Source organism: Legionella beliardensis (genome assembly GCF_900452395.1).
Classification (GTDB): domain Bacteria; phylum Pseudomonadota; class Gammaproteobacteria; order Legionellales; family Legionellaceae; genus Legionella_C; species Legionella_C beliardensis.
Genome location: NZ_UGNV01000001.1, coordinates 2185314 through 2415999 on the forward strand (window position 1 = coordinate 2185314; position 230686 = coordinate 2415999).

Genomic DNA, 230686 nt, shown 5'->3' on the forward strand with positions numbered 1-230686 from the left:
AAATCACTAATCAACGTACTATTACTGATTCGCGCTTTGCGGGAATCAGCTTAGTTCTAAAGCATAATTTTCTAATTTAGAATAGACTTATCTATAGTATGACTTAACCAATGCGCTAATGACTAGTTTTGATTCACTCTATACCTTCCCTAGCCCAGAGCAAGCAGATAAACAGGGTCTATTAGCTATTGGTGGTGATCTATCAGCACCCCGTCTATTAGCAGCTTATAGTCAAGGCATCTTTCCTTGGTTTGAGGCTGATTATCCCATATTATGGTGGTCACCTGATCCGCGCTTAATTCTTTATCCTAATCAATTTAAACTAGCGCAAAGTTTAAAAAAATCCCTAAAAAAACCGCATCAATTTACAATGGACACACACTTTGAGGAAGTTATTCATGCATGTGCGACCGTTGCTAAGCGTAGGCAAAATACGTGGATTACTGATGATATGCAACAAGCTTATATTGAATTACACCATCTCGGTTATGCTCATTCTATTGAAATTTGGTCTGCCGGCACGTTAGTTGGTGGTTTGTATGGCGTGAGCTTAGGCCGAGCCTTTTTTGGTGAATCCATGTTTCATCTAACAAGGGATGCCTCAAAAATAGCCTTGTTTTATTTATGTCAAACACTGAAAGAATGGCAATTTGATTTTATTGATTGCCAGCTACCCACTGAACACTTGCAAAATTTAGGTGCTATCATAATCAGCCGCCAAGAGTTTTTACAGCAGCTAAAAAATGCTTTAAAGCACCCGTCAAAGCAAGGTATTTGGCAGTGAAGGCAGCAGTTACCACTTAAAAAGATAGTGCCAACAAAGGCTTATACATAGAGGCTAGTTGTAAACACGCATAAAGCCTTCCTGGCGCTCAGAGCCCATCTCTGTGCTTCGAAGGTTTACAACTAGCCTCTATGTATAAACCTTTGTTATTACCATCTGTAGAAACTGGAAAGGTAATTGCTGATAATAAGCAAAGCTTAATTGCCATTTTCCTTATTTTAAGGCACTATTTACCTTTTATTTAATTTATTTTTTGAGAGGCCTCATGGCAAAAGAAGATCATATTGAAATGCTTGGTACGGTAATTGAGACACTACCTAATACAATGTTTCGTGTTGAGCTGGAAAATGGTCATATTGTTACGGCACATATTTCAGGCCGTATGCGTAAACACTATATTCGTATTTTAACAGGCGATAAAGTTAAAGTTGAGCTGACCCCTTATGATTTAACTAAAGGACGTATAACCTTCCGCGACAAAAATTAATCCCTGCTCAATTTCCCTTCCCATGACAGCCTAATACGCTATTTTTAAATAAAAAGCATATTCCTATTAATGGAATATGCTTGCAGTTAACTTATGTATTAGGCGCTATTAGGAAATAAATCTATCAGTGACCCGCTACAGTGAGACCGTCAATTAGTATTGAACCACAGCGGGTTGCAATATTAGGATTAAAATCATTGCCTACTGCTTGAATTGCTAAAAACATATTTTTTAGATTACCAGCAATTGTTACTTCCTCAACAGGAAACTGTATAGCGCCATTTTCTACCCAAAAACCAGAAGCGCCGCGAGAGTAATCACCAGTTAGCACGTTTACGCCCTGGCCCATTAACTCCGTGACTAATAGACCTTTATCCATTTGCTTGATTAAATCATCTAAGTTTCCTGCCGTTGGATTTATTGTTAAATTATGAACACCGCTGCTGTTAGCTGTGGTCTTTAGTCCCATACGTCTTGCTGAATAACTGCTTAAAACATACTGACGAAGATAGCCATCTTCTACAAAAATATTATTTCGGGTAGGAACGCCTTCACCATCAAAAGGAGAACTACCTAATCCTTTTAATAAATGTGGCTGTTCATAAATTTTAATGTTAGTCGGGAAAATTCGTTGGTCTAAGGCGTCTAATAAAAACGAGTTTTTACGATACAAATTAGAGCCACTAATTGCATTAATTAAACTTGATAAAATACCACTAGAAATACGCGACGAAAATAAAACAGGCACTTTTTGCGTCTTTACTTGTTTTGCCCCTAAACGGCTAACCGTACGCTGAACTGTACTTTCGGCTAAATGTTTTAAAGAACTTAAATCATTGGCATGACGCGCTGTCGTATAATCGTAATCGCGTTGCATCGACTCGCCTTCTTGCGCAATTAAAGAGCAACTTATACTATGTCTTGTCCCATCAATTACTCCTAAGGCACCATAAGTATTGGCATAACCATGCATAAAATTATAAGTCGATAAATTAACACCATCGGAATTTTTTATGCGCTTATCATAGGCTAAAGCTTGGGCTTCACAGTCTAGAGCCATCTCGATTGCCTCTGTAGGATTAATATCCCAAGGATGAGATAAATCTAACTCAGGGTATTCATTCGTTAATAAATCCCGATCAGCTAGACCAAAACATTTATCTTCTGCGCTAACTTGGGCAATTTCATAAGCGGCTTTCACTAAATTATCTAATGCTTGCGGTGATGTATCTGTACTGCTAGCAGCGCCCTTACGATGCCCTATGTAGACGACCAAACTGACGCCTTTATCTTCATTAAAGGAGACTGTTTCCACATCTTTCATACGCACATCGACTGAAAAACCACTGTCATGGTTGACCGAAACAGCAGCATCGGTCGCGCCTTGCTTACGAGCGCGATCTAGGATATCTTGCATCAAGGTAGATAAATCACTTGCCGATTTTTGTTTTGCTTTAGTAAGATTTTTTAATGAATTTTGCATAGCTATTCCACTATAAAAATAAAGCATAAGGATACAAGAATAAGATGTTCAGTCAAACCATTGCGATAATAAAATGGTTGAGACAAGGTTGGAAATCAGCTTTTACTGTTTTATTTATACTGATCTTGCTTAATTATGCGCTTGCTGCTACGAACTGGCACAAATTAAGCCCCGGTTTACTTTATCAAGATTTAAATGATAGCTATCTTTCGCCTTGGTCTCATATTCATGCTTTTCGGATTGATTTAAATTCAAACCAACTTGCTTTAGTTATGGCAAAAGATTTAGCCATGAAGCATGCCTCTGCTGATGAGTATGCTCAGCATAGCAAAGCGCTTATTACCATTAATGGCGGTTTTTTTGATCACAATTTTCATCCATTAGGCTTAAGAATAAATAACAAAAAACAACAAAGCCCGCTTAAACAGATTAGTTGGTGGGGCGTTTTTTACATTAAAAATAACAAAGCTTACCTAAAAAATGTTCGTCAATTTAGACGTAATAAACACATTGAATTTGCTATGCAAAGTGGCCCACGTTTACTTATTAATGGTCAAATACCACCTTTAAAGCCTGGGCGCGCTGAACGTTCAGCGCTTGGAATTACAGCAGATGGACAAGTCATTATTTTAGTTACTGAAAATACACCGCTTTCAACGACTGAATTAGCGCAATTAATGAAAGCGCCACCCCTTAACTGTGTTAATGCGCTTAATCTTGATGGTGGAAGTTCAAGTCAGTTACATGCCGAAGTCGATTCATTTCGCTTAAATGTGCATGGCTTTTCTAACGTCAGTGATGCAATTATTGTAAAAAAAAAGCATTAATCTAGCGTCCATTTAGGTCGGAAAAAAAATAGTTAGTTAGCATCTGTCAAGCTGTTGCAGGTGTAGCAAATTAAATTCTTATTTAATTTTTTTAAAAATTACTTTATAAATAAGCTTATTTTAAAGTAACCAATTGATTTACTGGAAATAGGGATATTGTGAAATGAGCAAGCCGCAGAGCGGTCTAGTCAGAGTCCTTGGTTTGGGCGCCTTAATCATCTATGGGATAGGTGATATTCTTGGGGCAGGTATTTACTCCATTGTAGGAAAAATAGCAGGTCATGCGGGCTCGTTAACCTGGTTATCTTTTGCAATAGCAATGGCTATTGTGTTACTTACCGCACTTAGTTACAGCGAACTTAGTAGCCGTTTCCCCCAAAGCGGCGGTGTGTCAGTCTATATACAAGAAGCCTTTGGTCAAAAATGGATGTCAATTTTTGCAGGGTTACTTTTATTTAGTGCGACCATCTTTTCCATGTCAACTTTATCACAAGCGTTTGTAGGCTATCTTGGCACATTTGGCTTTAAAATACCCAAGTGGCTAGGTGTTTTATTTTTTTTCAGCCTCCTACTTAGTATTAATATCCGTGGCATTAGGCAATCCTCAGTCGCTAATATAATTAGTACATTTATAGAATTAAGCGGGTTACTGATTGTTTTATTCTGTGGGTTTTGGTTTTTATCAACAACAGATAGCCAAGCTGTTAGCACAACTTCAGAAGAATTTCCTGGAATTGGCAATGTACTTAAGGGAGCTGCGTTAGCATTTTTTGCCTTCACGGGCTTTGAAGATCTAGCTAATGTGGCAGAAGAGGTAAAGGAACCCGAAAAAAACTTACCTCGCGCTATACTATCCTCGCTAGGAGTAGCTGGCATCTTATATTTAGGTGTAAGTTGGACAGCAACCGCAATTATTCCAGGCAGCGAACTGGGTCAGTCAGAAGCGCCTTTGTTTGACGTCGTGACTAAATCTTATCCGGCTATTCCCACGTATTTGTTTGCAATTATTGCGCTTTTTGCTGTATCAAACACAACCTTGTTAAACTATATTACCGCATCACGTTTACTTTATGGCATGTCCCGAGAGAATCTCATGCCAAAATTATTCCAAACCGTTCATAGTAAATACCATACGCCCTATGTTGCTATTTTACTTATATTTCCTATGGTACTTTTATTAAGCTTTGTAGGTAATTTAAGCGAGCTTGCCAGTGCAACGAGCACTATCGTTTTGATGATATTTTCCTTCAGCAATATCGCATTGATAAAAATTAAGTTAAGAGAACGCGGCAAGCTTCAGGATGACAAAGCCTTTCATGTTTCTATTATCATTCCTTGCTTAGCATTAGCATTAAATATCCTTGCAATTACATTTCTACCGCTGCGCAATATTATTCAGGCGACAGTATTTGTTGCGATAAGCTTGCTAGTAACTTGGGTAGTTTTAAAGGCTGAAATAAAGCTTAATAAGCTTGAAGAGTAAAGGCACACACATTTGATTGGGAGTAAGGATGGCATCTCCTTTAAGTAATATTAAACAGTTCATTGCACGACCTATTCCCTTTTTGCATCAACAATTTCTGCAACAGGGGAATTTAGCATCTGTATCAATGGGACACAAAAAATTTTTTATTGTGACCGAACCTAATTTAGTTAAAACAATTCTTACTGATGAAAATTATCAAAAATGCCGCATGGTTTTTGATAAAATAAGACCCATTACTGGAAAACATGGTATTGTTCAATTAGAAGGCCAAGCCTGGGAGAAAATCCATGCCATCACCCAGCCTAATTTTTATCGCCTAGCGTTAGAAAGCTATCTTCCCTTCTTTGAAAAGAATATCGAGTATTTAAAAACGACTAAGCTCAATGACCAGATTGATTGTTTCGACGTGATGACTCATTATGCTTTAGGCAGTATTATGAATATTACTCTTGGCCCTAATAATATTAGTAATACTGAAAATATAACAAATCACTTTATTGCCCTAAATCAACAATGTGGTAAAAAATTACGTAGTATTTTTGACTTCCCTCTGTGGCTACCCACGCCTACAAATAACCTGATAAAAAAACACCGCAAACGTTTGTTAGACGCTGTAAAAAAACAATGCGCGCTCATGGATGGCCAAATTCCATGTCCTTTTTATTCCTCCTTAACTAGGCTTAATTCTAATCATTTAATTCTTGATCAAATCACCACCTTTTTATTTGCCGGATTTGAAACCACAGCAGCCTCATTAGCGTTTACCTTTTATTTATTAAGTAAGCATCAAACGGTGCAAGCAAAAGTTTATCAAGAAGTACAACAGGTGCTTCACTCAACTTCAGCAATAACCCTACCCGCGTTAAAATCCTTAACTTATACTCAAGCTGTTTATCAAGAAAGTTTAAGGCTATACCCACCGGCATGGATATTGGCGCGTGAAGTAAAAGAAACAACTGTATTGGATAAGCAAATTATTAAGCCCGGTAATATTGTATTAATAAATATTAGAGATTTACACCGCCATCCTGATTTTTGGCCAAAACCTAATAAATTTTATCCAGAGCGATTCATCAATAATTCTACTGCACATAAGTATGCTTATATTCCTTTTGGTATGGGTAAACGTATTTGTAGTGGGTACCAATTAGCTATGATTGAAGCCATTTATGTCATCTCAAAATTAGTACTTGATTTTCAATTTGAATTAAAAGAGTATGGTCGCTTAAGGACACAAGCGATGGTAACGCAACATCCTAAAGACACTATTAAATTATTAATCAGGAAGCGATAAAAAGGAATGAATACATCTGTAGAATCAAGGATTGCTGATTATTACAAACTAGGTTTTAAACGTAATAAATCGCTATTTAGTGAATTTTTACCCAAGGGCTATGCACAAGTTACCTTAAATCAGGTCCCGGCCGATTACTTTAAGGACTTAATTAATACAAAAATTCTTTTAGGCCTTTTTATTACCCTATGTGATGATTTTGTAGATAATCCCACCTATGCCAATCCCAAATTAATTAATGAACTTGCGAAAATCCCTTTAGATGACGTCTCTATTGATACCCAAGGATTAACAGAGTTTGAATCTAAAGTTGTGTCTTTTGCTAAAGAATTATTTCAACAAATTATCTCTTTTTTGCAAAAATTACCTCATTTTGATTGTTTAAAGATGCTACTTTATTTTGATATTAAGCAATTCTTTAATGGCCTTCATTATTCACAACTAATAAGAATTTTTCCTCAAATGACCAATACGGTGGAATGCGCCTGCTACCTACCTCATAACATGGGAATTATAATTGTCGGGATGATGGATTTAATGGCTATTGCTGATTTTGACATCAATGAATTTGGTATTATTAGGGAATTTTTTTGGTTTGCCCAACGCTTTAGTAATATTTGCAATACCTTAACAACCTTTGAACGCGAATTAAATGAACATGACTTTGGCAATGAAATTATGCTTCTATCAGCTCAAGAAAATAGACAAGGCGATATAGGAAGCTATCAAGAAGCAAAAGAAAAATTAATCGCCGAACAGCTAACAATTATTGACCAAATTGCTCTGTATCAAATAAATTCTTTTTCTACTTTAGAGTACATTAAAGGCTTAAAGTATTTACAATCTCTTCATCAGTCTATGCAAGGATTTATTTAGTGCCACGCATTGCCATTCTAGGTGGTGGTTTTGCAGGACTTTGTGCTGCCCAGAGACTTAGCAATAAACAAAATCAGATCTTTATCATTGACAATTATTGGCTAAATGCCAATAAAAGGCGCGGCATACCCCAAGCTAATCATCTGCATATTTTATTATTAGAAGGCCAGAGGCTCTTAGAAAAATTATTTCCAGGAATTTTAAACGAATTACTCGCCGCAGGTGCCCAGCTTGTTGATTGGTCTGCAGATACTTATTGGCAAGGACCTTATGGTAAATACCCACAATATACGTCTGACTTTAAAACACTTCTTTTTAGCCGCCAATTATTGGATAAAATTCTTTATCAGCGCATTATCAATGCCAATTCATTCGTATTAATACAAGGTAAAGTGACCCGCTTAATCATCGATAAGAAAAGGATTATGGCAATAAATTATCGCAACGAGCAAGGTTGCTATCAATTAGAAGCAGATTTATTTATTGAATGCCGAGGTCGTGGCTCAAACTTATCGCAGCTTCTAGCAGAGCAATCCTTACCAGTAAAAAATAAAATGGTAAGAAATACCTTACAATATCTTTCTTTTAAGTTACCCAAAGATCAGGTGAGACTAACAAATTGTAAGCAATTTTATCTGCAGGCAGATAAAGTGCATAACCCATTAGGATTTGTCATTTCACCCATAGAAAATAATGATTACATACTAACTTTTATCTCAACTATCAAGGACGCTTTTAAAAATATAAAAACCTTAAATGATTTGCTACTGCTCTATCAACACCCAGAGCTTAATAAGCTACTCGACCCTAACTTAAAACCAGTAAAATTTAGCCTCTTCCACAACCTCATTAATCAAAAAAAATACTTTAGCAGGCTTAAATTAGCTAATTTATTAGTGCTGGGCGATGCGTTGTGTTACTTAAATCCTGTGTATGGACAAGGTATGACTGTTGCCTTAAAACAAGTATTTACTCTGAATAGTCACTTAAAGAAACCCCACTTTAAGCAACAAAAGCAAATTGAGCAACAGCATAAAATACCTTGGATTTTAGCGACAAGCGAAGATTTGCGTTGGCAAACCAACAAGTCCGTGCTGATCTGGTGTTTAAATAAATTGTTTAGTTTATGGTTAAGTAACGCCACTAAAAACTCGTGGTTTCACCTTTGGTTTTTGAAAATATTACATATGCATTTTCAAACACAATCCAAAATTTTGCCACTCCATTTGGAAAAACAGAATGCTAATCCTACATCAATACCCTAGTGTTTGGGGCCTACCTAGCTTATCGCCTTTTTGCATTAAAGTTGAAGCTTACCTCAAAATGACAGCCCTTCCCTATCAGGTTGTCATACAAAATAACCCTAAGCGTGGCCCAAAAGGTAAATTTCCGGTGTTAGAAGATAAAGGAAAGTTGATTCCTGACTCTTCTTTTATTATTGATTACTTAAATAAACAATATAATCCTTCCATGGCAATTCTTGATCCCGCGGCGCTCGGAATGCAACGCCTAATTGAAGAACATCTCTACTTTATTATTCTTTATTCAAGATGGGTGGATAAGAAAGGTATTAAGATCATTTATTCTGATTTTTCTGGCTTTTTTCCAAAACCTATTGCTTTTCTCGCTTTGACTTGGATTAGGAAACAATTAACTAAACAAGCCATCATGCAAGGCATTGCGAGACATAGCAAGGAAGAAGTTTATGCTCAAGGCGTACAAGATATTGCTGCAGTGGCCGCATGGCTAGGCAATAAAACCTATTGCCTAGGTAAAGAGCTTAACGCAATTGATGCTACTGTTTATGCCTTTATGAGAACAATACAATTAAGTCCCTTAGAAAATCCTTTAAAAGATGCACTACAAGCGCATCCTAATTTAATAGATTATTGTGATCGTATTAGTCTGAATTGGTAATTAATTATACAATAAGGTATCTACATAAATAGGTTAGCAAAAGTGGCCTTGATACAGCCCAAAAGGCCGAAACCTGGGTTTCACTTCACTACCCAGACTACTTGCTGCTTAGTATGAAATAAATTACACCTAAATTACCGCGGCTTGCGCAGTATCCAGTGAAGTGGCACTAGGGGGTATGGATCAAGCCCCAGTATTTTGAACTAGTGATTAAGCGTGATTAGTTAATTTTAAACCTAAAATAGCTACAATAATGAGCAAAATACAACCAATCCTTATTAAGGTAGCTGGCTCACCAAGAAAATATAAGCCATAAATAACTGTTCCTACTGCACCAATTCCCGTCCAAACAGCATAAGCGGTTCCAATAGGCAATTCTTTTAAAGCTTGTGAAAGCAATAAGAAGCTTATTAACATGGCAGATAAGGTCATTATAGAGGGATACAATTTGGTAAAACCTTCGGTGTATTTTAATCCTACCGCCCATACCACTTCAAAAGCACCAGCAAGTAATAAATAAATCCAAGCCATACTATCTCCTACTAAACTAAACCTTAATAACCGAAATATCGCAGTTTATTAATAATACAAGCTACCATGTAAACTAGAATTGAGCCACGTATTTCCGAGATAAATCGAAAACAAGCAGGGTAATTTTAAACCTTAGCTAAAATTATGCGACTTTCTCAAAGTCAAGACTGTTTTTTTAATTTATTTCTGATTATCATTGCAAGAAATACCTCTCTAATTCATCAAGAAAAAGTTGTGGATAACTTTTCTATCTTTCTTTTCTTATTAGTCAATATTTAAACTACTTAGTAAGTAACTCCTTGTTTTATATCTACTTAATCGATTTATTTAAAACTTGTCGTTTAAATGCTTATCCACAAAAACTGTGGATAAGCTTGTGCATAGAGCTATAAAATCCTTGTGGCTAAAGAGGTTAGCCTTTTGTTCAAGCTTTAACAACTTACAGCCTAATTTTGGTTACTCGCGGCACGTTCTTTGATGCGCTCTAGGGCATAATGAAGACGAAATAATGTTCGGGTTTTACCAATTAAGGCAATCGTTGCATCAATGGCGGGCGACATGCTTATGCCGGTCACAGCAACGCGTAATGGTTGGCCAATTTTACTCATATTTATATTAAATTCAGCGCTAACATCATTAATGGCATGTTGAATAGTTTCGGCAGCCCAATCGGTTTCTTGTTGTAATCGTTCATATAAGCGCTGCAATGGCTCTAAAACAACCGGGCGAAGATGTTTTTTAATGGCATCCTCATCGTATTCAATGACATCTTGATAAAAATAACGACTTTTCTCAGCCATTTCGACTAATGTTTTACAGCGATCAGCCTGAAGTATAACGACTTTATCTAATGAAGGCCCTTCTGAAATATTAATACCTAAATGTTGAAAGTGTCCTAATAGAGCTTGGGCCACTTCGGAGGGCGAATCGGCTTTTAAATAGTGTTGGTTTAACCAATATAATTTTTCATAATTAAAACTAGCCACGCCTCGACTCACGTTGGCTAAATCAAAATGTTGGATCATTTCCTGGGCGCTAAATATTTCCTGATCACCATAAGACCAACCTAAACGCACCAAATAATTAAGAAGTGCGTGCGGCAGTATGCCCTGCTCTTTAAATTGCAGCACACTAACAGCTCCATGACGTTTTGATAAACGTTTACCATCATCACCTAAAATCATCGGCAAATGAGCAAAGATAGGAATAGGTGCATTTAACGCTTTAAATAAGTTAATTTGTCGAGGAGTATTATTGATGTGATCATCACCACGAATGACATGAGTTATCTCCATGTCCCAATCATCGATTACCACCGCAAAATTATAAGTTGGGTGACCATCTGAACGAATTAATATTAAATCATCTAATTCACTATTTTCTACTTGAATATCGCCATAGACCTCATCTTTAAAAGCAACCGTACCTGTGGCTGGGTTTTTGAATCGAATAACAAACGGCTCATTAGTAGGCGCTAAGTTTAAATCACGGCAGTGGCCATCATAACGCGGCTTTTCTTTTGCTGCTAATTGCTTTTCCCGTAGTTGCTCGAGACGCTCCTTTGAGCATACACAACGATACGCTAAATTTAACGATAACAACTGGTTTGCAATTTCATGATACCTATCATATCGATTTGTTTGATAAATAGGGCCTAAATCATAATCCATACCCAACCAGGCTAACCCATCAAGAATTGCTTGTACTGATTCCTGCGTAGAACGCTCCTGGTCAGTGTCTTCAACCCGTAATACGAATTGGCCCTGATGCTTGCGAGCATACAACCATGAAAACAAGGCGGTTCTGACACCACCAACATGTAAAAAGCCTGTGGGACTTGGGGCAAAACGCGTTCTAACAACCATTGAAAAAGCTCCATTGTAAGCAGGAAAATATTCGGGCTATAATAGCTGACTTTATATCTAACGAAAAGCCAACTCAATGTATTGCCAATTTTATAAAAACTATGCAAGAAGCACTTTTTTTATTTAGCGGCGGTTATTAACTATGAAAGGCTTAAGCATTAAATATCAGCTTCGCCTTACTACTTTAATCCCGGTTTTTGTTGTCGCGTTGTTATTTGCTGTTTTTTATAACGGATAATTTAACAAAGATTTAAGTCAGCATATGTTCCGCTTAGGCGAAGCTTATATTCGACAGCTTCTACCCGCAGCCCAATTAGCCATGATGCGTAATGACAGGCGTACGCTACAAGGACTCATTAATGCCTCTACCATAAACCCTGAAGTAATAGCACTTGCTTTTTATGACGGTGATGGTCATTTAATGGCCTATCGCGGCGGTAAGCACTCTATTCATACGCCGTTTAAGCCACCCGAATTTACAGGGGACTACATTGAAAGCAAACAGATTGAGCCTTATACAATTAATTTTGTAGCGCCCATTACCATTTCAAAATTTAACCTTTATTCAACTACAACCTTTAAGCGTGCGCCGGATTATATTCCTTTACAGGCAGATGACATTCTTGGCTGGTTATCAATTGACATTGATACAAAATCCATGCTCATTAAACGTTATCAGATGTATATCGTTACCATTTTTATTACTTTGTTTGGTTTATTAATTAGTTTAACTATTCACTATTTTCTTTCCAAACGCATTTATTTACCTATTGCGCGTCTACGCCGTAGTATGAAACAAATCAACCAAAATGAATTTGAAACTCATATTGCTGTATCAAGTGACAGCGAACTTGGTGAAATTGAAAAAGGCTGTGCTCATTTACAACGCCAGTATTTAAATACCATTCATGATCTCAATCACCATATTGAAGTAGCTACTGAAGATTTACAAAATAGCCTTGAACTCTTGGAAGAAAAAAATATCCAACTGTCTTTAGAAAAGAAAAAAACCGAAGAAAAAAGCAGGCAGCAATCCGATTTCATAGCGAATATGAGTCATGAAATTCGCACGCCAATGAATGGTGTCATTGGCTTTACGAATGTCTTACTAGAAAGCAAACTTGATCCTCTACAGCTAGACTATGTAAAAACCATTAAATCATCGGCGCAAGATCTATTAAATATTATTAATGACATCCTTGATTACTCAAAAATGGATGCTGGCAAATTACATCTAGACTGTATACCGCTTGATTTACGTGCTTGTATTGATGAGGTTTTAACTTTAGCAGGCCCCAATGCCCATAAAAAAGCGATTGATTTAATCCCATCTACAGATGTTCGCGTTCCCAAAACTGTTTTAGGTGACCCACTTCGGCTAAAACAAATTTTAACTAACTTAATTAGCAATGCGATTAAATTCACCGACCATGGTTATGTTTTAATTCGTACGACCATTGAGCAAGAATCAGAAAAAGATTATTTAGTCTCTATTTCTGTAGCTGATACAGGCATTGGCATTTCCAAAGAAGATCAAACCAAATTATTTAATGCATTTAACCAAGCGGATACCTCAATCACCAGACGCTATGGCGGTACTGGCTTAGGGTTAGTAATTTGTAAAAAACTAGCCGAAGCCATGCACGGTCGTATTCAACTAACCAGCGAGTTACATAAAGGCTCTAATTTCATCATTAAAATTAAGTTAGAAAAATTAGCCGCTTATGAAGTTGAAAAAAACCAAAGCCATCGTTTCGGTCACTTAAGCGCAATCTGCTTTGATGATAACCCATTGCAACTTGAGGCCATGTGTAATGGTGTAGGCTTTTGGGGTATAAAATGCATGAAAGTGAGTGCCTTTAATCAATTAGAAAAAGCATTTAAGGAATATAAAGACTGCGAAATTGCCTTTATTAATGTCAACGAAGGTTGTGAAAAGCAAGTAGCGCAACTGCTACGTAAACAAACGATTCCCTGTATTATCGTTTCAAAATGGCTTATCCATGACCCACAAGCGCTAGGCGCCAGAGCATTTTTATATAAGCCTTTAAGTATTCAGAAATTATACGACACCATTGAATTTATTTTGACCGAAGCCTCGCAAACGAGTAACAATCACCATGAATTAGAAAATTTAAGAAAGCAATTACGAGTGATTCATCCTGAAATTCTTATAGCCGAAGATAATCCTGTCAATCGCATGCTATTAAGCTCTCTCCTGCAAGAACATGCGTCTATTGAGCTTGTTGAAAATGGCGAAGAAACCGTTAGAGCTTGTCATGAAAAACACTACAATTTATTACTCTTAGATATGCAAATGCCCAAACTAAATGGTCTAGAAGCAGCCGGCCTAATACGCAAGGAATCGGTATTAAATCGCAGAACACCTATTGTGGTTATCAGTGCTAACACCAGCGATGTAAATCAAGAAAGACTAAAAAAATTAGGCATTGACCTTTGCTTAGAAAAACCAATTGATGAAAAACAATTATTGACCCATCTCCTGCGTATTCTTAATAAAACAAAAACATTAGCGATTGATTGGTCACTTTGTGTTCAGAAAGTATCAGGTAATCAAATTTTAGCGGAAGAATTTTTAACCCGTTTTGTCGAAGAACTGACTAAAAGCCAGCCAGAATTTATAGCATTATTTGAGAATAAAGACATTAAAGGCTTAGAGAGTGCAGCCCACAAACTTAATGGTGCGTGCTGTTTTTGTGGTGTACCTCGCCTACAAAGCCAAGTTATTCGCCTAGAGAAAAGAGCAAAACAAGCCCAAACGATAGAGGAATTAGACTCTGTCTTTACCGAGTTTATGCAAAGTACCGAAGAAGTAATTAGTGAATTCGAAAATTTTTATCAGGCGAAAACAATAAATTAATGGGATGGATGTAACATGATACGGAATCTAGCTTACATAAAGATCGGTTCGAATCGATAAAACGTTGTTTAACAAAATCCTTACTAGTCAGAATTACCTATCTTGTAAGCAGGCAATTAACTAATTTTTAGCTTAATTTGGAGTTATTATGTCAGTAAAAAATGCAATCTACGCCCAGTCAGGGGGAGTAACGGCGGTAATTAATGCTTCAGCGTGCGGCATTATTCAAACTGCCCGTCGCTACCCAGAACACATTGGTAAAGTGTATGCGGCAAAAAATGGGATCATTGGTGCGTTAGAAGAACAGTTAATTGATACCTCTTTAGAAAGTAGTGACGCTATCGCAGGCCTTATGCATACCCCTGCCGGGGCCTTTGGTTCTTGTCGATACAAATTAAAAGACAATGGCGCTGAATATGAGCGCTTAATTGAAGTATTTAAAGCCCATAATATTGGTTATTTTTTTTATAATGGTGGAGGCGATTCCCAAGATACCGCTTATAAAATTTCGCAACTAGGAAAAAACATGGGTTACCCTATCACCTGTATAGGTGTTCCTAAAACCGTAGATAACGATTTACCCTTTACTGACAATTGCCCTGGCTTTGGCTCTGTTGCTAAATATGTCGCTGTATCTACCTTAGAAGCTGGCTTTGATGTGGCCTCTATGGCGGCCTCCTCTACTAAAGTATTCATCCTTGAAGTAATGGGCAGGCATGCAGGTTGGATTGCAGCAGCAAGTGGTATTATCAAGCAAGAAGACAATCAACCACCTCATATTATCTTGCTGCCTGAAGTCGCATTTAATGAACAACGCTTTTTACAAAAAGTTGATGACTCAGTTAAAAAGCATGGCTATTGCGTTATTGTAGTTTCAGAGGGTATTCGGGATGCTGATGGTAAATTCTTAAGTGAAGCAGGCTTACGTGATGCGTTTGGGCATGCTCAATTAGGTGGCGTAGCACCCCTTCTTGCTCAATTAATTAAAAATAACTTAGGGTTTAAGTATCACTGGGCAGTAGCAGATTACTTACAACGTGCTGCAAGGCATATCGCATCGCAAGTAGATTTAGAACAAGCTTACGCCTTGGGTGAAGCGGCAGTTGAATTAGCGATAGCTGGTAAGAATGCTATTATGCCTATTATTAAGCGTGAACAGGACATGCCTTATCAATGGTCTATTAGCCACGTTGAGTTAAAAGACGTTGCAAATCAAGAAAGAAAAATGCCTAGTGATTACATTGCCGAAGATGGCATGGGAATTACCGAATCATGTCGTCGCTATCTAGCGCCTTTAATCATGGGAGAAGCCTACCCGCCTTATAAAAATGGCCTGCCTTTGTATGTTCGGTTGCAAAATAAGCTCGTTGAAAAAAAACTCCCTTCTCGAAGTTTATAAATTTTCTAAGGGCAATTCACCTTTGCTGTCACACAGGCAGCAACCAGGAATTGTCCTTTTTACACGGTATTGTGTGTGGCTAGAATAAGTGATCAAAACAACCTTGTAGCCTGGGTGAAACGAAGTGAAACCCGGGTTTCGGCCCTCGGGGCCTGCGCTACGTTTACTTAGTATGACTAAATCACAACCGAATTACCGCGGCGTGTCTACGGTATCCAGTGCAGTGGCACTGACGGGTATGGATACCGTGGTCAAGCCACGGTATTTCGGACTAGGGTAGATAAAACTAGTTGATGCTGTCTTAACCTTTTAATGAAATTTTGCTTGCTTATAAAGACAGTATCTACGTTTTAATTTATCCACGCAACAATGCTTTTTTACACAGGCTATTCTATACCTATATTGTTATTATAAGTAATTTACAATTAGTGAGCTCACCTAGATAAAAGCCTAATCTTCATAATCACTTCTATCCAAACACCACCATTGATTGGACCAAGGATGATAATCAACTTCGAGGAAATTAAGTATACCTTCTACCCGACGGGAGCAGCCTAATTCTCGCTGACCATTGCTGTTGATTTTGAATGTTTTAATATCATCAATACGATAGATTTTCCAATCGTTACCCTCATCTTGAGAATGCGCATGACATTTTTGTTGCGCGGGCGCTACAATGCCACTGTAAAATGTTACTTTAGGAACAGGGCAACCCGTGTTTCGATTTTGAATTTCATAATACAAAGAAAAATCAGTTTTATTTTTTATACAAATAGCATGGCTGCTAAGCGCAAACAGAGAAATAAAAACAATAAGGAATTTTTTCATAGGCAATTCAATTAATAATAATCAAACTACTTTACTAGAAACGATTACAATTAGAAAGGAATAACCAAGTAGATTGTTTGATCAATGACGAGGTAACAACTAATCTTTTTTTAATTATTTAAGAAAATAACCTACTTGCTCGCAACCGCCTCTTGGTCACATCTTATCAAGAGACGGCTGCATGTCTACAGGACTGGAACCTGGGTTTCACTTCGTTTCACCCAGGCTACTTGTTACTTGCTATTTACTAAGTTTTTTACAAGATTCAAACCTTAATCAAGGATAGTTCTTGAATTACACCTCGATCACCCCCTCGCCCACGCAAGCAACTTCATTACACGACCCATAAACAGAGTGCAGCCAAGGGAGTTGATTGAGGTACAATGAAAAATCTGAGTAAGCAACTTGAGTGAAACGACGTGAAACCCAGGTGTAGGTCCTGCGGTCTTGCACCTGCTTGATGAGATATGATCAAGAGGTAGTTACTTGCAAACAGGCTCTCAATGTAAGAACTCCGCCTTGGCTTAATTAAGATTACGCCCGTTTGCAAGCAAACGGGCGACACCTCAGGATTTTGCTTGTCGAAATTCCTTAGTCTTTACTAAAAATAGGCATCAAAAAATTGTTGTGCCTCTTTTTCTGTATCATCCAATGGCTTTATTGGCTCAACATGGTTTAGTGGTGGTTGTAAGCTAGACGCTGGCTTAAAGAACGACATATTGTGTTTAGTGGATGAAGGTTTATTTTTGTTATGAAGAAAATGTAACGCTGCTTGCTCTCTATATTTTTCCTTCCAGGCTTCCGGTGTCTTACATTCAAGTTCTTTTTCAAATTTTATTGATTTCTTTGGCGCTGCAGCTGCTTGCTGCGAAATGTCAGGTAATTCACATTCAAGATCTTCTGCGAATTTTCCAAACTCCTTTTTTGATTCTCTAGCTTTTTCCTGCGAAATACCAAGTAACTCACCTTCAAGTTCTTCTGCAAATTTTTCAAATTCCTTTTTTTCTTCATAACGACTTTTTTGCTGCTTAAGAATTTTATTTCTATGGGCTCGATAATAATCTTTATTATAATAGGGATGAGCTTGTCGATAAGCTTCTGCCTTCGCAAGTAATTCACTTCGGTTAGCTTGATAATAAGCTTTCTGCTTAGCACGCGTTTCATTTGGATGGGTTTCGCGATAAACTTTTTGCTTAGCAAGAAGTTCAGGGCGGTTGGTTTGATAATAACTGTGTTGATACACACGAATTTCATCTGGATGGTTTTCTCGATAAACCTTTTGATAAGCTTTAATTTTATCTTTATTAGCTTCAAAGTATTCCATTCTATACAATTTTTTTTCTACTTCTCGCTCTGCCTGCATGCCAGGCTCATAATAATACCTTCGTGCATCCTGATTGTGTTTTTTTTCTTCAATTTTTCTTTTCATAGTTTTTTAATATAAACAGATTGTGAGATTATCCTACAAACAATCTTTTTTTTGTCAATTAAAAACGTAGCCTATTTGCTTGCAACCAGGTTTTCAATGCAAGAATTTTCATTATTGGGCTTAATTGAGATTACTTCCCGTTGGCAAGTAAACGAGCATTATGCCTATGAACGGCAATTTGAAGGACGGAATCTAGCATTGAGTGTACCACCTGTGCATGTCCAAGTAACATGCCCAGTAGTTGTATCTAAAGTAGGCGTCAATATTATAGTACCACCGCCAGCTGTTGCTGGATAAGTTATTGTAATAGAGCCTACTGAAGGCGTGTTACCTATATTTATAGAGGTCACATTAGGTACTGTTCCAGCTGCTGGTGGTAGATAACCTGCAGCTGCATTGGTAGCAGGTAAAGCACCCGTTGAATGCGCTGTTTCTGATACAGCTGTTTTAGCTGGAGCAGCAAGACTTAATCCTTCTGTAACCCTAGCTCTTATCATATAATTCTGATAAGCCGGAATCGCAATAGCGGCTAAAATGCCCACAATGGCTACAACAATCATTAATTCAATTAGTGTAAAGCCTCTTTGTTTCATTTAAGCCCCTAAGTGTGTTTTCTTATTACTAGATTCTAAGCAGCTTAAGCTGCTTAGAATCTAAAAGCTTATTATGTACGGCAATTGGCTGGACGATATCTAGCATTAAGCGACCCACCTGTACAAGTCCAAGTTATATGTCCAGTCGTTGCATTTAAAGTAGGAACCAATATTATGGTACCGCCGCCAGCTGCAGCTGGATAAGTTATTGTAATAGACCCGGCTGAGGGTGCACTACCTATTTCAATAGAAGTCACATTAGGTACTGTTCCAGCTGCTGGTGGTGTATAGCCTGCAGCTGCATTAGTAGAAGGTAGTGTACCTGTTGACTGTGCTGTCTCGGATACGGCTGTCTTAGCTGCTGAAGCAAGTGTAAGACCCTCGGTAACCCTTGCTCTAATCGTATAATCTTGATAAGCAGGAATTGCAATGGCCGCCAAGATACCTACGATAGCCACGACAATCATTAACTCAATTAGTGTAAAACCTCGTTGTTTCATTGTGTTCGCTCCTTTAAACTAATAAATTTTCATTTTGATTAAGTTACTGCAATTTATATGCCATAACCTTAAGGACGTTTTTTCAGTCACTTAAAACTATTTCTAGTATAAACAAAGATAACATTTATAAATTAAAACTTCTGCTTTTTTAACAGGAAAAATAATATTAATACAGGCGGTTAGGTACGTGCATTACAGGTAAACAGGCCAGTTTCTACTTTAGTTTGTTATTTATTTATAAGTTGACAAAATTAGTCACTTTTTGACTTTTACGGTAGGATAATACTTAAAAATAAATGTTATGCTAAAATTTATAACGTTTACGTATCAAATGTAGCATAAGCCCGTTAAAATAGAGCTTATAATTTAGTAACTTTTTAATGATAGTTAGTATGACTCGCCAAGAACACATCACGCAATTACTGGTTAATGCCTTAAACCCTGTCTTTCTCGAAGTAGAAAATGAATCCTATAAACATAGTGTGCCGCCAGGCAGTGAAACGCATTTTAAACTAATTGTAGTTACGGATGCGTTTCAAAATTTAGAAAGGATAGACAGGCACCGCAAAATTAATGCCTTACTCGCACATGAGCTTGAAAATGGCTTGCATGCCTTAAGCCTTTCTCTTCATACTCCTCTAGAATGGCAAGATAAACAAGGTAGCGTACCAAAATCGCCCCCCTGTCATGGCGGGTCTCGTCATGGCTGAGCAAGTACCTTTTTATGGGCAAATAAAATGTTCCCTTTCGCCGCTGCCGCGCGGAATCCATTTAATCACCGATAATATCAAAACGTCATTGGCAAAATTACCCACGCTGCAGGTTGGTCTCGTGCATTTGTTTTTACAACACACTTCAGCCTCACTTTTAATCAGTGAAAATGCCTCTGATGAAGTACCACTTGATCTAGAAACGCATTTAAATAGATTAGTGCCTGAAGATGATCAATTATATCTTCATACGATTGAAGGCTCTGATGACATGCCTGGCCATATAAAAAATGCCCTACTTGGCAGTAGCTTAACTATTCCCATTACTCAAGGAAAAATGGCGCTTGGCCAATGGCAAGGAATATTTTTATGCGAGCATCGTAATGCCGCTACCGCTCGCCATATTATTATTACGCTACAAGGGCTACAGTGAATTAAGTACGCTTTGAGTAGCCGCGTATTATCCTGGATTGCTTTACCTCTACGTTATAAAGGCTCGCAATGACGCCTTTTCCTAAAATAAAACGTAGATACTGTTTTTAAAAGCAAGCAAAATGTCATTAAAATTATTTTTATTTTTTTAAGGCAGCCTCTACTTGCTTTATCTAACTTAAGTCCGAAATACCGTGGCGTGACCACGGTATCCATACCCATCGTGCCACGTCACTGGATACCGCGGTCACGCCGCGGTAATTCGGTTGGGACTTATTTCACACTAAAATAAACGTAGCCTGGGTGCAGGCTCATAGGGCCGTAACCCGGGTTTCACTTCGTTTCACCCAGGCTACTTGCTAGGTCTCACAATATGAATAACGCCGAATATTGTCATTCCCGTGTAGACGGGAATCTAGTCTGATAATGGCATGATGCTAATATTAAGCCTGGATCTCCGCCTACGCGGAGATGACAGTAAACGTTGACACTGTCCTTAGAAATAACTAGCCTTTTAATGAAGTTTAGCTTGATTTTAAAGACAGTATCTACTTGAGTAAGCTTTAAGCAACAGCATCTTATCTTGGGTTGCCTCACTTTTACGGTGTGAAGGTTTGCAATGAGGCTCTCTCCTCCGTATTGTCTGTCTTTGCGGCGGTTTGCAACTGCTAAAAGCGATGAAATCAGGTTTATACGATAAAAAATAATAAAAGTCTGACTTATCGTAGAAAACTCATTTATCGTTAGAATTATTTGCCCTATAATGGCTATCTTTTTGTCAATAAAATTGCTGAGTACTCTCCTCCATGAAAGCGTGGTCTTCTGAAAAAATATCGGTTTTTGCACTTGTTTTACTGATTACTGGTGCGATTGATAGTATTCGTAATTTACCTGGTACCGCCTTATTTGGTTCTTCATTAATTTTCTTCTTTATCTTCTCAGCGATTGTTTTCTTGATTCCTGTGGCCTTAGTTGCCGCTGAACTTTCATCCACCTGGCCCGAAGAAGAAGGCGGCGTTTATAGTTGGGTAGAATCCGCTTTTGGCGAGAATGTTGCTTTTTTCGCCATTTGGTTGCAATGGATAAATACCATGGTTTGGTATCCAACTATTTTATCGTTTATTGCTGGCATCTTAGCTTACCTTATTAATCCCGACTTAATTCAAAATAAATTTTATTTAATTTCAGTTATTTTAATTGTTTTTTGGTCATTAACTTTTTTAGGGTTATCCGGTTTACGGGCATCAGCCGCCTTTGCCAGTTTTTGTGCAGTTGTTGGCATGATTCTACCTATGGGCTTTATTATCCTTTTAAGCCTCATTTGGCTGATTAAGGGCAATCCCATTGCCATTGATTTAAGCCTAAATCACTTAATTCCTCATTGGGGTGAAACCCAGTCTTGGGTCTCTTTAACAGCCATTATGACTTCTTTTTTAGGCATGGAATTGGCAGCGGTACACGTGCGTAATGTTAATTACCCCCAACGCAATTTTCCCCGGGCCATGTTTTTTTCAGTCATTTTGATTTTAATTACTATGATTTTAGGGTCACTAGCCATCGCTTTTGTTCTACCAGCAGAAAAAATTAGCCTAGTAGGTGGTGTTATGCAGGCATTTAATAATTTTTTTCAAGCTTATCATTTAAATTTTCTAATGCCGGTGTTAATTATTTTACTGCTATTAGGCAGCCTAGGCAGTATGGTCAACTGGATCATTTCACCTGCCAAGGGGCTTTTGTTAGCAGCAGATAAGGGCTTTTTACCTCATTGGCTTTATCGCTTAAATGAGCATGGTATTGCGACCCGCATTTTGATCTTACAGGCGGTACTCGTGACGCTGCTGTGTAGCGTCTTTTTACTATTTCCTAGCATCAATGCAATTTATTGGCTTTTTACTGACTTAAGTACTGAGCTCTATATTATGATGTACGTTTTAATGTTTATTGCTGCTTGGCGCTTAAAAAGTAAATTCGCAACCAGGCCTCGCCCTTTTGCTATTCCTGGTGGAAAATTGGGTTATTATTTGACGTGCTGCCTTGGCTTAATTGGCTGCATCATTACTCTTATTATTGGGTTTATTCCGCCAGAAACAAGTGTGGATATTGGTGGTGCGAGTCGTTTCCGTTTGGTATTTAGTCTGGGTATTGTTTTAATGCTGTTGCCTGCTTTTTTGCTTTATTTTCGCAAAAAAGCAATGAATGTTGCCAAAATTAGCTATAGAGAAGCTGACTAGCCTGGATAGATTAGATAGTCTTCACTTGTGAGTTGCATTAAGAATTGCTAAAACTTTTCACATGCTTTCGCTAAATCTTCGGCAGTATTAATATCTTGCTGAGGAACAGTACAAGCAACATCAACTCGTATTTTATGACCTGTCCATAACACGCGTAACTGTTCTAATGCTTCGCACTGTTCTAATTTACAAGGTGGCCAGCTGACATAATCAAGTAAGAAATGAGCTCGATAGGCATATAAACCAATATGCTTAAAAGCATGGCTAATGCTATTAGGTTCATCACGATGGGCAGGAATAGGTGCTCTTGAAAAATAAAGGGCATTATTAAGGTGATCACGCACCACCTTAACAACATTAGGATTTAATAACTGTTCTTGCTTTTCAATTGGCCAGCATAGCGTTGCCATCATTAATTCTGAATTTGTTAGAATCCTTGCAACCTGGCTAATTAAAGTAGGCTCAATAAATGGCTCATCGCCTTGCACATTAACAATAATGTCATCTTTGGTATAAAACCCTCTGGCAATAACCTCAGCGATTCGGTCTGTTCCCGTCGTATGAGCTGTGGAGGTCATTTCAGCCTGTGCACCAAATTCTTTGGCATGGGTTGCAATATACTCACTGTCAGTTGCAATCGTAATTGACTTAGGTTTTGCTTTTAAGACTTGTTCATAAACACGTTGAATCACTGTTTTGCCGCCAATTTCCATCATTAATTTACCAGGTAGGCGTAATGATTGGTAACGTGCGGGAATAACCACATGAAAATCATTCGTCATAAGGATTCCTTTTCTTCCAAAGGTATTAAGCGGGCTTCTTGTTCAAGCATAACTGGAATAGCATCCCTGATTGGATAAGCAAGCCTGTCAAAACGACAAATCAATTCATCATCTTTTAGCAATAATTTACCTTTACATAAAGGGCAAACCAATATTTCTAATAAACGCTTGTCCAAAAGAACTCCTTAAAACTATTTAGATACATGGGTGACTTGATTACGAATATAACTAGGCAATGCCTCTAAAGCGGTAATTGGCGCTACCTGCTCTGCTAGCACCAAGCGTATCATAGTACTCGCCTTTAAAGAAACCTCTTGTTGTTTTACAACGCTAGCCTTTAAAGATTGCGGTAAATCTTGATAATAAGCTTGATAGCCTATACCGGCTAACCTTAAAGGTTTATCCGTTATAATATTGATATCGGCAGCATCAGATACATATTCTGCAACGTCTAGCCAAGAATTATCACGATAATAAGCCCAATAAACTTGATTCATGCGCGCATCTATCATAGCTAATATCGCAGGTGCATCATTTTCATTTTGATTAAGTGTTATCTCATAAGCAAGGGTTGCTAAGCTACTGACTGGATATACCGGCAGATTATGAGGGTAAGCTAAGCCTTTCGCTAGACTACAAGCAATGCGCAACCCGGTAAAACTTCCAGGCCCACGGCCAAAAACAATACCGTCTAGTTCTGCAATAGATAAATTTTCCTGACCTAGTAATTGATCAATCATGCTTAAGATAAATTGAGCATGCTGCCCCTGGCCAACTTGACTAAGCTCGGTTATCTTACCTTGATTAAATAAGGCGATAGACGCAATCGACGTAGAGGTATCAAACGCTAATAACTTCATTATTAAATGCCAATTGATTAATAAAATTTAACACACATTGTTCATCTCGTGTTTTTTGTAATAAAGGTAAGCTTGCAAAGATTTGTCGCCCATAAGTTCTACCCGTCAAGCGCGGATCAGCAATCATTAACACCCCTTTATCGGTGGTGTCTCGGATTAAGCGCCCTACTCCTTGCTTTAAAGCAAGGACTGCATTAGGTAAGGACAATTCATCAAAGCTTGATAAGCCTTGCGCTTTTAGATAAGTTATTTTCCCGCGCATGACTGGATCAACAGGGCTTGCAAACGGTAATTTATCAATAATGACGCAAGATAATGCCTCACCTTTTACATCCACACCTTCCCAAAAAGTTGCAGTCCCTAGTAAAACAGCATTACCTAATTGCCTAAAGCGCGCCAATAAAATAGGCTTTGCTTCCTCGCCTTGAATTAATAATGGATAGTCTAAATTATCCATCAAAAGCTCAGCAACTAATTTTAAAGCCCGGTGACTTGTAAATAAGAAAAAACAGCGGCCCTGGCAAGCATCAATAATAGGAAGCGCTTTTTCAACGAGCACTTGATAGTAGGATGGATCATTTGGGTCAGGCAAAAAACGAGGCAAATAGAGCAGTGCTTGTTGCATGTAATTGAAGGGACTTGGCAAAAGTAATGTTGTTGCTTGTTCTAACCCTAGCGGTTTAGTAAAGCAGTCAAAAGATGCCCCCATGGTTAAAGTTGCGGAAGTAAAAACATAGGCACACGATAATTGTTGCTTAAGCAGCAGCTGAAAAAATTGCGCCACATCATAAGGGGTTGCATGCAAGACTAGCGCATGCTTGTAGCGCTCTATCCACTTAATAAGGGTTTTATTGGATTTTTGAAAAGTAAGTGCAGTCGTTTTAAAAGCCTCTAAACGCTTAGCACATCTTTTTAAACCCGCACTCTCTTCTTCCTCAACATCCTTAAGGCAATCAAGAAAGGTATCTATTAATTGTAGCAATTGTTGCCAAGCCTTTTGAAACGGTTGATTACGCTCAATCACATCCCAACTTAACTTTTCCTCTTTTAGAGGTAAACTTGCTATTAATTGATCAATCACTTGATCAGTTTCTAAGCTTAATTTTTTCAGCGGTTGATTAGCTAAATCAAGTACGGGCCATTCATGCAAAATATCATCTATTAAATCGCGTAATTGCCGTGTTCCTAAACGCTCTTCATTAAAATGAGCAGCAATTTCAGCTAACTGATGTGCCTCATCAAAAACAACCACTTCAGCGCCTGGTAATAGTTCACCGAACCCTTCTTCTTTTAAGCGTGAATCAGCAAAAAATAAATGATGGTTAATGATGATTAAATCAGCATCCAGCGCTCTTTTGCGTGCCTTAACTAAAAAACATTCTTGGTAATAAGCACACTCACTGCCTAAACAATTGTCGGTGGTAGATGTTATATAAGACCAAAGTGGCGAATCTTCTTTAATTTCCGGTAATTCACTACGCTCACCATAAGCAAGTTGCGGCAATTTTTCTTTAACTTTTAAAATATCATGAATGAGCTGCGGATTACTAAAAAGCCCCTCTTCAGCATGCTGCTCTATGCGGTAACGGCAAAGATAATTAGCTCGGCCTTTTAAATTTTGCACGTTAATCGCTCGCCCCAAGGCACGTGCAAGGAGCGGCAAATCTTTTTGAAATAATTGATCTTGTAGCGTTTTAGTTGCTGTTGAAATGAGTGCTTTTTTGCCGCTTAGCAAACAAGGCACTAAATAGGCAAAGGTCTTGCCTGTGCCTGTGCCTGCTTCTGCAACAAGAATCGATTTTTGCCTAATAGCCTCTGTCACTGCCAACGCCAAGGTTACTTGCGACTGGCGTGCTATAAAACCAGGAATTGCAGTAGATAATCGTCCTTTCTCACTGAAGATATGTTGACAATGAGTCAACTCATCATCAGTTAGCGCACTTATTTCCACTCTTTCTCAAGAAATTGTAACTTATCTTTTACTTCTTCCCATTCCTTTGCATCAGTAGGCGCATCTTTCTTGGCAGTAATATTTGGCCATTCTTTAGATAATTCTGCATTAAGCGTCTGAAATTGCTTTTGCTCATCTGTTAAATCATCTTCAGACATAATCGCTTGCACCGGACACTCAGGCTCGCAAAGTGCGCAATCAATGCATTCATCAGGGTGAATAACTAAAAAATTAGGCCCCTCATAAAAGCAATCAACGGGACAAACTTCTACGCAATCAGTGTATTTACATTTAATACAACTTTCAGTCACAACAAAAGTCATTTTTAAATTACCAATAGTTCAAATTTAATCGTTATTAAAACACAACTTACCTAGCTTCGGCTAGCTTAGTTGCTCGCTCTCTTTTAGTTATCATCTAAATCTAACACAGGCCCTATCGGCACAATACGGGTAGGGTTAATGGTATGATGACTATAATAGTAATGCTGCTTAATATGGATAAAATCAACAGTTTCTTTAATACCTGGGTAATGATAAAGCTGCTTTAGATAGGCATGCAACGCTGGGTAATCACTGATTCGTCGTTTGTTGGTTTTAAAATGACCGTAATAAACTGCGTCAAAGCGAATCAAGGTCGTAAATAAGCGCCAATCAGCTTCTGTAAGTTGCTCGCCTACTAAATAATTAGTCTGCTTAAAATGCACCTCTAGTTCATCTAGGGTTGTAAATAATTCTTGAAAAGCGTTTTCATACGCTTCTTGGGTGGTTGCAAAACCACAGCGATAGACACCATTATTGACCGTATGATAAATTTTTTCATTAATAGCATCAATCTCACTTCTTAAAGAAGGGGGATAAAAATCTTGCTCATCGCCAGTTAAGTGATTAAAAGCCACATTAAATTGCCGAATGATTTCTGCTGATTCATTACAAACAATCGTTTGTTTTTCTGTATCCCACAGGACTGGAACCGTGACGCGCCCAGTATAATGAGGGTCAGCCTTACAATATAACTCGTGTAAATAACGTAAACCATAGAGCTTATCACCGGTAGCACCTAAGCCTGTCTTAAATTCCCATCCTTGTTCAAGCATGTGAGGGTGAACGATAGAGATATCGATAAGGCTAGTTAATTTTTTAAGAGCTCGAAAAATTAAAGTACGATGCGCCCAAGGACAAGCTAAAGAAACATATAAGTGATAGCGATTCGCCTCTGATGGAAATAAAGCGCTTGGCTCACTACTGATGGCATGATGAAATACTGAAGGCTCACGCTTAAAAGCACCTTTTGTCTTTGCGGTATCATACCATTTATCTTGCCATACCCCATCCACTAATAAACCCATAGTAATTTCCTATATTAATTTTAAGTTAATGTGTACTTGAATTTCTAAGCTAATAGGAAACGAAAATTCTTTTGAATTTCATTTAAATCAAATTTATTAAGAAATAAAGAAAAGCTCATCCAAGCACTAAGCGCTGCTAAGTCTTTAAAAGGTGGCGGTAAATAAACAGGTGGCGCAATGATTTCTCTTTCTAAGAGCTCAATTAGTAAAGGCATATCATCTAAAACTAATTTACCGACAAACAGTAAAGGAATCGTTTCTACTCGATGTTGACTGATTGCAAAACGAATAAAATTATAAATGAGTAAAAATCCTTTTGCGTAGGATAAATCTTTTGTAAAAGGCCCACCATCGGGTGTACTGCCACGAAAAATCCGCACGGCATGATTGTAACTATCCATAGGGCTTAAACCGCAGTCTAAAAAATAATGATAGATATCAAGAAAATTTGCCCCTTGCCTTACTTTATCAAGCGCAATAACCCGATTAGTGATTTTACGTATTCGTCCAGGATAAGAAGAAAATGTGACCACCTCAGTAATGACGGCCAAACCCTCTTGAATCACACTGCAAGAAGGTGAACCTTTTGATAAGAACGCGCAATAAGGTTGCGTGCTGCCATTTAATGTGGTGCCTACATGTACCCAACCCTCATGAACCTCTAAATATTTTACATCGCGATCGCTAAATCTTGCGTGTTGACTTAATTTAATATTATCCGCCCCGGCTGAGGCATCAGCAATCATATCATCACTAACCATGACAGTAATTTTACCAGGATGTAAGTGAAAAAAAGCGCTTAAACGCGTTTGCAGGATTTGCTGTGCTTCTTCGGGCGTATAACGTTTTAAATCAGCATCAGATTGCAGCTGTACATCTAATGCAGTCAATAAATCAAAAAGTAACGTTCCTAGCTCGCATAAACGTGGACCGCCTAAATAAAATACATCATCAGGACTACCATATAATTCAGTAGCTAATCTACTAAACGTAGGCGTTCCACGTGCAGCCAACATCTCTATTGCTTTAATATACTCTTCACACTGGCGTTTAATTAAACGGGTCACTGGAGAATATTGGCCTAGTTGATTTTGTGCATCGCGTAAAATTAAGCGAAATTCTTCTGCCTTTTGTTGAGGCTCAAAAGGAAGCGGTCGTTTATCATAATAAGTGTGATCTACGGCAGGTAGCTTTTTGGCTTTATCATGAAAAAATTGCTGACGAATAGAATCATCCCATTTAATGCTATCTAGAATGCGAATTTGACTTTGTGCCTCAACCAGTCGGGCTGATAATTCTTGAATAACAATTAATTCATTTGATTCCATAGTTTTACCTTAACTAATTGTTTGAGCTTTAATCTCTGTTGGCGGCGGTACAAGGCTTACTGTTAAATTTGCACCAGGTGTAGGTAAATCATAAAAATGACTAATGTTTGCTTGGGTTAAAGGAGGCGGAACATTCGGCAAGGGGCCATTTTCACTTTGTAAGTAAATATGCTCACCATTCGTTGCATAGCGTGAACAGGAAACAAGTAATAAAGTTGATAAAGACGCTAAAACAAATTTTTTCACAACAAACCTCATTAAATTAACTGTAATCGACTTAAAGCCTGTTCTAAGGTCGCATGATGCTCACTTGATAAAGGCGTTAAAGGTAGACGTAACTCATTGGCAATTAAACCCATCCTGCTTAAAGCCCATTTCACAGGAATAGGATTAGACTCAATAAAAAGTAAACGATGTAATGCTTGCAGTTGCTCATTAATCGCGATAGCTTCTTCACTATTACCATCAAGAGCCATGTCACATAATTTCGCCATTTGTTTAGGAGCCACATTGGCGGTTACAGAAATAACACCTTTAGCACCAGCTAGCAACCATTGTGCTGCTGTATCATCATCACCACTATAGATATCTAAGCTGCAATCACATAATTGCCAGATTTCTTTTAAACGCTCTAATTTACCACTCGCCTCCTTAATACCTACTATATTCGATATTTGTGCAAGCCTTGCTACCGTTTGCGGAAGTAAATCACAAGCAGTACGACTTGGCACATTATACAGTATTAAAGGAATCGCTACAGAGGCTGCAATTTGGCTATAGTGTTGATATAAACCTTCTTGAGTTGGCCTAATACATGCAGGTGTCATAATCAGTGCAGCATGTGCTCCACAGTCCATTGCCATTCTTGTTAACTCAATACAATCTCTGGTTGCATTTGCTGCGGTGCCTGCAATAACAGGAACTCGCTCGCGCGCTTGCTCAAGCACGGTTTTTATCACTAAAAACTTCTCGTCACAACTTAATGTTCCAGCTTCTCCCGTTGTGCCAGCAGCAACAATTGCATGCGTTCCTGCTGCAATATGAAACTCAACTAGCTCTCTTAAACGACCTACATCCACTGCATCATCTTGCATTGGAGTTACTAAAGCTACCATACTACCGCGAAACATAGTTTTTTCTCCTAGAAGTCCATTATTCAATACTACTGGTGCAATAGCTTTTTCACAAGGTGGTTTCTATGTGTATGATTTTATTTTAGTCATTTTACACAAATTTGTACTAATATGTTTATTGAGGGAACTAACAATAGGAAGAAAACTATGAAAAAAACATTACCATTTGTACTTTGTGCTGGGTTATCAGCGCCATTACTTGTAGGATGCACAAATAGTGATGTAGGTACTGTTGGCGGCGGCCTTGCAGGTGCAGGTATCGGCTATGCAGCTTCTGGTGGAAGCGGTTGGGGAACTGCAATAGGAGCTGGTGCTGGTGCTTTAATTGGTAATGCAGTCGGTCGATCTCAAGACCGTTACTATTATGGATATGGAAACCGGTATTATTATGGCGGCCAATATCCTTATTATTACTACTAAAAAATTCTTATACATTCCTTTATTTTTCTTTAAGACTTTTAGTAATCAAAGAAGTCGAGATTGCTAAAAGTCTTTTTCTTACGCTTAAAAAAAATCCAAAAATCGTTGCTATACTGGTAACAGAACTCTTTAAATAAGGACATCAAGTTATGCGCTTAAGAGATAAAGTAGCAATTGTTACGGGAGCTGCAAGTGGAATAGGGAAAGAAATTGCACTGCTATATGCCAAGGAAGGAGCTAAAGTTGCAATTGCTGATTTAAATCTTTCTCAAGCAGAACTTGTAGCAGAAGAGATTAAGGCTGATGGCCATAGCGCGATTGCGGTTGCTATGGATGTGACTAATGAAGAGCAAGTGAATACCGGTATCGATTCTGTCGCTGATCAATTTGGCAACATAGATATTTTAGTCAGCAATGCAGGCATTCAAATTATTGATGCGATTGAAAACCTGTCTTTCGCTAATTGGAAAAAAATGCTTGCCATACACCTTGATGGTGCTTTTCTTACAACTAAGGCATCTATAAAACATATGTATACGTCAAAACGAGGTGGAAGCATTATCTATATGGGTTCAGTGCATTCAAAAGAAGCATCAAAGCTTAAAGCACCTTATGTGACTGCAAAGCATGGCTTACTTGGCTTATGCCGCGTTGTTGCTAAAGAAGGGGCCGCCTATGGTGTACGCGCCAATGTAATTTGCCCAGGCTTTGTACGCACACCGTTAGTCGATAAACAAATTCCGGAGCAAGCGCAAGAACTTGGCATAACCGAAGAACAAGTTGTAAAAAATGTCATGTTAAAAGATACAGTCGATGGTGAATTCACAACCACAGATGACGTCGCAAAAACAGCGCTATTTTTTGCTTCTTTTGAGTCGAATGCTTTAACAGGACAGTCACTTATTGTGTCACATGGCTGGGTTATGGAATAACCATTATCATTATAATCAATGATGTGGAGTCTACTATGAATGAATCACAAATTAGAGAAAATGCGTTTGCAATGCCCCTAAATTGCCCTTCTTACCCACGTGGACCTTACCGTTTTATTAATCGTGAATATTTCATTATTACCTATGAAACAGACATGGATTTTCTACGTGAAGTTGTACCAGCACCCCTGGAAGTCACCGAGCCCTTAGTTAAATTTGAAGTCATTCGTATGCCAGACAGTACGGGCTTTGGCTGCTACACAGAGTCAGGTCAAGTGATACCGGTTTATTTTAATGGCACATTAGGAAGTTATACGCATGCGATGTATTTAGATGATCTATCACCGATTGCTGGTGGACGTGAAATATGGGGATTTCCTAAAAAATTAGCTAAACCTCGTTTATTTGTCGAACAAGAAACATTAATTGGTACTCTTGACTATGGCAGCACACGCATCGCATCAGCCACAATGGGTTATAAATATCAAACGGTAGAAGAAGAGAAGGTTATGACGGCACTAACAGGCCCCTCCTATCTGTTAAAAATAATACCGCATGTTGATGGCAGCACGCGTATTTGTGAATTAGTTGAGTACAGGCTGTCAGATGTAGTCATTAAAGGGGCTTGGTCTGGGCCTGCCCAACTAGAGTTACTGCATCATGCGATGGCGCCGGTTGCAATGCTACCCGTAAAGCGTGTTGTTTCTGCAGTCCACATTTTATCCGATTTAACCTTACCTTATGGTAAAGTCATTCACGACTACCTCAAGTAATCTCAGTTCAACATAAAAACAATTCAATAAAAAACCAGGTTAAGCGCCTGGTTTTTTTATTACATCTTTAAATCTAGGGTAACTTAGGCCCAACTATTTGCAATGAAGGGGATACCCAATAGATAGTTTGATTGGCATTTAACTTATAGGGAATAAGCAGGGATTTCTTATCTTTAAACTGCCAAAATTCACCACAATATTTGCCATCACCTCTAGTAGAAACAACATCAATCACTTGACCATGCTGATTTTTAAACTGATGACAATAGGTTGCATCTTGATTAGGCGGCACACGCAAAGGTGAATTAATTAATTCAATTTCACCTTGCTTATTAAATGAAAAAATCGCTCGCGATAAGCCTGCATAAATATCATGGCTAAATCTTAAAATTAAAGAAGAAAACAGCAAAACAACAAGCGTTGTTTTAACTTTACGCCTAAGTGGTGTTCTACCTTTGATTACTCTATAAATAATATTCCAAGCGATTACGATTCCTAACAGGCTAATTATTGTCGTTAGCACTTTAACTCCTATCTAATTAAATACTTATTTTTACCTACTCATTTGCAAGTAGAAGGCCTTTTTCAATATTAACATTTTAATTTACGTAAATGTATGCGGCGCTCCGTGTCCACTAGCAAAAAATGATTAGGCGGCACCGATTGCCATTCAGCCTTAAAGTCATTTAACCTTTCTGACGTGATTAAAACACAATCATGTACATCCGTGCGCTTTGGACGATAATACCTGTCTTTAGGGGTTAGCCAAATAGAACCTGCTGAATAATGCATTGATTCGGGTTTAATTTTTTTATTAGATGAGTAGCGGCTTGCGACGATACGTTGCCCATCGGTTAGGCAAATATTAAACAACGAGGGGTCATTAGTTGTGCCGTACTGCTTCACTAATTGATTAATTTGCTTAATTGTTTCTTGCAATGTATCTGCAACCACCGCAAGCTGAGTAAGATCTTTGCCCTTAGCAAGCTGTAAAAATAAAGCAAAAAGATGCTCAGAATCTGTCTCGCCCTGAATCCAATTATAAATATCATCATCCAATAGGTGACGCAGATGACGCTTAACCGACATAAAATCACTAATCCCACCATTGTGCATAAGCATCCACTGCTTATAAACAAAAGGGTGGCAATTATAATTATTAGTACCACCTACACTGGCAGCACGCACATGGGCAAAGAATGAGCTTGATTTAATTTTTGCTGTTAAGTAAAGGAGATTACGATCACTCCAGGCAGGAAAAATAGAAACAAACAAAGCAGGTTCAGAACTTATAGATGGCGTGTACCACCCTAGGCCAAAACCATCGCCATTAGTAGGCACTGTTGATTCACGTGCTTTTAGGCTTTGCATAACGATAGAATTACTTGGCTTAACTAAAATTTCTTCAAGTAAAATTTCAGAACCCAGATAAGCAACTAAGCGACACATGCCCGCTCCTTTTATCAACACTAGATTCTTTAATTTTAGACAGATTCAAACCAAACGTATTAGAATAGCTCTTTATTCAGTAATCAAATGAGTTTTATTGGGTTTTGTTAACTTCTCCACGCAGCAATATCCTGCCTGCAAACGGCGATCTATATTTAATACGAACAAGTGTAGGTCGGACGCTTCGCCCATAGCCGTCAGGCTAAGCGCCCAAGAGTCAAGGTAGAGGCAGGCAGAGGTAAATTTGGTCCCTTTTTGGAAGCGCCAAAACTATCCATGCGGCTCGATGTTGTGCATCCATGCACAACCATGTTCCAAAAAGTGCCCAAACTTACCTCTGCTGTGAGACCGTAAGTACTCTAAACATATTATTTTCTATGGTGATAAGAGAACTATTTGCTTAGCCTGACGGCTATGGGCGAAGCGCCCGACCTACGCTTGCTGCGGTCAAGCCGCGGTATTTAGATAGCATGGAAAGAAATCAAAGAAAAGAACGAATTACCGCGGCTTGACCGCGGTATCCAACGATGTGTTTTACTTCTTTTTATCAGAGGTGCTGGTCGGCTTAGTCTTATCCTCTTTTTTTAAAGTACGGCATACCTCTTTGGTTGAATCAGTATTAGGCGTGATGTGGCATATATTTTCTAAGCCTTCCACTTCCGGATGCGCTTTATTTTTATCCTTTTTGTCCATATGAATTCTCTGTAATTAACTTATTTTAAGCTTAGAGCAATTTAATAGCAGATACAATGTAAAAAAACTTCCTTGTTAAACCAAAAACCTCCATGTATAATTTATATACAATCATATTGGAGGGAAACACTATGAATAAAATACGGACTTCATTATGGATGGTTGCACCTGTTGTACTGCTAAGTAGTTGTACAGTCATCGAATCAACAAATTATGTTCCCGCTGTAGCAACTACCGATTACGTATCTAACATTGGCTATTATGGGACGAGTCCTTATTGGGGAAATGGTTATTATAGTGGGCATGCCTATAGTACTTGGTATGGCGATTATTATGGTCCTAGTGTCTATGTCAGTGATTGGAGCTTTTAGACTTAAGAATGATACTTAAAACCTTAGGTCTACTGGCTTAAAAGTCAGTAGACTTTTTAAAGCGTGCTTAGGTATCCTCTTCTTCAATGGTTAAATCGGTTTGATCTAAGCCTTTTTCTTCAGTTAAACGAATCTGTAGAGCAACATTATTCTTAGAATCAGCATAGCGTATGGCATTTTCCTGAGTAATTTTTCCATCCTTATATAAATCGAACAATGCTTGATCAAACGTCTGCATGCCAGACTCGCGGCTTTTAACCATCGCCTCTTTAATTTCATCTATTTTGCCTTTTTCAATTAAATCAGCGACATAAGGCGTGTTGATAAGGATTTCTACTGCAGGTGCTCGTTTCTGCGAAATACCAGGAATTAAGCGAAGTGAAATAATAGCGCGTAAATTTTGTGCTAAATCTTGCAATAATTGCTGCCTTGCTTCATCTGGAAAAAAATTAACGATACGTTCGAGCGCTTGGTTAGCATTATTGGAATGCAAAGTCGATAAACAAAGATGACCTGTTTGCGCATAGGCAAGCGCATGTTTCATGATGTCTCTTTCTAAAATTTCCCCAATTAGAATCACATCGGGTGCTTCGCGCATTGCATTTTTTAAAGCATTCTCATAACTTAAAGTATCAATACCTACTTCACGTTGATCAACAATACTTTTCTTATGTTTATAAAGGTATTCAATTGGATCTTCAATGGTTAATATGTGTCCACGATGATTTTCATTACGATAATCTATCATTGATGCGAGCGTCGTTGATTTTCCTGAACCTGTGGAGCCTACGACTAAAATGAGACCGCGCAACTCCATAATTAATTGTTTCAATATAGGAGGTAGTTGTAATTCATCTATCGGGGGAATATTGCCTTTGATATAGCGAATGACCATGGCGACTTCGCCCCGCTGCCTAAATACATTCACTCGAAAGCGGCCAACATTAGTTAATGAGATAGCAATATTAAGCTCTAATGTTGCTTCAAATTCTTTGCGCTGATTATCATTCATAACAGACGCTGCAATCTCAGCCATTTGTAAGGATTTTAAAGGCACTTGACCAACTGGCGTGGCTACACCCTGAATTTTAATATAAGGCGGCACGCCAACACTGAAAAACAAATCAGAGGCGTTTTTATCTACCATTAATTTAAAGAATGGGGTTATATCCACTTTCTTACCTTTGCTTCCTTTTCTATTTAAAATTGTAGATAAAATATTAAAAATCGCAATCTTATACTGCCTCAGCCAATAGTATTATTTTTGGATAAATAGTAAAAACTCAACTACAGTAGTGATAAGGGATTAAACTATTTTAATTTTAGTTTAAACAGGTAGAGGAAACGATGAGTCAATTAGTTCATCTTATTTATGTCAGTACCGCTACAAATGAATTTAATGATTCAATGCTTATCAATTTATTAAAGTTAAGTCGCGAAAATAATAATAAAAAGCAAATAACTGGCATTTTACTGTATAAAACAGGCTCTTTCTTTCAAGTCCTGGAAGGGGCAGACACAGCAATCGAACTATTAATAGACAAAATCAAACTAGACCCAAGGCATCAAGATGTTACGCAAATCATTTATGAAACTATTTTTAAACGAGATTTTGCAGAGTGGAGTATGGGGTTTGTGCAATTAGAAGAAAAACAACCAACTGATTTAGAGGGCCTTAATGATTTTTTTGATACTGGAAATTGTCTAGCTAATTTAGATGCAGGACGAGCAAAAAAAATTTTACACGCGTTTTCTAAGGGATATTGGCAAAAAACTATTAGATAAGGTTACAGCATTATGGCTACAAAAGTTAATTTTTCTTATGCTTTTCAGCCTATTGTTGATGTAGATAACAAGGTGCCTTATTATTATGAAGCGCTAATTAGAGGCCTTAATAATGAACCTCCTACTAATGTATTTGCCCAAATAAGCAGAGTAAGTTTTGCTGATTTTGATCAAGAGGCAAGAGAGCGTGCGATTAAATTAGCTGTGCAATTAGGGCTTAAATATGACCTTAGCCTAAATTTCTTACCCAGCAGCTTATCAGCAGGAAATTACCTAGATAGAACTATCGCGGCCTTGAAAGAAAATGATTTCAAAACCAATCAACTTATTATTGAAATTACTGAGTCTGAAATCATTCATCATCACCATGATTTTTTATATGGGATTAACAAATGCCGCAGTCAGGGGATTAAAATTGCTATAGATGACTTTGGCGCTGGTTACTCAGGTTTAAATTTATTAGTCAACTGCCAGCCTGACATTATCAAACTAGATATACAATTGATACGTAAGATTGATTCCCACGGCCCAAAACAAGCCGTAGTTAGAGCAATATTAGAGGTTTGTACTGAACTTGGCATTGATGTTATTGCTGAAGGCGTAGAAACATTGCCTGAGTACAATTGGTTAAAACAACAAGGCATTTATTTATTTCAAGGTTATTTATTTGCTAAACCTGGTTTTGAATGCTTACCTTCGGTGAGTTATCCTGAGACTTAAGTTTATAAAAGATTAAATTATCAACCCCCTCTAGTTAAATAAATTAAACAAAACTATTCTTTTGTATACTTATCCAGTTTACTATTATAAAAATTTTTACTTAATTGCGCCTTGCATGACGTGTTAACATTAAATCAATAACTCTACTAATTAAGCGAATAAACAATAAAAAATCAAGCCTATAACTGGTGAGACAATGGATAATAATAAAAATAATAATAAGCCATTAAGCCCTCAATGGACGGCTGCAATTTTTTTTGCAGTATTTGGATTTTTCTTTCTACTTTTAACTAAGTATATGTTGCTCTCACTGCAACAAAGTGCCGCACTACCTTTTTTTCCTGCCTCATTGGTAGCCTTAATTACTGGTGGTTTTTTAGGTTATCTATTCGGCCAGCAATTAATTAAGGAACGCGCTTGGGGGTATGTATTTCTTTTAGGTCTAGTTATTGGCGTTGTTGCAATTATTCTAATTAGCATCGCAGTCTTTATACACGCTTATTTCTATGATCCAACGATTATTAATCATTTACAGCATTGGCGAGATTACTTCATTATTTATGGGATAATTTTTTTATCTCTTCTTTTGACCGTAGGCCTATGGCTCATCCTATTCATGGGCTTGGCTGCAGTTTATTTTAATAAACGCTTCTGGCCTACCTTGGTAGCTATCGAAAAAAAATCCCTTAACAAACCATAAAGGCTCTTATGACAATTAGGGCCGATATTTTTAATTTGATGCAACAAGGTGCCACGATTATTACGCCCAATAATCGTCTTGCTCGGGCTTTAATTGCTGACTTTTACCATACCTATCCAGAGCTTAAGCACCATAAGCCACAGTGCTTTTCCTATTCAGATTTTTTACACGAGCTTTTTAAGAAATATTGCTATTATAATTCGCATAACCCTATTCCTTTGCTACTTACCACGCAACAACTGCGCCATCTCTTAAAACAAATTATTACCCAAGACGTATTAAACCAATCACTTATTGACGAAGTACAAGAGGCATGGATTTATTGCCAACGTTGGCAACTTGATTTTCATGACTCAACTTTTAATTACACATTACAGACACAAAAATTTCAGCAATGGGTAGCACAATTACAAGACACACTAGATAATTTATCTGCTATTACCGAAGATCAACTCATTCCTTTCTTTTTACAACAGCAAATTGACATCCAATTAACGCAGGTGGTTTGGTATTGCTTTGATTACTATACGCCTCAGCAACAAGAATTACAGCAGTATTTAACTGCGCAAAACTGCCAGGTTCATCATCTAGATTTACCTGTTCATGATTCATCACCTGCTCTTTACATTGCTAAAGATGATTATGATGAATACATGCAGCTTATTGATTGGCTTAAAGAGCAATTAGCGCAAGGCAAAACAAAAATTGGTATTGTTATACCTGATTTAGAAGCGCAAATTCAGCCACTAAAAAGAATGTTACAGCAACATTTTTCCTCAAATAGCTTTAATATTTCTTTAGGCCAAACCTTAAATAATTACGAATTAGTTGCGCATGCTCTTTGCTGGTTAAATCTAAATGGCAAAACATTAACTAACCAGCAAGCACGACTTTTACTCTATTCGCCTTATCTTGCCGGCTCTTGCAAGGAATTATTGCAGCGTAGTCAAGTTATGCAAGAATCACATTTTTTACAAGAAGAACTGTTTGATCAAGCAGCCTGGCTTACTGAGCTACAAAAGGCAGCACCGGGGCTTGCTAAACTTTTAAAATCATTAGCAAATTATCCTCACCAGGCCTCACCGCAAGACTGGATTAATTTATTTATTAATCGTTTATCCTTATTAGGATTCCCTGGTGAATACCCTTTAAATTCTGAAAGCTACCAATGTTATCAACGTTTCTTAACGCTTTTTGATGAATTTAAGCAACTTACATTGCTCACAGAAAAACTGACTGCTACAGAAGCACTGACAGCTTTTGAAACCCTAGCTGCAACCACTATGTTCCAGCCTGAAAAAAAAGCATCCCACATTCAGATTCTTAATCTTTTAGAAGCCAATGGCTGTTTTTTCGAGGCACTCTGGATTAGCCGTCTGACTGATGAACATCTACCGCCTAAATTTAAATTATCGGCATTTATTCCCATTCAGTTACAAAGAACGCTTGAAATTCCGTTGATTAGTCCCGCCTATCAATTAGAATTAGCACAAAAAATGTTTGAACGCTTAAAAAAGAGTGCTTCTCACTGTATCGTTAGTTACTCACGTTTATCTAAAGATAAATATAATCTGCCAAGCCCCCTATTAGCAGAATTACCCGCCATTTCTCTGCCAGTAAAACATACTACATTGCCTGCTGCCTGGGAAACATACCTTGAAGAATATCAAATAGCATTAAACCCAGATGAACCAGTCAAAGGCGGCACAGCTGTCTTAGCAAACCAGGCAAAATGCCCATTTCGTGCGTTTGCAGCCCATCGCTTGCATGCTCGAAAAGCAGTAGAAATGTCCAGCGGCCCTAACGCCATAGAACGTGGCCAAATTATTCATCGAGTGATGGAGTTAATTTGGGAGTCATTAAAAAATCAGCAAACACTACTGGCGCAAACAGTAGAAGAATTAGACAGCTTAATTGAACAAGCAATTGCAGAGGCTCTCGCTCCCTATCAAGAATTACGCCAACACTCTTTTCCACCTTTAATTCAAGAAATTGAGTTAGCTAGAATTAAGCAATTAGTCGTTTTATGCCTTGATTGGGAGAAGCAGCGGCCGCCTTTTGAAGTTGAAGCATTAGAGTATGCCTTTACAGCTCAGCTAGCTGATCTTGATATTAATTTGCGCATTGATAGACTTGATAAGCTTACCAATGGGAAAAAATGGGTTATTGATTACAAAACAAGCATACCAAGTTATTTACCTTGGCGAGAAGAGCGCCCTCGCGAGCCACAACTATTATTATATGCCCTACTGGATGAGGAAATTACTGCATTAATCTTTACCGGTCTTAAAGAAGGCCAAATCCTGGTAAAGGGCTTAAGTGAAGAGGCCTGGCCTATTGATGGACTTTCTTGTTTAGACGAAGGTGATACTTGGGCTCAGCGCTTAACAGCTTGGAAAGAGCAGCTCTATCAGTTAATACAAGAATACAAGGAAGGCCTTTGCCCCCCTCGTCCTATTCACACTTCAATTTGCCAACAATGTGATTACCAAAGCCTTTGCCGATTTGGTATTACGGCTGACTAAATGATAATAAAATAAGGGCTTGGAAATTTAAGTTTACATTAGTATGTTAGACTATTTTGGTAATGTGCTAAATAATAATTTCAACAAATAAGGTGTAGTTGTTATGGGCCATTTGAAACCTGGGTTACGGTCCTTTGGACCTGCACCCAGGCTACATTGCTATACAGGCATTGATAAAACATTTATAAACGGGTTAAGCCCGGGAAAAATCAAAAGCTAGCACCTTGCTAATTTGGGAGTAACCTAGAGCCAAGGCAATTAGTCTATCTATACCTAAAGCAACACCACTGCAGACAGGTAGCCCATATGCTAGAGCGTCTAGTAGATATTCATCTATCATTGGGCAATCTAGAGACTTCATTTTCCGTAGCGCTAAATCTGCTGCGAAACGACTTTGTTGCGCTTGTGCATCAGTTAATTCATGAAAACCATTGGCCAATTCAATGCCTTTAATATAGATTTCAAAACGCTCAGCAACCCCATGATTTACTTTGGCAAGAGAAGCTTGTGAGGCAGGGAAATCATAAATTGCGACAGGTGCTGGCAATTCTGCTAAAGCGGGCTCTATGACATGGCTCATTAATAAAAAAAGATATTGATCCCTATCCTGCTCATCTTGAGCTAATACATTGTCCAAACAATGATACTTTAATTGTGCTTTTAATTCGTCAATTGAGACAGTTAAAGGGTTGAGTTGACAAATCTCCTGAAAGACTTGCTGGTAAGTTTTTTTAATTAATGGCGGACAGCCTACAATGAGTTGTAGTAATTCATCCATTTCTGTCATTAATTCATGATGATCAATACCCAATTGATACCATTCCAGCATGGTAAACTCAGGATTATGCCATCGCCCTAATTCATCATCACGAAACACACGTGCTAATTGAAAAATTGGCCCGCTACCTGCTGCAAGTAGCCGCTTCATATGGTATTCAGGGGAAGTTTGCAAATGATATAGTTGCTCGCGAAAAGTAGCTTTAATATTACTTAGGTAAACATCAGTAATACCAAAACGCGCCATACAAGGTGTTTCTACTTCTAGATAACCCCGCTTGGTAAAAAAATCACGAAGCTTTGCAAGAATTAATGCACGTGCACGTAAAGTCTTGATGGTTGCGGAAGGTTGCCAAGACATCAGTAAAAAATTCCCAATTCAAGCTTGGCTACTTCCGACATTCTCTCCTGCGTCCACATTGGCTCCCAAACTAGCTCAACGGTACAATCACTTACCCCTTCTACTTGATTGACAGCTTGTTCAACAGTACCTGGAAAGGTTTGTGCCACCGGACAACCTGGGCTTGTTAAAGTCATTTGAATATGGACATGGTGCTTTTCATTGACGTTAATATCGTAAATTAACCCTAAGTCATAGATATTCACGGGTATTTCGGGATCATATACTGTTTTAAGGGCAGCGATGACGTTTTCTTTTAGCGTATCCTCGTTAAATTTTTTAAAGCCAAACATAACACTACTCCGTACTTACTGGGTTTTGGTTATTATTAATGGCTGCATTAAGAGTATGCCACGCGAGGGTTGCGCATTTAACTCGGGCCGGAAAAGCCTTTACACCAGCTAACACGGCTAGCTTATCAATAGCGACCCAATTGCTATCCTCATCGCGGGTTAACATATGATGAAACTTTTCAAAAATATGCAGTACTTCGTCAACAGGTTTCCCTTTTAATGCTTCAGTCATTAATGATGCTGATGCTTGGGAAATAGCACAGCCGCACCCTAAAAAGCTTAAATCCTCAACAATATTGTCATTAATTTTTAGGTAAACGGTTAGCTTATCACCACACAAAGGATTGTAGCCATTTGCAGCTGCAGTGGCATCCTTCATTTGATAATGATTACGTGGATTGCGATTATGATCGATTATAATTTCTTGATATAACTCACGTAATTCCATGCTCATGCAAACACCTCTTTTACTTTATGTAGCACTTTCATGCATGTATCAATTTCAGCCGTTGTATTGTAAAAAGCTAAAGAAATACGCGTTGTTGCTGCTACATCAAAAAAGCTCATTACCGGCATTGCACAATGGTGGCCACTGCGGATCGCAATGCCTTCATTATCTAAAATAGTTCCAATATCATGCGCATGAATTTTTCCATGCACAAAAGAGAGAATCGGCACTTTCTGTTTTGCCGTGCCAATAATCTGATAACCTTTTACATCTAATAAAGCTTGGGTTGCATAGGCTAATAAATAATCTTCATAAGCAGAAACTGCTTCCATGTCTAAGGTTGCTAAATAATCTAAGGTTGCGCCTAATCCCATCACACCCGCTATATTAGGCGTGCCTGCCTCAAATTTATAAGGGAGTGGTGCGTATTCAGTTGCATCAAAGGTAACGAAATTAATCATTTCGCCCCCGCCTTGATAGGGAGCCATGTCCTCTAATAACGCTGCTTTGCCCCATAACACGCCGATACCGGTTGGCCCATACATTTTATGACTTGAAAAGGCATAAAAATCACAGCCTAACTCTTGCACATTCACTGGATAATGCGCGGTCGCTTGAGCACCATCGACTAACACAACTGCACCATATGCATGAGCCATTGCAATCATTTTTTTGATAGGATTTACTGTGCCTAAGGCATTGGATGCATAAGTAATAGCTACAAACTTTGTTTTTTCATTTAATTTCTTTTCAAATTCTTCTAATAAAATTTCGCCAGAATAAGAAATGGGGGCTACCTGTAATTTTGCACCCGTTTTTTTACAAACCATTTGCCAAGGCACGATGTTTGAATGATGCTCCATATGCGTAATAAGTATTTCTTCATCCGGTTTAATCCGCGGCGCTACAAAACTTTGCGCAACTAAATTAATGGCTTCTGTTGTACCCCGTACAAAAATACATTCATTCACTGCGTGGGCATTAATAAAACGCTGTACTTTTTCGCGTACCTTTTCAAATTGCAACGTTGCACGGGCGCTTAAGGCATGGACACCGCGGTGTACATTAGCATTGTCATGGCGGTAGTAATGACTTATTGCGTCGATAACTGCTTTAGGCTTTTGCGTGGTTGCTGCATTGTCAAGATAAATAAGCGGATGATTATTAACTTTTTGTTGTAATACCGGAAAATCATTACGAATTGCATGCACGTCAAAGCTGGTATTTAATGTTGCTGTACTCATACTTCACTCCAACTGCTCATTGATTAAACTTGCTATCCACTCCCGCATTTCAGGGTGGGGAATTTGTTTTAAATTCTCAGAAGCAAAAGCATGGACTAAATAACGATTAGCCTGCTCACGAGGAATACCTCGAGTAGCCATATAAAATAAGGCATCCTCATCTAATTGCCCAACGGTTGCGCCATGGGTACAGACTACATCATTAGCAAAGATTTCTAATTGTGGCTTAGTATCAACTTCTGCTTGAGCTGATAACAGTAAATTCTTATTTTGCTGCCGCGCTTCAGTATGTTGAGCATGTTTCGCAACAATGACTTTACCATTAAAAACAGCACGCGCACGCCCAGATAATACGCCTTTATAATCTTGGCAGCTTTGACAGCTAGGGACTTGATGATAAACCGTTGTATGATGATCAATATGCTGCTTATCCTTAGGCAAGTAAAGACCATTCATCACACACTGTGCTCGCTCTTCTTCTAAATAGATAGATAAATCACTGCGAACTAAGTGGCCACCTACATGAATAGAATGGCTTTCAAACTGACTAGCCCTTGTCTGCTTTACGGCTACATGCCCTATATGAAAAGCGCCTTTGCTTTCATTTTGAATTTTATAGTGAATTAACTTCGCTTGTTCTGCTAAATAGATTTCAGTGATTGAATTAGTAAGATAATTAACTTCTTCCTGGCCATTAAATAGCTCTATTAGAGTCGCTTGACTACCTAATTCTGCAACAATTAAATGACGAGGATATATGCCTTGCTCTACTTTATCCTGCCAATGCGCCAGTACTATAGGCTCAGATAAACACACCTGCTTCGGCAAATAAATAAAGACCCCAGTTTGTAAGATTGCGGTGTTTAAAGCATGAAAACCGTGCTCGTGCTTTAATAGTTTTGCAAGATAAGGTTTAACTTTTTCAGGGTGCCGATTAACTGCGTCTATTAAGGGCAAAACAATTGCCCCTTGAGGCAGCTTCTTAGAAAACTCATCAAGATTAAGCAGCTGACCATTATAAAGTGTTAATTGCCATCCAAAGGGCGTTAACTGTGTTATTTCTTTTGAATAATTGGAGTCAGCTGTGAGAGAACTATGAAAACGCTGCTGCAAAAATGTATCTAGGGCTGTGTATTTCCATTCCTCATTTTTGCGTATTGGAAAACCGTAATGGCTAAACTCTTGCAAAGCTTGCCCTTGCAACTCAGCTAACCAAGCATTTGGTAAGCGGTTTGCCTTTGCTTGCTCTTGGTAAAATTCAAGAATGTCGCTCATGCTTGTTCCTTCTCCTCAAGCCAACTATAACCTTTCTTTTCTAACTCTAATGCCAACGATTTATCACCCGACTTAATAATTCGGCCATTCGCTAAAACATGTATAAAATCAGGTTCAATATAATCTAAGAGCCGCTGATAATGGGTCACAAGAATAATGGCACGCTCAGCTGAACGCATGGCATTAACTCCATGGGAAATAATGCGTAGCGCATCAATATCTAAGCCTGAGTCTGTTTCATCTAAAATCGCCAATTTAGGTTCAAGCGCAACTAATTGTAGAATTTCATTACGCTTTTTCTCACCACCTGAAAAACCTTCATTAACACTGCGGTATAAAAAGCTTTCATCCATGTCTAATAATTGACATATTTTACGTATAAAACTTAAAAATTCGATGGCATCTAAAGGTGCCTTGCCCTGCCCTTTGCGCACTGCATTAACAGATGCTTTAAGAAAATTAATATTGGTAACGCCTGGAATTTCGACAGGATACTGAAAGGACATAAACAAACCCGCTTGCGCTCGTTCTTCTGGCGAAAGTGGCAGTAAGTCCTTACCTAAGTAATTAATTTCACCACTAGTCACTGTATAAGCTGGGTGGCCTGCTAGTACTTTAGAAAGCGTACTCTTACCTGAGCCATTAGGCCCCATGATGGCATGTACTTCACCAGCATTTACCGTAAGATCAATTCCTCTTAAAATAGGTTGACCATGAATAGCTACATTTAATTGATTAATTTTTAACATACTAGCCTATTGCCCCTTCTAAACTAATACCTAGCAATTTTGTTGCTTCCACCGCGAATTCCATAGGGAGTTCTTTTAAAACCTGCTTACAAAAGCCATTGACTATCATTGATACCGCGTCTTCTGTTTCTATGCCGCGTTGTTGGCAATAAAATAATTGCTCTTCGCTAATTTTGGATGTGGTTGCTTCATGCTCAAGTTGAGCAGTTGGGTTTTTAACTTCAATATAGGGGAAAGTATGTGCAGCACACTCATCACCCATCAAAAGTGAGTCGCACTGAGTAAAATTACGCGCATTGGTTGCCGTTGGCGCAATACGAACTAAACCCCGATAAGCATTATGAGACTGACCAGCACTTATTCCTTTTGAAATAATAGTAGAGCGGGTATTTTTACCTAAATGAATCATTTTAGTACCCGTGTCTGCTTGCTGATAATTATTAGTTAGCGCCACTGAATAAAATTCACCTACTGAGTCATCACCTTGTAAGATAACACTCGGGTATTTCCAAGTAATCGCTGAGCCTGTTTCAATTTGCGTCCAAGAAATTTTAGAGCGCTTACCTCGGCACGCACCCCGCTTGGTTACAAAATTATAAATACCCCCCTTGCCCTCTTTATCACCTGGATACCAATTTTGGACCGTGGAATATTTAATTTGAGCACCATCAAGTGCTACTAGTTCTACTACAGCCGCATGTAATTGATTTTCATCACGCATGGGCGCAGTACAACCTTCTAAATAAGACACATAACTATCACAATCTGCAATAATTAACGTACGTTCAAATTGACCTGTTGCAGCGGCATTAATTCTAAAATACGTCGATAATTCCATCGGACAGCGCACTCCTTTAGGAATATAAACAAATGAGCCATCACTAAATACGGCTGAATTTAAAGCAGCGTAAAAATTATCTCGATACGGAACAACCGAACCTAAGTACTGCCGCACTAAATCTGGATAATTGCGCGCAGCTTCTGAAAAAGAACAAAAGATAACGCCGACTTCTGCTAATTTTGCTTTAAAAGTTGTCGCAACAGAAACACTATCAAATACGGCATCAACGGCCACACCTGCTAATAATTCCTGCTCCCTTAAAGGAATCCCCAATTTTTCATAAGTTCGTAGCAGTTCTGGGTCAACCTCATCTAAGCTTTTAGGTGCATCTTTCGCTTGTTTAGGCGCCGAATAATAAGAAAGTGCTTGATAATCAATGCGAGGATAATGAACACTTGACCACTTAGGATAAGGCATAGTTTGCCAATACGCTAATGCTTTAAGACGCCATTCTAAAATAAAGTCAGGTTCGCCTTTAATTGCCGATAGACGACGAACTACGTCTTCATTTAAGCCAGGCGCAAATGTTTCAGCTTCAATTTCTGTTACAAAGCCATGCTGATAATCCCTTTCCAGAAGGGTATTTATTTGCTCATTACTTTTAGCCACGATGTACTCCACTTGCCAGCTGCCTAATTTTATCAATTTCAATTGGGTGCAAAGATGGTTTTGCTAGCATTTCTAAACTTACACTGTCTAATGCTGTTTTAATTGCTTGACTTATTAATTGCCAGTTGCCTTGAACATGGCAAACACCTTGTAAAGAGCATTCGTTTGGATGAATGCTACATTCTGTCAGCCCCATCTGCTCTTCTAGTGCATAAATAATTTCAGCAATAGAAATTTCGGCTGCTGTTCGTTGTAAACGATAACCACCTGTAACGCCACGCACAGAGGTTAGTAACCTTGCTGCTGTTAATCGCTTTAATAATTTACTTACTGTCGGTACGGAAAGATGAGTATGCAAAGCAATATCGCGTGCATTACAAAGCGTATTAGGACGTCTTGCTAAATACACCATCACTACTGTTCCATAATCAGCCAATTTGCTGATACGCAGCATCTCTTTCCCCTTTTAATCTAGTACTAAAATAGTCTGAATTAAGAAAACAAAACTTTAAACTCGCTGTAAGTTACCCCATTAGTCAATGGAAAATAGCAGATAAGCCGATAGTAATTGTGCTTAATTACTATTAATATAGTACTAAGTTAGTTCTATTTACAGTAAAAACAGCGTTATTGTAAACTATTTTTTACAATAAGAATACTTTAGAGACACTACTATTTTAGAATTTATAAGATATTATATAATAACCGTCCAAATGGATTTGATTTATGATCATCATATTAAAACACACCCGTAAATTTGCTTTGTTTTTATTATTAAAAAGCTCGTTTTTTGCCTATGCCAATACAACTGTCTTTTATAATACAGAACCCGATCACATCGCAGTAGCGCGTAGCCTAGATCTATATACCTCTGATTTACCCCTGCTCATTACTGAACCACGCGAAACGCCTCATACAGGGGAAGCAGGTACAGACTCTCTACAGTGGCGCTCAAAGTATGGGACAGTGATGATAACTGCCTTTCATTCTAATGCTGTTTCAGATGGTATTAATGAAAAAGGGCTTGCTGCTCATTTATTGTATCTGCCTGCTACAACCTATCCGCAATATACGACCACGAATCCTAAGATTTCTAATCTCATGTGGGCTAAATATGTTTTAGATAACTTTGCAACAGTTAATGAAGCGATAGAAGGAACTAAAAACTTAGAGATTGTTGCTAAGAAAGTACAAGGAAAAACCTGGGCTACCCATTTAACAATTGAGGATGCAACAGGTGACTCTGCACTCTTTGAATTTATTAATGGAAAACTTAATATTTACCATGGTAGGCAATACCAAGTTGTGACTAATACGCCTAGTTATGCAATGCAACTTGCCAATCTAAAAAATTACGTAAGTTTTGGTGGTAAATTACCCATACCAGGTGATCCCAGTGCACCTAGTCGCTTTGTTCGTGTGGCAACTTTTTTAAAAACCCTACCAAAGCCTGCGAATTTAGTAGAATCTATTGCCGGCATCCTATCTGTTCTACGTACAGCGCTAGTACCCTTTGGTGCTGTTACTATTGCAAATAATACTACGGAAGATGCATGGACAACTCGATGGGTAACTGTCGCTGATTTAACTCGTAAAATTTACTATTTTAATTCAACAACAGCACCAAATACCCTGTGGGTTGACTTAAGTAAAGTAAAATTTGCCCCAGGTTCTCCGATATTAACGCTCAATCCGGTAAGCATTCGCTTAGATGGTGAAGCCACAGTTAAATTGAGGCCTACTGTAGATTATTAAGAGAGAGTTTTTAAAGAAATCATTAAGGCGGGAGTAGCCGCCTTAATAAAAACATTCTAATTAACGCAAGCTTAGATAAATGAAATTTATCTTATGAATACGAAATATTTTAAGAGCTAAGTTAGCTAATAAATTAGAATGTTGCCTCCATTCCTCTATCTTTAAATTTATCTTGATAATGATTAATAATTTGTTCAATACCTTCAGCTATATCGTCTTCATCATTATTCGAAATATCAATATCTGCTGCAACCTTTGTAGTTACTACAAATTTAAAAAAGCCATCTCTAACGTTAGAACTTACTTCCCGCTGTTTAGTTTCTGCAATCGATAAGCCCCGCTCCTTGACATCACGAGCAGCGCGCCTATTTACATTCGTTAAATACGAATCAGGCTGGATATAAATAGATAATTTACTTATATCATCTAACTTCTGAGCTATAGTTAATGCAAAGATACCCTCTACAATCACCATATCTGCGGGTAAAATTGGCAGTGTTTCCGCAAGTCTATTTTGCTCTTGGAAACTATATTTGGGAATTTCTACAGCTTGCCCTGCGTATAATTGCTTTAAATGTGTAATTAATAAGTCTATATCAAGTGCATCTGGCGTATCAAAATTCTTGCGTGGGTTAGAAACATCCTTCACTTTATAATAATTATCCATACTTATTAGCTCTACTGTATGACCATCAGCTTTTAATTTCGATTTTAACCCTTGTGCTAAGGTTGTTTTACCGCCACCTGAAGGTCCAGCAATTAAGAAAATAACCACAGTTTCTCCTATAGAAAAAGAATATGATATGGTACATTTTTGATAGTTTAAAATATAGCCACAGCAGTCTTTATTTTTACTGCTACATAGAGAATGTGGGCAAGATAGGCAGAATGCTCAATTGACAAACAGATTTAACTCGTTATAATGCGAAAAAAATCGTTGGATCCTTTACATGAAGTACATCAGAATTTTTTTTGTTATTTCCTGTGTCTTATCTTTTAATGCAGTAGCAGAACCACCTAATCTGAGCCTTATAAAAAAGGAAATCGAAACCTATCACGACTCAGGCGCCTATGAGCAAGAATTAACCAACGCGATTATGCAAGCTCATCAATACATTACCAATCAGGTTGCAACAAATAACCACCGGCAAGCAAAAAAACAACTTGCAGTAGTTCTTGATATTGATGAAACGAGCTTAAGTAATTATGACAAGCTCGCCCGCCGCAACTTTATGGGTACACAAGCAGAAATACACCAAGAAATACTTGCCGCAAACTCTCTGCCTATTAAGCCTATGCTATCGCTCTACAATGACGCTTTAAAACAAGGCGTAAAAGTCTTTTTTGTAACCGGTAGGCAACAATCGGAATGCGAAGTTACTGCGAAAAATCTGCTAAATGCGGGTTATAAAAATTGGGCAGGCCTTTATTGTAAACCTGATAACTATAGCTTACCTTCTATTATCAATTTTAAAGCAAAGACAAGAGCACTTATTACTAAACAAGGCTACACGATCGTGGCTACCATAGGTGATCAATACAGTGATCTATTAGGGGGCTTTGCTCAAAAAGAATTTAAGTTACCTAATCCTTTTTACTATTTGCCTTAAAAATTTGTTGCTTGGCTTTCGTCTTCTGTTTCTGCTCGTCTTGCGAGCAAAGCGAAGCAATCCAGGCCGGACAAAAGTTCCAATCTACATTGCTTAATAAATGTAGCTCAGGCGCAGGCCCAAAGGGCCGGAACCCGGGTTTCACTGCGTTTCACCCAGGCTACTTGGTGCATCGAGTAACTATTTTTATCCGAAATACCGTGGCTTGACCACAGTATCCAAAGTATCTGCAATTTTGGAAGATAACCTACCTTAATATCTTGTGACTACCTCAAGAAGGTTAGATAAATAGGAGGCATCTTTCGCCTTAAGTATACTCTACCTCAAGAATCTCATACTCTACCACGCCCCCGGGTGTTTCTACTGTTACTGTATCACCTTCCTGTTTAGCAATAAGTGCCCTAGCAATAGGTGAACTATAAGAAATTTTATTAAGCTTAATATCAGCTTCATCCTCACCCACTATTTGGAAGACCATTTCTGTGTCATTTTGCAAATGACAAACACGTACAGTAGCGCCAAATACCACTCTGCCATTATTAGGAAGTTTAGTAATGTCAACGACTTGAGCATTAGCAAGTTTAGCTTCCAATTCTAAAACGCGACCTTCGTTAAAACTTTGCTGCTCACGTGCCGCATGATATTCAGCATTTTCTTTCAAATCCCCATGTGCGCGTGCAGTTGCAATCGCTTCCACAATCCGTGGACGCTCAACAAACTTTAAACGGTGCAATTCATTTTTAAGAGCTTCCGCTCCTTGAATTGTCATTGGATGTTTTTGCATAATTACCCCTAATGTAAATCCTGTAATCGAGTTACCGTTTCCCGATCCTCATACTTCATAGCTAAGCATGCTGCTTCAGCGCCAGATAACGTGGTAGTATAACTTACCTTATGTTGTAGTGCATTGCGCCGAATAGCAAAAGAATCAGCAGTAGCCTGCTTGCCGTCTGTCGTATTGACAATGAAATCAATTTCATGATTTTTAATAAAATCAACCACATGCGGACGTCCTTCTGCTACTTTAAACACACGCCGGCAATCAATACCTGCTGCCTGTAAAACAAGCGCTGTACCGCGTGTCGCAATAATTTCAAAACCAAGCTGAATTAAGCGTTTGGCAATTTCGCCAACCCGTGCTTTATCAGCATCCCTAACTGAAACAAACGCACGACGCCGTTTAGTAATATTGCATCCCGCCCCTAATTGAGCCTTAGCGTAAGCCTGACCGAAACGTCTAGCAATCCCCATGACCTCGCCAGTGGACTTCATTTCAGGGCCTAAAATTGAATCGACGTCAGGAAATTTTATAAAAGGAAACACAGGTAGCTTAATAGAGTAAAAAGGAGGCATTGGATAATGCTGGCTTAAACCTTGTTGCTTCAAGCTCTGGCCAATTTTACACCGAGCAGCAATTTTTGCCATTAATAAACCCGTCGCTTTGGAAACGAATGGAACGGTTCTTGATGCTCGAGGATTTACTTCGAGCACAAAAATATCATCAGCTTGAATAGCAAACTGCGCATTAATTAAACCAACGACACCTAATTTTAATGCCATTTGTCGTAATTGTTCGATTAGATCCTGTTGGACCACCACACTGAGGCTAAAGGGTGGTAAGGTACAAGCAGAATCACCTGAGTGCACTCCAGCTTGTTCAATATGTTCCATAATTGCGCCAACCAACACATCTTTACCATCACAGACAGCATCAATATCTACTTCAATGGCATCATTTAAAAATTTATCTAGTAACACGGGCGAATCATTAGAGACAGCAACGGCGTGCTCTAAATAATAGCGAAGATCTTCTTCATGATAAACAACCTCCATGCCTCGTCCCCCTAATACATAAGAGGGCCGCACAACTAGAGGGTAGCCAATTCGCTTAGCTACTTCAATGGCTTCTTCGAGACTGCGAACTGTGCCATTAGGTGGTTGATGAAGTTTTAATTCGGTCACTAACTGTTGGAAACGTTCTCTGTCTTCTGCCATATCAATTGAATCTGGCGATGTTCCTAAAATTGGCACGCCATTTTCCTCTAATGCCCGTGCTAGTTTTAATGGCGTTTGTCCACCATATTGAACAATGACTCCCATAGGTTTCTCAAGAGCAGCAATTGATAAAACATCTTCTAAGGTGACTGGTTCAAAATAAAGTCTATCGGATATGTCAAAGTCAGTTGACACAGTTTCAGGATTACAATTTACCATAATGGTTTGATAACCGGCTTCACGCAAAGCCATTGCCGCATGTACACAACAGTAGTCAAATTCAATTCCTTGACCAATCCGGTTAGGGCCGCCGCCTAGAATCATAATTTTTTGCTTATTGTCTTCAGGTCGCGCCTCACAAACAGACTCATAGCAAGAATACATATAAGCTGTATTACTTGGAAATTCACCCGCACAAGAATCAATACGCTTATAAACCGGTACTATACCTAATTCTAAGCGACGCGCTCTCACTAGGTCTTCATGGCAATAAAGAAGGCGAGCAATATAAGCATCTGAAAAGCCTTGCTTTTTTAACTGCTTTAATGTGAATTTATCTAACTCATCCAAAGTTTTACCAAAGATAGCTCGCTCTGTGAGCACCAATTCTTGAATTTGTGCTAAAAACCATGGATCAACTTTGCTTTCATTATAAATTTCTTCAAGAGATAGGTCTTGCCTAAAAGCATCCGCAATATACCATAGCCTATTGGGTGTAGGCTCACGCAAGTGACCTCGCAGGCGCGCTAAATCATCTCCTTTTTTAAAGAGTGGATGTAGCCCCGTACGTCCAATTTCTAAACTACGAATGGCTTTTTGTAGTGACTCTTGGAAGTTAGCACCAATAGCCATGACTTCACCAACTGATTTCATTTGCGTCGTTAAGATGGTTGGTGTTTCTGGAAATTTATCAAAATTAAACCGTGGTATCTTAGTAACCACGTAATCAATACTTGGCTCGAATGAAGCAGGCGTTTTACCGCCGGTAATTTCATTTTGTAGCTCATCTAGGGTATAACCTACTGCAAGTTTGGCTGCAACTTTTGCGATAGGAAAGCCTGTTGCTTTTGATGCTAATGCCGAGCTGCGTGACACCCGAGGATTCATTTCTACCACTAATAAACGGCCATCTTCAGGGTTAACTGCAAATTGAACATTAGAGCCACCCGTATCAACTCCTACTGCACGCAATACTTTAATTGCTGCGTTACGCATGCGCTGATATTCTTTATCGGTTAAGGTTTGAGCCGGGGCCACTGTAATTGAATCACCCGTGTGAACACCCATGGGATCAAAATTTTCAATGGTACAAACAATGATACAGTTATCATTTTTGTCACGCACCACTTCCATTTCATACTCTTTCCAGCCTAGGACTGATTCATCAATCAATAGCTCGCGAGTAGGTGATAAATCCAAGCCACGCGTGCAAATTTCTTCAAACTCTTCCCGATTATAGGCAATACCGCCACCACTACCGCCCATGGTAAAAGAAGGACGAATAATAGCTGGGAAACCTAGCTGGGCTTGCACTTGAAACGCTTCTTCTAAGCTATGAGCGATGGCAGATCGAGGCATCTCTAAGCCAATTTTTTTCATTAATTGCCGGAAGCGATCTCTGTCTTCTGCCCTATCAATTGCTTCTTGGGTCGCGCCAATCATTTCTACATTAAATTTAGCTAAAATTCCTTCTCTTACCAAATCAAGTGCACAATTTAAAGCAGTTTGCCCTCCCATGGTAGGCAATAAAGCATCCGGGCGCTCCTTTTCAATAATTTTGGCAACTTCAACCCATTGTACTGGCTCAATGTAAGTAGCGTCTGCCAGTTCTGGATCCGTCATAATCGTTGCTGGGTTAGAATTAACTAAAATAATTCGATACCCTTCTTCTTTTAAAGCACGGATAGCTTGAGTTCCTGAGTAATCAAACTCACACGCCTGCCCAATTACGATAGGACCAGCACCAAGAATTAAGATGGATTTAATATCAATACGTTTTGGCATACTTACTACTAAAAAGACAAATTAAGGTATTTTACAAACTTTAGCTTAAAATTTATATCTATTTTACTTAAAACGCCCAAAATTTTTAATCATTGTTCTTTAGTTTGCTGTTTTTTTTAAAAAAAAGCACTTTTTGGACTTTTAGGGGCCTTACGCTTAAAACGTTAATACTAATATAATTTGGAATTTAGTAAGGAAATAGTAGAGCCATGGTTATGTACTAATTATACTAAACCCCACCTTCATATTTTGTATAAAAATAAATAGCTCAATATCTTTATAGAAACGAATTTTAGAGCCCTGCTATAAAATCACTTTCAAAAATTGATTATAATACATGCATTTTCTGCCATAGCAGGCCTAGAATCTCATGCCAAGCCACCGTTAAATACACTAAATTTTGCGGACTAGGCAAATACACTTTGCGTTGATATTCATTATCCCAATAAATAGTGAAATCAGTGGGCGCTGCAATAGGGTTTAATCCTTGTTGTTTAAATAGGTACATCGACCTTGGCATGTGTGTGGCTGAAGTGACTAGATAAAAAGGCTCATTCTTAAGGTATTTTTTTAATAATTTTGCCTGCGCCGCGGTATTGATAGAGCTTTTTTCAAGAAGAATTTTATCTGCTGGGACTCCTAGAAAAGTGACTACATCGGCCATACGCTGCGCCTCTGAAGCATCTTGGCCATACCCTCCTCCAGACAACATTAATTTTGCTTGCGGTAACTGGCGGTACAAACGCACTCCTTCTATTAGGCGCTTAAGACTGGCACTATAAAGCAGCATGTTTGCAGGCCTGTTGGCATAAGGTGTCTGCCCCCCACTTAAAACAACCACCCATTTTACATTGGGGTCTGGCTTATTAATTATGGGGTATTGATTTTCTAAACATTTAACTGTCAATTGTGGCAACCAGCCGGTGCTAAAAAGTAACAACAAGCAAAAAACGGTTAAACAGCCATAAAAAATACGCCGCTCAGTCTTTTTTTTATAAAAGACAATTAAAATAATGGCAAATAACAATAAGGTGAGAAAAAAAGGATTAAACATGGTTTCAAGTAAGTGTCTAGCAGCAAACATTACCTAACCCTTTGCATTAAATAAATACCAAGGATAGCAAATAATAGAGTAGGCCCCAGGGCGGCTACTACTGCCGGCCATTGCAATACTTGACTAACTGGCCCAAAAAAACGATTTAAGATATGAAAACCAAAACCTACAATTGCACCCGCTAGTAATTTTGAACCCATGGTTGATGAACGCAGGGGGCCAAATATAAAAGGAATAGCCAGAATCATCATGACCACCGTCGTTAGCGGCTGTATAATCCGCTGCCAATAGGCAAGCTGGAAATTAACTGCCGCTTGATGACTGCGCTTTTGAATACGTAAAAATTGCTTAATTTCACGCAATGTCATTTCATCGGGCTCACTCATGCTTAAACTTAAAACGAGCGGATTTATGGAAACATCCCAAGGCATCTGAGCAATTTCGCGTGTTTGAGTGTAATTGTCTTGAATAATGGTTTCTTTCACTTGGCCTGCATGCCATTGATTATTGATCAAAACCGCATAATCAATCTTACGTGCTAAGGTTAGCTGATGTGCTTCATTAAAACGAAATTGATAAATATGATATAGCGTGTGATTAGGAAGCACGCCACCAATAGCAATATAATCATTATGATAGCGTAACCATATTCCTTGGCTGGTAGTTAATGTCTGACCGCCACTTACTGCGTGTAATTTTTGCTTATTTGCAAAATGAGATAACCTAGGTATTAATAACTCAGCAACAATGGTTACTATAAATATTAAAATTAACGCGGCTTTTAATACAGAGATAGTAATTTGACCAATAGAAAGCCCTGCTGCTCGCATGACAATTAATTCACGATTATTCGCCATGATACCTAAACCAATTAAACAGCCCAGTAAGCTTGCCATGGGAAAAAAAAGATAAACTTGATAAGGCATTTGTAGTAACACAAAGATTGATGCCTGTACAATACCGAAATCAGCACGGCCTAAATCATCTATTTGATTAACAAAAAGTATAAATAGTTGCAATCCAGCAAGCATTAAGGTGACTAAGCCTGTGGCAGCTAGGATAGTTTTAGCAATGTAACGATCAATCAATTTCATAATTAGCTAGCCTAGTTTCACCCAGTTTCTCCAAATAAGAAAAAAGCCAATACCCAATACCACTAAGTGAACCCACCACATACCAAAAACGGTTGAAATTTTGCCATCGATGAGCCAATCACGTGCGACAAACATGAAATTAGCATAAACAATATATAAAATGATTGCTGGCAAAAGCTTAGCAAATTTACCAGAACGCGGGTTAACTCTACTTAAAGGCACAGCAACTAAGGTGAGGGTCAGCACCATTAAGGGAATAGAAAAACGCCATTGTAATTCAGCTGCTTTGCGCTTATCAGGATTTAGAAAAGGCCAAAGATTGGTTGTTTTTATAGTACGAACATCATTCTTAATTTCAACAGTTGGGTGCGGTAGACGCACTTTGTATTGGTCAAAGTTAACAACACGATAGTCTGCCTGCCCTGGCAAGCCCTCATATTCGCTTCCTTTATTTAAAATTAAGTAATCCTCATGAGATTTTTCATCCGTTTCCGCAAAGGCTTGATTAGCCCATACAATGTCCCAAAAAGGTTGTTTATTTTTAACAGTTTGTCTGGCTAAGAAAATATTTTTTGCTTTTTGATGATTTCGACTCATAGATTCAATATAAAAAACATCCTTCCCTTGGGATACTGCTCGAAAATGGCCAGGAATAATAGTTTGAATGACTGTTTGTATACCGGTAGTACGTAATAATTTTATACGTTCTACAGCAATAAGTGGGCTGGCCCAAAGCATCAGAATCATGACCAAAGCACTGACAAAAAATGCCATAATATAACTGTGTTTAAGAAGTTGAGATGGGCCGTAACCACAGGCTTGCAGCACCGTCATTTCACTGTCTGCATACATACGGCCATAAGCAATAAGTAAAGCCACATAAAAACCAAGCGGTAAAAGTAATGCCATTAAATTAGGCAATTCAAGCATCATTAATTTCATAATGATGGCTAAAGGAATTTGCCCACTTGCTACCCTATTTAAATAGCGCACAAATTGGTTACTCATGAAAATGAGTAGCAAAATAGTCGTAAGCGAGGTTAGCGTGACAAATACCTCTTTGGCTAAATAGCGGAAAATTAACACAGCCTAGTTCTCTAACTAATTATCGTCATATGTCAAAATGCCCATAAAATTAATTCTTAACAATTACCCATTTGCATGATCATTAACTTTCTGTAAACTAGCAATTTTTATGGATGATAGGAAGCATGACAATGCACTACGGCTTAATCAATTCTTTAGAGTCAATTACGACCGACTGCCTGGTGATTGGCATTTTTGCCAATCAGGACTATCAAGAACTTCCTAAACCTGCCCATCCTTATTTAAAACTAATTTCCCAATTAGCGCAAAAATTGCAAGAAAGCGGTGACTGGGTTTGGCACAGTAATATCGACGATCCTAACATATTGCTAGTTCATTGTGGTAATCAAAATAAATTTAACAAAACAGCTCTACGTAAACGCTTGGATGAAGTAATTACCCTTTTGTTAAAACAACGTATACAAACAGCAACTATCTGCCTACCACAAATCATTGAGCATGATGCTAATTGGCAAGTTATGCAAATGCTTTTGCACATTGATAGCCAAATTTATCAGCTAAACACCTTCAAAACGGTTAAGAAGAAAGAAAAAAGCCTTCAATCTATCCAGTTTTATTTAAAAGAAGCAGATGATTCCGTCATTAATACTGCCACAGGCATAGCCCAAGGTATAGAACTGACTAAAACGTTAGCTGACTTGCCTGCTAATCACTGTACACCGACTTTCTTAGGCCACCAAGCCTTAGAGCTTGCAAAAGAACACCATTCCATTAAAACAACTCTCTTTAATAAGAAAGAAATTGAAGAAATAGGCATGGGTTCCTTTCTTGCTGTTAGTCAAGGTTCAAATGAGCCTCCTTGTTTCATCGAAATACAATATAACTGTGGTAATAACAGTAATCCTATTGTGCTAGTAGGCAAAGGGGTTACCTTTGATTCAGGTGGCTTATCTATTAAACCTGCTAATGCCATGGATGAAATGAAATACGACATGGCAGGTGCCGCCAGTGTTTTAGGTACGCTTAAAGCATGTGCTTTATTAAAATTACCCATTAATGTCGTCGGACTTATCCCGGCTACCGAAAATCTTCCTAGTGGTTCTGCTGTTAAACCAGGCGATATCGTCACTAGCTTATCTGGCCAAACCATTGAAATTCTAAATACTGATGCCGAAGGCCGCCTCGCTTTAGCGGATGCGCTAACTTATGCTGAACGGTTTAAGCCAAAATTTGTTATTGATATTGCTACTTTAACTGGCGCCATGGTTGTTGCTTTAGGTAGTGTGAATACAGGATTTATGACAGAAGATGATGACCTGGCCGAGCAAATCCTAATCGCTGCCGAAGAAAGTAATGATAAATGTTGGCGCATGCCACTTGAAGATGCCTACCAAGACGCCATTGATAGCCCGCTTGCGGATATGATTAACGCAGGATTTGACAGAACAGCTGGCAGCATCACCGCCGCCTGCTTCTTGTCACGCTTTACTAAAAAATACCGTTGGGCCCATTTAGATATTGCCGGAACTGCCTGGGTATCAGGTAAAAAAAGGCAGGCTACCGGGCGTCCCGTACCCTTATTAATACAGTTATTACGCCATGCAGCCAATACGCGTTGATTTTTACTTAATGACCAGCGATAACGCTAAAGCGCGCTGGTTACTTGCTTGCCGCTTGCTCGAGAAAGCTTACGCTCGTCAGCACAATGTCTTTGTTTATTGTAATAATAAGCAAGATGCGGAATTAATTGATGAACTACTGTGGACATTTAAAGATGACAGCTTTATCCCACATCATTTGCAAGGAGAAGGGCTTAAGCCGCCGCCACCTATTCAAATTGGCTATGGCGATGAACCGAAAGGTTATCATGATATTTTACTGAATTTAGCTGATGAAATTCCTGCGTTTTATTTACGTTTCTCCCGTATTATGGAAGTCGTGCTTAATAATGAACAAGCAAAAGAGTTAAGCAGGGTTCATTATCGCTTATATCGCAGCAAACAATATGACTTGCATACGCACACTATTGCGTAAAATAGCGTAGCATTAAGTATATTGATTCGCTAATACAATTTGTAACCCTATAGCTGTTAATGATAGAAAATTATACCCAGGATCAATGGTCGTTCTCTCTAACCATTCATTGGCAATACAAATATCAGTCACACGTTGTGCTTCTTGTAATGAAACAGGGTAGCCTAATTTATTAGAAAGAATTTCGACAGCTACCTCATCAATATTTAAAAAAACATTATCCCGCGTCTCACCTCGAGTTGTCATTTCATCATAAAATAGTCGTAAGATATCAAGTTCATTCATAATTATTAAACCTAATTGAGAGAAGTAATGACATAACGTAGTTTCCTAAGTCATGCTTTTTCATACTAAACCATTAACTAGTTGATTTCTATATTTATTCACCTTAAAGGGTATAGAAATCTTGTCACCTACTTTGTAAGCGGTAAATCAAAGTTATCAGTTATTTTTATAATTAACAAACAAATGATTGAAGCGCTTAAATGGCGTGTTAAGATAAGCTACGTTTTAATTTAACTACATAAGTACTGTGCAAATGAATTCTAAATTTTTACCTATGTCGTTCTTGTTGTTGGCTGTATTTAATCAATCTGCCTTGGCGGCGCAAAATACAATTTCTTTAAAAAATCAACGTGGTTCAGTTTTAGAATTAAAAATTCTGCCTGATAATAAAATTGCCGGCTATTTTACCACGGCTGTTGCCTCTAAGACCTGCCCACAAGCCATTGACACCAAACGCCCTATTACCGGGTATCTTCTTGGCAATGCTTTAACATTCAGTGTGTCTTATCCTATATGTGATTCGGTACTTAGTATCAGTGGTAATTTTGATAACGATAAAGAAACACTCGATACGCTTTCTATTCTAAATAAACAGGCAAGTGACATTACCCATGAAGGCCCAGGCGCCCGCTTTATTGGCCATGACTTTTATAAACGCTTAAGTTAAGCCTTCTGTTTATAAATTAAGTCTCCTTTTAACCAGTTTGCTGTCTACGGTTGACTGGTTTTAATTATCAAGATAAATACAGCCTCTGAGATAATTGATAAATTAATTAACATTTTAAAAACTAATTTTTCATAACGGAAATAATTAGGTATAATATGACGATTTTTTGTGGTTGTTGCTAGGAATGAAGACATGAAAAATAACTTGATAGTCATAAATAGCCTAATTTTCTTGGTAATCGCCTCTTGTTTTCAAGCAGGAGCCCATGCCCAAACAGCGGCACTTGAAAGTAAAACTTACCAGATGCAGCAGGATATTCTGCTATATATCAACCAATACCGTATTAAGCATGGCCGATCAGCGTTACAAATGAATAATGCCATTTCTAAGGAAGCAACCTTGCACAGCCAAGACATGGCGGCTCATCGCGTACCCTTTGGCCATCAAGGCTTTGCTAAACGCATCAAAAATTTATATGCTGTCATTAAACAAGCCCATAGTGGTGCAGAAAATGTTGCCTATAATTACAAAAATGCTGAAATTGTCGTTAGAGAATGGATAAAAAGCCCAGGGCATAAAAAAAATATTATGGGTAATTATAACTTAACAGGCATAGGTATTGCCTATGATAAAAAAGGAAAAATTTATTACACACAAATTTTTATTCGTACTGCTTAACTTAATTTAAAGCTTAATTAAGTTAGCCAATACATAATACTATTTACTTTACCCTTTTTAACGTCAACACTCTTATTAAACGCTTAATTTTTTCTAGTAAGGTAATTAGGCATGAATCATACTAAAGTTCCCTCGTTAAAAACAACAAGCCCCCCACACATCTTATTAGTAGAAGATAATCCTATCGCATTAAGCTTAGCGGAAGTTATTATTACTAAATTAGGTTATTATTCGATGTCAGCAAAAGATGGCGAACAAGCATTACAATTAGTTAAAGACATGCCATTTAATCTAATAATTACTGATATTGGTTTACCAGGAATATCAGGTATAGAGCTCTGTCAAGAGATTCGCGCCTACGAGCACCACAATCAAATTAAGTGTATTCCTATTGTTGGCTTAACCGCCCAAATTAGTCAGGAAGAGCAGCAAGCCTGTTTAAAAGCAGGTATGCAGGAAGTATTTATTAAGCCGCTTCATTTACAAATGATGCAAGAAATGGTTGCTAAATTTTTATCTAGTAATGGCCAATTAGAACAAACAGTGACTCCAGGAATTGGCCCTAATTTACCTGACTATGAGTTTCAATTATTTGAATTGACTCCTTTTGCTCTTTTAGATATTGCGATAGGTATTAAATATACAGGGAATTTAGTTATTTATAAGGATTTATTAGCTATGATGGTAAATGACGCCCTGCCTGAAGATGAGGCTGCGTTAAAAAAAGCGTATCAAAAAAAAGAGTATACCATCATTAAGGCGCTAGCCCATAAAGTGCGTGGCAATGCTATTTATTGCGGCACAATTAAATTACAAAAAGCGTCTCAATATGTCGAATATTATCTAAAAGCGCAGCACAAAAAATTACTCGATCAGTTGTGTATACAGCTATTAGAGGTAATTTATGAAACACAAGTTGCTATTAAAGATTGGCTCTCAGAAGCAACGAAAGAGTAGACATTGCTCAATTAGCTTAAATCTAATTGAGCAATATTGGCTTCTTAAGAAGAAGTTGTGGTAGTTGTAGTAGTACCAGCAGGTTGTATTTCAAACACAGTTGTATCTGCTGCATAGCAATACCAGGGCGATGTGGTACCACCAGAAGACACGTTAATAGTTACCATATCAATATTACCCAAATTAGGCTGAGCACTGCTATAACAAACTCTGTTTGTGCCATTTACAGTAACATAATGATAGGTGGTAGTAGTAGATACAGCATCAGCTGGTAATGTATACATCACTGCATCACCTGAGCCAGTTTGCTGTAAAACGATGGGCTCACCAGTAATAACTACTTTCTCAGTTGTAGTTGTAGTTGCAGCTGCAAACACAGAACAGCCAAATCCTAAAATTATTAATGATATAATATTCTTTAACTTTTTCATCATAATTCGCTCCATGAAATTACTTATAAAATAAGGTTTATAAGTCCATATCCTACACAAAATTTTAATAATACAGCTAATAAGCGCGTAGAATATTGGTTTAATTATAGTAGAGATTTTAATATCTAGTGATTTAGGCAGGAAAACTTAATTTTATTTAATTAATAGTCTTTTGAGATAGAGATAAAATCAATCGAAAGGGTATTGAAAGGCTAGAGGAAAAAAGATAAGACGGTATTTCTGGCTACAGTTCTTTGTGTAAGGTGGATGCCTTCTGAAATGCTTTAGGAAACTTAACTTCTATTAAGATTCACACCGCGTTTTCAATCTGGCTTCCTACGCACTGGTGTTAGCTGAGCAGAAAATACCATCTTTACTATAACAGTAGCTCATTAGATAGTGATAATCAATGAACAAATTGATTTAATATTAATTAAATTGTCCATATTTTTAATAAAATCTGACATTTCCACAAGGTCTTGTTAATTTTGAATTAAAAATAGTTTCGCTGAAATCAAACTCATTTAATCAAAATAGCTTATCTTCTCGGCTTGCTTATCGTCTTATTTAATTTTTTATTGTCGTCTCCGCGTGGCATCGTCGCGTGGATAAATTAAAATGTAGCTCAGGCGCAGGCCCATAGGGCCTAAACCCGGGTTTCACTTCGTTTCACCCAGGCTACGTTTATTTAGTATGAAATATAATCACAACCGAATTACCGCGGCTTGACCGCGGTATCCAGTGAAGTGGCACAAAGGTATGGATACCGTGGTCAAGCCACGGTATTTTGGACTTAAGTTAGATAAGGCAAGTAAATGCTGTCTTAAAAAAACAAAAACCTTTAATGAAATTTTGCTTGCTTTTAAAGACAATATCTACAAGGTCGTTTTGAGCACTTATTCTATCCACGCAACAATGCCTCTCCGCGTAAGTGGAGATCCATCTCTAATGTTAGCATCATGTCAATTTGAACATGGATTCCCATCTGCATGGGAATGACAGCAAAATGAAGCCACTCAATGATAGGACTCTTGAATTGAGAACCTGTTTGCAAGCAAACAGGCTACATTTTTTCTCTATAATTCAACATCATGCGCTAACCTGCGGCGATTAGCTCTAAAATAAGTCAATGGTGAATGTGCTAATAAATCTGATAATCTTTCCATGTAAATACAGGCAAAGCGATCAACCTGGTACGCAAAATAGCTTTCTTCAGCACCAGCTCTAAAAACACGCCCCCATCTAGGGTTATAAAACGTTTGTTGCTCTCGCAACAGTTTGGTTATTTGATTATCAATAGCGACAATCTGTTGTTGCCAACTATTAATTTCATCTTGATAAGCTTCTGTGTTTTCATCAATGCTTTTAGTGTAGGCATCTATATAATTTTGCTCTAATTCTTTTTTAGTCTCCATAGCGGCAATAATTTGCCTCTCGACTGGCAGCGCGCGGGTTTGGGATTCTATTTCCTCGCTTAATTCTTCAACAACCAGCGCTGTGCGCCAATTACAATCTTTTTTCAAACGAAGAATATCACCGTAAATATGGTCACCTATGTATAGTATTTCATCCCCTTTTACTTCTAAATCTTCAGTAAATTTTCTAGCACAGCCCCCTTGATAAATACCAGGCTTAATTCCACCATGAAAATTAGTCATCGTGCCATCAAGTGGATTTACAGCTAAAAATCGTGGATTATCATAAAAGAAACGTGGCTTTCCAGCTAAGGTGATCACGTATTCAAATAGATCCCGCCAATCCTCGCCAGGTTCTAAAAATGGGTTAATCGCATATTCTAATAATAACTTAGTGTAGTAATATTCAGAATTGGTGAGAATAAATATTTTTTTACCATAGCGTTTTACGCGCTTTAAACCCTCAACCACTGCTTTATCTTTATGAACGTACTCGCCAAGGTTTTGACTAATATAATTTTTTATACTTCCGTCAGCATGTGCTTTATCTACACTACTAAGCACATCTAAGGCTATTTGGCCATAGCCTGGCAATTCATCAGGGTATTGATCCTTATAATCAACTAATTGCCCATATAAAACACAAAAAGCGATCGAAAAAGAAGTATCAATAGCCATGTAGTTAGGATCTTTTAAATCAACGTAAATACTGCGATAAATCTTTTTTTGTTCAGGGTAACTAATTGGCTTAGTACCATGATAACTTTGGCGAATTGCACCATAGCGGCTTAATTTTAAAATATTACCATTGCTGCTATCGACAATTAAGCCGCGAATCGCATCATTAAAATTAAAAGTAAACTCGCGAATGCTAACAGGATAGCCTTTATCGGTAATAAGTTTTTCAACAACAATATTATAAACAAGTGTTTCAAAATTTTTAGTATTATAACGTATAAGCGTATGATCCATATCTAAACCAATGAGCTTAATCTTTTTCATATTTAAGATACGATTTACAAAAACTTTTTGATCCATTACTTTTCCTTATCTTAAACCCTTATTACATGTAGCGTTATCCACTAAGTTTTAATCGAGCGAGCTCGCAACGAAGTATAAGGCTTCATGGGTTGTGCTATATCATTTTGTCATCGAACCATATGTTTTTTGTAAATAATGTGCTACGGCTCTTATCGCCATGGCCTCGCCTCCTTCTGGTTTGCCAGGTTTACTGCTTACATTCCATGCCATAATATCAAAATGTACCCAAGACGCCGTTGGTGGTACAAAACGTTTTAAAAACAAAGCTGCCGTGATCGCGCCAGCATAAGGCGTATTACCACAATTTGATAAGTCTGCAACCCCAGAATCAAGCATTGAACTATAATTGTCAAAAAGCGGTAATTGCCAGATTGGATCGTTTACCTCTTTAGATGCCATTATTAACTCACTGGCCAAATTATCATCATTTGTAAACATTGCTGCAATTTCCGTACCTACTGCAACCCTGGCAGCACCTGTTAAGGTTGCAAAATCAATAATCATTTCTGGATTAAATTCACCCGCTTTTACTAAAGCATCTGCTAGAATTAATCGACCTTCAGCGTCGGTATTATCTACCTCAACAGTCAGCTGATTACGCATGGTTAAGATATCCCCGGGCCTAAATGCTTGTGGCCCAATTGAATTTTCAACCGCCGGAATAAGCACTTGTAAATAAACAGGAAGCTGGCATGCCATAATCCATTGCGCTAAACCTAAAACATGGGCAGCACCACCCATGTCTTTTTTCATATTCCGCATCCCAATGGAAGGTTTAATATCAAGCCCACCACTATCAAAACATACCCCTTTGCCGATTAAAGAAATGCGTGGGTGGCTGACATTACCCCAGCTAAGCGCAAGTAATCTAGGTTTATTTGCTGAAGCCTTACCTACCGCATAAATGGCGGGGAAATTATTTGTTAATAATTCTTCATCAACCCATTGTTCAAACGTCGCATTATATTGCTTGGCAAGTTCTTCCGCCACTAAGGCAAGCTCTTTAGGGCCTAAATCATTCGCAGGCCTATTAATTAAATCGCGAATTAAAAAAATAGCTTCTACTTGGTTCTTAACCGCCTCTAATGCCTCTTCGCTAATCAATAAACAGCGGATTACGACCTCCGCTGGCTGTTTATATTCAGTAAATTGATACTGAGCTAAAGCCCAATAAGACAATGCAAGTTGTGAAAGTTCTTGTTGAGGCTCATATAAGCCTGCAGGCAAACGAGTAGCTGCATATGCCAAGGCTAGCGCGTCATTTTCATCACCTGAGCCTACATAGACTTTAGTCAATACACCATCTGCATTCATGATTAAACAGATATCTCCTAACTTACCTGTAAACTGCTGTAAGTTAAATAAATGATGCTCTTCCTCTGGGATATTAACTAAGCCTTCAGCCCATTGTTTCTGAGTTGTTAAGTATAAAGGGTGCGCCTCTTTAGGAGAACTTTGATAAAAATTAGCAATATTCATATTTACTCCTTACTAAAACCCCGAAACTGCGCAATTCGCATACCTGAGAGATATAAAATAGTTAAATAAATAATGATGGTAACACCGACGTGGGCAAAAAGCTTTCCTACTCGAGCTAGCGGCGAAAGACTTAGCCAATCAACCATTGTCCCCGTCATTAAATATAAATATAGGGCGATCACAATATTAGCAAACAGTAATTTTAACATAAAAAAGAGCCAATCTTTTCTTGGCTGATAAATGTTGCGCCGCTTAAGCAAAATTAACAAAATAATACTGTTAACATACCCGGCTAATGCAGAAGCTAAGGCTAACCCTGCGTGTGCTAAAGGCCAAATTAGCAAAGCACATAATAGACTATTAACAATCATAGCAATAGCACCTACTTTCACCGGCGTTTTAATATTTTGTTTGGCATAAAAGCCTGAGGCTAGCACTTTGACCATCATAAAGGCTGGAATACCTAGTGAAAGTGCAATTAAACTTTTTTGAGTTTGTATTAAATCTATGCTAGAAAATTTGCCATAAGCAAAACAAGAAGCAATAAGCGGCATGGAGAAAAAGATAAGCCCGATACTTGCAGGTATCCCAACTAACAATATTGCTCTTAAGCCCCAATCTAGTGCAGAAGAGAAATGCTCCGCATTTTGTTCAGCATGGCGACGTGATAAATGAGGAAGAATCACTGTAGCAATGGCCACACCAAAAACACCTAAGGGAAAATCAGTTAATCTATCTGTATAATATAACCAAGACACACTACCTATTTTTAAAAAAGAAGCAAAGATAGAGTCAACTATTAGATTTAATTGCGCAATAGATACACCAAACAAAGCAGGTATCATTAACTTCATCACGCGCCTAACACCTTCATCACTACCCGCTCGACTAGGCTTTATCAATAATTGCCGGCGGTGCAAAAAAGGTAGTTGAAATAAAAACTGTGCTATTCCTGCAATCAAAACTCCCCAAGCTAACCCTACGATGGGTGGGCTACAATGTGGTACTAAAAAGAAAGCAGATAAAATTAATGATAAATTTAATAATACAGGCGTAATCGCAGGAATTACAAAATGCCCATAAGTATTTAAAACAGCACCAGCCATCGCTGTTAACGATACCAACATTAAATAAGGAAAGGTAAGCCGCAACATTTCTGTTGCTAATAACGTTCGACTACTGTGCTCGCCAAAACCTGGGGCAAAAATAAAAATGATTACCGGTGCGGCAAGGATGCCGATTATAGTGACTAAAGACAATACTGCACTTAATCGACCAGCAACGCGGGCAATAAATGTGCGTACATCGTCATGCGTCTGTGTTTGCTGGTATTCAGCAAGTACCGGTACAAAAGCCTGTGAAAAAGCACCTTCTGCAAATAAACGACGCATAAAATTAGGAATTCTAAATGCTACAAGAAACGCATCCATTCCAGCTTGGGCACCAAATAAATGAGCAAGCAACATATCACGTACAAATCCTGTCATACGAGATATAAAAGTCATAAAAGAGACCAAGGTACTAGAATGTAGAAGGCTTTGACGTTTTGTTATCATGGTTTGAGTGGTTGACATAAATGTTAAAGTCTATAAAAAAAACTTATCATATAATGTTACTGCCATATTCGGCGATAGTTAAATAAAATTTGTTTAGCCTCACTTCGAACTTTTTATGTTTTACAGAATCGGAACTAGTGTTTGCTTGTTTTTTAGGCTTTTTCCAAACACGCTAAATACATCCATGTTGCTCGGTGAAGGGCATCCATGCCCTTCAACGGTTTGGAAAAAGCCTAAAAAACAAGCAAACACGGGCTAAACACTTCGAATTGGGGTTTTGTTTCTAACAGTATTCGGGCTAAGAAGGGCTTAAATTAGTTTAGCGAATTTCTTAGATTATCCTTAGAAAGAACTTGCGCCCAAATTTAATTCCTAATCTAGGCTTTTATGCCCCCTTTATTTACAGGAAATACCTTATTTCAGTGGCTAGATATTGACAAAAATCGAGCGATTAGGCATGATTGACTTTTTTGTGACACCAAAGTGAGTGGAGATTTTTAAGTGGCAAATATTAAATCAGCAATCAAACGTGCTCGTCAGAACGTGAAGCTTCGTCAGCATAATGCAAGCGCACGCTCTATGTATCGTACTTATGTTAAAAACGTTCTTAAAGCCGTTGAAGCTGGTGATCAAGATGCAGCACGCGCAGCCTATGCTAAAGCCCAACCCATTATTGATAAGGCAGCTGGCAATGGCTTAATCCACAAAAACAAAGCAGCACGCATTAAAAGCCGTCTTAGCGCTCGCGTTAAAGGTATGGCTGCTTAATTTTTATTTTTGGATGAATGTATCTATCCAATATCCCGGGGTTCCATCGCTCTAAAAACTGTGACCCGAACCGAATGGTTCGGGCTCCTAAGATTAACCCAACGTATCAACACCGCTAGCTTGCTGATTAAGTTGCTCATAAGTACGTTTTGCAGGCGTATAATGAGGAAAGCGTTTCATCAATTGATTTAAAATCATTCGTGACGATGTCTCATCACCTCTGTTCCACTCATTAATAGCATCCATATACATTAAATCAGCTGTCTGGCCCGCCAGCATAGGTACTTGATTTAAATTAATTGGTTCAATATAACTGAACCGTTGCTCTTTTAAAGCATCCATCCAGTAAAGCATTTTACGCGCTTGTTGATTGCCGTTATCACTTGCTAGCTTCAATAAGGCTTGACCTTGCTCTGGCTGGCGCTCACCTAATGAGCCATCAAAATAGAGGGTGGCTAATTGATATTGCGCATAAGCATTATTATTTTCAGCTAACTCTTTATACAGCGATGCGGCCTCTTCAGGATTTTTACTAACACCTAGGCCATATTGATACATTCTTGCTAGCGCAAGCTTCGCTTTTTCATTGCCTAAATTAGCGGCTTTTTGATAGTAACTCACTGCTTTCTTAAAATCGAGATTGACTGAAACACCTGTTTCAGACAATAAACCAAGTTGATAAAGGGCCTGACTATCATTTAAGTTAGCTGCCTTTCTATACCAAATAAGTGCTTGCTGATTATCGCGCTTGTTAAGATCGCCTCTAAAATAAATACTAGCTAATTGGGCCATCGCTTTCGCATAACCTTGCTCTGCAGCTTTACTATAAAGCTCTTGCGCTTTCGGATAATCAACTGGTCTATCTTTGCCGATTTCATACATTAAGCCTAGATTATACTGAGCAATTTTATCTTGCTTGTTAGCAGCAAATGAATAGCTGTTAAACGCATTATTATAATCATTATCCACAGTTTCATAGAGGAAACCTAGGGCTACCGCGGCAGGTGTATAATTACTTTTTGCCTTATTGTACCAGGTCTTAGCTAGTTCATAATTTGGAGTTTGATCAACGCGGCCAAGTTGGTAAAGTTGACCAAGTAAGTATTGCGCTACAGGCTGATCCTGATCAGCTGCTAACTGATACCAATGAGTAGCTAGTTCATTATTTTGTTCGCCACCTAACCCCTTATCATAAAGAAAAGCCAGTTTAAGCTCAGCGTCTTTATCACCTTTATTAGCAAAATCTTGGTAGATTTCACGTGCTTGCTTCATATTATCAGGGTTATTAGCTAACAGCATATAGTGATCAGCTAATAATAAGCCAGCCTTACTATTTCCTAATTGACGTGCCTTATCTAGTTCAGGAAGAAAATCTTCCCCTAGCTGATAACGTAATATAGCTAGATTAAAATTGGCATAGGCAAAGCCCGCTGCTGCTGATTGCTGTAATAAATCTCGCGCTTGTGCAATGCTTTTGCTAACACCATTCCCATTACTATAATAAGTACCTAAGATAAAATGATGTACTGGGTTATTAGGTGCTTGTTGATACCAGTACATTGCCTCAACTTGATTAGCAGGTACAGAGATACCACGTTCATACATCAAACCTAATAAAATTGCAGCCGATGGGTTACCAGCGCGAGCCTCACTCTTGGCTACTTTAAATGCTTGGGCTTGCTTTTCAGGGTTCGTATCCATGGCATAATAAAACGCAAGCGGTAAGCCTGCATCAGCAACACCCTGCTCTGCTGCACCTTGGTAGAGACGTTTAATAAGGTTGGTTCTTGCCTGTTTAGCAGCCATACTCAGCTGCGTACCATTATCTTGGCTTAAAAACGAGGCTAGCTGATACTGAGCTGGGCCATAATTAATTGATGAGGCCACTGAGAGCATCGCTAATGCCTGCTCATGATCAGGTTTAACAATTAATCTTCCCTCAGGATCAACAAGTCCTTGCTCATAAATATTAGCTAGTACATATTGTGCATAAGGATTACCTTTAAAAGCAGCGTCGGTTATCCATTGAACGCCCTTCTGATAATTGACAGGCTCAGTCTGCCCTTCCAAATAGAGAATACCTAAATTATATTCAGCACGTAAATCTTGTTGCATTGCCGCGAGCTGAAAATAGGTTATGGCTTGCGGTATATTTTTAGCGACTCCAATTCCATATTGATATAATTGCCCTAATTCAAATTGGGCAGACGAATCACCTAGGATTGCTTGTCCATATAATTGACTTAAAATCCTTTGAAAATTAGCTTTCTGCTCTGAACCTTCAGTTTGCTGCTCTAAATAATTAAATGGCTTTATTTCATCTGGTGCGTGATAAGGTGTACTTACTATCAACATTGAACTTGGTTCGTGCCGTAAAACTAAGGATTGTGCCCGTAATAAATTTTCGACTTCTTTTAAGTAAGGATAGCGAGGAAAGCCGCTTGATTTCATAGAAGCAGCTGAAGTTAACGTGGGCGCTATAATATCAAAATACTCCCCAATAGAAATGTCTGCAGGCTTTACCATTGCAAATTGTGGCTGATACAGCTCTTGCCTGGTTATCGTATCAAGGTGGGGGGCTGGGTTGTAATTATTTTCTTTTAATGCTAAAGGATTGTTCCAAGCGTTATAAATGCCGCTTAACTGGTATTCTTTACCAAAAGACTCGCTTTTGCCGTCACTTAACCACTTAGCTACAGCTACATCTGCAGCAATAGTGGGCGCCGTGTCTTTGGCTTTTTTCTTTGCTTCTTCTTCCCATTGCTTTGCTAACTCAGGATTAGCTGCAACACCTTTACCGTCTTTATAATACTTAGCTATGGTCTTTTGTGCTTCTTTTGATCCATTTTGCGCCGCTTTAAGTAACCAGTTAAATCCTGCTTGCTCATCATAAAATGGGCTCTTCTTATCCATATACAGTTCAGAAAGAGCGATTTGGGCTTCTTTATTTTGTGCATCTGCAGCTTTTATTAACCACTCTTTAGCATTAGGTAAATCGCCCTCTTTACGCAAAATCTGCCCATAAACAAACATGGCCAGTGGATCACGCCCTGTAGCTGGTTGCTGCACTAATTCTTTTGCTTTCTTTAAGTCTTTGGTTACGGCCCCACCATTTACGTAAAGTTCAGCTAACTTTATTTGGGCGTTAAGATTACCTTGGGCAGCCGCTTTACTAAGCCAAATCACGCCCATTTTTTTGTTTTGCGCTTGCCGGCTGTCTAGAAAATGCATGGCTAAGGTATATTGCGCAATAGCATTACCATTTTTAGAGGCTTCGATATAATAGCGTTTTGCGGCTTCTGGATTCTTTTTAACACCATAACCATTTAAATAAGCCGCTGCGCAATACATGTTTGCTGCTGTATCATCTGCTTCGGCTGCTTTTTTAAACCATTTGAATGCTTCTTCAGGCTCATTTTTACTTAAAGCATAATTTGCTAATAGACGCTGAGCAGGCAGAAACCCTTTATTAGCAGCATTGGTAAAATAGCGTAATGCGAGCGTATCATTTTTTAATTCGCCATAGCCATAAAGGCGCATTAACCCAAGATAATAATTAGCCACAGGATCTTTAGAAGCTAAACTTGGTAGTGTTTTTGCTGCAAGATTATAACTTCCTTGTCGATAAGCCTCTAAACCATTGGCAGCATAGGTCAATTGACTTCCTGCTGCAGCAACTAGGCAAAACCATGGTAATAATGATTTCATGGTAAATTTCCTTTCTAATTATTAATTAATACCCTCACTTTTAATCAAATTAGTACAATCCCTTAGAGGGAAGGAATAATACCGTATCGTACAATTGCTCTAACTGCATCATTTTTAGAGTTAGTGTTTACAAGCCAATAATTTCCCTGATTGTTTAAACCATATTTTACATTTGTATATTCACATACTTGCAGGTGATTTTGACAGTCAACAACCTTACCATAAGGTGATTTTCCGTCAGTGACCGAGCAAATATATTTCACTAAGGGTTCATTGGTTGCTAAAACAGCCCATTGACTACCCTTAACCGTGTGATTTAAATACATGCTACGTGAACTATCTTCATTGCGCATTTGAAACAAGTTAATCGCTTGGTCAGATTTATTGAGAATAACATAAAGCGATTGACTTGCCCCAGCTGAACGTGGTGCTAGCTTAAGCGTTTTTAAATCAAAGGTATAACCTTCATTTCGACAACCAATTGGGTTATTCGTGTTTTCTTTTTCCTCAGCAAAAAGAGGATTACAAACTACTAGTAACAAGGGCAAGAGTGCTACCTGTTTTAAATAAGTTTGGCTGATTATGTTCATTGTCTTTTTCCACTTGCAGTTGTTAAGATGGGTCGAACAATTACTTTAGTTCCTAAATTATCTCCCTTACTTGTTTCTACAAATTCGTGGTTTAGCCAAAGGGCATCTTTAGTAAATAATCTCACACAGCCATGGCTTGCTCGATGCCCCGGTATGTCATCCGAGCCATGTAAAGCAAATCCCTTATGAAAGTACATGCAGTAAGGCATTTTTGCACCACCACGACCAATGGGGTAAACATTAGAACGGCATTTTTCATTTTCTTTACTGAAGAAATAAAAGACCCCTGTCATTGTGCGGCAAGAATGACTGCTGTCTGGGCACTTATCGATGCCTGAGGAAATTGGCCCCCAATTAACTAATTTACCACTTGTATCATAGGCACCCCAAGCGAGCTTGTCTTGATCGACGATCACCTGTTTTTCACCATCAGATTTGATTTGTAGAGGAAAAGGCGAAAAATCAAAAATGGTCTTGTTGGCTAGCTCTCGTGGTACAACTATTTCTTTGCCATACCATAAATAGTTATAACTCCGATTTATACGCTGTACAATGTCACGCTGCTGTTCATCAGGAAAGAGCTTTTCCCAGGTCTGTCCGCGATCAACTTTAATACATTCATACTGAGGGTAAGCACAGAGTCCTTTACCATAATAAAGGGTTGCGTGAACTGCAAAGGCAGGTATTAAGAGAGTAATCAGCACCAATATTCTTTTCATGACGTGATCCCCTGAGTAATTTTTATGAAAGATTGCGCTTTATAAAATCCTTCTTTTAACTTATTTCGGTTGCCGGCTTAAAAAGTTTAGTACTCCTTTTGCTCAATTCCATATTTTTTACTCGCTTCACATCTAGCCTTAAAGCAAATCGTCATTACAGCTTGCCCGATGTGTCAGTAAATCCATCAAAGCCTTTTTCTTTATTTAAGCAAAATAACAGAATTAAGCTTCAATTAAATGATTGCAAAAACCAGGCCAAAATCGTGAGTTTGATCTAAAGTAGAAGTTATTTTGCTAAATGAATCCTACCCGCTCAATTGGTCATCTCTCTAGGCATGCTTCTGAGTGCTATAGAAATTATAAGTTACTCTATCTTCTAATTTAATTATTGTTTTATTTATTGATTTATTGTATTATAATTTGCCAAACCATTCCTGAAAATAATATATGCGTAAGCCTACTGAAAAAATATTAATAGCACAGTCTGAGGGTGATTTTGAGCCTTCAAGAAGTGATTTAAAAACTTTATTTGAGGAATATAATCAAGCTCTTTTTACCAATCCAGATGTGGCCTATTTTACCAAAGATACTAATCTAGATGGTTTAGATCCTAAACATACAACCATTGTTATACCAGGGGGCCAGGCTATGATGATGAGTTTAAATTTACCGGTTAAAAATGAGGTCTTAGAAAAATTATTTACCACAGGGAGTAATGGCGTTTTTATTTGCGCTGGTGGATATCTTGCGGCGCGGGAAATGAGGGTAGGCAATAAGAATAATGGGTTAGTTACTCTTTCACCACCTATACTTGATTTCTCATTAGGCATTTTATCAAATTTCACTGCCATAGGCCCTTTCTATCCTACAGATATTTATGATAAAGACACTAAATATTCTGCCCATAGTGTACAGATTAAAAGCTCAATATACACACTTAATGCTCGGCAAATTTATTGGGAGGGCTGCGGTTTTGTTCCTAATAAACTATCAAATAGCTTAGTTGAGAAAGAATTTGAAGTAGTAGCAACCTATGGCGATAAGGATACTTATTTTTTTAATAATCACGAAAACTATGATAATTTAGCGGCTATTGTGAGAAAAAAGCCATCAGGGGCTAGCGGAGGGTTTTTCGCTTCTGGCATACATATTGAAGCTGGGGTTCAAAACAGTAAGCTGTTAAATGAGGCTAAAGGAACTAACAGATACTTAAAAAACACAGCAAGTTTTTTTAACTCAAAACAAGCGTTGGATGAAGTTCTGCCTATACTGTCGGAATCTATTTCTAGAAAGCCTTAAATTGATCTGCGCTTCCATTTCAGTAAGCGCAACATTGAAAACCTGTAGGACATAAGATAGGTCGCTTAACAAGACTATATGTATTAAGAATTAATTCTCGTCTTAACAACCAATTAAAAGCTCACTTTGTAGGCTAAAGAAATAGAAATCTGAGTCATTTATAGGGCATGCTTGTCAAATTAGACGTATTTAATTCGCAAAAAATTTTTATAAAACCCCTGTAGATAATGAGGTTAAGGGTGAAAATGCTGATAAATACGGGCCGCGAGTTCGGCATTAATTCCACTTACTTTTACAATTTCGTCAATGGGGGCTTTTGCCAAATCGCGTAAACCACCAAAACGTTGTAGTAAAGCATGCCGTCTCTTAGGGCCAACCCCTTCAATCATTTCTAATGATGACTCAAGTCCCGCTGCTTGGCGTTTTTTACGATGTGCCATAATTGCAAATCGATGTGCTTCATCACGAATATGTTGCAATAAATGCAGCGCTGGTGAGTCACTTGGTAATGATATTTCTTTATCTTGCTTGACTAAAATTAATCGCTCCCATCCTGCTTTTCTATCAGCACCTTTAGCAATACCTAATAGAGTAATGCCTTCAATATTAAGCTCTTGTAAAACTTGTTGTGCTACACTTACTTGCCCTTTACCACCATCAATAATTAAGACATCAGGAAGATTTTGTTCTTGCAATAAACGTTTATAGCGTCGTGACAATACTTGTTGCATAGCTGCATAATCGTCTGCCGGTGTAATACCATTAATATTAAAACGACGATAATCACTTTTTCGTGGCCCCTCTGCATCAAACACCACACAAGAAGCAACAGTCTGATTGCCTTGAGTATGACTAATATCAAAACACTCCATGCGTGCAATAGGCTCATTAAGTTCAAGAAGCTCCACCAAAGCAGCATAACGTTTAGCCAAGTTAGCGGCAGACGCTGCCTGTTCACTTACAGCTAAGCGGAGATTATTTTGCGCAAACTCAAGCCAACGGGCTTTAATACCACGCGGGCGAACTTGTAGACGACATTCCTTGCCTCGTAATTCAGTCAACATCGCGGCAATGAGTGGCAAGTCATAAACCGCTTCATCAAGAACTAATAAACCGGGGATGCGCTCAGGAACGTCAACGTAATAAAAAGAAATAAATGCTTCTAACACTTGTTGACGCAAATCAACTGCCTCCATGGGTAGTTCAGGAACAGTTGGAAAAAAGCTTTGACTTGCAATGACATGGCCATCACGAACAGAAATACATTGCACACAAGCAAAGCCTGCACGCGCATCAATGGCAATAACATCAGCATCACCACGTAATTGCACAACCCCTTGTTGTTCTTGTACTAAGCGTAGACTTTTAATTTGATCACGTAATACAGCTGCCTCTTCATAAGCAAGCGCTTGTACCGCTTTGCTCATCCGTATTTCTAATTCTTTCAGAATATCTTGACACTTGCCCTGCAAAAATTTGACCGCATCACTGACTGATTGTTGGTAATCTTCTTTAGAAATATAACCTGTACAGGGAGCGGTACAACGTTTGATTTGGTACTGTAAACAGGGTCTTGAACGAGTATTAAAATAACTGTCTTTGCAATTGCGAATTTTAAAAACTTTTTGTATGGTATTTAACGTTTCGCGCACTATCGCAGCACTGGGGTAAGGACCAAAATAAGTTCCTTTTTGCGGCTTTCTCTTACTGCGATACATCTCCATACGTGGGTACACATGTCCTGATGCAATATGAATATACGGATAAGATTTATCATCACGCATTAAAACATTGTATTTAGGACGTAGCGCTTTAATTAAATTACTTTCTAAAAGCAGCGCCTCTGTTTCTGTTTTAGTAATGGTTACTTCAACTGCAACAACCTGACTTACTAAAGAGCGTGTTTTTGCACCAAGCGCTTGCTTAGTGAAGTAACTGCTGACTCGTTTTTTTAAATTGGCTGCCTTACCCACATAAAGAATATTGCCCTGTGCATCTAGCATGCGATAAACGCCAGGCTCAGTCGTAAGACTTGTAAGAAAATTGCTTAAGTCAGTAGATAATACGTGCTTGTTCATAAATAATGATAAGAATAGAAACAACTACTAATATATTTAATCGGTAACAGGATTTATCTGCAACTGTAGCACAAAATAAATCCTGTTGCTGTTAGTGTGAAATTAATTTAAGAATAACAAACAGGTCTTCTTAGCCTTAAATTAGTTATCCTCTGACGGCTTTTCAATAACGCCGTGCTTCATCGCTAGATGGGTAAGTTCAACATCATTCTTAATGCCAATTTTTTCAAAAATACGGTAACGATAACCATTAATCGTTTTTGTGCTTAAGAATAGACGATCAGCAATGTCTTGCACGGCCATGCCACTGGTTATCATTAACATGACTTGCATTTCTCTCTCTGATAAGGCATCAAATGGCGAGCCTTGCACAGCCATTAAGCTATTGATAGCCATTTTTTGTGCGATTTCAGCACTTAAATATTTTTCGCCTTTTGCTACCTTGCGAATAGCTGCCGCCATTTCTTGAGCGCCAGATTCTTTCGTCAGATAGCCCATAGCACCTAATTGCAAAATACGTGTTGGTAGGGGTTCAGCACAAACTGCAGTCACAGCAATAATTTTAATATGAGGATTAGATTTCTTAAGTCGTCGCGTTACTTCCCATCCATCAATGCCTGGCATTTTCATATCTAATAAAACAACATCAGGTTTGTGAGATTTCACCAACAAGAGGGCCTCCTCGCCACTTGCAGCCTCAGCAACTACATCCATATCCGGCAAATCCTCTAATAGTCGGCGAATACCCATTCTAACCAACGCATGGTCGTCAACAATGAGTATTTTGATCAAGTAATGCTCCTTGACAATATGTCAGTCAATAACCTTCTTGTATAATCGATGTTTTGCTTCATAGCAAGCTAATATTAATAAATAAAATTGCAGAAACGCTTGCAACGTTTATTTAAGCAAAAAGTTACAAGTATGCAAGAGGTCTCACGAATACAAAAAGTACACCGATATTAACAAGACTAGTCATGCATTACAATTAGAAGACATTGTTTAGCCTTCTTAACAGGCATGAATATGAATGCTTGGATTATTTTCATCCACTTCAAACAGTGGCGGGTATTCGCCTAACTCACATGCTCTGTGCATGTGCTGCCCTAGATCTTGGCAAACAAAGTTATACAATACTTGATAATTATCGATAACAAAGTAAATGCGTTGCAGCATGTCAATCCGATAAGGCGTTCGAAATGCCGCGATGGGATCAAATAAAACACGCAAAGGAATGTCACTTTCTACACTATAAGCCGTTTCACTGATAGATGATAAAATACCGCCGCCATAAGCACGCAAGCCTTTATTGGTTTTAATTAAACCAAACTCTACGGTAAACCAAAATAATCGTTGTAATAAAGGCCATTGTTCTTCAGGAAAAGTTAAAACCTTACGCGCATAATTGCAGATAAAATCAGCATAGATTGGATCAGTTAGCATCGGACAATGACCAAAAATTTCATGAAAAATATCTGGCTCTTTCACATAATCTAATTCTTCCTGACAACGGATAAACGTGGCTGCCGGAAAACGCCTTTCTGCCAATAACTCAAAAAATTCACGTGCTGAAATAAGTGCGGGAACTGCCTGAACTTGCCAGCCGGTTAAATTAATGAGCTTACTACTAATATCAGGAAGTTGCGGTATATGATTTGGTGATAAATCAAGTATCTTTAAACCTTGCAAAAATTCATCACTTGCCCGATTAGGTAAAATAGCCATTTGTCGCTCATACAATTGTTGCCAAATATGATTTTCTTCAGGTGAATACTCAATAAAGCCCTGCGCATTAGGTTGATGCGAAACATACTGACTAACAAAGTTCATATTAGCTCCTGGCGCTCATGGTGATATGGTTATTTATAATTTTATTATACAGCTATGAGGAAGCACATGGTGTAATTATTTTGTCTAAAAATAGATCTTTCTAATGACAATTAACTCATCCACGCCATTATAAAAAAATACGTTACCGATATTCAACCTAAACGAACCCTAACCTATTAAATACAAAGCATTTGTATGAGGTTCATTAAAAAGAATAGTTAAATTATAGCTCTTTCTATAAGAAATCAAGAATTAGGCACAAATTAACACTTGCTACCGATTTCTACGAATGGTGATGGCAGGAATAATTAATTCAACTCCTGTTGTTTTTTTACAATTTAATGGTTAGTCCTTAAAAAAACTTACGCTCTAATCCAGGCGCTTTCAGTTCTTCAACATTCTGCAACGCTTTATTAACTTCTCTAGTAAGCTCTCTATTATTATTTTCACGACAATAGTCCTGAAGACGTTCTAAACAATGACTAGTTTGTTCAAGTAATTCGGATGGGTCATCTTCCGTTTTAATTAAATGATCTACGTCTGCTAGGATGTCATTGATATTTTTATCAGGATTGTGCGTGTTTATTTTTGCTTGCAGGCTTTCTTTGATAAATTTTATGGTTTCACGTTCGTTAGCGGCCATAATTAACTCCAACATCTTATACAACAAGTTTAATTATAGTACAAATAGAAAAATTTAAGCGCCTTTTAAAATTCGCAAGGAATAATCCGCTGATGATAACATCAGCGAGTTACAGAAAATTTTAAGAGAATTTTCTTAGTTGGAAAAGGGAGCTTAAATCATTGGATTTGAATATAAAGCGTGCTCATCTTTAATTTTTTCCAAATCGGTTTTAAACGACTCGCTAGCTGGTTTAAATAAATTGAGCGGTGATTTACCAGTGCAGGCATAGACTAAACCGATGAGAACAAGGCCTGGTAAAATCCCTGTAGCTAAGGTTGCAACAAAGATAGCAAGGCCGGCAATAAAGCGCTTAGTTGAGATATCTTTATTCTGTTCAATGATCGCAATATTAGTAAATGACTTTTTAGGCTCTTTTGTATTCAGTAATTTAAAATACTCTTGGATGGTAGCTTGATTTTTTTCAGAAGCATTTAAAGTACTAAGAAGTGACTCAATAATTCCATGAATTTCTTGATTTTTTCTCGATAAATTCTTTTGATAATCTTGCGTTGCTTTTAATAACTGTTCAATGATTAGTTGACATTCTTCTTGGTTTGCCAGAGCAGAGTCAGATGAATTTGAGTCATCTAAATAATCAGTCATAGGACTAGGCTTATCGGATGGTGCTACAAATGGAGAAGTTACTTCCTTGTTTATTGCATCCTCACCCAAACCTATAATTAACTTATTTTCTATTGCTGGCACTGCTTGTTTTACTTCGTATTTTATCACGCCAGATTGGTCAGTAGCCGTGTTAAGTGCATTTGAGTCGTCTTTTTCTGCAAATTTTATTAAATCATCAGTCCTAGGACTAAGCTTAATAAACGGTGCTATGGAAGAAGTTATTTCTTTCTCCTCTCCTTCTTCGTTTGTCGCATCCTGACTAGAATTTATAGTGAACTCTTTTTCTACTAAGGGTATTGAGGGTACAGGTTTTTCTTCCTGACTTATTATGTCAGAAGTACCAAGACTATCATCAACAATCTCAGTTTGTTCGATTAAAGGAGTAGGATCTTTTATTTCTTGTTCAATAGTTTCATCATGGACTAGATTAGGATTATCACGAAGATAAGCCGATTGATTTTTATTAGTGCTGAGTTCTTGCGCGGCATAGGACTCTTTAGTTAAAGCACATTGCTTTCTAAATTCTGCGCCAATATTTTCTGCAACATAAATTGATGCTTTATCGCCACCATGCCCATCGTAAACGCCTAATAAAAAGGCGGGCGTATCGGCAGTTATCGTTTGAATAGCAACTGTAATGTTGTCACGTGAACCATTTTCCAATGCCTCATTGACTAAGGCTCTTGCTATATCTGCCTCATACAACTGCTTGTTAGTATTTAAAGTTTTTATTAATGTTTCTTGTAAAAATTGTTCATGCGCTTCTTTTGTTTCTTCACTGGCACCATCGGTAAACCCATCACAAGTATTAATCACTTGTACTTTTTTAATAGCCTCGCGATTTACCTTAAATTGGTTTGCCAGGTCATTAATACTGGTCATATCAACTGTAGACTCAGAACAAACGCCAGCTTTTTTAAGACTTTTATCACCAATAGCTCTTGAAACAGCAAGGCTGCCATTTACTCTACCCCAAATAACTGTCCCACCTACTTCTTCAATTCGCTGCTTTTCTTTTGCCTGTGTTGGTTTATGAGTGCCTGAATTTAGACGAACCACACCTAAAAGATTATCATTATCATCATAAACTGCGGCAAACGATGCAGCATCTGCTAGGAGCGCTGTAATTATATTACCTTTTCCATCATAAACTGTGCTTATAGCTGTTGTGCCATCTTCATAGCCTTGCTCTAAAAAGCGCTCATCTAATGTGCAATGGGTTGTCCATAAGCGTTGACCAATCTCTTCAGGTGTTAAAGATTCTACTGATTTATCTAAAATTTCCCAAGCTAAAGCATCTTCTTGTGTGCGGCGACAAGAGGCATTTTGAACTTCGAAATAGCCAAAGGAATGGTTGCTGTCTTGATGGACAATATTCTCTGGGTCTGCGTCAGTGTGCTTTTTTGGGTGAGAGATAACTTTAATTTCTTCAGTCTTAGATTGCATAGTTAATTTCAACTCCTTTAAAAAGGTTAGCCAAGCTATTATTTTTTACATTAATCTTTAATTGTTGCTCCATACATTCCTATGCCTAATTTTTTAAAATAGTGCAATTTAAATAGTTTCTCTAGTATTGTCAAATTAACCAATGCCACCATAAAAAGAGCAGGTAGGCAAATTATAGACAATAGACTGCTTTAATTATTTCTTAATTCGACCAATTTTAGACACCGGAATAAATGTTTCTATTCCTTCTTCTAATTTTCTTTGCTCCCCTTTCCAAGCATGCCCATAAATCACTTCATAGGTTAAGGGAAATTTACCGTTAGCGGTGAGAAAGGATTGATAATTTCTTTGAAAGGCTTGCCAGCTTCCTTTGGCAGTTAATCCTGGATTGCGAGAAGAATTGATATTGCGCACACCTTGATCTTTTAAGCTATGCACTAGTTGCGCTAAATCATTATAATGAACTGTTAAATATTCCATATCAACGACCGGATCTAAAAACCGCTCATTTAATAAACAATCACCAATATCATGCATGTCGATAAAATGATTAGTATGAGCATAGTCATCGACTAAAGACCAGGCTTGTTTTAATTCCTTAAACGTATCAGGGCCGAGCGTAGAAAACATAAAGCAGCCATTTGGTTTCATGACTCGATTTAATTCGCGCATTAAAGGTGATAATGCGTCATGCCAATGAATTACTTGATTGGCAAAGACTAAATCAAATAAACCATCCATAAAGGGTAATGCTGTCATATCCCCATTCACTAAAAACCATTTACGCCAAAAATGTTGTTTGCTTTTAGCTTGCTGTAACATGTCATACGCTAAATCAATGCCAACAATTCTAGCTTTAGGGTATTTTTTCTTTAATAAAGGGGTAAAAATAGCCGGCCCACACCCTAAATCAAGCACGAAGCGCGGGTTAATTTTTAAATAATCTAGACGCTCAAATAAGCGTTTACCTATTTCACATTGAACTTTTGCTGCTTGTTCATAATGCGCAGCATGTTGATTAAAAGCATTGCAAATTTCTTGTTTAGGATTCATCATATCAGCGCTTAAATGGAAGGAAGTCCAACGGTCATGCATCAAAAAATGGCGAGTATAGCACAAGTATTGCGATTAACTGCAGTTTGTGCACTATGCAATCAATATCATCGTGAACAATTTGCTATTTGTAAGCCATGCTTAGAACTAATAAGCCCACTAACTTACGCTTGCTCTATTTGCCGCCTTCCTCTACCCAATAATTCCTTACAGCAATGCGGTTATTGCATTAGGCAAAAACCAGTGTTTGACTACGTATTAGCAGCTTACTCATTTGATGAACCACTAAGAACGTTAATTCATAACTTTAAATATCATCAAGCGCTACATTTAAAATCCTTGCTGGCAAAACTTATGCTCGATGCCTTGCCCACATCGCCCTATCGTCCTGATTGCCTCATACCTATTCCTATGCATCCTAACAGGCTTTATCAACGTGGATTTAATCAAACCGTTGAACTAACTAAATTATTGGCTAAACGACTAGCAATTCCCATGGATTTAAACGTTGTACATAAAAAGATAAATACTTTACCCCAAGCTTCCTTATCAGGGGCACAAAGACGGCGTAATCTCAAATCTTCTTTTATCGCCAAACCTAACCCCTATCAACATGTCACTATTATTGATGATTTAATGACCACAGGCAGCACAGCAAACGAAGTGGCTAGGCTTTTAAAGAAACAACAGATAGAGCACGTTGATATCTGGTGCTTGGCCCGCGCTACAATCTAGGTGGCATATTGGGCAAATATCTAAATTTGCCAGATTAAGTATGTGGTATGATTAAAGCAAGCAACGATTGAATAGACTTAAAAAATTTAAATCCTTTAAGGTAATTATCAATGTCTAAAAATAGCAAAATTCTTGTCATTGGCGCAGGCATAGCTGGCCCTACAATTTGTTATTGGCTAAAAAGATTTGGATTTTCCCCTGTCTTAATTGAGAAATCTGCTTCTATTAGGAAAGGTGGCCAAGCACTTGATATCCGTGGCGTAGCAACTCATATTGCGAGGGAAATGGGTATTTATGATCAAATAGGTACTATGCGCACACGAATAGAACTCGGTCGCTTTGTTGATACAGCAGGCAAGGTGCTGCATGAGGAAAAGGGTGAGAAATTTGGGTTTAGACAAGATGATGAAGTCGAAATTCTTCGTGGTGATTTGGTTGAAATCTTGATGAAAACTATTGCTGATGTGCCATGTTATTTCAATCAATCCATTATTGGCCTGCAGCAGAACGCTAATAACGTTACAGTCAATTTTAAGGATGGCAAGGTTGAAAATTATGACCTAGTGATTGCTGCAGATGGCATTCACTCTGCCACAAGGCGCCTAGTTTTTGATAAAAATGAATATCAGCTAATTCATCTTGGCTCATATCTTAGTACCTTTACTATTCCCAATTACCTGAACTTAAGTCACATAGACTTAGAATGTGAAGCGAATCATAAATTGGTATCAATCAATAGTGATAATAATCCTGAAATAGCAAGAGCAGGATTTATGTTCCGTTCTCAGCATATATTGAAAGATATCCGTAATGAGCAGGAGCAAAAACAATTTCTGTGTGATACTTTTCGCAATTTTGGCTGGGAAGCACAAAATATTTTAAATCGCATGGCTGAAAGCGATGATTTCTATTTTGACGCAATTACCCAGGTAAAAATGACTAGTTGGACCAAAGGTCGAATAGCGCTTGTCGGTGATGCAGGCTATTGCCCTTCTCCATTATCTGGCCAAGGTAATAATTTGGCCTTCGTTGGCGCCTATATCCTAGCAGGAGAACTGAAAGCCGCTCATGGCAATTATAGACAAGCATTTACTCGTTATAATGCCCTACTACGTCCTTTCGTTGATGCCAATCAACAATTTGGTGAATGGGTAAGCAAATCATTTCTTGTGGAAGATAAAATTTCTAAGGAAATTGCAGAAGAACGTGCAAACAAAACCTTAAGTATGATAAAAGCAGTGTCGAATGCGATTACTTTACCTCAATATGAATAATTACATTTAGCTATGTGTGAAATTATTCGATGCTCATCCTTAAGTATTCACAATTTAATATTTTAATTTTTAGCACTGAATTCGCCTTTTAATGTACTAAAAAACGCTGCAAATCGTTGACTATTAACTGCACTAAAAACACACAAAATACAATAAAGGCTAATCGATACATTAAGATTTCTAAGGCAACAGAAATAGGACGGCCACGAATTTTTTCTAATAGCGTTAAGACAATGGAGCCGCCATCTAAACCTGGAATAGGAAATAAATTCACCAAGCCCACGGCCAAACTAAAATTGGCGATAAAATATAAGAAGGTAATAAAACCTTGATTTAAAGAACCGGCAGAAACAGAGATTAAACCAATAGGCCCCAATAAGAGTGAAAAAGAAACAGCGCCAATTAAAACTTGTTTTAGAGTTAAAATTAAAAAGACTAACATCCGCCAACTGGTATTGACCGCATGCTGAATGGCAGTTATTAAAGATTGCGGTGCAACATGTTCTTTATATTGTGCTGATTTCTCGAGCGTGATCCCAAGAAACCCTGCTAGACCCTTAGCTTGCTTATTAAATTTCCCGGATAAATTCAACCTAACCTGCTTAACGGATTGCTTGGCATCGGCTACTGTTGCAGCAACATCCTGCTTTCCTAAATTAACAATTAAAACATTGCCTACTTCTTGCCAGGAATTAGTTGGCCAATTCGCAATACTAAGAAATCGATCTTGGGGCTGTAATCCGGCCTGTGCAGCTATGCTATTAGGCATAACTTCTTTAATTACTGGAATCACCCGTTGATAACCAGCCATATAAAAGATAGTCAAAGCAAGCAGAGCCACTAAAAAATTAGCTAATCCACCAGCTAATAGAATAACGATACGCTGCCAAGCCGGTCGCTTGTCAAAGCAATGAGAATAATCTTTGGGATTTACTTCTTGAATGCGGGAGTTTAATAATTTAACGTAACCACCCAAAGGCCAAGTTGCCCATACCCATTCCTGCCCTTGCCTATCTTTCCAGGAAAAAATAGGCTTACCAAAGCCGATTGAAATACGCTGTATTTTAACCCCAAATAGTTTTGCAGCTAACGCATGCCCTGCCTCGTGCAAGCCTACCACTAAGACGAGTGTTAAAATAATAGCGAGTAAGACCATCAACATAAAAAATCCAAATTAACGAGTATTATCCACTACTAATTGCAACACGGGACGGCGATCTCGTCCAGTATTTAATTCACAACCCTTACGATAGACTTCAAAAGTCCGGTAAACCTGATTAGTTTCACTATCTACTAACTCTACATCGTCGCCTTGATCATCTAGTAGTGTTACTGATAAACGAATTTCGCGAAATTGCGTAATTTGATAATGTTCTTTAAATAAACGCAATACGCTTAATAAGCTTTCGGCAGCTTCTTCATTTGTATGTTTGCCTTGCAAAATAATTTCCATTTGCTGCTCCTTATAAAAGGAATCACTATAATTAGCGGCATCAACCATAATATCTTGAGTAATAATTGCTTCTATTCATCAATTGATAAAATATTTATTAATCCATTGATTAATATAATAAAATTATTATTAGTTACTAAAAGTAACCGTTAAATCTTTAGGATGTCTATAAATGAAAATAGTTTTAGTTTACAATTCATAATTATAGCGTAAACCGTGTAAATATATGGCGTTTGTTGCATGTGGGCTCAACTATAAAACAGCTCCCCTAGATGTTCGTGAAAAAATTGCACTGCCTCCAGCAATGCAAACGGACTTTTTACAAAATTTGATAGCTCAGCCTGCTGTTAATGAAGCAGCGATTTTATCAACCTGTAATCGTACGGAAATTTATTGCGAGACAGATGATCCAGCAAGCCTAGTGCCCTGGTTAGCAAAAGAACATCAAATTGCTGCCTACAATCTCTTACCTTTTTTCTATATGCATCATGGTGAACAAGGGATACGACATACGCTACGCGTTGCCAGTGGCTTAGATTCTATGATGTTAGGAGAGCCACAGATTTTAGGGCAGATGAAACAGGCCTATAAACAAGCCTGTGAAGCCGGTACTATTAAAGCCAATCTACGTTTTATTTTTGAGTACGTTTTTAAAGCAAGTAAACGTGTCAGAACGCATAGTGGAATAGGCGCAAGCCCGATTTCAGTAGCCTACGCCGCAGTACAGCTTATTAGTAAGCTATTTCCAAATTCTAAAACCCTAGACGTCTTTTTAATTGGCTCAGGCGAGATAGCAAGCCTTGTTGCTAAGTACTTACATAAACAAGGAATACATCGCTTTCGTGTAGCAAGCCGTACGCGCGAAAATGCGCAGCTCCTAGCAATGAACTTTAATGGTGAAGCGCTCACTATCGGAGATATTCCAGAGTATTTATCCCAAGCAGATGTGGTTATTTCTGCAACCGCTTGCCCTTTACCTTTTATTAATAAAAGTCTAGTGGAAAATGCATTAACTAAACGCCATCATGCACCGATGTTCTTTTTAGACTTAGCTGTACCACGTGATATCGAACCAGATGTAGGTGATTTACCTGGCGTAAGCTTATGTAATATTGATGATTTACAAAAAATGACTGATGATGGTATGAATGAAAGGCGTTCTGCTGCCTTACAAGCTGAGCAATTAGTTGATTGTGAGCTAGATAACTACATTCGCTGGCACCGCTCATTGCGGGCAAAAGAAGTCATTTGCGATTATCGCAATCGTATGCAATTACTTGCTGAAGAAGAGTTGCGTCGTGCGCAAGGTAGGTTAGCAAACGGCCTTAATCAGGATTTAGTATTACGGGAGTTTTGCGACCGCTTAGTCAATAAATTGACTCACCAACCCACTATTGGATTAAGGCAGGCTGCTTGGGACGGCAAGCAAGAATTGCTTGATCTTACTCATTACTTATTTAATACTTCGAATGACCAATTAATTTTATGAAAAAATCGCTTGAGTTAAAACTGCAACAATTGCTAGAGCGCTTCCAAGAAATAGGACGTCTCTTATCAGAACCAACGATTATTGCTGATCAAACGCAATTTAAGAATTTATCCAAAGAATATGCACAATTAGAACCTGTTGCCAATTCTTATAATACTTATCTACAAGCCAAAAATAACCTTCAATCCCTACAAGAATTGGTAACTAATCCAGATCAAGAATTAGCTAGCATGGCTGCTGAAGAAATCGATGCTGCGACAGCAGAATTAGAAAACCTTGATAACGAATTACAGTGGCATTTAGTACCTAAAGATCCTGATGATTCGCGTAATGTTTACTTAGAAGTGCGCGCTGGTGCTGGTGGTGATGAGGCTGCAATTTTTGCTGGTGATTTGTTTCGTATGTACAGCCGCTATGCTGAAAATCACGGTTGGCAAGTCGAAGTTGTTAGTGCTAACCATGGGGAACATGGTGGTTATAAAGAAATTATTGCTCGAATTTCGGGTAATGCCGTTTACTCACAATTAAAATTTGAATCAGGTGCACATCGAGTGCAACGTGTACCAGCTACGGAATCACAGGGTCGCGTACATACATCAACTTGTACCGTTGCTATTTTACCGGAAGTCGAAGAAATTGATGATATTGACATTAATCCTGATGAGCTACGCATCGATACTTATCGCTCCTCAGGTGCAGGCGGCCAGCATGTTAATAAAACAGATTCCGCAATCCGTATCACTCATTTACCCACTGGATTTGTGGTTGAATGCCAAGACGAACGCTCTCAACATAAAAACCGCGCTAAAGCCATGGCGCTACTCAAAACTCGTCTTCTTGATGCCGAGCAAAGTAAACAACGACAAGAGCAAGCGCAAACAAGGAAACTTCTAGTTGGCTCAGGCGATCGTTCTGAACGTATCAGAACCTATAATTTCCCTCAAGGCCGTTTAACTGATCACCGTATTAATTTAACGCTTTACCAACTTACTGATATTATTGAAGGTGATATATCACCTGTACTTGAAGCACTCAAGCGCGAACATCACGCTGAGTTGCTTGCTGAGCTTGGACGCCATGAGTAATATTAAATATTCCCTTGAGCTTGCGACAAGACAATTAGAAGAATACATCCATGATGGTGCACGCACGGATGCTGAGATTCTATTAGCGCATGTCATAGGTAAGACACGCACGTATATTTATACGCATCCTGAAAAAGAATTAACCAAAGATGAGTTTAAGCTTTTTCAACGTTTAGTTGCCCGCCGCTCACTTGGTGTACCTGTCGCTTATATTATAGGCACACGAGAATTCTGGTCACTACCATTAAAAGTAAATGAAGAAACGCTTATTCCTCGGCCAGAAACAGAGTTACTAGTAGAAATTACCTTAAATTTATTAAATCCTTGCTCTAATGCTCGCATTTTAGACCTAGGTACAGGCAGTGGTGCTATTGCTATTGCGTTAGCTAAAGAAAGACCTGATTGGCAAATTACTGCGTGTGACTGTAGTCAAGGCGCGTTAGAAACGGCGAAGCAAAATACTCAGTTGTTAGAATTACATAATATCCAATTATGTTACTCTAATTGGTTCTCAGAAATTAAAGAACCAAAAACATTTCATGCCATTGTTTCTAATCCACCCTATATCGCTGCCAATGATCCTCATCTCACTTCTGGGGATGCTCGCTTTGAGCCACAGCTTGCTTTAATGGGGGGAGTAAATGGCTTAGGAGCCTTAGAACACATTATTCAGCATAGTCTTGCAAGGCTTGAGCCAAACGGGCTATTATTGATAGAACACGGCTTTGATCAAAAATCTGCAGTTGCGTCTATGCTTAATAATTATGGCTATCAGGATGTGCAATGTTGGCAAGATTTACAAGGACATGACCGAGTTAGTGTAGGAAAACGTCTTAATTAGTTGCTGAACAAGCTAATTTTTGATATACCTAGGCGCCTTTTAATTGTCATGCCCTTGAGCTTGCCTCAGAGCTATAAATGGAAATTTTGACGAAAGTCATCATTGAGCGCAAATTGGATGAAAATGATCTTAAAGGCCACCCTCTGGATGTATACTTTAGAATCATTTTAAACCATTATGCCTCAAATGTTTCCTTTTTGATAGCTTTTGATCAATAATAGGGCGTATATGTGGATAAGTACCAACGTGGGAGGCAATTATGCCAGCGCAATCAGTTAAAACGAAGTTTAAAAGTGACGCGACAGGTAACATGGGAATTCCCTTCTATAAGGAAGCTGAAGGCGAAGAGTACATGAATGAAAAACAGTTAGCACATATTGAAAAAATATTGCTAGCTTGGCGTCAATCCCTCATGGAGGAAGTGGATAGAACTGTATCCCATATGAAGGATGAAGCGGCTAATTTTCCCGATCCATCTGATCGTGCCAGCCAAGAAGAAGAATTTAGCTTAGAGTTACGCACTCGTGATAGAGAACGTAAACTTATTAAGAAAATTGAAGATGCTCTAGAGCGTCTGCGAGATGCTGATTTTGGCTATTGTGAAGCCTGTGGTATTGAAATTGGGTTGCGCCGCTTAGAAGCTCGACCAACTGCAACACTTTGTATAGATTGCAAAACGCTGTCTGAAATTAAAGAAAGACAAAATCAAGGCAGCTAAATCACAAACCTACTCCCCTCATCCCTAGATACCGCGGTTAAGCCGCGGTATCTCGTTTTAAGGATTACCTTTTTTAATTTACTATAGTAAGTGGTTGGCTAAGCCACAAGATTTCAGCATGTAGCCTGGGTGAAACAAAGTGAAACCCGGGTTCCGGCCCTATGGGCCTGCACCCAGGCTACATTTAATTTTCTAAGTCTTTATAATTTGTCTTGTCTGCGAGAATGATTTAAATCTCAGTATAATCTTTCTAAATTTATTGTCTTCTCCGTACATCATTGTTGCGTGTAAGAAAGCCAAGCTAGAAAAAAGAAATCGTTGCAAATCTTTTGCTCGTCTTTGCGAGCGAAGCGAAGCAATCCAGGTCGGATGTGGTAAATAGCACCGATCTGGATTGGTTCACCTTTGACTTCATAAAGGTTCGCAAAGACAGGGTGTTTTAGCAAGGGTCCCAACTATCGTAGCCCGGTTGCTAGCAGCCAGGCTACCAGGTCGCTTTGATCACTTATTCTATCCACACAACAATGCTTCTTCGCAAAGGCGAAGATCTAAGGCTCTCTCACTAGCATGATGCCAATTTAGGCATAGATTCCCTTTTACATGGGAATGACAAGTGTATGGAGCGAATACTGTGGTAGATTTTTATTAGTTTTGCAACATAATTTTCTTAAGCTTAGAAACCCTTATCATCTTTACTCAGCTAAGGTAAGCTTCTTATTAATTTAGCATGGCATCAATTTTATTGAGGTAAAGGTTAACTGTGCCTTTATTCTCATTTAGAATGCGGGTTGCATTATTTATTAATGTTTGACGCTTCCCTTGATCATTATAAAGCTCAACTAGCCTAGCAACTAAGTCATCAGCATTATCAACTAAAATCATAGCATTGGCATTATTCAAGGCATTACAAATCGCTTTAAAATTATGTACATGCTTGCCACTGAAGACGGGAACTTGCATGGCAATAGGCTCAAGCACATTATGTCCCCCTACTGGCACAAAGCTACCGCCAATAAATGCGTAATGGCTTATTTGATAGAAGGTTAATAATTCGCCAATAGAGTCTAAGATTATTACATCCTCATTATTCACTTCGCTGTTTATTTGACTCCTTAGAGTCGTCTTAAACCCCATCTTACGAGATAATTGATAAACTTTTTGAAAGCGTTCTGGATGACGAGGCGCGATTAAAAGTAAAAGATTAGGAATGCGCGCTTTTAAGGTATTTAAGCGTGCTAAAATTTGTTGTTCCTCATCCTCATGGGTGCTTGCTACGATTACCCTTACTCTATTTTTGCCTAAATAGTTATCAAATTCTAATACATGTGGCTTGGGAGGTGGAATTTGTAAATCAAATTTTATATTACCCCCCACCATTACTTTATCAACCTTTGCTCCGAGTTGTTTAAAATGATTGGCATCATCTTGGCTTTGAGCAAGAATACATTGAAACTTATTTAATATCGGTTTAAACAAAAATTTAACCTTTTTATAACCTTGATAAGAACGTTTTGATAAGCGAGCGTTTAATAACAATAATGGTATTGCCTGTTGGCTTGCTATAGTAATCAGATTTGGCCATAATTCTGTTTCCATAATAATGCCAAGACGCGGCCTATTAAAATTAAAGAAACGCTTTAAAGCAAATGGTAAATCATAAGGAATATACCGATGGGTTACCCGCTGTTTAAAATGAGTTTGTATCTTTTCAGCGCCCGTCGGCGTCATGGTGGTGATTAATAATTGTTTCTTCTTTTGTAAAAGCCCTTCTATTAAGGGAATAGCCGCTATCACTTCTCCTAATGACACGGCATGAACCCAAACATCGTAAGTTTGCTTTGTCTTATTACTATACCCAAATCGTTCAGCGATGCGTTGGCGATAGGCAGGTAGTTTTCGTCCTTTCCACCACAGTCTTGCTAATAAATAAGGACTTAAACAATACAATAAAGCTGAGTAAAAACGACGCATAAAAAGTAATCTTAACCAAATTTCTTGATTATAACTGCTATGAAAGTGCTAGTGCTAGCAAAAAAAAAGAGAATTTAGCTATAAAAATTGTTAAAACACAATAAAACTCGTAATTTTTCCAAACACCTGGCAAAATTAAGACTAGAATTAACAAGTGCCCTCATGCTTTATAAAGGACGATTGCTTGGAAGGTTTACTTAGTTAACTCGATAATATAACGATACCGGAACTATGATTGTGAATTTTCGTCAATTCTTTACCACCCATACTTGGTGGGGAAAAATTTTAGGCTGCTTTTTTGGCTACTTAATAGCAGGGCCCCCAGGTGCGCTTTTTGGTATTTTAATCGGCAATTTCTTTGACCGTGGCTTAGCTGCTCATTTCACCAGACCCCATTGGTCTTATTATGATGAAAAGCGCCGATCAGTGCAAAAAATTTTCTTTCAAGCTACTTTTACTGTAATGGGCTATGTCGCTAAAGCCGATGGACGAGTTTCTGAAAACGAAATTCAAATGGCTAGGCAATTAATGAGTGAGATGCGCTTAAGTCGAGAGCAGCAAGTGTTAGCGAAGCGTTTTTTTAATCAAGGCAAAGATAAGCATTTTAATTTAGACACAATGACATCGACGTTACGGAGCGCCTGCCAAGACAATCCGCAGTTGTTAAAATTGTTTATGGACATACAATATCGTTCAGCGCAAGTTGACGGTTTAACTGAGCGAAAAGTTGAAGTATTAGATTCCGTTTTTATACGCCTAGGATTTGCGCCACTGCGTCAGCAATACCGATTTTATGAGGATTTCCATTACCGACGTCACACGCGCTCGTCGTCATCCTCACAGCAACAAAATTCGTCTTATCAAGGCAACTATAATCATCAAACCTCTACTGCACCAAACTCACTAGCACAAGCCTATGCAATTTTAGAAATTAGTTCTTCAGCTACTAAACAAGAGGTTAAAAAAGCCTATCGCCGCCTTATCAGTCAAAACCATCCAGATAAATTAATTGCCCAAGGCTTACCTGAAGAAATGATTAAAATGGCTAATGATAAAACGCAAAAAATTACCAAAGCCTATGAACAAATTTGCACAAGCAAAGGTTGGTAGCCTAAAACGATTAAATAACATAAGGAATGATTTTATAAGGAACATGGTTACAGTAAACCTGCCAATATTGACCATATTTATTTAAGCACCGTTCATCATCGCGAAAAGCGCGATCAATGAGTAAAACGGTTAAAAACGTCACATAAAAATAAGGTGAGAAATGATTAAAAAGCGCAGGCACTGACCAAAAAAATGCCCCGGCAATTTCTGGAAGGTAATGAAAATGTCGGGTAATTCCCCACCAACCCGAGTGCAAAAGAATACTTTCTTTACGCTCACCTGTGTCAGTATAATAACTTGCAATAGTAATATCAGGCTTCCTTCCCCAAATTTTACAATCCCCACTGGTGGCACGCACTAGCTGTCGTTGGCGGTCAGCTAAATAATTAATTAGAATGCTAAGCGCACCCAATATAAATATTGTGGCAGCTAACCAGGCATTTAATTGATTAGGATGATAGACCAGATACATGGTAGGTGAAGTGTAGATACCAGGTACCCAAACCATACAACCCCAACAAATATAATAACCAGCCCTATCGTGCATAATATCTAGTGACGCTAAGTAGCCTGTCTCCCAAATAAAAAATTTAGTGATGTAAATTAATTGCAGCGCAACAGCAATTAACATTGAATTACTCAATCCATATAATTGCTGCTGCTTAGCCGCATAAGACAATAAAATCAATCCCCAGCTCATCATGCCAAAACGGCAATTGATAAACATTTTAAGATTGATTCCCCACAGCATAGGATAAAGTTCGCTGCCCCAATAATAATCAAAAACAAGATTACCTGTGGTGCCAGAATCAGAAGATGAAGGCTTATAGCGCCCTTTTAAGTATAAAAAAAGACACGCAATTAAGCTTAAGATATTAAGTGCGCCTAAAATAGCGCCTAAATTATCAAAAATAATTGTTGCTGGAAAAAGTTGCCAATAATAACTACACAAACAAAATACAGCGATTGTAGTTAAGAAAGCTAAAATGCCATTGGCTTTATAAATAGGCACATTCCCTTTAGGCGTGACAGGGCCACGAAATTGCTTACCTGGGAGAATTTTAATGAGCAGCACTTCAAAGGTAATAAAGGTAACGATAATTAGCCAAGCAGTAGAAGAACCCCAAAAAACCGGCTGCCAGATTTGATAAATTGTCTTAAAAAATCCTTGCTGCCCTATAAGCTGCCAAAGTTTAGAAAGTGAGCCATTTAAAGCGGTGTTGGTATACCACATCATCATAACAAATGGCGTACAACACATGATAAGAAAGAGAGGCCCAATAGTATTGCGAAGTATTTTTAACATCTTGCTGCCCTGCAATGATCGCTATCCTAAAATCGATAAGCTAAGTTCATAAAAACAGAATAAAGAAAAGGAAAGTAATCTTTCGCTGGATCTATTTCTGACTCACCATAGCCAGCTGTATAATTACCACCCAAACCAAACATAAAATGTTTACCAATAAGATTAAAACCTATATCAAAGGTGGGCACTTTCCGCCAATCATTACTAATCACATCATAACGATGAATGCCAGCAACGCCTGCGCCTGAATAAATTTGCATAGATGTATTAGGAACAATCAACATTATTTTACCCATAAGGCCAATTGTTTCGGTATGGCTAGTGAAATGAGTAGTATTATGATGATCAAACGCAAATAAACTGTCTTTATCAAAATCCACCTGCGCACTTGGATAATGACGATAGTGCGACTCAATAGCAAAATGAGGGCTAAATTCATAGCCTGAAAAAAACCCCCACATGAAGCCCCCTTCATTGACATGAATAGGGGTTGAAATAGTCATAGCACCATTCTTATTCTTATCAGCAGGAACTAGCCCTTCCCAAGTTGTTGAACCATAACCACCTGTAAGACCTACATATATGGTATTGGAAAAAAGCTGGCTTCCTTCTGCAAAACAAGACAATGAGGCTATAAAAAGACAATATCCTACATAAACATTAATATCTTTATACATTTCAATTCACTTAAGACCAAAGAAACTCTTATTTGCAGGATTTTCCAGTACTACTACATAGTTTACCTGTTGAGTCTTTACCACCTAATCGGTAGCAATTCCAAGAATCCTTACAAACCTGAGGCGGTGTTTCTTGCTGATAAGCACAAGCCCTTTCTAAAGAACCGAATAGAGCAAGCATACGTTGATATAATTGCTGCATATTGCCACAAATTGATTTTGGTAATCCTGAGCTTGTGCAATGGCACTCAGCAGACACTTTAAAAGATTTACAAAATGCAGCGCTTGAAGGTAAAGCCGCCGGCGGACATGCGGCTGCGAGGACAGAAGCAGAACTTGCCAATGAAATTAGAAAAATGCCTAAGGTTGTTATTTTCTTTAACATCATCAATCCTTAATGTAGTTAATAAAGACATACTGTTTTAAAAGATAGACTTTTACAAACAATCATTTCACTCTACAGGTTAACTATACAAGCAAGTTAGTGGAAAAGCCAATCTCCCTAGGCTAAATTTGACTTGAAGCTTTTTTTTACTAAATTTAAAAATAATAAAAACTCAAGTTAGTTTATCATGCAGCACTACATTATTGAACGGATGACTCCCAGAGAAGTAAATTTAGCAATAGATTGGGCCAAACAGGAAGAGTGGAATCCTGGACTTAATGATGGCTATTGTTTTTATCAAACAGACCCACAAGGTTTTTTTGCTGGTAAGCTAAAGGGTAAAATTATTGCTGTGGGCTCGGCAGTTGCTTATGATGAGCAATTTGCTTTTTTTGGACTTTATATTGTTGACAAGGCCTACAGGCAGCAAGGATACGGCTTAAAATTAACTCATCACTGCCTTAACTATATGGGTAATCGTAACGTAGGTCTTGATGGTGTGTTAGCCATGCTTACTAAGTATGAGCATTTAGGCTTTCAACTTGCCCATAAGAATACTCGCTATCATTTTACTAATCTTTTTCCTAAAGATTGTGCTAATTTATCTGTCATACCTTTGCAACAAGTTAGTTTTGAATTATTAACTCAATTTGATAGGCAACACTTTCCAAGTTCCCGAAACACATTTTTACAGTGTTGGATAAATCAAACAAATGCAGTAAGTTTAGGGTTTCTAGAAAAAGAAAAACTACGAGGCTATGGTGTTATTCGCGCCTGTCAAAGTGGGTATAAAATTGGCCCCTTATTTGCCCAAACACCAGAGATTGCAGAGGCTTTATTTCTGCAACTTATCAGACATGCTAATAAATCTATTTATTTAGATATTCCTGAAAATAATCAATTCGCCCTTGAGTTAGTTAAAAAATACAAAGGAAACCAAGTCTTTTCTACGGGCCGTATGTATTTAAAAGAAGAACCGCCCATTACTTATCAGCAGATTTATGGCATTACTTCTTTTGAATTAGGTTAGAACTTAGAAAAGTAGCTCTATTTATGACTGAGTCTAACTTAGCCTGCCCTAATCTTCTTCTGGTTTATAGCGTGAGGTATAACTTGCTGCTAAGTCTTTGGCTTGCTTTAATTGTTCAGGTGTTAACTTTTTCTCAAGATCATCGCGATTTTTAACAGCGTCTGTGAAATCATTTGCAGCAGCCGTAGCAAACCACGCATAAGCTTCTACAAGATTTGTTGAAATGCCAATACCATCTCGATAAAAAACACCTAATTTATTTTGTGCTTTAGCAAAGCCTTGCTCAGCAGATTTACGCAGCCACGTTAAAGACAATTGGGTATCTTTACCCACACCATCGCCATACAAATACATATCAGCTACGTTATATTGGGCATTTGGGTTGCCTTGATCAGCGCTCTTTTTATACCAAAAAAACGCTTTGTCGAAGTTTGTTGGTACAACTTTACCGGTATCATAAAATGTGCCCAATTGTAATTGCGCCTTAGCATGCCCTTGGTCAGCGGCTTTTTGAAAGAATTCAAACGCTTTTGTTTCATCTTTAGGAACGCCTTCGCCATATTGATACAATAGCCCAAGGTTATATTGCGCACTTTCATTGCCCTTATCAGCTGACTGTGTGTACCATTTCATCGCTTCTGATAAATTTTTAGGCACACCAATACCCATATCATACATATAACCAATCGCTAAAGACGCTTCAGGGTTACCTGCTTCAGCGGATTTTTTATACCAAGACATAGCCATATTATAATCACGGGGTACACCGTTACCATTTTCATACATATAACCTAAGCTATATAAAGCATGTGGATCATTTTTCTCCGCTGCTTTTTTATACCAGTCCAATGCTTTTTGATAACCTTCTGGTGTTTTTTGATACCAATAAAAACCTGCTAGTAAGACTTGTGCATCCACATTACCCTGATTAGCCGAAGCCAATAATAATTGCTCTGTTTTTTGCGGATCATAAGTGACCCCTTGGCTGTTGTAATACATTTTACCCAATAAATACTGCGCCTTCGCATCGCCTTTTGCTGCTTCTTCTGATAAAAGCAGATAAGCTTTTTCATAGCGCTGCTCATTATAAGCGTCTTCACCTTCTTGAGTTGTGGCAAAAATTGGATTAAAACAGGTAATAAGAGACAAAGTTAAAAGATAATTTTTAACGTTCATAGAGAGCCTCATGCTTAATTATTATAGTTTAAAATATAGGCAAAAAGATTGATTTTTTCTAGCTGAGGCTAAAAGTATAACGTTACCCCTAAGCTTTAAACGAGGCGCAAGTAAGCGACTTAAGGTGACGCTATACTATGATTGACTGTCTCTTTCATGCTGATGATCTCTTACACGAGCTTTTCCATCTTTACCATGAATCATAAGCGCTGTGCCTTGGTTTTTACTAATCTTCCTAGCAATATCAGTGGCTAGTTGCTGCGTTTTAATTTGTCTACGCGTAGCACGAATTGCATTGTCTTTAATAATGTCCCACCCAACTTTACTATTAGGTAGTACGTGATGATAACTTTTGTTTTTCCTCATAATCTCTACTAAATTAAGTTAATTGAATACCAAATTAATTTTAGTACATAATGGGACCTTTATAGGGAAATTTTAAGGAAAAAATTATGGCAAATTACCAAATTGGAGTCATTGTTGGCAGCATACGGAAAGAGGCTTGGAGTCTTAAATTAGCTAACGCGCTGATAGCACTTGCGCCAGAATCTCTCAATTTAAAAATCATTGAAATCGGCCATTTATCCTTGTTTAATCAAGATTATGAAATGACCCCCCCAGAACCTTGGGTTGAATTTAAAAAGCAAATCAGTGCATTAGATGGCGTACTCTTTGTTACCCCAGAACATAATCGTTCTATCCCCAGCGCCCTAAAAAATGCCTTAGATATTGCCTCACGCCCTTATGGCCACAATGCCTGGCATGGTAAACCAGGTGCAGTTGTTAGTAATTCACCAGGCGGCCCCGGCGCATTTGGTGCTAATCATCATTTAAGACAATGTTTTGTTTTTTTAAATATCCTATGCATGCAACAGCCAGAAGCTTATATTGGCCATATCGCCAATTTATTTGACGATAATAATAATATCAATAATCAAGGCACTAAAGACTTCTTAAGTCAGTTTATGTCTGCTTTTGCTGCGTGGATTGAAACTCACGTAAAGCAATAAAGTGGTTTATCTTTGCTATAATTATTATTCTTCTACTTAATAAGGAAGTTAAGATGAATGCTTGTAATGTTTGTGGTAATACGTATCAACATGCCTTCGAAATACATCAAAAAGGACAAACCTATACGTTTGATTGTTTTGAATGTGCTATTCATAAACTGGCACCACATTGCAAGCATTGTGACTGTCAAATTATTGGCCATGGAGTTGCCGTAGAAAATGACTGCTTTTGCTGTGCGCATTGTGCAAGAGAAGCAGGTTTTCATGATGCAAAAGATAATATCCAAGCTTAATGCTCACTTAAATCTAAAATTGCCGCGCTTAACCCGTTAATCACTCGCGCTAATCGCGAATAATCGATGGTGTTAGGTAAATCAGAAGCTAAATGATAATTTGGGTTACGAAATAATGCGGTGTCAGTGATCATTAAAGCTAAATAACCTTGCTGCCAAAATGCCCATTGATCAGACCAACCTACTCCTGTTATCGCACTAGGTGCTGCAACACCTTCAGATGGGAAAGAGGCATGCTTACGAAAAGAGGAAATGACTTGCGATAATAATGGTCTTGAAGCAATATTCGCAACAAAACCTATGAAATCACCAGTATTTGGATAGAAATAAGAAAAAGGAAACGGATAATGTTGTGATTTTTTTTCTAAATCATAATAACCAATACTTTCTAGAGAAAGCATTGCTACTACCTTTTCATTTTTTTCTTTTAAAGACTTAGCATAATAAAAACTACCCATGTGCGGGGTTTGAAAGAAAGGCGGCTCTTCATTAACAAAGGCTACAAAACGTATGGTTCTTTTTGTTTGTTGTCCTTTAATTAGACGAGCAAGCTCAAGCAATGCCGCAACGCCTGAGCCATTATCATCCGCTCCAGGTGAGCCAAAGACGGTGTCATAATGGGCACCAATGATAATAATTTCATGAGCGTTCATTGTGCCCTTAAGCTCGACAATGATATTTTTAACAGGTTTATTATGTACGAGATAATCTTGTGAGGTAACTTGATAGCCAAGATTAGTGAACACGTTTTCAATATAATGTGCAGCATCGCGTAAATTTTCTTCTTGCCATAGGAGATTTCGCTCACCAATATCGCCTGCCAATACTTGAATATGGCCGTGGGTCAGCTTAGCAATTTCCTGCTCTTGTACAGATAGAGGTAAAAAAGGGCCACGATAAGATTGACCGGGCATCGCTAGCATATAAGCCATCCCTAGCAATAAGACGAGTATTACTATGATCATAAACCATAGCCAAAAATAATTCCTTTTTAAAAGCATTTAAGTGATCTAACTTATTTTTTAAGTGAAAAGGCACAGTCTTATTCGCTATTTCTAGCGAATAAGACTTATTATGAACGCTATATTGATAAACGGGCGCGAATTCTCAACATAGCTTGAGTATGAATTTGACACACTCTTGACTCACTTACCTCGAGCACTTCACCAATTTCTTTTAAATTTAAATCTTGCTCATAATAAAGTGATAATACTAAGCGCTCTTTTTCAGGTAAGCCTCTAATAATTTCTGCTAAATGATGCTTGAAATCAGCCTGCATCACATTGGCATGTGGCTCAGATAAGCTATTGCTATCACTTTTAAGCATGTCATCTGTTACACCTAGATCCTCAAAACCGTATAATTGGCTTCCGGCTGCATCTTTTAGCATGTCATAGTAATCATCTAAACTGACATTTAATTCAGCAGCTACTTCATTATCCTTTGCCTCACGTCCTAAACGATTTTCTACCGTTTTGACTGCCAGTGCAATCATTCTCGCGTTACGATATACGGAACGAGGAACCCAATCATTACGTCGTACTTCATCTAACATATGCCCTCTAATACGGATACCGGCATAGGTTTCAAAGGACGCCCCTTTAGAGATATCATAGTGCCTGGCGGCCTCTAACAATCCCATCATGCCTGCCTGAATTAAGTCATCTAATTGAATAGAATGTGGTAATTTTGCCTGAAGATGATAAGCAATACGTTTGACTAATAACGCATAAGCTTTAACAAACGTTTCTTGATTTAGTTGAGTAGCTTTGCCGTATGCTGCTAACGCATCCACGACTGTCTCCTTATTAGTATTTTTCGTTTTTATTAACTCAAAACCTGCCTCAGAATAAAGCTACAAATAATCTTTTAATGTTCTCTAGTTACTAAACGCTCCAAGAAAAAGCTTGTATTACCTAATGAATGCTTAAATGGCCAACTTTCAATACTCACTGCCATTTGATAAAAAGCTTTAGAAGCATTGCAATCAGGATAAGCAATTAAAACGGCTTGCTGCTTTTTAACTGCATCGTGAATTCGTTCGTCAAATGGTATAGCACCTAAATAATCAAGCCTTACATCTAAAAATTGCTCAGCGACTTGATAAAGCCGATTAAACAGTTCTCGGCCTTCACGCAAATGATGTACCATATTAGACAATATGCGAAAATGGCTCCATTCAAAGCGTTTATTCATGACTTTAATCAGGGCATAAGCATCTGTTAAAGCAGTTGGCTCATCACAAACAATCACAATGATTTCTTGTGATGAACGAGCAAAGCTTAAAACGGTATCCGAAATACCAGCAGCAGTATCGATGATCATGTAATCAAAATCATCCGTTAATTCATTAAATGAATCAATAATACCTGCATGCTGAACAGCCGTAAGTTGAGTCATATATTCTGTACCGGACGCCGCAGGAATGACTGAAATTCCTGCAGGTCCTTCTAAAATAATGTCGGTTAAACGACAAGCACCTTGTATAACATGGGATAAATTATACTTTGCTGATAGGCCTAACATAATATCAATGTTAGCTAAGCTTAAATCCGCATCAAACAATAGTACTTTTTTCTTTTTCTGCGCTAGTGCTATTGCTAAATTGACGGAAACACTACTTTTCCCAACACCACCCTTACCAGCAGACACAGCGATAACTTTTACCGGTTTAAAATTAGACATATGATGAAAGCCTGCTTTACTTCTAACTTCTTGCTTTCTTTCCATATTATCTCCCTTTAACCCCCTGCATTCTTTAACGATTACATCATTGCAAACTTGTTAAATAAAATGATGCACTATTCATGCCAATAAGTCCTATCTGTCTAGTACTCTACACTTAATAAATCAATTATTTAAACAGCTAAGGCGTTTAGCTTTACTGTGAACAGTCGTAATTCGAATACCTAAGCCTTCTTTACGGTGTTCTAATTCGCCCTTGGCAACCACTTTACCATTAACACATATCTCTAAGGGTTCATCAAAATACTGGTCTAACTCTAACATATCACCGGATTTGAGATTTATTAAATCAAAAAGATTAATTTTAGCACTTCCATAAACTATGTTTACCGTAATAGGCAAATGTGCCATGTGAGTCAGTTCATCTTCACTACAGTTCTTCTTTTTTTTTCTTTTGTGCATAATCAATTTTATCAATTAGTTTTAAAGCTCGTTTATCAACATGTCTGTCTATGGTCGCTGTGAAAATAGGTGTTTTAGCGAGGTCAACCGTTACTGTAGACACAGATAACGGCAAAAAATGACCGACTTGCCAATTGAGAAATTCTTCTAAGGTTGTTATTTTTGTAGCTAAAAGGGAACGAATCATGAGCGTAGTAATCGCTAGATGCTCACGAGAAATATTAGATTTCTCAGTTATTACTGGTGCCTTATTTTCTAAGCTAGCGAAATTATCAATCGTTGAAATGCGAAGTAGTGCATCAATTTCTTCTTGAGTTAAGATTCCTTTCCTAGGCATATAGTTCCCTTAGATACTATTTATCAGATCTCATGCATTAACAATAGATTTTGTTTTAGCCTAAGAAATCTATTGTTCTAACGCCTTTTCCTTACATTTATCTTCTGCTGCATCCTCACAATTAGGAATACATTCTGTATCTGTTGAAGTTAGGCAATGAGAATTAACACATTCATTTTTATTGTTTTGTACACACATTTGCATATTAAATTCCTCAGTCCCTTCTACAATATCGGGCTCATCTGCAGCATAAGCAACTAGTGGAAACCAAACAGTCACAACTAAACTTAATTGCCGTAAATGATTCATGATAATCCTTTAAGATGTTTAATCTTAGTTAATATTGGTTTAGCCGCACAAAAGCTCGTATAGCTTTTATACTGAACTCTTGTTAATTATAGATAATTTATTAAGTAAACGTTTTACTTTAGTAACTATTTTCGATTAATCTGCAATAAAATGTTTGCTAGGAATATATAATGCGCAGTAAAAAAATGCGTTTTTCAAATTTTAGCCAAGCAATTACCTCAAGCTCAACGTGTTATCGCCCCGAACAGGAAAAGCAATTAGCGATGCTTTTCGAATACAGTCAGCAAACGCATCAAACCTTGCTCGCTAGAGGAAAAGGCTTAAGTTACAGCGATTGTTGTATTAATCATGGTGGTATCATTGTCGATACCTCCCGCTTCAATCATTTTTTAGCGTTTGATGAACAGGAAGAAACCGTCATTTGTCAGCCAGCTGTTACCTTTGCGGAATTACTTTCTCTTCACCCTCATTATATACCCCCTGTTATTCCTGGTACGCTCCATGCAACAATCGGTGGCGGGGTTGCTAACGATGTTCATGGTAAGAATAATAGTCATTTAGGTACGTTAGGACATCATATTCAATGGCTTGAGGTGCAAATAGGCGAGCAAACGTTTTATTGCGGCTCACAAGAAAATCAGCAACTCTTACAAGCAACGATTGGCGGCTTAGGGTTAACAGGTATTATTAAACGTGTCGCTATTAAAATGCGCAAAGCAAGTCGCACCATTCAAACGCAAGCTGAAAAACACCACCAATGGGCAAGCTTGCTAGAACGCATGCAGCAAGAAGCAGAAAAACAAGAGTATATGGTTGCCTGGCTTGATTTGTTAAACACCAATCAAGCGCTCCTTACGTTTGGCAATCATTTCTCTGAAGAAATTACGCCTAAAAAAACAATGACTTTAACTATCCCGTCATTACCTATGCGCTTAATTACTCGCCAAACCATGAAACTCTACAATCACTATTATTTTCATAAAGCCAAGGAGTCGCTTTACCTGCAACCACTTGCACAATTTAATAATCCATTAGATTCTCTAAAGCATTGGAATCGTTTATATGGCAAAAATGGGCTTTTACAATTTCAAGGTGTTTTTAGCAAAGATATTGCCTTAGAATTATTAACAGAATTACAAAAAATCATTAGCCACTATGGCGCTGTGCCCACATTAGCCGTATTAAAATATTTTACTAACTCTGGCCCTGGCTTATTATCGTTTGCTAAGCCCGGTTTTACTGTAGCTATTGACTTTATTAACACTGTAAAAGCGAGAGATGCCATTAAACAAATGAATGAATTAGTAACGGAAAGTAAAGGAAAAGTTTATCTAGCCAAAGATTTGTTTCTTACCGCTGAGCAATTTAAATTGCAGTACCCCAACCATCAGCAATTTCATCGTATTTTAACCGAATTTTCACCACCGATAAGTTCTAATTTATCTCATAGATTGGGGTTAACATGAAACCAACGACTTGGGTTATTTTAGGTGCAACCTCAATCATTGCTGAAGAGTTTGCCCATCTTGCGGGTCAACACGGCCACCCTTTATTATTAATAGGCCGAGATAAAGCTGAACTTGAAATTATCGCTGCTGATTTACAATTACGGCATCAAGTTGATTGCGAGATTATTATTTTTGACTTTACCAACGATATGAATAGCCTTATTAAATGTTTACAAGAAAAAGAAGAGGAACTGGCTCTTTTTATTGCGTATAGTGACTTTACCGATAATCAAGCACTTACTTTTGCATCCATTAAAACACTGATCACAATTAATATCAGCAGTATTGTCCAGTTAGTGCATGGTTATTTACAAAAATTTCAATCACAGCATCGTTTGATTTTCTTAAGTTCAGTTGCCGCTTGTCGCGGCAGATCTAAAAACAGTCTTTATGGTGCAAGTAAAGCAGCAGTTGAAGTCTATTTACAAGGTTTGCAGCAAACACCTGAAAAGAACCGGCAAATTACTATAGCTAGATTAGGCTTTATTGATACAGCTCAAACCTTTGGCCTGCCTGGTATTTTTTATGCCTCTCCTCCTAAAAAATGTGCCGAAGCGTGTTGGAAAGCAACTTATGCAGGTAAGCCTCTTATTTATCATCCGCATTTTTGGCGCGCGATTATGGCTATCATTACCCGCTTACCTTTTTTCATTTACCGAAAATTGAAATTCTAATTAAGAATTGGTGCGTATAAATACGCACCAATTTAGAGAAAAGGCTCATCATTTACCGTATAAACCATTAATTAAGTGATTTTTTATAAAGGGTCTTAATAATGTGTAAGTGCTCTTGTTCCTGTGCTAATGCTTTTTGGAATTTGCCTATAAGCTTTGTTTTTTGACTTTCTTGCATTAACTCTATCAATAATTCCCAAGCGGCATTATCACCTAGTTCAATAACCAGTAACGCATTTAAGCAATGCGCTATATTGGTTCTTGGATCAGTTAATACTTGCATGACACCCTGGGCAATGACACCCATGACATCGGCACTGGGCGTCATCACTGTTGGATCAGCGCCCAAGTCCTTTAAGGTATCTATAAGCAAGAACATATGCTCTGCTTCTTCATCGCGGATATGAGTTAGTTCTTTTACTAACTGTTTTTGTTTAAATGCCATGGCTTTGGCAATTGCTGCCTCATAAAGCCTTACTCCACTACGTTCATAAGCCAGACGCTCCCCTAATTTATCAATTAGGAGCTCAGGCTGATTTCCTAATAATTTATCTACACCAGTTTTTATAGCTCCTTTAGCTGAGCCTGGTAATGGAATAGTCCCTAAGGCATTATCAGTATTAGCTGAGCGGGTTCGTTCTTTACTTATTTGCATAGCATCGCCTGAGACATCAGCAGGATGTTTTTTTACGTAATCTAATAGGTTCTTTGTATCTAGCGGTGACATTTGCACCCCAGTATGATTCATACCCATATTTACTGTCTTAGCCATAATGTCTCCTTAACTGTTTGGGCGGTTTAATTCGGTTCCAGGCCGCCAATTATAGCCTGCCGATACTATTTCCGCAGGAACGCCCTCAGCATTGTAGTGATCACGATAAACGAGTGAATCTTTGTTTTCTTTATTGCGTTTAACGTACTTAGTCCCATCGGTACGTAAATCAACTTCAGCAGCCAAGACCTTACGCACAAAGTCTCTCTGGCTCGTAAAATCTATCATCTCTGGCAGCTTATCTGATAAAATTTCGGCAGGATCACGATGTTCATATTGCTTAAATAAATCGCAGGCAATTTTAAGATGTGTGATTTCATAATCTACAAAACGTTCCCAAATTTTCTTTATGCGATTATTTGTTTCTTGTTCTGCACAAGAAATATAATTATAAAGCTCAGTCGCTTCATGAAGTATCCATTTTTCTATGTAAGATTCCCGTGTATCCATTAAGGAGCCATATTGGGTTACATGCTGTTCTTCAACAGAGGCTATTTCTGCATAAAGCTGTCTGGCGATAGGGTCAGCAAAAATTGGCCCGATATTCATGTAATAATCATGGGTTTGATATTCAGCCGCTGTAATCATTGTTGCATGAATTTTAGTCAATAATGCCGCTCTATCTTTATCATAGGAATCACGTAAATCATTAATTGGCGCCCGATGATGAAACGTGGTTGGACGTCCGGGAACAATATCAGTATAACCTTGTAAAATATTATTGGCGTCCTTTCCTTCTAGTCTATCTAATAAGGCCGAATAACGGTAAAGATGATCAAAATCCTCTAATAAGCCAAACCGATAAGTCTGTGCTTGATAAGGATCGGGCTCAGTTTGAGCGACTGCTGCTGTGACTTCAATAGCTACTTGTTCATAAGCAATCGTTGTTTCTAGCGGGGAATGATCAGCTGATAACAGCCAGTTAATCATTGTCGCTTGATGCTGCTCTACTCGACGGATTTCTGCTAGGGGTAATTGCAGGTCTTTATTAAACCGTGCAATAAGATGCTTAAGGCGCAATGCATCTAATTCAATACCATTCATTAAAATAATCCTTACCCGCGTAAATGCATCATCATCAAGCTTGCTGATTGGAAGGATGCCGCCTATTTCACGCCAGGTAAAATACTGTTTATTAAGCGGAGTAGAGCGTTCCTTTAATAAATCCATGTAATTAATTTCCATAAAAGCTCCTTTTAAGAGGGCCTCTCCCCATGTTTATTTTCAAATGTCTTAAATTAGTATAGTCTGTTCATCTATAAATACTAACTTCTACTAAATTAAATTAACTTTAAAAAATTAATAACTAGTTTAGGGTTTAATAGAAACTTGCTAACATAAGAAATTTAATGTAAAGGATGCAGCTTATGGTTAGTCTATTAAAAGGATTTACGGTAACCCATTTTAAAAAAATCAAAACTATTACAGGGATTCTGTTTAATTCTATTTTCCTAACTTTTTGCCTTAATTCATTAACTTTAGCAGCTACCTCAAATCCTAAAGATGTCACCGTGACCCTGTTTCAATGGAAATTTGATTCAATTGCTAAAGAATGCACAACAACATTAGGGCCCCTAGGGTATGGTTACGTCGAAATATCACCGCCGCAAGAGCATATTCAGGGCCATGAGTGGTGGACATCTTATCAACCAGTAAGCTATCGAATTGCAGGCCGCTTAGGCGATGAAGCTTCTTTTAAGGCAATGATTAATAAATGTCACGCTGCAGGGGTTAAAGTTATTGTTGATGCTGTCATTAACCACATGTCTATGACAGCAGGCGTTGGTACAGGTGGCTCAGCCTTTAGCAAATATGACTACCCAGGACTTTATCAAACTCAGGATTTTCATAATTGTCGCCATGGAATTAATGATTATGCTAATCGTTATGAAGTGCAACATTGTGAATTAGTGGGGCTTGCTGATTTAGATACCGCAAGCGCCTATGTACAAACTAAAATTGCAGACTATTTTAATAAATTAATTAGCTATGGTGTTGATGGTTTTCGTATTGATGCTGCCAAACATATTTCTGCTTACGATTTACAAGGCATTAAAGCAAAATTAAGTAATCCTAAGGTATTTTGGGTACAAGAGGTCATCTATGGCGAGGGTGAAGCAGTTCAGCCAATGGAATATATTGATCTAGGTAGTATTGATGAATTTCGCTATGGCCGCGATCTTAAACGAATGTTTGAACAGGAGCGCTTAAGTTATTTAAGTAATTTTGGTGAAGCCTGGGGTTACCTACCAAGTAATAAGGCTCGTACTTTTGTGGATAATTGGGACACCGAACGCAATGGTTCCACATTAACTTATAAAAATGGACCTAACTACATTTTAGCGAATGTATTTATGTTAGCTCATCCTTATGGTGCACCTAATATTTATTCTGGTTATGAATTTTCAGACTTCAACACAGGCCCACCCAATAGCGGTAAGGTGGTAAGCTGTTTTCAAGACGGATGGACTTGTCAGCATAAACGCCGTCAAATTGCGAATATGGTTCATTTTCATAATACAGTCGCGGGCACACCTGTAACCAACTGGTGGTCAAATGATTATCAAGCTATCGCTTTTGGTCGAGGAAATAAGGGATATGTGGTCATTAATCATGAAAATACCGAGCTAAAACGCGTCTTCCAAACCTCTCTTCCCGCTGGTGTTTACTGCGATATCCTGCATGCTGAAGTCTTAAATGATTCTAGCTGTAGTGGTCATAGGTATACTGTCGATGTTAAGGGGCAATTTACAGCGACGATCCGACCTAATGATGCACTCGCTTTGCATGTAGGGGCTCAAAATTTGTAGTTGCGACAATGACGCTTAAACAGGTAAGCCAGATCGCAATGGATACCGTGGTCAAGCCACGGTATTTCGGAGTAAGAGATTAACTAGATGTAGCCTGGGTGCAGGCCCATAGGGCCGTAACCCAGGTTCTCACCTCGTTCATCCTGGCTACAACGCCGCTAGCCAAAAATTATTGCTCTATTATAGACAATAATGGTCAAAATTCAAATTATTTACTCAAAATCAGCCCTAAATATAGTGCGCAATTAAGTCAATTAGATTATAATTTTACTATTAACCAAATAAAATGCAGTACAATTGAGGTCGATGTAATGAAGAGAAAGCAAGAAGACGAAACGCAAGCTACTGAGGAGATAGATCCTTATAAGAAATTGATAAACACGATGTTTCAGTGGGATCTGGCCTCACAAAACTCTTTCTTAGGCTCCACAGGACGGGAACCAAGAGAACTTTTAACTAAAATCGAAACCATATTAAAAGAACACCCAGGTATCAGCAATCAAGGTGAATATACTAATAATTTAACACCGTTTCATCAGGCTATTGCGTTTGCTCGCCCTGAGTTGATTAACCTACTCATAAAATATGGCGCCGATGTTAATTTACCTGTATCCGCTACACGATTAGAGGATTTAGGTAATCAAGCATATATCACCCCACCGCTGCCGCCAACTAGGCCTGCCTCCAACTACCCATTACATCAAGTACTACATGATTCTCCTGTCAACCAATTAGCACTCATTAAGCTTTTGTTAGATAACGGCGCTGATCCTTTTAAACTTAACGGGAGTAACTTCACCCCCCTGGAATTAGCTAACCATAAGCTAAAAACATTAGATCCTAACAAAGCATCACAGGCAATCAATCGGTATAATCAAGTTATTCAATACCTGACAGAAAAGATGCAAGAGCCGCAATACGCTGGTAGACAAGAGAAATTAGCTCAAGAAAGAATAGACAATCAAAAAATCCGAGATGATTATTATAGAGAAGGTACTAAAAAAGAAGATCCCAAAGAGGGAAAAGTTTCTACTAATCCTCAAACCTTATTTTCTCAAAAAGAAAACGAAAGTGATAAAAATTTGACAAGTAGCTCTCAAACTGGATTAGGTTCTACCTCTCCCAAATGATGAGATGAATAGAAGCAAGGTAAGTTGGACTCAGATGTAGCCTGGGTGTAGGTCAGCAAGACCGTAACCCGGGTTTCACTTTGTTTCACCCAGGCTACTTGCTAGGCCTCGCAATATGAATAACACCGAATATTGTCATTCCCGTGTAGACGGGAATCTAGCCTGGTAATGGCATGTTGCTAATATTAGGCATGGATCTCCGCCTACGCGGAGATGTCAGTAAACGTAAATACTGTCCTTAGAAATAGCTAGCCTTTTAATGAAAGTTTAGCTTGATTTTAAAGATAGTATCTACATTACTAGTGAAGAAACATGAGAAATTCGGCATTAATATTTAAAATTAGGATAAATTTGCAGCAAAAATAAATGGATACCGTGGTCAAGTCATAGTATTTCGGTAGCTGATATGAAGTCAATTAAAATAACGAATTACCGCAGCTTCACTCAGGCATCCAGCATCTTTAAATAATCTTAATTATCTTTTCTAGAAGGATTAGAAGCTAATAATTCTTTAATCTCTAATAAAATTTTTTCTTGATTACTAAGATGAACTGGCTCATCTTCTTGCTTTTTTTGTAATAAATTGATGAATCTAATTACAATAAAAACTGCAAAAGCAACTAAGGTAAAGTCAAAAATAGACTGCAGAAAAGCCCCCCATTTAATGACTGCATCACCTATTTTGAATACCTTATCGGTGATATCAATACCACCTAGTAACAAACCAAGAAAAGGCATGATAATACCGTCTACTAAAGACGATACTATCTTGCTAAATGCACTACCAATAACAACTGCTACAGCTAAATCAACCACATTGCCACGCATGGCAAATTGTTTAAATTCGCTTATAAAGCTCATTAAAGTCCTTTAATTTAACTCACCTGCCCTGCAACAGTTACCTTAATTTCATTGATTTTTGCCTGAAGATCACCGGGAACTAAGCCACCGCCTTGCGCCATATCATCCCGGCCACCGCCTTTACCACATAACAATTTAACCAAGCTTACTGCTGAGGGCGCCCTATTTAATAGGCTTTTACTTATGCCAGCAACAACATTAATTTTTTCTTGATCAATGGTATAGAGAACAATAACAGCGTTATTAATATTACCCTTTAACTGATCAAGGGTGGTACGCAGCGCTTGGTTGTCCATATCAAGCTGTTTAATTAATAAATTAACATCATTAATTTTTTCGATGTCTTTAGCTAACTCATTTCCTTGATTAGCTGCAAGCTTCGCTTGTAATTTTGTTATTTCTTTTTCTTGTAATTTAAACTCATTTAAAACCTGCCCTACTTTATCAGACACCTTATCAGCACTTACTTTAAATTTTTGGGCAACCTCTTCAAGCTGTGCGATCTGCTGATTCACCCACTCTAGGGCATAGGCACCGGTCACTATTTCAATACGTCTGACTCCACTTGCAATACCATACTCCGCTATGATTTTGAAAAGACCAATATCGCCAGTTCGTTTCACATGCGTTCCACCACATAATTCTTTAGAAAAATCGCCTACTGATAAAACCCGAACCTCATCACTATACTTTTCACCAAACAGAGCCACTGCCCCACTTTTTTTAGCATCGTCAAGTGACATATTCTCAGTAGCTACATCGATGTTTTCTCTTATTTTATTGTTTACGATGGTTTCTAATTGCTGAATTTGATCTTTAGTTAGCGCCTCAAAATGAGAAAAGTCAAAACGAGCTCGACCAGCATCGACTAAAGAGCCCTTTTGTTGCACATGCGTGCCCGCCACAGTTTTAAGAGCCGCATGTAACAAGTGAGTTGCGGTATGATTTAGACGAATAGCGTCACGGCGTTTTGTATCAACTTGAGCCTCTACAGCCTGTTGTACGGCCAGCTCACCTTGTAACACTTCAACATAATGCACAATGGCTTGCCCTAGTCGCTGGGTATCGCTTACTTTAAAACGTCCCTGCTCATTGGTTAAATAACCCTTATCACCTACTTGCCCACCACTTTCAGCATAAAAAGGTGTGTTATCTAAAATAACGGCACCCTTCTGGCCTTCGGTTAATCGGTCAACTTTTTTGTCTTCATGCAAAATAGCTAGAACCTTACTATCCATGTGATCACGTTCATAACCATGAAATTCAGAGGATTCATGTTGAATTGCCACGTTAGAATAATCAGCCGTAAACTGACTCGCTGACTGCGATAACTCTCGCTGTTGCTGCATGCAAGCATTAAAGCCTTCTGTGTCAACTGTTAAACCCTGTTCACGCGCAATATCTTGGGTTAAATCAAAGGGAAAACCATAGGTATCATATAGTTTAAAGGCGATGTCGCCTGGAATTTGTTGACTGCTTAAGGTTTGAATTTGTTCTTGCAATAAACGTAACCCCTGCTCTAATGTTTTAGTAAATTGGTTTTCTTCTTGTACAAGAATGCGTTCAATGTGTGTCTGGTTAGCTGCTAATTCTGGATAAGCATCTCCCATGACGTCTATTAGTGGAGCCAATAATTTATAAAAGAAAGGAGAAGGTAAATTAAGCTTATTACCATGACGTATAGCACGTCTTATAATACGCCGTAACACATAACCGCGACCCTCATTACTGGGCAATACACCATCAGCAATTAGAAAAGCACACGCCCTAATATGATCAGCAATTACTTTTAAGGAAGGATGATTTGCTTGAATCGAAGGTGATAAAGCAACAATAGCTTTTATAATATGCTGAAAGCTATCGATATCATAATTATTATGCACGCCTTGAACCACAGCCGCGATTCGCTCTAAGCCCATACCCGTATCTACCGAAGGCTTTGGTAGTGGATGTAAAACGCCTGCCTTATCACGGTTATATTGCATGAAAACTAAATTCCAGATTTCAATGTATCTATCACCATCTTCCTCAGGGCTTCCTGGTGGGCCACCTGGAATATCAGGTCCATGATCGTAAAAAATTTCTGTGCAAGGGCCACAAGGTCCGGTATCACCCATTGACCAAAAATTATCTTTCTCGCCACAACGTGAGAAGCGATTAGGTGATACACCTATTTCATTTAGCCAAATATTAGCTGCCTCATCATCATTTAAATAAACGGTAACCCATAGTTTTTCAGCAGGTAATTTTAAAATATTAGTTAAAAAATCCCACGCATATTGAATGGCTTCTCGTTTAAAATAATCACCAAAACTAAAATTACCTAGCATTTCAAAGAAAGTATGATGCCTTGCTGTATAACCTACATTTTCCAAGTCATTATGCTTGCCACCCGCACGCACACAGCGCTGGGAGCTAACAGCTCGTGTATAGAATTTAGACTCAAGACCTAAAAAAATTTCCTTAAACTGCACCATACCTGCGTTGGTAAATAATAAGGTTGGATCATTGGCAGGAATAAGAGAGCTAGACTCAACTAACTGGTGATTTTTTTCCTTAAAAAAATCAAAAAATGCTTGTCTAATTTCAGAGCTTTTCATAATACAAACTCATTGCTAATTCATAATAATTGAGTTGGCGTTTTTTTGTATGAATTGATGCCATTGTTCTTTAATTTACTTAGCTAATTTTACCAAATTTAGATAATTTTTTATGGTTAGTGCCTAGGTAAATTTTTAACCCAACTCGCCGGTAGTGGCAATTCGTTATAGTAATGATTTTTTTATAGCGAACTGCTTTTTTTAATCTATATCAGTTTAAATTCTGCACTTTAAAGGATAACCGTCGTTTCGATCGAACTCACGTTAACGACTTGTATTTATCAAGCTAACGCATGAATACCCGTCACAGTATACCTATTAAGTAATAGAAACTCACTGAATTTAATTTAGGAAAGTAATTCTACTAAATCTTGTTATTATTATGCACTATTTTTGCAGCAATTTCTGCTGGAAAACCGCGATAAATGAGAAAGCGTAATTGCTTTTGGGAATCAGAAAGTAGCGCAGACTTAAGGCCTTTAAATTTCTTTTGCCAAACAATAGAAGCTTGTTTCTCCCACTGCCCGTGATAGGCGTTTAATGCCTCTGCCGCTATTTCTTTGTTAATATGGTTAGATTTTAGCTCTTGCATGATTCTTACAGGCCCATAGCCTTGCTGAAATCTGGTATAACAAATGGTTTCAGCAAATCGCTTATCACTTTGTAAATCGAGTTCTTGGCACTTATCAACCGCTTCTTTACTTTCTTGTAGCAGATAGCCTTTGCTGGTTAATTTAGTTATTAATTCATGCATACCATGCTCGCGCCTTGCGAGTAAACGCACGGCGCAATCAAATGCCTTAGTCATCCATTGACTCTAATTCTTCTTCTTGAACCGCAGCCTGAGCTTCCGTCGTTGACTTTTTATTAAGTAATTCCGCTCTAATTAACTTTTCAAGCTCTGCTGCAACCTCTGGTTTTTCCTTAAGGTACATGCGTACATTTTCCTTACCTTGGCCAATTTTTTCTTGTTTATAACTATACCAAGCGCCAGATTTTTCAATTAGTCCTAGTTGCGTACCTAAGTTAATTACTTCACTCTCTCGTGAAATTCCTTCGTTATAGAGAATATCGAAATCAACTGTCTTAAAGGGCGGCGCAACTTTGTTTTTAACAACTTTTACGCGTGTTTCATTACCTAATATTTCTTCGGCTTTTTTAATTGAGCCAACACGTCGTATATCCAAACGGACAGATGCATAGAATTTTAAGGCATTACCACCTGTTGTGGTCTCAGGATTACCAAACATTACACCAATTTTCATACGAATTTGGTTAATAAAAACAACCAAGGTATTAGAACGTTTAATATTTGCTGTTAGTTTACGTAATGCTTGCGACATTAATCGCGCTTGTAATCCGACATGCGCATCACCCATTTCACCCTCAATTTCTGCTTTAGGTGTTAACGCTGCAACCGAGTCAATAATAATGACATCTACAGCAGCAGAGCGAACTAGCATGTCAGTAATTTCTAACGCTTGCTCACCTGTGTCAGGCTGAGAGATTAATAAATCATCAACATTCACACCTAACTTAGCCGCATAACTAGGATCTAGTGCATGTTCAGCATCGATAAAGGCAGCTGTGCCGCCAGCTTTTTGGCATTCTGCAATAACTTGTAACGTTAGGGTTGTTTTACCTGAGGACTCAGGGCCATAAATTTCTACGATACGTCCCTTTGGTAGGCCACCAATGCCTAAGGCAATATCAAGGCCTAAAGAGCCTGTTGAAATGGCTTCAATGTCGCGATTTGATAAACTATCATCACCTAACCGCATGACCGAACCTTTACCAAATTGTCGTTCAATTTGTGCGAGAGCAGCACCTAATGCTTTTTGTTTATTCGTTTCCATTATATTATCCACTATAGTCTACTAACGGGGTAAATTATCCCATAGATACTAGCCTGCAGCAAACAATTATTAACCATTTGATAGATTATTAAGACAATTAAAATGGTCATTTTGACTAGAAAATAATGAAGCCTTAGAAGTGGTTGATTGGTAAAGGTATTCTTAAATTACCTAATTAGCTAATAAAGCAAGTACACCTAAAAAAGCCTGGCGACAAGAAAGCAGGCGAATGTCTTCTCGTCCTTTACTGCTAAAATAATGGTGCTCGCTGCGTGGTTGTTGGTTTCGTAAAGCAAATGCAAAATAAACGGTGCCTACCGGTTTTTTAAGACTACCGCCCGTAGGGCCCGCAATGCCTGTTACGGCTAACGCGACATCGGCTGCACTATGCTCTAAAGCGCCTTCAACCATTGCTTCAGCAACGATTCTACTGACTGCCCCATGCGCCTTTATTAAATTTAAATCCACACCAAGCATTTCATGCTTCGCTAAATTACTATAAGTGACAAACCCACGTTCAAACCAAGCTGAGCTTCCTGGCTGCTCTGTTAAGAAGCTCGCGACAAGCCCGCCAGTACAAGACTCAGCAGTAACAATGGTCATATGCTTTGCTTGTAATTTATGAGTCAGTTCTGATAACAGGGTTTTTAAATCATTCATTTTAAATTTAAATACATGGAAGGCAGGTTAATAAGTAAAACATCCTTAGTTGATTAGCTAGCATAAATAGACATTAACTATCCGTATGAGTTTAAAAAAACAATTCCCCCATTTAAAATGGGGGCCTTGCTAACAGAATCGCTTAGCGCAATTCTTTAAAACTATTAAACCCAACTTACCTTAATCTTGATAATTTCTTATGGGTTAGTGTTAGTATTTGCATCTTGAGATTGAGTATTTGCTTTGTTTGCATTAGCATCACTTGATAACTCAGCATTCACATCTTTGTTAGCGTTGTTTAAATTACCTTGTGATTGTGTTGTTGTATCAGTAGTACCCGTTTTATTATTGCCGCCAGCGTTATCACCACAAGCAGTTAATAACAAAGCCATAGAAGCAGAAGCTACCAGCAGGGCTAAACGTTTCATAATATTCTCCATAATTGATATTCGATTTAATGCCGTTTACTAGTCTAACAAAAATTTGTCTTAAGTGAAGGACTTAAGTTAAAAAACATCGTTATTATTATAGCTGCACTTACTCTCTTTTGCAGAGTTTGTTAAAATGAGCAAATTTATATCAATGAGTTGTTATGTTTTCTAGCCATACACCCATGATGCAACAGTACCTACGCATCAAAGCCGAATACCCAGATATGCTTTTATTTTATCGGATGGGTGATTTCTACGAATTATTCTTTGAAGATGCTAAAAAAGGGGCTCGCCTACTCGATTTAACGTTGACCCATCGAGGTCAAACAGCGGGCAAACCAATCCCGATGGCAGGCGTTCCTTATCATGCGGTTGAAAATTATCTAGCAAGATTAATTAAAAAAGGGGAATCCGTTGCAATTTGTGAACAAACGGGTGATCCTGCTACCAGCAAAGGCCCTGTTGAGCGGCAAATTACTCGGATTATTACCCCAGGTACGGTGACTGATGAGGCTCTTTTAGATTCGCGGTGTGATAATTTATTACTTGCTATTCATCGTTATCGCAAAGAGCAATTTGGTCTTGCCTGGGTAGATTTAAGTGGTGGGCGATTTTACCTTTCGCAAGTAAGTGATGAAAATCAACTACAAGCGACTATTAATCGCTTAAAGCCTGCAGAAATTCTTATTGCAGAAAACACAACCCTTACTAACTATCCTAGCAGTACTGTATTAAAGATGCGGCCTGGTTGGGAATTCGACTTACAGCGTGCGAAACAATTATTGTGTGAGCAATTTGCAGTAGCTAATTTGCAAGGACTTGGCGAACCCGATTATACGGATGCCTTTCCAGCAGCAGGTTGTTTATTATTTTATCTACAAGCAACGCAACGTCAAAGCCTTCCGCATTTAAAACAGTTAACGCTGGAAAAAGATGATGATTACTTACAATTAGATGCCTCTACTCAAAAGCATTTAGAAATTTTTGAAAACTACCAGGGTGAGCGCACCAATTCATTACTTTCGGTGCTTGATCACACCGTTAATCCTATGGGAAGCCGGTTATTAAAACGCTGGCTAGGCCGGCCTTTATGTCAGCGTGCTCTAATTCATCAACGCCTAGATGCTGTTAATGAATTATTAGTAGCTCGACAAGACATACACTTACAGACACTCTTAAGTGAAGTATGTGATATTGAGCGAATACTATCCCGAATTGCTCTGCGCTCAGCAAGACCACGTGATTTAATTAATTTACGTCAGACATTGGCTTTATTACCCGCTTTAATCGACATGTTAAAGCCTAATCAAGCAGATTTAATCATCAAACAACGTCAATCTCTCATTCCCCAACCCGAGTTACTCGCGCTTTTAACCAAAGCAATCGTTGACAATCCGCCCGTGCTTATTCGTGAAGGTGGTGTAATTGCCTTAGGCTTTGATGAAGAACTAGATGAGTTACGTGCCTTAAGTACGCATGCTAATGAAAAGGTTTTAGAGTTAGAAAATCAAGAAAGACAACGCACGGGCATTGCTTCTTTAAAGGTCGGGTTTAATCGTGTTCAAGGGTATTATATTGAATTAGCCCGGGGACAGGCTGATAAAGCGCCTGCAAATTATCAGCGCAAACAAACGCTTAAAAATGTTGAGCGCTATATTACGCCTGAACTAAAAGTATTTGAAGAAAAGGTCTTGTCTGCTCAGTCTAAAGCACTTGCCCGGGAAAAATGGCTTTATGAAAATTTATTAACAGAATTAATTCAATACATTCAAGCTTTAAAAGAAATTGCTGATGCTTGTGCCAAACTTGATGTCTTAGCCAATTTCGCTGAACGAGCGCACAGTCTACATTGGTGCAGGCCAACCATTGTAAACGAAGACATCATTGATATTGAGCAAGGGCGTCATCCGGTCATTGAGCCACTTCTTAAAGAACAATTTATCGCTAATTGCTTGGCTCTTGAGCCTAAGCAAAATATGCTATTAATCACCGGCCCTAATATGGGTGGTAAATCTACTTTCATGCGTCAAAATGCCTTAATTGTCTTATTAGCTCACCTTGGTAGCTTTGTACCAGCTAAAGCAGCCACCATCGGTCATATTGATAAGATCTTCACTCGTATTGGTGCAAGTGATGATTTAGCCTCTGGCCGCTCTACATTCATGGTTGAGATGACTGAAACAGCACATATCCTTCGCCAAGCTACGGCAAAGAGCTTAATCTTGATTGACGAAATCGGCCGAGGTACGAGTACTTATGATGGCATGGCACTCGCTTACGCTACTTGTGCTTATCTGGCGAACACTGTAAAAGCCTATACGCTTTTTTCCACACATTATTTTGAATTAACACAATTGCCGCAGCAATTTAAATGCATTAAAAATGTACATTTGCAAGCTGAACTAACTCAAGATAAGATAATTTTCTTATATCGACTTGAAGAAGGTCACGCTAGTCGAAGTTATGGATTAGAAGTTGCACAACTTGCAGGAATTCCAGCCAATGTACTTGCGCTTGCTAACGAATACTTACAAAATGTACCGTCGATTAAAGAGCCAGCGCCTAAAGTTATGCTCCCAGAGAAGATAGCTGGTCAAGAAGCTAAACTTCTTAAGCTATTAGCTCATATCGATATTGATAATTTAACACCGCGCAGTGCCTTGGATCTATTATATCAATTAAAATCCGAAGCGGACTGTAAAACGTGTTAAAGGTTTTGTTAACTGTGTTTTAACCTAATAGGACGTACGAGGGACGTGCGGCTTACGGAGGTGGTTAATCGCAAACAGCATGGTTGAGAGTGAAGTATGAATAAAATAACCCGCTTACTAGTGATTATCTTATGCTTGCCACTATTTATAGCTGCTGAAACTATTAAGAGCATTCAAGTTAATGGTGTGCGTGGAAAACTACTTACCAATATTAAAGAAAGATTAGATGAGTTTGCGCAAAGTAAGCCACTTGGGGAAGAATCAGAAGAAGAGTTAAAATCACAGGTTGAAAAAGCCATGGCACCTTATGGTTTTTTAAAACCAACTATTCAGATTGCTTACCGCCCTAATAAACTTATTTTTAATATTAATCCTGGCCCGCGCTTAATGATTAATAAACTATCAGTCAGCGTAGCAGGTGAGGGCAAAAATAACCCAAGCATTATTAATGCACTGCAAGAATTACCTATTAAACAAGGAAAACCCTTTAATAGCACCAATTATGAGAAAGCAAAACAAAATTTAATGAGTGCGGCTGAGCATGAAGGTTATTTACGTGCTTCATTTGAAAAATCTGAGGTATTAATTGATAGGAATGCTTATACAGCAAGCATCGTCCTCAATTTTAATACAGGCCCGCAATATTATTTTGGTCAAGTGCAGTTTGATCCTACCTATATTTCACCGGACTTGTTACATCGTTTTGTACCCTTTAAACCAGGCCAGCCCTATTCTGCCGATAAAGTTTTAGAATTTAATAATTATTTAAGTGGCAGCGGTTATTTTAAAAGCGTCTCTGTTCAACCACAACAACAGGAAAATTCAAGCATTATACCTATTGATGTCCATCTACAGCGTGCTGGGCGCATTAATTATTCGCTAGGCTTAGGTTTTGGCACAGACACAGGAATTCGTGCCCGAGCTGGCGCGCATGTGGTTCCTGTTAATCGCGCCGGCCATAAATTCAATGCGATTGCTTTAGGCTCATTTAATGAAAACACCTTACAAGCCCAATACATTATTCCAGGTCATAACCCTATTACGGATCAATATGAAGCAGTAGGCAGTTTTTCTAATTTAAATTACAACGCCGGTTACAGTAATTCATTATTACTTACGTTAGCGCAGCGCCATAATCTGCCATCCTATCAACGGTTATTATCTTTAAATGGCCTTTATGAGCGCTTTAATTATAATGATAAACCTAAATTTGAAAAAACTGTCCTATTTCCTAGGGCTTCTTTTACTTGGCTTAATAAGTCAGATCAGTTGTTCTCACCTAATGGCTATAAACTCACTCTAACTGGCGCAGGCGCAACCAGAGCTTTACTTTCAGAAATTAACTTCGCGCAAGCAATTCTAGATGCTAGAGCTGCTTATATGTTAGAACCGATAAGGACACGTTTGTTTTTTCATACTATCCAAGGCATTACCGAGATTAACGATATTAACGAGCTACCTGTATCCTTAGCAGTTTTATTAGGGGGCTCTGATAATTTAAAAGGTTACAATTATAAGACATTACCTCCTGGTAAAATTGTCACCTATGGTGGAATTGAAGTTCAGAAAGAAACGTTCAAAGATTGGTATTTAGTTGGCTTTTTTGATATAGGCGATGTCTATAAACCGACCTTTAAAAATACAAAACAAGATATAGGCCTTGGTTTAATGTGGGTATCACCCGTTGGACCTATAAAAATAGGTCTTGCACAAGCAATTGAGTCAGATTTTAGACGGACTGAAGGTAAAAAACCTAAATTAGTCATTAATATAGGACCTGATTTATAATGCGTATTTATTATTCAGTAATAAAAAAACTTTTATATGGCGTGCTCATTCTTATTTTGCTCTTATTAAGCACTGCTATTTTTTTATTAGGAACCACGCCTGGTTTAAAGGCTTCATTAAAACTTGCCGAACAATTTATGCCTGGCAAACTAATCATTCATTCCGCTGAAGGTCGCCTTTTTGATCATGTCATCATTAAACAAGCTGTCTATACAGATGATAATATCACTGCAAAAATTAATAACCTCAACTTAAGCTGGCGTTTGCTTGATTTATTCAATCGGCAATTAACCATTGATAATCTACAGGCAGATGACGCAAGTCTCATACTTACTTCAACAAAACAAGAAAAACCAGCATCAACAACACCTGTACAACAATTTACTCTACCTAATTTGCCTATTAACTTAACCATTCGTCAGGCCAAAATAGATAAATTCATTATTAAGCAAGATGACTCAATTAATGAACTAAACAATATTCATGTCCAGGCAAATCTAACTAATCAACAATGGCAATTTGAGGATTTATCGCTCACTTTTAAAGAGCACACATTGCAAAGTAAGGCCGTTCTTAAACCAGTTATGCCTTATCCTGTAACCGCCTCCCTACAAGTAAGCGCACCACAACAAGTAGACCAAGGTCAAGCGAAAGTACAAGGACATGTTAATTTAACGGGCAATTTCTTTCATTATTATCTCACAGGTGAATTAACCGCCCCCACGCCTTTAGTCATCACAGGTGATTTAATTAATGGATCACAGGTGCAGCTCGTAGGCAGTTGGGATAACTTACAATGGCCTATTAACAATGACTATCGGTTTAGCAGTGAAAAAGGTCAGTTAAAAATTAAGGGCACTTTACCTGATTTAACAATCACCTTAGATAGCAAGATTAATGAGCCGCTTGCCTCAAATCTACAGGTGCATGCTTACACGAATGCTTTAGGCGGACAGGCAAATGCGGTGCTTTCATCTAAAGCAGGTAATGTAAATTTAAATTTATCGTATGATGATAACCACATTCCCAAATTAAAAGGCAATTTTAAAGCCCAACTTACCGATGCGGATGAACAACTCCAATTACCCATTAAGCAACTACAAACTGAAAATCAATTCTCTGGTGAATCGCTTGCGAATCTTTCTTTATTTAGTCAGCTTACTGGTCGTTATAATGAACATCCTATCAATATGACCATTCGTTATAATAAGCAAACGCTACATGCTATCGCTAATTTAGGTCCTAACCAAATCGAGATTAATGGCAAAGCGCTATTTCCTTGGCACCTATCTGCCTCTATACCACAACCTGCTTTATTACACTCATCATTAACAGGCCTAGATACAACTATTACAGCAAAAGCTGATTTATTAGAAGAACAAAAAGGAGATCTACATCTCACCATAGGTAGGGGCCAATTTAAAAATCCTGAACTGTCTAAGCTTACTTTTGAAGGTGGAAATATAACGGCGATGCTTGATGATAAACAATTGCAAGCAACAGGTAATCTAAGCTTAGATCAAGCCAAAAAATTATTTTTGACTCTTAATTTACCGCATTTTAATTATTTTAAAGGCAATCTCAAGCAACAAAAAATAGACGCAAACATAAAGCTGTTAATAAATTCTTTGGCTTTTTTAAACGACTTAACCCCGATAATTAATAATCTACAAGGGCAGTTAGGGGCTAATTTAAAAGTAGCTGGCACTATAGGCAGGCCTGTAATTGATGGCGAAGTTCAGTTAACTAAAGCAGGCGTCGCTGTACCCAGCATGGGCATTGATTTAAATCCTATTGAAATAACGCTACAAAGTAGTAATAAAAAATGGCAAGCAAAGGGAGAAATTTTTTCTCATGGCAGCCCATTAAATATTAGCGGTAATGGTGAGTTTGCACCTACCATTAAAGGGATGATTCATTTAAAAGGCGAACAAATTCCTTTCATTGCAAGCAAGGAATATTTAATTGATGTGTCTCCTGATTTATCTTTTGATTTCACGCCATCTGATTTAAAAATGCGAGGACGGATTCTTGTTCCTAAAGCAACCATTAAACCACAAACTTTTTCAAACTCAGTCAGCTTAACGGATGATGCAGTCTTTGTAGACAAGAAAGAATCTACCAACCCTTTCAACATAGATACCGATATCAAGGTAGAAATGGGTGATCAGGTCATGCTCGCTGTCAAAGGGTTGCAAGGCTATTTAATTGGCGCGATTAATTTGCGCCAAATTCCCCCAGGGCCACTTACAGCCACAGGTGAACTTAATGTAAAAGAAGGCAAGTACCAAGCTTACGGACAGGATTTAACCATTGAAAAGGGGCAATTATTATTTACCGGTGGATTAATTGACAATCCCGCTATTCAGGTGCGAGCGATTAGAAAATTTAATAATACGGCCAATACAATGTCAGGCTCAAATAGCTGGTTTGATTTTAACTCAGCTAACCTACAAACGCTTGATTTTGGTAAAAAGACAACTGTTGGTATTGCTGTATCCGGTCGACTAAATAACCCTAAAGTAGAGTTATTTTCTGTACCCGCTACGTTATCCCAAGCAGACATTTTATCGATGCTGTTACTTGGTAGGCCAGCGAACCAAGCTGACAAATCGGGCGCCCAATTATTACTGGCAGCTGTGTCTGCTCTAAATCTAGATTCAAGCCACAGTGGCCCACAGTTACTGTCACAATTAAAACAAAGCTTAGGCATTGATTTTAATTTAGAAAATAACATTCAGTATGATCAAAAAACTAATCAGAGCACGGATAATACAACCTTAGTCTTGGGTAAATCATTATCAAAACGATTGTATTTAAGTTATAACGTAGGTCTATCATCAAAAACAGACACGAACGTTCTCACGTTAAAATACTTACTAAATAAATTTTTTAGTGTGCAGGTTAATGCTAGCACATCAGGCAGTGGTATTGATTTATTTTATACCCATCAAAAGGAATAAGTTGTATGACTCAGTATGAATTACCGCTACGTTTAAAAAGATTGCGACGCACGCCTTTAATGCGCGCTTTAATTCAGGAGACACGCCTACACCCGCAGCAGCTTATTGCCCCTCTTTTTATTGATGAAACCATCAACACTAAAGTCGAAATTACCAGCATGCCAGGCCAGTTTCGCTTACCTCTCAGAGCGTTAGCACAAGAAGTTGAGGAGATTTCTAAGCTTAATATTGCTGCTGTTTTATTATTTGGTATTCCTAATCACAAAGATGCTAACGGTAGTGCATCATTACAACAAACTGGCATCATTCAGCAAGCCATTAAAATTATTCGTGAAAATAATCCAGCGCTAGTTATTATTACTGATGTTTGCTTCTGTGAGTACACCAATCATGGGCATTGTGGCATTTTGCAAGGCGATTTTATTGATAACGATGCAACCCTTGAGTTACTAGGGCAGCAAGCGGTAAGCCATGCACAAGCCGGCGCTGATTGGGTCGCGCCTAGCAGCATGACAGACGGCATGGTGGGGGCTATTCGCCAAGCGTTAGATGCCAGAGGTTACCAGCAAACTGCTATTTTAAGCTACGCTGTTAAATATTGTTCTAGCTTTTATGGACCGTTTCGCGAGGCAGCGCAAGGCGCACCACAATTTGGTGACCGAAAAACTTATCAAATGAATCCAGCCAATAGCAGTGAGGCATTAAGAGAAGCGGCACTAGATTTAGAAGAAGGCGCAGATTTGCTGATGGTTAAGCCCGCAATGAATTATTTAGACATTATTTACAAATTGAAAACTCACTTTCCTGAAGTGCCCTTATGTGCCTATCAGGTTAGTGGCGAATATGCCATGTTAAAGTATGCCGCACGTCAAGGTTTAATACATGAAGAACAAGCTATGATAGAAAGCCTATTAGCAATTAAACGCGCCGGCGCTGATCTTATTATTTCTTACTTTGCTAAAGACATTGCTCGTTTATTAGCAGTTACAGCCTAAAGCACTCTCTTAGGTAAATAGCCTATTTTCCCTGTGGCGATACTATATGCGATGTAGCCTGGGTGAAATAACGTGAAACCCGGGTTACGGCCCTATGGGCCTGCACCCAGGCTACATTCACTTATTAGCAGTTACGCCTTAAAAGAGGATGCAGTGATAGAGCTTAGTGAAACCTGGGTTTCGGCTCTATGGGCCTGCACAGGCTACGTTTATCTAGTATGAAATAAACCACAACCGAAATACCGCGGCTTGACCGCGGTATCCAGTGAAGTGACACTAAGGGTATGGATACTGTGACTTGATCTTGAGTCTACAAGTAGATTATTTCGTCGGAACAGGCTCAACGCTATCCATTGTCCAAACTGCTTGTAGTGCTACTAAATCAGCGTGTCCTTTTGCTCTAGCGTTAACAGTATACGTGCTACCCGCGCCAGCAACATCTGTTCTATTAATAGTATCGTCGTGAGCACCAAATAGATGTGTATAACCTGCATCAACACCTATATTCGGATTATATTGGTAATGCGCTCCAACTGACAAAGCCCAACGATCGGTATCTGGTATACGAATATCACGAAACTCATCAACCGTTGGCGTTTGATCATAGCCACCGCCTGCACGGATTAACCATTGAGAATTAACTCGATAATTAGCTCCAAGTGCTGCGCGCCACGTATTACGATAATCGGTTACAGACTCGGCAAATAAATTTGCTTGGCCAACGCCTGGTGCGAAACCTGCTACTTTATTAAATTGAATGCTACGTAACACATGCCAATTAGTGTAAACAACCGATCCTAATAAAGCGAAAGATTCATTAACATCATGGTAACCACTTAATGTAACAATATCTGGGTACTCAATGTTGTTACTCGACAGATCATTGCTCCAAAATACCGCATCGCTTCCAGCTAAATTAGCAGCGATTGCAGAGGTTGGGGTTACTGTTGGCGTTTGTCTTGCTAACGGGCCAGTTAAGCGACTCCAACCATGGAATTTATGATGAACTCGAGATTGGTAATTTAAACCAAGACGTGAGTGGTTATCATTAAGTAATAACATGGCGCCTGCATGGAAACCTACACCAAACGAGTCACCTTTGTTATAAGAGTATGAATCAAGGATCATGGGGCTTAAGCCAGGCACTGGTAATTGCCCAAAGGCAGGTGAGCCTAAAACGCGATTAAGTTTTACGCGCGAATACTGCAGGTCAATACCCAAACCAAGCGCTAGGTTTTCAGTTATCCTACCGCCAATCTCTGGTGCAATATTGGTAGAGATTAATTCACTGTAAGTTGCCTGATAGCGAACAGGGCTTGTTCTGCTCCAATTGGTTGCTAAACCAAAAGGCCCATTCATAGTCAAACCAGCCGTGACATTTTCACCTAAAGGAATTGCCGCATGGAAAAATGGCACAAAGCCATCATCCCCTCCATTTAAGTCATGAAAGGTTTGTGTATAATTTCTTAACGCCGGCACCGGAACAGATGACGTGAAGAAATTACTGGTACCCGTAATTTTTGAGGAAACGAATATGCCTACACCACCCGTTAAAGCTTGTAAGTCATGAATTAATGATAAACCAGCAGGATTATACCAACCAGTAGCTGCGTCAGCAGCTTCTGCAGCGATACCTGCCCCATAATTCCCAACTGCTACAGCGCTTGACTCCGTATAGAGAGAAAAGCTTCCAGCATTCGCATTATTAGCTAAAATAGCAACAATTGCAGCACTCAGGATTGTTTTAATAGGTTTTTGCATGCTCAACACACCTAACTCCTTACATTATAAAATGCATCCTAAAACTCGCAGAGCAAAAAATAATAAATGAATTAAAGTGATTTTCAAATGATTCTATTAAAAAAATATTATTAAAATCAGTAAATTCTACATATAAAAATCAAAGTGAAATTATTTAAATCACAATGATTTTTTTATGACAATTAATTCTTATCGTCTACCTTGTCAGAAAAACAACTCCATGCTAATGTGTTCTTTCTTTGTGCGGACAATTTTATGCAACAAGTCGTTACTAAATTTGGTGGTACGAGTGTCTCAACTTTGCAAACTTGGGAAAATATTGCACAAATCACCCAACAGCATATTAAAAGCGGCGTACAGCCCATTATTGTCTGCTCAGCGATGGCACAAATTTCAAATAAGCTTGAAAAAGCTACCGAAGCTGCCTTATTTGATCAACATCAAGTCATTGCAGACGATATCATTCAAAGTTATTTTCAACTTGCTGAAAGCCTCGGTGTTTCGCCAGACTTAATTAATTTAGAAATTACCTTAATTAATCAATGGCTTACAGGCATTGCCCTACTTAAAGAAGCACCTGCTAAAACGCGAGCACAATTAATGAGCTTGGGCGAATTAATGATGACTCGCCTTGGGCATGCTTTTTTGCAGAAAAAAGGGATAAACTGCCTTTGGTTTGATGTGCGTGAAGCGTTAGTCTCAACGCCAGTTGCAGGTGGAGATACCATTAATTTTCTAGCTGCACGCTGCACAAGTGAACCTAACCCAGACCTTAAGCAGCGATTCGTTGGCTCAGGCGCACAAGCGATTATTACCCAAGGCTTCTTTGCTGCTAATCCAGAAGGCGATACTGTGTTATTAGGCCGCGGCGGTTCTGATACCTCTGCAGGATTGCTTGCTGCCATGTTAAGTGCTAAAAGTTGCGAAATCTGGACAGATGTACCAGGCATTTATACAGCCAATCCCTATCAATTTCCCCATGCTCGATTACTTAAACAACTTAATTATGATGAAGCGCAAGAAATTGCATCCATGGGTGCTAAGGTTCTACATCCTAACTGCTTACCGCCAGTACGCAAAGCCAATATCCCCATGATTGTAAAATACACGCAGTTGCCTGAGCATTCAGGTACACGCATTACCAAAGACAGTGATGAGTTAGCACCGCCCATTAAATCAATACAAATAAAACATAGCATCATTTTAGTATCGATTGACACCTTAAATATGTGGCAACAAGTCGGCTTTCTCGCTGATGTTTTTACAGCCTTTAAGCGTCATGGCTTTTCTGTGGACTTATTATCTTCTTCTGAATTTAATGTCACCTTATCACTTGATACGAATGCAAAACTGCATGAAAGACGCGCTTTAGAAGCGCTTTTAGCTGAATTAAATCAGTTTGGCCGCGCAAAATTGATTGAACCTTGCAGTGCCATTAGTTTAGTAGGGCACCATATTCGTACTATTTTGCCACAATTAGGCCCAACACTAGAAGTTTTTGAAGCCAAACAAATTTATTTAATGTCCCTTGCCTCAAATGATTTAAACTTAACCTTTGTCGTTGATGAATCTCATGCTGAAAAATTGTGCCAGAAATTACATAATTTATTGATAGAAAGTAACCCGCAAAGCTTTTATTATTCAAAAAGTTGGCATGAAGAATTTGGTAATCCAGGCCTGCGCCCTCTTCCTTGGTGGGAAACCAAACGAGATAAGTTGCTTGATTTAGCACACGCCCATTCCCCCTGCTATGTTTATGATCGCGAAACGCTAGTAAAGAGAGCAGATGAATTACTGCAATTAACAGCGCTCGACCAACTCTTTTATTCAGTAAAAGCGAATGCCAATAGTGAAGTCTTAAAGACTTTTTACCAGCAAGGATTAGGCTTTGAATGCGTATCAATTAATGAGCTGCAGTTTTTATTGAAATTATTCCCAGATATTGATCCTAAACGCATCTTTTTTACCCCTAATTTTGCTGCTAAAAATGAGTATGAATTTGCACTTTCTCTTAATTGCTATTTAACCATTGATAGTTTATATCCGTTAGAGAATTGGCCAGAATTATTTAAAAATCGCGCTATCTTTTTACGCGTTGATCCAGGCAGTGGTGCCGGACATCATAAATTTGTCTGCACGGCTGGCAATGAATCTAAATTTGGCATACCACAAAGTGATTTAGAAACAGCCCAAAAGCTTGTTGCTCAACATCAAATTTCGGTCATTGGTTTGCACGCTCATTCAGGTAGCGGCATTTTAACCACCGAGCTTTGGCAAAGCACAGCGCAAATGCTAACCATGCTTTTGTCCTTATTTCCAGAGGTTAAAATTGTCAATTTAGGCGGCGGCCTTGGTGTGGTCGAGAAACCAGGCCAGCAGCCACTTGATTTATCTGCCTTAGACGCGGCCCTATTAGCCGTTAAAACTCGCTTTGCTCATCTGTCTTTCTGGCTAGAGCCAGGACGCTATTTTGTGTCCGATAGCGGTGTTATTTTAGCGAAAGTAACGCAATGTAAAGAAAAAGGTAAAGTACGTTTTATTGGGATTGAAACAGGTATGAATTCTTTAATTCGCCCTGCTTTATATGGCGCTTATCATGAAATTGTTAATTTAACCCGTCTAAATGACGAGAAAACAGATTTTTCACATGTTGTTGGTCCTATTTGCGAATCATCTGATACCTTAGGTTATGATCGCCTTTTCCCAAGAACCTTTGAGAACGACATCATTCTAATTGCCAATGCGGGCGCTTATGGCTATTGCATGAGTTCTAATTATAATCTACGGCCTCCAGCACAAGAAATTGTAGTAGATTAAAATGCTTAAAGACCACAAGCAACGTGAACAGGCAACTGATCCAAGCCGCTCTTTCATTGTCCAAGCTCCAGCTGGCTCTGGTAAAACAGAGCTGTTAACGCAGCGTTTTTTAAGATTACTGAGTACGGTTACTTCGCCTGAACAAATTGTTGCCTTAACATTTACCCGCAAAGCAGCCAGTGAAATGCGAGAACGTATCATCACGGCATTACAACGGGCGGCAGATGGTCTAGAAGCAACGACGCCACATCAGCAACTTACAAAGCGCTACGCCCAAGACGCTTTAAAGCAAAGTCAAAAACTTAATTGGCAACTGCTTAAGCAGCCAGGCTCCTTAAAAATCATGACGATTGATGCGCTGTGTCAAACAATTAGCCAGGCAATTTTCTTAGATGATGAGCAAATCCCCTATGCTAAAGTAAGCGATGATCCACAGGGCCTTTACCAACATGCGATACGAGAATGGTTAAACGATGTATTAGATAAAGAGGCTCTGCATTATCCCCTACAGGTATTACTCCATCATCTTGATAATCGCCAAGACAAGCTCATCTTATTATTAAGTGATTTACTTAAAACGCGCGAGCAATGGTTACCCGCTCTCTATGCTGCCCATGAACAAACAAAAGAAACATTTGAGCAAGCTCTCTATCTGATTGAACAGCACGAATTAGAACGTTTTCTTAAAAGCTTTCCTTTAACCGAGTGTGACGAATTACGTCAATTATGTAGTCAGTTTGCATCGCTTAACATAGAGGCAAACATTACTCGACAACCTCTTCGCACCTGGAACTCAGTAAAGCAATTTAATAAGGAAATAGCAACCTGCCTAGCCATGTTACTGTTAACTAAGGATGATAAATTACGTAAAAGTTTTGATCATCATGTCGGATTAAAACGCGATTGCTGTGCCAAAGAAGTGTATGACGATTTAAAAGTTAGAAGTAAAGATATTTTATATAAATTAGGCCAGATGCCTGATTTTTTAAAAGCATTAATTCGTTTAAAAAACCTACCACCGCCACATTATAATGCTGAGCAATGGGAAGTATTACAAGCGCTCTTAACCCTACTTCCCTTATTAGCTGCTCATTTGCATATTACATTTAGCATTAAAAACCAAGTCGATTTTACCGCTATTTCGCAACAAGCTTTGTTAGCATTAGGTGATGATTTATACCCAACTGATTTAGCGCTTTACCTCGATCATGCTATTTGCCATTTATTAATTGATGAGTTTCAAGATACTTCCATTCAACAATTTCAGCTCTTAAAAAAACTCACTCAAGGCTGGAGCCCTAATGATGGGAAAACGCTTTTTATTGTGGGCGATCCTATGCAATCTATTTATCGCTTTAGGCAGGCAGAAGTAGGGCTTTTTATTAAAGCAAGGCAACATGGTTTAGGACATCTTAACTTAATCCCACTCGAGCTTTGCTCTAATTTTCGTTCGACTAAAATGATTGTCGATTGGGTCAATGAACACTTTAAAACTATTTTCCCCAAACAGGATGATATTGAAACAGGCGCTATTTCTTTTCATGCTTCTACTCATGTTTTAACGGAGACAACAGCGAGCTGGATTAAGGCGCAACAAGTTAATGATAAATTAGAGGAAGCGAGTGCTGTTGTTAATTTAATTAAACAAGAATTAGAAAAATACCCGCAGGATAAAATTGCCATACTCGTGCGCTCACGTACTCATTTAACAGACATTGTTTCAATACTGCGGCGAGCTAAGATTCCCTTTCAAGGCATTGACATTGAAAAGCTATCAAGTTTAGCGCATTTAGTCGATATTTGGTCTCTAACGAAAGCATTGCTGATGCCTGCTAATCGCCTCGCGTGGTTAGCCCTTTTGAGAAGCCCTTGGTGTGGGCTTAGTTTAAAAGATTTGTACTACATTGCTAATTTTAACAAGTATAAATCGATTTATTATGCCTTGGCTAATTTAGATAAATTGCCCCAATTAAGTGAAGAGGGATTAATTCGGGCGCATTACCTTTATACCGTAATGCAGCGTGCCTTAAATCAGCGCCAACAAAAGCCTCTAGTTGATTCGCTCCTGGACATTATGAAGCAATTACATGGCGACTTACTTCTTAACGATGCCCAGCAACTCGATATTGAGCAATTTTGGAGCCTGCTAAATCGGTTTACTAAGGATGGTCAAATTAGTGATATCAAACAATTAGAATTAGAATTTAAGCGCCTTTATTCGCAACAAGTTTCAGCATCACGCCTACATATCATGACCATTCACAAATCAAAAGGCCTGGAATTTGATGCTGTCATTTTACCCAGCTTAGGAAGTAAAGCGCAGCAGCAAGATAAGCCGCTTCTGCGTTGGTTAAAGTTACCCAGGCAAACGCAAGACGACTTATTGCTCATGTCGCCCGTTCGTGCCGCACAGCAAAAGCATTGCCCCTTATATGATTACTTAGCTGAGATTGATCTAGAAAAAGAGAGTTATGAACAACAGCGGTTACTTTATGTTGCGGTCACCCGTGCCAAAAAAAGATTGTACCTTTTTGATAATCAACAGAAAATAACGACAAACACCATGCGCGATCTATTAAAGGCACAATCATTTACAACGCTTGATTTACCAACCCAAACGCTTAATTCACAACCGCTGCTTCCTAGCTTAAAGCGTTTGCCTGTAGACTTTTATATCAGACCACCTGCAGACTTAACACCAGGAACAACTTCGCGGTTAACTATCCAAATAAATGATAAAACAAATCCCGCCGACCCTATTATTCATGAATTACTTTATTGGATTTTTAATAATCACCCAAGCCAGGCAGATGAGCTACCTTGGGGGACGATAAACCGGCAATTACAAGCATTAGGCTTTACTAAAGCAGAGCAGCAGCACATGCTACATCAATTACAAACTCAAATTGCAACAATGCTTGCTAGTGACTTAGGGAAGTGGCTTTGCAAAGCGCATGTAGATGAGCGCAGTCCCTATGAGCTCCTTACCTATGAAGACAGCCTAATTAAAACAAAATTAATTGACAGAACTTTCTATGATAAGGATGTTTACTGGTTAATTAACATTAAAACAAGACAAGCCAATGCAGAGGAGCAACGTCTAGCGCAAGAAGAATTAAATAAAAGTGCTATGCTCTTGCAAGAAATCATTGAAGTCCCAATTAAGCTTGGCCTATTTTATTTACCAACAGGATTATGGCTAAATTGGACACTAACGCCTGCGCTATGCCTATCAAACGAAGACTCGTGATTTTCTAATGTCTTACATTTTTATATCTTTATTCGAGCTCTTTTCAAGCAATGCATTTTGAATAAATTCCATCGTGTCACTGCATCTATCCAACAAATGAATAAGCCTCGTTTCTTCCTCCGGATTATTCTTATCCATGCGCGCTACTACTTGTTCCTTATAATTTTGGACAACTTCTAAGTCTTCTTCACTTATTTCTTCGCGGCTTTTACTTAAAATTTTATCAATTTTTTCATCAGCACCTTCCATGATTAAATCATCCAAATCGTATTTTTCCTGCACTGGAATGAAAAAGGAGCCACGCATGCCTGTCATCGTTCTTTTATGTAAATTTCTAAGATCATGAACATAATCTGCAAATTTCTCTGCATTAAAAAGATTATCTGAGTCTCTAGGAGGTAGGCATTCGGCGAATTGTTGACCCGTTGTTAACCCATCACTGATTCCATGACTTAAATGAAAGTGTGGGCTTTGCAGCGCATCTCCTACAGCAACTAACCAATGTTGGTTATTAGCAGATAAACGTTGCACAGGGTTCTTAAGGCGAGAAAGGGTTAAATCAAAGCCAGTTACACTTAATTGATGTTGTTTTTTTGCTGCCTCTTCGGCAAGGGGTCCATCTAGATGATGTCTCTTTTGAAATTTTTCTTTTTGCTTTTGAAATTCAGCGGGCTGCGCCTCATCTCCTTTAATATATAAATCGTTTGGGTCTATTGCAAAGCGTTTACAAACCATATGCTTGCACCAAGCTTCAATTTGCTCACGGCGGAGAGCATTTTCTGCTTTTATGTCACGGTTATTCGCTTCATCAAATAGTCTTATTTTTGTGTAAAAGCCAGGTATCTCTCCGCCTACATAGAGGCGAGTATGCGCACGATTAGCAAAGATATATACTTGAGGTGCTCTATCATGATTCCAACCAAACTTAAGCTGCAGTTCTTTGATGTCTTCTTCTTTAAAGTTTAACTTGTAAGTATAGCCAGATTTATTTTGAAGTTTTGGGTATTTTTTCTCAATCACTTCTTTGTCTAAGTGAAAAGTTGCCGTACCCTGTGCTTCGTGCGGCAAACGTACTAAGGGCTCTGAAATATCATCAGCTGTTTTTGAATGCACAAGCCGAAAAGCTTCTCTTTTATTGCCAGTCGCATCAACAATATGAAGATAAGGAATCGTGTGTTGATTCTGGTTAATATCTGTTAGGGTAACGGTACTAGAAGATGGGTCTATTTCTGTGAGTTTAGCGACTCGCCTATCGAGATGTATAAAATGATTTGTTTTATTCGGAAATTCCTTTAATTTCCTTAATAGAAAATTTTCAACTTCCTGAATAGCTAAAATGCCATCATTTTTAATAAATTTATCTCTAAATCTGACATCGTCTGCATTATTAGGATCAACATGTGAAAGTAAAATTTTGCGCGCTTCTTTATCTTTAACAAATACATTTTGGGTTCTGACTGAATAAGGGTATTCGGTAACCAGTAAAACATCATACCCTTTGCTTAGCGCAGCTAAAGCGGTAGATAGCCCAGAAGGGCCACCTCCCATAATAACAATGGGATTCTTAAGGTTTTTATCGGCAAGCAGATCATCTAAACCACTTTCATGTCTAGTTCTCATAATTTGCGGTACTCTAATGGAAGATTACTCACAATTTTGTTTAATTATAGTACAAAATTAATGCGGGAATTTTTGTAAACCACACGGTAGATGACCTAAGCACTGCTTGAGCTTAGATGGTTTTTAACCCAGTTGATTTTTAAGGTTGAATTGATATAAATTTTTTATTTCAAAAACTTAATTAATGCTTACCCTTCACTTAAAAAACTCAGCTTAGGATTGAGTTATTGTTATTAACTTCCTGATTTTGCGACTCATTATCACGGGATTTGTCTTGCTCCTGAGCTGGCTGCTTATTCTTTGCGTTATTTATTTGTTCTTCTGAGGAGGTAAAAAAGCGAAACTTTCTTCTACGGCTAGGGCTATCAAGTTTTACGCCTTTATCCCAATAAGTCGTATCTAGATCATAACAATACTTAGGTACATTCGTAGGAATTCTAGGTGATGATGGTTTTTCAAGCTCATATTGCTTAACGAGTTCTTCTATTTTTACTTCACCTTTTATGTCTTTATTTGGTCCTTTAGCTCTCATTAAAGCGACAGGTTTAAACTTATCTGTTTTAGTGCCCTTGGTGTTAAAAGTAATACCCGTTCCTAAAGGTTGATCAATCATTTGCAACACTTCTGCGCTTGACAATAATGATTTACATTCCCCACTAAAACATATTTCTGGATTAACCTTAATACCATGTTCATTAAAATAATTTTTTATTCTTTTTATTAATAGCCATTCCTCTAAAGTACTATGCATAGTCGCTGACTGTAGAAAAGGCCTCATAACTACTAATTGTAGATCTTGATTCGTTTTTAAATCTTTACAATTAAATACAGCATAAGCATGAGTATACATTTTTTCACTAGGAATTGTTTTATCAGGTGCGTAAGCTAGGAATGTATCTGACAGATTATCTACTGAATTCAACCCTACTGTAAGTACATGACCTTCGTCATTGAGAATTAGAAGTCGATAATTCTTAAAAAAATCAAATTGAAATACTTTTCCTTCTTGAATTAACGAATCAATAGCTTGTGTTGCTGTAGTATGCTCATTTTCTTGCAAGCCTTCTACTACCATATTATCTGGTGTAGAATTGTTATTTTCTGAGTCAATAACTTCATCTTTTGGGGAACTGCCTGTATGTTCAGGTTGCTCGTCAAGCTTAACGAATTTAGAAAAGTTCTCAGAATTAGTATCCACTTTACGCTTTAGTTCACTGCTTTTCATACCAAAATCTACAGAAAATAAGTCATTAGCTTCTATGTATTATACTAGGAATTTATTAAGTAAAAATTAACAATATTGAATAAATTATAGCCAAAACAAGTAGTTCATGAAAAGTGAAGCCATGTTATATTTTATTATAAAATAGTTAGCTTAATTTTGAATTATTGCTATTAAATTCTCTATCCTGGTCTTGAGACTCATTATTATCATTTGATTTATCTTCTTGCTCATGAGTGTCCTGCTCATTCTTTACTTTAGTTGTTTGTTCGCCTGAGGAGAAAAAGCTATCTTTTCTCCGATATTGAGGACTATTAAGTTTTAAGCCTAAATCCCACTCTTCCTTATCTAAATCAAAATTACGCTTAGGTATGTAGGTAAGTATTCTAGGCAGTGACGGTTTTTCTCCTCCATGCCACCTTTGAACTAGCTCTCTTAGCTTTATTTCATCTGAATTAGTAAGTTCTTTTAGCTTAGCAATGGGCTTAAAGGCATTTGTTTGCGTACCTTTGGTGTTAAAAGTAATACCCTTTCCTAAGGGTTGATCTATCATTTGCAACACTTGTTCGATTGTTAATAGTGATTTACATTCACCACTAAAGCAGTAATCCTTCAAATCAAGCTCAATATTTTTCTCTTGAAAATATTTTCGTATCGTATTTGTTGTTACCCATTGCTTGAATCTAGTATGCCAAGTTTCTGCCTGTGCAAAGGGCCGCATAATTACTAATTGTATTGGCTGTTCTGTTTTTATATCTTTACCATTAAACACCACATAAGCGTGCGTATAATTTTTTTCATTAGGAATGGTTTTCTCAGTTGAGTAAGATAAAAACGTAGCTGACCGGTCAGCTAATGAATTCAATCCTACTGCAAGTACATAACCTGCTTCACTGAGTATTAAATACCTGTGCGATGTGAAAGTGGATTTTTGATGTATCTTGTCTGCTGCTAATAAATTGTCAAGGACTTGTGTTGATATAACCTGTTCTGGTTCTGTTTCTTGAGAGTCTTTAAGCACTGAAGTATTATCTACAGATATAGTATTGCTGTTTTCTAAGCTACTAGATTCATTTTTTAAGGAATGTTTAGTACTTTCAGCTTGCTCACTAAGCTTATCAGAGTTAGCAGATACTTCAGAAGGATTTACAGTAGTTGTAAGGGGTCTAGTGGGCAGGGCCTGCTCTTTATCTGTCACTCTACGCTTTTGTAATATACGACTTTGCATGTAAAACCTACTAAAACATAAAACTTACTGATTATGTCCTAAGGGATTATACTAGGATTTTATTAAGTAAAAATTAACAAATAACACACAATTTGATTATGCTGTAGACAAGATCACTCAGATAAACTGAAATGAAACTTAGCTATCAATCCTAATGATTTGCATCAAACTACGTTGTAATACGATTAATTAGTTATTTTTAGTAGTTTGGCCCTTATCAGAATCAACATGCAAATAACCTGTTATCAGCTTATCTATAACCTCTTTTTTAGTATCCCATTGTTGAATAACCACGCGATTTAGCTCTTGACAATTATCACCAAACCAAGGTCCTAACTGTACAATCAATAAAGGAATCGTTGTTTTAAGGCAATTATTTACGTCTTCCTTTATTTCTTTTTTACATAAGTCACCTTTGGTATAACAAGTATCAATCAGATTATTAGCTAAATTTTCCCAGTTAGCAGGCGGTTCAACACCTAAAAATTCTTTATTCATAATGTTAGGTAGGCTATTTTTTACTAACCATTTAGCCTTCGCAGGAGACATAGGCTTAGTGCATAATTTTTTTTCAAAATTATCTTTTAAATCTCGCCCTATTACTGATGTTTTCTGTAAGTCGGGACAAATGGGCTTTTCAGGCGCTGCAATCAAGGATGTATGCCAAAGAAAAAAAACTAATATCGGACTTATTTTTGGTAATTTCATCATTATCCTTCGCTCATTTAGATTAAAAGGCTAATTTACAAATACGTCAATTCAGTTATTATAGTTTAAAAATAAACTACCATCCTGCTATCTATGACTATTTCCTCCTATGCTGACGAAGTTTTACAATTGACAAAAGATGAGCTACTTCACTTAACAGCAGCAGAAATGGGGCTTAAATTTAATGAAGAAAAAGAGGGCAGCCGCCTTACTGTTTATTTACAGGCAGGCTTTCCTGTTAATTCGTTACACACACATTTTTTGCCAATGATTAAAGCAAAGCTGCAACAAATATACCCATCGCTACAAATTGATACCCATTTAGACTTTTTTGTAAAAGCACATCGAACGCAGCTAGCAGGTAAGGGATTGCGTGGTGTTAAAAATACAATAGCCATTGCCTCAGGAAAAGGCGGTGTTGGTAAATCAACGGTGGCTGTTAATTTAGCAACCGCATTGGCACGTTGCGGCGCGCGTGTCGGCATTTTAGATGCTGATATTTATGGGCCAAGCATTCCCTTAATGCTCGGTCAACATCAGCCTGTTGAAGTCAGTGAAGAGCATTACTTGCCAGTCAAAGTACATGGCATACAAGCCATGTCAATTGGTTATCTAATGCCAAGCGATGAGCAAGCATTAATATGGCGTGGACCTATGCTCGCTAAATCCTTAATCCAAATGCTTGATCTTACTTTATGGGATGAATTGGATTATTTATTGATTGATTTACCCCCGGGCACAGGCGATATTCAATTAAGCTTAGTGCAAAAAATTCCTCTTACCGGCGCGGTAATCGTCACCACACCGCAAGCTGTTGCAACCTTAGATGCGCAAAAAGCCATTCAAATGTTTTCTAAAACAAACATTGATGTTTTAGGCTTAGTTGAAAATATGTCTTTTCATACCTGTAGCCATTGTGGCCATCAAGATAATTTATTTGGTGAAGGAGGCGGAAAAAAATTGGCATCGACATTTAACATCCCTTTATTAGGCCAATTACCACTGGATAACCGTATTCGCAGCCATTGCGACGAGGGACGCCCGACAGCCGCGCACGCTAAAGATGAATTAGCTTTAGCTTTTACCAAAACAGCGCTTAATTTAGCGATTAACTTGGCAAAAAAACCCTTAAACTACGCTGATCGGTTTCCACCTATTGTCGTTGAATAGATAGCTTTGACAGACATTGCTTATTTTTTATCACTGTGGCTGCCAGAGGATTTACGAGCCTTATTCTTAAGGCTATTTTTAAGTAACGTCATAAAATCAATGAGATCGTCATTTTTCTCAGTAGGCTTTTGCGCTTTTCTTTTTGTTGATTTGGTCGGTTTCTTTTCTTCAATCCATTTCATCAGCGCTTCACGATACTCATCATGATACTTTTCAGGCTGCCATTTGGCGCTCATTTCGTCAATTAAATCGGTCGCTATTTTAATTTCGCGATCGTTAATATGATAAGCTTTTAGGCTTTCTTCTGGAAATTCAAATTCACTGTGACTGCGAATTTCTTGCTGGTAACGAATCACATATAAAATTAAAGCATCTTCATGAGGTAGAATTAGTGTTAAATGCTCTCTGTTGCGAATGACAATTTTAGCAACACCCACTTTCTTGGTCTTTTTTAACGATTCACGCAACAAGACATACGCTTTTTTATTAGAGCTATCGGGCACCATGTAATAAGGTCTATCAAAATAAAGACAGCTAACGTCACTTAAATTTACAAATTCTTCAATATCAATAGACTTAAACGCTTCAGGCGCGGCCCGCTTAAAATCTTCCTCATCGAGAACAACATAGCTTCCTTTTTGAAACTCATACGCTTTAACCACCTCATCCCAAGGCACTTCTTTACCCGTTTCAGCATTAATACGTTCATAGTGAACACGAGATTGATCACGGGAATCTAAAAGATGGAAACGTAACTCATTCTTTTTTTCGACTGGGTATAAATCCACAGGAATTGCTACTAACCCAAATGAAATATATCCCTTCCAAACTGGTTTTGTCATAGTCATCCCTGTGTTATTAGGCTAAATGAATTCTTATTTTAGTATAGGATAAAACCACCTGAAGTAAACTGCTTTAATACCGGTAGATAAATTGAATAATTATATAAGACTTCTTTTCTTCATCTTTACCTAGCATCCTTAAGCTAAGATCCCTTCTTGCAATAAGGCCATTTACAGCCTAAGCTCGTAAACAGCCGTAGCAAAGTTAAAATTAAGGGCTAAAAGTTCGAATACACCGCACAGGAAGAGGAAATGTCTTATTGTTAGGGAGCGAACCCCCTGAAGAAAAAGAAAATTGGTAGGCATTACTAATATTGAACTGACTCGAACTCCAATAGGGAAAGACAGAGAACCCAACAATTCCACTTGTATAAATTGCATTAAATTCATCCCGTGCTGGCAAAAACCAATTCGCATCAAACCCTGCGGCTTGTCGGCAGTACCGAGCAGCACAATTAAGCGTTGTCGTACAAGCCGGATCGGTATTGATGATATTAGTGGTATTTTGCGCGCCATTAGTCAAGCTGGTACTAACATTATTGTTTAAACTACTACTCCAGGACACAAAGGAACTAGAATCAGTGGCAGAAACCACCCTGCCACTGGTGCCTGCACCATCAACTAGATAAACAATACCTCCTAAATAAGAGTCGCCCACAGCCACCACATAGGTATACCCTCCAGGGACTGTCGTGCTGCCACCAATCGCAGTTACTACTACATCGGCAGGACCTGTGGTGTTAGCAGGGGTGACCACGGTCACTGAGGAATCATTTACCACTGTAATCCCTGTGGCAGGTATTCCATCAAAGGTAACGCTAGTAGTGCCAGTTAAGTTCGCACCACTAATGGTAACGGTCTGACCGCCAGCTGCCGGCCCTGAACCTGGGCTAATGCCGTTAATAAGAGGAGGATTGACATAAGTATATCCCAGAGGAATGGTATAAGTGCCACCAGGTGCGGTCACCGTGACATTGACTGCTCCTGCCGTGCCCGCTGGGGTTACTACAGTGACTGTAGAGTCATTGAGTACCGTAACACTGGTACCTGGCACGCCATCAAAAGTGACGCTCGTAGTGCCAGTTAAATTGGTACCGGTCAGGGTAACCGTTTGACCACCGGCCATGGGCCCCTCATCGGGATTAATGCTTAAGATAAACGGCGTTGGCAAATAAGTATACCCTCCTGGAACTGTGACACTGCCACCTACGGTAGTCAGTGTTACATCAACTGCTCCTGCGGGAACAGCAGGAGTAACTACCGTGACTGTAGAATCATTAACCACAGTGACGCCAGTGGCTGGTGTGCCACCAAAAGTAACATTGGTCGTGCCGATTAAATTCGTACCAGTAATCGTCACGGTCTGGCCACCAAGCTCAGGCCCTGATGTTGGATTGATAGTGATAATAGTTGGCGCGGCCACATACGTATATGCGCCAGCGGCCGTCGCACTACCACCCACGGTAGTTAACGTGACATCCACAGATCCTGCGGTGCCGGCAGGCGTCACCACGGTGACTGTGGAATCATTGACCACTGTGATGCCGGTCGCTGGTGCCCCACCAAAAGTCACACTGGTCGTACCGGTTAAATTCGTACCGGTAATCGTCACGGTCTGGCCACCCGCTGCAGGCCCTGCGGTGGGATTAACTGTAGTGATAGTGGGTGCCGCCACATAGGTATACCCGCCAGGCACTGTCTCACTGCCACCCACGGTAGTCACCATCACATCAACAGGCCCAGCAATACCGGCAGGCGTCACCACGGTGACTGTGGAATCATTGACCACCGTCACCCCCGTAGCCGGTGTGCCATCAAAGGTGACACTGTTGGTTCCGGTTAAATTCGTACCCGTAATCGTCACCGTCTGGCCACCTGCTGCAGGTCCTGCTGTTGGATTAATGGTGGTGATGGTGGGCGCGGTCACATACGTATACCCGCCAGGTATCGTGACACTGCCACCCACAGTAGTCACCGTCACATCAACAGGCCCTGCAATACCAGCAGGCGTCACCACGGTGACTGTGGAATCATTGACCACCGTCACCCCCGTAGCCGGTGTGCCACCAAAGGTGACACTGTTGGTTCCGGTTAAATTCGCACCCGTAATGGTCACCGTCTGGCCGCCGGTCACAGGGCCGGCATTCGGATTAATTAAAGTAATGGTTGGCGTCGTTACATAGACATGCCCACCCGGCACGGTCACACTACCGCCGGTGGCGGTTAAGGTGACATCCACGGGGCCAGCAAGGCCTGCGGGCGTGACCACCGTCACCGTGGCATCATTGACGACCGTAACACCCGTAGCTGGCGTGCTGCCAAAGGTCACACTGGTCGTGCCGGTTAAATTTGTACCGGTAATGGTCACGGTCTGCCCGCCCGTCGTCGACCCTGACGTTGGATTAATTGTGGTGATAGTAGGCGCTGCCACATAGGTATACCCGCTCGAAAGCGTTGCACTACCACTGGTTGTGGTGACCGTCACCCCCACAGGCCCAACAGGCCCTGCGGGGGTGACGACGAGGAGGGTCGCGTCATTAACGACCGTCACACTGGTGACGGGTGTGCCACCAAACGTGACACTCGTGGTGCCCGATAAATTCGCACCGGTTAGGGTGACGGCTTGCCCGCCCGCTACGGGGCCTGCACTAGGATTAAGGGTAGTAATCGTCGGGGCCGCGAGATAGGCATACCCGCCGGCAAGCGTGGCACTGCCGCCGGTGGTCGTCACCGTGACATCCACAGGCCCGGCAAGACCTGCCGGCGTGACCACCGTCACCGTGGAATCATTGACCACCGAGATACCCGTGGCAGGTACACCGCCAAAGGTCACGTTGGTGGTACCGGTTAAGTTAGTACCGGTCAACGTGACTGTTTGGCCGCCGGCTACGGGTCCCGTGGTGGGTGTAAGGCTTGTCAGCGTTGGGGGTGGCACCACATAGGTAAAGGCATTCGCTTTGGTGACTTGACCAGCAGACGTGGTTAACACGACGGCCACCACGCCAGCCGCATGGGCGGCGGTCGTAACAATCACTTGAGTGTCCGTGACTTGGTTAATGAGCGCTGGGGCGCCATTAAACGTGACCTGACTGGTGGTGCCTAAATGTTCCCCGGTAATAATAACAACAGTACCACCAGCCGTACTGCCCACGGCCGGGGTAAGACTAGCAATCGTCGGTTGGGCCACGGTGACATAGAGATAGCCATTCGGGAAAAAGGCTTGTTGTCCATCAGGGTTTTGCACGATGACATCCACCGCCTCCTCGGCAGCCACTCTGGCTTGTAAGGTTGTAGGTAAGACTGGCGGCGCTGGCACAATCACTTTAATGAGGTTAGGTGATAACACCTCAATGCCACGGGCCACTTGGCTGCCAAAAAATACCAGCAACCCTTGGGCAAAGTTCGTGCCGATGATGGTCACCGTGTTGCCACCGGTCAGCGGCCCAGTATTAGGGCTCACGGCGCTGATACTGGGTGCGAGCAGTTTAGTAATTTGTTCAGCAATGGCCAGCACTTGCTGCATCTTTACCGCAGGCAGGCCAACCCATTGGCTAATGCCACCTAATTGTTGGCCGCCCCAGTGATGCGCTGCCTCATAGGCCTTAGCGCGTGCACCGAGGAAACTTACTTGCACACTAATTTGATTATTATCTGGCGTGGCATTGTGTGAGGTGATGTGTTGCCCAAGGAGGGATAGTTCGAGCCCTAACACTGGCAGATTAGGCAGCCAGCTTAAGCCTGCCTGATAAGTGTTATAAATTTCCCGCGCGCTTGCTTCGGCGCTTACTTTCAAACGCTCACCCAGCAAGCGATTCACGGCAATGCCCGCCCCTAACCCATCCCGGTCCTCGCTCGCATGCGGTGTAAACGCGGTGTGGTAATAGATTTGGTCATAATACAGCGTGCCCTGCATCCAGGTGGCAGGCGTTAACAACAGCTCAACGCCTGCATCAATGCCGATGCTGGTGGCCCCGGCAATATGGCGGTAATTGATGCATTGCAAGCCTGCTTCATACCCACCACAATTGATGCCATTGGACGTAAAAATAAGCGGGTTTAAACGTTGATTCACAGCACTTGCATAATAACCACCCGCATGAATCCCTTGCACCACGGGCAAATTAAACAATTGCTGGAACCGAATCCCATAAGCGTCTTGATGAACGCGCTGGTCAAGCTTGCCGGAGTCAAATTGAAAAGGTAGCCTCTGCCCAAAGCGTTCAGCCGTGAATTTCACCTGCGCCAAAGGGGACAAGCCATAGCCCACCGTGCCATTAATTCGGTATTGGTCAGCACCGTATTCACCTAATACCCCAAAAGCTATGCGTTCGCCTAATGGCAAAATATACTGAGCATTGAAAAAGGTCCCTGTTAAATCACTGTAAGTCACCCCCCAATTCAAGGGGCCGCTTAAACCTAACTGCTGATTGGTCAGCGATAAATTGGTTAATGTGCCTGTTTGAGCATAATTAAGTAGTGGCGTCCAAGGACCAACATTAATAGTGGGTGTATTGATAGCTGGCTTACCCAAGGGGCCAGATGAAGGAGTTGATGGTGGAGATAGCGGTAGCACTGACGCCATGGCCAGCTGAAATAATTGACTGTAAATTAAGACATAGGCTATGCCGCGCCGAAAATAAGCCGGCTTGCGTGATTGCTTATTGGGAATAATCTGGCCAAAGCGCTTCGTTAAACGATGAATTATTCCTGACTTCCTTCTCATCACTGAATCCTTTCTACTACGAATAAGGTTGCCCCTTCATTTGGGGCACCTAATGTAACAAAAAATAAACAAGAAAGGAAATCGATATTAGCCAGATTTAAGCAACTTTTATGGCACTCAGATTAGATATCTTTCGGCATCAATCACTTAAATTAAATTTGCTATAAAAAAATAATTATTATTTTAATATTTTTTCTTGGTAAAGGGATGAAAAACAATTTGGATTAAATGACAGCTGCCCAAGAAGACTTAAGCATAGGATTTATAAAAAATCAGCAAAAACAAATTAAATAGCCTCACATTTCACATTAAATACTAGTTAATTAAAACTTGATACCCAGCAGAAGTTGCTGGGTATCAAAAGATTACCAGAAGGCTATTTAAGCACCGCCGCCTGTACCGCCAGAGCCTGTACCAGTACCTGTTGCACCACCAGTGCCAGTGCCAGCACCAGCTCCAGTACCAGTTGTACCAGTGCCAGTAGCACCGCCAGCCCCAGTACCAGTTCCAGTCGTACCAGTTCCAGTCGTACCAGTACCCGTAGTGCCGGCACCAGTAGTCCCTGTTCCAGTCGCGCCAGTGCCTGTCGTATCAGTAGCGCCTGTACCTGTGGTCGTCGTTGTGGTAGCTGTACCTGTCGTATCCGTCGTCGTATCTGTATGACGACCAAACAGGAAGTATAAAATAAGCGCAGCAATAATTATTATGCCAATTATTGTTAAAATCCCTGTGCGTTCGTTATTAACCATGTTGTTCTCCTTGAACTGCAATAATTTAATAAATTTAATAGCCTAATGAGTAAATCTATTTTTATTGCCCACCACCTGCACCTGCACCGCCTGCACCTGCACCACCTGTGCCTATACCACCTGCGCCAGTACCAGTACCAGTAGTTCCAGTACCTGTAGTTCCTGTACCTGTACCCATAGTTCCTGTACCTGTACTGTCAGTGCCCATCGTACCATCGCTACCAGAAGTTGTTCCTGTACCCATATCTGAGCCAGTAGTACCGCTAGAATTCATATCGGTTCCAGTTCCAGTAGAATTCATATCAGTGCCAGTTCCGGTTGTAGTACCTGTAGAATCTGTACTAATGCCTGAGTCAGTCGTTGTTCCTGTTGTGCCTGTACCAGTGGTACCCGTAGTTGTTCCAGTTGTATCAGTACCAGTTCCAGTTGTAGTACCTGTAGAGTACGTACCACTGCCTGTATTAGTAGTTGACGTATCTGAATCGGCAGCAATGGCAGCATTTACAGCGGAGAAAACCATCGTTGTAAGCATGACTGAAAGTAGACGTTTCATAATAGTAGCTCCTTTAATCGTTTAATTAGTAACTCACTTTACTCACGTAAATTTCTAAACACCTTAAATCAGTTTAGCGTTAAATCTTTTCCACTTAATAACTTTTTATTGTTATTTAGCTGTATTAATAATAGCATCTAACCACTGTTTATGACGCTTTTCATCATTCCATCCTCGACTTAAAATCTCAGCCGCCTCAGGCCATTTATTCTTATGAGAATTCATTCGCTCATAAGCTGTATTTGTATCTACTTCGTTACTCAACATCGCTTTTAAAATAGCCTCATCACCAAACATATTAGCCAAAACAACCTTACCTTGTGCTAATAATTGCTTAGCACTAGGCCCATCTGGTACTTTAGCTTGATGACTTTTAAGAAGTGAGGTTATTTCTTGTACATGTCTTTGATGGTCATTTTTAAATTCTGTTAATTTAGTGCGATAATCAGCATTATCAAGGCGATTAATTGCTGCTTCATAAGCTTCGATAGCATCATAGTCAAGCTCACAAAGTTCATAGAGAGCATCATGAAAATGCTCTTGCGTTCCAACTAATGTTGTCATTATCATTCCCTTGTCTATAAGTTTTTACGTTGCACCCTACCTTAGAAAATCCTTTTACATTAAGATAAGTCCTTTAACATAATATTATAATTTTAATAATTAGCAAGTGACTGAGTTTTAAGTGGGCATCTAAACGCCCTTAACCTACTTTGCGTCACGCAGCGAAATGTCTATTTTTTTCTCTACTAATTTTTTCTCTTTTTGCATAGCGATTTCCATTTGCTGAGCCTCTTCAGACGTCAATTCTTTTTTTGCATCGGTAAAAATTTCATGTTCCTCTTCTTCGATATGATGCTGTAGGGAATCTGCCATTTTTTTAAATAGTTGCATCCAAGCAGCACCGTTTAAGGACTTATCTGATAAACGGTCAAGCATTTCTTCTACTTCAGCATGTTCTTCTTTAGCATGAGGTATTTCCTCTTCAGTGGCAGGCTCTTTTTTTAATGGTTCATAAAACACTTTTTCTTCTGCTTTACTATGAATAATTAGCTCTTTTTTTAACTGATTAAATAACTTATCTCTTTCTTCTGTAGCATCTGAATCTAGGCGCATTATTTTATCCATGAGACTTTGTGCCACTCTATGATCTTTTTTAAGATAAGTGAAAATACTCATTTTATTCTCCTTTATACCTATTTCAAACTTAACACGTTAAAATTGTGGTTAATTTTATTTCTTAAAGGATGCCAAATTTTTTAAGAAAACCACAGGCTTATGTTATTTACTCTTTTAGTATACACTAATTACCCTAGATTTAAATTTGTACAATTTTTAATCAACTTATAGATTTAATTATAGGTCTTACACCTAGGGAAGCAAGGAAGAAACACCCTTAGATCAAAAAATAGGTAAAAGTAAATGCTAGTAGAGCTAATTTAAGCATCTTTGTCTATTTTTAGCAAAGCTCTCTTTAATTTAGTGAGGTTTTAGCTAATTTTTATTCTAAACTTTACACTTATAATAAATTAATTTTTTTATTGTAAAATTAACTTAATGGTTTCCCATTTTAATGAAAAGGCAACGTATTTAAATAATGCTATAAAATCCATTTTCACTCCTATTTTGAATGATTTTTATGCTAAAATAGTTCCCTTTTACGAAGAAGTGATTAAGTCATGTCTGAGAATTATACGGCTCAAGCAATTGAAGTATTAAGCGGTCTTGAACCAGTACAGCGTCGGCCGGGAATGTACACTGACACTACTAGACCTAACCATTTAGCACAAGAAGTCATAGACAATAGTGTTGATGAAGTTATTGCAGGCTACGCTAATTGTATTACCGTCACCCTTCATCAAGATAATTCAGTGGAAGTAGAAGATAATGGCCGTGGTATGCCTGTGGATCTCCACCCGCAAATCGGCTTAAGTGGTGTAGAAGTTATTATGACGCGCTTACATGCTGGCGGTAAATTCTCAGATAAAAATTATACGTTTTCAGGCGGATTGCATGGTGTGGGCGTTTCTGTCGTTAACGCGCTCTCTGAGCGTGTTGAAGTCACTATTAAACGTAATGGCGTCATTTACCAAATGTGTTTTGCTAATGGTGAAAAAACACAAGAATTAAATGAAATAGGTGTGGTTAAAAAAAGAGATACTGGAACTATTATTCGTTTCTGGCCTAATCCTAAGTATTTTGATTCGGCAAAATTTTCAGTTAAACAATTGATGCATGTATTAAGAGCCAAAGCAGTTCTTTGTCCAGGCTTGGCAATGACTTTTATTAATCAAATTAATCAAGAAAAAACCTATTGGTGCTTTGAAAAAGGTCTAGTTGATTACCTAAAACAATCACTACCTGCTGATTATTTCCCTGATGAACCTTTTACCGGCGAATTTACTAGTGACGAGGCTACCGTGGATTGGGCAGTTGCCTGGTCTAGTCAACCTTCAACCTCAGGATTAAATGAAAGTTATGTTAATTTAATTCCTACTATTCAAGGCGGTACACACGTTAATGGCTTACGAGCTGGGTTATTTGATGCTTTATCTGCTTTCTGTGATTTGCGTAACTTATTGCCCCGCGGTGTTAAACTTACAGCAGATGATTTATGGGAACCTTGTCATTATATACTTTCAGTCAAAATGAAAGAGCCGCAATTTGCTGGTCAAACTAAAGAGAGATTGAGCTCACGACAAACAGCAGCTTTTGTCACCAATGTAATTAAGGATGCATTTGCTCTGTGGCTTAATCATCATCGAAGCTATGGTGAAGCAATTGCTGCATTTGCTATTGAACGCGCGCAAAAGCGACTTAAACAATCCAAACAAGTTGCCCGTAAACGTGTAAGCCAAGGCCCTGCTCTGCCAGGTAAGCTAGCCGACTGCTTACAACTTGATTTAAATCAGGCTGAACTATTTTTAGTTGAAGGTGATTCCGCAGGAGGTTCTGCAAAACAAGCGCGTAATAAGGATTTTCAAGCCATTTTACCTTTACGAGGTAAAATTCTTAATACCTGGGAAATTGATTCTTCTCATGTCTTAGCTTCACAAGAAATTCATGATATTTCAGTTGCAATCGGTGTTGATCCGGGATCTGATGATATATCGGGTTTGCGTTATGGTAAGCTGTGTATTTTAGCTGACGCCGACTCTGATGGCGCTCATATTGCCACTTTAATCTGTGCTTTATTCCTTCGCCATTTTAAACCCTTAGTGAAAGCTGGCCATGTGTTTGTTGCCATGCCACCTCTTTATAGAATCGATGCAGGCAAACAAGTTCACTATGCACTTGATGATGAAGAAAAGCAAAAAATTATTGCCAAAATGACCAAATTAAATAGTGGTAAAATTAATGTTCAACGCTTTAAGGGCTTAGGCGAGATGAATCCCATGCAATTACGTGAAACAACCATGGATCCTAATACACGGCGATTAGTGCAGTTAACCCTCGAAGATGAACAAAATACAATATCTATTATGGATATGATGCTTGCAAAAAAACGAGCCACGGATCGTAAAGCTTGGTTAGAAGACAAAGGTAATTTAGCTGATCCAGCATTATAAGATGACTTTTATAGATGAGACTTTAGTATTTCAATAGAGGAATTAAATTAGAATAATTATCAGTCCATAGCATCGTCTTTTGGGTGGTAACAAATTTCCACCCTGCATTTTTGCGCAGCAACTCTATTGCAAACGGTTCATTAGGCGTTAACACTACCCATTCAGAAGAAAATTGACCTAATTTAGAGTTGCCAGTGTGATATTGATGTAACACGACCCAATCTAATTTCCGCCCTATTGCTGTTAAAACAGGTAAAAGATTAATATGCCGATTACTAATGTGTACTAATAATACACCATTTGCAGTTAATTTTTGCTTATACAGTTTAAATGCTTCATAAGTTAAAAGATGAGTAGGGATAGAATCGGAGGAAAAAGCGTCAATAATAAGTAGATCGGTACTAGACTTTTCTCTTTGCTGTAAAACTAATCGCCCATCCCCCTGTGTAATAACAGGCTTTGCCAAGCAATCTCTCAGATAAGTAAAGAAGCGAGGGTTATCAGCAATATTAATCACTTGCTCATCAATATCAATCACTTCCAGTTGATCAGATTGTCTAAATTGACAAACCATGGTACCGGTTCCTAAGCCAATAAGGATAGATCGTAATAAGGGAACCTGTTGCAGAAGTTCAATGACTAACGCTGGTGGGCCATAATAAGATGTTGTTCCTAACAAGGTACTTTGCCCACTAAAGACCTGAATCCCATGGACAGTGCTTTGGCTAATTAAGGCATGCCCACTAGCTATTGTTGAGACTTGCTTAATACCATAAAAATTTCGCTGCTGAGCTAAAATTGGCATGTGTTTAAACCAGGGACTAAAAATAAAAATAAATAAAATAACCGTTGCTACAAAAAGATTTATACAACTTCTAGCCCAAATAACCATGATTATTATGGAACTAAACTCAGCGAGATGGTATTTCTTAACCCAATTTAACCAAGGTAGATTAGGTAAGAAAAAACTACCTAATAATAACAAAGCAATGATGAGTGGCGTATAGTTTAACCCTCTTAAAGGCAGACGAAAACATAAAAAAGACAAAGCAACTACAAGCGGGTATTCATAAGGGCCTTGGAATAACCGCGGCGCAAGTAATCCATTAAACAAACCAGCTAAGACACCGCCCAGCGCTAAACAGACATAAAAACTAGTTAAATGCTCGGCAGCAGGCCGACGTTGCACTAACTCACCATGACAAAGTAAAGCAATAATAAAAAAATAAGCTAGATGTATAATAATTAATTGATAAGCTGAAAGACTATTAACGCCTAATATAAAAGCTAAGAGAGGAAAAATAGCAAAAAGGAGCGCATTATTAACTACCCACTGATGAGGTATAAGTGGCTTTTGGGCAAAAGTAATAATAAAACTTAACAAATAAAGCGCTAAAGGAATAACCCAAAATAATGGGGTTGCTGCAATATCAGTAGAAATATAAAACGTGACACCTAACATTAAGCTACAAGGAATAAAGCTATAGCTTATCCAAGTAAATAACTGATAATAAGAAAGCGACTGCCGCTTCGCTTGAATTTTCTTAGAATAAGAATAGGGTACAAAAAATAAAATACTAGTTATCAAAACAAGATAGAGTTTAAAGCCGTCATTCCAGTACTGATATTGGGCGCTCAAATCAACCCAGCGCTCAACAGCCCAAGGATAACTAAGTAAAGCTAATAGACTACCTATATTACTAGCTACGTATAAAAAATAGGGATCAGGGGCTTTTTTACTTTTAGTATGACTAAAAGCAAATTGTAGCAATGGCGCTGATGATGCAATAACCAATAAAGGCAAACCCAATTGCATAAATAAGCTTTTTAAAATAATTAAATCCGGGGAATGTACGGGATTTGCTGAGCTTGTTGTAAGATAAAGTGGTAACCATAAAACACTTAACAGCAAAACACCTGCATGGATTAAACGCCAATACCAATTGTGATTAATATAACTTAAAGCCCAAGCATAACCGTAAGCTAATAGTAGCAACGCTTGAAAAAAAAGCATGCATACGGTCCATACTGCAGGTGTCCCACCATAGATAGGAAGCAGACTCTTAGCAACCATGGGCTGTATAATGAATAATAAGGAAGCACTTAAAAATAGACTAATGGAAAATAATAATTGAATCACACTATCCCTGCTTAATTCTTATTGTAATTGTAAAGCCACCCAATTTAGGATGCTTTTACAGGCTTAACATGCACCATAAAGGTGTAACATGCTAAGTAGCTAACTTATTATCCTAAAATGCCTAACTAGTTACTCCCTGCTTAAGCAGGGATAACTAATTAAATATTAGTATGTTATTTAACTATTAAGCTTCACTTGAAGCACTTAACATCCAGCGAGATTTTTCATGTGCTGCAATGCGATCGCTTAATAAAGTTACCGTTCCCTCATCAGCTTGCTCTTGAGCTAATTTAAGTGATTGATTTAAGTCTTTAATTAACGTGCCATGATCATTGGCTAATTCTTTGACCATTTCATTCGCTGAAATGCCAGAATTACCATCTTTAACACGCTTTAATTGATTATACTCATTAAATGTTGCTGGCGCTTTGTGACCTAGAATCAAAATACGCTCTGCAACTTCATCAACTGCTTCCGCTAACTCTTGATATTGCCTTTCGAATAATTCATGCAACGCTTTAAATTGCGCGCCTTTCACATGCCAATGATAGTTTTGAGTTTTTAAATACAAAGCATAGGTATCTGCTAGCAGAATAGAAAGTTGGCTAATAACATCTTTCATAACAAGCTCCTTAATAATAAGTGGTGGTAATGTCTAAGCATAGTTCAAGTAAATGGTATTTTAAAATCAATTGTTTATATCATAATCATTGAAATAGTTTATGACTACCTCTTTACAAAATGGATTACCTTAAAACTTAAATTAATTAACCACCTATAACACAAAATATCAAGTATACTAGGGACATAATTTCCCTTGTTAAAGAGAGAACTTAAATGACTGAATCTCTGTTTTCCCTACCTATTTTAGATTTAAATCAAATAGATAGTACTACCCAGCAAGCTAGCCTTCAGGCGCTTGAATCTGGAAATGTCATTTATTTTCCTAATTATTTTTTTAATTTTCCGCAACTAGATAAGTTTTTGACAGAAGAAATTTTAGATGGTCACCATAAAAATATTAGCTTTGACTACCGTACTAGCAAGTTAGGTGGGATTAAGAAAAAAACTAATGATGCATTTAAGCTTCACATCGAACTTAAAGAATTTATGCAGCAGTATGCTAATTTTGCTAGAAATTTAGTCACCACCCTGCTGCCCCAATATCAACAGCATTTACAATGGGGGCGAACGAGCTATCGTCCGGCGCAAATTCTAGGCCGCCCTACTTCAAAACGTAAAGATGATACGAGGCTGCATGTTGATTCTTTTGCCGCATCGCCTGTGAATGGCTTAAGGATTTTGCGCGTCTTTTGTAATATTAATCCCCATGGTGAGCCCCGTGTTTGGCACCTTGGAGAGCCTTTTGACCGAGTAATACAACGCTTTGCTAAACAAATTCCTGATTATCGCGCTTCGGTCGCAAAATTACTAAAACTCGTTAAAGTAACTAAAACCTTACGATCAGCCTATGATCACTATCAATTACAATTACATGATCGCATGAAATTAGATGACAATTATCAACAAACAGTAGAAAAAAAACTGATTAACTTTGCTGCCCAGAGCACTTGGTTAGTCTTTACTGATCAGGTTTCACATGCAGCATTAAGTGGACAATTTTTACTTGAGCAAACTTTTTATTTACCTGTCAGTGCCATGGCTAGTCCGAATTTATCACCACTTAATTATTGGCAACAAGAAAAACTAACTAGTCGACAAAGTGAGTAGCATTATCAAGATTTACGAATTTAATAAAGCTTGGATTCGTAAATCCTTATTTAATTTTACTGCGCTCTTTCTTCCGTAAAATAGTCTGATAAAATTTTTGATTACTAGGTGCAACATCATGGCCATTATGCACATTTTCAGCGACCGTCTTAATAAGATTTAGCTGCTCTTTTGCAGTTTTATCTTTATTTTTTAGTAAGTTATATATGATGGCTACTCCTTTAGGAACGCGCTTACTTGTACCATCATCAAACCATATATTTGCCGCCCCTCCATCACGCATAAAACTATAATTTTCAACTGTAAACGATGTATTTCTGATTAACTCTTCAATGGATTTTAAATATTCTAAGCTTACCTGGTCTTCTTCAATAGTGTCTTTCAATGATTTTTCTGTCATAAAGTAACTATAAATTAATAAACCTATCATTAATTATAATGGTTAGATAAAAAAATATATTAAAAAATAGTGAAATTTATGAAAAATTTTTAACTTAAGGGGATTGCATTAACTAATCTTAAAAAGAGATCTAAAGAAATCGATAGCTATCGTATTTTTAACTATCCATTTTGGCTGAAATGTTTAATCAATTTTCAATCTAGGTAAAAAATCTATGACAAGAAATTATCAAACAAGTCAAGAATTACAATTATTAATACTCATTATTTTTATTTCTTCGTTAGGTCAAATTAACTCTGATTTATATTTGCCTTCATTGCCAAATATGGCAAACAAACTTCAGGTAAGCACTACTTGGATTCAAATGACGGTGGTTATTTATATGGTAGGATTTAGTGTGTCACAACTTGTTTATGGTGCCTGGTCAGATGCCATTGGCAGAAGAAAACCTTTAATTACGGGATTAGTTATCGTTTTTTTAGGTAGTGTATTATGTTGTCTCGCGCCAACTATTCATATTTTACTTCTGGGACGCTTTCTGCAAGGACTTGGTGCAGGCGCAGGGTTAGCCTTAACACGTCCAATTTTAAGAGATTTATTCGAAAATAAAAAATTAGCTATCTACAATTCATACTTATCAATATCCAGTGTCGTTGTTTTGTCTGCAGCACCAATCTTAGGTGGCTACATTGAACATTTTGCAGGCTGGCGGTATAACTTTCTTTTTTTAAGCGTTTATAATTTTACTATTCTTTATTTGTTTTATCTAAAACTTCCTGAAACCAGCCAATATTATCATCAAGATAATTTTCAACCAGCCATTATTTTTAATAATATGATGTACTTACTCAAATCTAATCTTTTCTTAAAATTTGTCCTACCTTCTTTATTGACTTATGCAGGCATTCTAGCTTGTATGACCGCCTTGCCTATCGTATTACAAGGAAAAGTAGGCCTATCGCCCGTTCAGTTTGGCTGGCTTTCTATATTAGTTGGCTCAGGTTTTGCCTTTGGTGGGTTTATTAATGCGCGATTAGTAGGAATATATGGCATTAATGCCATGATGATTTTTGGATTTTTAAGCCAATTTAGCGCTGGCCTCTTTATGTTAGTATTTTATTTGCTAAGTTATCTTAATACTTGGGTCATTATTATTCCTATCATTATTTTTATGTTTGGCTCAAGCCTTGTATTTCCTAATTCCTCCACAGGCGCTTTAATACCTTTTCCTAAAATTGCTGGTACAGCTGGAGCAGTATTTGGTTTTATGCAAATTTTAGGGGGAGCGTTCGCAAGTGGCCTAATCGCCTTTTTTCATGATGAAAATCAATTACCTATGGCTATAGCATTTTTGCTGACATCTGTATTATCTATCATTCTCTTTTATCTATTAAAGCCTACCACATGACTTTCCTTACCCTCTCCCCAACCCTCTCCCGCGAACATCATACTCACATTGTATGACCGGAACATAGGTAACAAAACTGACCGGATAGATAGGTAACACTTTAATATCATATTTTATACATTTTTTGTTCTCTTTCATTAAAAATAGAAATGGGCATAAAAGAGAAATGTAGATTCCATTGCTCTTCACTTCGGGGTATAAAGCCAATAGTTTCCCCGATTAACAACTCAGATAAAAAGATTTCCTTTCCTTTCCATTTAATCGTGCCGTTGCTTCTGACTCGTCTAGTTTCCACGTGTCTTGTATCGTATTCTATTTTAGGTAATGTCTGTGGAAAAGAGCGCGCCGAATTCGAGTAGAGCCAAAGGGGGCGTTGAAAATCAATTCCTTCATGAGGTCTTTCTTCATTAAATACTGTTCTAAATTCATCAAAACATCTTTGTTGAGCCCAGTGGTTGTCCATTGGCGGTAGCGTTGTTTCCAATTTTAAAGTTAAATGCATCCGTTCGTGCCTGCCATTTTCTTCTGGATGCCCTTTTCTTATCCTCTCAGGTATAATTCCCAATTTAATTAACCAGATAGATAATTTAGATAAGCCTGCAATACCTGTACTGGCAAAGGGTACGCCATTATCACTTTTAATGGCTTTAGGTAAGCCATAGGTTTTAAAAAGTCTCTCTAGTGCTTCTTTTGTTGTTAAACTTGATATCGTCTCGAATGCTCTGATATCTAAAAGATAACGACTAAAATTATCAGTCACGGTCAATGGATAGCAACGCCTTTTATTGCCTAAATAAAAGTGGCCCTTGAAATCGATACTCCAAACATCATTTGGGCTGGTGCACAAAGAAAACGACTCATGGTAAGGTGCGACATCGCCTCGAGCTCTTCGTTTTCTTACTAAGCCATTTCTTTTAAGAATGTCATCTATTGTACTTTTGGCTGGCCAAGCCGTGTTTGGGTATTCTTGATGAAGCCAATTGTAAATCTTTTTGCCTCCCCAAGTTTTGTGCTTCTCACGTACTGATAAGATACTTTCCTCTATCCACCCAGAGGTTTTTAAACCATGCTGATGGGGGGCCCTAGAGCGTTCTTTTAGTCCATCTATACCTGACTCTTCAAATTGCTTCACATACTTATAACCCGTCTTTCTACTGATGCCGTAAAAAACGCATAGCTCTGCAAAACTAGCAAAGCTCTTTTCCATATAATTTGATATAAATTTTAGTTTCTCTCTCATAGCAACAGTCTCTTTCCAAGGCATTTCACACTCCTTTTACCGACATGTGATTAGTTTACTGTTACCTATCTATCCGGTCATAGGTGTTACCTATCTACCTGGGTCGGACCTAATAAAAGGGTACCTTTCGCGGGAGAGGGTTGGGGAGAGGGAAAGTTATGATGGTGAAAGATGAAAAGGGGGCATTTATAAAACATACTCTGCCAACCTTAAAAAGAAGTAGCCAAAAAACGTCTAAGTCACTGCCTAGTAATTTGTGAAGCCCTCATCTTATACGGCAATGTAGCATAGCTAGCGTACTTAAATTAAGCTCAATTATATTTCGCTATATATTCAAGATAATAAAAACCCGCCAATTGGCGGGTTTTTAAACTTGGGTAGAAAAGGCTTACATCATGCCGCCCATACCACCCATACCGCCCATGCCACCCATAGCGCCAGCATCTATACCTGCATCATTTTTCTTAGGCAGATCAGCAACCATGCACTCAGTAGTAAGCATTAAGCTTGCAATAGAAGCAGCATTTTGTAATGCAGTACGAGTAACTTTAGTGGGATCTAAGATACCAAATTCAATCATGTCACCGTATTCACCAGTAGCAGCATTGAAACCAAAGTTATCTTTACCTTCAGTTACTTTATTTACTACAACAGATGCTTCATAGCCTGCGTTAGTAACGATTTGACGTAAAGGTGATTCAATAGCACGACGAAGAATATTAATACCCATATCCTGATCAGAATTATCACCTTTTAATCCTTCTAACGCTCTTTGAGCGCGGATTAAGGCAACACCACCACCAGCAACGATACCTTCTTCAACAGCAGCACGAGTTGCATGAAGCGCATCTTCAACGCGTGCTTTTTTCTCTTTCATTTCAACTTCAGTAGCAGCACCAACTTTGATAACCGCAACACCACCAGCTAATTTAGCAACACGCTCCTGTAATTTTTCGCGATCATAATCAGAAGTCGTTTCTTCCATTTGAGCACGGATTTGTGTAACGCGCGCATTGATATCGTCAGCTTTACCTTCACCATCAATGATTGTGGTATTTTCTTTAGTTACAACAACACGCTTCGCAGTACCAAGATCATCAATTGTCGCACCTTCAAGGCTCTTACCAATTTCTTCAGAAATAACTTGAGCATTAGTTAAGATAGCAATATCTTGCAACATTGCTTTACGACGATCGCCAAAACCAGGTGCTTTCACAGCACAAACTTTAACAATGCCACGCATGTTATTAACAACTAAAGTAGCCAAGGCTTCGCCTTCAACATCTTCAGCAATAATTAATAAAGGTCGGCCTGATTTAGCAACACTTTCTAATACAGACAACATATCGCGAATGCTAGAAATTTTCTTATCAACTAACAGAATGAATGGGTTTTCAAGCTCAGCACTCATGTTTTGTTGATTATTAATAAAGTATGGAGAGATATAACCGCGATCAAACTGCATACCTTCAACAACAGCCAATTCATTTTCAAGGCCATTGCCATCTTCAACAGTGATAACGCCTTCTTTACCAACTTTTTCCATTGCTTCAGCAATAATAGCACCAACTGCTTCGTCAGAGTTTGCAGATATTGTACCTACTTGTGCAATCGCTTTGCTATCTTTGCATGGCTTAGACATTGATTGTAAATCTTTAGTAATTGCAATCACTGCTTTATCAATACCGCGCTTTAAATCCATTGGGTTCATGCCAGCCGCAACTGCTTTATGACCTTCAACCATGATCGCACAAGCAAGAACGGTAGCCGTTGTTGTACCATCTCCTGCTGCATCAGAAGTTTTAGAAGCAACTTCTTTTAGCATTTGGGCGCCCATGTTTTCAAAACGCTCTTCAAATTCAATTTCTTTTGCAACAGATACACCGTCTTTAGTAATAGTAGGTGCGCCGAAAGAACGTTCTATTACAACATTTCGGCCTTTTGGACCCATAGTGACACGTACCGCGTCAGCTAAGCCATTCGCACCAGCAAGTATTTTTTGGCGCGCTGAGTCACCAAAACGTAAATCTTTAGCCATTTAAGTCTCCTTTAATTCGTTTGCTTACTTTTCGATTATGCCTAAGATATCTTCTTCACGCATGACGACTAGTTCTTCACCATCAATCTTAACTTCTGTACCTGAGTACTTACCAAATAAAACTGTCTCGCCTACTTTAACAGCTAACCCTCGGACATCACCATTTTCTAAGTTTTTGCCTGGGCCAATTGCAACTACTTCACCGCGCATAGGCTTTTCAGTAGCACTATCGGGGATAACGATACCGCCTGCTGTTGTGCGCTCTTCTTCCAGACGACGAACAACAACGCGATCGTGCAACGGACGAATTTTCATACTTCTTTCTCCTGATGGGTTAATCACCTATAATTTTCAGATTACTCTGACCTGGTGGTAATTCCTACACCGTGAATTACCGATGACAGGCATATGGGGACAACCATAATTATTTCAAGGGGAGGCAGTAAAAAAATTTTGGTTTTTTTACTGCTCGCACTACAATGACTAGCTGTATAGTAATTTATCAGAGATATTCATGAAAAAATGGCTTTTATTTACTTTAGGTTGCCTATTTTCTATACTGTGCTTTGCCGATCCTCTGCCAGTAAGTGAGATTTTTCAAGTCAATGCTACTAAGGTTGACCCTAACCAATTTTTAGTAAAATGGACAATTAAGCCTGGTTATTTTCTTTACAGTGATCGGATTAATATTAATGTACCTGATGACAGCAATATTCAATTAGGCCCTCTTTCTTTACCACCTGCTTTAACAAAAAAAGATTTACAAGGTAAAGCCTATACTGTTTATCGAAATGAACTTAGTTTACCCATTGCTGTACTAGGTAAAGAACCTGGCGAAGCATTAGTTACTTTACATTACCAAGGCTGTGCTGATGATGGCTTTTGCTATCCTCCACAAACAAAACAAATAAAATTAGCTATTGCCAAGGATTTATCATTAAGTAATGTAGAATTGTTTCAAGATAATACGGTAATGAGTGAGGAGTCTGCTAACACCACGACTGATGAGCCCACGCTCGATTCTATTTTTCTAAATCATAACTTGCCTATGATTTTTCTTATTTTCTTCGGCTTTGGTTTATTGTTATCCTTTACACCTTGCATTTTGCCGATGGTACCTGTGCTCTCGGGAATTATTGTAGGCCATAGTCAAACCATGTCTACAGGGAAGGCATTTCGCTTATCCCTAAGTTATGTGCTAAGTATGTCTGTTACCTATGCTTTAGTTGGGGCGGCGGTCTCACTATTAGGTAGTAACTTACAAATTATTATGCAATCTCCTTGGGCTATTAGTTTATTTAGCTTACTCTTCGTTATCTTATCGCTGTCTATGTTTGGCTTTTTTGAACTAAAATTGCCTGTTTCTTGGCAAGCTAAATTAGCACAATTAAATCGCCGTCAGGAAAGTGGCCACTATTTAAGTGCTGCTGTTATGGGGTGTTTATCTACTTTAATTTTATCACCTTGCGTGACCGCCCCGCTAATTGGTGTTTTAGGTTATATTGCTAGCAGTGGCAATGTGGTATTAGGCAGCTTTAGTTTATTCTTTTTAAGCCTAGGCATGGGAACACCTCTAATCTTAATCGGTACTTCTGCCGGGCGTTGGCTACCTAAGGCTGGCCACTGGATGAATGCTGTTAAATCCTTTTTTGGGGTTTTATTGTTAGGCGTTGCGATTTATCTTTTAAGCCGCATTTTGCCTGGTGCGCTAAGCATGGCTTGCTGGGCAGCTTTACTTATTTTTTCTGGTATTTATTTAGGTGCTTTAGTACGTGCTACCTCTAATTACGATAAATTCTGTCAAGGGATGGGAATTATCTTATTAGTCTATGGATTATTCGTGCTACTAGGCGCGAGTATGGGTGAAACAAATCCTTTACAACCCTTAGCTCACTGGTCAGACAAAGAACATGAAACCCTGGCTTACCAACCAGTTAAAACAGTTGCCGAAGTAGAACAAGCCATAGCAAGTGCTCAGGGCAAACCGGTTATATTAGATTTTTACGCCGATTGGTGTGTTACTTGTCAGTACATTGAAGCAAATGTCTTAAAAAATCCTGAAGTCAAAACACGTCTAAAAGACTTTGTGGTTTTAAGAGCAGATGTTACAGCGAACAATGAAGCAAATCAGGCTTTATTACGTAAATACCAGGTCGTCGCACCGCCTACTTTTCTATTCTTTAATAAAGAAGGCGATGAACTTGAACATTCTCGCTTAGTAGGTGAGGTAGATAGCCAAATGTTTCTGAAACGCTTACAAAGTGTAAAATCTCAAGCGTTTTGATGGTTAGTTAAGCTAAAATTATTTAGCAAAATAGACAACTTTTAACTAAAAAAGAGATATAATTAGCACCTTTGTATAAAAGCCGCTATCGTAGGGCTTGTAGAGAGTTATAGAAATTGATGAATCATAAAGTAGGTTTTGTTAGCCTAGGTTGCCCTAAAGCGTTAGTTGATTCTGAACGAATTATTACCCAATTGCGCGCACAAGGCTATGAATTAGTATCTACCTATCAAGATGCTGGTGTTGTTGTAGTTAATACTTGCGGTTTTATTGATGCGGCGGTGACTGAATCGTTAGACACGATAAAAGAAGCCATGGCTGAGAATGGGCGAGTTATTGTAACCGGTTGCTTAGGTGCGAAAGCACAACTGATTCGCGAAGCTTGTCCTGAGGTACTACATATAAGTGGAGCCCATGCTTATGAGGAAGTCGTGGGCGCCGTTCACGAGCATTTGCCGCCACCTAAAAATCCATTTACCCAGCTTATACCGACCCAAGGCATTAAATTAACGCCGCGTCATTATGCTTACTTAAAAATTTCAGAAGGCTGTAATCAAAAATGCACCTTTTGTATTATTCCTACTATGCGTGGAAAACTACAAAGCTATCCACTAACGCAAGTTCTTTCTGAGGCAAAACGCCTTAAAGAAGCAGGTGTTAAAGAGATTTTAGTTATCTCGCAAGATACTAGCGCTTATGGCGTAGATACACGTTATCAATCTGTAGAATGGCAGGGTAAGCAATTAAACACAAAATTTTATGATTTATGCGCGCAGCTAGGCGAACTTGGCATATGGGTTCGTCTCCATTATATATATCCTTATCCGCATGTAGATGAAATTATACCCCTGATGCGTGATGGCTTAATTCTTCCTTATTTAGATATTCCGCTACAACATGCCAATCCTCGGGTACTAAAAGCGATGAAACGACCTGCTAACAGTGAAAATACCTTAGCTCGTATTGCGAGCTGGCGTCAAACTTGTCCCGACATTACTTTACGCTCTACATTTATCGTGGGCTTTCCAGGTGAAACAGAAGAAGAATTTGCAGAATTACTAGATTTTCTTAAAGAAGCGAGACTTGATAGAGTTGGCTGCTTTAAATACTCACCCGTAAACGGTGCTAAAGCAAATGAGCTGGCCTGTCCTATACCTGATGATATTAAAGAAGAGCGCTACCATCGTTTCATGCAGGTGCAGGCTGAAATTAGTTACCAAAAGCTTAAGCAAAAAATTGGCTCAAAACAAACCGTCTTAATTGACGAAATCACGCCTGAGCATGTCATTGCACGCAGCAAAAGTGACGCGCCTGAAATAGATGGACTAGTTTATTTACCTTTTCATGAGCAATTAACTGTTGGCAGCTTCGTGGATGTGACAATTACCGACAGTGATGACTATGATTTATACGGCGAAGTATCATCGTCGTGAAACTGACTAATCGCTAACACAGCTTTGCAAATCTCTAGTTCATTAGTCAAATGTAGTGAGGCTAAAACACTTTGGTGAAGAAGCTTATGATAAAGCTTATAAGCATTGCTTAATATTTTAAATTCATTCATTTGAATTATTTCTAATTTAACTAATTGCTTAAGCAGATCTAGGGTATGCGTATATTTACTAAGTACGGCAGTTGGGTGAGTAAGTACTAGGCATTGTACAAAAAATTCTAAATCAATTAATCCGCCTGGCATGTATTTAATTTTATCATCTATCTTAAGGTTACGATTTATTTTTTGACGCATGGCTTTTATCTCGGCAAACACCACCTCTTTTGGCCGTGGCATAGCCAGTATATGCTGCTTTAATTGCCTAAATTTAGTATAAATTGTGGGCCTACCAACAATGACTCGCGCTCGAATTAGCGCTTGATGCTCCCACAACCAGGCATGGTTTTGTTGATATTCAATAAACGAGTTAAATGCACTGACTAATAAACCAGCTTCCCCTGAAGGCCTAAGCCGTGTATCTACTTGATAAAGAACCCCTGCTTGCGAGCGCATCGTTAACATATGTAAAATTTTTTGTGTAAGCCGCGTTAGCCCTTCTATTTGTGCCGGATTGTCATAAATAAATACTAAATCCAAATCAGAGTTATAATTCATCTCATGGCTACCTAATTTGCCGTAAGCAATAATAGCAAAATGCGATTTAATCTCATTAATTTGTGGATAGCGCTTAGATAGTGTCTGGCATGCCAAGCTAACTACTTGTTCAACAATGACTTCTGCCACATTTGATAAAAAATAAGCACTTTGCCAAGCATTCACGTAGCCAAGTAATTCAGCCCGAGCAACAAGTAGCCAATTGGTGAGCTTAAATTGTCGTAATAAATCCTCTTGATATTCAATATCATTACTTTCTGCTAATTGTTTTGCTAATTTCTGCTGCAATTGCTTGCGGGAAAAAGGCTGCCAATTTGGCGCTTGATCTAATAATATTTCTAATAAAAAGGGGTGATTAACCAATAATGACGTATTAAACTTGCTATTGGTAAACCAAAAAAACAATTCTTTTAGCGCATGTGGATTTTCATTAAATAAAGTGATGTAAGCACTACGGCTTACTATGTTTTCCAGTAAATGAATTACATTAAGTAATATCTCTTCCGTGTTGCTTACCTTAGCTAACTCTTTTAAAAGTAATACCATAAAGCGATCAAGCCTTATGCGCGCCGCTTGATTAAGTCGACGGCAACGTGGGCTATGTCTAAAATTAGAAATCAATTGATAACAACGTTGACTGTCTTGATACCCTAGGCTTGCTAGTAAATTAATAGCCATTGTACTTTCAACATGCCCCTGCCATACATTGCTTAACTGATTATTTAAGAGCCTATCACTATCCTCGTAATCAACTGCTTGCTGTAACATAGAAAGAAAAAGGTTGCGAATAATTTTTTGAAAGCGTTGCAAAATTTTTACTAAGGAATCCCAGCTTACAAATCCCATAGCCAAAGCAATTTTAGCCTGTTTTATGGCATCTTTAGGCAAGGAATGTACCTGTTGATCATTTTCACTTTGTAGACAATTTTCAAGTTTTCTTAAAAAAAGATAGGCTTGCTTTAAAATATTAACGCGAGAAAATAGTTTTTCTGCTTTCAATACATCTAAAGCATTAAGCAGGTTTGTTTGACGCAATAAAGGCAGGCGTCCGCCGCGGATTAGCTGAATGCTTTGCACAATAAATTCAATTTCTCGAATACCACCAAGTCCTCTTTTTATATCATCTAAGTTTGGGTTTAGCTGTACCTCACGCTCTATCATACTTTTCATACTTCGTAAGGATTCGATAACACTAAAGTCAATATAGCGTCGGTAGACAAAAGGCGTAATTAATTTTTGGAACCCTTCTGAAACCTGCGTTGCACTACCTATTAAGCGTGCCTTGACCATCGCATAACGTTCCCAATCTCGACCCTGCTCTTGATAGTAAGTTTCCATCGCGGCAAGTGAAGAAACTAATGCCCCGCTCTCACCATTAGGACGCAGCCTTAAATCAATACGAAATACGAACCCATCTTCCGTTACATCTTGCATGAGTTTTATAAACAATTGGACTACTTTGGTAAAAAAATACTGATTGGTTACTGACTCCTTGCCATTGGTATAGCCAGAGGCTGAGTAAGCCATGATTAAATCAATGTCAGATGAGTAATTTAATTCTTGCCCACCTAATTTTCCCATGGCTAATACATAAAGCTCAGCCGCTTTTCCGGCTTCATCCATAGGATTGCCATAACGCTGAACCATTTCTTGTTGGCAATAATTTAACGTTCGCAAAATTAAGGCATCTGCACACTCTGACCAGGCAGTCATGGTTTCTACTGTATCAGCTAATCCACCTTGCTCGCGTAATAAAAGCCTAAGAAAATGATAATGCCTAAATTTTCGAATGGCGTGTGCAAATTGCTGGTTAGAGTGAGCAGGTAGATCTTGTAGAAAATTAATATAATCAACCAAATTGAATGCGGTTTTACAATCATCTTGATTAAGTAAAGTCTCTAAAATTGTAATCTGCCTTAACGCATAATCACTGATTAATAATAAGGTACGTACCGCTTCTCGTAGGGGATGGTCTAAATTAGAAAAATGTTTAGCAAAAAATGATTGATTAGCTTGTAAAATCGTAGGAATAATTAACACTAATAGCTCGTAGTTAGAATTAAATGAATTAACTTTAATTAATCATAATCAAGCTTGCGCTAGAAAGTAAATTCGTATGCCAACATTTATATCTTACGCCCCAAAAGCAACTTGTCTTAAAATTATTCACTATGACAAACTACCGCAACCCATTACGAAAAAAGCCTAAGAGTTTAGACCAAATGAGACGATTATAGCTATAATGTAAAAAAACAATTAAGGCCGTTCGTATGAAAAGGACTCTTCTTTTTGTTGTGCTACTTCTTTCTAGTATTCTTACTTTTGCTCAAAACGAGCCACCTATTCGGGTCGGGGTTGATAATTTTTATCCTCCCTTTACCATGCGTGCTGGAAATAATCAGGTATTTGGTTTTGATATTGCTCTCGTAACGCGTATTTGCCAAATTTTAAATAGAACATGCAAATTTTATCCCATGCTTTTTTCTGATTTACTTGCTGAACTTGAAGATGGTGGCATGGATATAGCCGTTGGAGCCATTGCAATTACGCCAGAGCGCGCTGCACGTATGTCTTTTTCTAAGCCTTATTTAAAGAGTCAAGCCCGCTTTTTAGGTAACAAAAGTGTCGATTCTAAAGTATTTAATATAAAAGCTTTGGGTAATTATAAAATTGGCGTGGTGCGAGGCACCTTTTTTCCTCAAGTTTTAACCTCATTAGGGGTAAATAATTCACAAATTACATCCTATGAGCGCCTTGATTCTGCCATCGATGCATTAAATGAAGGTTTTATTGATATTGCAATTATGGATAACACCAGTGCACTTTATTGGCAACAAGAAGCATCAGGAATTTTAGTTCCTCTTGGCCAAGCCTTTGATTATGGTTATGGCATAGCTATTGCTGTTAATCGCAGCAAGGGGAATTTATTACAATCAATTAATAGCGCATTAGACCAGTATCTAAAAGAAGCTGAGTTTAAAAAAAATTATGATAAATATTTAAGCCACTTTAATAATCCCTAACACTTCTTAGCGCTAAAATTATGATTAATGTGTATCTAAACCTAGTATTAAAAATAAGCTTAAAACATAAGCCATTATGAAGAGGCTGCGATAGCTCAGCTTGAATGATAGAGACGATTTAGGTTGTTTGAGAACCATGCTAAAAAAGCAGAGGATACCTATCTAGCATGTTCAAGAATAATTTAAATTGAAGATGGACCAAATACAACTCTTCGTGATAAGAATTGAGCCATTAGCGAAAGCCTTATCATTTTAATGCAAGGTCTGTCCATTTACCAAACAACGAGTAATTACTTTTCGTGTTACAAACTCACCCTGTGCTTCGCCATAAACTGATTTAAAGTGCTCAGCTATTGTAATCACCCAATTTGATAGCCTAAAATTCATCCGCTTTTCTTCAGGATTAACAAATAATTCAAATAAACCTAATGATTCACTGTTATTTTGGCTAGCATACTCCTCCATAATTTGTTCTGCTACATAAATATCTTTTTCTTTATTGGGCCAATTCTTATTCATAACCCTCCCCTCTTAATACATGTGGGTATTTTATTTTAAATGGTATTTACACCGCTCGCTACTGCAAGAATTAGATTTTGTTATTGCTTTTTACATCGGACTCAGTAGCTCTGGCCCATGAAGATTTAAAGCTGTCGCAGCTCTAAAAACAACTCGCAAAAAGTCAACCTAGCAGTGCAGTGCAGAAGTATATATTGGGACAAATAACAAAATTACAAGTATTTTGTAAAATCATTAAAAAAATTTTAATCCGACCTCATTCGGAGTTTTTACGTTTCACGGAACTAGTGTTTACTTGTCTTTAAAGCCTTTTCCAAACCGTTGAAGGGCATGGATGCCCTTCATCGAGCAACATGGATGTGTATAGCGTGTTTGGAAAAGGCTTTAAAGACAAGTAAACACGGGCTAAATAATCCAAGAGGAGATTAATCCGTTATTTATCTAGAGAGTTAAACGCTAACATCACCTGTTTTCCAGGCGACTTAAATTAGACAGGTTACATACCTTAAAGACTTACGATTCCAGTGGACGTTTTACACGGAGCTCATATTTAGGCTTATTAAGCGTTGGTTCTTGCCACAGTGTAACAAATAAAACCATGACGATCGGCCCTACGAATAACCCCAATAATCCTAAGGTTTCTACTCCGCCTAAAATTCCAAATAGCACAGCTAAAAATGGAAGTTTAATAGCACCACCAATTAACACCGGTTTAATAAAGTGATCAGCAACAAACATAACAATCGTTCCCCAAACAACAACTACAATTGCGCCTATCATGCCACCTGATGACAGTAATACTAAGGCTACAATAATAAAAACAAGGGGCACAACAAAGGGAATCATTGCAGCAAATGCTGTAATAAAACCAATTAATGTTGGTGCCGGAAGGCCAACAAGCATATAACAAAAACCCATTAACACGCCAACCCCTAAGCCAACCACCACCGTGCCATTAACTACCGAGCGTAAAGCTGAAGGAAGCCTATCGGCATAGCGATACCAGCGATTACCCAAACAAAACTTTCCTACTTCATTAATTTGTGTATTTAATTTTTCTCCATCTCGATAGAAGAAAAACAAAGTGAGCATAGTAAAACCAACCTGAAAGCTACGATGGGCTAAGTTAACCCCTATTTGTTTAATATAATAGCTGGCAGGCGTGAGTGAGAGATGCAAATTAGATAGAAGAGTTCGTACATTACCCGGCTGACCAACATGAGTATTCCAATAATTGACTAACTCATTACTAAGGATTGGAAACTGTCTAATAAAATTAGGTGCTTCCCCTCCATCGCGATTAATCATTTGTAAGTAGTTAATAAACAGTTGTAATTCTTTAACCAGTAACCCAATTAACCAGCTTAGTGGCAATAAAAATAATAAGCTTAAGATGGTTGTAAATAATAAAGCAGCTAAATTATCATGATTACCAAAAAATTGGCGCCAACGTTGGTATAGAGGATAAGTGGCTATTACAATAATAGCTGCCCAAATCATGGAGGGTATAAAACGATGAATTATAAAAATAGTTAAAGCAATAATGCCTACGGTTAAGCCAATACTTATTAATTCTTTATGATTTTGGTTCATAAGCCAAAAGTCCAAGCTAAACTACGTAAAAGTAAGCATGCAGGTACTGCAGCCAACAAGTCATCGAGCATTACCCCTAGTCCACCATGAACATGTTTATCAATTAAAGAAATAGGAAAAGGCTTCCAGATATCAAATAAACGAAATAAAAGAAATCCCATAATCATCCAAAAAAAGCCTAAGGGTGCTCCGGCCATGGTTAAAAGATAACCTACAACCTCATCCCAAACAATACCACTGTAATCATGAATACCTAAATCATTAACAACTTTACCACTAACATACACGCCAAGTAGAAAAAATAACGCCGTAACAAACAGATAAATAGGTAATGAATATGTACTGAGTAAAAAATATAATGGAAAAGCAGCAATTGTTCCCCAAGTGCCTGGCGCAATTGGTAGTAAGCCACTGCCAAACCCAAAAGCAATGAAATACACCGGATCTTGCCACACTCGTACTGAAAGCCTATTTATTTGCATAATTTTTCCTAAAAATGGCTATAACTATCTACTGATATAGCCTTAACTTGTCCACCATAAAAACCTCTAAGGCCTGTTTCAGCTTCTATAGTACCAATTTGATAACAAGTTAGCCCATGCTTTTCTAAAGTTTGTGAAAAAGCATGATGATAACCGCTGGGTATAGTAAAGCATAATTCATAATCATCACCGCCTTGCAAAGCAAAGTCTATAGCATTTGCACCTTGATATTGTTTTACCAGAGGATGAACGGGAATAGAAGCTAAATCCAAACAAGCGCCAACCTGACTTTCCTCGCAAATATGGCCAAGATCACCACTTAATCCATCAGAAATGTCAATAGCTGCTGAGGCGAATGACTGTAGTAGCGGAACCAAGTCTATTCTAGGCATAGGAAATTGTAATTTTTGTAATAGATAAGAAAAACCTTGCAGCTTAAGATTATTAGGTTGCTTTAAAAATTTTACCGCTTGGGCAGCAGCACCTAATTCTCCTGACACCCAAATTTCATCACCTGGCCTTGCACCAGTTCGCCTTACTACTTTACCCATTGGCGCCAAACCATGAATAGTTAAGGTCATGCTTAATGGACCTTTTGTTGTATCGCCACCGATTAAAGCAATATTATATTGTTTTAAAGCCGCATGCAGCCCGGCAGAAAAACGCTCTAACCATGGCAAATCTAAAGTAGGTAGCGTTAATCCTAGGGTTATCCAACATGGCATGGCTGCCATAGCAGCAATATCACTGACATTAACCATGACCGCCTTAAAAGCAATAGCGTATGGATCCCAATCACTTAGAAAATGAACGTCAGCCACCAAGGTATCAGTACTCACTAACAAATGGTGTCCAACAGGCACTTCTAAACAAGCCGCATCATCACCAATCCCAAAAATAACATCCTTGCGGGATAGAGCTCCTTTTTTAAAAAATGAATCAATGAGTGAAAATTCATTCATAGCTGATGATTAATTTCAACAGTTCGTACTTGTTTAGCTAATTTGTTGAGCACACCATTAACAAAGCGATGACCATCTTGAGAACCAAATTCTTTTGCCAAAGTTACCGCTTCATCTAGCACAACCCGATAAGGAATATCCAAGCAATACAGTAGTTCATAAGAACTTAATCGTAGAATAGTTAATTCAATTGGATTTAGGCTTTCAATAGAAATATCCAAAAAAGGAGTAAAACTTTCCTCAATAGCTTGTAATGACTTTGGAACGCCGTATAAAAGACGGCAAAAGTAATCAATATCAACTTTATCCATGTTATTAGCAACTCGAAATTGAGTTTCTATTTCCGACAGCTCGTGCTTTGACATGAGCCACTGATACAAAGCCTGTAGCACAAGTCTACGTGCGCGCCGCTTACCTCGGATAGCATGTTTTTCCACCATTACCTCTTAATCATCTTTCATTTCATCAATAGCTTGTCTGAAGTCACTTATATCTTTAAAACGTTTATAAACAGATGCAAAACGAACATAAGCAACATGATCAAGATTGTATAATTGTTTCATGACTAACTCACCAACTAAGCTAGCTTCTATTTCACGCTCTCCACGACGGCGAATATCTTGCATAATATTAGCAATTGCAGCTTCAATAGAGTCCACACTAACAGGTCTTTTTTCCAGCGCTCTTTGCATCCCTGAGCGCAAATTATCTATATTAAACGGCTCTCTGCGACCATCACGCTTAACAATAAGAGGCATAATAAGCTCAGCAGTTTCAAACGTAGTAAACCTCTCATGGCATAACAAGCACTGCCTTCTACGACGAACTTGCGCGCCCTCTGTCACTAAACGAGAATCAATAACTTTCGTTTCTTCTGCATGGCAAAAAGGACAATACATGATAATTAATTAGTTAGAGTAAACAGGAAAATCATGACACAATTGTACAACTTGCTTTTTAACCCGAGTAAGAACATCTTCATTACCCATGTTATCAAGAATATCACAAATCCAGCCACTCACTGTGTTTATTTCTTTTTCCTTAAAGCCACGTGTAGTTACCGCAGGCGTTCCTAAGCGCAAGCCACTTGTTACAAAAGGTGAGCGCGGATCATTAGGTACAGAGTTTTTATTTACCGTAATATTTGCTTTACTTAATGCTGCATCAGCATCTTTGCCTGTTATATTTTTTTCAATTAGATCAACTAACAGCAAGTGATTTTGTGTGCCACCAGACACGATAGCATACCCTCTTCCTAACAATGTTTTTGCCATTTCTTTTGCATTGGCTAAGACTTGCTGTTGATAGACTTTAAATTCAGGTTGTAACGCTTCGGCAAAGGCGACTGCCTTCGCTGCGATGACATGCATTAAAGGGCCACCTTGCATACCTGGAAAAACAGCAGAATTTAATTTTTTTTCAATCTCTTCATTTGAGCGGGCTAAAATCAAGCCACCTCTAGGCCCTCGTAATGTTTTATGCGTTGTTGTTGTCACAACATCAGCATAAGGAATGGGCGATGGATGTAACCCTGCAGCAACAAGCCCTGCTATATGCGCCATGTCCGCCAGTAAATAAGCCCCTACGCTATCCGCAATAGCACGAAAGCGTGCCCAATCTAGCTGCTGTGAATAAGCTGAAAAACCAGCAATAATGAGTTTAGGGCGATGTTGCTGTGCTTTTTCCTCTAAGGCGTCATAATCAATTAAGCCTGTTTTTACATCAAGGCCATAATCTATAACTTGATACAGCTTTCCTGAGAAATTAACTTTTGAGCCATGGGTTAAATGCCCACCATGCGGTAAGGCCATGCCCATAATTACATCACCTGGATTTAAAAGAGCCATCATGACAGCTGCATTTGCTTGCGAACCAGAATGTGGTTGTACATTCACATAATCTGCTTTAAATAATTGTTTAGCTCGCTCAATGGCTAAACGTTCAGCGATATCCACATACTCACAACCACCATAGTAACGCTTACCAGGGTAGCCTTCCGCATATTTATTTGTAAGTACTGAACCTTGTGCTTCTAAAACACGAGGACTTGCATAATTCTCAGAGGCAATTAACTCGATATGCTCTTCTTGCCGTTTCTTTTCCGCCTCTATTGCTTGCCAAAGTTGGTCATCAAAATTAGCAATCGTGCCCTGTTTATCAAACATTAGCAGCCCTCTTTCTCAGAAATGAAGTTATTATAGATTTATTTATAGCCAGATTGTAGCAAATGAAATAAGCTTTATTACCTAGCGTAGATCTTACTTAAATTGCCTTATAAAAATCAAATAACATTACATTAATTTTATGACTAATTTTTTAATAGATAAACAACTAAGGTTTCTTTAATCCCTCTAACTCGTAATATACAAAAACAAAGCAAGTTAACTTAATCAATCGTCTTTGTGAGCCTTCATAAAATGAAAGTAAAGCAAGCAGTCTAATTAAAGCTTGTTCGTCAATTAGGTTTTTTATTGTTTATAGTTCGAGCAAGCTTTAAACTTAATTTCACCTAAATTACAGCAGTTACCTATGGCCATGAAAATGACTGTTATTATAATCATTACCATTAAAATGCTCATGATAATGACTGTCGTATGATTCACGAGGCACATTATAGGGGCGATTATAAGGCCTATAATAACGGTGATAGGATGGAACACGTACGTTATAAGTTCTATGGTAACCTCTTATAGCGTCTGAATTGTCATGTCTATGAATCGTTGTAATTCGCTGAATGAAATCAGAAAAAGAATGCGTGTGATAACGAGTAGCCGAACAAATCCCTAATGATGGCAGCAGTAGTAAAATTAGAAAAAAACGCTTCATAATACCTCCAAGCCACATAAGGAGCGCAATAGTATTATCGCGCTCAGATTATGAATATCAAATGAATTATTTTGCTTTGATTTCAGCTTTCACTTGATTTTTAAGATAAGGAACTATTCTTACAGTTGTCTCTGAACGGGTGTAACCTGAGTAAATGTGGTAACCATTAAACGTGACGATGTCTAAATACATATCTCTGTGGCAATAACCGTAATAATGCAGATCAATATAATGAGGTGCTTCAAAGCTGTAAACATTGAAAGGCGTTAAAGAGCTACCATCATCAAAACGACCATAAACAGTCACATTATCATAGCTATTATTAATGATTTCAATTTCACAATAGCCTGGTGTCATCGCTTTTTTAGCAGAATTAACAGCTTCTGATTTAAGTCCTTCTGCTTTTGGATGAACATGGTGGTTTTCTGCATATGCAGTTGATAATAAACCTAAACCACAAGCAAGCAATAAAGATTTCAGTTTCATAATTACCCCTTTTGTTTTAAAAACAAAAAGCATGGTAACAAAGGATGTCATTTAGTCAATAGGTTTTTTTTGTATTCACAATTATTTTCTTACTACTTCAACTATTAACTAATTGTGGTATATTAGTGCTTAATTAGAATCGAGCAGTTAACTACTTTGATTCTAAATTACTAATAATAATGATTTAATTCAACCCTCCAGCTCTTCACTGCCTGGCTATTTGAAGGACTAACAATGAAAAAGCGCATGGCTATTATGATAATAGCGTTGATAATTGTTTTTGGAGGAATTATTGCCTTTAACTTATTTAAAGGCGTTATGATTAAGCGCTTTTTTAGTCAATACCAATCTGCGCCAGTTACGATCTCGTCTGTAAAAGCAATTCAAAAAAATTGGGAACCACGTATCGCGGCTGTTGGTAATTTCGTTGCTATCAATGGCGTCGAAGTTAACTCGGAAGCCTCAGGTAAGGTCGTTGCGATTCATTTTGATTCAGGGCAATACGTTCAGAAAGACATGCCTTTAATAGATATTGATGACAGTGTTGAACAAGCTCAATTAAAATTTAATCAAGCAGATAAAGATTTAAAAGCCATTAGTTATCAGCGACAAGCCGATTTATATAAGCGAGGCGCCACCCCAAGCTCAAATGTCGATGAAGCTAAAGCTAATTTAGAGCAAGCTCAAGCTAATGTAGAAAAAATAGAAGCACAAATTAGACAAAAACACATTTTAGCCCCCTTTTCAGGAAGAGTAGGTATTCGTCAAGTTAATTTAGGCCAGTACATTTCACCAGGACAAACCTCTATTGTTACTTTACAATCCCTAGATCCGCTCTACCTTGAATTTAATTTACCGGAACAATTCTATAAACGCCTACACCTTCAGCAAAAAATTCAATTTAGTGTCGAAGGTTTACCAAAGCTATTTTTTACTGGTGAAATTACGGCTATCAATGCTAAAGTAGATACCAATACTCACAATATTTTAGTACAAGCAACAGTACCTAACTGCCCTGCTCAAGCCTTACAAGATCCTACCAAATCAAAGTTAATATCTATTAAAAAAGATGAAGATAGAAATATAACAATTATCAACTGCGATACCAATTTAAATACAAAAAATCGTATTAATGAATTCATTTTTATTCCTGGCATGTTTGCCGCAATTAATATAGAGCAGCCTTCTATTCCTAATGTAGTTGTTTTACCTTCTACAGCTATTTCCTATAGCTTATATGGCAATTCAGTATTTCTTATTGAAAAAAATAAGGATGGAAAAAAAGATGAAAAAGGTAACGATATTTTACAGGTAAGACGCGTATTTGTGCATACAGGTGAGCAAGAAGGTAACTATACAATCATCAAGGATGGCATAAGTCCAGGCCAAACAGTAGTAAGCTCAGGTGAACTTAAACTACAAAATGGCACCCGAGTTGTCATTAATAATGATGTCAAACTCAACGATGTAGCAAACCCTGATACGTTAGGGCAGTAATAATGGATACCGTGGTCAAGCCACGGTATTTCGGAGTAAATTAAATAAGCATAGTTATAAGAAAAAATCGCGCTAGCCCTAGCGTCACGTGATTTAGAAAATAGCTTTAAGAATTATTTTTAGGAAAGTGGATGAATTTCACCGATATTTTTATTAAGCGTCCAGTATTAGCTACCGTTATTAGCTTACTCATCTTTTTATTCGGCTTAAATTCATTAACTACCATGCAAATCCGTCAATTTCCTCAAATGGATAATACAGTTATTACGATTACGACCAGTTATCCTGGGGCTGATTCTAATTTGATTGCAGGCTTCATTACCACCCCCTTAGAAGCGGCTGTTGCGAGTGCTGAAGGCATTGATTATATGACTTCTTCTAGTACGCAAGGCTTAAGTACTATAACCTTAACAATTAAATTAAATTTTAACCCGCAAGTTGCCTTTACTGACGTCATGAGTAAAGTACAGCAAACTTTAAATCAATTACCGCCACAAGCACAACAACCAGTCATTATTAAAAGCTCTGATGCCTCAACACCTTTAATGTACATAAGTCTAGATAGTCTTGATATGACACCACAGCAGATTACCGATTATGCCGTGCGTGTCGTACAACCCCAATTACAAACTGTGGATGGTGTAGCGCAAGCGCAAATCTTAGGAGGTGCAACGTACTCCATGCGCATTTTTCTAGACCCTGTCAAAATGGCTGCGTTTAAAGTAACGCCCGCTGATGTTACACAAGTGCTGGCACGCAATAATTTTTTAACTGCAGCTGGAAATACCAAAGGTGAATATGTCGCTCTTAGCATAACGGCTAAAACTGATTTAAATAATACCGAAGAATTTAGCAAGCTTATTGTTAGAAGTGATAAAACAGCAATTATACGTTTAAAAGATATAGGTAAAATAGAATTAGGCTCACAAGACTATAATACAGCGGTAACTTTCAATGGTAAAAAGGCCGTATTTATTGCCATTACTCCAACACCAACGGCTAATCCACTGACAGTTATTAGTAAAGTGCGGAAACTATTTCCTTCTATTACTCGTGAATTTCCTCCATCTTTAACGGGAACTATTGTTTATGATGCAACTGATTTTATTCGAGCCTCCATTAAGGAAGTTATTTTAACTATCATGGAAGCAGCCTTGATTGTTATTGTCGTTATTTTTCTTTTCCTAGGTTCAATTCGCTCAGTTATTATACCTGTAGTCACTATTCCCCTATCACTTATTGGTGTATGTACCTTAATGCTATTTTTAGGGTATTCAATTAATCTATTAACTCTCTTAGCCTTTGTATTAGCTATTGGGTTAGTTGTAGATGATGCGATTGTTGTTGTAGAAAATGTTCATCGTCATTTGGAAGAAGGTAAAACCCCTCTGAGTGCTGCGATAATTGGTGCTCGCGAAATTGCAGTGCCTGTTATTGCAATGACGATTACGCTAGCGGCAGTTTATGCCCCTATTGGCTTTATGGGCGGATTAACAGGTGCTCTTTTTAAAGAATTTGCATTTACTTTAGCAAGTGCTGTGGTTATTTCAGGCATTATTGCGCTTACTTTAACGCCTATGATGTGCTCTAAATTACTCTCTAGCGAAATGAGTTCAGGAAAATTTGCTCATTTTTTAGATAGAAAATTTAATACGATGAAAGTATATTATCAAAGAAAATTACACAGCTTGCTTGATACTAGAGCTATCATGCTTGTGCTTGCTGCTGTCATTTTATTAATGCTACCTTATTTATATTCTACGACGCCTACGGAAACCGCACCTGAAGAAGATCAAGGATTTTTCTTCGTTGTCGGAACAGCGCCTCAATACGCAACAATTAATTATATTGCCGCCTTTACTCAATTATTTGATAAAATTTATAAAAGCTTCCCTGAAACGGCCCACTACTTTAATATTAATACAAGTGCGCCTGTTTCTGGCATGGTCTTAAAACCTTGGGACGAAAGAAGCCGCTCTCAATTTGCCCTAAAACAACCCTTACAACATAAATTAGATCAAGTGGCTGGCTTAAAAACATTTGCTGTTATCCCACCGCCTTTACCAGGGGGCGGCAGTGGTACACCAATTCAATTTGTTATTAAAACAACCAATGATTTTCAGACGCTATTTGAGATATCTAATCAATTACTTAATAAAGCCCAAAAAAGCGGTTATTTCATTTTTCTCGATAACAGCCTTAAATTTAATCAACCTGAAATTGAACTACAAATTAATCGCTCAAAAGCTGCTGATTTAGGTTTAGATATGCAAGATATTGGTAGTAGTTTGACGAGTGCATTATCTGGCAATTATGTTAACTTTTTTAATTTGCAAGGCCGCAGTTATCAAGTTATTCCGCAATTAGATAGGCGATATCGTTTAACCGCAGAGCAACTGGGCAAAATTTATGTGCGCTCTAAAAGCGGTACGATGATTCCTTTATCGACCGTTGTAACACCACTCGAAAAAACACAACCAAATGCTGTTACCCATTTTCAGCAATTAAATTCTGCCACTATTCAAGGGGTAACTATGCCTGGCGTTACCTTAGGGCAAGGTTTAGCGCTTTTGCAAAATGAAGCCAAATCGATTTTACCTCGCGGCTATACGTATGATTTTGGCGGCCAGTCTCGACAGTATATCCAGGAAGGAACTGCTTTAGTTTTTGCCTTCTTCTTATCTATTATTGTCATTTTCTTAGTTTTAGCAGCCCAATACGAAAGCTTTCGGGATCCTTTAATTGTTTTAATTAGCGTACCTATGTCTATATGTGGTGCATTAATTCCACTTAATTTAGGGTTGGCATCCATTAATATTTATACCCAAGTTGGGCTAATTACCTTAATTGGATTAATCAGTAAACATGGCATTTTAATTGTGGATTTTGCTAATCAATTGCAAAGAGAGAAAAAGTTAGACAAACGTGCTGCAGTAGAAGAAGCAGCTGCCATTCGTTTGCGCCCTATTCTCATGACCACTGCTGCAATGGTTTTTGGCGTATTTCCTTTATTGATTGCCAGTGGGGCTGGCGCGGTCAGTCGATTTGATATTGGTATTGTGATTTCTGCTGGTTTATTGATAGGTACTTTTTTTACACTCTTTGTAGTACCAACCATGTATACTTATCTGGCCGCTGACCATCGCCATGAAGGGCCAGATAATTTAGAGACTAAGGCAAATCCGCCGCTGGCTCATAATACTTAATTAATAAGCAAACTCATTTTCTGAAGAAATTGTACAAAGCTTGAAATATTGTCGTCAATAACTGTAAATGCATGTTAAAATCACACGTTTCATGCATTACTACTGATGACAGGCTAAACCATGGATAAGACGTATTCTCCCCAAGCAATAGAGAAATTTCGCTACCAAGACTGGGAAACTCAACATTTTTTCCAACCTCAGGGCGACGGTCCAAATTACTGTATTATGTTACCGCCACCTAATGTAACAGGTAGCCTACATATGGGCCATGGTTTCCAACATACCTTAATGGATATACTCACTCGCTACCACCGTATGCAGGGTAATAAGACGCTATGGCAGCCAGGTACTGATCATGCAGGTATTTCGACGCAACTTGTTGTTGAGCGTCAATTAGAAAATAAAGGCTTACAGCGCAAAGAGTTGACCCGAGAACAGTTCTTAGAACACGTATGGCAGTGGAAAGAAGAGTCTGGCCATCAGATTACATCACAAATGCGGCGAATTGGTTCTTCAGTTGATTGGAAACGTGAGCGCTTTACAATGGATGAAGGCCTTTCTGGGGCCGTGCAAAAAGTATTTGTACAGCTTTATGATGAAGGCTTAATTTACCGCGGGACACGCTTAGTTAACTGGGATCCTAAATTAGGTACAGCGGTTTCGGACTTAGAGGTTATTTCCCAAGAAGAAGATGGTTTTCTATGGCATATTTGCTACCCAATCGTTGACTCTGATGAGTTTCTTATTGTTGCTACCACTCGGCCTGAAACCATGTTAGGTGATGTAGCGGTTGCTGTACACCCAGAGGATACGCGTTATCAGCACTTAATTGGCAAGCAAGTAGCGCTTCCTCTTTGTGATAGGCAAATACCAATTATCGCAGATGATTATGTTGATCGTGAGTTTGGTACAGGTTGTGTAAAAATTACACCTGCTCATGATTTTAACGATCATGAAATTGGCAAACGCCATAACCTTCCTGCTATCAATATTCTTACTAAGAAAGGTGCAATAAACAAAAATGCGCCGCTTAAATACCAAGGTATGGATAGATTTATTGCCCGTAAACAAGTGATTGAAGATTTAACAGAAAAGCAATTACTTATTAAAACAGAACCGCACAAATTGAAAGTTCCTAGAGGCGAAAAATCTAATGTAATTATTGAACCATTATTGACTGATCAATGGTATGTAAAAATAAAACCGTTAGCAGAACCTGCAATTGATGCTGTTAAAAAAGGTGAAATTCGTTTTGTTCCTGAAAATTGGACTAAAACTTACTTCCAATGGATGGAAAATATAGAAGATTGGTGTATCAGCCGTCAACTGTGGTGGGGACACCGTATTCCTGCCTGGTATGATAGCCATGGGCATATTTATGTCGGTTACAGTGAAAAAGATGTTCGCTTTAAATATAAGCTTGATGACGCACTGCATCTTAAGCAAGACGAAGATGTTCTGGATACGTGGTTTTCATCAGCACTGTGGCCTTTTTCTACTTTAGGTTGGCCTGAGCGCACCCCTGAATTAGAACAGTTTTATCCAACTTCTGTGCTAATTACAGGGTTTGATATTATCTTTTTCTGGGTAGCCCGTATGATTATGATGGGCTTAAAATTTACAGGTAAAATACCTTTCAAAGAAGTCTTAATTACCGGTCTTATTCGTGATAGTGAGGGCCAGAAAATGTCTAAATCTAAAGGGAATGTTTTAGACCCTTTAGATATTATTGATGGCATTGATATCGATACCCTAGTGGCTAAACGCACCGCTAATTTAATGCTTCCTTCTTTAAAGGAAAAAATAGCTAAAGCAACTCGTAAAGAATTTCCAGAAGGCATTCCAGCCTTTGGTACCGATGCGCTGCGCTTTACCTTCTGCTCACTCGCATCCTTTGGCCGTAATGTTCGATTTGATCTTCATCGCGTTGAAGGTTATCGAAATTTCTGTAATAAGCTATGGAATGCGGCCCGCTATGTTTTACTTAATACCGAAGAACAAATTGACTTAGAAGATGGTGCTTTTCAATATAGCCCTGCTGATCAATGGATACTCTCTTGCTTACAACACACCATCGCTGATTGCCATCATTATTTAGCGACTTATCGTTTTGACTTATTAGCTAATACTTTGTATGAATTTGTGTGGCATGAATACTGTGATTGGTATTTAGAGTTATCTAAACCTGTTCTTTATGACCCACAAGCACTGGGTGCGATGAAGCGTGGCACCCGAAGAACGCTAATTCATATATTGGATCAAGTATTAAAACTACTACATCCTATTATGCCTTTTATTACTGAAGAAATATGGCAACGCACCAGCAAACTAACCAGTCAGAATAGTGAAAGTATCATGCTCAGCACTTACCCAAAAGTTAATGAGCAATTTATCAATACTGCCTTAGAAGCTCAAATGGCTTGGGTTAAAGAGGTGATTCAATCAGTACGTACCATTCGCAGTGAAATGGGTATTTCACCTGCCAAGCTAATTATGTTGCAAGTTAAGAATGCTTCTGCTGCTGAGAAAGAACGTTTTAAACATTACCATAATATAATAACAACGCTCAGTAAATTAGCTTATATCCATTTTCTAGAGCAAGATGAGGAAGTGCCTATTTCAGCTTCTGCCGTAGTTGGCGAGCTTGAGCTTTTAATTCCTATGGCAGGCCTTATTAATAAAGAAACTGAATTAAGCCGTTTAAATAGAGAAATTGCTAAATTAGAGAAAGACATTACTTTAGCTGAAAGCAAATTGAATAATCCTAAATTTACTGATAAAGCGCCTGCTGAAATTATAGATAAAGAGAGAGAAAAGTTAGCCCAAGCGCAACTTGCAAGAGAAAAATTACAAGTGCATAGACAAACTATTGAAAAGCTTTAATACGCACAGCTTAATCTCGAATCTGTATGGTTTTACAGGTTACGAATAACATTCGCTTGTACCATAAAAGCCATTAAATAGCTTTTATGGTACCTTACTTTAATTAACTCTGATTTAACCTTGACTTAGAAGCAATGAAAATGCTCCAATTACACCTACACCTGATAAAGGTTGGAAATAACTGCCTACCTGCCAAACTGCCTTTGCTTGCTATGCGCTCACCAAAATACTGTTGTTAACAACAGTATTTCTACCCGCAGGAAGATAGGTGAGGTATTAATTGGTTTAATCTGCATCGATCTACTGGAGGGATGATGTTTACCTTAATTTTATGTCTTTTTATTGCTTGCCTGTTTCCTTACCTTGCAAAGATTCCTGTGGTTGTAGCAATGAACAAGCAACCTGGAGGCCACGACAATAAACACCCCAGGGCACAGCAAGCCTCCTTAAAAGGCTGGGGTGCACGCGCGGTTGCAGCGCATCAAAATAGCTTTGAATCACTTCTTATTTTTGCCACAGCTTGCCTAACGGCTATTGCTACACGCCATACAGGTTATACAATTCAAGTGCTTGCCATTATTTATCTCCTTTCTAGAGTAATATACCATGCGTTGTATTTACTTAATTGGTCAACATTGCGTACGACTTTCTGGGCCCTTGGCTATATTGTTTCCTTAGTTATAATTTGGCTATGTATTCCCGTCTAATAGGCCTCTTACCATCAAATACCGTCAGCCCACTTCGCTGGGCTAACTTAAATATTTAATTTATATAAGATTTTTTATAATCACTTAATAAAACCTTAAGAATTCTATGTTAAAAATGCCATAGGTTTAAAAATAATTAAAATAATGGAATTTTTAGATATTGCAGAAAAAATTATTCCAGCCTATGCATCACTCCCATCAGCTGAAAGACATCATTTCCAAAGTACTTCTATAGGACAAGATTTTGTTAAATTAATTAAGAAAATTAAACGGGATACTGCTAATTTTCAAAGCTCTGTTAGTTTATTTAATGTGCTTTTTTCACCATTAGAGACGCGAAGAGAACAATTAATTAATGACATTGACAATAGTATTTCGGATTTTAAAGAAACTTACCAAGACCACCAAGACTATAAGCTAATCAAAGAAAAATGCGATTTCCTGTTACTGCAAGAAGACTTACCGCTACTGCGCTTTCTCAATGAAGACGAACGACGAATAGTTGTTAATACAGAATATTCGCAAACCTATATCAGGCTTAAAGTACATTTAAAACAATCTCTTAAAATAGCTCGCAGTGAATTCGAAAAAGTGCCGAATTGGCAAAATCAAGACACCATAGAAAAGCTAAACACGCAATACCTGTTAGCGAGTGACGTATGGCACCATAGCTTTCAAGATGACATAAAATTAACGGAATTAAGAAATCTAATAAATAGTCAACAAATCGTTGAAGATTTAATTCATCTAGCTAAATTTTTTCCTTTACTTAACTGCCGACTTAATGCAACCAGCCCACAAACAGAGTTTGAAAAATTAATAGCAGCGATTAACCATTCAAACCAAACACCAGAAGAAATATATAACCTAGAAAAAAAGCAACTTAGCGATCTTCTTTACTATTGTATGCAGCAAATTACCTTACATGATTTGCAATTTATTAACTTAAAACAATTTAATAAAGAACAAGCCCAACAGATGGCTGCGGCCAGTTTACAAGCATTTAATGAGCAATCCCAGCTAAGGCTTTGTGAGCTATTGCAAAACTATCATCAAGCACTGAATACCTATGTGTTAAGCCAATTAAAGTTAATAAATGGCAAAGCATGGCAACAAAGTGAACCACTATTGCCCCAAAGTTTACTTAGCTCTCTTTCTCATTTATTAAATCATTCGCTTGTTAATCAAACCAACGAATTTTTACGTCGTCTATCAGATGCACACGCTTTTATTCAAGCTACGGGTTTTGCGACTCAAAATGAAAGCTCATTTTTAGCGATTCTTGACTTTTATAACTATAATCGCTTTGCAGGACAAGTTGCGGAAACAAAATCAATTTTGGCAAGCCTGCTTAATCCTTTTTTACCGCTTTATTTTGAGTACAAAAACATTGCTTTATATGAAAAAAGTATTTTCTTCAAACTTTATCGCACTGTTATGCCCGCACTCGTTGCTGTTGCCTTTATTATTTTAGTCGCAGCCTTACTATCACCATTAGGCTTGCCTGAATTAGCATTTGCTGCAGCATTCATACCAACTTTATTTATTGGAGTTGCGCTTGCTACAAATTATGTGCTTTTAAAAGATAAAATTTATAATGGATTGCGTGAGTTTTATTATGATGGACCCTATAACATTCCTGAGTTTCAAATTAACCAACGCATGTTAACCGCATTTAAAGACCTAAAGACAGCCAATGAGGTTAAAAAATATTATATTCAAGAGCTTAAAACATGCATCGATTTAGATAAGTTTTACCAATCTAAAAAAAAGCAAGGTATCCTAACTACCGAGGAAATAGCAGCACACAAAGAAAATACGGCTAAATTAAACCTCCTCTATTTAGAATGGTATGATATCCATAGCAACAATGAATTAAGCTATACCATCGCGCCAGAAATCATTTTAACTAGATTAAAAAAGGAAGGTTGCAAGGAGTATCAAGCATTAGAAGCAGCCTTAGAGAGTGAATTAGGCGAGCTTAAAAGTTCTATTCATCAAACTGTAAACGATTTAGAAGCAACGTTTAGAGCGCAAGAATTACAGGCTACAGTTAGTAGCACCGTACAGCAAGCACCAGCACTTAAAATACATTATACACCATGCTTATTTAAACCGAGTTTTGTGGCTCATAAAGAAAAAGCTGAGGAATATGATAAACTAATTATAGCCATACAACCAAGTGCCTAAACTTTCTATACCTTCTAGAGAATGATACACCCTAGTGAGAGTGCCTAGTCTAGTAACGAGGATGCAGTAATCATTTTACATACTACAAAGAGCCATATTTTCTTGATGATCACACATCTTAACTTCAGATAATAATTTTTTAAGTGAGCTCTTGATGTAGTTCCTTTGCTTAGCATTAAAATCTTTATGAAGGGGTGGCAGTGAGTAATCCCTAACTTCCATATAAGCATACGTGCCTTTACCATAATTATGAGTTTTTGCATTAAAAAATGCCTCAGGCCATTGCGATGCTGGGCCATGAAAATGATCAAATTCATCACAAATTACCGGTTTTCCTTTTTCAGGTGCTGAAACGGTGCTTAAGATAGTTTTTAATTGGTTATTGTTTATCTTTTGACTTAACAAACGCTTGCTATTATATAAAACAAAAGCATGGTTGATGCTTTTATCAGCAGAATGAATAACGATTTCTTGTACTGTTTGTCGTTCGTTATTTTCAAGTTGGTGCAATAAGCTATTTACGATACTTGCTGCAGCAGCTTCGCCACAAAATCCACTATTCTCATCTCTGCGCATTTTAGCTATTTCTACCGTTCGAGCGATTACTTTAAAATAGTCTTTCAATTGTTCATAATTCTTATGGTCTTTAAATAAAGCATGAAATTTATTGTCAGGGCCATTTTCTAAATTGCGTACTTTGCTATCTATATTTGCTTGATAACGGGCCCTAAGTTGCATCACTTGATCAAATCCTTGCTGAAATTCTGGACTATATTGTAATACCTTATTAGCAAAATGACCGTGCGTATTACAAATGGAACCATATGAATAATCGTCTTTCTCATCTTCTGAGCTTTCTTGCATCGTAGGCGTAAAGCGACTCGAGGCAAGTAAACCCCATATAAAAAACTTTTTCATTGATTCTTTCACTCTAACTCCTTTTTGCTGTCATATTTCAGATAAACACAGTAGAAAACTAAACTAATTATAAGCCCTGATTGCTCATAAATTGAGCAATAATACCATCAATAAAATGTTTTGGCAAATATTTATACAAAATAATTATTAAACTAGCGTCATTTACCAAAATTATTTCGTGTGGGTGTTTGATAATAAAGGAGGTTAACAAATAGCTTGAGTAAAGCCTTGGCTAAAAAGCCAAAGCTCTTGAAGCTTAATTAGGTATCAATACGAGTTAGCACGGATTAGACTTGCATACCCGTTTTTCAATCCAAAAAGTTAATATAAATGTTGATAATATGCCTAATAAAATCCCATAGACATACCATTCTGGCCCTACAATTTTTAAAGCATCTGGCGTATGAAAAATGGAGAAAGGAATAGCTAATATAACATCAACAATAGCTGAGCCTGCGACCAAACCACAAGCAATTAAAGTCCCTCGTTGGTTGCGTTCGATTTTTTGCTCATTAGGAAATGATTTTTTATCTAAGCGGGATTTAACATACATTGCTATCATTCCGCCTAAAAATAAAGGAAATGATGAGGCAATGGGTAAGTACATGCCAATGGCTACACCTAATATTGATAGTCTTAAATACTGATTTAGTTTAAACAATTTAATACAAATTAAGAGCAGTACAATAACTGCTGCACCTAAAAACATCATTGTCCACGGTAGCGTATTACGAAAAACAGCCTCAGTAATGGCTGCCATTAAGGCTGCCGTAGGAGCAGGCAATGATTGGCTTATGTCCATGTCAGCACGAGGCATAACCCCTGCAATACCATAAACATCAAAAAGTAATTGCATGACTGGGGGAATAACTAAAGACGAAACAATAACCCCGATTAAAAGCATGACTTGCTGCCGCCAGGGTGTTGCACCGACTAATTGGCCTACTTTAAGATCTTGTGTATTGTCATTAGCAATGGCTGCAATCCCTGTTACAACAGAACCAATAATAATGGTAATGGCTTCTGCTGCTTTAATTTGATTATTAGTCAAAGGTAGTGGTAAGAAATGGTTGATGATAGTTAATAACATCCAGGCTGCAAATAACATCCCTGCAATCACCACGGAACTTCCTGGACTAGCTGTCACACCTACCATCCCAGACAGGTAACCTGTAATGACAGAAAATAAAAAACCAATAACCAGCACATAAAGGACCGCAGCAAACACTAAGGTCGGCGCAAAATCGCCATCAAGTCCTGTCGCTTCAATTGGAAAAATAAATTGAAAGAATAAAAATAATACGGCGGCCATGATAACAATGCCGCTTAAGATAAAGGGAATTGGAATATCTCTGTCTGTTCTAGGAATTTGAGATGGCCAAGTATGCTTAGTCGTAAAAGCCTTAAGCGATTGGGTAATACTTCTAGCTAAAGGCTTAACCAATAGCAGAAAAGTCCATGTTCCAGCGAATAACATCGCGCCTATCCCCAAATAGCGCATTTCACTGTCCCATAACACGGTAGCTGCCTGAGATAAGGGGTATTGTGCTAAAAATTCAGGATAAAATTGACTCACAATTGGCAAGGCAATGAGCCATGAGATAATAGCACCTAAAAAAATACTAATAGCCATCTCATGGCCTATAAGGTAACCTGCACCAATCATCGTGGCTGAAAAGCCTGCACCAAACCCAAAAATAGACCGTTTAATAACAAACCAGAAGTTAAAATTACTGGTAATAACTTTAAAGCCTACTTGTAAAAGTTCAATTAAGCCGCCAACAGCACCACCAAGAAAAATTTCTCTAACGCCTACCCGTTCACTTGATGATTTTAATACTTCCGCAATCGCCCGCCCTTCAGGAAATCGTAGCGCAGGCTCATGCACTAAAATACGTCTTAAAGGAATAGAAAATAAAACGCCAAGAATCCCACCAATTGCTGCAATAAAAAAATTGGTTAAATAATCAAATCCCTGCCAGTAATGAATAATAATCAGTGCAGGAATCGTATAAACAATTCCCCCGGCAACAGCTTCACCAGCTGACGCGGCAGTTTGCACAGCATTATTTTCTAAAACAGTCGCATTTTTAAATAACCTAAGAATGCCCATTGAAATAATGGCAGCAGGAATAGATGCAGATGTCAAAATCCCTAATTTCAAAGCAAGATAGGAATTTGACATAGCTAACAAGACAGTCAGTATAATCGCGAGTATTATACTGCGTACCGTCAGCTCAGGAATATTTTTCTCTGCAGAAATGTTAGGATTCACGGAATTGGTCATGCATTGCCCCAAACTGCCTTTTGTATATCAAGACGTAATGATGTTGCCAGTGATGATTGCGGAATAATAATTGTTTGTGGGCCGTAAACATAGGCAGCAACTTGATAAGTGTCAAAAATTATTGCTAAACCTTGATCATTAAAATTCCAGTTTTTATAGTTTTTATTGATAGCCTGCGTGCCTTCGTTCACCCACTTTTCATCCGCATTTTCCATTTTAAGTAATTTTGTACGGCAATAATTAGCAATCTCGGTTAAATAATTAGTATTTGGTTTAAAAAGATTGCTTAAACCAATCTGTTTGCCATCAATAAAATTCATTGTTTTTACGGTATTATTAGGGTGTGCTGCCCCTCTTGAATAAGTTGAAATGTTAAATAATAGGCTTACTGCATGATCATTTTGAAAAGCAATTTTATAATCAATATATAAGCTATTTTTACCAGGAAGGTTTGCTGTCAATGGATCTGAGTCTGACATATCTTGGGCATTTTTAACTTTTGTTATGAATGCCTTTACAGCTTGGTCAATTTGACCTTTATTAAAACCTTGCGGGTATTTAACATCTAAAATAAAATTTTTAGTTTCTTTTTTAATTGCGACTGTTTTAGGTTGCGCCCAGATGTGACTTGTAAAAGCCAACATGAAACTTAAGACTAAAATTCTTAATTGATACATATACTTACCCTCCGAGTTTTTTTTAATCAATCCAATGCCCAGCAATCATAGTTACGTGCGGTAATGGATAGCCGAAATGATAACATAATATAGAACTATCATTGACCGACCAACGTACTAAATCAGCCGCTAAGCCCACACCAATAGCACCTACTTCCTGCTCAATACCTAACGCTTTCGCAGCCTTTGTCGTTACACCAGCTAGAACTTCTTCTACAGTTAATCCAAAGAATTGACAAGCCATATTCATCATAAGGGGTAGCGAGGTTGTCGGTGATGAGCCAGGATTACAGTCCGTGGCTATTGCAATACCTATTCCTAATTTGCGCAGCAATGCGATAGGCGGTATTTTTGTACCACGTAAAAAATAAAATGCGCCGGGTAAAAGGACTGCAACCGTACCTTGATTTGCCATTGCCTTTGCACCAACTTCATCTAAAAACTCTAAATGATCGCAAGATAAGGCACCCATTTCCGCTGCAAGCTTACTGGCACCCAGATTGGATAATTGCTCAGCATGGCATTTAATAGGTAGCTTTAACGCCTGTGCTTGTAGAAAAAGCTGTTCGGTTTGTTTATAAGAAAAAGCAATTGCTTCACAAAACACATCGACTGCGTCAACTAGCTCTAATTCCGCCATTGCTGGTAAGACATCTGCACAAAGATAATCAACATAGCCTTGCGTGTTATTAGCAAACTCAGGCGGTATGGCGTGCGCGCCTAAAAAAGTTGTTTTAATACGCATCCCACATAGCTTGCCTAAATGACGCGCAACAGTGAGCATTTTGGTCTCATTCATTAAGTCTAAGCCATAGCCCGACTTAACCTCCACGGTTGTCACGCCTTCGGCACGCATAGCTAATAATCTAGGTAATGACTGCTCAATTAACTCCTCTTGCGACGCTGCTCGAACTTGCTTGACTGTCGACAAAATACCACCACCTGCTCGGGCTATATCACTGTAAGTAGCACCTTCTAAACGCTGTTTAAATTCATGCGCTCGATTGCCACAATAAACTAAGTGCGTATGGCAATCGATTAATCCTGGCGTGATTAGCTGATTGTTACAGTCTTCTCTGCTTACTGCATTGACGGAGGGTAAATCTTTTTCCTGCCCACACCAACTAATTAAACCGTCTTTAATGGCAATAGCTTGTTGAGTTTGCAAATACCCATCAGCATCAATTGTCTGTGCATTGATTAAAAGCCTATCACAAGCAAGCATGCTCTACTCCCAATTTGGTACCACGTGGGGTTTAGTTAACCAAAGATGATGGTGATGGGTTTCATAAATATCCCATTCTGCGGCACTGTACTCATCTTGATTAACCTTAAGTAATAACCAGCTTAAAAAAAGAGCGACGGTACTAGGCTGTATTAAGCGGTTTTCAGCTTTAAGGGTCTTAAAAAATTGAATTTTTTCTTCATCCATAGACTCACTTTGCCGAATTAAAGCTTGCATATCCGTGTCAATAATACCCGGTTTAACACTTGCAAAGGCAACCGTATTACATTCTAATTGCCAGCACCGAGTTAGCATAACAAGTGCTGCTTTTGAGACACAATAAGTAGCCCAGCCTGCGACCGGAAAATAGGCAGCGCCAGAGCCAATGGTTAAAACTCGCCCACCTTGTAATTTATCAAGAAGCAATTGAGTAAGAAATAGAGGTGCGTTAAGATTGGTTGCAAGCGTTTGCTGCCATGCAGTTTCGGTGATAGCAGTTACAGGCGCGATAGGGTCAATGACACCTGCATTATGAATTAAGCCTTTAAGGGTTGGCTTATCATTTAAAGAGGATAAAATAGCCTGACGACCTTCGGCATTCGCCACATCCGCACAGCAAATAGAAATTAAGGAAGAATAAGAGGCTGTTTCTATTAAAGCCTGCTCGCGACGACCGGCAATTAGAACCGAGTAACCTTGGTCTGCTAATATGTGCGCTAGAGCACGACCAATACCGCTACCACCGCCAGTAATGATAAACATTATCTCTCCTTAACTAGCTCTAAAGAGTTAAATAGGCCATTCTACCGAAAACAATGAACAATGCTAATAAACATTTCAAAATTGGCTAATTTTAACACTTTTTTCCCATAAAAATTGCTATAAATTAAGTTTATTTACGTGTTAACTGGCGCTATTATATCCTGATTAAGGAGAGCCTATGTTACCTGAAATTAATAATTACGAGCCCCCCATCACCTCAATTTGGCAAGGACGTAAAGACAGCCTCCCACATGAGCGTTTCTTTCAAGCTATTAAAGCTTATGATATTCGTATTCATTCACTACAAGATATTAAATCCCAAACTGTTTTCTTAGGATTTAATAGTGACGAAGGCATAAGGCGTAATGAAGGCCGACTAGGCGCTAAAGAAGGGCCAATGGCTTTAAGGGAGCAATTAGCCAAGCTTCCTTGGCATGCTAAACGTCAGCTTTATGATTTAGGTAATATCGCTTGCAAACAGCAAGACTTAGAAGAAGCGCAACATCAATTTGCTGACATCATTAGGCAATGCCATGAACATCACTGCAAAACGATTGCCTTAGGCGGCGGTCACGAAATTGCTTGGGGACATTTCTTAGGCCTGACTAATCACTATCCTAAGCTAGGCGTCATCAATTTTGATGCCCATTTTGATTTGCGCCCTACTAATCAAGCAAATCAAAGTACCTCTGGAACACCTTTTTATCAAATACAGCGCTACTGTGCGAGCAAGAATAGACCTTTTAATTACTGCTGCCTAGGTATTCAACCCCATGCTAATACAGAAAGTCTGTTTAAACTCGCAAAAGATTACAACGTCTCCTTTTTAACTGCCCAACAAATGAATGAATTAGGCCTTAAGCAGCAAATTAAATTTATTAAAGAATTTATTAGCAAACAAGAAGCTATTTATTTAAGCATTTGCCTCGATACGTTTGCTGAAGCTTTTGCACCAGGCGTGAGCGCACCACAAGCGCTAGGCTTGTTACCCGGGCAGGCTGTACCACTGTTGCAATACATCATACAAACTGGCAAAGTAGTTAGTATTGATATTGCTGAGCTCTCGCCACCGCTTGACCAGGGTCAGAAAACAGCGCGTTTAGCAGCAATGCTAATAGCAGAACTATTAGAATCTTATTAATAAATTTCTTTTAATCGATAAATGTTAAAATAGGCTATCTATCATTAATTAACAATTAAACTATTTATTAAAATCATGATGAGGCTTATAGTAGTTCCAAAAAATTCATGCAAGGAGCATTACGAATGAAAAAAACTATGTTGTTCGGCGGGTTATTAACTATAATAAGCAGTTCTATATATGCTGAGGCCAGTGATGCTTTAGTCAATGCAACCTTAGATAGCTATGCAAAAGTAGCGGCTAATTCTATCGCAACTAATTCTATCACTGATACTAAGCAAATTACGCTAGCCCAAAATGATACAGCTAATGTCTATGCGGCTGCGCCTAGTACCACCACAACGACAACCACACAAAAAGTTGTTGTTCCAGCAACCACTACAACGACTGCACCCGCTACAACGACAGTACCCGCTACTACGACAACGACCGTTCCAACCACAACCACTGTTCCAACTACCACTACAACTGCGCCAACAACCACAGTTATTACTAATCCTTCATCCACTACAACAACGACAGCAACAGTACCTGCAACTGGCACAACGTCCATGGCTCAGCCTATGAATTGTAGTTACCACATTCCACCTGAAACAACTCAGATTGAGCACTCTATTATTATGCAGTGGGCAAATAATGCTACTCGGCAATCGTTTGATTTTGATCATGTCAATATTGCTCAGCAATTAACAAATCTAAGGCCATGTTATACCGAACAAGGCTGGCAGAGTTTTAATGATGCATTAAATAAATCGGGTAATTTAGGTGCTATTCGTACGCAAAAACTTATGGTAACAAGTACTATTGATGGCAATATTACAGTCACTAATGTGAAAGATAATCAATGGCGAGTGCGTGTTCCTCTGCAAGTTATTTATCAAAATGAAAAACAAAAATTAACCCAACTTCTAACTGTCGATTTAATCGTTGGCCGTAAAATTTCTGGCGATTTAGGTATTATGCAGATGATTGCGTCCCCAAGACAAGCGGTCACCACAGCCCCTGGAACAACCACTACCAATTCAGGCACAGTCATTATCAAAGAGCCAGCAAGTGTAGTTCCTTAAATCTTTCTTAATTAACAAATTTTAGATAAATCTAAATGGATACCGCGGTCAAGCCGCGGTAATTCGGTATTTTCTTTTTATCTAGCTTGTCTTTCCTTCTTTCAACGATGTAGCCTGGGTGCAACGAAGTGAAACCCGGGTTACGCTCCTCTGGACCTGCACCCAGGCTACATTGTAACCGTTTCCCTACCTACGAGTGTTCTAGATGTCATGTTTAAGTCGCAAAGTAAAACAACTTATCTTTTAAATTCCATTCAATTACCTATCCTCATCAGCATAAGGTAAAATGGTAACCTGAGTGCCAATGGTCATAAACTGTTCATTCAGCCATTTTGCGGCGCTTGGTAAAACTCGCACGCAACCATGACTGGAGTTAGCATAAGGTACTTCGTAAGCTGCATGAATTGTATAACCTTGATGGAAATACATACAGTAAGGCATTTTAGCACCGCCTGTAGTTTCTACAGGATATTCACCCGATAAACAATCTACACCACGCTTATTATAAACGCGGAAAGTACCTGTGACTGTCCGGCAAGGCTGTCCGACATCTTCACAAAAATCCTTACCGCCTGACGCGCTACCAGTCATGACCCGATGTCCTTCAGCATCATAAGCAGCCCAGGCATAGGCTTTGGGATCAAAAATAAATTGCTTTCTACCCGTAGCAGGCGCCTGAATTGGAAAATAATCGCGTCCTCGCTTATCACGTAGATAATGAGTCGTCCTATGCATGTAACCATTATCATCTGCAATTAACGTTGATTCATCATACTCAACGCAACTTGATAGCCCAACACAAACAGTTAGACCAACCCAACACAACTTATTCATGGTAATCTCCGCTACAGGATGAATTCAGGCATCTTAATGTCACATTAGGCGCTTAACCGACGATATTTAATTCTTGAAGGTCGATTAGCATCATCACCTAGGCGTTTTTTTCTATCCGCCTCATACTCACTGTAATTACCTTCCATGAATGTTACTTGTGAATCGCCTTCAAAAGCCATTAAGTGGGTACATATTCTATCTAAAAACCACCGATCATGAGAAACAACAATAACACACCCAGGAAAATTTAATAGAGCCTCTTCTAGAGCGCGAAGTGTTTCTACGTCGAGATCATTACTGGGCTCGTCAAGCAATAAGACATTGGCCCCACGTTTAAGAAGTTTTGCCAAATGCACGCGATTGCGCTCACCACCAGAAAGTTGTGACATTTTCTTTTGTTGATCAGCGCCTTTAAAATTAAAACGACTAACATAAGCACGAGATGGCATTTGAAATGAGCCTACTTGAATAATATCTTGCGCGTCTGATATTTCTTCCCATACCGTTTTAGTATCATCTAGATGATCACGCGTTTGATTAACATAAGCTAAATCAACAGTCTCTCCTAGACGAATGTCACCACTATCAGGCGTTTCTTGGCCAGTTAATAATTTAAGAAACGTAGACTTTCCAGCACCATTAGGCCCAATTATACCTAACACACCACCTTTAGGTAGTTGAAAACTTAAATCATCAATCAACAAACGATCACCAAACGCCTTACGAAGATGAGTGGCTTCAATCACTAAATCACCTAAACGCTCGCCTGGTGGAATATAAATCTCATTGGTTTCATTTCTTTTTTGAAATTCTTTTGAACGCATTTCTTCAAAGCGTGCTAGACGATCTTTATTTTTAGCATGTCGACCTTTAGGTGAGGTACGAACCCATTCTAATTCTGCTTTTATGGCTCGTTGGTGAGCTGCTTGTTGCTTTTCTTCTATAGCTAGGCGATTTTCTTTTTGCTCAAGCCAGGACGTATAGTTACCCTTATAAGGAATGCCTTCACCTCTATCTAACTCAAGTATCCACTCAGCCGCATTATCAAGAAAATAGCGATCATGGGTTACCGCCACGACGGTGCCAGGAAATTCTTCAAGATAACGTTCAAGCCAAGCTACACTTTCAGCGTCTAAATGGTTAGTAGGCTCGTCGAGTAATAACATATCTGGATTAGATAAGAGCAATCGACACAAAGCCACTCGACGCAATTCTCCACCTGAGAGATGACTGATTTTAGCGTCCCAATCAGGTAGGCGCAGCGCATCTGCCGCAATATCTAACCTGCGATCTAAATCCCAGGCGTCACATGCTTCAATTTCAGTTTGTAACTGCCCTTGTTTCTCAAGTAATGCCGTCATTTCATCCTCGCTCATAGGCTCGGCAAAACGCATACTAATTTCATCAAATTCTTTTAATTTATTTTTTATTTCAGCAACGCCCTCTTCAACCACTTCGCGAACGTTTTTAGTAGCATCTAATTTTGGTTCCTGCGCAAGATAGCCAATTTTAATACCGGGCTGTGGTCTTGCCTCGCCATTAAATTGTTGATCAATACCGGCCATTATTCGTAATAATGTAGATTTACCAGAGCCATTTAAGCCTAATACGCCAATCTTAGCACCTGGATAAAAGCTTAAAGAAATATCTTTAAGAATTACCCGCTGATTATCAACCACCTTGCTTACGCGGTTCATAGTGTAAATATATTGCGACATGAATACTCCATTCTTTAAAGAAGTTGGTGCAGAAAATAAACTAAACGACCTTTCTATACAAGGCTTAATCTGCACCTAATAATGCGAGTTGGCTATGACTACCCCTTATGTCCAATCAAGTATCACTTTACCGGATTGGCCAGAGGCCATAATTTGAAAAGCATTTTGATAGTCGTCAACATGAAATCGATGGGTAATAACGGGTGATATGTCTAAACCACTTTGCAACATGGCAATCATTTTATACCAGGTTTCAAACATTTCTCGCCCATAAATTCCTTTAATAGTTAATCCTTTAAAGATGACTTGATTCCAGTCAATCGATGTTTCCTGTGGTGGGATTCCTAAGAGCGCAACATGGCCGCCATGGTTCATCGCTTTGACCATGTCATTTAATGCGATAGGATTGCCTGACATTTCAAGGCCTACGTCAAATCCTTCTAGCATGCCTAATTCTTTAACCACATCTGCTATGTTTTGATATTTTACATTAATAGCGCGGGTAGCACCCATTTGACGCGCTAACTCTAAACGATGATCATTTACATCAGTGATAACTACATGACGTGCGCCAATGTGTTTGACGATAGCTACTGCCATAATACCAATTGGACCTGCTCCTGTGATTAATACATCTTCACCCACGACATCAAAAGCTAATGCGCAATGGGTCGCATTACCGAATGGATCAAGAATAGCGGCTTGCTCACCAGTTATATTATCAGGTAGCGCTAGAACATTACTTGCCGGTATCGCCAAATATTCACCAAAACAACCCGGACGATTTACACCAACGCCAAGTGTATTGCGACACAAATGACGCTTACCAGCACGGCAATTTCTACACATGCCACAGGTAAGATGGCCTTCGCCAGAAACACGCTGTCCTATTTCTAAGCCCCTTACCTCGCGGCCAAGTGCCACAATTTCACCATAAAATTCATGCCCGACAGTCATTGGCACAGGAATAGTCGCTTGTGCCCAATCATCCCACGAGTAGATATGAATATCTGTACCACAAATAGCAGTTTTATGAATTTTAATTAAAACATCATTAACGCCATAGTCAGGAACCGGCACATCCTGCATCCAAATTCCAGGTTCACGTTTAGCTTTGACTAATGATTTCATATTTCTCCTACGTATTAATTAATTCTAGCTAGAAAATTTATAAATCGCTTGTTATAGCGTCACCCCCTAAGCTTTATACTTCGTTGCAAGCTCTCGCTCGGCTCAATCATGTACTTCAATGTACACTCCTTCGCCTCACTCCCTTGCGCCTCGTCTAAAACTTAGTGGATAACGCTATAGTTTGTACCGGCAAATTAGCGTTTATATCCTTACTTAATAATATTAAGTAACTTTCCTACCTTGGAGAATGCTGCTAACGCTTGGTCTAAATGTTTTATTTCATGGGCTGCTGACATTTGAGTGCGAATACGAGCTTTACCCTTAGGCACAACAGGGTAAGAAAAACTAACCACATACACACCTTCTTGTAGTAAAAGCTCAGCCATCTTTGCTGCAAGACTTGCATCTTCAAGCATTACAGGAATAATAGGATGCTCTCCTGGAATTAAATTAAATCCAAGGTCAGTCATGCCCTTGCGAAAATACTGACTATTGCGTTTAAGCTTTACTAATAATTCATTCGAATTTTCTAATAAATTAAGTACTTCAATGGATGTTTGCGCAATCATCGGCGCTAACGTATTAGAAAACAAATAAGGTCGTGACCGTTGGCGAAGCCAGTCGACAAGGACCGCATGACTTGCTGTATAACCACCCGATGCCCCGCCTAGGGCTTTACCTAGCGTACCAGTTAGAATATCGATTCTTTCTGCAACGCCACAATACTCAGGAGTACCGCGACCTGTGTCGCCCATAAAGCCTACCGCATGAGAATCATCAACCATAACCATAGCATCATATTTATCAGCTAATTCACAAATTGCAGGTAGATTAGCGATAATACCATCCATCGAGAAAACACCATCTGTTGCAATTAAGCGAAAACGAGCGTCTTTGGCTGCAATTAATTGAGTTTCGAGATCACGCATATCATTATTAGCATAGCGAAAACGAGCCGCTTTACATAAGCGCACGCCATCAATAATACTGGCATGATTTAAGGCATCACTGATAATTGCATCCTCAGGCCCTAATAGTGTTTCAAATAAGCCAGTATTCGCATCAAAACAAGAAGAATAAAGAATGGTATCGTCTTTACCAAGAAAATGGCTAATCTTCTTTTCTAATTGTTTATGAGGCGTCTGTGTCCCACAAATAAAGCGCACTGATGCCATACCATAACCATATTCTTCTAATGCCTTTTGACCTGCACGAATTAAATCGGGATGATTTGCTAAACCTAAGTAATTATTAGCACATAAATTAATGACTTCTTCGTTTTGTACTTGTACTTGAGCCTGCTGTTGACTAGCAATAACTCGCTCTGATTTATAAAGCCCTTCACTTTTAATAACTTCTAACTCACTGTGCAAATGGTCAAGAAATCGCTCTTGCATTGCGTGCTCCTAATAAAAAACAAAATTAATATAATCATATCAAATTTTACACACTCGCACTATCATATACCCATTCAAACTGAAAGTTGCATGGGTATAGCGCTTAAGTTAATGATAAATGCTTGATAAAACTTTTATGAATCAATCGCACCTTTTATCAATTCTTGCTAAAATAGCCGCAACCTTTTAACCTATCTGATTCCTTTAATGGTATTTCGCAAATGATTAGTCAAAATGCACGCATTAATATGATTAAGCAGCAGCTTAGAACAGGCGACGTTCTTAATGAGAATATATTAGCCTTGTATGATAAATTTCCTCGCGATGAATTTGTTCCTAGAGCAATGCAGCGATTTGCTTACTCTGATATGCAAATTCCACTTGATCATGACCAACGAATGATGACTCCTTTAGAAGAAGGACTCATTTTAGGGGCACTAAATTTACAAAAAAATGAAGTTATTTTAGAGGTAGGTACTGGAACAGGTTATTTCACCGCTTTGCTAAGTAGTCTCGCTCAGAAAGTAATTAGTATTGATTATTTTCAAGACTTCACTAATATGGCTGCTGGCAATTTAAAAAAACATCATTGCAATAACGTTGAATTAATTACAGGTGACGCTTGTAATGGTTGGCTTGATAAAGCGCCTTATGATGTTATTGTTATGACGGGCGCAATCGATTCTATTACTGATACCTTACGTCTACAAATTTTACCAGGCGGTAGAATCTTTGCAATTATTGGTAAAGAACCTGTTATGCAAGCTATGCTGTTTACTTTAGGATTAGATGGTAGATGGACTGAAGAGTTAATATTTGAAACCTGCATTCCACCTTTGATTAACAAGTTAAAGCCTAAAGAATTTATTTTCTAGGATTCTCGCGCATGAAAAAAATGCTGTTTCTGCTATTTGCTATTTGCTTCGCTGGTCAATCGCATGCAACAGACTTAATGGATATCTATCAACAAGCCTTAGAAAATGATCCATTTTTTAAAGAAGCTTACAGCACCTATATGTCAACCAGCGAATCCATTCCCATTGCGCGCTCTGCGCTTTATCCGCAGGTTAATGTGAATGCATTAGTTAGCAGAAATATACAGGATATTCGCTCAACTAATCTTGCTATTGAACAAACTTACAACAGCAACCAATGGCAAATTAGTGCCTCGCAACCTGTATTTAACTTTCAAGCCTGGGCTTTAGTACAGCAGGCCAAAGCGTCAGTAAAAGCGGCACAAGCAACCTTTAACAATGCAGCTCAAGACCTTATTTTACGCACTGCTAGAGCCTATTTCGAAGTATTATTAGCTAGAGATACATTAATTTTTGCCGAAGCAAAGCAGCGTGCTAATAGGCGTCAGCTCGAGCAAGCAGAAGAGCGGTTTCGTGTGGGTTTAGATGCTATTACTTCTGTTTATGAAGCACGCGCAGCCTTTGATCAATCAGTTGCTGAAGTAATTACTGCACGTAATAATTTAGTTAATCAAAGTGAAAATTTACGTAAATTAACCAATCATGTTTATGAGTATTTAGCACCATTAAGAGATAGTCGCATTCCTCTTATTCGGCCTGAGCCAAACAATGTTAATGAATGGGTCGATACGGGGCTTAAACAAAATTATAATTACTACGCTGCTAAATATAGCCTGCAAGCCGCACGCGAAAATATTCGTGTACAAGCAGGTGGTGGTTGGCCTACTTTAGCTATTCAAGCGAATAGTACTCAAACCCATAATAATATTAATGGTGCTGGTAACTTTTTTGCACCTTCTCGCCAAACATCATCAAATATTGCCCTGGCTTTAAATTTTCCCGTGTTACAAGGCGGATTAGTTACCGCACAAACCAGACAAGCCCAATTTGATTTTCAATCTGCCAGTGAACGCTTAGAGCGAGCTTACCGGGATGTGGTTGTTAATAGCCGTATTGCTTTTAATACAATTACCGATGGTATCAGTAAAGTTAGAGCAGATAGACAAACTGTCATTTCGCAGCAACGTTCACTTGAAAGTACAGAAGCGCAATTTCAAGTAGGAACTCGAACGATGGTTGATGTTGTTAATGCCCAGCAACGATTATTTGAAGCACAACGGCAATTAGCAGCAGATCAATACAATTTAATTAATGCCGGGCTCAATCTTAAGTATCTAGCAGGCACACTCAATGTGAATGATCTTGAAGAAATAAATTCTTGGTTGATTACTACCCGTATCAATCGCTTTCCTCCTCCGTTGCCTCGTAGAGGTAAAATAAAAAGTAAGCGAATCATCCACAAGGTAAGTCATACTAAAGTAATAAAAGCCAAGTAGTTAACTAGCATTCGCTTAAGTAGTGCTAACTTTATTTAAAAAAGTAAATGTAGCCTGGGTGCAGGCCTTTAGGCCGGAACCCGGGTTTCACTTCGTTTCACCCAAGCTACTTGTTAATAAGACGCATAAACGTTAGCAATGAACGCCTAGCTAGATGAAATTTAAATTTAAACTATTTATAATTGCGCATCATGCTTTCTCTTTATGTTAAACTACAGTACAAATAGATTATAAATTGTTCGAGAAAATCCGAGAAAGAAATTTTATTTATCGCTTAATAGGTTGTTAATATGGCATTTAATCCAACAGCTATCGAAAAGAAATTACTGCATTATACAGGCAAAGCGATTGCTGATTTTAATATGATACAGCGTGGCGACCGCGTTATGGTTTGTTTATCTGGTGGTAAAGATTCGTTTACTTTATTAACTTTATTGCATTTACTAAAGCAGCGCTCTAATCATAAATTCGAGTTATTTTCTTTTACGCTAGATCAGGCTCAGCCAGGTTGGGACGACAGCAAGGTTCATGCTTGGCTACAAAATAAAAAAATCCCTTATGAAATTTTAACACGCGATACCTATAGTATTGTTAAAGAAAAAATCCCCGAAGGAAAAACTTATTGTTCGCTATGCTCACGCTTACGCCGAGGTATTATTTATCGTTATGCAGAAGAACATGGTTTTAATAAAATTGCTCTAGGACATCATCGTGATGATCTAATCCGCACATTAATGATGTCCATTCTGTATAATGGCGATATTCGCTCAATGCCACCAAAGCTACTCAGTGATAATAAAAAGCACCTAGTTATTCGCCCATTATGCTATGTGCAAGAGCGTGATATTATTACCTATGCCAGTGAGCAGAGTTATCCAATTATTCCATGTACTTTATGTGGCTCTCAGGAGAACTTAGCACGTAAGAAAATTGGTAAATTAATTGATGAACTTGCAAAAGACAACCCTAAAATTCCAAGTAATATTTTACATGCTTTGCAAAGTGTTAAACCGAGTCAATTGATGGATCAGGATTTATGGCAATTTAAAAATCTGGAAAAACAGTTAATTATTAATAATAATTCCACAGCTGATGCTATTTTTCTAGATGAAGAAATTGATGTATTAGAGTCCTAATCTCAAGCCTTGTCCAGACAAAGAGCTGGATTGCTTCGCTGCGCTCGCAAAGACGAGTGGTTCTGGGATAGTTTAGCTAAATTCGTGCCGTCATTGCGAACCTTTACAAAGTAATGGTGAAGCAATCCAGAATCAGGCCTTGTTCAGCTAGCCTAGCCCCTTTACTTACAAACGGGAATTAAATCTTATTTTAGCTAATTTACATAGATCGCTTTAACCGCTTATTGTATCCATGCAACAATGCCTACTCGTAAAACGAACAATTTGAGTCAAATCCTTTATTTAAATGATTTTATCATTTTGATAAGTTAGAAAACAAAAAATACCTTTATTTACCTTTACCTTGTCCGTAAAGTAAAGAAATATTTCTTTCTTGTAAAGATTCACAAACTATTCAATTTGAGCTAGTATCCACATTAAGGTAATTAATTTACATTTAAATTATGAACGATGCTGTGCTAACAACCTTTCGTAGAGCTAAAATTTATCAACAGCGGCATTTAAAGTTTGATTTTGTCGCGGCAATAGTCGTTTTTTTAGTGGCGATTCCACTTTGTTTAGGGATTGCACTTGCTTCAGGCGCGCCGCTATTTTCAGGTATTGTCAGCGGTATTGTCGGCGGCATTGTTGTAGGCATCTTAAGTGGCTCGCAGGTAAGCGTCAGCGGCCCTGCTGCAGGCATGGCCGCTGTTGTCTTAGCAGCACTTACGCAACTAGGTGATTTTCATACTTTTCTCTTAGCATTAGTGCTAGCCGGTGTTTTTCAAGCGCTTGTTGGTGTATTGCGTGCAGGATTTATTGTTGAGTATGTGCCTTCAAATGTGGTACAAGGCCTACTGTGTGCTATCGGTATTTTATTGATTATAAAACAAATTCCTCTAGCATTTACGCTCTCTTCTGATCTTAAACAATTACAAGCACATTTGTTAGAAACCACCGAAGGCCTGACATTTAGCCCGTTGTATGAATTTTCACAGCATATTAATATGGGCGCTGCCATCATTTCTTTTATTTCATTTGCTATTTTAATTTATTTTGAAAAAACTAAATTAAAAATTTTGCAAGGTATTCCAGCACCTATTATCGTGGTAATCGCAGGTATTGTAATCAATGAAATATTTCTTAACAGTGGTTCATTTCTTGCACAAAACAATCCTCATTTAGTGAATATTCCTAAAAATGACGGATTTATTGACTTTTTCAGTCAGTTTCAGGCACCAAATTGGGCTGCCTGGACAAACCCTAAAGTTTATTTATATGCATTAATTATGGCTATTGTTGCTTCTCTAGAAAGCCTGCTTAACGTCAAAGCATCTGAAAAATTAGATCATAAAAGGCGTACTGCTTCTAAAGATCAAGAGCTACTTGCTCAAGGTACAGGTAACTTTATTTCAGGCTTACTAGGCGGACTACCCATTACGTCAGTCATTGTACGTACGTCTGTTAATATTCAAGCTGGTGCAAAAACCAAAGTAGCAACCGTTTTACACGGCTTATTATTATTTCTTGCGGTCCTTTTAATACCTGGTTGGCTTAATAAAATCCCGCTATCCTCACTCGCTGCTATTTTAATTTTTACAGGTTATAAATTAACTAAGCCTGCAATTTATAAATCATTGTATAATCAAGGCTTAGATAGATTTATTCCCTTTATTGCCACAGTTATTAGTATTGTTGTTTTTAATCTACTTGCCGGTATTTTAATTGGCTTAGGAATAAGCTTATTTTATATTTTAAAAACTAATAGCCAAGCTCGTTTAGATATTCTTAAAGAAGTCTATCCAACTGGTATAACCAATAGACTGGTCTTACCACAGCAAATTACCTTTTTAAACAAAGCCTCTTTAGTGGCTGAGCTTGACTCTATACCGAATAATTCGCAACTTATCATTGATGCGCGTTATACTCACTATATTGATAAAGAAATTGTTGAATTAATTAAAGAATTTCAACAAGAGCAAGCCCCACATAAACAAATCTCTTTAAACTTAATTGGTTTTAAAGAGCATTATGATATACATAATTATATCGATTTTATCACTGTAACAACTTACGATATACAAGCTACCCTCACGCCTGTTGAGGTACTAACGTTACTTAAAGAAGGCAATCAACGTTTCTTAAATGATACACACATCCATCGTAGCTCTAAAATTGATATTAAATACACAGCTCAAACCCAACATCCTATGGCCGTTGTTTTAGGATGCATTGACTCACGCGTCCCTGTAGAAACCATTTTTGATATGAGCTTTGGTGATTTATTTTGTATACGGGTAGCAGGTAACGTCGTAAATGATGATGTGCTGGCAAGCATTGAATATGCTTGTCATGTAGTAGGCGCTAAATTAATTGTGGTATTAGGCCATACGCGTTGCGGTGCTATTCAGGCAGCTTGTGATGGTGTTGAAAAAGGCCATATTACGCAATTATTAGCAAAAATAAAGCCTGCTATTAATGCAGAATTAGAAATCAAAGAAAACCGTACTAGTAAAAATACCAAATTTATCGCCAATGTTACGGCACTCAATATCGCCAATACGATGCATCAAATTTACCAAGATAGTGAAATTATTAAACTCATGATCGAGCAGGAAAGTATTGGTATGGTTGGCGCAATCTATGATGTCGAAAGTGGTAAGGTTCATTTTGAAGATTATTCAAATTACATAGCTCACTTAGGCAAAGCAAATGATGAAACCTTAGTCCATAAAACCCGCCCCATCATAGAACAGGCAAAAGAGTTTAATACAGCAGATTTAGGGAAATAAGTCAGAAAATTTTTATCACACTAGCATTTTTAATGGATACCGTGTTCAAGCCACGGTATTTCGATGAAATGATGTAGGTCAAAGAAAAAACGAATTACCGCGGCTTAACCGCGGTATCCAGTAATCTTTAAGCAGGTTTGATTATTATAATTTAGCTGCGGTCTCTACGAATTCAAATTAAACCCATCAAAAAGAAATATTGTCTGTCATTGCTTCAACCCAAACTTTTACCTTAGGCTGCATAAAACGTGCTGGATGATAAAAAATAAATACAGGTATAGCTGGCATCTGATAATCGGTGAGTATTTCTATTAATTCACCTGTTTTTAAGGCATCTGCCACTTGATAAGAATGTAGAACAACAATGCCTAAGCCCCGACAAGCGCAATCAACCATAGCGGTAGCATCATTTAAATATAATGTAGGCTTTAAAGAAACTGTTTCGCCATTAGTAAAAGTCCAAGAATCATTAGGCTTACGCATGCTGTGTGTGATATAGGCATGATGCGCTAAATCAGCGGGCTCTCGCGGAACTCCGGCTTGTTTAAGATAAGCAGGCGATGCACAAAAAATATAGCGCGTCGTGCCAATTTTCTTTTGGATGGAATTAGAAGCCACAGCCATCGACATACCAAAAACCACATCTAACTCTTCAGCCGGTAAGTGCGGTACTTGCTCAGCAATTTGTAAATCAAGGGTTATTTGAGGGTAGCGTTTTTGAAAACAAATCATACGGGGTAGAATTATTTTTTCTGCAAAAAACCGGGCACTTTTAACGCGAATTACACCTGCGGGCTCCGTTTTTGTTTTAGCAACCAGGTTGGTTGCTTGTTCTAATGAAAGTAAGACTTTTTGTATTTCTTGATAATAAAGTTCCCCTATTGCAGTCAACGTCACTCTACGGGTTGTGCGCTCAAATAACGCCACACCTAATTCTTTTTCTAATAAAGAAATCTGTTTACTGACGGCTGCCGCTGAAATATTTAACATGTGAGCTGCTGCTGTAAAATTACAATGCTGAGCTACTTTACAAAATGTCTGTATTAAGCCAAGTGTATTCACTCTATCTTCTATTTAAGTAATTTAAGGGCCTTCATTATTGTAACGTGTTCTTTTATTAAAATAAAAATGATAAATCGCAAATTACTGGCAATACCTATATAATGAGCACTTTGAACGTAATTAGGAACTGATATGCGCACCTCTCAATGGTTTTTAGCTACCCTCCGAGAAACGCCAAGCGATGCAGAAATAGTATCGCATCAGCTTATGCTGCGAGCTGGAATGATTCGCAAGCTAGGATCAGGCCTCTACACTTGGCTGCCGCTTGGATTACGTGTTTTACAAAAAGTTGAGCAAATTGTAAGAGAAGAAATGAATCGCGCCAATGCCATGGAAGTATTAATGCCTTCCATACAGCCTGCTGAATTATGGCAAGAAACAGGGCGTTGGGAAACTTTTGGTGGGCAGCTTTTAACAATGAAAGACAGTAATGACCGCGATTATTGTTATGGCCCTACCCATGAAGAAGTTATCACCGATTTAATGAGAAACGAGTTACGTTCATACAAGCAATTGCCTGCTAATTTTTATCAAATTCAAACTAAATTCCGTGATGAAATTCGCCCACGTTTTGGTGTCATGAGAGCACGCGAATTTATCATGAAAGATGCTTACTCGTTTCATTTGAACTATGAATCTTTACAACAAACTTATGAAGCCATGTATGCTGCTTATTGCCGAATTTTTGACCGCTTAGGCTTGCAGTATCGCGCTGTTGAAGCAGATACAGGTGCCATTGGGGGTTCTGCATCCCACGAGTTTCAAGTGTTAGCTGACTCAGGTGAGGATATTATTTTCTACAGTGATGAAAGTAATTATGCTGCCAATATTGAACAAGCAACCAGCTTAAACCCACCTCCTGCTCTTAAGCTACCTACTGAGTCAATGTCCTTAGTAGATACCAAAGGTAAGAAAACCATTAAAGAGGTCTGCGAGCATTTAAATATAACCCCTGAGCAAACCGTTAAAACATTGATTGTAGAGGGTTCAACACATCCTCTAGTTGCTTTGGTGTTAAGAGGTGATGATGAATTAAATGAAATTAAAGCAAGTAAGCATCCAATCCTAAAGTCGCCACTGCGTTTTGCTGATGATAAAACCATTGAATCCCTACTAGGTGCACCAATTGGCTCATTAGGCCCTGTTAATCTCCCTATTCCAAGTATTGTTGATCACAATGCACTTGCTCTGACCTCCTTTACCTGCGGGGCTAATCAGGCAGATAAACATTATATTCATGCCGCCTGGAACCGTGATGCATCTTATCAAGTTGCTTATGATTTAAGACAAGTTAAAGAAGGCGACCCAAGCCCAGATGGCCAAGGAACTTTGCATGCCTGCCGTGGTATTGAAGTAGGCCATGTTTTTCAATTAGGCGATAAATACGCAAAAGCCATGAATGCGAACGTACTTAATGAGGAAGGCGAGCTACACACCATGCTTATGGGTTGTTATGGCTTAGGCATTACTCGCGTGGTTGCTGCAGCAATTGAACAACATCACGATGAGCGTGGTATCATCTGGCCGGAAGCGCTCGCACCTTTTAGAGTTGTTCTCATTCCAATTAATGGCCATCGCTCACCTGCAGTACAAGAAATCACTGAGAAACTTTACCAGGAATTAACTAGTTTAGGGATAGAAACTCTTTTAGACGACCGCAATGAGCGCCCAGGCGTTTTATTCGCTGATTGTGATTTAATCGGCATACCGCATCGAATTGTAATTAGTGAGCGTCATTTGCAGCAGCAAGTGATTGAATACAAAGCACGCAATAAAACAGACGTGGAGTTACTTTCGCTAGATAGTTTAGCTAATTTCTTTAAGGAATTAAGCGCTAGTTAACTGATTAAAGAAGAGCCTTTATGCTTTAGTCTAATTAGCCTAAAGCTAAAGGCCTCAACCAGATTAAGGTTATAAAACCCAAAACTTTCTCTAAAAAGCGTTTCTTCTAATTATTAAAAATACCATAAACTACTAGCCTTGCCTAAACATTAAATTTATCAGCAGCTCTGCACTCATTTTTCTGATTAAAATATACTCTAATAGTTTCATCAAAAAATAATTTTATTTATAGTTATCCATATTTCCTTAATATTAAACAGTTAATATAGTTAGAATTTAGTTAAATTTAAGAGAGAGGAACGTATGGCTATTGTTTACACGGGTAATGGTAACGAAGCTAAGCAAAAGATGGGTCTTAGTCCGGAAGATAGAGAGAATTATATAGGAAAGTTTTACACTCACATGGAAGAACTCTGCCAAAATCAACTTAAAGCTTATAAAGCCTGGAAAAAAGAAGAGCCTGAGGATGGCCAAGAATTTCCTTTACTGAGAAATAAGCATGGGGAGTTTACAGATAAAATTGAAGAGATGATGGAGTGTCTTACAGAATATTCAGTTGCCTACCAAGATGATGACGGACAATTTTGTCGATTTTCGATTGCGACTTCTACCATTAACCCCAATTATTGGATGATTTCTATCGTTAAGGGGCCCGAGCACACACCTGAAGATCAAGTTGTTACTCTTCTTGTTAATCCTGATTTTACTGATGCTAAAAACAAACAGCCCAATCCAATATTACCTGGAAGTGGGCAGGTAGCTGTAGATAAGCTACTCTTCGAACTAGCAACAGCATTAAATAGTGCTGAGAAATATGAAGAGTTTATTATAACTAATAACCTTTTAAGGCGACTAGGCGCAGAATGCTTCGTAAATGCGCAAGCACTCCAAGATTTACAAAATATTGAACGACCAGATTTATCCTCTCTTATTTCTTACGAATTGCCAGAAACTAACGATGATCAAGTTGAAGAAGCTATAGTACAACCTTCTATTCAACAACAACCTCGTGTCATTGAAGATAACGATGAGGAAGATGAAAGCCTATTTACTAAAGCTAAAGCGATAGCTGCCAAAATAACTGCTGTTGGCATACCGGCTGCCATTGGTGCTGCAATCGGCTCACTGTTTATGCCTGGTGTTGGTACTATTATCGGTGGAGTAATTTGTGGTGGCGGTGCTGCGGCACTTGGCTTAAGTGGCGTAGGCCTCTATGAATTGTATAAGAAAAATTCGGGGAGAGGAACTGCACTAACCATTACCGGTGGCGCTGGTGTAGGTGCGGCAGTTGGTGCTATCTTAGGTTCGCTTATTCCTATCCCAGGCGTTGGTACCTTGTTTGGTATGGCCATCGGCGCGGGCGTGGGTTTAGCTGTAGGTATGGCTATTGGTGCGGGTCTTGCAACATTTGGGAAATGGCTAGCTAAAGAGCCGTGGGAAAGAGAATCGGCTAACGTTTTAGGGGTTCCCTCTGATGATGATTCTGATTATGATATTGTTAAGCCGGGTAAAACCAAGAACCCTTTCTCAGCATTACATAATGCTAGTCACGATGTAGGTAGTCAATCTGATCCATCCTTTGAAGAGCAGCGAACTAGCTATAGTGTATTACACAAAAAGCCTCCGGTGGTTGCGAAGAAACAAGAAACCGTGCCAGATTTTGTTTCAGGTTTCTTCTAAAGATTGGTAAAGGCCTTAGGCAAAATTATTCCTCTAAATAAGTAAACCAGCTATGATATCCTAGAATAGCATGGCTGGTTTTTTTATTTAAATCAAAACTCGTAACTTCTATCATTAATAATTGAAAACAAAGCTTGCAATATATTACTCCTTTAATTAACCGACAAAACACTCGCTAGCAACTGGCGCGTATACTCCTGTTGAGGATGAGAAAAAATAGCCTCACATGTCCCTTCTTCTATGATTTTACCGTCCTTCATCACCAAGACATCATCGGCAAAGTACGCAACGACCGCCATATTATGGGTAATAAATAGATAAGATATGCCTAATTCAAGTTGCAAATTTTTTAATAAATTTAATAGCTGTGCTTGCACGGATACGTCTAAGGCGCTGGTAGGTTCATCACAAATTAAAATGTCAGGTTCACTGGCTAGCGCACGCGCGATACAAATACGCTGCCGTTGGCCGCCTGAGAATTGATGCGGGTAGCGCTCAAGACTCGTTTTGGGTAAATTAACTTGCTCTAATAATTGCAATTGCCTGCGTTTGATGACAGCCTTTGCCATGCCCTGCGCAATCATCCCTTCGGCAATAATATCACTGATGGTTAAACGTGGATTTAAAGAAGAATAAGGATCTTGGAAAATGATTTGTACCCGTTTACGATAGTCTTTTAAACTGCTTCCATGTAACGTTTGTATTGGCTGGCCACGGTAATTGATTTCACCGGCGGTAATGGGCAATAAACGGAGCAATGCCCGACTAACCGTTGTTTTACCACAACCTGATTCGCCAACTAAAGCCAGTGTTTTACCTTTATAAAGATTTAACGAGACTCCATCGACTGCTTTAATAAGCTTACGCTTGCGTTTTAATAGCCCATGACCTGCTTGGTAATGAACTTTGAGATTGGTGACTGCAAGTAATAATTCATGGTTGCTCAAACCCGTAAGCAAGTCTTTCTCTGCTTGCGGTAGCGGAGGCGGTTGTTTATGGGTAGGGTAAAGATGACAACGGACCAAGTGATTATCGAGATTTTGTAGAGCGGGTATCTCAGTAGGACAGGGAGAAAAAGCATGGGCACAACGCGGATGAAAGCGGCAGCCTGAAGGCAGGTTTTCCAGGGTAGGCACGCTGCCAGCAATCATTTGTAAGGGTTGATGCCGTTTATGATAACTCGGGATAGAAGCCAGTAATTGTTGTGAATAAGGATGTTTGACTTGTCTAAAAAAATCAACAATCGTTGCTTCTTCTACTAAATGCCCGGCATACATCACACAAACCCTATCTGCCATCGCCTTCACCACCGCTAAATCATGTGTAATTAATAAAATACTCATGTGATGTTCGCGCTGTAATTTTTTAAGTAGCGCTAAAATTTGTGCCTGTATTACCACATCCAAGGCGGTTGTAGGTTCATCAGCAATTAAGATATCGGGGTTGTTCGCTAAGGCCATGGCAATCACGATACGCTGTTTTTGACCGCCTGAAAGTTGGTGCGGGTATTGGCGTAAACGCAAGCTAGGATCTGGGATTTCTACAGTAGTTAATAAATCAAGCATGCGTTGCCTAAGTGCTGCAGTGCTTAATGATTGATGTTGCAATAAGGCTTCCGCTAATTGCTCTTCAATGCGTAAAACAGGATTTAAAGCCGTCATTGGCTCTTGGAAAACAATTGCTACCTTTTTTCCTCTTAGGCTTCGCATGTTACTTTCAGGAAGGGCTAAGATATCCTGGCTACCTACATTGATTGTGCTTCTTTCACCATAGCCTGCATTATTGGGTAGCAGGCGCATAATAGCTAGCGCAGTTAACGACTTGCCACAACCTGATTCACCGAGCAGCGCTAAGGTTTCACCGGGCTTTAGGTCAAGGTTCATGTTATCGACAGCAGTTGTTATGCCACGGTCAGTTTGAAAGCCAACTTTAAGACAATTAACACGAGCAAGTTCAGTCATAATTAACCACTTAAGTCCTAAATTTATTGTCTATTTTTTGTAGATAGGTTTGGGTTGTTTTTGTTATTAATTTCGCTAATTGTTGTAAACAAATCGACTTAATTGACGTAGGCCGCCAATATAGCGCCACTGTACGCACCGGTGCGGGCTTTGCAAATGGAATAATAAATAATGACTTATTAGGGGCACCTTGAGTTGCGAGTGCCGGAATTAAAGTAACGCCTGCTCCTGTTTGTACCATAAGCCGTAATGTTTCTAAACTTGTCGCTGTAAAATCAATTTTAGTTTCTATTTGAGCTGATTGACACAAGGCCATAGCCTGTTCTCGTAAACAATGGCCTTCTGCCAATAGCATGACGGGTTGACCTTGTAGTTGCTCTAAATGAATAGATTGATAATGATGTAAGCTTGATGTTTCTGAACAAACAAAATAAAAAGGCTCATCAAACAGATTATGTTGGATTAAATCACTTTTAACCGGCGTTGCCATTAGGGCCGCATCCAATTGACCTTGAGTTAGCATCGCGGTCAATACATCTGTTTTCTCTTCAATTAACCAAATTCTGAGCCTTGGAAATTTTTTCTGAATATCAGGCATGACTAAAGGCAATAAATACGGCGCTAAGGTAGGTATGACCCCTAAGCGTATTTCACCTGCAAATGGATCAGCACTTGCACGTGCTAACTCCTTCATTTCAGCCACTTGATTGAGAATGGCTTGTGCATGCTTAACAAGCAATTCGCCTTGCTCAGTTAACATCACTTGTTTATTGTTACGTTCGAAAAGGACTAGATCTAATTCCTCTTCTAACTTTTTGATTTGCATACTAAGTGTCGGCTGACTAACAAAACATAACTTAGCAGCCTCACCAAAATGCTGAACTTTGGCTAAAACAACAAAATAATGCAAATCACGTAGGTTCATCCATTACCTTTTTCTTTTGTTTGCCCTGCTTGCTCGATGGCGTAATCATCAATATCTTCATAATTAATCGCACAAAAACCAGGCATAGCCCCAGCCGTAATCCCTATAATCAATTGCTGGCTTTCGTTAATTTTATAAAGTAAATTTTCAAAAGATAAATTAACTTTTGGCGATGGAACATGAATATGCCATAAATTTTCTTTTTCTTGTTGCGTGGTTATAAATTGCGACATGGTCACCGGTGTACCTTGCTCATTGCGCCAACCTGCTATAGAACCTCGAATGGTATCTGACTCTTGCAAGCTTACCGAGTATAAAGCACTGCCATCATTAAAATTACAAAGAACAGATTTTAATGAATGCGGAATCGGCTGAGGTTTATTAACCCAAATTTGCCTAAACCAAGCTTTTTTAGCGGTAACAAAGAGTTCTTTACTTTCACCTGCTTGAATATGGCCATTTAAACGACCGGTTTGGTCAATAAGAAACTCAACACCTGAACGCAATTCTTTCTGCTTAGAGGCAGTTTGAGCTAAGCCCAGCATATCTACTTTAAAGTTAAAACCTGTTTTCTTTTTATCCTTAACACCAAAAACCCAACTGCTATTAATAGGATTAAACCGTAAAAAAAGATTGCCTACTTGCCAATGAGTAAGCTCAGGATTTTTAATAAGGGTATTACTCTCTTCATAAACTAATACTGTTTTTGACTGGGCATCAATAACGGTTGCTAAACCATGAAACCTGTCATAATTACGTTGTATCTCAAAAAAATAAATATAGCGCTCGCCACTTTCATTAGTGACTGTGCCTGCAAAAGCCCAATCTGCTTGTGGCACATGTAAGGAAGGAATAGTTTGCAGAGCGAGAGGCTCATCATTCGCTACAGGCTCTATGGCTTGCGCAGCTAGCAGCCGCCCGCTTAACATTAAGTAAAGAACCAATAATAAAATACAAGCTCGAATCTGTTTCATGTTAACACTAACCCTTTAATTTGCTCATGTGACCATAATGCAGTCCAAAACGCATCACTTAATTTAGCGTCTACTGGCAAAAAGTACCAGGAATCCTTTGCAAAATCTTGGCATTTAACAGCATCTTTCGCAGTCATAATTACATTTTCTTCTGCAAATGTTAGCTGCTCCGCTCTAAATGCATGATGATCCGGGAAGGAATAACTGTTAAATGTAATGCCCATATTAGTGAGCGTAGTATAAAATCGCTGTGGATGCCCAATTGCGGCAACAGCGGCAGTCGGGCCGATTAGCTCATGCGGGCTAATCGCGTGGCCGGTCGCTATATTAATTAATTTACCGGGTTGTAAGGTCATTGAGTAAGCATCAGACCATTTACCACCATTTACAATTAGAAAATCAGCTTCTTTTAGGCGTTTAGGATGCTCACGTAAAGGCCCTGCTGGTAAGCACAAACCATTTCCTAAACCTCGCAAACCATCAATAACTAGGATTTCAAGTTGACGCCCCATGGCATAATGCTGCAGACCATCATCACTAATGATAATTTGACTTTGATAGCGCTCTAGTAAGTAACGTACTGCTTCTACTCGTTTTGGCGCGATTACCACAGGGCAATCTGTATTTTGCGCTAAAAGTAAAGGCTCGTCCCCCACAAGATGTGCATTATCAGTTTTCTTAACGTCATAAGGAAAATGATTCACGCGAGCCCCATACCCACGGCTTACAATGCCTACCTTTAACCCTTTGTCTTTGAGCGCTTGTGCTAAGGCTATGACTAAGGGAGTTTTACCTACACCACCGACAGTTAAATTGCCCACGACAATAATAGGAACCGGAAAATGCTGCTGCTTGAAGCGCTCTAAATAAAAACGCCGCCAGCCTACCACATGCTGATAACAGAAAGATAATGGCCATAATAACCAACGCAGTGGATGCTGGCCATACCATAACGTTTCTAAACTACGTTGCATGAAGGAGAAAATCCTTTTTATCTGCCGTGGTTAAGCTTTGGGTACGATATAATTGCGCATAATGGCCTTTCTTTTCAATTAACTCCTGGTGAGTACCCTGCTCAACAATACGCCCTTGATGCATAACCAAAATTTTATGAGCACGTTTGATTGTAGAGAGGCGGTGCGCAATAACTAAGGTTGTTCTATTTTGCATGACTTCTTGTAACGCTGCTTGAATGTAAGATTCAGACTCACTGTCAAGTGCTGATGTGGCCTCATCAAGTATTAAAATAGGCGCATCCTTTAAAATAGCACGCGCAATCGCTAAACGCTGCCTTTGTCCCCCGGACAATAAAATACCATTTTCACCAATTTTAGTATCGTAGCCATCTGGTAGGCGTGTAATAAACTCATCCGCATAAGCAAGTTTAGCCGCAGCGATAACCTCAGCCCGGCTGACATCAAAACGCCCATACGCAATATTATTCGCTAACGTGTCATTAAATAAGGTCACTTGTTGGCTAACCAGCGCTATTTGTTTTCTTAAGCCGGTTAGCGAAATGTCTTTAGTAGGAATATCGTCTAAGAGGATCTGGCCGCAATTTAGCTCATAAAAACGTGGTAATAAACTTGCAATAGTCGTTTTACCACTACCTGAATGCCCTACTAAAGCGACTGTTTCACCGGGATTAATGGAAAAACTTACCTCATGCAAAACCGGCAAACCATCTCGATAAGCATACGTGACTTTATCAAATACAATAGCTCCTTTTGCACGCTCTACTAATTCCATCCCCCTATCTTGCTCAATCGGTTTATCAAGCAACGTAAATACACTTTCTGCACCCGCTAAGCCTTTTTGAATTGTTGCATTTAACGTAGTCAAGGTTTTTATCGGTTTAATCAATTGCAACATCGCAGCAATAATTGCTAAAAATGAGCCCGCTGTAATTGTAATGGCTGTAGCAAGTTCAATCGCCACAAAGATAATTAAGGCAATACCTAAAGCAATAATAAATTGTACCCCAGATACGTTAATGGCCTTGCTAATAGCAACTTTCATGTCATTTAGTCTTGACGCTTCCGTGGCTTGCTTAAATTTTTCCATTTCATAGCGCTCACCGCCAAAAATACGCACCACTCGATAGCCCTCAATCGCTTCCGCAGCAATCTCAGTTACCTGTCCCATCGTTTTTTGTACCTTATGGCTAATACGCCTGATACGTTTATTCGTGAAATTAACAATAATGCCAACAAAAGGAATGGTTAATAAAAACATTAAAGACAATTGCCAACTGATAATCATCATTACGGTTAATAAGCCAATAACTAAACAAGTATTTTGCACAAAGTCGGTTAACGCATCTGCGCTAACTTGCGCAACTTGTTCAACATCATAAAGAATTTTAGACAATAATTGGCCTGAGGTTGCTTGATCGTAATAATCAGACGGTAATTTAATAATATGAGAAAAAACATGTTGCCTAAGCACTTTTACAACCGATCGAGCCACCCAGGTCATACAATAACTGCCTAGCGAGCTGACTAAACCGCGAATAGTAATCCCTATTAAAACCAAAATTGGAATTTTTTTGACAAATTCCATATCGATATTAATAAAGCTTTTATCAAGGAAAGGACGCATCATATAAGTAAAACCTGCGTCTATTAATGAGTAAACGATGTTTGCTAAAATACCTACAAGTAACACCGGCCAGAAAGGTTTAACGTAAGTTAAAAGCCGCCAATAAAGAAAGCTTGTTTTACTAGATAACGTTTGAGTCATGCAAGAATAAGTACGCAGAAAATTGAGATTGTAGCTTTAAACCCCGATAGTGCCAAGTTTATTATCATCAGCAAATAATAAGGTAAAGTGATTTCATTTCCGCTTAGGTGGCGATCTAAAGAAGTAGCCTGGGTGAAATGAAGTGCCCTCAGAACCTGCACAAGTTACGGTCACTACGTTTACTTAATATAAAATAAACGTAGCCTGGGTGCAGGCCCATAGGGCCGGAACCCGGGTTTCACTGCGTTTCACCCAGGCTACAGAGTAATATTTGTATAGCTACCTAAACGACACAGAGATGTCGTTTAGGTGTATAGAGGTGTTAAGGCGTTTGGATTTTATTTTTAATATAAGTACCAGCGGGTTTTAAGCGATCATCTGTCCAGACATTGCTTGAGCAAGTACCAGGAGTCCAAATCGCGCCTGAACGGAAATCGTCGGAATGATTCCAGTTCGCCCAGCCTATTTTCTTGCTTGCCATCAATTGCATGTATCTATCTGACATAGCAAAATCATTTTCACCGTCACCACTGAACGTTTGTGTACCAAATTCAGTAACGAAAATGGGTAAAACATTCGATGCACTATCAAGAGCACTTAAATAATTGTCTCGATGCGATGCGGCATAGAAGTGGAAGGCGTACATAATATTCGGGAAATTCACTGGATTACTAACAATTTCCTGATAACTACTGCCATCAGACACACCTAACGAACTCCATCCTCTTGTACCTACTATAATAGGTGCTTTAGAGTCAATTGCGCGAATCACAGGAATAATTTGATCAGCATAGGTTTTAATTGCTGTCCAACTTACACCATTAGGTTCATTGGCAATTTCATAGATAATATTGTTTTTGCTCTTATGAGCAGTCGCAATATCAGTAAAAAATCGCTTAGCGCGGTCTAAATTATAATTAGGATCGCCAGGATTTAAGATATGCCAATCGACTATTACATAAACACCCCGATTAGTTATCTCATCGATTAAACGGCTTACTTGCTGAGTAAATTGCGTAGGATTGGTTTCATAACCACCTTCTTGCACATACAGAGCAATCCGTATCACATTCGATTTAAAGCTATTAACTAAAGCATCTAATGCAGCAGGTGTCATGCATTGGCTAAACCATTGCAGCCCATGTGAACTCATGCCCTTCAATTGAATGGCATCGCCATGCTCATTACATAACTTTGTTCCACAAACAGTTAACTGGCCATTTACTGCCACAGGCGTGCCTGTACCTTGCTTAGTTAGCGCTATAGCAACTGTTGCATTAGGAGTAGCTGTTAAAGGTTGCGGTGTAAATTTAACCGAGTAACCACTCACAGGATCAGACGACAACGTATAAATAACGCCATCCGTTAAGGACACTGTTCTTGAACCACTGCCATTAGTTAAACTAACCGTAGTCGTTACGGGCGCGGTATTATTATTAGGCGTTAGCGTTACCCTTAATGACGTAAGTGTGGTTGGAGCACCTGTTACATTTAAAGTAACGGTATCTTGCGCTACTTGCACACACTTATAGGTTAAATTAGTTGTAGGCGCTGTAGCACTCGCTGTTAAACTAGCGGGGTTAAAACTTGGCGTACACGTATAACCATTGTAGCTAATTGTATCCGTAGAAAATGTATAAGTACTGCCTACTTTCAACTGACTAACAGTAGTCGTAGTATTCCAAGCAACTGTTTGTGATACTGTACTACCAGACTGACCTTCTCTTACTAAAACTGCCGGTCTACCTGTATAACCTGTTATTTCGCTAGGCAAACTTTGCACTTTAATAGCAATTTTACCCTCTTGTTGCACCATGCTATAAGTAACGGTAGCTGACGCTTGCTGACCTGCTGTAATCGTGACTGTACTAGGTGCTGCAGTACCTTGATACGAATTTCCAGAGCTATCAGAAACAGCTTGTGGTGATATAGCATAACTGCCTGGAGCTAAATTAGGCACTGTTACTGTTGTATTCCACGGTAGTTGCACATCACTGACTTTCTGCCCATTTAGAGTTAAATGAACTAGTGCATAAGTTTGGCTAACATTCGTTGGCTTAGTTGATGCATTTTTTAATTGTAAGCTGCCTGTCTCACTAGGATTATCACCACCTACATAGACGTTAACAGAGCCGTCGACATGCGTATCAGCGCTAACACCATATTTAATTTGGATTGAACTGCCGGCAGGTAAAAGCGTTGTCGTGCCAGGATAAGCTTTAAAATGCATAGCAAGTGTTGCTAGGTGAGTACCGTCAGATTGCGGCTGCGAAGTGATGTTAAGCGGTGCGTCCGGGTAAGGTAGAGGTGAAAAATCGCCCCAGAAATTAGTATTTAATGCTGCAGTGTTTTTAAAGGTAACCGTGGTATTTTCGAAATCAACGGCCCTATTACAATTATTGGTTAGCTTAAGCGTAACATTTTTCCAATATCTATCCCCAGCAGCCGTAAACTGTGATGTGATGCACGTGGTAGGCTGAGCAGCCACCGTTGGCACATGCGCAGGTTGCGTCACTGAGGCCATCACGCTCTGAGTTAATAGGATTAAAGGGCCTAAACCCCCTAGATGATATCTCATAATCATTTTCCTTATGAATTGAGTTAAAAAATTTATAAAAAAATACCAGCAAGTGAAAATCACTTGCTGATTATTCAAAATAGGTCAAAAAGAAATTATTGCGTAATTTATATTACGCCTGAAAACCCATGATGAAATCAAGTAAAATATAAATTAATTTAAAATTAATAAGATCCTAACTAGGATCATTTTACTAAAATATTTGAATTGCTAAAAAATTTCGTTTATAAAGAAATTTCGATATTTTTTACATGGACTTAAAATATGCAATACTTTAAACGAACCAGCCTTATCTTTTTTACCTATCTATCCTTAGTCTTACTTTCTACGGCACCTTTTGCCCATGGCGTCATTGAAAGCCCACCCTCACGCGAACAATTTTGTGGTGTAGAAAGTAAACCTGATGAAATTTTTAAAGATAAAATGACTCACGAGAAATGCCGGCCTATTATGACCAAAGAAGATGGTACGCTAGATAATAGCGTTTACAACTTCATGGCTGTCTTAACTCATACCATTGGCCGCTCAACCAAACCTATCGATCAGTTGCCTAAGTATGTTTGTGGGTTTGGCTCAGAAATGTGGAGTGGTGGCAGGACGCCTTGGGATAGAGCCAATGATTGGCCAACTACTCTTATCAACGGTGGTCAGCAAAAATTTACTTGGAATATTTCCTGGGGTAATCATTTTGGTGATACTGAGGAGTTTGCTTATTGGATTACCAAACCTGACTTTCAATTTGATCCCAATAAAGAATTAACTTGGAATGATTTTGAAGCTACACCTTTTTGTCATCTCAAGTACAATGATCAATCGCCTAATGCTAATCCAAATGTCGTTCCTGACAAAGCCAATAACAAATTCATTACCACATGTAATGTACCTGCACGTGCGAATCGCGCAGTCATTTATGGTGAATGGGGCCGAAACAGCTATACCTATGAGCGCTTTCACTCTTGTATAGACGTAGTCTTTTCACCTGATACTAATCCTGGCACTATCAAAGCTGTGATTAGTCCTTTGCCTGCACAGATAACAGGTCCTACTGAGATACAGTTAGATGGTAGCCGCTCACAAGGCACTAATTTAACTTATAATTGGTCAATTGACGCGGAAAATCAAACACCTTATCAGTTACAAAATAGCCAAAGTGCTAAGGCGCGTTTACTTATTGCCAATGTCAATGCGCAACAGAAAGTAACTGTTAATCTAACCATCCAACAAGGGCAAGTAACCAATCGTGTTAGCACTCAATTTACCCATGTACCTGCTGTCGCTGCCACTTGGAAAATGGTGGGCAGAGCGACACTTGATTCGACGTTAAAATCAGGTGATAAAATACAGTTACGCCTCATTGACAATGCTGGAAAAGACTACCTCTTCCCAAGCACGCCTTTAGTGTTAACTGATGATACAGCTAGACCTGAAAATTGGGCTTATACACTGGCACAATTAGTCAATCCTGGTAACCAGTTCTCATCTAAAATAGGGGTTTTAAGCTCTGATAATAAAACGATTGAACCAATTCGATCAGCTACAGACAATATGATTTATGTGCCTATTAGTAGCACTATTACTAACGGCTATATTCAAGTAGAAAAAACCACTGATCCGGTGCAATCTTGTGTATCACAACGTAAACAAGGTTCAGGTAGCTATTGGTTAGGTTATGATGTTTATGCTGATAAAGCACCAATTATCTTAAACTTTAGTGCTACTGGCATTGACTTGACTAAAGTGATTGTAGATAAAGGCGTATTTAGTGACGTTAAAGTATTAGACAAAGACAGATTACTAATTAACAAAAAACCTGATTGGGTTACTAAAACCACACCAGGTTATTTAGCTTTCTTTGGCCCGAATTACGGAAGCTATGATCCGTTTAACTCACCTATTAATGCAACTTGCCAAACTGGCGCTTTATTCAAGCAATAAGTTCAAGCCAACTAATACTTTCTAATATTATTCCCGCACTCGCGGGAATAATATTTAAATAACCAGCCGACTTCTAGCAAACACTACTCTGCCCCATTCACTTATTTCCTAGTTTCATATAAAAAATAATCCGTTGCCTAAATGCTTTTTATTTTTTAAACTAGAATATAATAAGAGCAATTTGACCAGTTATTAATATGAGAGAATCAGACGAAATTAAACCTGCCAGCCAAGAAAAAGCGCCAAATACTAGCATGGCTTCAAACGCCAGCCTAAGCCAACCTGATGCGCCTTTAATAAGCACAGCAAAGGATATATCACGCCAAATTGATACTACAAAATTTAATTTAAACGCCTTTTATCGCGATGATATTAAAGGCATTGTATGGCCCTTAGATGTGATGAAAACGGTGCTTCATATAAAAGCGACCCAACGGATTGAAAAAGGAAACTTAGTTCCGTTTAATTACCTGGTTACTGAGTATAAGTTACCAGAAGATAAACCTGATTATTCTTTTTCAGACCAACCTGAATTTGCCACCTTAATCGACTTTCTTAAAAAAAATCATGACAAGCTTCCAGTGGGCTTACGGTTTCAACTGGCAGTGCTAATTGATGGGCATTGGACCTGTGTGGACAATGTTATTACCAGTCGTGGGATTGCGGCATTTAATTTAGATTCAGTTATGGACTCCCGCAGTAGAAAGTTTTTTCAAGCCTATGCGATAGGCCTTGATCAGGCAAAACTCTTCGATTCAAGTTACATCTATTATATTGATGTACCCAGCGATGGTCCTTTTGCGCCAACCCCTAAAAAGAAAGTGGCTAACATGATTCAAACAGACTGGGTTAGTTGTGGCATTTTTGTCGTTGATCATCTCTCATTTTTATCACGAACTAATGTGTTTCCACACTTGAAAAAAGCAGTAGGCGACAGCGATTATCGCACCCTTGCCAGAGCTGATATTCCACCTGCCTTATCACCCATTTTTAGGCTAAGCCAAAGTCATTCTCTTCTAGACAGCTTAAGCAAGCAACAAAATGAAACGATTGCAACGAGAAAAGACAGTAAAAAATTAGGCGAATTAGATAGAGCGATTGTTAATACGCGTAAAAAAGGGGAAAAGTTACTAGCCGAAGCTAAGCGCTATGTTCAAAGTGAGCCGCAAGCTTGTCAAGCTATTTTCAGCCATAACTTAGTGCAGCAATTGGCTGATTATGCTAATCACTATTCAAAACCGGTTAATGATTTAGTGGCTTACATTTATAACGCCCTGCCCCAGTGCCAAGGTTTAAAAGACGAAGAGGCTATTAAACTGATGCACAAGCTGCATCAAACCATACTGACTGATAGCTCAGACACCGATAAAATCCTAACCATGTTAGACATAACCATAAGAAGTCTAGAGCAATTAAATGATGTATCAGCCTATCGCGTTTTAGCGGGCATCATTAGCTATGCGGCACTTAACATTAATGACAATAGCGAATTGTTTAAGTTTTATGAACATATCCTAAAGAGCTCAACCTTCGGTGGCTTAAGCAATCATACAAACTCATTTTTTGCTAAACCGAGCCCTCTGGCGCCTTCCCTAATCAGCCATATTGAAAAAGCCATTAAAAATCAACTTCTCTATAATGCCGCCCAAGGCTTAAGCCTTGGCAATACACAACAATTAGATACGCTTAATCATGAAGTTATTCAACGCTTTCTCAATAAGCCCCGCGCGTTCGCCACTTCTGAAACTAAAAGCACACAATTAGTCAGTCAACTAGATAACCTAAAAGAAAAACCTGATCCAGTAAAATTAAAGGCGTTAACTAAAGAGTTAGAGGATAAAAGAACAGAAGTGCTTGCAGAATTTAATTTTAAGATAACACCTGCCCCTTCATCTCTCGGTTTATAGAATATGCTTATAAGGTTTACTTTAAATAAAAGAGTAGCTAAGTAATTTAGCTACTTAAGTAAAGTTAGTACTGCTCTTAAGAGCTGTAAGTGAGGTCGTCAGTATCAGAAAGATTATCATCTTGAGCTCTAGGGTCAACACTTCCTAGCGATCCTGCTCTCTTTCGTGTACTTACTAAATCTGAAACATTGGTTGTTTCTTTTGGTTTTGGCCATGTTCTATCAAAACCATGATATTTATTATCAGTACTTCCTGTTAACCTTTCCTTTTGTGTATTATCACTAGTAGGGGCACTGCTTGATAGCCTAGTTAAAGCAGGACTTACTCCAGCAGGTTGTGAGTTAGAAGGCGCTCCTAAATCAGCGCTACGTACTTCTTCTAGATCAGATTCTTGTCCCTTAGCTACCGCCTTAGGCTCTCCTGCTCCTGATTCATTATTTATAGGCAAGGCCGGCGCCGGATTTTCAGCTACTTTTCTACTAGCCCGCCAAGCATTAAATTTTTGTACTCCGGCTACAGCTAAACCGGTAAGAACTGGAATAGCCGCACCCACGCCTGCGCCGATTCCCATACCAACAAGAGTGCCAATTCCAGGGATAGGAATAATCGTTCCTAAAAGAGCGCCAACTGCCATGCCTATACCCGTGCTACCTAATGTCGTAAGTGCGGTTCCGATTTTAGGATAGTTGGTGAATGCATTATAAAGACCCGTACCTGCTAAGCTAACTGAGGCCCCTACACCTGCGCCGATTGCCGCACCTATGGCAGTACCTACTCCAGGAAAAGCCACAGTACCTAAAAGGGCACCTACGCCAGCACCAATGCCTGCACTACCTACAGTAGTAAGTGCTGTACCCGTGGCACGGTTTTTTTGCCATATATTATATATACCTGTACCAGCTAGACTCACAGCAGCACCGACACCCGCGCCGATAGCGGCTCCTATGCCTGTACCAATTCCTGGGAAAATAAAGGTACCCAATACGGCACCCACCCCAGCCCCTAAGCCTGCGCTACCTACAGTGGTCAGTATTGTACCTACAGCAGCTTGTTTCCTGTATAAGTCATAGAGACCTGCACCGGAAACACCCAACCCACCACCAATAGCAGCACCAAAAGCAGCACCAATTGCTGTACCAACGACCGGTACTACGGAGCCTACGATAGCACCAATAATACTACCTAGAGCTGCACCACCTAGGGGGCCAATAATTTTACGATTCTTAGTTAAAAATCTTCTAGCTTTATCAAAAAATGAATCAACTTCGAGTTGAGCCCTAGCTTCGTCAGTTAAATTATTAACTTGAGGTAAGAGTTCCTGTAATTTAGCTAATTTTTCTACATTAATAGAATTATCTTCATTGAATATGTCTTTTAATAGATTTGCTATAAATACTGAATTTAATGCTTCTCGTAAATCATCACTAGCTGAGCTAATTGATGACTTACTACCATCTCCCAATAAACCACCTAATATATAGCTACCACCTAACAAATCTTCATTGATTTCTTCCTCACCAAAATTCATCAAAATAGTTTCATCATGGTCTTTCCGTGGCTCTGTGGTCTTCCTACTAACAGAAGCTATCCAATAATTAGGATCTGCCGTAGAAGTTTCTAAAGCTACCCCGCAATAATTACCCTCATCATCACAATATGCAAACGCGATACTTATATGTTTTCCTTTTGGAGATAATTGTAAGTAATCAATGACTTGTTCATTTCTATAGTATGGATCTTTTGAGATACTAGGTGGGTTAATTATTCCGTCAATTATGAGATCTTTAAAATATGAACACTTGTTCTGGGCAACTATATCGCCTTGAACATAGCTTGAACGATCGACAGCCAGCCAAGCATTCTCAAAATCACCCCAAGTTTTTCCATTGGAATTGACAAATAATAATCCTCCTCTGTGCAGATCTATACTTATAGGATCTGAGCCCGCGGAATTGTCGCCATTAAATAATTCCCTAGGTACGCTTTTAGGCAAAGCATTTACAGCTTGATTGTAATTACCTTTAAATTTTTTACCACCCATCAGAAAGATTCTCTTAGCTTTATCTTTTAAACCTATATATATTGTAGCGCTTAATTGTTAATAATTTATGAACAGTTAGATTGTTTATTAACCATTTTTTAATGGTATTAAAATTTAGTACTCAAGGTATAATCGACATTATTTTGAAACGAAGTGTCTAATAATAAAATCAAAACGATAATTTATAGGTTTAAATTTACTTAAATTGATTGATTTACTACCTTAGCTAGCTCTGGAACTAAGAGCATGCAACGAGTGAGTCAATTAGATAGCCTAAGAGAAAAGCTGGATCCAGCAAATTAAAAGCATTAACTCACGAGCTAGAGGATACAAAAACGGAAGTGCTTGCAGAATTTAATTTTAAGATAACGCTTGCATCTTTATCTCTGGATTTATAGATGAATTTATGGGATTAGTTTAAATTAAAAGAGTAGCTAAACAAGTTAGCTACTCGAATAAGGTGATACTGCATTTAACTAAACTACTTGGGAGCGGACCCTACTTGAAGGTCTTGCACTTTCTCTCCCTTTATAGAAATACCTGTTGGAGCACTATTGTTTTGTCCTCTTAATAGAAAACTATGATTAATAATAGAAACAGGACTTGCTTGTGACCGTGCTCCCGTACCAAAACCATGCTTAATTTCATCCTGGCTTGTAGAGGAATCCACTTCAACTTGATTTGCAGAGGAATCCCTCTCAGGTATATCTATCGGTGCAGAAACTTTAAGATTAATAACCACTGTTTCTTCTAGATCAGAATCTGCTTCACTCTCACTATGATTTCCTATCTCAGGAGCCATGTTATTATGGAGCGCTTGATCGTGAGCACCACGAGAAATAGAAGCTAGTATGTTTTGTGGCTGGCCATCCTTGCGAGAAGCTCTTGGAGGATCCTGAACTACTGGCACATGACCCACTTGTTTTTGATCATCATCATGTTTTTGCTCATCATCAGAAGAAATGGAAGCTTCTTTAGAACTTACAACTCTCTTAGAGGCAGTATTTAAAGGTTTTGTTTCTAATTTTTCTCTGGCACTCTTATTCCACCAATTTTTCAATGGGTCAAAAACAAACCGACTTATCGTAGTACCTACCGTAGTCAACGCAGCGCCTGCAACGGCAGCAGCGCCAACAGCAGCAGGTGCGACCGTCATACCCATTGCACTAAACGCTTTACCAAAAATTGGCATCAAGTAATTGCCCACAGTAGACATTAATGGTGAAATGGCGTTTACAACCACATTTATCGCATGACTAATTACCGTTGGCATTTTACTTAAAATAACTGGACCCAGTGTTTTAACAGCCAGCGGCCAAAGGAATGCATAAGCAGTGACAGTCACAGCGATACTTAAGGTTGCTAATACGCCGCCTAATAATTTACCACCAATACCCTTGCCTGCTATTTTTTCTCCTAATTTCCAAGCTGAACGAACACCCTTAATAGGTGAAGTCAATGCTTGACCGGCAAAGTATACGCATTCAGAAACTATTTGCCCTAAGATAGCTAAACCATATAATGCACCATAGCCGACCTTAGCACCAGTACTTAAATTCTTGCCTTTGAGCTTGTCGCTTGCGTACCTCCTTCCCTTAGAGCATGAATCTGCAATTGCCCGAGGTAAGAATTCTGTTCCAAGCTTGACTATATTAAGAGCTGTTTTAAGCACAGCCATAGTTAAATTCCATGGCACTACAAGCGGCATCTTAGCGATATTGTACGCCATTCTTCCAGTCGTTTTATTATCTTGCCAACCAATGAAGTTTTTAGCTATGTTCGACCAAGATTGAGACACACCTGTAGGACACTGATTTGGTAAGCCTAAAAATGTTGTTACATGTGTAATTGGGCTATCGTAATATTTTTCTTTAAATTGCTTTTGCTCTCCTTGAGCTTGTTCTTCATCAGTTAAATGGAAATGGGTATAAGCAGGTTTCATCTCCTGCCTTTCCTGAGCTATCAAAGGTAATAATTCATCTAATAAAAGGGGTCTACCATTAAACTGCACACTGATAGGATCAAATCCATCTGGTGGATAGACTTTAACAAATGATGCTAATATAACTTCTTTCCAGGTTACCATAACCATAATATAATACATCCAAACTAGATTAGCTTAGGGATAGATTAAGAGGCCCATTTATATTGCTTTCCAATTAGCCTTTTTCTATTCCTAAAAACATAGGTTAATTATATTACAAAATTATTAAATTAATATTAAGAAGATTAATATTAATTCAAATATCAATAAATTTAAGCTATTTGTTACTGAAAAATCCCTAAATCATGGCTTAGAAAAAATCAATTAAGGAACATTTTTATAGTTCAATGATTTTAGACTATAAATGAGCTTAGGAATTAAACTTGGCCCCTGATAAATCAATCCCGTATAAACTTGTAATAAATCAGCGCCAGCTTCTAGCTTTAGCTTGGCAGAATGAACATCTTTAATACCACCAACGCCAATGAGGGTAATATCTGAGCCTACGATGCTTTTTAAGACTTTCAGGCAAGCAGTTGAGCGTTCTAGCAGCGGCTCACCGCTTAAGCCGCCTTGCTCTTTACTGTGTGGTATGCCTTCGACGCTTACGCGTGAGCACGTGGTGTTGGTGGCGATAATACCAGCAATGTTATGTTTTATAGCAGCCTCAGCCATTTGCTTTAATACCTCGTCCTGTTCATCAGGCGATATCTTAAGGACTAAGGGCACTTGGCGTTGATAGGTATCGGTAAGTTTTTGTTGCGTTTCTGTTAATTTTTTTAATAAATTATCTAAATAATCCTGTTGCTGTAATTGCCTTAGATCAGGGGTATTGGGCGAGGAAATATTAATCGTGATATATGAGGCATAGCGGTAAGTTTTTTGTAAGCAATAAACATAATCATTGACGGCCTCATTCAGTGAGGTATCTTTGTTTTTACCAATATTAATGCCTAATATACCTTGGTATTGGCTTTGCCGAATATTAGCAATTAACGCCTCTACCCCTTTATTATTAAAACCCATACGATTAATAATAGTTTGTTTAGCAGGCAATCTAAACAGGCGCGGCTTAGGGTTGCCAGCCTGGGGCCTAGGTGTCACAGTACCTACCTCAATAAATGAAAATCCTAATTTGTTTAACGCATCTAAATGTTCGCCATTTTTGTCTAATCCCGCTGCCAAACCAATAGGGTGTTTAAATTGCAAACCCATGGCAGAAATAGGGCTTGAATAGTGCACCTTTTTAAACAAAAAATTAGGTAAATAGTGTAGCGCTTTTAAAGTAAATTCATGTGCTTTTTCTGCCTCTAATTTAAAAAGTAATGGCCGAATAAGAGAATACATAAAAAGCCCGTTAGTAAAATAATGCCCAATTTAACTTAAATGAATAAAAAATCAATCAAAATTTCTAAAGCGTGCATTGCTGTGCCCAAACACGCAACATCGCATTGCCTTTAGGCTGTAAATTGTAAATAACGCTTTTGACTTCAATACCATAATTATCTTGCTGTAACTGCAGTAAGACTGGGCCTAAAAAGGCTGATGGTTGGCCGTCGCGATTAATGAGCGGAAAAATTCGCACTTCTTTAGCAACTCTTGCTAATTCCTTAATAGCTTTTACTTGAAAATCAACGTCTTGATTTTCTAAATCGGCAAATAAATAATGAGAGCTTAAGGCTAAATCAAAATAAAAATCGGCAAAAGGTAAGTTAATTTCTTGCAATGGTAAGTAGCGTTTTTCTTGTTTACCGAGCAAATAATCATCAAAAAAACGTTTCATCCCTAAGCGTCTTTTTTGAATAAGTCCATCTAAATTTCCATAGACGCTAAAATTAAAATGATCTTGTTCTTTAGTGAGATCGTCGACCATATTAGCAAAAATGAGTGTGGTTTTTGACATCAATGTTGCTTTATCGAGAGCAAAGAATGGGTCACAACTAATGCATTGTTTTTGGTCGTATGTTAACTTAGCATTAACAGCACTGGGACCACTGCCGTATTCGAGCAATCTGCCCGTAAAATTATCATCAGACAAGTCAAACATTTCTTTATATTCATCAACATGATGGCCCCACAAAACTAAATTACTCATGCATCAATCTCCACCACCTTACCACTTAATCATTACGTAAGTTTAAGTCTTGAAAAGAAATTTGCTAGTTTATCAACTAAACTAGCTAGACAAAAATGATTTCTCTTCTATGCAACTTGAATTTGATTGAGTATAGTCTAGCCTATTTGCTAATGTCACAGGAAGATACCATGCACATCGGTTTAAATTTTCAACTGGGTGAAACGCTTGATCTTTTAAGAGACAGTGTTTCGCAATTTGCCCAACAAGAGATTGCTCCAATAGCTGCTAAAATTGATGCAGATAATACATTTCCCAATCACCTATGGAGAAAATTAGGTGCAATGGGACTCTTAGGTGTTACGGTTAGTGAAGAGTTTGGCGGTGCTAATATGGGGTATTTAGCACACGTTATTACCATGGAAGAAATTTCACGAGCCTCTGCTTCAGTGGGTTTAAGTTATGGTGCCCATTCTAATTTATGTGTTAACCAAATTTATCTTAATGGCAATAGCGAGCAAAAACGCCGATATTTGCCTAAACTTATAAGTGGTGAATACATAGGCGCTTTAGCTATGAGTGAATCCAACTCAGGCTCTGATGTTGTTAGTATGCAATTACACGCCCAAGCGACTGACAATAAATTTATCCTAAATGGTACTAAAATGTGGATTACGAATGGTCCGGATGCTGATGTTTTAGTGGTTTATGCTAAAACTAATAAGCAAGCGGCCAGTAAAGGCATTACCGCCTTTATTATTGAAAAAGGATTCAAAGGCTTTAGTACCGCGCAAAAATTAGATAAATTAGGAATGCGGGGCTCTAATACCTGCGAGCTGGTCTTTGAAGACTGTGAAGTGCCGGCGGACAATGTGTTAGGCCAAATAAACCAAGGCACGAAAGTCTTAATGAGTGGCTTAGATTATGAACGTACAGTCCTTGCTGCAGGACCCGTAGGCATTATGCAGGCTTGCTTGGATGTGGTCCTGCCTTATGTTCATGAGCGCAAGCAATTTAATCAGCCTATTGGCGAGTTTCAATTTATTCAAGGCAAACTTGCTGATATGTACACTGAATTAAATGCGGCACGCGCTTATTTATATGCAGTCGCCAGCGCTTGCGACGCAGGTTTGGTAAATCGGAAAGATGCTGCTAGTGTTATTTTATATACAGCTGAAAAAGCAACCCAGATGGCATTACAAGCTATTCAGATATTAGGTGGAAATGGCTATATTAATGAATACCCCACTGGGCGTTTATTACGTGATGCCAAACTTTACGAAATTGGCGCCGGCACGTCAGAAATTAGGCGCATGTTAATTGGGCGTGAACTTTTTAACGAAACAGTATAAGGAATAGAATAATGGAACAGAACGATGTCGTTATAGTAGCGGCAAAAAGAACGCCGATGGGCAGTATGTTAGGTTCATTAACAAGTCTTTCAGCACCTGAGCTAGGCGCTGTCGCTCATCGCGCTGTTCTTGATTATGCTCATTTATCACCTACTGATCTTGATGAGGTTATTTCAGGTTGTGTTTTGCAAGCTGGCATTGGGCAGGCACCAGCAAGGCAAGCTGCTATTAAGGCGGGAATTCCTGAAGCAGTTGGGGCAACAACCATTAATAAAATGTGTGGCTCAGGCATGAAAGCTGTCATGTTAGCACATGATTTAATTAAAAGTGGCTCAGCAAATGTCATTCTTGCAGGTGGCATGGAAAGCATGAGCAATGCCCCTTATCTTTTAAGTAAAGCTCGGGCTGGCTATCGCTTAGGCCATGGCGAAATAAAAGATCATATGTTTCTTGATGGCCTGGAAGATGCCTATGATAAAGGGAAATTAATGGGGTATTTTGCTGAAGCAACGGCCAAACACTATCAATTTAGTCGCGAACAACAAGATGAGTACGCTATTCGCTCCTTAACCAGAGCCATACAAGCTAACGAAAATAATAACTTTAGTGAAGAAATTGCGCCCATTACCATTAAAGATAAAAAAGGTGAAACAATTATAAGCAAGGATGAAAGCCCAGATCCTAATAAACTTGCAAAAATTACGCAATTAAAGCCTGCCTTTCAAGCAAATGGTACGGTCACTGCAGCCAACTCAAGCTCTATTTCAGATGGCGCTGCAAGCTTAATTGTGATGTCTCTCGCATCTGCTAAAAAATTAGGAATAAAACCACTTGCTCGGATCGTAGCTCATAGTAGTCATGCGCAAGCGCCACAATGGTTTACTACGGCACCTGTTGAAGCCATGCGTAAAGTCATGAATAAGGCTGGCTGGAAGCAAAATGACGTTGATTTATATGAAATCAATGAAGCCTTTGCCGTCGTTGCAATGGCCGCCATGCAAGAATTAGAACTTAGTGCTGAAGTTGTTAATATCCACGGGGGCGCTTGTGCATTAGGCCACCCAATTGGTGCGTCTGGCGCACGTATCTTAGTCACCTTAATTCACGCCTTACAACAACAGCAAAAAAAACGTGGCGTTGCGGCATTGTGTATCGGTGGTGGCGAAGCAACAGCCATGGCAATAGAGTTAATTGATTAAAGATTATTCCATGAGTGCGTCAATTACAACGTGTTACAAAGGTTGAGTTTAAAACGCGACTGTAACATGTTGCGAGAGACGCACTAGTTAGGCGTTTAAGCGTAAAAATAATAATAACTTGAGTCTTACATGCTGAAACAAAGTTTAATTTATCTACTGCTAAGTATTTTAGCTATTTTCTTTACGCGCTATATCCATACCTTTATTGTTTATACTGACATGCTCTATACCTATTTGTATGTCAAATTGTCACTGCTCTTTACCCCGACGCCAATAAGTATCATTATTAGTAAAGTTATCGTCTTAACTTTAATCCCGGTTTTAATTGTGGCTATTGGGGCACTGATTTATAAATTAATAAAAGGTAAAAAAATGCCTCATTTTATCGAGCTAACCTGGTTACTGTGGTTAGTCCTTGTCCTTAGTAGTATTTTTATTCATTGAGAACTCTTATGCCAAAGCTTATCAGTCAACTAAATCCAGCTAGCAATGAATTTAAACAAAATGCGGCGGTTATGAGTGATTTAGTCACTAACTTACAATCAACGATAAAAGAAATCGCCCAAGGTGGTGATGAAAAAGCCAGAAAACGCCATTTAAAACACGGGAAGCTGCTACCACGAGAGCGCCTACAACGTTTATTAGATCCAGGAAGCCCGTTTCTAGAATTATCGCAGCTAGCAGCTTATCAAGTTTATGAAGACACTATTCCAGCAGCCGGACTCATTACAGGTATTGGTCGGGTTATGGGTACGGAATGTATGATAGTCATTAATGATGCCACGGTTAAAGGCGGTACTTATTATCCTTTAACCGTAAAAAAACACCTGCGTGCGCAAGAAATTGCAAGAGCCAATCATCTACCTTGTATCTATTTAGTTGATTCAGGAGGCGCCTTCCTACCTATGCAAGATGAGGTATTCCCAGATCGCGAGCATTTTGGCCGTATATTTTTTAATCAAGCTAATTTATCAGCGCGTAATATCCCACAAATTGCTGTTGTTATGGGTTCATGTACGGCTGGTGGCGCCTATGTTCCAGCCATGGCTGACGAATCAATTATGGTACGCAATCAAGCCACCATTTTTTTAGGGGGCCCTCCTTTAGTTAAGGCCGCCACAGGCGAAATTATCAGTGCTGAAGAATTAGGTGGCGCTGATGTTCATTGTCGTCAATCAGGTGTGGCTGATCATTACGCCCAAGATGAGGCGCATGCACTGCACCTAGCGCGTACAGCAATTAAACATTTAAATCGTAAAAAACAAGAACAGTTAGTTCGTATTAATAGCCGCGAGCCCCTTTATGATCCTAAAGAATTAAATGGGATTATCCCAGCTGATTTACACAAGCCCTTCGATATTCGTGAAGTGATTGCTCGCCTTGTAGATGGCTCTGAGTTTGATGAATTTAAAGCCTTATTTGGCAGTACCTTAGTTTGTGGTTTTGCCCATTTATATGGCTATCCAATTGGTATTATTGCCAATAATGGCATCCTTTTTGGCGAAAGTGCTGTAAAAGGCGCCCATTTCATTGAATTATGTGTTCAACGTCAAATTCCACTTCTTTTTTTACAAAATATCACTGGGTTTATGGTGGGTAGCAAGTATGAAGCCTCAGGCATTGCCAAACATGGTGCTAAGATGGTTACGGCGGTTGCTAATGCCAATATACCTAAGTTCACTGTTATTATTGGAGGTAGTTATGGTGCTGGGAATTATGCAATGTGCGGCCGTGCTTATGACCCTCGTTTCTTATGGTCTTGGCCTAATGCGCGCATTTCAGTGATGGGTGGCGAACAAGCGGCTAATGTTTTAGCGCAAATTAACCGAGATAAACATATAAAAGCGGGTACCACCTGGTCTCAGCAAGACGAGGAAGTTTTTAAAGAAAAATTACGTAGTCAATATGAAAAACAAGGAAACCCCTATCACGCCAGTGCGCGTCTATGGGATGACGGGGTCATCGCGCCAGAAGATACCCGTAAAATTTTGGGTTTAAGCTTGTCAGCAGCATTAAATGCACCAATTGAAACAACACGCTTCGGCGTTTTTCGAATGTAGGGAACTAACATGAATGAACTATTAACACAATTGCAGGACCATGTTTTTATCATTACCTTAAATCGCGTGAATAAACATAATGCCTTTGATGATAA

At 38.6% G+C, this 230686-nt stretch carries 195 protein-coding genes and 1 pseudogene (2 of these 196 only partly in view); 79 read left to right on the forward strand and 117 right to left on the reverse strand.

Going from position 1 to position 230686, the window contains the following annotated elements:
* The 3 genes from trxB to infA all read left to right on the forward strand — a co-directional run.
* A protein-coding gene (trxB, locus tag DYE47_RS09630) for a thioredoxin-disulfide reductase (protein ID WP_423202357.1) crosses the window boundary here: on the forward strand, window positions 1-10 show its 3' end. The gene continues 953 nt to the left of window position 1, outside the view; the window shows 10 of its 963 coding nt (coding positions 954-963); the start codon falls outside the window, past its left edge; it ends in the stop codon at window positions 8-10.
* 108 nt (window positions 11-118) lie between these two features.
* The gene (aat, locus tag DYE47_RS09635) at window positions 119-784 is read left to right on the forward strand and encodes a leucyl/phenylalanyl-tRNA--protein transferase (protein WP_115303064.1); all 666 of its coding nucleotides are present in this window, start codon (window positions 119-121) and stop codon (window positions 782-784) included.
* A 265-nt stretch (window positions 785-1049) separates the two neighbouring features.
* A complete protein-coding gene (infA, locus tag DYE47_RS09640; RefSeq protein WP_115303065.1) occupies window positions 1050-1271 on the forward strand; it encodes a translation initiation factor IF-1 in 222 nt (73 codons plus the stop codon).
* A 124-nt stretch (window positions 1272-1395) separates the two neighbouring features.
* On the opposite strand, the gene pmbA is transcribed toward infA, so the two are convergent.
* Entirely contained in the window at window positions 1396-2754 is a 1359-nt protein-coding gene (pmbA, locus tag DYE47_RS09645) for a metalloprotease PmbA (RefSeq protein ID WP_115303066.1), read from the reverse strand.
* Window positions 2755-2798: 44 nt separating this feature from the next.
* On the opposite strand from pmbA, the gene DYE47_RS09650 reads away from it, so the two are divergent.
* The 6 genes from DYE47_RS09650 (at window position 2799) to DYE47_RS15945 (ending at window position 9154) form a co-directional block, all read left to right on the forward strand.
* Window positions 2799-3581 (forward strand): phosphodiester glycosidase family protein, encoded by a 783-nt coding sequence (locus DYE47_RS09650; protein ID WP_115303067.1) that lies wholly within the window; start codon window positions 2799-2801, stop codon window positions 3579-3581.
* A gap of 163 nt (window positions 3582-3744) precedes the next feature.
* A complete protein-coding gene (locus tag DYE47_RS09655; protein ID WP_115303068.1) occupies window positions 3745-5064 on the forward strand; it encodes an APC family permease in 1320 nt (439 codons plus the stop codon).
* A gap of 28 nt (window positions 5065-5092) precedes the next feature.
* Entirely contained in the window at window positions 5093-6361 is a 1269-nt protein-coding gene (locus tag DYE47_RS09660) for a cytochrome P450 (protein ID WP_115303069.1), read from the forward strand.
* Window positions 6362-6367: 6 nt separating this feature from the next.
* Complete coding sequence (locus DYE47_RS09665) at window positions 6368-7237, forward strand: hypothetical protein (RefSeq protein WP_115303070.1); 870 nt, start codon at window positions 6368-6370, stop codon at window positions 7235-7237.
* Window positions 7237-8502, forward strand: a complete 1266-nt coding sequence (locus DYE47_RS09670) for an NAD(P)/FAD-dependent oxidoreductase (RefSeq protein ID WP_160149886.1) — start codon at window positions 7237-7239, stop codon at window positions 8500-8502. The genes DYE47_RS09665 and DYE47_RS09670 overlap by 1 nt, the downstream gene beginning before the upstream one ends.
* Window positions 8477-9154, forward strand: a complete 678-nt coding sequence (locus tag DYE47_RS15945) for a glutathione S-transferase family protein (protein WP_131750075.1) — start codon at window positions 8477-8479, stop codon at window positions 9152-9154. The genes DYE47_RS09670 and DYE47_RS15945 overlap by 26 nt, the downstream gene beginning before the upstream one ends.
* Window positions 9155-9364: 210 nt before the next feature.
* Here DYE47_RS15945 and sugE read toward each other — a convergent pair whose 3' ends face one another.
* The gene (gene sugE, locus DYE47_RS09685) at window positions 9365-9685 is read right to left on the reverse strand and encodes a quaternary ammonium compound efflux SMR transporter SugE (RefSeq protein ID WP_115303072.1); all 321 of its coding nucleotides are present in this window, start codon (window positions 9683-9685) and stop codon (window positions 9365-9367) included.
* A gap of 446 nt (window positions 9686-10131) precedes the next feature.
* The gene (gene gltX, locus DYE47_RS09690) at window positions 10132-11550 is read right to left on the reverse strand and encodes a glutamate--tRNA ligase (RefSeq protein WP_115303073.1); all 1419 of its coding nucleotides are present in this window, start codon (window positions 11548-11550) and stop codon (window positions 10132-10134) included.
* A 142-nt stretch (window positions 11551-11692) separates the two neighbouring features.
* On the opposite strand from gltX, the pseudogene letS reads away from it, so the two are divergent.
* Window positions 11693-14431 (forward strand): annotated as a pseudogene (gene letS, locus DYE47_RS09695) (two-component system sensor histidine kinase LetS).
* Window positions 14432-14579: 148 nt separating this feature from the next.
* Window positions 14580-15830, forward strand: a complete 1251-nt coding sequence (locus tag DYE47_RS09700; RefSeq protein ID WP_115303074.1) for a 6-phosphofructokinase — start codon at window positions 14580-14582, stop codon at window positions 15828-15830.
* 450 nt (window positions 15831-16280) lie between these two features.
* On the opposite strand, the gene DYE47_RS09710 is transcribed toward DYE47_RS09700, so the two are convergent.
* From DYE47_RS09710 to DYE47_RS09725, 4 genes are all read right to left on the reverse strand, one after another.
* Complete coding sequence (locus tag DYE47_RS09710; protein ID WP_115303076.1) at window positions 16281-16658, reverse strand: hypothetical protein; 378 nt, start codon at window positions 16656-16658, stop codon at window positions 16281-16283.
* Window positions 16659-17259: 601 nt separating this feature from the next.
* Window positions 17260-18087, reverse strand: a complete 828-nt coding sequence (locus tag DYE47_RS09715; protein WP_115303077.1) for a hypothetical protein — start codon at window positions 18085-18087, stop codon at window positions 17260-17262.
* A gap of 164 nt (window positions 18088-18251) precedes the next feature.
* On the reverse strand, window positions 18252-18680 hold the full coding sequence (locus tag DYE47_RS09720; protein ID WP_115303078.1) for a pilin: 429 nt from the start codon (window positions 18678-18680) through the stop codon (window positions 18252-18254).
* Between the two features lie 71 nt (window positions 18681-18751).
* The gene (locus DYE47_RS09725) at window positions 18752-19180 is read right to left on the reverse strand and encodes a pilin (RefSeq protein WP_115303079.1); all 429 of its coding nucleotides are present in this window, start codon (window positions 19178-19180) and stop codon (window positions 18752-18754) included.
* Window positions 19181-19572: 392 nt separating this feature from the next.
* On the opposite strand from DYE47_RS09725, the gene DYE47_RS09730 reads away from it, so the two are divergent.
* From DYE47_RS09730 to DYE47_RS09740, 3 genes are all read left to right on the forward strand, one after another.
* Window positions 19573-19890, forward strand: a complete 318-nt coding sequence (locus DYE47_RS09730; RefSeq protein ID WP_115303080.1) for a BolA family protein — start codon at window positions 19573-19575, stop codon at window positions 19888-19890.
* On the forward strand, window positions 19883-20323 hold the full coding sequence (locus DYE47_RS09735; RefSeq protein WP_115303081.1) for a secondary thiamine-phosphate synthase enzyme YjbQ: 441 nt from the start codon (window positions 19883-19885) through the stop codon (window positions 20321-20323). The genes DYE47_RS09730 and DYE47_RS09735 overlap by 8 nt, the downstream gene beginning before the upstream one ends.
* A gap of 805 nt (window positions 20324-21128) precedes the next feature.
* On the forward strand, window positions 21129-22553 hold the full coding sequence (locus DYE47_RS09740; protein ID WP_115303082.1) for an amino acid permease: 1425 nt from the start codon (window positions 21129-21131) through the stop codon (window positions 22551-22553).
* A gap of 47 nt (window positions 22554-22600) precedes the next feature.
* Here the strand turns inward: DYE47_RS09740 and kdsB are convergent, their stop codons facing one another.
* From kdsB to dapA, 9 genes are all read right to left on the reverse strand, one after another.
* Window positions 22601-23335, reverse strand: coding sequence for a 3-deoxy-manno-octulosonate cytidylyltransferase (gene kdsB, locus DYE47_RS09745; protein ID WP_115303083.1), 735 nt, complete (start codon window positions 23333-23335; stop codon window positions 22601-22603).
* Window positions 23332-23511 carry a Trm112 family protein gene (locus tag DYE47_RS09750; RefSeq protein WP_115303084.1) on the reverse strand — a complete coding sequence of 60 codons (180 nt, stop codon included), beginning with the start codon at window positions 23509-23511 and terminating at the stop codon, window positions 23332-23334. Before DYE47_RS09750 ends, kdsB begins: the two co-directional genes overlap by 4 nt.
* 15 nt (window positions 23512-23526) lie before the next feature.
* Complete coding sequence (gene tsaB, locus DYE47_RS09755) at window positions 23527-24195, reverse strand: tRNA (adenosine(37)-N6)-threonylcarbamoyltransferase complex dimerization subunit type 1 TsaB (RefSeq protein ID WP_115303085.1); 669 nt, start codon at window positions 24193-24195, stop codon at window positions 23527-23529.
* Window positions 24176-26146 (reverse strand): DNA repair helicase YoaA, encoded by a 1971-nt coding sequence (gene yoaA, locus DYE47_RS09760; RefSeq protein WP_115303086.1) that lies wholly within the window; start codon window positions 26144-26146, stop codon window positions 24176-24178. Before yoaA ends, tsaB begins: the two co-directional genes overlap by 20 nt.
* Window positions 26137-26469 (reverse strand): ferredoxin FdxA, encoded by a 333-nt coding sequence (gene fdxA / locus DYE47_RS09765; protein ID WP_115303087.1) that lies wholly within the window; start codon window positions 26467-26469, stop codon window positions 26137-26139. Before fdxA ends, yoaA begins: the two co-directional genes overlap by 10 nt.
* Before the next feature lie 83 nt (window positions 26470-26552).
* On the reverse strand, window positions 26553-27494 hold the full coding sequence (locus tag DYE47_RS09770; protein WP_115303088.1) for a glutathione S-transferase family protein: 942 nt from the start codon (window positions 27492-27494) through the stop codon (window positions 26553-26555).
* Between the two features lie 44 nt (window positions 27495-27538).
* Window positions 27539-28822, reverse strand: coding sequence for a flavohemoglobin expression-modulating QEGLA motif protein (locus DYE47_RS09775; RefSeq protein ID WP_115303089.1), 1284 nt, complete (start codon window positions 28820-28822; stop codon window positions 27539-27541).
* A 9-nt stretch (window positions 28823-28831) separates the two neighbouring features.
* The gene (locus DYE47_RS09780; protein WP_165482033.1) at window positions 28832-29068 is read right to left on the reverse strand and encodes a hypothetical protein; all 237 of its coding nucleotides are present in this window, start codon (window positions 29066-29068) and stop codon (window positions 28832-28834) included.
* Window positions 29069-29079: 11 nt separating this feature from the next.
* Window positions 29080-29952 (reverse strand): 4-hydroxy-tetrahydrodipicolinate synthase, encoded by an 873-nt coding sequence (gene dapA / locus DYE47_RS09785; protein WP_115303091.1) that lies wholly within the window; start codon window positions 29950-29952, stop codon window positions 29080-29082.
* Between the two features lie 150 nt (window positions 29953-30102).
* Between dapA and DYE47_RS09790 the strand changes: the two genes are divergently transcribed.
* From DYE47_RS09790 to DYE47_RS09800, 3 genes are all read left to right on the forward strand, one after another.
* The gene (locus DYE47_RS09790) at window positions 30103-30375 is read left to right on the forward strand and encodes a glycine zipper domain-containing protein (protein ID WP_115303092.1); all 273 of its coding nucleotides are present in this window, start codon (window positions 30103-30105) and stop codon (window positions 30373-30375) included.
* Between the two features lie 149 nt (window positions 30376-30524).
* On the forward strand, window positions 30525-31307 hold the full coding sequence (locus DYE47_RS09795; protein ID WP_115303093.1) for a 3-hydroxybutyrate dehydrogenase: 783 nt from the start codon (window positions 30525-30527) through the stop codon (window positions 31305-31307).
* A gap of 35 nt (window positions 31308-31342) precedes the next feature.
* The gene (locus tag DYE47_RS09800; protein ID WP_115303094.1) at window positions 31343-32080 is read left to right on the forward strand and encodes an acetoacetate decarboxylase; all 738 of its coding nucleotides are present in this window, start codon (window positions 31343-31345) and stop codon (window positions 32078-32080) included.
* A 73-nt stretch (window positions 32081-32153) separates the two neighbouring features.
* Here the strand turns inward: DYE47_RS09800 and DYE47_RS09805 are convergent, their stop codons facing one another.
* The 3 genes from DYE47_RS09805 to DYE47_RS16060 all read right to left on the reverse strand — a co-directional run bounded on the left by DYE47_RS09805 (window position 32154) and on the right by DYE47_RS16060 (window position 34222).
* Window positions 32154-32603, reverse strand: coding sequence for a hypothetical protein (locus DYE47_RS09805; RefSeq protein ID WP_115303095.1), 450 nt, complete (start codon window positions 32601-32603; stop codon window positions 32154-32156).
* Between the two features lie 68 nt (window positions 32604-32671).
* Window positions 32672-33529, reverse strand: coding sequence for a class II glutamine amidotransferase (locus DYE47_RS09810; RefSeq protein ID WP_115303096.1), 858 nt, complete (start codon window positions 33527-33529; stop codon window positions 32672-32674).
* 534 nt (window positions 33530-34063) lie between these two features.
* Window positions 34064-34222 carry a hypothetical protein gene (locus DYE47_RS16060; protein ID WP_160149887.1) on the reverse strand — a complete coding sequence of 53 codons (159 nt, stop codon included), beginning with the start codon at window positions 34220-34222 and terminating at the stop codon, window positions 34064-34066.
* A gap of 131 nt (window positions 34223-34353) precedes the next feature.
* On the opposite strand from DYE47_RS16060, the gene DYE47_RS09815 reads away from it, so the two are divergent.
* Complete coding sequence (locus tag DYE47_RS09815) at window positions 34354-34593, forward strand: hypothetical protein (protein WP_115303097.1); 240 nt, start codon at window positions 34354-34356, stop codon at window positions 34591-34593.
* Window positions 34594-34660: 67 nt separating this feature from the next.
* On the opposite strand, the gene DYE47_RS09820 is transcribed toward DYE47_RS09815, so the two are convergent.
* On the reverse strand, window positions 34661-35767 hold the full coding sequence (locus DYE47_RS09820) for a PilT/PilU family type 4a pilus ATPase (protein ID WP_115303098.1): 1107 nt from the start codon (window positions 35765-35767) through the stop codon (window positions 34661-34663).
* 173 nt (window positions 35768-35940) lie between these two features.
* On the opposite strand from DYE47_RS09820, the gene DYE47_RS09825 reads away from it, so the two are divergent.
* The 4 genes from DYE47_RS09825 (at window position 35941) to DYE47_RS09840 (ending at window position 40323) form a co-directional block, all read left to right on the forward strand.
* A complete protein-coding gene (locus DYE47_RS09825; RefSeq protein ID WP_115303099.1) occupies window positions 35941-36378 on the forward strand; it encodes a BLUF domain-containing protein in 438 nt (145 codons plus the stop codon).
* Between the two features lie 12 nt (window positions 36379-36390).
* Window positions 36391-37098 carry an EAL domain-containing protein gene (locus tag DYE47_RS09830; protein ID WP_115303100.1) on the forward strand — a complete coding sequence of 236 codons (708 nt, stop codon included), beginning with the start codon at window positions 36391-36393 and terminating at the stop codon, window positions 37096-37098.
* A 196-nt stretch (window positions 37099-37294) separates the two neighbouring features.
* Complete coding sequence (locus tag DYE47_RS09835) at window positions 37295-37798, forward strand: hypothetical protein (RefSeq protein WP_115303101.1); 504 nt, start codon at window positions 37295-37297, stop codon at window positions 37796-37798.
* An 8-nt stretch (window positions 37799-37806) separates the two neighbouring features.
* Window positions 37807-40323, forward strand: a complete 2517-nt coding sequence (locus tag DYE47_RS09840; RefSeq protein WP_115303102.1) for a PD-(D/E)XK nuclease family protein — start codon at window positions 37807-37809, stop codon at window positions 40321-40323.
* A 193-nt stretch (window positions 40324-40516) separates the two neighbouring features.
* Here DYE47_RS09840 and epmA read toward each other — a convergent pair whose 3' ends face one another.
* The 8 genes from epmA to DYE47_RS09880 are packed head-to-tail and all read right to left on the reverse strand — an operon-like array spanning window position 40517 to window position 47413.
* Complete coding sequence (gene epmA / locus DYE47_RS09845) at window positions 40517-41461, reverse strand: elongation factor P--(R)-beta-lysine ligase (RefSeq protein WP_115303103.1); 945 nt, start codon at window positions 41459-41461, stop codon at window positions 40517-40519.
* Window positions 41461-41793: an SUF system Fe-S cluster assembly protein gene (locus DYE47_RS09850; RefSeq protein WP_115303104.1), complete on the reverse strand. Its 333-nt coding sequence runs from the start codon at window positions 41791-41793 to the stop codon at window positions 41461-41463. Before DYE47_RS09850 ends, epmA begins: the two co-directional genes overlap by 1 nt.
* Before the next feature lie 4 nt (window positions 41794-41797).
* On the reverse strand, window positions 41798-42247 hold the full coding sequence (gene sufU / locus DYE47_RS09855) for a Fe-S cluster assembly sulfur transfer protein SufU (protein WP_115303105.1): 450 nt from the start codon (window positions 42245-42247) through the stop codon (window positions 41798-41800).
* Window positions 42244-43485 carry a cysteine desulfurase gene (locus DYE47_RS09860; RefSeq protein ID WP_115303106.1) on the reverse strand — a complete coding sequence of 414 codons (1242 nt, stop codon included), beginning with the start codon at window positions 43483-43485 and terminating at the stop codon, window positions 42244-42246. Before DYE47_RS09860 ends, sufU begins: the two co-directional genes overlap by 4 nt.
* Before the next feature lie 3 nt (window positions 43486-43488).
* A complete protein-coding gene (sufD, locus tag DYE47_RS09865; protein ID WP_115303107.1) occupies window positions 43489-44760 on the reverse strand; it encodes a Fe-S cluster assembly protein SufD in 1272 nt (423 codons plus the stop codon).
* A complete protein-coding gene (gene sufC / locus DYE47_RS09870; RefSeq protein WP_115303108.1) occupies window positions 44757-45509 on the reverse strand; it encodes a Fe-S cluster assembly ATPase SufC in 753 nt (250 codons plus the stop codon). The genes sufD and sufC overlap by 4 nt, the downstream gene beginning before the upstream one ends.
* Window position 45510: 1 nt before the next feature.
* Window positions 45511-46959 (reverse strand): Fe-S cluster assembly protein SufB, encoded by a 1449-nt coding sequence (sufB, locus tag DYE47_RS09875; protein WP_115303109.1) that lies wholly within the window; start codon window positions 46957-46959, stop codon window positions 45511-45513.
* Window positions 46952-47413, reverse strand: a complete 462-nt coding sequence (locus DYE47_RS09880; RefSeq protein WP_115303110.1) for an SUF system Fe-S cluster assembly regulator — start codon at window positions 47411-47413, stop codon at window positions 46952-46954. Before DYE47_RS09880 ends, sufB begins: the two co-directional genes overlap by 8 nt.
* 272 nt (window positions 47414-47685) lie before the next feature.
* Here DYE47_RS09880 and DYE47_RS09885 point away from each other — a divergent pair, with 272 nt between their 5' ends.
* Entirely contained in the window at window positions 47686-48714 is a 1029-nt protein-coding gene (locus tag DYE47_RS09885; RefSeq protein ID WP_115303111.1) for a linear amide C-N hydrolase, read from the forward strand.
* Between the two features lie 133 nt (window positions 48715-48847).
* Here DYE47_RS09885 and DYE47_RS09890 read toward each other — a convergent pair whose 3' ends face one another.
* Complete coding sequence (locus tag DYE47_RS09890; RefSeq protein ID WP_160149888.1) at window positions 48848-49489, reverse strand: uridine kinase family protein; 642 nt, start codon at window positions 49487-49489, stop codon at window positions 48848-48850.
* A 175-nt stretch (window positions 49490-49664) separates the two neighbouring features.
* On the opposite strand from DYE47_RS09890, the gene DYE47_RS09895 reads away from it, so the two are divergent.
* A complete protein-coding gene (locus tag DYE47_RS09895) occupies window positions 49665-50324 on the forward strand; it encodes an HAD family acid phosphatase (protein ID WP_115303113.1) in 660 nt (219 codons plus the stop codon).
* Between the two features lie 307 nt (window positions 50325-50631).
* Here the strand turns inward: DYE47_RS09895 and greA are convergent, their stop codons facing one another.
* The 5 genes from greA to lptF form a co-directional block, all read right to left on the reverse strand.
* Window positions 50632-51108: a transcription elongation factor GreA gene (gene greA, locus DYE47_RS09900; RefSeq protein ID WP_115303114.1), complete on the reverse strand. Its 477-nt coding sequence runs from the start codon at window positions 51106-51108 to the stop codon at window positions 50632-50634.
* An 8-nt stretch (window positions 51109-51116) separates the two neighbouring features.
* Window positions 51117-54323, reverse strand: a complete 3207-nt coding sequence (carB, locus tag DYE47_RS09905; RefSeq protein ID WP_115303115.1) for a carbamoyl-phosphate synthase large subunit — start codon at window positions 54321-54323, stop codon at window positions 51117-51119.
* Between the two features lie 328 nt (window positions 54324-54651).
* Window positions 54652-55407 (reverse strand): YdcF family protein, encoded by a 756-nt coding sequence (locus DYE47_RS09910; protein ID WP_115303116.1) that lies wholly within the window; start codon window positions 55405-55407, stop codon window positions 54652-54654.
* Complete coding sequence (gene lptG / locus DYE47_RS09915; RefSeq protein ID WP_115303117.1) at window positions 55407-56471, reverse strand: LPS export ABC transporter permease LptG; 1065 nt, start codon at window positions 56469-56471, stop codon at window positions 55407-55409. Before lptG ends, DYE47_RS09910 begins: the two co-directional genes overlap by 1 nt.
* A gap of 6 nt (window positions 56472-56477) precedes the next feature.
* Window positions 56478-57557: an LPS export ABC transporter permease LptF gene (gene lptF, locus DYE47_RS09920; protein ID WP_115303118.1), complete on the reverse strand. Its 1080-nt coding sequence runs from the start codon at window positions 57555-57557 to the stop codon at window positions 56478-56480.
* A 131-nt stretch (window positions 57558-57688) separates the two neighbouring features.
* Between lptF and DYE47_RS09925 the strand changes: the two genes are divergently transcribed.
* Window positions 57689-59137: a leucyl aminopeptidase gene (locus DYE47_RS09925; RefSeq protein ID WP_115303119.1), complete on the forward strand. Its 1449-nt coding sequence runs from the start codon at window positions 57689-57691 to the stop codon at window positions 59135-59137.
* Window positions 59118-59552, forward strand: coding sequence for a DNA polymerase III subunit chi (locus tag DYE47_RS09930; protein WP_115303120.1), 435 nt, complete (start codon window positions 59118-59120; stop codon window positions 59550-59552). Before DYE47_RS09925 ends, DYE47_RS09930 begins: the two co-directional genes overlap by 20 nt.
* A 12-nt stretch (window positions 59553-59564) precedes the next feature.
* Here the strand turns inward: DYE47_RS09930 and DYE47_RS09935 are convergent, their stop codons facing one another.
* Entirely contained in the window at window positions 59565-59837 is a 273-nt protein-coding gene (locus tag DYE47_RS09935) for a hypothetical protein (protein ID WP_115303121.1), read from the reverse strand.
* Between the two features lie 253 nt (window positions 59838-60090).
* On the opposite strand from DYE47_RS09935, the gene DYE47_RS09940 reads away from it, so the two are divergent.
* From DYE47_RS09940 to DYE47_RS09950, 3 genes are all read left to right on the forward strand, one after another.
* A complete protein-coding gene (locus DYE47_RS09940; RefSeq protein ID WP_115303122.1) occupies window positions 60091-60504 on the forward strand; it encodes an avidin/streptavidin family protein in 414 nt (137 codons plus the stop codon).
* Window positions 60505-60696: 192 nt separating this feature from the next.
* The gene (locus DYE47_RS09945) at window positions 60697-61182 is read left to right on the forward strand and encodes a CAP domain-containing protein (RefSeq protein WP_115303123.1); all 486 of its coding nucleotides are present in this window, start codon (window positions 60697-60699) and stop codon (window positions 61180-61182) included.
* A gap of 111 nt (window positions 61183-61293) precedes the next feature.
* Window positions 61294-62139, forward strand: a complete 846-nt coding sequence (locus DYE47_RS09950; protein ID WP_115303124.1) for a response regulator — start codon at window positions 61294-61296, stop codon at window positions 62137-62139.
* 44 nt (window positions 62140-62183) lie between these two features.
* Here the strand turns inward: DYE47_RS09950 and DYE47_RS09955 are convergent, their stop codons facing one another.
* From DYE47_RS09955 to murJ, 4 genes are all read right to left on the reverse strand, one after another.
* Entirely contained in the window at window positions 62184-62573 is a 390-nt protein-coding gene (locus tag DYE47_RS09955; protein ID WP_131750074.1) for a hypothetical protein, read from the reverse strand.
* Window positions 62574-63646: 1073 nt separating this feature from the next.
* Complete coding sequence (locus DYE47_RS09965; protein WP_115303127.1) at window positions 63647-65023, reverse strand: HAD-IG family 5'-nucleotidase; 1377 nt, start codon at window positions 65021-65023, stop codon at window positions 63647-63649.
* Window positions 65024-65125: 102 nt separating this feature from the next.
* Window positions 65126-66505, reverse strand: a complete 1380-nt coding sequence (locus tag DYE47_RS09970) for a leucyl aminopeptidase family protein (RefSeq protein WP_115303128.1) — start codon at window positions 66503-66505, stop codon at window positions 65126-65128.
* A gap of 2 nt (window positions 66506-66507) precedes the next feature.
* Window positions 66508-68079: a murein biosynthesis integral membrane protein MurJ gene (gene murJ / locus DYE47_RS09975; protein ID WP_115303129.1), complete on the reverse strand. Its 1572-nt coding sequence runs from the start codon at window positions 68077-68079 to the stop codon at window positions 66508-66510.
* A gap of 483 nt (window positions 68080-68562) precedes the next feature.
* Here murJ and rpsT point away from each other — a divergent pair, with 483 nt between their 5' ends.
* On the forward strand, window positions 68563-68829 hold the full coding sequence (gene rpsT, locus DYE47_RS09980; protein WP_115303130.1) for a 30S ribosomal protein S20: 267 nt from the start codon (window positions 68563-68565) through the stop codon (window positions 68827-68829).
* Window positions 68830-68922: 93 nt separating this feature from the next.
* Here the strand turns inward: rpsT and DYE47_RS09985 are convergent, their stop codons facing one another.
* From DYE47_RS09985 to DYE47_RS09995, 3 genes are all read right to left on the reverse strand, one after another.
* Window positions 68923-72537: a tetratricopeptide repeat protein gene (locus tag DYE47_RS09985; protein ID WP_115303131.1), complete on the reverse strand. Its 3615-nt coding sequence runs from the start codon at window positions 72535-72537 to the stop codon at window positions 68923-68925.
* Between the two features lie 62 nt (window positions 72538-72599).
* Window positions 72600-73127, reverse strand: coding sequence for an endopeptidase IV (locus DYE47_RS09990; protein ID WP_242604200.1), 528 nt, complete (start codon window positions 73125-73127; stop codon window positions 72600-72602).
* On the reverse strand, window positions 73124-73846 hold the full coding sequence (locus tag DYE47_RS09995) for a L,D-transpeptidase (protein ID WP_115303132.1): 723 nt from the start codon (window positions 73844-73846) through the stop codon (window positions 73124-73126). Before DYE47_RS09995 ends, DYE47_RS09990 begins: the two co-directional genes overlap by 4 nt.
* Before the next feature lie 447 nt (window positions 73847-74293).
* Here DYE47_RS09995 and DYE47_RS10005 point away from each other — a divergent pair, with 447 nt between their 5' ends.
* Window positions 74294-75145: a BPL-N domain-containing protein gene (locus DYE47_RS10005; protein WP_115303133.1), complete on the forward strand. Its 852-nt coding sequence runs from the start codon at window positions 74294-74296 to the stop codon at window positions 75143-75145.
* Between the two features lie 233 nt (window positions 75146-75378).
* Here the strand turns inward: DYE47_RS10005 and uvrC are convergent, their stop codons facing one another.
* From uvrC to bioC, 6 genes are all read right to left on the reverse strand, one after another.
* Window positions 75379-77223, reverse strand: a complete 1845-nt coding sequence (gene uvrC, locus DYE47_RS10010) for an excinuclease ABC subunit UvrC (RefSeq protein ID WP_115303134.1) — start codon at window positions 77221-77223, stop codon at window positions 75379-75381.
* Between the two features lie 141 nt (window positions 77224-77364).
* Window positions 77365-78015, reverse strand: a complete 651-nt coding sequence (gene letA, locus DYE47_RS10015; protein WP_165482044.1) for a two-component system response regulator LetA — start codon at window positions 78013-78015, stop codon at window positions 77365-77367.
* Window positions 78016-78234: 219 nt separating this feature from the next.
* Window positions 78235-79053 carry a phenylalanine 4-monooxygenase gene (phhA, locus tag DYE47_RS10020; RefSeq protein ID WP_115303136.1) on the reverse strand — a complete coding sequence of 273 codons (819 nt, stop codon included), beginning with the start codon at window positions 79051-79053 and terminating at the stop codon, window positions 78235-78237.
* A 352-nt stretch (window positions 79054-79405) separates the two neighbouring features.
* Window positions 79406-79696: a hypothetical protein gene (locus tag DYE47_RS10025; RefSeq protein WP_115303137.1), complete on the reverse strand. Its 291-nt coding sequence runs from the start codon at window positions 79694-79696 to the stop codon at window positions 79406-79408.
* 153 nt (window positions 79697-79849) lie between these two features.
* Window positions 79850-81808, reverse strand: a complete 1959-nt coding sequence (locus DYE47_RS10030) for a PP2C family serine/threonine-protein phosphatase (protein ID WP_115303138.1) — start codon at window positions 81806-81808, stop codon at window positions 79850-79852.
* A 195-nt stretch (window positions 81809-82003) separates the two neighbouring features.
* Window positions 82004-82861 carry a malonyl-ACP O-methyltransferase BioC gene (gene bioC / locus DYE47_RS10035; RefSeq protein ID WP_115304065.1) on the reverse strand — a complete coding sequence of 286 codons (858 nt, stop codon included), beginning with the start codon at window positions 82859-82861 and terminating at the stop codon, window positions 82004-82006.
* A 36-nt stretch (window positions 82862-82897) separates the two neighbouring features.
* Between bioC and DYE47_RS10040 the strand changes: the two genes are divergently transcribed.
* Window positions 82898-83596 carry a ComF family protein gene (locus DYE47_RS10040; protein ID WP_242604199.1) on the forward strand — a complete coding sequence of 233 codons (699 nt, stop codon included), beginning with the start codon at window positions 82898-82900 and terminating at the stop codon, window positions 83594-83596.
* Between the two features lie 110 nt (window positions 83597-83706).
* A complete protein-coding gene (locus DYE47_RS10045; RefSeq protein WP_115303139.1) occupies window positions 83707-84870 on the forward strand; it encodes a tetracycline destructase in 1164 nt (387 codons plus the stop codon).
* Window positions 84871-84958: 88 nt separating this feature from the next.
* Here the strand turns inward: DYE47_RS10045 and DYE47_RS10050 are convergent, their stop codons facing one another.
* Window positions 84959-86032 carry a M50 family metallopeptidase gene (locus DYE47_RS10050; protein ID WP_115303140.1) on the reverse strand — a complete coding sequence of 358 codons (1074 nt, stop codon included), beginning with the start codon at window positions 86030-86032 and terminating at the stop codon, window positions 84959-84961.
* A gap of 12 nt (window positions 86033-86044) precedes the next feature.
* The gene (locus DYE47_RS10055) at window positions 86045-86323 is read right to left on the reverse strand and encodes a hypothetical protein (RefSeq protein WP_115304067.1); all 279 of its coding nucleotides are present in this window, start codon (window positions 86321-86323) and stop codon (window positions 86045-86047) included.
* A 226-nt stretch (window positions 86324-86549) separates the two neighbouring features.
* Between DYE47_RS10055 and hemA the strand changes: the two genes are divergently transcribed.
* The 4 genes from hemA to dksA all read left to right on the forward strand — a co-directional run bounded on the left by hemA (window position 86550) and on the right by dksA (window position 90456).
* Entirely contained in the window at window positions 86550-87812 is a 1263-nt protein-coding gene (hemA, locus tag DYE47_RS10060; RefSeq protein ID WP_115303141.1) for a glutamyl-tRNA reductase, read from the forward strand.
* Window positions 87809-88897, forward strand: coding sequence for a peptide chain release factor 1 (prfA, locus tag DYE47_RS10065; protein ID WP_115303142.1), 1089 nt, complete (start codon window positions 87809-87811; stop codon window positions 88895-88897). Before hemA ends, prfA begins: the two co-directional genes overlap by 4 nt.
* The gene (prmC, locus tag DYE47_RS10070; RefSeq protein ID WP_115303143.1) at window positions 88890-89738 is read left to right on the forward strand and encodes a peptide chain release factor N(5)-glutamine methyltransferase; all 849 of its coding nucleotides are present in this window, start codon (window positions 88890-88892) and stop codon (window positions 89736-89738) included. Before prfA ends, prmC begins: the two co-directional genes overlap by 8 nt.
* A 259-nt stretch (window positions 89739-89997) precedes the next feature.
* Entirely contained in the window at window positions 89998-90456 is a 459-nt protein-coding gene (gene dksA, locus DYE47_RS10075) for an RNA polymerase-binding protein DksA (RefSeq protein ID WP_115303144.1), read from the forward strand.
* Between the two features lie 717 nt (window positions 90457-91173).
* Here the strand turns inward: dksA and waaA are convergent.
* Window positions 91174-92427, reverse strand: a complete 1254-nt coding sequence (gene waaA, locus DYE47_RS10080; RefSeq protein ID WP_115303145.1) for a lipid IV(A) 3-deoxy-D-manno-octulosonic acid transferase — start codon at window positions 92425-92427, stop codon at window positions 91174-91176.
* Window positions 92428-92664: 237 nt separating this feature from the next.
* Between waaA and djlA the strand changes: the two genes are divergently transcribed.
* Entirely contained in the window at window positions 92665-93537 is an 873-nt protein-coding gene (gene djlA / locus DYE47_RS10085; protein WP_115304068.1) for a co-chaperone DjlA, read from the forward strand.
* Between the two features lie 10 nt (window positions 93538-93547).
* Here the strand turns inward: djlA and DYE47_RS10090 are convergent, their stop codons facing one another.
* From DYE47_RS10090 to DYE47_RS16275, 3 genes are read right to left on the reverse strand one after another with little or no spacing between them, the layout of a single operon-like run.
* Window positions 93548-94843, reverse strand: a complete 1296-nt coding sequence (locus tag DYE47_RS10090) for a phosphatidylethanolamine N-methyltransferase family domain-containing protein (protein ID WP_115303146.1) — start codon at window positions 94841-94843, stop codon at window positions 93548-93550.
* A 26-nt stretch (window positions 94844-94869) separates the two neighbouring features.
* A complete protein-coding gene (locus DYE47_RS10095; RefSeq protein WP_115303147.1) occupies window positions 94870-95520 on the reverse strand; it encodes a hypothetical protein in 651 nt (216 codons plus the stop codon).
* A 28-nt stretch (window positions 95521-95548) separates the two neighbouring features.
* Entirely contained in the window at window positions 95549-95722 is a 174-nt protein-coding gene (locus DYE47_RS16275; protein ID WP_165482043.1) for a hypothetical protein, read from the reverse strand.
* Between the two features lies 1 nt (window position 95723).
* Between DYE47_RS16275 and DYE47_RS16280 the strand changes: the two genes are divergently transcribed.
* Both DYE47_RS16280 and DYE47_RS10105 read left to right on the forward strand, forming a co-directional pair.
* Entirely contained in the window at window positions 95724-95918 is a 195-nt protein-coding gene (locus DYE47_RS16280; protein ID WP_115303148.1) for a hypothetical protein, read from the forward strand.
* 171 nt (window positions 95919-96089) lie between these two features.
* Window positions 96090-96935 (forward strand): GNAT family N-acetyltransferase, encoded by an 846-nt coding sequence (locus tag DYE47_RS10105; protein WP_174224109.1) that lies wholly within the window; start codon window positions 96090-96092, stop codon window positions 96933-96935.
* A 48-nt stretch (window positions 96936-96983) separates the two neighbouring features.
* Here the strand turns inward: DYE47_RS10105 and DYE47_RS10110 are convergent, their stop codons facing one another.
* Window positions 96984-98111: an SEL1-like repeat protein gene (locus DYE47_RS10110; RefSeq protein WP_115303150.1), complete on the reverse strand. Its 1128-nt coding sequence runs from the start codon at window positions 98109-98111 to the stop codon at window positions 96984-96986.
* A gap of 135 nt (window positions 98112-98246) precedes the next feature.
* On the reverse strand, window positions 98247-98477 hold the full coding sequence (locus DYE47_RS10115; protein WP_115303151.1) for a DUF2188 domain-containing protein: 231 nt from the start codon (window positions 98475-98477) through the stop codon (window positions 98247-98249).
* Between the two features lie 86 nt (window positions 98478-98563).
* Here DYE47_RS10115 and DYE47_RS10120 point away from each other — a divergent pair, with 86 nt between their 5' ends.
* Window positions 98564-99121 (forward strand): NADPH-dependent FMN reductase, encoded by a 558-nt coding sequence (locus DYE47_RS10120; protein WP_115303152.1) that lies wholly within the window; start codon window positions 98564-98566, stop codon window positions 99119-99121.
* A 53-nt stretch (window positions 99122-99174) separates the two neighbouring features.
* Window positions 99175-99414, forward strand: a complete 240-nt coding sequence (locus DYE47_RS10125) for a hypothetical protein (protein WP_115303153.1) — start codon at window positions 99175-99177, stop codon at window positions 99412-99414.
* Here DYE47_RS10125 and DYE47_RS10130 read toward each other — a convergent pair.
* From DYE47_RS10130 to DYE47_RS10155, 6 genes are all read right to left on the reverse strand, one after another.
* Complete coding sequence (locus DYE47_RS10130; protein ID WP_207385184.1) at window positions 99411-100379, reverse strand: M20/M25/M40 family metallo-hydrolase; 969 nt, start codon at window positions 100377-100379, stop codon at window positions 99411-99413. The genes DYE47_RS10125 and DYE47_RS10130 overlap by 4 nt on opposite strands.
* A gap of 116 nt (window positions 100380-100495) precedes the next feature.
* Window positions 100496-101209 (reverse strand): RNA polymerase sigma factor FliA, encoded by a 714-nt coding sequence (locus DYE47_RS10135; protein ID WP_115303155.1) that lies wholly within the window; start codon window positions 101207-101209, stop codon window positions 100496-100498.
* A 74-nt stretch (window positions 101210-101283) separates the two neighbouring features.
* Window positions 101284-102144 carry a MinD/ParA family protein gene (locus DYE47_RS10140; protein ID WP_425324453.1) on the reverse strand — a complete coding sequence of 287 codons (861 nt, stop codon included), beginning with the start codon at window positions 102142-102144 and terminating at the stop codon, window positions 101284-101286.
* A 120-nt stretch (window positions 102145-102264) separates the two neighbouring features.
* Window positions 102265-102561 (reverse strand): FliM/FliN family flagellar motor switch protein, encoded by a 297-nt coding sequence (locus DYE47_RS10145; RefSeq protein WP_115303156.1) that lies wholly within the window; start codon window positions 102559-102561, stop codon window positions 102265-102267.
* Window positions 102530-102898 (reverse strand): FliM/FliN family flagellar motor switch protein, encoded by a 369-nt coding sequence (locus DYE47_RS10150; protein WP_115303157.1) that lies wholly within the window; start codon window positions 102896-102898, stop codon window positions 102530-102532. The genes DYE47_RS10145 and DYE47_RS10150 overlap by 32 nt, the downstream gene beginning before the upstream one ends.
* Window positions 102899-102967: 69 nt before the next feature.
* Window positions 102968-103207 (reverse strand): hypothetical protein, encoded by a 240-nt coding sequence (locus tag DYE47_RS10155; RefSeq protein ID WP_115303158.1) that lies wholly within the window; start codon window positions 103205-103207, stop codon window positions 102968-102970.
* A 170-nt stretch (window positions 103208-103377) separates the two neighbouring features.
* On the opposite strand from DYE47_RS10155, the gene DYE47_RS10160 reads away from it, so the two are divergent.
* Window positions 103378-104673: an FAD-binding oxidoreductase gene (locus DYE47_RS10160; protein ID WP_115303159.1), complete on the forward strand. Its 1296-nt coding sequence runs from the start codon at window positions 103378-103380 to the stop codon at window positions 104671-104673.
* The gene (locus DYE47_RS10165; RefSeq protein WP_115303160.1) at window positions 104670-105389 is read left to right on the forward strand and encodes an SDR family NAD(P)-dependent oxidoreductase; all 720 of its coding nucleotides are present in this window, start codon (window positions 104670-104672) and stop codon (window positions 105387-105389) included. Before DYE47_RS10160 ends, DYE47_RS10165 begins: the two co-directional genes overlap by 4 nt.
* A gap of 67 nt (window positions 105390-105456) precedes the next feature.
* On the opposite strand, the gene DYE47_RS10170 is transcribed toward DYE47_RS10165, so the two are convergent.
* Together DYE47_RS10170 and DYE47_RS10175 are read right to left on the reverse strand one after the other, a co-directional pair.
* A complete protein-coding gene (locus DYE47_RS10170; RefSeq protein WP_115303161.1) occupies window positions 105457-106161 on the reverse strand; it encodes a ferritin-like domain-containing protein in 705 nt (234 codons plus the stop codon).
* A gap of 9 nt (window positions 106162-106170) precedes the next feature.
* Window positions 106171-107346: a hypothetical protein gene (locus DYE47_RS10175; RefSeq protein ID WP_174224094.1), complete on the reverse strand. Its 1176-nt coding sequence runs from the start codon at window positions 107344-107346 to the stop codon at window positions 106171-106173.
* Between the two features lie 182 nt (window positions 107347-107528).
* On the opposite strand from DYE47_RS10175, the gene DYE47_RS10180 reads away from it, so the two are divergent.
* Both DYE47_RS10180 and DYE47_RS10185 read left to right on the forward strand, forming a co-directional pair.
* Window positions 107529-108971 carry an alpha-amylase gene (locus tag DYE47_RS10180; protein WP_115303162.1) on the forward strand — a complete coding sequence of 481 codons (1443 nt, stop codon included), beginning with the start codon at window positions 107529-107531 and terminating at the stop codon, window positions 108969-108971.
* A 311-nt stretch (window positions 108972-109282) separates the two neighbouring features.
* Window positions 109283-110101, forward strand: coding sequence for an ankyrin repeat domain-containing protein (locus DYE47_RS10185; RefSeq protein ID WP_131750073.1), 819 nt, complete (start codon window positions 109283-109285; stop codon window positions 110099-110101).
* A gap of 471 nt (window positions 110102-110572) precedes the next feature.
* Here DYE47_RS10185 and mscL read toward each other — a convergent pair whose 3' ends face one another.
* The 6 genes from mscL to DYE47_RS10215 form a co-directional block, all read right to left on the reverse strand.
* Window positions 110573-110962: a large conductance mechanosensitive channel protein MscL gene (gene mscL, locus DYE47_RS10190; RefSeq protein WP_115303164.1), complete on the reverse strand. Its 390-nt coding sequence runs from the start codon at window positions 110960-110962 to the stop codon at window positions 110573-110575.
* 14 nt (window positions 110963-110976) lie between these two features.
* Window positions 110977-113562, reverse strand: coding sequence for an alanine--tRNA ligase (gene alaS / locus DYE47_RS10195; protein WP_115303165.1), 2586 nt, complete (start codon window positions 113560-113562; stop codon window positions 110977-110979).
* A 364-nt stretch (window positions 113563-113926) separates the two neighbouring features.
* Window positions 113927-114370: a regulatory protein RecX gene (locus DYE47_RS10200; protein WP_115303166.1), complete on the reverse strand. Its 444-nt coding sequence runs from the start codon at window positions 114368-114370 to the stop codon at window positions 113927-113929.
* Window positions 114363-115418 (reverse strand): recombinase RecA, encoded by a 1056-nt coding sequence (recA, locus tag DYE47_RS10205; protein ID WP_115303167.1) that lies wholly within the window; start codon window positions 115416-115418, stop codon window positions 114363-114365. Before recA ends, DYE47_RS10200 begins: the two co-directional genes overlap by 8 nt.
* A 171-nt stretch (window positions 115419-115589) precedes the next feature.
* Window positions 115590-116078: a CinA family protein gene (locus DYE47_RS10210; RefSeq protein WP_115303168.1), complete on the reverse strand. Its 489-nt coding sequence runs from the start codon at window positions 116076-116078 to the stop codon at window positions 115590-115592.
* Between the two features lie 197 nt (window positions 116079-116275).
* Complete coding sequence (locus tag DYE47_RS10215; RefSeq protein ID WP_115303169.1) at window positions 116276-116506, reverse strand: hypothetical protein; 231 nt, start codon at window positions 116504-116506, stop codon at window positions 116276-116278.
* Window positions 116507-116670: 164 nt separating this feature from the next.
* On the opposite strand from DYE47_RS10215, the gene mutS reads away from it, so the two are divergent.
* From mutS to hemB, 4 genes are all read left to right on the forward strand, one after another.
* Window positions 116671-119220, forward strand: coding sequence for a DNA mismatch repair protein MutS (mutS, locus tag DYE47_RS10220; RefSeq protein WP_115303170.1), 2550 nt, complete (start codon window positions 116671-116673; stop codon window positions 119218-119220).
* Window positions 119221-119316: 96 nt separating this feature from the next.
* Window positions 119317-121008 (forward strand): autotransporter assembly complex protein TamA, encoded by a 1692-nt coding sequence (locus tag DYE47_RS10225; RefSeq protein WP_115303171.1) that lies wholly within the window; start codon window positions 119317-119319, stop codon window positions 121006-121008.
* On the forward strand, window positions 121008-123971 hold the full coding sequence (locus DYE47_RS10230; RefSeq protein WP_115303172.1) for a translocation/assembly module TamB domain-containing protein: 2964 nt from the start codon (window positions 121008-121010) through the stop codon (window positions 123969-123971). The genes DYE47_RS10225 and DYE47_RS10230 overlap by 1 nt, the downstream gene beginning before the upstream one ends.
* Before the next feature lie 5 nt (window positions 123972-123976).
* Window positions 123977-124966, forward strand: coding sequence for a porphobilinogen synthase (gene hemB / locus DYE47_RS10235; protein WP_115303173.1), 990 nt, complete (start codon window positions 123977-123979; stop codon window positions 124964-124966).
* 321 nt (window positions 124967-125287) lie between these two features.
* Here hemB and DYE47_RS10240 read toward each other — a convergent pair whose 3' ends face one another.
* Window positions 125288-126727, reverse strand: coding sequence for an OmpP1/FadL family transporter (locus tag DYE47_RS10240; protein WP_115303174.1), 1440 nt, complete (start codon window positions 126725-126727; stop codon window positions 125288-125290).
* A gap of 255 nt (window positions 126728-126982) precedes the next feature.
* Between DYE47_RS10240 and DYE47_RS10245 the strand changes: the two genes are divergently transcribed.
* Complete coding sequence (locus DYE47_RS10245; protein WP_115303175.1) at window positions 126983-129544, forward strand: bifunctional aspartate kinase/diaminopimelate decarboxylase; 2562 nt, start codon at window positions 126983-126985, stop codon at window positions 129542-129544.
* 1 nt (window position 129545) lies between these two features.
* Complete coding sequence (locus DYE47_RS10250; protein ID WP_115303176.1) at window positions 129546-132794, forward strand: UvrD-helicase domain-containing protein; 3249 nt, start codon at window positions 129546-129548, stop codon at window positions 132792-132794.
* A 12-nt stretch (window positions 132795-132806) separates the two neighbouring features.
* On the opposite strand, the gene DYE47_RS10255 is transcribed toward DYE47_RS10250, so the two are convergent.
* The 4 genes from DYE47_RS10255 to DYE47_RS10270 all read right to left on the reverse strand — a co-directional run bounded on the left by DYE47_RS10255 (window position 132807) and on the right by DYE47_RS10270 (window position 137575).
* Complete coding sequence (locus DYE47_RS10255) at window positions 132807-134414, reverse strand: FAD-dependent oxidoreductase (protein ID WP_115303177.1); 1608 nt, start codon at window positions 134412-134414, stop codon at window positions 132807-132809.
* Window positions 134415-134622: 208 nt separating this feature from the next.
* A complete protein-coding gene (locus tag DYE47_RS10260) occupies window positions 134623-135639 on the reverse strand; it encodes a cupredoxin domain-containing protein (RefSeq protein ID WP_115303178.1) in 1017 nt (338 codons plus the stop codon).
* A 145-nt stretch (window positions 135640-135784) separates the two neighbouring features.
* The gene (locus DYE47_RS10265; protein ID WP_115303179.1) at window positions 135785-136864 is read right to left on the reverse strand and encodes a hypothetical protein; all 1080 of its coding nucleotides are present in this window, start codon (window positions 136862-136864) and stop codon (window positions 135785-135787) included.
* 189 nt (window positions 136865-137053) lie between these two features.
* Window positions 137054-137575 (reverse strand): hypothetical protein, encoded by a 522-nt coding sequence (locus DYE47_RS10270; protein ID WP_131750072.1) that lies wholly within the window; start codon window positions 137573-137575, stop codon window positions 137054-137056.
* Window positions 137576-137665: 90 nt separating this feature from the next.
* Here DYE47_RS10270 and apbC point away from each other — a divergent pair, with 90 nt between their 5' ends.
* On the forward strand, window positions 137666-138742 hold the full coding sequence (gene apbC / locus DYE47_RS10275) for an iron-sulfur cluster carrier protein ApbC (RefSeq protein WP_115303181.1): 1077 nt from the start codon (window positions 137666-137668) through the stop codon (window positions 138740-138742).
* 20 nt (window positions 138743-138762) lie between these two features.
* Here apbC and ku read toward each other — a convergent pair whose 3' ends face one another.
* The 6 genes from ku to DYE47_RS10305 all read right to left on the reverse strand — a co-directional run bounded on the left by ku (window position 138763) and on the right by DYE47_RS10305 (window position 146788).
* The gene (gene ku / locus DYE47_RS10280; protein WP_115303182.1) at window positions 138763-139584 is read right to left on the reverse strand and encodes a non-homologous end joining protein Ku; all 822 of its coding nucleotides are present in this window, start codon (window positions 139582-139584) and stop codon (window positions 138763-138765) included.
* A 211-nt stretch (window positions 139585-139795) separates the two neighbouring features.
* Window positions 139796-144307 (reverse strand): IPT/TIG domain-containing protein, encoded by a 4512-nt coding sequence (locus tag DYE47_RS10285; RefSeq protein ID WP_115303183.1) that lies wholly within the window; start codon window positions 144305-144307, stop codon window positions 139796-139798.
* 380 nt (window positions 144308-144687) lie between these two features.
* The gene (locus DYE47_RS10290; RefSeq protein WP_115303184.1) at window positions 144688-145056 is read right to left on the reverse strand and encodes a hypothetical protein; all 369 of its coding nucleotides are present in this window, start codon (window positions 145054-145056) and stop codon (window positions 144688-144690) included.
* Window positions 145057-145117: 61 nt separating this feature from the next.
* Complete coding sequence (locus DYE47_RS10295) at window positions 145118-145609, reverse strand: hypothetical protein (protein ID WP_115303185.1); 492 nt, start codon at window positions 145607-145609, stop codon at window positions 145118-145120.
* A gap of 111 nt (window positions 145610-145720) precedes the next feature.
* Window positions 145721-146173, reverse strand: a complete 453-nt coding sequence (locus DYE47_RS10300; RefSeq protein ID WP_115303186.1) for a DUF892 family protein — start codon at window positions 146171-146173, stop codon at window positions 145721-145723.
* A gap of 144 nt (window positions 146174-146317) precedes the next feature.
* The gene (locus DYE47_RS10305) at window positions 146318-146788 is read right to left on the reverse strand and encodes a hemerythrin domain-containing protein (protein WP_115303187.1); all 471 of its coding nucleotides are present in this window, start codon (window positions 146786-146788) and stop codon (window positions 146318-146320) included.
* A gap of 500 nt (window positions 146789-147288) precedes the next feature.
* On the opposite strand from DYE47_RS10305, the gene parE reads away from it, so the two are divergent.
* Window positions 147289-149178, forward strand: coding sequence for a DNA topoisomerase IV subunit B (gene parE, locus DYE47_RS10310; protein WP_115303188.1), 1890 nt, complete (start codon window positions 147289-147291; stop codon window positions 149176-149178).
* Between the two features lie 22 nt (window positions 149179-149200).
* Here parE and DYE47_RS10315 read toward each other — a convergent pair whose 3' ends face one another.
* Window positions 149201-151318 carry a spermidine synthase gene (locus tag DYE47_RS10315; RefSeq protein WP_115303189.1) on the reverse strand — a complete coding sequence of 706 codons (2118 nt, stop codon included), beginning with the start codon at window positions 151316-151318 and terminating at the stop codon, window positions 149201-149203.
* Between the two features lie 184 nt (window positions 151319-151502).
* Window positions 151503-151940, reverse strand: coding sequence for a Dps family protein (locus tag DYE47_RS10320; protein WP_115303190.1), 438 nt, complete (start codon window positions 151938-151940; stop codon window positions 151503-151505).
* A 215-nt stretch (window positions 151941-152155) separates the two neighbouring features.
* Here DYE47_RS10320 and kdoO point away from each other — a divergent pair, with 215 nt between their 5' ends.
* On the forward strand, window positions 152156-153049 hold the full coding sequence (gene kdoO, locus DYE47_RS10325; RefSeq protein ID WP_115303191.1) for a Kdo hydroxylase KdoO: 894 nt from the start codon (window positions 152156-152158) through the stop codon (window positions 153047-153049).
* 46 nt (window positions 153050-153095) lie between these two features.
* Here the strand turns inward: kdoO and DYE47_RS10330 are convergent, their stop codons facing one another.
* On the reverse strand, window positions 153096-153449 hold the full coding sequence (locus DYE47_RS10330; protein WP_115303192.1) for a hypothetical protein: 354 nt from the start codon (window positions 153447-153449) through the stop codon (window positions 153096-153098).
* Window positions 153450-153663: 214 nt separating this feature from the next.
* Between DYE47_RS10330 and DYE47_RS10335 the strand changes: the two genes are divergently transcribed.
* Entirely contained in the window at window positions 153664-154857 is a 1194-nt protein-coding gene (locus DYE47_RS10335; RefSeq protein WP_115303193.1) for a multidrug effflux MFS transporter, read from the forward strand.
* 106 nt (window positions 154858-154963) lie between these two features.
* Here the strand turns inward: DYE47_RS10335 and DYE47_RS10340 are convergent, their stop codons facing one another.
* The 3 genes from DYE47_RS10340 to groES all read right to left on the reverse strand — a co-directional run bounded on the left by DYE47_RS10340 (window position 154964) and on the right by groES (window position 158450).
* Window positions 154964-156121: a DDE-type integrase/transposase/recombinase gene (locus DYE47_RS10340; protein WP_115303194.1), complete on the reverse strand. Its 1158-nt coding sequence runs from the start codon at window positions 156119-156121 to the stop codon at window positions 154964-154966.
* Window positions 156122-156485: 364 nt separating this feature from the next.
* Window positions 156486-158135, reverse strand: a complete 1650-nt coding sequence (gene groL, locus DYE47_RS10345) for a chaperonin GroEL (protein WP_115303195.1) — start codon at window positions 158133-158135, stop codon at window positions 156486-156488.
* A 24-nt stretch (window positions 158136-158159) separates the two neighbouring features.
* A complete protein-coding gene (gene groES / locus DYE47_RS10350; RefSeq protein ID WP_115303196.1) occupies window positions 158160-158450 on the reverse strand; it encodes a co-chaperone GroES in 291 nt (96 codons plus the stop codon).
* Window positions 158451-158649: 199 nt separating this feature from the next.
* Between groES and dsbD the strand changes: the two genes are divergently transcribed.
* Both dsbD and rimO read left to right on the forward strand, forming a co-directional pair.
* Window positions 158650-160419, forward strand: coding sequence for a protein-disulfide reductase DsbD (gene dsbD, locus DYE47_RS10355; RefSeq protein WP_115303197.1), 1770 nt, complete (start codon window positions 158650-158652; stop codon window positions 160417-160419).
* Window positions 160420-160538: 119 nt separating this feature from the next.
* Window positions 160539-161852: a 30S ribosomal protein S12 methylthiotransferase RimO gene (rimO, locus tag DYE47_RS10360; protein ID WP_115303198.1), complete on the forward strand. Its 1314-nt coding sequence runs from the start codon at window positions 160539-160541 to the stop codon at window positions 161850-161852.
* Here the strand turns inward: rimO and glnE are convergent.
* Window positions 161819-164566 (reverse strand): bifunctional [glutamate--ammonia ligase]-adenylyl-L-tyrosine phosphorylase/[glutamate--ammonia-ligase] adenylyltransferase, encoded by a 2748-nt coding sequence (gene glnE, locus DYE47_RS10365; protein WP_242604198.1) that lies wholly within the window; start codon window positions 164564-164566, stop codon window positions 161819-161821. The genes rimO and glnE overlap by 34 nt on opposite strands.
* A 230-nt stretch (window positions 164567-164796) precedes the next feature.
* Here glnE and DYE47_RS10370 point away from each other — a divergent pair, with 230 nt between their 5' ends.
* A complete protein-coding gene (locus DYE47_RS10370) occupies window positions 164797-165549 on the forward strand; it encodes a transporter substrate-binding domain-containing protein (protein ID WP_115303199.1) in 753 nt (250 codons plus the stop codon).
* 252 nt (window positions 165550-165801) lie between these two features.
* On the opposite strand, the gene DYE47_RS10375 is transcribed toward DYE47_RS10370, so the two are convergent.
* From DYE47_RS10375 to DYE47_RS10410, 9 genes are all read right to left on the reverse strand, one after another.
* Complete coding sequence (locus tag DYE47_RS10375; RefSeq protein ID WP_115303200.1) at window positions 165802-166068, reverse strand: hypothetical protein; 267 nt, start codon at window positions 166066-166068, stop codon at window positions 165802-165804.
* Window positions 166069-166581: 513 nt separating this feature from the next.
* Window positions 166582-167661 carry an AI-2E family transporter gene (locus DYE47_RS10380; protein WP_115303201.1) on the reverse strand — a complete coding sequence of 360 codons (1080 nt, stop codon included), beginning with the start codon at window positions 167659-167661 and terminating at the stop codon, window positions 166582-166584.
* Window positions 167658-168146 (reverse strand): phosphatidylglycerophosphatase A family protein, encoded by a 489-nt coding sequence (locus DYE47_RS10385; RefSeq protein WP_115303202.1) that lies wholly within the window; start codon window positions 168144-168146, stop codon window positions 167658-167660. The genes DYE47_RS10380 and DYE47_RS10385 overlap by 4 nt, the downstream gene beginning before the upstream one ends.
* Window positions 168147-168151: 5 nt before the next feature.
* Complete coding sequence (thiL, locus tag DYE47_RS10390; protein WP_115303203.1) at window positions 168152-169105, reverse strand: thiamine-phosphate kinase; 954 nt, start codon at window positions 169103-169105, stop codon at window positions 168152-168154.
* Window positions 169102-169542, reverse strand: a complete 441-nt coding sequence (gene nusB, locus DYE47_RS10395) for a transcription antitermination factor NusB (RefSeq protein ID WP_115304072.1) — start codon at window positions 169540-169542, stop codon at window positions 169102-169104. Before nusB ends, thiL begins: the two co-directional genes overlap by 4 nt.
* A gap of 9 nt (window positions 169543-169551) precedes the next feature.
* Window positions 169552-170004, reverse strand: a complete 453-nt coding sequence (nrdR, locus tag DYE47_RS10400; protein WP_115303204.1) for a transcriptional regulator NrdR — start codon at window positions 170002-170004, stop codon at window positions 169552-169554.
* Between the two features lie 9 nt (window positions 170005-170013).
* Window positions 170014-171270, reverse strand: a complete 1257-nt coding sequence (gene glyA, locus DYE47_RS10405) for a serine hydroxymethyltransferase (RefSeq protein WP_115303205.1) — start codon at window positions 171268-171270, stop codon at window positions 170014-170016.
* Between the two features lie 358 nt (window positions 171271-171628).
* Window positions 171629-171931: a hypothetical protein gene (locus DYE47_RS15955; protein WP_131750071.1), complete on the reverse strand. Its 303-nt coding sequence runs from the start codon at window positions 171929-171931 to the stop codon at window positions 171629-171631.
* 66 nt (window positions 171932-171997) lie between these two features.
* Window positions 171998-172417 (reverse strand): hypothetical protein, encoded by a 420-nt coding sequence (locus tag DYE47_RS10410; RefSeq protein WP_115303206.1) that lies wholly within the window; start codon window positions 172415-172417, stop codon window positions 171998-172000.
* A 234-nt stretch (window positions 172418-172651) separates the two neighbouring features.
* Between DYE47_RS10410 and DYE47_RS10415 the strand changes: the two genes are divergently transcribed.
* From DYE47_RS10415 to DYE47_RS10435, 5 genes are all read left to right on the forward strand, one after another.
* The gene (locus DYE47_RS10415) at window positions 172652-173914 is read left to right on the forward strand and encodes an efflux RND transporter periplasmic adaptor subunit (RefSeq protein ID WP_115303207.1); all 1263 of its coding nucleotides are present in this window, start codon (window positions 172652-172654) and stop codon (window positions 173912-173914) included.
* Window positions 173915-174045: 131 nt separating this feature from the next.
* On the forward strand, window positions 174046-177120 hold the full coding sequence (locus DYE47_RS10420; RefSeq protein WP_115303208.1) for an efflux RND transporter permease subunit: 3075 nt from the start codon (window positions 174046-174048) through the stop codon (window positions 177118-177120).
* A gap of 120 nt (window positions 177121-177240) precedes the next feature.
* Complete coding sequence (locus DYE47_RS10425) at window positions 177241-180003, forward strand: valine--tRNA ligase (protein WP_115303209.1); 2763 nt, start codon at window positions 177241-177243, stop codon at window positions 180001-180003.
* A 314-nt stretch (window positions 180004-180317) separates the two neighbouring features.
* Window positions 180318-180710: an MAPEG family protein gene (locus DYE47_RS10430; protein ID WP_115303210.1), complete on the forward strand. Its 393-nt coding sequence runs from the start codon at window positions 180318-180320 to the stop codon at window positions 180708-180710.
* 144 nt (window positions 180711-180854) lie between these two features.
* The gene (locus DYE47_RS10435; RefSeq protein ID WP_115303211.1) at window positions 180855-182900 is read left to right on the forward strand and encodes a hypothetical protein; all 2046 of its coding nucleotides are present in this window, start codon (window positions 180855-180857) and stop codon (window positions 182898-182900) included.
* 75 nt (window positions 182901-182975) lie between these two features.
* Here DYE47_RS10435 and DYE47_RS10440 read toward each other — a convergent pair whose 3' ends face one another.
* The 5 genes from DYE47_RS10440 to DYE47_RS10460 form a co-directional block, all read right to left on the reverse strand.
* Entirely contained in the window at window positions 182976-183830 is an 855-nt protein-coding gene (locus DYE47_RS10440) for a hypothetical protein (RefSeq protein ID WP_115303212.1), read from the reverse strand.
* A 265-nt stretch (window positions 183831-184095) separates the two neighbouring features.
* On the reverse strand, window positions 184096-186105 hold the full coding sequence (locus DYE47_RS10445; RefSeq protein ID WP_115303213.1) for an OPT family oligopeptide transporter: 2010 nt from the start codon (window positions 186103-186105) through the stop codon (window positions 184096-184098).
* Window positions 186102-186782 carry a DUF3298 and DUF4163 domain-containing protein gene (locus DYE47_RS10450; RefSeq protein ID WP_115303214.1) on the reverse strand — a complete coding sequence of 227 codons (681 nt, stop codon included), beginning with the start codon at window positions 186780-186782 and terminating at the stop codon, window positions 186102-186104. Before DYE47_RS10450 ends, DYE47_RS10445 begins: the two co-directional genes overlap by 4 nt.
* A gap of 22 nt (window positions 186783-186804) precedes the next feature.
* Window positions 186805-188007 carry an imidazolonepropionase gene (gene hutI, locus DYE47_RS10455; RefSeq protein ID WP_115303215.1) on the reverse strand — a complete coding sequence of 401 codons (1203 nt, stop codon included), beginning with the start codon at window positions 188005-188007 and terminating at the stop codon, window positions 186805-186807.
* Window positions 188008-188010: 3 nt separating this feature from the next.
* Entirely contained in the window at window positions 188011-188769 is a 759-nt protein-coding gene (locus DYE47_RS10460; RefSeq protein ID WP_115303216.1) for an SDR family NAD(P)-dependent oxidoreductase, read from the reverse strand.
* A gap of 178 nt (window positions 188770-188947) precedes the next feature.
* Here DYE47_RS10460 and hutG point away from each other — a divergent pair, with 178 nt between their 5' ends.
* Together hutG and DYE47_RS16405 are read left to right on the forward strand one after the other, a co-directional pair.
* Entirely contained in the window at window positions 188948-189910 is a 963-nt protein-coding gene (gene hutG, locus DYE47_RS10465; RefSeq protein ID WP_115303217.1) for a formimidoylglutamase, read from the forward strand.
* A 125-nt stretch (window positions 189911-190035) separates the two neighbouring features.
* Complete coding sequence (locus tag DYE47_RS16405; RefSeq protein WP_242604197.1) at window positions 190036-190977, forward strand: DotI/IcmL family type IV secretion protein; 942 nt, start codon at window positions 190036-190038, stop codon at window positions 190975-190977.
* 258 nt (window positions 190978-191235) lie between these two features.
* Here the strand turns inward: DYE47_RS16405 and DYE47_RS10480 are convergent, their stop codons facing one another.
* From DYE47_RS10480 to DYE47_RS10495, 4 genes are all read right to left on the reverse strand, one after another.
* On the reverse strand, window positions 191236-191811 hold the full coding sequence (locus tag DYE47_RS10480) for a L,D-transpeptidase (protein WP_115303220.1): 576 nt from the start codon (window positions 191809-191811) through the stop codon (window positions 191236-191238).
* A 44-nt stretch (window positions 191812-191855) separates the two neighbouring features.
* Window positions 191856-193529 (reverse strand): energy-dependent translational throttle protein EttA, encoded by a 1674-nt coding sequence (ettA, locus tag DYE47_RS10485; protein ID WP_115303221.1) that lies wholly within the window; start codon window positions 193527-193529, stop codon window positions 191856-191858.
* A 105-nt stretch (window positions 193530-193634) separates the two neighbouring features.
* A complete protein-coding gene (gene tdh / locus DYE47_RS10490) occupies window positions 193635-194660 on the reverse strand; it encodes an L-threonine 3-dehydrogenase (RefSeq protein ID WP_115303222.1) in 1026 nt (341 codons plus the stop codon).
* A 209-nt stretch (window positions 194661-194869) separates the two neighbouring features.
* Window positions 194870-196057, reverse strand: coding sequence for a glycine C-acetyltransferase (locus tag DYE47_RS10495; protein WP_115303223.1), 1188 nt, complete (start codon window positions 196055-196057; stop codon window positions 194870-194872).
* 221 nt (window positions 196058-196278) lie between these two features.
* Between DYE47_RS10495 and DYE47_RS10500 the strand changes: the two genes are divergently transcribed.
* The 4 genes from DYE47_RS10500 to DYE47_RS10515 all read left to right on the forward strand — a co-directional run bounded on the left by DYE47_RS10500 (window position 196279) and on the right by DYE47_RS10515 (window position 202275).
* Window positions 196279-196932 (forward strand): protein-L-isoaspartate O-methyltransferase family protein, encoded by a 654-nt coding sequence (locus DYE47_RS10500; protein ID WP_115303224.1) that lies wholly within the window; start codon window positions 196279-196281, stop codon window positions 196930-196932.
* A gap of 11 nt (window positions 196933-196943) precedes the next feature.
* Window positions 196944-198368, forward strand: a complete 1425-nt coding sequence (locus DYE47_RS10505; RefSeq protein ID WP_115303225.1) for a TolC family outer membrane protein — start codon at window positions 196944-196946, stop codon at window positions 198366-198368.
* Between the two features lie 290 nt (window positions 198369-198658).
* On the forward strand, window positions 198659-199504 hold the full coding sequence (gene ttcA, locus DYE47_RS10510; protein ID WP_115303226.1) for a tRNA 2-thiocytidine(32) synthetase TtcA: 846 nt from the start codon (window positions 198659-198661) through the stop codon (window positions 199502-199504).
* Window positions 199505-199947: 443 nt separating this feature from the next.
* Complete coding sequence (locus DYE47_RS10515; RefSeq protein WP_115303227.1) at window positions 199948-202275, forward strand: bifunctional SulP family inorganic anion transporter/carbonic anhydrase; 2328 nt, start codon at window positions 199948-199950, stop codon at window positions 202273-202275.
* 186 nt (window positions 202276-202461) lie between these two features.
* Here DYE47_RS10515 and DYE47_RS10520 read toward each other — a convergent pair whose 3' ends face one another.
* Window positions 202462-203337 (reverse strand): LysR family transcriptional regulator, encoded by an 876-nt coding sequence (locus DYE47_RS10520; RefSeq protein WP_115303228.1) that lies wholly within the window; start codon window positions 203335-203337, stop codon window positions 202462-202464.
* A 132-nt stretch (window positions 203338-203469) separates the two neighbouring features.
* On the opposite strand from DYE47_RS10520, the gene DYE47_RS10525 reads away from it, so the two are divergent.
* Together DYE47_RS10525 and DYE47_RS10530 are read left to right on the forward strand one after the other, a co-directional pair.
* Window positions 203470-205179 carry a proline--tRNA ligase gene (locus DYE47_RS10525; RefSeq protein ID WP_115303229.1) on the forward strand — a complete coding sequence of 570 codons (1710 nt, stop codon included), beginning with the start codon at window positions 203470-203472 and terminating at the stop codon, window positions 205177-205179.
* Window positions 205180-205482: 303 nt separating this feature from the next.
* Window positions 205483-206859 carry a glycine zipper family protein gene (locus DYE47_RS10530; protein ID WP_115303230.1) on the forward strand — a complete coding sequence of 459 codons (1377 nt, stop codon included), beginning with the start codon at window positions 205483-205485 and terminating at the stop codon, window positions 206857-206859.
* Window positions 206860-207011: 152 nt separating this feature from the next.
* On the opposite strand, the gene DYE47_RS10535 is transcribed toward DYE47_RS10530, so the two are convergent.
* The 6 genes from DYE47_RS10535 to DYE47_RS10560 all read right to left on the reverse strand — a co-directional run bounded on the left by DYE47_RS10535 (window position 207012) and on the right by DYE47_RS10560 (window position 216039).
* Window positions 207012-208820, reverse strand: coding sequence for an ABC transporter ATP-binding protein (locus DYE47_RS10535; protein WP_115303231.1), 1809 nt, complete (start codon window positions 208818-208820; stop codon window positions 207012-207014).
* Window positions 208821-208830: 10 nt separating this feature from the next.
* Entirely contained in the window at window positions 208831-209745 is a 915-nt protein-coding gene (locus DYE47_RS10540) for a LysR substrate-binding domain-containing protein (RefSeq protein WP_115303232.1), read from the reverse strand.
* The gene (locus DYE47_RS10545) at window positions 209742-210719 is read right to left on the reverse strand and encodes a hypothetical protein (protein WP_115303233.1); all 978 of its coding nucleotides are present in this window, start codon (window positions 210717-210719) and stop codon (window positions 209742-209744) included. The genes DYE47_RS10540 and DYE47_RS10545 overlap by 4 nt, the downstream gene beginning before the upstream one ends.
* On the reverse strand, window positions 210716-211693 hold the full coding sequence (gene lpxK / locus DYE47_RS10550; RefSeq protein ID WP_115303234.1) for a tetraacyldisaccharide 4'-kinase: 978 nt from the start codon (window positions 211691-211693) through the stop codon (window positions 210716-210718). The genes DYE47_RS10545 and lpxK overlap by 4 nt, the downstream gene beginning before the upstream one ends.
* A complete protein-coding gene (gene msbA / locus DYE47_RS10555) occupies window positions 211683-213461 on the reverse strand; it encodes a lipid A export permease/ATP-binding protein MsbA (RefSeq protein WP_115303235.1) in 1779 nt (592 codons plus the stop codon). Before msbA ends, lpxK begins: the two co-directional genes overlap by 11 nt.
* A 322-nt stretch (window positions 213462-213783) precedes the next feature.
* Window positions 213784-216039 carry a cellulase family glycosylhydrolase gene (locus tag DYE47_RS10560; protein WP_207385183.1) on the reverse strand — a complete coding sequence of 752 codons (2256 nt, stop codon included), beginning with the start codon at window positions 216037-216039 and terminating at the stop codon, window positions 213784-213786.
* A 264-nt stretch (window positions 216040-216303) separates the two neighbouring features.
* Here DYE47_RS10560 and DYE47_RS10565 point away from each other — a divergent pair, with 264 nt between their 5' ends.
* A complete protein-coding gene (locus tag DYE47_RS10565; RefSeq protein WP_115303236.1) occupies window positions 216304-217974 on the forward strand; it encodes a lytic polysaccharide monooxygenase in 1671 nt (556 codons plus the stop codon).
* A gap of 197 nt (window positions 217975-218171) precedes the next feature.
* Window positions 218172-219881, forward strand: coding sequence for a hypothetical protein (locus DYE47_RS10570; protein WP_115303237.1), 1710 nt, complete (start codon window positions 218172-218174; stop codon window positions 219879-219881).
* Window positions 219882-219957: 76 nt separating this feature from the next.
* On the opposite strand, the gene DYE47_RS10575 is transcribed toward DYE47_RS10570, so the two are convergent.
* The 4 genes from DYE47_RS10575 to DYE47_RS10590 all read right to left on the reverse strand — a co-directional run bounded on the left by DYE47_RS10575 (window position 219958) and on the right by DYE47_RS10590 (window position 226001).
* Window positions 219958-221922, reverse strand: coding sequence for a hypothetical protein (locus DYE47_RS10575; protein ID WP_115303238.1), 1965 nt, complete (start codon window positions 221920-221922; stop codon window positions 219958-219960).
* Between the two features lie 481 nt (window positions 221923-222403).
* Window positions 222404-224014, reverse strand: coding sequence for a hypothetical protein (locus DYE47_RS10580; protein ID WP_115303239.1), 1611 nt, complete (start codon window positions 224012-224014; stop codon window positions 222404-222406).
* Window positions 224015-224230: 216 nt separating this feature from the next.
* The gene (locus DYE47_RS10585; RefSeq protein WP_115303240.1) at window positions 224231-225253 is read right to left on the reverse strand and encodes a quinone-dependent dihydroorotate dehydrogenase; all 1023 of its coding nucleotides are present in this window, start codon (window positions 225251-225253) and stop codon (window positions 224231-224233) included.
* 64 nt (window positions 225254-225317) lie between these two features.
* Window positions 225318-226001 (reverse strand): class I SAM-dependent methyltransferase, encoded by a 684-nt coding sequence (locus tag DYE47_RS10590; RefSeq protein WP_115303241.1) that lies wholly within the window; start codon window positions 225999-226001, stop codon window positions 225318-225320.
* Window positions 226002-226171: 170 nt separating this feature from the next.
* Between DYE47_RS10590 and DYE47_RS10595 the strand changes: the two genes are divergently transcribed.
* The 5 genes from DYE47_RS10595 to DYE47_RS10615 form a co-directional block, all read left to right on the forward strand.
* Window positions 226172-227332 (forward strand): isovaleryl-CoA dehydrogenase, encoded by a 1161-nt coding sequence (locus tag DYE47_RS10595; RefSeq protein ID WP_115303242.1) that lies wholly within the window; start codon window positions 226172-226174, stop codon window positions 227330-227332.
* An 11-nt stretch (window positions 227333-227343) separates the two neighbouring features.
* Window positions 227344-228531: an acetyl-CoA C-acyltransferase gene (locus DYE47_RS10600; protein ID WP_115303243.1), complete on the forward strand. Its 1188-nt coding sequence runs from the start codon at window positions 227344-227346 to the stop codon at window positions 228529-228531.
* Between the two features lie 129 nt (window positions 228532-228660).
* Entirely contained in the window at window positions 228661-228975 is a 315-nt protein-coding gene (locus DYE47_RS10605) for a hypothetical protein (RefSeq protein WP_115303244.1), read from the forward strand.
* An 8-nt stretch (window positions 228976-228983) separates the two neighbouring features.
* The gene (locus DYE47_RS10610) at window positions 228984-230591 is read left to right on the forward strand and encodes a carboxyl transferase domain-containing protein (protein ID WP_115303245.1); all 1608 of its coding nucleotides are present in this window, start codon (window positions 228984-228986) and stop codon (window positions 230589-230591) included.
* 9 nt (window positions 230592-230600) lie between these two features.
* Window positions 230601-230686, forward strand: partial view of an enoyl-CoA hydratase-related protein gene (locus tag DYE47_RS10615; protein ID WP_115303246.1) — the 5' end (the start) only. Its footprint extends 691 nt past the window's final position; only the first 86 of its 777 coding nucleotides appear in the window; its start codon is at window positions 230601-230603; the stop codon falls past the right edge of the window.

Bases quoted from the DNA above. Each gene is read 5' to 3' on its own strand.
- DYE47_RS10125 (WP_115303153.1), top strand. From the start codon at position 99,175: ATGAATGCTTGTAATGTTTGTGGTAATACGTATCAACATGCCTTCGAA.
- DYE47_RS10115 (WP_115303151.1), bottom strand. From the start codon at position 98,477: ATGAGGAAAAACAAAAGTTATCATCACGTACTACCTAATAGTAAAGTT.
- DYE47_RS10415 (WP_115303207.1), top strand. From the start codon at position 172,652: ATGAAAAAGCGCATGGCTATTATGATAATAGCGTTGATAATTGTTTTT.
- infA (WP_115303065.1), top strand. From the start codon at position 1,050: ATGGCAAAAGAAGATCATATTGAAATGCTTGGTACGGTAATTGAGACA.
- phhA (WP_115303136.1), bottom strand. From the start codon at position 79,053: ATGAACTTTGTTAGTCAGTATGTTTCGCATCAACCTAATGCGCAGGGC.
- tsaB (WP_115303085.1), bottom strand. From the start codon at position 24,195: ATGAAGTTATTAGCGTTTGATACCTCTACGTCGATTGCGTCTATCGCC.
- DYE47_RS16060 (WP_160149887.1), bottom strand. From the start codon at position 34,222: ATGGACAAAAAGGATAAAAATAAAGCGCATCCGGAAGTGGAAGGCTTA.
- recA (WP_115303167.1), bottom strand. From the start codon at position 115,418: ATGGAAACGAATAAACAAAAAGCATTAGGTGCTGCTCTCGCACAAATT.
- ttcA (WP_115303226.1), top strand. From the start codon at position 198,659: ATGGCATTTAATCCAACAGCTATCGAAAAGAAATTACTGCATTATACA.
- DYE47_RS10290 (WP_115303184.1), bottom strand. From the start codon at position 145,056: ATGGTTAATAACGAACGCACAGGGATTTTAACAATAATTGGCATAATA.
- sufU (WP_115303105.1), bottom strand. From the start codon at position 42,247: ATGAGCATGGAATTACGTGAGTTATATCAAGAAATTATAATCGATCAT.
- DYE47_RS10270 (WP_131750072.1), bottom strand. From the start codon at position 137,575: ATGATGAAATTACCAAAAATAAGTCCGATATTAGTTTTTTTTCTTTGG.
- DYE47_RS09990 (WP_242604200.1), bottom strand. From the start codon at position 73,127: ATGAACATAATCAGCCAAACTTATTTAAAACAGGTAGCACTCTTGCCC.
- parE (WP_115303188.1), top strand. From the start codon at position 147,289: ATGTCTGAGAATTATACGGCTCAAGCAATTGAAGTATTAAGCGGTCTT.
- kdoO (WP_115303191.1), top strand. From the start codon at position 152,156: ATGACTGAATCTCTGTTTTCCCTACCTATTTTAGATTTAAATCAAATA.
- DYE47_RS09910 (WP_115303116.1), bottom strand. From the start codon at position 55,407: ATGTTTGCTGCTAGACACTTACTTGAAACCATGTTTAATCCTTTTTTT.
- kdsB (WP_115303083.1), bottom strand. From the start codon at position 23,335: ATGACGAATGATTTTCATGTGGTTATTCCCGCACGTTACCAATCATTA.
- DYE47_RS09835 (WP_115303101.1), top strand. From the start codon at position 37,295: ATGGATAATAATAAAAATAATAATAAGCCATTAAGCCCTCAATGGACG.
- DYE47_RS10210 (WP_115303168.1), bottom strand. From the start codon at position 116,078: ATGAATGATTTAAAAACCCTGTTATCAGAACTGACTCATAAATTACAA.
- groES (WP_115303196.1), bottom strand. From the start codon at position 158,450: ATGAAAATTCGTCCGTTGCACGATCGCGTTGTTGTTCGTCGTCTGGAA.
- DYE47_RS09800 (WP_115303094.1), top strand. From the start codon at position 31,343: ATGAATGAATCACAAATTAGAGAAAATGCGTTTGCAATGCCCCTAAAT.
- DYE47_RS10225 (WP_115303171.1), top strand. From the start codon at position 119,317: ATGAATAAAATAACCCGCTTACTAGTGATTATCTTATGCTTGCCACTA.
- DYE47_RS10380 (WP_115303201.1), bottom strand. From the start codon at position 167,661: ATGAACCAAAATCATAAAGAATTAATAAGTATTGGCTTAACCGTAGGC.
- DYE47_RS10090 (WP_115303146.1), bottom strand. From the start codon at position 94,843: ATGTTAAAAATACTTCGCAATACTATTGGGCCTCTCTTTCTTATCATG.
- DYE47_RS10540 (WP_115303232.1), bottom strand. From the start codon at position 209,745: ATGAACCTACGTGATTTGCATTATTTTGTTGTTTTAGCCAAAGTTCAG.
- DYE47_RS09725 (WP_115303079.1), bottom strand. From the start codon at position 19,180: ATGAAACAACGAGGTTTTACACTAATTGAGTTAATGATTGTCGTGGCT.
- DYE47_RS10605 (WP_115303244.1), top strand. From the start codon at position 228,661: ATGCTGAAACAAAGTTTAATTTATCTACTGCTAAGTATTTTAGCTATT.
- DYE47_RS09825 (WP_115303099.1), top strand. From the start codon at position 35,941: ATGAGTCAATTAGTTCATCTTATTTATGTCAGTACCGCTACAAATGAA.
- DYE47_RS10505 (WP_115303225.1), top strand. From the start codon at position 196,944: ATGAAAAAAATGCTGTTTCTGCTATTTGCTATTTGCTTCGCTGGTCAA.
- DYE47_RS10480 (WP_115303220.1), bottom strand. From the start codon at position 191,811: ATGAATAAGTTGTGTTGGGTTGGTCTAACTGTTTGTGTTGGGCTATCA.
- DYE47_RS10500 (WP_115303224.1), top strand. From the start codon at position 196,279: ATGATTAGTCAAAATGCACGCATTAATATGATTAAGCAGCAGCTTAGA.
- DYE47_RS10600 (WP_115303243.1), top strand. From the start codon at position 227,344: ATGGAACAGAACGATGTCGTTATAGTAGCGGCAAAAAGAACGCCGATG.
- DYE47_RS10445 (WP_115303213.1), bottom strand. From the start codon at position 186,105: ATGACCAATTCCGTGAATCCTAACATTTCTGCAGAGAAAAATATTCCT.
- DYE47_RS15955 (WP_131750071.1), bottom strand. From the start codon at position 171,931: ATGAAGCGTTTTTTTCTAATTTTACTACTGCTGCCATCATTAGGGATT.
- DYE47_RS10335 (WP_115303193.1), top strand. From the start codon at position 153,664: ATGACAAGAAATTATCAAACAAGTCAAGAATTACAATTATTAATACTC.
- rimO (WP_115303198.1), top strand. From the start codon at position 160,539: ATGAATCATAAAGTAGGTTTTGTTAGCCTAGGTTGCCCTAAAGCGTTA.
- DYE47_RS09720 (WP_115303078.1), bottom strand. From the start codon at position 18,680: ATGAAACAAAGAGGCTTTACACTAATTGAATTAATGATTGTTGTAGCC.
- DYE47_RS16405 (WP_242604197.1), top strand. From the start codon at position 190,036: ATGAAAAAAACTATGTTGTTCGGCGGGTTATTAACTATAATAAGCAGT.
- DYE47_RS10410 (WP_115303206.1), bottom strand. From the start codon at position 172,417: ATGAAACTGAAATCTTTATTGCTTGCTTGTGGTTTAGGTTTATTATCA.
- DYE47_RS09840 (WP_115303102.1), top strand. From the start codon at position 37,807: ATGACAATTAGGGCCGATATTTTTAATTTGATGCAACAAGGTGCCACG.
- DYE47_RS10185 (WP_131750073.1), top strand. From the start codon at position 109,283: ATGAAGAGAAAGCAAGAAGACGAAACGCAAGCTACTGAGGAGATAGAT.
- glyA (WP_115303205.1), bottom strand. From the start codon at position 171,270: ATGTTTGATAAACAGGGCACGATTGCTAATTTTGATGACCAACTTTGG.
- DYE47_RS09795 (WP_115303093.1), top strand. From the start codon at position 30,525: ATGCGCTTAAGAGATAAAGTAGCAATTGTTACGGGAGCTGCAAGTGGA.
- DYE47_RS10590 (WP_115303241.1), bottom strand. From the start codon at position 226,001: ATGAGTAATTTAGTTTTGTGGGGCCATCATGTTGATGAATATAAAGAA.
- tdh (WP_115303222.1), bottom strand. From the start codon at position 194,660: ATGAAATCATTAGTCAAAGCTAAACGTGAACCTGGAATTTGGATGCAG.
- DYE47_RS10575 (WP_115303238.1), bottom strand. From the start codon at position 221,922: ATGGGTGGTAAAAAATTTAAAGGTAATTACAATCAAGCTGTAAATGCT.
- DYE47_RS10610 (WP_115303245.1), top strand. From the start codon at position 228,984: ATGCCAAAGCTTATCAGTCAACTAAATCCAGCTAGCAATGAATTTAAA.
- DYE47_RS10295 (WP_115303185.1), bottom strand. From the start codon at position 145,609: ATGAAACGTCTACTTTCAGTCATGCTTACAACGATGGTTTTCTCCGCT.
- DYE47_RS09925 (WP_115303119.1), top strand. From the start codon at position 57,689: ATGCACTACGGCTTAATCAATTCTTTAGAGTCAATTACGACCGACTGC.
- DYE47_RS10570 (WP_115303237.1), top strand. From the start codon at position 218,172: ATGAGAGAATCAGACGAAATTAAACCTGCCAGCCAAGAAAAAGCGCCA.
- DYE47_RS09715 (WP_115303077.1), bottom strand. From the start codon at position 18,087: ATGAAAAGAAAAATTGAAGAAAAAAAACACAATCAGGATGCACGAAGG.
- DYE47_RS10265 (WP_115303179.1), bottom strand. From the start codon at position 136,864: ATGCAAAGTCGTATATTACAAAAGCGTAGAGTGACAGATAAAGAGCAG.
- DYE47_RS10545 (WP_115303233.1), bottom strand. From the start codon at position 210,719: ATGAAACAGATTCGAGCTTGTATTTTATTATTGGTTCTTTACTTAATG.
- DYE47_RS16275 (WP_165482043.1), bottom strand. From the start codon at position 95,722: ATGCAGCAATTATATCAACGTATGCTTGCTCTATTCGGTTCTTTAGAA.
- DYE47_RS09770 (WP_115303088.1), bottom strand. From the start codon at position 27,494: ATGGGTTTATTAGTGGATGGGGTATGGCAAGATAAATGGTATGATACC.
- DYE47_RS10580 (WP_115303239.1), bottom strand. From the start codon at position 224,014: ATGGTTATGGTAACCTGGAAAGAAGTTATATTAGCATCATTTGTTAAA.
- DYE47_RS10320 (WP_115303190.1), bottom strand. From the start codon at position 151,940: ATGAAAGATGTTATTAGCCAACTTTCTATTCTGCTAGCAGATACCTAT.
- DYE47_RS09710 (WP_115303076.1), bottom strand. From the start codon at position 16,658: ATGAAAAAATTCCTTATTGTTTTTATTTCTCTGTTTGCGCTTAGCAGC.
- bioC (WP_115304065.1), bottom strand. From the start codon at position 82,861: ATGAATCCTAAACAAGAAATTTGCAATGCTTTTAATCAACATGCTGCG.
- DYE47_RS10245 (WP_115303175.1), top strand. From the start codon at position 126,983: ATGCAACAAGTCGTTACTAAATTTGGTGGTACGAGTGTCTCAACTTTG.
- DYE47_RS10565 (WP_115303236.1), top strand. From the start codon at position 216,304: ATGCAATACTTTAAACGAACCAGCCTTATCTTTTTTACCTATCTATCC.
- fdxA (WP_115303087.1), bottom strand. From the start codon at position 26,469: ATGACTTTTGTTGTGACTGAAAGTTGTATTAAATGTAAATACACTGAT.
- DYE47_RS15945 (WP_131750075.1), top strand. From the start codon at position 8,477: ATGCTAATCCTACATCAATACCCTAGTGTTTGGGGCCTACCTAGCTTA.
- DYE47_RS10515 (WP_115303227.1), top strand. From the start codon at position 199,948: ATGAACGATGCTGTGCTAACAACCTTTCGTAGAGCTAAAATTTATCAA.
- DYE47_RS10165 (WP_115303160.1), top strand. From the start codon at position 104,670: ATGAAACCAACGACTTGGGTTATTTTAGGTGCAACCTCAATCATTGCT.
- hemB (WP_115303173.1), top strand. From the start codon at position 123,977: ATGACTCAGTATGAATTACCGCTACGTTTAAAAAGATTGCGACGCACG.
- DYE47_RS09985 (WP_115303131.1), bottom strand. From the start codon at position 72,537: ATGAAATCATTATTACCATGGTTTTGCCTAGTTGCTGCAGCAGGAAGT.
- DYE47_RS09970 (WP_115303128.1), bottom strand. From the start codon at position 66,505: ATGAATATTGCTAATTTTTATCAAAGTTCTCCTAAAGAGGCGCACCCT.
- DYE47_RS09955 (WP_131750074.1), bottom strand. From the start codon at position 62,573: ATGATGAAAAAGTTAAAGAATATTATATCATTAATAATTTTAGGATTT.
- apbC (WP_115303181.1), top strand. From the start codon at position 137,666: ATGACTATTTCCTCCTATGCTGACGAAGTTTTACAATTGACAAAAGAT.
- DYE47_RS09700 (WP_115303074.1), top strand. From the start codon at position 14,580: ATGTCAGTAAAAAATGCAATCTACGCCCAGTCAGGGGGAGTAACGGCG.
- DYE47_RS10420 (WP_115303208.1), top strand. From the start codon at position 174,046: ATGAATTTCACCGATATTTTTATTAAGCGTCCAGTATTAGCTACCGTT.
- groL (WP_115303195.1), bottom strand. From the start codon at position 158,135: ATGGCTAAAGATTTACGTTTTGGTGACTCAGCGCGCCAAAAAATACTT.
- dapA (WP_115303091.1), bottom strand. From the start codon at position 29,952: ATGTTTCGCGGTAGTATGGTAGCTTTAGTAACTCCAATGCAAGATGAT.
- DYE47_RS09860 (WP_115303106.1), bottom strand. From the start codon at position 43,485: ATGAGTACAGCAACATTAAATACCAGCTTTGACGTGCATGCAATTCGT.
- DYE47_RS10375 (WP_115303200.1), bottom strand. From the start codon at position 166,068: ATGAATAAGAATTGGCCCAATAAAGAAAAAGATATTTATGTAGCAGAA.
- waaA (WP_115303145.1), bottom strand. From the start codon at position 92,427: ATGCGTCGTTTTTACTCAGCTTTATTGTATTGTTTAAGTCCTTATTTA.
- DYE47_RS10300 (WP_115303186.1), bottom strand. From the start codon at position 146,173: ATGACAACATTAGTTGGAACGCAAGAGCATTTTCATGATGCTCTCTAT.
- DYE47_RS10130 (WP_207385184.1), bottom strand. From the start codon at position 100,379: ATGATCATAGTAATACTCGTCTTATTGCTAGGGATGGCTTATATGCTA.
- DYE47_RS09935 (WP_115303121.1), bottom strand. From the start codon at position 59,837: ATGAATGAACTTGATATCTTACGACTATTTTATGATGAAATGACAACT.
- DYE47_RS09735 (WP_115303081.1), top strand. From the start codon at position 19,883: ATGGCTGAGCAAGTACCTTTTTATGGGCAAATAAAATGTTCCCTTTCG.
- mutS (WP_115303170.1), top strand. From the start codon at position 116,671: ATGTTTTCTAGCCATACACCCATGATGCAACAGTACCTACGCATCAAA.
- aat (WP_115303064.1), top strand. From the start codon at position 119: ATGACTAGTTTTGATTCACTCTATACCTTCCCTAGCCCAGAGCAAGCA.
- DYE47_RS10155 (WP_115303158.1), bottom strand. From the start codon at position 103,207: ATGAATCATTTACGGCAATTAAGTTTAGTTGTGACTGTTTGGTTTCCA.
- DYE47_RS09950 (WP_115303124.1), top strand. From the start codon at position 61,294: ATGAATCATACTAAAGTTCCCTCGTTAAAAACAACAAGCCCCCCACAC.
- DYE47_RS10120 (WP_115303152.1), top strand. From the start codon at position 98,564: ATGGCAAATTACCAAATTGGAGTCATTGTTGGCAGCATACGGAAAGAG.
- prfA (WP_115303142.1), top strand. From the start codon at position 87,809: ATGAAAAAATCGCTTGAGTTAAAACTGCAACAATTGCTAGAGCGCTTC.
- DYE47_RS10140 (WP_425324453.1), bottom strand. From the start codon at position 102,144: ATGGAAAGAAAGCAAGAAGTTAGAAGTAAAGCAGGCTTTCATCATATG.
- pmbA (WP_115303066.1), bottom strand. From the start codon at position 2,754: ATGCAAAATTCATTAAAAAATCTTACTAAAGCAAAACAAAAATCGGCA.
- DYE47_RS10495 (WP_115303223.1), bottom strand. From the start codon at position 196,057: ATGCAAGAGCGATTTCTTGACCATTTGCACAGTGAGTTAGAAGTTATT.
- prmC (WP_115303143.1), top strand. From the start codon at position 88,890: ATGAGTAATATTAAATATTCCCTTGAGCTTGCGACAAGACAATTAGAA.
- DYE47_RS10525 (WP_115303229.1), top strand. From the start codon at position 203,470: ATGCGCACCTCTCAATGGTTTTTAGCTACCCTCCGAGAAACGCCAAGC.
- DYE47_RS09945 (WP_115303123.1), top strand. From the start codon at position 60,697: ATGAAAAATAACTTGATAGTCATAAATAGCCTAATTTTCTTGGTAATC.
- DYE47_RS09655 (WP_115303068.1), top strand. From the start codon at position 3,745: ATGAGCAAGCCGCAGAGCGGTCTAGTCAGAGTCCTTGGTTTGGGCGCC.
- DYE47_RS10110 (WP_115303150.1), bottom strand. From the start codon at position 98,111: ATGAACGTTAAAAATTATCTTTTAACTTTGTCTCTTATTACCTGTTTT.
- DYE47_RS10330 (WP_115303192.1), bottom strand. From the start codon at position 153,449: ATGACAGAAAAATCATTGAAAGACACTATTGAAGAAGACCAGGTAAGC.
- DYE47_RS10095 (WP_115303147.1), bottom strand. From the start codon at position 95,520: ATGTATAAAGATATTAATGTTTATGTAGGATATTGTCTTTTTATAGCC.
- DYE47_RS10370 (WP_115303199.1), top strand. From the start codon at position 164,797: ATGAAAAGGACTCTTCTTTTTGTTGTGCTACTTCTTTCTAGTATTCTT.
- sugE (WP_115303072.1), bottom strand. From the start codon at position 9,685: ATGGCTTGGATTTATTTATTACTTGCTGGTGCTTTTGAAGTGGTATGG.
- DYE47_RS10435 (WP_115303211.1), top strand. From the start codon at position 180,855: ATGGAATTTTTAGATATTGCAGAAAAAATTATTCCAGCCTATGCATCA.
- DYE47_RS10030 (WP_115303138.1), bottom strand. From the start codon at position 81,808: ATGCAATCTAAGACTGAAGAAATTAAAGTTATCTCTCACCCAAAAAAG.
- DYE47_RS09815 (WP_115303097.1), top strand. From the start codon at position 34,354: ATGAATAAAATACGGACTTCATTATGGATGGTTGCACCTGTTGTACTG.
- DYE47_RS10255 (WP_115303177.1), bottom strand. From the start codon at position 134,414: ATGAGAACTAGACATGAAAGTGGTTTAGATGATCTGCTTGCCGATAAA.
- DYE47_RS09830 (WP_115303100.1), top strand. From the start codon at position 36,391: ATGGCTACAAAAGTTAATTTTTCTTATGCTTTTCAGCCTATTGTTGAT.
- DYE47_RS09665 (WP_115303070.1), top strand. From the start codon at position 6,368: ATGAATACATCTGTAGAATCAAGGATTGCTGATTATTACAAACTAGGT.
- DYE47_RS09850 (WP_115303104.1), bottom strand. From the start codon at position 41,793: ATGTTTGGCTTTAAAAAATTTAACGAGGATACGCTAAAAGAAAACGTC.
- DYE47_RS10560 (WP_207385183.1), bottom strand. From the start codon at position 216,039: ATGAGATATCATCTAGGGGGTTTAGGCCCTTTAATCCTATTAACTCAG.
- DYE47_RS09995 (WP_115303132.1), bottom strand. From the start codon at position 73,846: ATGAAAAGAATATTGGTGCTGATTACTCTCTTAATACCTGCCTTTGCA.
- DYE47_RS10055 (WP_115304067.1), bottom strand. From the start codon at position 86,323: ATGGAAATTATTTTGCAAGGCAAACATACAAATGAAGAAGCTGCCGAA.
- lpxK (WP_115303234.1), bottom strand. From the start codon at position 211,693: ATGCAACGTAGTTTAGAAACGTTATGGTATGGCCAGCATCCACTGCGT.
- sufC (WP_115303108.1), bottom strand. From the start codon at position 45,509: ATGTTAAAAATTAATCAATTAAATGTAGCTATTCATGGTCAACCTATT.
- DYE47_RS09650 (WP_115303067.1), top strand. From the start codon at position 2,799: ATGTTCAGTCAAACCATTGCGATAATAAAATGGTTGAGACAAGGTTGG.
- DYE47_RS10460 (WP_115303216.1), bottom strand. From the start codon at position 188,769: ATGTTTATCATTACTGGCGGTGGTAGCGGTATTGGTCGTGCTCTAGCG.
- DYE47_RS10145 (WP_115303156.1), bottom strand. From the start codon at position 102,561: ATGCACAAAAGAAAAAAAAAGAAGAACTGTAGTGAAGATGAACTGACT.
- epmA (WP_115303103.1), bottom strand. From the start codon at position 41,461: ATGTCTTGGCAACCTTCCGCAACCATCAAGACTTTACGTGCACGTGCA.
- DYE47_RS10305 (WP_115303187.1), bottom strand. From the start codon at position 146,788: ATGAGTATTTTCACTTATCTTAAAAAAGATCATAGAGTGGCACAAAGT.
- DYE47_RS10260 (WP_115303178.1), bottom strand. From the start codon at position 135,639: ATGAAAAGCAGTGAACTAAAGCGTAAAGTGGATACTAATTCTGAGAAC.
- carB (WP_115303115.1), bottom strand. From the start codon at position 54,323: ATGCCAAAACGTATTGATATTAAATCCATCTTAATTCTTGGTGCTGGT.
- thiL (WP_115303203.1), bottom strand. From the start codon at position 169,105: ATGAATGAATTTTCACTCATTGATTCATTTTTTAAAAAAGGAGCTCTA.
- DYE47_RS10040 (WP_242604199.1), top strand. From the start codon at position 82,898: ATGCATCAAAAAATGGCGAGTATAGCACAAGTATTGCGATTAACTGCA.
- DYE47_RS09885 (WP_115303111.1), top strand. From the start codon at position 47,686: ATGATCATCATATTAAAACACACCCGTAAATTTGCTTTGTTTTTATTA.
- ku (WP_115303182.1), bottom strand. From the start codon at position 139,584: ATGACAAAACCAGTTTGGAAGGGATATATTTCATTTGGGTTAGTAGCA.
- msbA (WP_115303235.1), bottom strand. From the start codon at position 213,461: ATGACTCAAACGTTATCTAGTAAAACAAGCTTTCTTTATTGGCGGCTT.
- nrdR (WP_115303204.1), bottom strand. From the start codon at position 170,004: ATGTATTGTCCTTTTTGCCATGCAGAAGAAACGAAAGTTATTGATTCT.
- DYE47_RS10425 (WP_115303209.1), top strand. From the start codon at position 177,241: ATGGATAAGACGTATTCTCCCCAAGCAATAGAGAAATTTCGCTACCAA.
- DYE47_RS10530 (WP_115303230.1), top strand. From the start codon at position 205,483: ATGGCTATTGTTTACACGGGTAATGGTAACGAAGCTAAGCAAAAGATG.
- hutG (WP_115303217.1), top strand. From the start codon at position 188,948: ATGTTACCTGAAATTAATAATTACGAGCCCCCCATCACCTCAATTTGG.
- DYE47_RS09740 (WP_115303082.1), top strand. From the start codon at position 21,129: ATGAAAGCGTGGTCTTCTGAAAAAATATCGGTTTTTGCACTTGTTTTA.
- sufD (WP_115303107.1), bottom strand. From the start codon at position 44,760: ATGAGCGACATTCTTGAATTTTACCAAGAGCAAGCAAAGGCAAACCGC.
- DYE47_RS10240 (WP_115303174.1), bottom strand. From the start codon at position 126,727: ATGCAAAAACCTATTAAAACAATCCTGAGTGCTGCAATTGTTGCTATT.
- murJ (WP_115303129.1), bottom strand. From the start codon at position 68,079: ATGTCAACCACTCAAACCATGATAACAAAACGTCAAAGCCTTCTACAT.
- DYE47_RS10200 (WP_115303166.1), bottom strand. From the start codon at position 114,370: ATGACTAAGGCATTTGATTGCGCCGTGCGTTTACTCGCAAGGCGCGAG.
- DYE47_RS10285 (WP_115303183.1), bottom strand. From the start codon at position 144,307: ATGAGAAGGAAGTCAGGAATAATTCATCGTTTAACGAAGCGCTTTGGC.
- lptG (WP_115303117.1), bottom strand. From the start codon at position 56,471: ATGAAATTGATTGATCGTTACATTGCTAAAACTATCCTAGCTGCCACA.
- alaS (WP_115303165.1), bottom strand. From the start codon at position 113,562: ATGAAAAGCTCTGAAATTAGACAAGCATTTTTTGATTTTTTTAAGGAA.
- DYE47_RS10585 (WP_115303240.1), bottom strand. From the start codon at position 225,253: ATGTATTCTCTTATTCGGCCATTACTTTTTAAATTAGAGGCAGAAAAA.
- dksA (WP_115303144.1), top strand. From the start codon at position 89,998: ATGCCAGCGCAATCAGTTAAAACGAAGTTTAAAAGTGACGCGACAGGT.
- DYE47_RS10025 (WP_115303137.1), bottom strand. From the start codon at position 79,696: ATGGCCGCTAACGAACGTGAAACCATAAAATTTATCAAAGAAAGCCTG.
- DYE47_RS09895 (WP_115303113.1), top strand. From the start codon at position 49,665: ATGAAGTACATCAGAATTTTTTTTGTTATTTCCTGTGTCTTATCTTTT.
- uvrC (WP_115303134.1), bottom strand. From the start codon at position 77,223: ATGAACAAGCACGTATTATCTACTGACTTAAGCAATTTTCTTACAAGT.
- hemA (WP_115303141.1), top strand. From the start codon at position 86,550: ATGGCGTTTGTTGCATGTGGGCTCAACTATAAAACAGCTCCCCTAGAT.
- DYE47_RS10250 (WP_115303176.1), top strand. From the start codon at position 129,546: ATGCTTAAAGACCACAAGCAACGTGAACAGGCAACTGATCCAAGCCGC.
- DYE47_RS09775 (WP_115303089.1), bottom strand. From the start codon at position 28,822: ATGGAATCAAATGAATTAATTGTTATTCAAGAATTATCAGCCCGACTG.
- DYE47_RS10005 (WP_115303133.1), top strand. From the start codon at position 74,294: ATGCGTAAGCCTACTGAAAAAATATTAATAGCACAGTCTGAGGGTGAT.
- dsbD (WP_115303197.1), top strand. From the start codon at position 158,650: ATGAAAAAATGGCTTTTATTTACTTTAGGTTGCCTATTTTCTATACTG.
- DYE47_RS10535 (WP_115303231.1), bottom strand. From the start codon at position 208,820: ATGACTGAACTTGCTCGTGTTAATTGTCTTAAAGTTGGCTTTCAAACT.
- DYE47_RS10230 (WP_115303172.1), top strand. From the start codon at position 121,008: ATGCGTATTTATTATTCAGTAATAAAAAAACTTTTATATGGCGTGCTC.
- DYE47_RS10340 (WP_115303194.1), bottom strand. From the start codon at position 156,121: ATGCCTTGGAAAGAGACTGTTGCTATGAGAGAGAAACTAAAATTTATA.
- gltX (WP_115303073.1), bottom strand. From the start codon at position 11,550: ATGGTTGTTAGAACGCGTTTTGCCCCAAGTCCCACAGGCTTTTTACAT.
- DYE47_RS09965 (WP_115303127.1), bottom strand. From the start codon at position 65,023: ATGGATCAAAAAGTTTTTGTAAATCGTATCTTAAATATGAAAAAGATT.
- DYE47_RS10595 (WP_115303242.1), top strand. From the start codon at position 226,172: ATGCACATCGGTTTAAATTTTCAACTGGGTGAAACGCTTGATCTTTTA.
- DYE47_RS10160 (WP_115303159.1), top strand. From the start codon at position 103,378: ATGCGCAGTAAAAAAATGCGTTTTTCAAATTTTAGCCAAGCAATTACC.
- DYE47_RS10045 (WP_115303139.1), top strand. From the start codon at position 83,707: ATGTCTAAAAATAGCAAAATTCTTGTCATTGGCGCAGGCATAGCTGGC.
- DYE47_RS10170 (WP_115303161.1), bottom strand. From the start codon at position 106,161: ATGGCTAAGACAGTAAATATGGGTATGAATCATACTGGGGTGCAAATG.
- DYE47_RS09790 (WP_115303092.1), top strand. From the start codon at position 30,103: ATGAAAAAAACATTACCATTTGTACTTTGTGCTGGGTTATCAGCGCCA.
- DYE47_RS10215 (WP_115303169.1), bottom strand. From the start codon at position 116,506: ATGAAACGTTTAGCCCTGCTGGTAGCTTCTGCTTCTATGGCTTTGTTA.
- DYE47_RS09660 (WP_115303069.1), top strand. From the start codon at position 5,093: ATGGCATCTCCTTTAAGTAATATTAAACAGTTCATTGCACGACCTATT.
- greA (WP_115303114.1), bottom strand. From the start codon at position 51,108: ATGCAAAAACATCCAATGACAATTCAAGGAGCGGAAGCTCTTAAAAAT.
- mscL (WP_115303164.1), bottom strand. From the start codon at position 110,962: ATGAGCTTTATAAGCGAATTTAAACAATTTGCCATGCGTGGCAATGTG.
- hutI (WP_115303215.1), bottom strand. From the start codon at position 188,007: ATGCTTGCTTGTGATAGGCTTTTAATCAATGCACAGACAATTGATGCT.
- DYE47_RS10150 (WP_115303157.1), bottom strand. From the start codon at position 102,898: ATGCCTAGGAAAGGAATCTTAACTCAAGAAGAAATTGATGCACTACTT.
- DYE47_RS09880 (WP_115303110.1), bottom strand. From the start codon at position 47,413: ATGCTGCGTATCAGCAAATTGGCTGATTATGGAACAGTAGTGATGGTG.
- DYE47_RS09930 (WP_115303120.1), top strand. From the start codon at position 59,118: ATGCAGCCAATACGCGTTGATTTTTACTTAATGACCAGCGATAACGCT.
- DYE47_RS09940 (WP_115303122.1), top strand. From the start codon at position 60,091: ATGAATTCTAAATTTTTACCTATGTCGTTCTTGTTGTTGGCTGTATTT.
- DYE47_RS10430 (WP_115303210.1), top strand. From the start codon at position 180,318: ATGTTTACCTTAATTTTATGTCTTTTTATTGCTTGCCTGTTTCCTTAC.
- DYE47_RS09810 (WP_115303096.1), bottom strand. From the start codon at position 33,529: ATGTGTCGCTTAGTTGCTTATCTGGGTTCTGAAATTTTACTTGAAGAA.
- DYE47_RS10050 (WP_115303140.1), bottom strand. From the start codon at position 86,032: ATGTTGATGGTCTTACTCGCTATTATTTTAACACTCGTCTTAGTGGTA.
- DYE47_RS10175 (WP_174224094.1), bottom strand. From the start codon at position 107,346: ATGGAAATTAATTACATGGATTTATTAAAGGAACGCTCTACTCCGCTT.
- DYE47_RS10450 (WP_115303214.1), bottom strand. From the start codon at position 186,782: ATGTATCAATTAAGAATTTTAGTCTTAAGTTTCATGTTGGCTTTTACA.
- DYE47_RS09730 (WP_115303080.1), top strand. From the start codon at position 19,573: ATGACTCGCCAAGAACACATCACGCAATTACTGGTTAATGCCTTAAAC.
- DYE47_RS10180 (WP_115303162.1), top strand. From the start codon at position 107,529: ATGGTTAGTCTATTAAAAGGATTTACGGTAACCCATTTTAAAAAAATC.
- ettA (WP_115303221.1), bottom strand. From the start codon at position 193,529: ATGTCGCAATATATTTACACTATGAACCGCGTAAGCAAGGTGGTTGAT.